This window comes from Roseivirga sp. (assembly GCF_034669765.1).
Classification (GTDB): domain Bacteria; phylum Bacteroidota; class Bacteroidia; order Cytophagales; family Cyclobacteriaceae; genus Roseivirga.
In genome coordinates, this window is the sequence record NZ_JAXMOQ010000004.1 from 1 (window position 1) to 230,686 (window position 230,686).

Sequence of the window (230,686 nt, forward strand, 5' to 3'; positions counted from 1 at the left end):
TTTCTTTTGTTAGAATCATAGGCTGCCTCACATTCAACATATCGTCTATATGATTTATACTTTGATCTGGATTCTAGAAAAGAAATGGCGATGTTTTTATCTCTTTTTATAAGCACCTTATTCAGTTCTACTTTCCAACTCCATATTTTCCCTTTGAACTTATCATACCTCTCCTTTTCATAGGTTGGTATCGCGCTTTCATAGGATGTGGTTTTGGTGAGGAGATAATCATTCAATAATTTTCTATCGTGGGAACTATCCCCTTCATAGGGCAACTTAATGCGGTCATTACCTTGAATACCTTTTGTAATCAAACTCCTCCACGGAATTGCAGATTGTTTAATTACGTTCACTTCTATTTTTAAATATTCTGCTACTCTACAAAAAACATAATCGAATGGAGCATGTGGTGTTTCAAAAATAATTACCCTGCTAATTTCATTTTGCTTCAGAATAGACAAGGCGAAAACGGCTAATCTTTCCACTAAAATATCTGAGTCATATAGGCTTTCAAAATTATCCTTTCGCTCAAGGATATGCCAAAGGTTGTAATCGTTAAAGACAAACGATAGCATCTCTTGATAATTGGAGCTATTGGTTACCTCTACTTGATTGGCCTTAGGTAACTTCATTTCATTATAGAACGCATCCTTATTCATCAACTTAAATTGCCCTTTATTTGACCAGTCAGAATAGAACCAATTATCTATAAATACCAAATCATCCGCAGAGAGCAGGTTATGTACTTTAGTAGTTAAAGGTATACCACCCGGAATTAAAACAATAGACATTTGAACAAGGAATGATTAAGAGATAAAGTCAAACAGATCTGGACTAAGGGCCTCGCCCCTATCAACATCAGCCATAATTTTTGTACCTAATATTTTATTTAAGTATTTAGGGTGCAAGCCAAAACCCGGCCTGATGCTTCTTACATTTTCTTCGGTAATTATGTCTCCGGACTTAATGTCCTTCACTGCATAAAGTGATCGACAAAACTCCTTTCCCTTATGCTGCTTTTCGGTTAAAGTATAATCTACTTTACCAATGGCCATTTCTGCCTCTCTAACTGATTTTACCATGGCCGTAAATTCTTCTTCATTCATAGAAAAAGATGCATCTGGACCACCAATTGATCGATCGAGTATGAAATGTTTTTCAATAATTTTTGCACCAAAACAGGTGGCTACAATAGGTACTGTCGCCCCCATGGTATGATCAGAAAGACCAGAAATCACTCCATAACGCTCTGCCAAATCCTTTACCATTATCATATTGGCTTCATTGATTGGTGCAGGATAGCTAGAAGTACACTTCAATAATGCAATATCATTATTCCCCATTCTTCTACAGGCATCCAGTGCTAATTCGATATCAGCTTGCTCTGCGATTCCAGTGGAAATAATGACCGGTTTGCCCTTTGATGCAACATATTCGATTAATGGAATATCCGTGATCTCAAAAGAAGCAATCTTATAGGCAGGAACATCCAATTTTTCTAAAAAGTCAACTGCAGTTTTATCAAATGGTGATGAAAAGCAAACCAAGCCTTCCTTTTTAGCTACTTCGAAAAGCCGCTTGTGCCATTCCCAAGGGGTATAGGCTTCTTTATAAAGATCATATAGCTTTCTCCCTCCCCAGATCGTGTCTTTTATAACAAAGTCATCTTTGTCGCAATCAATGGTAATTGTATCTGCTGTATAGGTTTGGAGTTTAATCGCGTCCGCTCCAGCCCTTTTGGCAGCATGAATTGTTTCAATAGCCGTTTCTAAACTTCCGTTATGATTAGCAGAAAGCTCTGCTATTATAAAAACAGGTGATTGGTTATCTATTATGTGATTATGCAATATCATTGTGCTGTATCAATGCTTCTCCAGAAATTGTAACTTGTTTATGGCTATCAAATATTTCTGTGGTAATTAGTGCTCTGTGCTTCTCAATATAAACTTCCTTCACTGTAAAGACCGCCTTGTATTCTTCTTCCGTATACATTGGCTTAAAAAAATTTAAGCTTTGATTTAAATAAATCGTACCATGTCCTGGAAAGATAGTACCAAATACCTTTGAAAACATACTTCCGCTTAGAAAGCCGTGGATAATTGTCCGCCCAAAAATGGTGTCTTTTGCGTATTCTGCATCGAGATGGATAGGGTTAAAGTCTCCAGATGCCTTTGCGAAATTTTCGACATCTGTCTGATTGAACGAAAATTCATACTCAAACACGGAATTTACTGTAACCTTATTCTCCATATATTGCCTTTTTTTGAAATGACTTCAAACGATCCCATTCTGACTTCAGAATGGCTAGGCCAACTACATCCAACTTCTTACCCTCCTTTACACAATGCTCTCGGTAATAGGCCTCTCTTCTAAAACCGAACTTTTCGTGCATTTTAATCACCTTGTCATTGTCAACAAAAACTTCACACCTCAGCTTGTTTAACTTAAGTTCATTGAACACATACTCTAGAACATTATACTCTACTTTAGCGCCAATACCAGCACCGCGCACAGAGCTTTCTCCAAGATAAAAAGCCCAATAACAACTTTGCAAAGTATGATCAATACCTGTAACACTTGCTAGACCTATTTTCTTTTCATCATAGGAAATGAGCCAATAGCGTGATTTCTCTTCATTTATACTGTTAAACCAATTACGTTGATCGCTAGGAGAAATCTCTCTCTCATTATACATATAGGAGGCAACATTTGGGCTATTCCTCCAGACCCTAACTTGCTCAATATCATCCAATGAAAGCTTTATTAACTCAATATCCATAAAATCAATTTTTGTTTAATTTTCCGTGAATCACAACATCGATATAATCACCATTATAGAAGACATGTTCTTTAAGCCTAGCTTCCTTTTTAAAGCCACTTTGCTCAAAAATGATATAAATTTGTGGTCTCAAGTCAAAAGCATAAGTTACTATTTTGTGCAAATTCAATTCCCTGAAAGCAATTGATTCTATTAAAGTCAGAAACATTTTCCAATTCGACTTAAAGAAGTCTTCTTCAAGTTCGGTATTCATTATAAAAGAAATTTCAGCATTCTTGTCTAGCCAATTGATATGAACTAGGCCTCCATATCCAATGCATTCACCCTTCTTTAGAAAGGAAAATAAAATTTGTTGTGGCTTCTGTTGCTCAAAAAGACTACTTATTACATTGTCAAAATAGGCATCCTGTTGCACCTTAGTCAACGGTTCGGCTTGACGTAAATGATAAATCTGTTCGTTTCGCCACTGCATGATATCGTACCGATCTTGTTCTCGAATTGGAACGAGCGAATACTCCCCATCAGTGAAAACCTGATTATCTAAAACTTTGTATTCTCTGTGCATTGACTAATTCAACCTCTTAAAGCCACCATGACAAACGGGGCTTTCTAACAATGAATTTATATCGATTTCACCCTTTTGGCAATCTGATATAGTATTGAAAATGGATTCTAGCTCATCAAAATAGCGGTTTACAAATTCAGGCTTATGTTCTGTGCAAACATATACACTATTTGAAGCCAGAATACCCTTTTTAAGCATCTCTTGGGTGATAAAGGTTTTATATTTCAACCAGTCTTCAGAAGCTATCGAAAAAGAGGTAAGGGCTGGTAAGCCTGCCGTATTGATATCGAGATTGTATTTCACACCTAAATCAGCCCATCGTTGTGTAATATCGAGGCCAATTTCAGTAATGGTTTCCCATGACTTAGTTTTCGCCATTACTTCCAATGTTGCCAATGCTGCTGTTGGCCCTATTCTTTCTGTCCAAAAAGTACTGCTGATAAATGTTTTCTGAGCGGCTTCCATCACTGAACGCCTGCCCAAAACAGCAGTAATACCATAACCGTTACCTAAAGCTTTACCGAACATACACATGTCTGGTTCCACCCCATACATCTTATGTAAACCACCAAAAGTCTGTCTAAAACCAGAAGTACACTCATCAAAAACTAATACTATCCCATTTTTAGTCGCTAAACTTCTAACCTCATGTAAAAAATTATTCTCAGGCCCCATATTTCTGGATACTTCCATTTTAATAACTCCTAAATCAGGGTTATTCTGAACCAAAGCCTTTAAGCCTTCAATATCATTGTAATTAAACGGAAGCACGGTATTCTTTAAGTTCCGAGGGACTCCACCTGGATTCAGGCCTGGTAATAAATGTCCGTTTAAACCAGCAGCATCTCCTAGATTTGCAGAAAGATACCAGTCATGCCAACCATGATAACCACAAATGGCCACTTTATCTTTACCTGATGCGGCTCTAGCGATGCGAATGGCTATTGCGTTGGCTTCACCACCACTTCGTGCCAACCTTACCATATCACCCCATGGATGTAATTCGACTAATTTTTCGGCTAAATAAACTTCTTCAGGGCAATTTAGAGTTGACATATTGCCTTGTGTCACTACCCTACGTACTTCATCATCAACCGTTTCATTCCCATAGCCTAGAATATTCGTACCGATCCCCATGATGGACATATCTAAATACTGATTATCGTCTAGGTCCCAAACTTGACAGCCTTTGGCCTTGCTGAAGTATGAAGGCCATTTTTCAGGTAAGAACATTTCTGGTCTTTTCGATAATAGCATTGTCCCTCCTGGGATCAACGTTTTTGCTTTTTTATAAAGTGCTTGCCCTTTACCCATTGTATTATAAATTATCTTTTTGCAACGACTTTAAATATCCTTCATTTCTATAAATAGACTGATTCTTGAATTTATCAGAATGCTCTAGTATATACTGTGTATATGTTTGCCAAGGCTCATTTGCTCCTAACTCATTAATCAACGTTTCAATTGCTTCAAAATCGTCTGGCTCATCGACAGTCATTCTAATTTGGTTGTAATCTTTTTCGCAACCCAGATTCTGCGCCTTAAAAAAGTAGCCCCCCATAAAATCACTATTCTTTCGAATATAGGGAGTCACATGCTCTCTGTCAGATTGAAGTTTAGCTTCCTCCCAAGCTTTTTTTAACGCCTTAAAAGAAAACACTTCAACGTCTTGTCCATCAGGATATAACTCTTTGAGGCCATTTGAACCATAGTCCAAACCCTCGGCCCTCACCATTTCTATTACCTTGTCTACTAGGTCAGGATCAATTAAAGGACAGTCTGAAGTTACTCTAACAACATAATCTGGTGCAAAGTCTTTGACGCTTTGATAAAACCTATCCAACACATCGTCTGTAGCGCCTTGGAATACATCCACCTCCATTTTCTTTCCTATTCCCAGAACCTCTTCTATACCTGACTCAAAAGTAGTAGCCACAATAATCTTTGTCGCAAGTTTTGATTTCTTTAATCGTGAAAGATGAATTTCAAGTAAACTCTGGTCATTTATCCTTTTTAATATTTTACCAGGCAACCTAGAGCTCCCAATTCTAGCCTGAGTTACAATTGTCACATTCATCAGCTCCAGTTTACGGGGTTAAGCAAAGCCGTTTCTTGAACCATTAAGTTGTCAATCATTTCAAAATATGATTCTAGGTTTTGAGTTTGTGCCCATTGCAGATTCTGCTCTAATTGCTTTAAGCTGTCTACCCCAATTAATACCCCATCAATATAAGGTTTCGAAAGCGCATAGTTCAGCGCCAAAGCACCAATACTCACTCCTGCTTTTTCTGAAATGGCTTTTACAGCTTCTATTTCCTTGCTAAGCGGCTTTAGTTTTTCAGGAATATAATTTGCTTTCATAAAGAAAAGACCTTGTAAAAATGCAGACCTCGTGTGCACTTGTTTGTTATGCTCCTTGCATTTCATTAATGCATCAGATCGGTGGAGATGATTATCCAAAAGATTGAAGGGTGACTGAACCAAGTCAATGTTTCTATCGGGAGCCACAGCTTCCAATTCCTCATTTGTATATACTGAAACTCCTAGCTTTTGAAATTTTATGCCTTTTTGAGCAACTAAAATTTCTTGAATCTCTCCCCTAGTTTCTAAATAATCTCTGTAAGAATGAAACATTAGGGTGTCAATACTTTCCACACCTAAATTCCTAAAGCTATTCTCAAGTGAGCTTTCCCAAGTTTTTCCATTCTTCAAAGCGAGCTTTGTGATAATATTGAACGGGTTTTGATCCTTCGACTTAATATAATCTCCAATCACCTGTTCTGACGAACCATAAGCTGCTGCTGTATCCAAAGTTCTAATACCAACATTCAGTGCTAAATCGAGGATTTTATGAGCGTCAGGAACACTCATTTGCCCCAATTTATTATTGACACCATAGTTCAACCCAAATTGAACTGTACCTAAGACAAGTTTACTTATAGCTTGCACTATTATCCTTCTTCAATAACGATATGCTGTACTTGTCGTGATAATCATCTGAAGCGTCACGCCCTTTTTCTGAATGGCTCCAGGTCGACTTATCCAGCAGGTAATACAATTTCGAGGCTGTAAATACCTCATCGTAATTCTGCTTAAAAGAAAAGGCACTAAAGTTTTGAATGTGGTGATAGGCATTCATAAGAGCTTTTTCTGAAAAGAAATCCACAATAATCAAAACCCCTCCATTCTTTAAAACTCTATCTATCTCAGCAATAACTTTAAAAAGTATTGCTCTATCCACCACATAAAAAACAAAACCTACAATAACAATGTCCATAGATTCATCTCCATACTCACTCAAATCATCCGCTGTCCCATTTAAAAAATTGACCTTCGGGTAGTGAGATCTGCCGTAATCAATAGCTTGTGTAGACGGCTCAACACCATGAACATTGCACCCTGAAATCCGAGATCTAATTCCTTCCAAACGATACCCAGCAGAACAGCCTATCTCCAATACACTTGTTGGTTTCAGTCCATATTCTTCAATCAAACCAACTACTCGATCATTATCAGGTGAATAATTAGAAATAACTTTAAAGTTTCTTTCAAACCAAGCATTGGCTTCATAGGCCAAAAAGGCTTCTTTTTGACTAGATTTCATAAAAACTAAGTATGGTGTCAATTACGAACTCTAATTCACTATCCGCTAATGTTGGGTACATGGGCAGACTCAAACATTGAGAATAATACTTTTCAGCAAATGGCATATCACCTTCGTTCCAACCATACTGTCGATAATAGGGCATAAGATGACAAGGGATATAGTGAATTTGGGCAAATATATTTTTTGACCTTAAGAAATTATATAGTCCCAAACGGTCTTCCACCTCAATCACATATAGGTGATAGGCATGACCTTCTACCACTCCTGATTGCCCCTTAATAAAAGGTTTTTCTTTAAAGGCTTCAAAATAGGCTTTTGCTATCTCTTTTCTTCTTACGAGTCCTGCATCTGCTCGTTTCAATTGGCTTAAGCCTAAAGCTGCTTGGAAGTCGGTCAAGCGGTAGTTATAACCTAAGGCTTGCATTTCCATGTACCATGCAGGGTACTGGGTATTGGGTACTGGGTATTGGGTAGCACCTACCGCTAGCTCAATGCTGTTCTGAAATTGGGTAGTATCTTTCGTGATGCCATGGGTGCGCAACATCAACAGTTTTTCATAGAGGGTTTTGTCATTGGTGGTAATCATTCCTCCCTCACCAGCTGCAATATGTTTCACTGGATGAAAAGAGAAGATTGCTAAATCAGCAAAGTTGCCATTTCCACAATTTTGACTTACTACTTTTGAATCAGTTAGGTATCCTCCTGGAGCGTGACAGGCATCCTCTATGATCCATAAATCATACTCATCGGCTAAAACACGAAACGCTTCCAAATCATTAGCCCTTCCAGCAAAATCTACTGGGATAATTCCTTGGTATGATCCTTTAGGGGCAGACGCTAAGAGGGTCTTTACCTTGTTAATGTCTAATAAGTAAGTATCAGGATTGATATCGGCAAAAACTACTTCACCTCCACAATAACGGACGCAATTGGCAGAAGCCGCAAAAGTAATCGGAGTTGTGATCACCTTATCACCCTCTTTTACCCCAAGCACTAAAGCACATAGGTGCAGCGCTGCTGTACCATTGGCCACTGCCACTGCATATTTACTTCCTACATAATAGGCAAAGGCTTTCTCAAACTTGAATATCTCTGGCCCTTGGGTAAGGTAATCAGACTTTAATACGTCAACCACCGCCTGAATATCTTCATCGGTAATATTTTGACGCCCGTATGGAATATTAGTGTTCATTAAACCTTAAAATCAGGATCCACATGCTCTATAATCAATGAACGTAAACTTTCAACCGTTTCCCACTCCGTATTCTTATCAGAAGAATAACTAAATCCTTCCTCAACTTTCTTATGGTTATTTTGCTCTAAGAATTCCTTTAAAGGGCGAGCGGGTACTGTCGGTACAATCACGTAGTATTTACCCAAGTCATAGGTGTTATATGAATCTGATGATGTAATCATCTCTTCATGCACTTTTTCTCCTGGGCGGATTCCGATAATCGGCTTCTCACACTCTGGACCAACTGCTTCGGCTACATCTAGGATACGATAGGAGCGTATTTTAGGCACGAATAATTCTCCCCCTAAGGCATGCTCCAAGGCGTGCATTACCATATCTACCCCTCCTTGCAAACTGATGTTAAAGCGGGTCATATGAGGGTCTGTTATCGGTAAAATACCGGTCGGCTTTTTATTAATAAAAAATGGAATAACTGACCCGTTAGATCCCATTACATTTCCATAGCGTACTACAGAGAACCTTATAGGATTAGTGCCCTTGATATTGTTGGCAGCAATAAACAGCTTATCAGAAGTAAGCTTTGTAGCTCCATATAAATTAATTGGTGCACAGGCCTTATCCGTTGAGAGGGCCACTACCCTTTGTACATTGGTGGCTAAGCAGGCATTGATTACATTCTGAGCCCCATCTATATTTGTCTTAATACATTCTTCTGGATTGTACTCCGCAATATGTACATGCTTCATAGCGGCCGCGTGTATGACAAGATCTACCTGTTGAAATGCCCTTTTTAAACGCTCATAGTCACGCACATCTCCTATAAAAAAACGAATTTGCGGATACTCAGACTCCGGAAACTCTTGGGCCATTTGGAACTGTTTCTGTTCATCTCGACTAAAAATGATGAGTTTTTTTACATCAGGAAAGTTCGTAAGAATATGTGAGGTTAAGGCCCTGCCCAAAGAGCCCGTTCCACCAGTAATAAGGATAGTTTTATTTTTCATCTTAACGACTTAATCTTCTTTCAAAAGTTATAAAGCTTAGCAAAGCTATGCTTTAATTGGAATCTCTAATTTCTTGTTGTATGCCTTCACATATATTTTCAACGGCCATATTACCTACAGCGCAATAATAGTCCTTCATGATGAAGTTACTTTGTGTAGACCAAAGCTCTTCCAAATATTTCAAACCCTTCAGTTTTAAATTTGTCGATTCCCTCTCTAATTCAATAGAGTCTGAAATATTTGGAAAAAAACTTGTCCTCACAAATAGTTCATCCAATTTAAGATCTACGCTTGATATTTTATACACCCACAGAGGAACACCACTAGCAACCGCTTCTGGACCAATACTGCTAATGGTCACTATAAGAAGGTCTATTTGTGTGAAAAAATCATTATTGGCATCAGTTCGCTCTTCCGTTTCATAAATCTTCAACCTTGGATCACTCAACATCCAAGGAAATACTTCTTGGGAAGGTCTAATCTTAATCATTATGTCAAAGTTCTTTAACTCACTCTGCTCCAGTAGCCAAAAAATAATACGCTTTTCAATATCAATCACATGTCCTCCCGATAAACCAAAGCCTATTACGTTAGTCATGCCTCCTTTAAAGGAACCCTTTTGAGCAACTGGATTCCCTATATTCCTAACCCTTGAATTTTTCAAACCGGCTTCAAGTAACAGCCTTTTTTGGAAGTCACCCCAACACCATATCTCATCGGCTATCACGGGATAATACCCATCTACCGTATCAATAGCTCCATGCTGTAGTGTAACAGACTTAACACCCAATTTGGAGGCCGCTAAACAAAAGGATGTAGCTAGCAAATTACCACGATCCGTATCGACTAAAACCATCCTATAGCCTCGTTTTTCACATAATTCCAAGGCATAATAATAACTCATTAAGCTTTTAAACAATTCGAAGCGGATTTCTGATTCAGGTATTCCGAACCCCATGTCAATCAATACTTTATGAGCCTTTTTACTTGAATTCCATGAAATATATAATGACCTAAAGACCTGTGCTATATTGGCGGGATAGTATAATCTTTTTTGCCTCACTGAATTGAAAGATTTATCTGAATGAACTATCAAATCTGAATCTGCTCGAAATCTTTCGTGAATCGGATTAATTAAAGATTGAAAATGATACTTATTTGAATTTCTAATCAGTAATAATTTGACCTTTGTTGAAGCTGTACTTTTTGCTTTGATTACCTCGAATAATGCGACCAAAAACAATTTCAACAAGGAAGGTCTTGTTTTTAAAGGTCCCCCTTCAGAGAAAACCCAGCCAATGGGTCCCTTAAGCATAGAACCAATTTCAAGTTCTGGGTTAAGATCATTTAACGTCAACTCTGCTTTTGCAGTAGCCTTATCAAGCTCATTGGCCGTTACTCCCGTATTTTCATAAACATGAGGGTTTACAGTAAACTTGTATTTCAAATCGTCATTCATAAGGTATAACTACCATGGGTTTCATAATATGAATGGACTCTTTCATGAAGAACTCCAATTCAAAGCTCAGTTTCTTAAACCTTGCATACATTGTATTATTCACAGCCACTGAAAAGAATAATTAACGGGGTGCGGACGAATCTAATACTTTCAGCATCTTTGGTTTAGTATTAATCATCCAAACCATCACGAGCTGCTGTATGCCGCAGTTTCCATTCTCCATTGATATCCTTTGCCCAAAGGTGAGGGGATCTATTTTTTTCTATTGTCTCCCAGAATTCTTCTTCGGTGGTATCAATATATTCAAGAAACTCCTGAAAAAAGCGCTTTGGAAATTCCTGATCAAATTTCTGAGCTAATACCACTCCTTCTTCTCTGGTAATTTTGTCATTTCTTATCTCTTGAGCAGCATCATAAGTGGCGCGGCCAATGCCAAACTTAATCAAAGTAGTATAGTAGTGAAATGGATCGATTTTATCATCTATACTGCTGTACTTAGAGTAACTCCCTTCTGTACGCTCCGTATTGGCCTGAAATCCAGTATTCTCAACTGCGTAATAGTAACACTCCTGCGGATCCCATTTCAGATAATATCCCAGATAATGCACTTGAATACCTTTTTCTTTAAGTACTTCTGGCTTGGTAGGTATATATGGTGTAAAGTCATTCATTTTATACCCATGCTGATCAATCAAATCAGCCACACTTACACCGCCCAATTTCATTTTCATAGGGTTATCTACCGAGAAGAATTTGGTATCCATGGTCGGAATGTTATTCTCATCTACCTTATTACCATATTCTGCTTGATTTTCTCCATACATCACCAATTCCACACCAAAGCGCGCAGCCATTGCAGGCCCAATAATTCTTTGACCAATAATGAAGGGCTGAAAAGGATGAAGTAAATTATGAAAGGCCAACTTGGTCAAGTATCGGTGTAACTTTCCATCAGGAGTATATAGGATGTTGTCTAATGCTCCCTCGTGCATCCAGTTAGTAAAGTTCTTCCAACCAATATCGGTATATAAATGTGGAGCCCAAGTGACAGTCAGCGGGTTCATTCCATATTTATGCTTTAAAATATGAGCAGTATAAGCGCTATCCTTTCCTCCGCTCCCTGGCACAATTACATCATAACGTCCATCGTTTCTTCTGAATTTATCGAGAAGTTTCAAAAGGGTTTCTTCCCTTTGGTTCCAGTCTATTCCTTGGTCTTTTTCTTCATTATACCTACAGGCAGAGCAAACTCCATGCTCATCGAAATTAATTACCTCCTTCTTCTCACCTTTCTCATTTTCAAATTCAACTGTGGAGCTAGGTCGCTGATTGGAAATCACGCATTTCTTGCAAAATTTCACTTCTGCCGGAAGCCCAAAAAAAGTTTCAGTTTGATTCATAGTTTATCTTCCTTGTCGATTCAATAAATTCACTTAACATATTTAACCCCAAAGCACCACTTTTCTCTGGATGAAACTGAAAACCTGTAATATTATCTTTTTGTACAGCAGAGCAAAAGTACCCGTCCCCATAAAAGGTATGACTAAGCACTTCACTTTGGTCATTTGGCAGGGCTACATAGCTATGAATAAAGTATACATCTGATGAAATCGCTGTCGATTCCAAAAGCGTATTATTCCACCTACCATGACTCGGAGGTGATATTTCATTCCAAGATACATGCGGCAACTTTTCTTCATTACCCAACTTTAATGGAAGCTTGACCACCTTTCCTTTGATCAGGCCAAGCCCTTTATTGAATCCAAACTCCTCGCTTTCCTCTAGAAGCATTTGCATCCCAAGGCATATTCCAAGGAATGGTTTTCCTGAATCTACGAATTGATGAATTAGTCCTACTAGATTCCTATCCTTCAAATTTTGCATGCCTTTTGCGAACGCTCCTACTCCCGGTAAGATCAACGCATCAGCCGACAGAATAAGCTCATTATCAGAGGTAAGTATAGGCTCTGCACCAATACTGGTAAGTGCATTCGTGATGCTTCTCACATTGCCAATGCCATAGTCTAATACTGCTACTTTTATCATAACCTCATGTGTATATCTTGCGCGATAACACTTTCTTTTATCTCAGGTATTGAATGAATATTATAATGAATAAGAGAAGCCAGAGCGACTGCGGATGCTGTAGTTTTCTTTTTAAGCTCTACAATATGGTTGATCTTGCCAGCCCCCCCACTAGCAATCACAGGCACGCTGACCATGTTACTCACCTGATCAATAAGGTCTAGATCAAAACCTTTTTTTGTGCCCTCTTGGTCAATGGAGGTAACCATTATCTCTCCTACTCCTAGGTCTTCCAGTTTTTTGACCCATTCAATCACGTCAAGTCCTGTTTCTTCCCTACCATTGTCAACATAAGCCTCCCACTTATTGATTCCTTTAGATTTAGCCTCAATAGAAGCTACTATACATTGAGAACCGTAAACTCTTGAGGCATCTGAAATAATTTGGGGAGTCTTTACGGCTTGTGTATTTAACACAATTTTATCTGCACCTGACTTAAGCGCCAGTTCTATATCATGTAATGATCTTATGCCACCGCCAATGGCTATGGGTACAAATACCTCTTTACAGGCTTGCTCGATAATATTAAACAGGTTATTTCTACCATATAAACTGGCCACAGCATCCATGAACACAATCTCATCAATACCTTCATCGTAATATTTTTTCGCCAACACATTAGGGTTTCCTATCTTCCTTAGCCCCTCTAAATGAATTCCCTTAATGACAAATTCATTTTTAACATCCAGCCTGGCTATTAACCTAAGTTTATGCATTAATTAATGTCGTTGAACAGTTTTTGTTTTGAGATGTTCCAGAATTTTTCAGTTAGTAATACATCCATAAATTTCTCACAGCTCTTGCCTTCTCCATAAAGTTCGATAGGTGTCAAGCTCAAGTTTAAGGCCTGTTTAATACCATCAAGCAGTGCCGTTTTATCATAACTACAGTGTATCAAGTCAGTGTTTTCTGAGCGATTGTTTTGTCGATTCCCTATGTTAATAGCAGGCAGGCCATAATATGGTGCCTCCATAATGGCTGCGCTGGAATTTCCTATAATGAACTGTGCATTTTTTAGAAAGGTTAAAAAGTATTCGAAACGTACTGAAGGGAATATTTTAATTCTATCTAATCCTCTTAGTCTATTGTACTCTCTTAAAATATCAGAGGAGCCTAAATCATTGTTAGGGTAAATAACCACGTAATTCAAGCCTGATTCCAATACTGTATCTACGACTAGTCGTGCATATTCTGTCATTCTATCCTTCTCAGTGGTGACGGGATGAAACATTAGAATTACGAAATCATCAAAGGGAATATCATACCTCTCCTTGGCCAATGCAATCGTAGGGAGTTTGTCGGAAAACATCACGTCTACATCTGGGCTTCCAATGGTGAATGTACTTTCGTTAAGTTCACCCATTTGCATAAGCCTTTTTTTCGCCCTTTCATTAGATACAAAATGCACATGGCACATTTTGCTTACGGCATGCCTTATTAATTCATCGATAGTCCCAGAGACTTCTCCGCCTTCTATATGAGCCACCAGGATATTGTTTAGGGCAGCGGAAGTAGCACCTGCCAAGGCTTCTACTCTATCCCCATGTACCACAACCAAGTCTGGCTTATTTTCTCTTATATAATCTGAAAACCCTGAAATCGTTTTGGCTAAAGTCTGATCCATTGTAGTTTCATCGGTACGGTTAATGAATTTATAAATATCGGAATAGCCGTATTTTAAAATTTCATCAACAGTGTAGCCGTATTGTGCTTGCATATGCATACCTGTCACAAATAAGCTTACATTAAACTGATCATGCCCTTCGCATACATCAATCAAAGATTTAAGCTTACCGAAGTCCGCCCGAGTTCCTGTCAGAAATACAATATTCTTTTTCATCCTTCAGAAATATCAGAAAGCTTAAGTTGGATGTCGTTCTCTAAATTTCGACTAGCAGTTTTACCTATTATCGACTCGTAGAGTTCAGCTTTAATATCGCCTGTTCCGGGTCGTTTCACCCAGAGGTTATCCTTGGTGAATTTTTCGCCCTTTGCTACCGGATTTATAGTACATACCGAAGCAAACGCAAAGTCGATTGTAACTTGCTCTTCCTTTAAAGGCCCTTTTTTTCCACCTCTCTGCTGTTTTATAATCTTTGCTCCCTCGATCAGCTCACTGCATGCTTCTTCATCCATTGAACAGATAATATCTGGCCCCACTCGTTGCATATGATCAGTGAAATGTCTCTCCAATATGCTGGCACCTAATGCTACCGCCCCAAGGCAGGCATGATTTGATAGTGTATGGTCTGAAAGTCCGAATGGCACACCGGGAAAATGATTGGACATTTCCACCATAGCACCAAGCCTAACTAGGCTGTTTGGTGTAGGATATAGGTTTGTAGTATGCAGCAAACAAAATGGCACCTTATGTTTTTCGAAAATCGAAGTGGCTTTCTTAATAGATGCGATAGTGTTCATTCCAGTACTTAAAATCACAGGCTTGCCCAATGAGGCTATATGATTAAGTAAGGGATAGTTATTACACTCTCCAGAACCAATTTTAAAAGCAGGTACATCCATACGTTGCAGCCTATCTACAGCTGCACGAGAAAACGGGCTACTCATAAAAATCATGCCCTTTGAATTAACATAGCGCTGCATTTCAATTTCCTCTTCTTCGTTGAGAGCACAATGCTGCATTATTTCATAAATTGAAATATCAGCGTTTCCCGGCTTGATACCTCTTGCTTCTGAAGACATTTCATCTTCAATAATATGGGTCTGGTGCTTTACGATTTCTGCCCCTGCTCTATGGGCTGCATCTACCATTTCTTTGGCTACGGTTAAAGAACCTCCATGATTGATGCCTATCTCCGCAATCACTAAAGGGTCGTAATCATACCCAACCTTTCTTCCCTGAATTTCAAACATATAAAAAGTCTATAATGCTAGTAATCTATCTGTGATCTATAAGTGGAGAAAACTGACTCTCCGATAATAAAATCTTCCATCGTATCGATGTCAATAGCATAGGGTATTGCATCAATCACTAAAGTTTCACTGTTAGTGTCAAAAATATTTCCTGAACGGATAAATTCAGGCTTGGATACATAAAGGTTGCCATTTTCATAGTAGAGCTTTTCCATATCTTGGCTACGTTGCCCTGGCTTGTAAAATTGAGGTTGCCACTTCCCTTCTTTCAATAGCCCTAACTTCTTTTTAATCTCTGAAACAGTGATGACGGCAGATTCTTCTGAGCTATAAAATATTTCGAAAGCTCGACTAAGATGATCGAATACTCTAGCAGGGTTGGTGGGCTGCAAGGTTACAAAAGCGGAAACATCTACGTCCTTCAGTGATGCTAAAGCGTGTTGTGCGGCACTGATTGTTGGTGAGAAATCTCCCGAAATACTATCAGGTCTTTTCAGGCCTGTTACCCCCAGTGATTCAGCATATTTCAATATCTCATCATCGTCTGAAGATACTATGATATGGGAAAAGGATCTGCTATTAATAGCAAACATAATAGAATAATATAACAGAGGATTCCCTGAAAACTTCATCAGATTCTTTCCAGGTAATCTCTTTGATCCTCCCCGAGCCGGTATAAACGCAACTTTACTCAAAGGTCAAAATTAAAATTCTTGTAACTCTACCATTCTTTTAAATCTAGAAGACTCTCTCTTGAGCGTATCGAAATCACCGACCCTCTCAATTTTTCCTTTATCCATCAAAACAATCCTATCGGCATTCCTAATGGTCGACAAGCGATGCGCTACAACTAAAATTGTTAGTGTTCCTTTCAGGTCCTCAATGTTTCTTTTAATTGAATTCTCCGTTTCTGAATCAAGAGCGGATGTTGCCTCATCCAAAATCAATAGGTCAATCTCTTTATAGAGCTCACGTGCTATTGATAAACGCTGTTTTTGGCCACCACTCAAATTAATACCATTATCACCTAACTTGGTATCAAGTCCTTCAGCTAAGGGCTCCATAAACTCTTCCATAGCCGCTTTTCTAACGGCCAACTCAAATCTTTTTAGGGTATCACTATTCCTCTCCTCCCAAAAGGTGACATTATTAAATATGGAATCACTGAAAATTACTGGCTCTTGAGTGATATAACCAATCCGTTTTTGTAAAGAGGATTTTTCTAACACGGAGCTATCAATACCGTCATATGTCAATTCACCTTTTCCAACCGGCATTAGGCCAGAAACAACATTAATAAGAGTTGTTTTTCCAGCACCACTCTCTCCCACAAAAGCTACAGTTTCTTTGGCTCGGATGGTTAAGTTAACATCTCTCAAAACCTGTTGATCATCAAAAGAGAAGTTTAAGCCATTCAAGATGATTTCTTTCTTAAAAGACACTAAACTAACGTCTCCATCATTTTCCTTTGATGTACTCAAAGTCTCTTGAAATTCAATCAAGTTTTCTAGAGATCCTATTCTTGCAATAAATTTATTCCAATCGTTCTGCACTGCAATTAAAGTACCTAAAGAGCGATAGAAAAACAGTAAGCTGATTAAAATAGGAGCCAATGATTCTTCAAAAACCATCGTTTGAATCAAAATTGCAGAAGAGACTACCACGATTAATATCGGTTCTTTCACTGCAATTAAAAGTGCATTAAGGGTACCAATTTTTCTGTTCTCTTTTTCAATATTTACGATCGAACCGGAGAGTCTTTTTTCATACTTGTTTAAAAGCCCAGTAGCTTTCAAATACTTAAAATTTTGAACAAACTGTATTAGAAAACCCTCAAAATCATGTGATAAACTCGTTACCCTATGCGATGACCCTCTGGTCAGCTTATATATTTTTCTATATAGAATATTAGTCAATAATGCCCCTATAACCACTAGGAATGAGAATTTGATATCGATAAAAATGGCAAAAGAAACATACACCAGCATTAAAACTAAGTTCTGCAATGCAGAGAAATAGGCGGTATAAGCCACCATTACACGGCCCACTTCACCTGTCAACGTATTTTGAATGCGCCCCATATCAGTGGTCATATAGGACTTGAAAAACATAGATTTCACCCCGCTGAGTAAGCCAAGCCTAATCTTCTTTACATAAAACTGCTGGATGTTTACATTGTATAAACCTGAAAAGTATTTCGCAGTCCCCTTGAGTATAAAAAAAATGCACAACAGTGATAAAACAGAAATAAGCTCAAAAGGTAGCCCTAACTGATCCATTCCGCGTGGGATGAAATCCAACTGTCCTAAATCTTGACTTTCTGCTGAGCTCCCCTTGTTAACCATTTGAAGTAGTGGAAGAAACATAGCCAATCCTAAACCATCCAGAGCTCCTACTATAATACTGAGTACTATAACAACAAACACCCTGTATTTCAACTGTTTGTAGAAATACAGAAAATAGCCTACGATATCTGATCTAAAAAAATTCATTCTAACAATTTACTTCAAAAAGAGAGCTTTTTAACCTGCTGTTCGAACCACATCAAAGCTTTACAATACATAACTTTGTTTGGTCACCTTATTATCATTATTCACCTCAAAATAGATTAACTCCTTATAGCCCATGGCTCTTGATTGTGACTTCGCCTCTTCTAGACTATTTATATAAAGTCCATTTATACCCGAATAATCTCCTAAACCGTAACTCTGCTGTTTCGTCAAGTTAAAGCTTTCACGAATCCCCCCAATACTGGGTATTCCAGAAAGCGCAGAGGGAACAAAGAAATCAGCCAATATGAATTCAGACTTGAACAAGTCCTTTACTGAATTATCTAGGAATAAGATTTTATTACTTTTTGATTCCTCGGAATCTAAAACCATTAACAAATTGATGGTCTCTCTTAGTGCTGGATCGAAATCTCCATTCTCGATCATTCTAACCTGTACTTTACGCTGCTGCTCAATTTGTCGTAATGTTTCATAATGATATGACAGGGCAAAAAATGTAAACACTACTAAAAGTAAAGTTTTATGTTGTTTGGAAATTTGAAAGCGCTCCCAAAGCTGAAACATAAAACTGATGATTATAGGAAAAGCGATAAAAAACTGAACACTTCCAAAATAGAATGAATGATACCAACTGAATGATACATATATAGCTAAAATGAACCCCGTAACGGACTGCACCAGCAAGAATCCATACTCGTTATTTAAATTTGACCATACGCCTTTAGCAATATTTTTTTCTTTTAAAGAAATCCAATGACACAAAAAGAGAAAGGCCCCAAATAGAGAAAGGGGAGTTAGAAACCTTTTAAGCATAGTGTCTAGCCTTTCGAAAAAACCAGCCGCAACAATAGTTGAATCCGAAACCGCAACCACTTCTTTAGTGAAAAATGCAAAGTATATGATTGCAATAATCAAAATCGGATAATATTTTACTTTGTAGTTTAGTACAAACAGCAATGAGAGCCCTGATAATAACACCATTCCTGTTGATATTTTTGCCAATAGTATCAACGATACTATGCAAATTGAATATAGAAAAAACGGGATGCTGTTTTTGGGTTTATTCCTTACAAAGGCAATTAATGAAGTTAGGTATAGGAATGACAAACTTAAAGACAGCCCAAAGCTCTCACTTATAAAAGGTTCTACCCCAGACCATGCTCTAACATTTAAAAAGGAGTTCATCAATACAATAGCGATTGCAAAGAAGAGCAAGCTTAAATCTCTTTGGTAACGAAACTGAAGATACTTTGATGAGACTAAATACAAAGCCTTGATAAAAATAGGAATGAATATAACCACATACCCTAGGTTGTAGAAAAGCACTGTTTGCTGTCCTGATAAATTATTTAAGCCTGCAAACAACCAATGAGACAACCAGTGATATTTTAATTCAACAATACCATGAAGTCCCAATGTTGGGACTCCTGTAGTGTTCAGTAAATTACTTATGGCCATATGGAAAAGAGAATCTTGCTGAGCTTGGCCTAACCAAACTTGTTCAAAGTAGAATATATCTTGAGTTCCTTGTATATAAATAACCAAGGCGAGTACAGTGAAAAGAAGTGGAATCAATATCCACTCAATACGCTTTGGTCCTTTTAGTAAGTTCATAAACTCGGCAAACAAAAGCCCTATAGCCACAATTGCTAGTACTTGTCTCGTTACATCCAAAAAAGGAGTAAAATGAAGTAGATAGCCTAGTAACCCTAAAAAAAGAAGGATAATGATACTCAATACTGATTCATCAGTATACCATTTATCCACAGGGAGTTTGAGGTAGGTACGAAAAAAAAATGGCCCCGAGACTAAAATCGTTGACAACGAAATGAAATAAACTAACTGGTCATAATCAAAAAAACTATCTACCCTTCTTCTAAAGAATAAATAGGCTACAGTAATCAAAACAGAAGTAATGATACATGACAGATTCATGATTGATATAGATGAATCTGAAATTGACCTAGGTTTCATCTTAATCATTAAAAACTATTTTTTAACGGCCACAACAACAAGGCTGCTTCCAAAACGGGCTGTCTTTCCATCCATTAAGTTATTTTGCTCCCTTTTAAGAAGCCTTTTTATCATACTTATCATGAACCCACCCTCAGTGCCATGTTCATTCTCATCGTTTTTAAAATCGCTTCGCCTTAAACCTAATTTGGTGGGTAAAGTACGAAGTACATAAATAGGAAGGTGGAGACACGAAAACATGTAACTGCTATATGTCATTTTGAAACCCGCCCGAGACAAAACTTGAGACAATGATTTCTTTGTGTATCTTCTGAAATGACCAGCCTTTACATCCTCTTGTGACCACAAGTGTTGGAAAGACGGGACGGTGATGAATAATTTGCCATTTTCTGCCAGAGCAGAATGGATTGTTTTTAGAAAGACTTCATGAGCCTCAATGTGTTCTAAAACATCAAAAATACCTGCGTTTTTTAATTCACTTTTCGACCAATCAACATCTTCCAACCTAGCACAAGCCACTTTTTCAATTCCTCGTTTCTTAGCATTAAAACACCCCGTTTGGCCTGGTTCAATTAATACTACATGATGCCCGCTTTCTTGGAGCATGGCGCTTACAAAACCGTTCCCCCCACCAACATCAGCGAACACCCCTTCAGTTGCATATTTATTAATAATGAATGAAAGACATGTATTACGGTGAGCAAACCAATAACTATTATCTTCGAGCTGATAACAAAGCGAGTTACCCTCTTTAGGGTAAGAAATGGCATCTGTATTTGGACTATACCAAATACCCTTTTCTTCTTTTAGCTGGGATAGGAATTGCAAAATTGGATAATCAATTGTGTGATTTTGGTAATTTGATTTACTTTCAGTTCATAGTATAATGGTAACCTGACTACGTTGTCTGAGTATTTATCTGCTTCTGGCAAATCATTACCATCGTACTTACTTGAGTAAAATGGGCTTTTATGGAGTGACAAATAATGGAAAACCGCATAAACTCCTGAGTTCTTTAAAAACTTAATCAACTCATCCCTTAATTGACCATTCTCACATACCAAATAAAACATATGTGCATTATTGGATGCATAGCTTGGTAAGTGAGGGAGCTGAATTTCATTCAAATTGGCACCGCTCAACTCTCTTTTATATTGATTCCAATGCTGTTTTCTCCTATTCTGTATGTCTTTCAGATTTTCGAGTTGTGCATACAAAAAAGCAGAAATGATTTCAGAAGGCAGAAAAGATGACCCAATATCTACCCAATTATACTTATCCACCTCACCACGAAAAAAAGCAGAGCGGTTGGTTCCTTTTTCCCAAATAACTTCTGCCCTTTCTTGAAACTCTGGAGCATTTACAACTAACATTCCCCCCTCTCCACTGATGATATTTTTTGTCTCATGAAATGAGAACGCTGCCAAATGGCCAATACCACCTAATGGTTTGTTCTTATAATAGCTGTCAATAGCTTGTGCTGCATCCTCTACCACAAATAATTGGTATCTATCAGCTATACCCATTACAATATCCATATCACAGGCCACTCCAGCATAATGCACTACTACTATTGCCCTCGTTCTAGATGTAATTAGCTTCTCTATTTGTGACTCATCCATGCCAGGGTGATCAGTTCTAGAATCGCAAAAAATAATCTTAGCTCCTCTGAGAACGAAAGCATTGGCCGTAGACACAAAAGTATAGGAAGGCATAATCACCTCATCCCCTGCTTTAATATCCAACAATATGGCGGCCATTTCTAAGGCATCTGTACAAGAGGTGGTCAGTAAACATTTAGCAAACCCGAATCGATTTTCGAAAAACTCATGGCATTTCTGGGTATAAATACCATTACCCGATATCTTACCTGAGTTCACAGCTTGATAGGTATAATGAGCCTCCTTACCCGTTAAGTAGGGTTTATTAAATGGAATCAAGCCTTCCATAAATGATAAACAAAAGATACATTATCAATTTCAAATTGATTTTTTTCATAAAGCCGCTTAGCTTGATCATTACAACCTTGAGTCGTAACGTACAATGTTTTTATTTTTTCAGAAATCAAATAGTTTTCCACTGACCTAATCAATGTTGTACCAATCCCTTGCCCTTGAAACTGTTCATCAACAGCTACTAAATCTATTGTTCCTGTTTGTTCTTGGTAATCAATATCCAGTGTCAAAAACCCTTGAATTATACCTGACTCTTGACAAAAGAAAACCTCTTTTGAAGAATCGTTTAAAAAATAATTGCCTAGCCATAAATTATAGAGCAAAATAAATTTTTCATCATCGAACTTTGGATCAAGGTGAAAGCGAGAGAATCTCCCACTAAGCAGGGCCAGCTTTTCGAAATTCGATTTCTTATGAATACCAAATTTAACCTTAGAAACTTGTGTTTTCAAGTCATGAAAAGATACATTTTTTACGTATTTAATACGCTCATCCTCAAATAATTGACCTTCAAAATCAGGAACTTTCTTATGAGATAACAGATAAACCAAATCATAACCTAAAAATTGCTTTTTGAAATCGCTGAGCTGTACATCTCTATAAGTAGAAATATTTGATACCCCGATAGTCATTTTAAACATTTCACTATCCCAATCAAGCCTGCTGATCATGTCAAAACGTTGATTTTTCAACGATGTAAATTGGTCTTCGTTTCCCCTCTTCAAAAGACTTCCCAATGTATAAACCTATTACTCCTAGCGTTAAAAGAAGCGTTCCAAAAATTAGCCATAAGGAAATAATTAGACTCGTATAACCAGGGACCTCAATGTCACCAAAAAACCATTGACTAAATATGAAAACAGCGAAAAAAAACGATACAAAAGCAATAATTGCCCCCACCTTCATCACCAATCGGATAGGTTTGTCAGAGTATGCAAGTATGATATCCAATGAAAGGCGTAATAGTTTTGAGAAGGTATAATTAGAACTACCTGTATGCCTTCCTTCATGCTTGACTTCAATACTAGTTTTAGAAAAGCCAACCCAACTAACCATCGATGGGAAAAACCTAATACTCTCTTTCAAAGACCTTATTGCTGCAACTACTTTTTTGTTATATATACCAAAATTACCAACCGTTTCATCTTGTTTCGAGCCAGTTAGGTAACCAAGCGTGCGATAAAATAATTTAGAGGAAAGTCGTTTAAAATAACTATCCTTTCTAACGGTCCTCTGGGCCAACACAATGTCATAACCCGTTAATGCCTTATGGTAAAGTTTAGATATTTCCTCTGGTTGATCTTGTAAATCACAGTCCATTACAACCACCCATTCACCAATAGCTAAATCTAAGCCCGCAGAAATAGCATAATGTTGACCAAAGTTACGGCTTAGTTTAATCCCTCTAATCCATTTTTTCTCTTTCGAATACTGTTCAATCACAGCCCAAGAGTCATCTGTCCCACAATCTTCAACTAAAATCAGTTCAAAATTATTAGTAATTGAAGATAGACTTAGTTCAACCCTCTTGATCAACTCAGGCAGTATTTTCTCTGCGTTATAAACAGGACTAATGACTGAAATTAAAGGTGTACTTTCTACCATTCAACTTAAAACTTAAACGTCACAATTACTCCTAGTCCTATCAAAATCAAGCCTATTAGCTTACCGTGAGAGTAATTTTCATTTAACAAGAAAATCCCTAGTAAAAAAACCAAAGCGGGCGCTAAACTCATTACTGGATATGCTTTTGAAAGCTCCAGTTTGGTCATGGCGGCCATCCAAAATATAGAAGCTAAAAAAGCAGCAACAAAACCAGATAAAATATAAGGATCCAAAAAAAGCTTAAGCAGGAAGATTACTTTTGTTTTTAATCCAACAGGAAGGCTCCCATATTTCAATATCCGCCATTTTAATATCAACTGACCATATACCGTAAGTATAAGCGTTGCAAATACGGCAGAATAAGCATTCATTATTTCTTAGATGACCATTTTTTAATCAAACTCCTTTTAGGCTTAGTGTCAGATTCCTCATAATACCCCCCTCCATATTGATTACCATAGCCATAACCATAACCATAACCGTAACCGTAGCCATAATTATAACCATAACCATAGCCCGTTCGGGATTTAAAATCATTTAAAATTAGGGCCATGTTTTTAACAATCCCTTTTTCAACATACTCATTAAGAGGTTTTAAAGAATCTTGTTGCGTATAGAGGTGACGTACTACGTACAAACTGACATCTGCATATTTAAGTAAGCTAAAAGTATCGGCAACAATACCAATTGGAGGGGTATCGACAATGACAATTTCATACTTAGATTTTAAGTATGTCATCAATTTTTCCATCTTTTTCCCCATTAATAGCTCCGCTGGATTCGGTGGCACAGGCCCCCCAAAAATCACATCCAAATTATTGAATTCAGTATGAGTAACGATATCTTCCATTTCAACAAAGCCACCTAAATAATTTGAAACTCCTATGTCATTTGTTAAACCAAAATCATCAAAAAGTTTTGGTTTTCTCAAGTCTAAACCTAGGAGAACTGTTTTCTTGCCACTGATCGCCATTATGGAAGCTAAGTTAGTAGAGCAAAAGGATTTGCCCTCACCCGATGAACCTGAGGTTACAAGGATAGTCTGCAGTTCATTTTCACTGCTTAAGTATTGGAGGTTAGAACGTAATGAACGAAAGGTTTCCGCAATTATCGATTTGGGCTTATCAAAAATAGCCAAATTCGATTTTAATTCATTATGCCCAATTACTCCAATTATTGGGAGAGAAGTTATTCGCTCTATCTGCCCTCTAGTCTCTATACGATTAAAAGTAAGCTCTCTCAGAACAATGAACAACAATGGAATAATCAAACCCAAAGCCCCCCCTACTAAATAATTAAGCTTATAATTTGGTGAGTATGGCGTTGAAGGCAGTATAGCGGGGTCTACGATCTCAGAATTAGCAACATTAGAAGCTGATACAATTGAGGCTTCCTGTCTCCTTTGGAGTAGGTTAGTATAAATTCCGTTTACAATATTAAATCTCCGCTCAATATCTAAGTAATTCCTCTCAACAACAGGGTACTCCTCAAAATCTTTTTCAACCAGTCCATTTTCATCCTTGTACGCCTTAAGTTGACCTTCTAGTTCATCAATTTTCAGTTTAATATAGCTCTTTAGATTTCTCTGAACTTGACCGATCTGCTCATCTAATGACTGAATGGTACTATTATATTTCTCTAAATACTGAAGCAATGCTGAACGCTGTAAAGTGAGTTCACTAATTTGATCCGTAAACTGATTAATATAGGTATCTTCAATACCGTACAATGAAGGGGAGACGAGATCTTGAAGACTGTCGTTATTCGCAATTTTATTCAGTGATTCATTTAGAAAAGTAACCTGCCTTTCCAGTTTTCTTATCTCAAAATCAGAGTCATTTATTTTTGACAAAAGCTCTGACCCTTTACTCGCTAAATCTAGGAATCTATTCTCAATTCTATAATCAGACCTCTCTGTGCTTAATTCTTTTAAGCTTAACTCTAGGGTATCCATTTGCTCATCAATAAAGGCAATGGTTTTTTCTGCCTTACTGTTTTTCAAAGAGAGTTCTCTTCTTTGATAAACTTCGAGCAACTTATTCGAAAAATCAACACCCTTTTGAGGAACATCTGTAGTTAGAGTAATAACAGCGATAGAACTGAAAGCCTTCAAATAGGTTACCTCTAGACGGCTTTGAAAGCTGCTAACAAGGCTTGCTCTACTGTTTATTTTAAAAGAATATGTTTTACCAGCCAAGTTGGCATAATTCTTAAACTCCACCTTAAACCGGTACTGCCCACTTTCGATCCACCCATCTGGGTGATAGCGGATCTTATTTTCAAGACCTTCTTCTCCTCCTCGCCCAATACTAAACTCATTCCCTTCATAAAAAACAAGTTTCCATTCTTGATCATAAGGCTGTTCATGGTTCTTGTCGTACAGAATCACAAAAGGCAGAGTTTGGTATTCTTCGATGGTTTTTATTCTCCCTTTAGAATAAAAAGAGACATCAAAATCAAGACTATCCAAAGCGCTCTCAATCAAAGGTTTAGATTTTAAAATCTCAATCTCGTTCAAAAAAACAGTCCCGAAGTCAAAGCTAAACTGTGCCAAAATACTCTGATCTATATCTCGGTTTTTCTCAGGAATGAGAATTGTACTTCTTACACTAAATCTTTCTGTTGTGTACCTATGATAAATATACACCGTAAGCAACAACATAAACGTGGAGATAATAAATAATGGCCACAAGCGGATATACTTAAAAACCACCTCTTTCGGGTTGAAAGCCGTTGCGCTTGTTTTACTCTCCCCTTGACCAAAAAGCTCTTCGAAATCTCCCATCCTATTATTTACCGGTCAAACTAGATAAAAAAATCACCGCTGAAATCAGCCCCAATACAGTTCCCAGTTGGGACATGAAATTATCTCCAGCCCCTATTTCACGTAATTTTAGTGGTGGGGCATAAATAATATCTCCCGGTTTAATATACCAAAACTCAGTAAGCATTAAATTTCTCTGAGTGACATCAATCTCATGCACTTTAAAACCTCCTTCATAATTTCTTATCAACTGTATCTTTTGGCGATCGGCATTGATAGTTAAGCCACCTGCATTGGCAATAGCTTCCATCAAATTGGCCTCACTACCCGCAATTAATTGTTGCCCTCCTCCAATCTCACCAGTAGTTGTGTATCGAATCCCTGCCAGACTCACATTTATTGAAATATCTTTGATCCCTTTTTCCTTACGTATTATTTTCTCTAAACTATCCTTAAGCGCCTTTGTTGTTAAACCATTAGCCTTAACTGGTAATAAAGTATTGATTAACAAATAGCCATTGTTGTCGATCACAAAGGATTGTCCCGATGATTGTTGTCCACCACCTTCTTGGCCCCCTCCTCCACCTAAAACGTCAATCGTTGACTGTCTAAAAGGTTCTACAGCTAACTCAACATTGGAGAAAAAGTTGATTGACAACATATCTCGTGGTTGTAGATAATACTCAGACCTAGGTGGGGTAATCAGTGTGTTTAATTCAAGGGCTTCATCAGGCCCCTTATTCTGAAATAATATCACACTCTCGTTAGGAATACAAGAAGATACCGTAATTAGTAAAACAACTAGTCCGAAAAATTTCTTTAGCATTTATTCAGTTTAATCCGTTAAAGTATGGTATTATCAGGACTATTCCCATACTCAAAACCTGTTTTGAGCATCTTCATAAAGTCTCTCATCTTATCTAAAGGTATCAAATTAGGTCCGTCACTTAAGGCTTTTGATGGATCTGGATGCGTTTCAATAAAGAAACCATCTACCCCAGTCGCTGCTGCTGCACGGGCCAAATAAGGAGCAAACTCTCTTTGACCTCCAGACTTACCATTCATCCCTCCGGGTTGCTGTACACTGTGCGTTACATCAAAAATAATGGGAGCAAACTGACGCATAACTGGTAGTGAGCGCATATCTACTACAAGGTTATGGTAACCAAAGGATACACCACGTTCTGTAAGGCAAACTTTCTCATTACCAGTAGACTTCACCTTATTCACTGCGTATTCCATATCCTCAGCAGCCATGAATTGACCTCGCTTTATTTTTACTGTTCTACCCGTTTTACCAGCAGCGACCAATAAGTCAGTTTGCCTACACAGATAAGCCGGGATTTGCAACGCATCCGCCACTTCACTCACAGGAGAAGCTTGATATGATTCGTGAATATCAGTCACTATTGGTACGTTATAATTTGCTTTGATCCTCGCTAGTACGTCTAAAGCCCCATCAAACCCTACTGACCTAAATGAATCAACAGAGGTTCTATTGGCTTTATCAAATGAAGCTTTAAATACATACTGGATGTCCAGTTCAGAACAAATTGCTATTAAGGTTTCTGCAATCTGTGCGCAAATATCATAATTCTCAACCGCGCATGGCCCAGAGAACAGCACCATCTTGCCATTCCCTACTTCTACATTGTCACTTAAGCGAAACCCCTTTCCAAACTTATTCATTTCTTAACTGTCTTTCAATAATTAACTCATAAAAACCTCTTGTCTCCAAAACCAAATCGGCCAATTCTCGCAATGCTCCTTCGCCTCCTTTTGCTTGAAGAATTAGATCAACACGCTCTTTCACTTTGTAGTGTCCGTCTGCTGGTGTAGCGGCTAACCCACACTTTATAAGGATCGGTAGGTCATTAATATCATCACCAATAAAGGCCACTTCCTCCCCGCTCAACCCAAACTCCATCAATATATCTTCAAATTTTTCTCCTTTTCTTTTTACTCCATGGTAATGAAAATCTATTTTCAATTCATTGCAACGGTTACGTACCACCTGAGAATCACGCCCAGTGATAACACCAGTTAAGATTTCATGAAGTTTTAAATGTTGGATGATTTGCCCGTCTTTCACATTGAATTCCTTAGACTCCATGCCCTCATTATTATAAATGATACGGCCATCAGTAAGCACACCATCTACATCGAAAATAATGGCTTTTATTCTTTTTGCTTTTTCAACAATCTCGGAGGATACGTTCACGTGTTTTAGGTTTAGACAAATGTAGAAGGTTTTTTTTGACTGACATAATGGTTCTATTTTCAATTAAGCGTCAAAACCAGAGTACAACTCTTCTTCTGAATCCAACATTAACTCCTATATTTAAGACCTACATCAATTCCTTGCTTTATGAAGTCTGTTAAGTTTTTGGTCAGCCTACTTTTTACCCTTGGCATTTTCTACGGATTGAATACTAAATTCGGAGATATACCACCCATGGGGAAGTTCTTAAGTCCGAACCAAGGTTTTTGGAAAAACGAAATTACTGAGTCTGCCGCGGCAAAAGGGGGCTTAGAAATCCCCGGCTTGAAAAACCCAGTAACTGTTCATTATGATGAATCATTGATTCCGCATGTGTTTGCTGAAAGTGATGAAGACCTTTATAGGGCACAGGGCTACATCACAGCTCAACATCGCCTTTGGCAACTAGAATTTCAAACCTTCGCTTCGGGAGGTAGACTTTCAGAAGTAGTAGGCGAAGCGGCCATTGAATACGATCGAGGCCAACGCAGAAAAGGAATGGGCTTTGGTGCCGATAATGCTTTAAAAGAGATGATGAAGCACCCTGAAGAAGTAAAGTTACTTGAAGCTTATCGAGATGGCATCAACGCATACATAGCGTCATTAAGCGTTGGAGAACTTCCAGTGGAATACAAAATACTAGACTATCAACCCGAACTTTGGACAACAAAGAAAACTGCACTGCTATTAATGTACATGACGGATATGTTGGCGGGAGGCGATGCCGATTTAGAAAACACCAATTTTGTAAAGCTATTTGGCAAGGAAACGTTCGATCTACTTTTTCCTGATTTTTATGCCGACCAAGACCCTGTAATCCCTCAAGAGAGGAACTGGAGTAGTTTTGAAGTTGAAAAGGTTGACAAGCCTGACGTTAACTTCCCAAGTGATTTCATTAAAGAAACCATGGACAAGCCCAATCCTCACAACGGAAGTAACAACTGGGCAATAGCGCCATCAAAATCCGTTTCGGGCAACCCAATTTTGGCCAACGATCCACACTTACAACTCAATCTGCCTTCTATCTGGTATGTAATGCAATTGGCCACTCCAGAAAAAAACACCTTTGGCGCTACACTTCCTGGCGCGCTGGGTGTCATTATTGGTTTCAATCAAAACATAGCTTGGGGTGTAACCAACGCCACACGTGATGTGAAAGATTGGTACAAAATTGAATTTCAAGATGCTTCTAGAAAAGCTTACAAGTATGATGATACTTGGAGAGCAACGACTGAAGTAATTGAAGAAATTAAAGTAAAAGGAAAGCCTGTTGTGTATGACACGGTTATTTATACGCATTACGGCCCTGTAACTTATGACCATACTTTCAAAGGAAATGGAGAGAAAGATGGCTATGCCATGAAATGGACAGGCCATTTACCCAACAATAACCAGCAGACTTTTCTGGATTTAAATAAGGCCAAGAATTATGATGAATATGCGGCAGCCTTAAAACATTTTACTGCGCCAGCACAAAACTTTATTTTCGCTTCGCGTGAAGGAGATATTGCTCTTTGGGTGCAAGGAGAGTTGGCCAATAAGTGGCCAGAACAAGGCAAGTTCCTGATGGATGGATCAGATTCTCGATACGAATGGCAAGCGTTCATTCCTCAAAATCAGAATGCTTATGTGAAAAACCCTGAAAGAGGTTTTGTGAGTTCTGCCAACCAACATCCTACAGATGAAAAATATCCTTACTATGTATATGATGATGGTTACGAAACCTACCGCAACCGTGTAATCAACAACTTTTTCAGAAGTAAAGAAAAATTCGACATTCAAGATTTTAAAGATCTACAGGCCAATACCTTCAACCTTAAAGCAGCAGAATTGATCCCTACTATGCTCGACAGCCTGGACAGAAGTTCACTCACTGCCAATGAAGCACAAATGCTCTCTACAATCGAAGATTGGGATTTTAATAGCAGCGTAAACGCTGAAGCAGCCACAATATGGGAGAAATGGTGGAGCAATTTATTCCGAATGACTTGGGATGAGCTTTATAACCTCGATGTTGCCATCGACCGCCCAAGCTCCTACCAAACTATCTGGCTATTGAAGAATCAACCCAATTACGCTTGGTTTGACAGAAAAGAAACACCAGAGATAGAAACCGCCAATGACCTCTATTTTCAATCGTTTAGAGATGCTGTGCAAGACCTTACCGTTTGGCAATCTAGAACTGGGAAATCTTTAAAATGGATGGATTACAAAGGCACTTACGTTGGTCATTTATTACAAGCACGACCGGCCTTTTCCAGGTTTAATTTACCGATTGGTGGAAACTCAGGAATTGTGAATGCGACTAGTGAAAACCACGGCCCTTCTTGGCGAATGATTGTTGAACTGGGGGATGAACCCAACGCTTTTGGTATTTACCCTGGTGGCCAGTCTGGAAATCCCGGTAGCAAATTCTATGACAATATGATTGATCGATGGGCTGCTGGAGAATACATCACTCTCCTCTTTATGAAGTCCGCTGACCAAGCTTCAGACCGTATACTTTTTTCTCAAAATCTAAGCCCAGCCAAGTAATGAAAACGCTCATCAATATTATTCTAACCGTTGTTATCGCCTTTATTTTAAGCCTTTTTCTTCCTTGGTGGTCAGTAATGATCGCTGGCTTTATTATGGGTGCCATTGTAGGACTAAAAAAGGCCTCTTCTTTCTTTGTTCCCTTCTTGGCAATCGCCTTACTTTGGATCATGAATGCATGGTTTCTGGCACAACCAAACGACTTTACCTTGACCAAGAAAATAGCAGTGCTTCTTCAATTGGAAGGAAACACATTTTTGCTATTTCTGATCACAGGAATTGTAGGTGGAATTGCCGCAGGAGTAGCTGGTATTTTCGGAAACCAATGCAAGCAATTAATCTCAGGCAAAAAGTAGAATGAAGGTTGAAGAGGACGAAAAACAATATTTTGTAATCGATTTTGATAGCACTTTCACGAAAGTTGAAGCGCTAGATATTCTAGGAGAAATTTCACTTTCGAACCACCCTGAAAGGAACACTCGATTGCAGAAAATCAAAGACATTACCGACTTGGGCATGGCGGGCGAAATGTCGCTGCGTGAATCACTCATTGCTCGTATTCAGTTGTTAAATGCCAATAGAGCACACCTTCCAGAGTTAATCTCCCGACTATCAAAGCTGGTATCCAAATCCATTGAAAGGAATAGAGTTTTCTTTATTGAGCATCCTGAAAATACTTTTATTATTTCGAATGGTTTCAAAGAATTCATTGTGCCTGTGGTGACCAAGTTTGGAATTAAAGCCGAACATGTTTTTGCTAACGAAATGGTATTTGACGAAGAAGGCAACATCATAGACCTAGACCGTGATAATGTGCTTTCCGTAAATGGAGGAAAAGTAAAACAAATTGAAGCATTAAAATTAAAGGGACAGGTTAATATGATTGGCGATGGCTACACTGATTACGAGGTGCGCGAGGCCGGAATGGCCAATAACTTTTATGCTTATACCGAAAACGTGGAGCGCAAACCTGTAAAGAAACATGCCGATCACATCGCCCCAAGTTTTGACGAAATTTTATACCACAAGAAAATGAGCGGAGCCCTATCCTACCCCAAAAATCGAATCAAAATGCTTTTGCTAGAAAGTGTTCACCCAAATGCACTGGCCAAATTAAAAGAAGAAGGCTTTAGTGTTGAAAGCTACCCTGCGGGTTTAGATGAAGATGAACTTTGCGAGAAAATCAAAGGCATACATGTTTTAGGCCTAAGGTCCAAAACACAGGTAACGACCAAAGTAATCAAGGAAGCTGATAAGCTGATGGCCATTGGTGCTTTTTGCATTGGCACCAACCAAATCGACACTGAGGTGGCTCTAGAAGCTGGAATCCCAGTTTTCAATGCGCCTTTCAGCAATACACGTTCGGTAGTAGAGTTGGCCATTGCCGAAATGATTAGTCTGATGCGGGGAATCTCTGACAAAAACCGAGATATGCACCAAGGCATTTGGTCTAAAACAGCTAAAAACAGCTTCGAAATTCGAGGAAAGAAATTAGGTATTATCGGCTACGGCAGTATTGGCGCTCAACTTTCTGTTTTGGCCGAAAACCTTGGAATGGATGTTTACTACTACGATCTGGTTGAAAAACTAGCGCTAGGTAACGCCACCAAATGTGACACACTGGAGGAGTTATTGGCCATTGCGGATGTGGTTTCTTTACACATTGATGGCCGACCAGAAAACGGAAATTTTTTTCTAAGAGAGCATTTTCGGATGATGAAGGATGGGGTTATTTTCTTGAATTTGGCCCGTGGACCTGTAGTTGACATTCCCGCCTTGAAAGAAGCCATCTTGAGTGGTAAAGTAATAGGCGCAGGAGTGGATGTTTTTCCAGAAGAGCCTAAAAGCAACAACGACCCTTTTACTTCGGAACTTATGGGTTTACCCAACACCATTCTTACGCCACATATTGGTGGAAGCACTTTGGAGGCGCAAGAAAACATTGCTGATTTTGTTCCTCGTAAAATCATGGATTACATCAATACAGGAAACACTGAAAACAGCGTAAACTTCCCGAATATCACATTGCCTCCGCTTAAGAATGCACACAGGCTTATTCATATCCATAAAAACAGACCTGGAGTTTTGGCCAAAATCAATAATACTTTGGCAGAATTTGACGCCAACATTGTGGGTCAATACCTAAAGACGAATGAAGCCATTGGTTATGTGATTACCGACATTAATAAGCAATACGGCAAAGAGCTAAGCAAATCATTGAAGAAAATTGAGCATACCATAAAATTTAGGATGCTGTATTAAATAAATTGGTTTTAAACTAAAAAAGTCTGGCAAGCCAGACTTTTTTAGTTCTATTATAAAGAGGCTAATTACTTAGCCCTCCAAGCTTCTTGTTTGGCATTTTCACCCACAGTAACCAGTAAACGGGTTGGGCCTGGCACCAATACCAGTTTCACTTCTTGGTTCGGGAAATCATCTACCTCTACTGGCACACCCTCTCCGAATTCAACATCGTAACCATATTGACCTTCTTTATTACGTTGCAAACGAACATAATTCTTAGCGAAATAAGCAATCGGTAAAAGCACATCATTGTCTGGGCAAAACTCATCATGCACCAAAGCGATAGCTTCTTCTAATTCCGACCCGAATTCTTCGATAAACGCATCTTCCAAATCATGGAGTTGCTCCTCCAAATCATCGTAGCGTTCGTCACTGTAATCCATGTCGTCTAACTCATTGATTTTCTCTGCAATTGCAGCAAAATCTTCATTCAGTTTCTCTACATTCATATTCTAAATACTAGGCGTAGCACAAAGAATGTAAGATCAGTTAAAACATGCAAGGCATAACAGAAAAAGGTTTACTACTGGTAGAAATCCTTTTAAAAAGCAGTCAGAAAAACTAACTTTACCCAGTATCTTTCTTAACACAGCACTATTATTTCTTATCATCTTAATTTATGGTAACCAACATTAAAGACAAGGTTAACATTTGGTTAAACAGCAGCATTGACGAGGCCAGTAAATCAGCTATTCGTTCGCTCTCAGAAGAAGATTTAAATGAGGCCTTTTATAAAGACCTGGAATTTGGCACTGGGGGCTTAAGGGGCATCATGGGAGTAGGCTCTAACCGAATCAACAAATACACCATTGGAATGACGACCCAAGGCCTGGCCAATTACTTGATCAAAGCTTTTCCAGATGAAACCATAAAAGTAGCCATAGCACACGACAGCAGAAATAATAGCCGATTCTTTGCAGAAACCACAGCTGCGGTTTTCTCTGCCAATGGGATCCATGTATATCTATTCGAAAGTCTTCGCCCGACACCAGAACTTTCATATGCCATTCGAGAGCTTGGTTGTAAAAGTGGTGTAGTGCTTACTGCTTCGCATAACCCAAGAGAATACAATGGCTACAAAGCCTATTGGGACGATGGCGCACAAGTAATTGCCCCTCACGATAAAAACATCATTGCCGAAGTACAAGCCATTACTGGAATAGAATCTGTTAAGTTTGAAAAGGACGATAGTAAAATTGAATTGATTGGTGCCGAACTGGACGACAAATACCTTTCGGCTATCGAGGGTTTAACCCTAGCACCAGAAGCCATCAAAAACCAGAAAGACCTCAAAATTGTATTCTCCCCTATTCACGGAACGGGCATAACAATGGTGCCTGAAATCCTAAAACGAAAAGGCTTTGAAAACGTCTTTATTGTAGAGGAACAAGCCGAACCCAATGGCGATTTCCCTACTGTAGTTTACCCAAATCCTGAGGAGCATGAAGCGATGACTTTGGCATTGAACAAAGCCAAGGAGTTAGATGCCGACCTCGTAATGGCTACCGACCCCGATGCAGATCGCGTGGGTATGGCGGCCAAAAACGATGAAGGTGAGTTTGAATTACTGAATGGAAATCAGGCTGCGAGCCTTTTGATTTACTTCTTGCTGAGAAAGTGGAAAGAAAACGGAAAGCTCAATGGCAAACAGATGATCATTAAAACCATTGTAACCACCGATTTACTTAACCGAATTGCGGAGAAATTTGAAGTAGATTGCCCAGAAACGCTGACAGGCTTTAAATACATTGCCGCCCTCATCAAACAAGAAGAAGGTAAAAAAGAGTTTATTGGCGGTGGCGAGGAAAGCTACGGCTATATGATCAGCGACTTTGTACGCGATAAAGATGCCATCGCTTCTTGCGCCATGCTAGCCGAAATGTGCGCTTGGGCAAAAGATCAAGGCATGTCTATTTTTGACCTTTTAAAGCAAGTGTTTGTTGAAAATGGTTTCTATTTAGAAGCATTGGTCTCCATGACCAAAAAGGGAATGAAAGGCGCTGACGAGATCAAGCAAATGATGGTGGATATGCGCGAAAAAACACCAGCTACAATTGCCGGAAGCAGAGTGATCAAAACCATGGACTATCAGAGTTTGGTAGAAAAAGACATGATTTCTGGCTCCGAAAAAGCGATCGACCAACCAAAATCAAATGTATTACAATTCTATTTAGAAGATGGCTCAAAAATATCAGCAAGGCCTTCTGGTACCGAACCAAAAATCAAATTCTATATTAGCGTAAACACTCCGCTTAGATCGGCCGTTGACTTTAATGAAACCAAACAGTTTTTAGAAACAAGAATTGAAACCATCAAAAAAGCTTTAAACCTATGAGCATTCCAGCCCAATCAATTTTAGAATTAATTAACCGAGATTTAGATCTACTTTCCAATGAAGTTGAATCCTATTCGAAAGAAGAAAATATGTGGATTACAGAGGGAGAAATCACAAATACCGCAGGTAATTTAGCACTTCATATTTGTGGAAATTTACAACATTTCATAGGGGCAGTACTGGGGAAAACAGGTTATGAACGCAATCGCGATTTTGAGTTTTCTGGTAAAAATGTGAGTCGCACAGAATTGCTAGACTCAATTCAAGAAACTAAAACTGCTGTAACAGACACACTTCAGCGTTTACCAGAATCTGTATTGAATTACCCCTACCCGCATAGGATTTTCAACAACAAGGAAATGAGTACTCTTTTCTTTCTCATTCACCTCCAAGGTCATTTAAATTACCATTTAGGCCAAATCAATTATCACCGTAGGCTTCTCGATAAATGATTAAACTGGAACAAGATGTTTCATTAAAAGCATTCAACACCTTTGGCTTAGAAGCCAAGGCTGCACAATTTATTGCATTCACCACAGTAAAAGAGCTACTGGCTGCACTGAAAATGATGGAGTCTAATCAGGAATTAATGGTTTTAGGGGGCGGAAGCAATATTTTACTCACCAAAGATTTTGATGGGATTGTGCTTAAAAATGAACTTAAGGGCATTGAGCTTATTGATGAGGATAGAAACCATGTTTGGATCAAAGTCATGGCCGGTGAAAATTGGCATCAATTCGTTTTACATTGCATTGAAAACAACTGGGCAGGTATAGAAAACCTTTCGCTTATTCCTGGTACGGTTGGCGCGGCACCCATGCAAAACATTGGTGCCTATGGTGTCGAAATAAAAGACGTTTTTCATTCTTTGGAAGCTGTTGAAATAGCATCTGGTAAATACCAAGAGTTTACCTCTGAAGAGTGTGAGTTTGGCTACCGTGAAAGTGTTTTCAAAACCTCGCTAAAAGGCAAATACATCATTACTTCCGTGGTATTCAAATTGGATAAAAGCCCAACATTCAATACTTCATACGGAGCCATTCAAAATACTTTGGATGAAATGGAAGTAAGCGAATTGAGCATCAAAGCGATCAGTGAAGCCGTAATCAAAATCAGGCAAAGCAAACTCCCCGACCCTGCTGAAATTGGTAATTCTGGTAGCTTCTTTAAAAACCCAACAATAGATAGCATTGATTTCGAAGGTCTTAAGACCGAATTCCCGAGTATCCCAGGCTATAAACTTCTTGAGCAAAAAGTGAAGATCCCTGCGGCTTGGCTTATAGAACAAGCTGGTTGGAAAGGAAAGACCTTCGGAGAAATAGGTGTACACAAAAACCACCCACTCGTTTTAGTAAACTACGGCAACGGAAGGGGTGAAGACATTAAGAAGTTAGCCTTCGAAATTAAAGCTTCAGTGGCTGCCAAATTCGGGATAGAAATTATCCCCGAAGTGAATATCATTTAACTCTTCATCTACTGGGTACTATTGCATAAATTCGACCCTTCAAAAAATACCCAAGATGTCGAAACGTACGCCAGCCATGCCATTTATTTTGGCAACTATTCTTATTGACATTATTGGAATTGGGATTGTATTGCCCGTAGTTCCTACCCTTATTTTAGAGTTAGGTGGAGAATCGATCAGTGAAACTGCCAAAATTGGAGGCCTACTTGCTTTATCTTATGCCTCCATGCAATTTGTCTTCTCACCTATTTTAGGCGGATTAAGCGATAAATACGGTAGACGGCCAATTCTTTTGGTCTCATTATTTGCTTTGGGTATCGACTATTTCATTGCGGCCTTATCGCCCACTTTAAGCTGGCTATTTCTGGCAAGAATTGTAGCCGGAATTGGAGGAGCAAGCATTACGACAGCGATGGCCTACATTGCCGATGTGAGCCCACCAGAAAAACGAGCTCAAAACTTCGGGATGATTGGAGCGGCCTTTGGTGTTGGATTTATCATTGGCCCACTAACTGGGGGCTTACTTGGAGAAATAGGGCCTAGGGTACCATTTTTCGTGGCTGGATGCCTCGCCCTTGTCAATTGGCTATATGGTTATTTCGTTCTTCCTGAATCGTTAATCCCTGAAAATAGACGCTCTTTCTCATGGAAGCGCGCCAACCCAATTGGCTCATTATCACACCTAAAAAAATACCCCGTAATTATGGGGCTAATAGTGTCATTAGTATTGATATATATAGCGGCTCATGCCGTACAAAGCAACTGGTCGTTTTTTGTGATTGAGGAATTTCAATGGTCTGAGGCTCAGATTGGGTACTCTTTGGCGTTTGTAGGGCTTATGGTGGCCTTAGTTCAAGGTCTGCTTATTCGTGTTGCGGTACCAAAGTTAGGACAAAAGCGTGCAGTCTATATTGGCATTACCTTTTATGCATTGGGTTTATTGCTCTTTGCTTTCGCAAATAAGTCATGGATGATGTATGCCTTCATGATTCCTTATGCGCTTGGTGGTTTGGCTGGACCAACACTCCAAGCAATTATGTCATCGCAAGTCCCAGCCAATGAACAAGGTGAATTGCAAGGAGGACTAACCAGCTTAATCAGTGTTACTTCGATTGTTGGACCACCATTAATGACAGGTATTTTTGCCTATTTCACTACCGAAGGTAATGTCTATTTTGCTGGTGCTGCCTTCTTGCTTGGTGCAATTCTCACTTTTTTAAGTGTCATTTTTGCTTACCGTACGCTAAGCAAAACCGACTTAAATTAGACTGAACTAAAGATTCAGGCTTATATTCATAACTGACATCTCTATTCTTAGATTATGTCTAGGCCATTAAATCATTAATCCCGAACTTAGAATTTTTAACCAAAAGACATATTTATGAGTGAAGTTGAATTCACTAATTCAGGTGAAGAGGGCGTATATCTTAAACTCAATGTAAAAAATGAGACCAATAAGCTTGAAGCTGTTGTTTTAGGCATTGGCACTGATTTAGGGGAAGAATCAGAGATCAATCCAACGAGTAAATATCATAAAGAAGAAGGTACTTACCCAACAGAGGAAGACATTCAACACGAAATTTCAACTTTCGAAAAGGTGCTTAAGAGGTACGGAGTAGAGGTTTATCGTCCAAAAAACATCGAAGGTCTGGAGCAAGTTTTCACTCGTGACATTGGCTTTGTGATAGACAATACCTATGTAGTGGCTAGCATGCAAGAAGAAGTGCGCCAATTGGAGCTCCCCGGTGTAAAACACATCACCAACAAAATAAATCCACAGAACATTATTCATCCACCAAAAGACGCCAATGTTGAGGGGGGTGATGTCATTCTTTGGAACGATCACATTTTCGTGGGCATTAGTGCCCGCACAAATATGGAAGGTTATGAATTCATAAAAGCTTCGTTTCCTCATAAGCAAGTACATGCCATTCCATTGGTCGTTTCAGAAGATCGAAAGAAGAACATTCTTCATCTTGATTGTACATTTCAACCGATTGGTACAAAAGATGCTATCATTTATGAAAACGGTTTTGCCGAACGCCCACAAATTATTTATGACCTGTTCAAGGAAGAAGACATGCTTAAAGTAGATCAGGCCCAAATGAATAGAATGTTCCCCAACATTTTTTCACTTTCCCCAAATGATATTGTAGTCGAAAGATCATTCAAGGCTTTGATTGCTGCTTTAAAAGAGCGCGGCTACACTGTTCATGAAGTAGACTACACTGAGAACTCAAAACTTAGTGGCTTGCTCAGGTGCTCTACAATGCCTCTGAGACGTTCGTGAAACATAGACTTTAGCGCCTAATATATAAAAGAGGCGGCCAAAATTGGTCGCCTCTTTTTTTTCATTAATCCTTCAGAACGAATTATTACTTTTCAATAAACGATAGTTCCACCCTACGATTATACGCCCTACCCTCTCTCGTTTTGTTCGTTGATATTGGAATGTCTTCACTAAAGGTTTTAACCTCTAGCTGATTAGCATTTACTCCTTTGTTTATTAGGTAATTATATACCTCGGTATAACGCCTAACACCAAGGGCTGTATTGTAAGGGTTTGTACCATATTCATCAGTATGACCAGCAACCATCACTCTTAAATCCCTGTTCTCCACCAATAGCGCGGCAGCCTCATTCAAACGTTTAAAGAACTCTGGTTTGATATTGTATTTATCAAAATCGAAGAACACATTTGGAAGCTTAACATTATTTTCTGCTAATACTGGGGCAATCATCTCTTTTGACTCCTTAACTGGCTGGATCCCTTCGATTGAAGGAGGGGCTACTGGTGGATTAATAGGATCCAAGTCGAAACCATTGATCATTTTCACGTAAATGGTTTCATCATTCTTATCACAGCCTACATAAAAGTTTTGTTCCACATCAAATTGATCTCTAAAAAGCACACGAATCGTATGCTTTTTTTCATAAACCACTTCACCATTCAGGACTGCCTTTAAAGTAAAAGATTGCTCAACTGGCATGAGCATTTTATAGACTCCATACTCATTGGTGGTCACAGTAACTTCGCCATCTGTACCCTCTACGGATACAAGAGCATTTGCTATTGGCGTTATTCCATCACAGTCCAAGAATTTACCTTGGATTTGAGCTTGGTTAAACATGATAATACGATAAACATCTACTTGACCGTAGCCTTCTGGCCTACTAGAAGATAGGTAGGCAAAACCACCATACATTGTAAAAAAAGTATCATCATTAGGCAAGTTTATAGGCGCGCCCATATTGACAGGAGCTTCAAATTTACCAGCAGCACTATCGTATTTAGTGGAGAAAATATCGTATCCTCCCATTGAGTCATGCCCTCTTGACGAGAAATAGAATGTACCATCCCCTGCTACAAATGGAGCATCATCATTCAAAGGAGAGTTCAATTCTGTGATTGGTGCAGGCTTGCCCCACTTTCCCTTTTCATCTTTATGCATAATATACAAGTCAAGGTTCTCAATCTCATGATTGATATCCGAAGCATATATCATTGAATTCCCATTATTAAAAATGAATGCATGTGAATCCCATCGTTTTGAATTGATAGGCAAAGCAACTCTTTTGCCCCAAGTACCATCCTTTTTCTTTTGTGAAATGAATAAATCTTCGTCATAAAATGAGATCAAGGTACTATCGTTATTAAAAAGCTGTATTGGTGCTTCATTGGCTGTAGCGCTTGCAAAACCTGCCAAGGGGTTATCCTTTCTCCATTCATCATTATCATTCATCTCAGCAGTAAGGACCTGCTCATATGCTTCTCCATCATCAGCCACCTTAGCAGTTCCTTTCCGTCTTGCGGTAAAATAAATACCTCTTTGATCAGCGGTCACCACCTGACTATATTCATTACCATCAGTATTGATATTTGGCCCAAGATTCTTGATAATTATACCCTTAGGATTAGATAGGTATTTCTTTGCGTTTTGAATCTGACTGCTGACCAACAGATAGTCCGGTCTTAGAAAATCTTCCAAATCTTGCATTCTTACGCTTCGAATTGTCTGCTCAGCTTCAACTATTTGTCCATTCAACAAATAAGCCTTGGCAAACTTCACCCAAAAATAAGGAGAGTCCTGTGCAAAATCAATGGATCCTTTGAATAGCTCAATTGCCTGAGCTAATCTATATCGTTCGGTATGACATATTGCAGCCAAAAACTTTGTTTCACTATTCTTATCATACTTCTCAATGATTGGCTCTAGCATTTCTAATGCTACTTCCCAATCACCCACTTCCATAGCTGTGTAGACCTTATTGAGGTTTTGAGCTTGACTCACAATAGTCAAACTTAAAAATAGGAATGTGAAAATAATGCGCCTCTTCATAAGATAAAGTGTACGGTTAATTGCGTGCTAAAAAAGCAACAGTATGTGGGAAAAATAATGGCTGGATTGAGGCAATGGCTGTTAAAACCAAGGTGCCGAAGGTATGAAGAAAATTTTATAACTAAAAAAAAATACAAGTCTCTAAATCACCATCAAACTGTGACGATCAACATAAAATTTATGACAAACTCCATTTTTAAGTATTTGATCAGCATACATAATCATTAATCGATTACCCACTTTCAACCGAATCAAATACTTTGCCCCTTTAAAAAAAGAGCCTTGCACTATGCCTTCTAACTTTAACATGCCCGATTCAAACGAAGGCCTAAAACTTTCTGCTCGGATAACGATTCTCTGATCCTCTGCGATCTCTAAGTTCTCACCAAAAAAATGCTGAAACTCTTGATTGTTGAAAATATTTATTGTACCAAAAAAGGCTGCTATATCAACACTATTTGGCTTATTATAAATATTTAATGGGGAATCATACTGTATCAATTTCCCTTCGGACATAAAACCGATTTTATCCGAAAGCATTAATGCATCTTGAGTGTCATGCGTCACCATAATCAAACTCAGTTGCTGATTCCGAATGATCTCGCTTACATCAACAATCAATTTGCTTTTAACAATTGGATCCAGATTACTGAAAGGCTCATCCATTAAAAGAAGCGCAGGTTCTTCAGCCAGCGTTTTGGCCAAAGCCAAGCGCTGCTGTTGCCCACCAGACAATTCTCTTGGTAATCTTTTTCTAAACTCTTGAAGATGACAAACCTCTAAGAGTTCTTCTACTCTTTCATTCTGATAGCCCTTATCAAAAAACAGAAGTGGGTATTTAATATTTTCCTCAACTGTATGATTTAGCATTAAACGCAAATCCTGAAACACCATTTTTATTCCCTCTTCTCCTGGAATAAGCTTGTCATCGGGCTTTTCTAGTGCTTTGCCTTGAAAATGAATCCACCCTTTCTCTGGAGAAATCAAGCCCCCTATCATTTTTAGTAGAGTCGATTTCCCTGAACCGCTAGCGCCAACAAAAGAAACGATCTCGCCCTTTTTCATTGAAAAAGCCAGACTCGAAACGGCTGGCTTTTCATTACCTGAATAGGTCTTTGATACTTTATCTACTTTCAGAAATTTCAATAGTGCTTTATTTATGCTTGGGTTTACTCAAGTTATTTCTCATATGAAATACGGTAAATTACTCCCGCTATATCATCAGAAACGAGAATAGAGCCGTCAGGCATTTCCAGAATATCGACAGGTTTACCCCAACCCTTATTAGTTTCTTTATCTAACCAACCAGAAGCAAAAATCTCACTGCTTATCACCTTGTCCCCTTCTACTTGAACAAAGCGCAACTGGTAACCAATATGTCCAGCATCTTGTGTTCGATTCCAAGAACCATGTTGTGCAACAATAATATTGTTTTTATACTTCGCGGGAAACATATCGCCTTGATAAAACCTTAGACCTAATGGAGCAGAGTGTGGTTCAAACTTATATTTTGGTTCCGTAAAGTTTGTTCTTGGAAATTTATCTCCGAAATCCGGATCAGGAATATCTCCTTGATGCCAATAAGGAAATCCGAAATTCATCCCTATTTCAGGAGCATAATTAAGTTCACAAGCCGGGATATCGTCACCTAACATATCTCTTCCGTTATCGGTAAACCACATTTTTTCAGTTCTTGGATCCCAGGTAAAACCTACACTGTTTCTCACTCCTGTAGCATATATCTCCATGTTCGAACCATCAGGGTCCATTCTGGTAATTGAGGCATAAATCTCTTTTTCAGGCTCACAAACATTGCACGGAGCTCCCACGGGTACGTATAACTTCCCATCAGGGCCAAAGGCAATAAACTTCCAACCATGATGTGCATCTGTTGGATAGTCCTCAAAAATCACTTCTGATTTTGGGTTTTTCAAGTTATTCATGATGTCAGGATACCTGAGAATTCTACTTACCTCTGCCACATATAAATCACCATTGTGATAAGCTACTCCATTTGGGGTTTTCATCCCTGTTGCGATTGTATCTGTCCTATCCGCCACCATATCACCGTCAGTATCGGTAAGTGCATAGACATTCCTTCTTCTTCTATTGCCTACAAACACTGTTTTTCCATCAGGGGTACTACTTAATGAGCGTGCATCTGTAACACCTTCGGCATAAATAGAAATTTTGAATCCATCCGGAAGTATTATTTTTGATAAGTCAACTTTGTTTTGTGCTGATACATTCAGGCTGCAGGTCAGTAGGACCAATAAGCCTACTGAAAATATCATTGAAATACGTTTCATCATAACCAATTCATTTAGTCTCGAAAGGTAGAATATTAACTGCTAAGAGTTAAAAAAGATTTGACAAATGGATATCTACCAATAATACTTTTATAAACGTTTGAATTGGCCTTACAAACACTAATTTTGCGGCATGATTGCAATCAACAACTTATCGTACCTCATTGGGGGGCGAGCCCTTTACGAAAACGCCTCACTTCATATTAAGCCAAAGGATAAAATCGGCTTAATCGGCCTTAACGGAAAAGGGAAGTCTACCCTTCTAAGAATAATAGATGGGGAGTTCCCTCCTACGTCTGGCGATGTTAGTAAGAGTAAAGATTGCAGCATTGGTTTCTTGAATCAGGATCTCCTTTCCTATCAATCTGAAGAAAGTATTTTAGACGTGGCCATGCAAGCATTTGGTAAGGCCAATGAATTACAAGCAACCATTGAGCGAATTCTAAAAGAAATGGAAACCAACTACCATGATCAGTTGGTAGATGATTTGGCCAAAGCACAAGATCAATTCGAAACACTCGGAGGTTATTCCATGCAATCCGATGCCGAGTCAATCCTAGAAGGTATCGGTTTCAGGACCGAAGACCTAACTCGTCCATTGAAGGAGTTTTCTGGAGGTTGGAGAATGAGGGTAATGTTGGCCAAACTCCTCTTAGAGAAGCCTTCATTATTGATGCTTGATGAACCCACTAACCACTTGGATTTACCATCCATTCAGTGGATAGAAAACTATTTAAAGACTTATGAAGGAGCGGTAATTGTAGTTTCTCACGACCGTTCTTTTATTGACAATGTAGCTACTTCAATTGTTGAAGTTTCTAACCAAAGACTTACGCAGTATAGTGGTAACTATTCTTTCTACACCAAGGAAAAGCTAATGCGTGAAGAAATTCAGAAGAACGCATTTGAGAACCAGCAACAACAGATCAAGCAAACGGAGCAATTTATTGAGCGTTTTCGATCGAAAGCCACAAAAGCCCGTCAAGTTCAATCTAGGGTAAAGTCTCTGGAGCGAATGGATAAGATCGAAGACATTGTTGATGATTCGATGGTGATGAATTTTAAGTTTGGTTTCAAACAGAAATCTGGTCGGTCCATCATTGAGTTAGACAATATTTCGAAGGCTTATGGTGACTTAACCATTCTGAAGAATACCACCGCCAAAATTGAACGTGGGGATAAAATTGCATTGATTGGTGCTAACGGAAAAGGGAAATCTACTTTGCTCCGCGTAATCGCTGGAACTGAAAAAGTATCAGGCGAGAGAAGAGAAGGCTTTAATGTACTGACTACTTTCTATGCTCAGCACCAGCTAGAAGCCTTGAATGTAAATAATGAGATTCTTCAGGAACTGGCACAGGCAGGAAGTGATAAATCGGAAATGGAGTTAAGAGCAATTCTTGGTTGTTTCTTGTTTTCAAATGAAGATGTCTTTAAGAAAATTAAAGTGCTTTCTGGAGGTGAAAAATCAAGAGTAGCATTGGCTAAAACCTTAATTTCTGAAGCCAACTTCCTAATGATGGATGAGCCTACCAACCACTTAGATTTTCTTTCAGTGAATATCCTTATTCAGGCATTACAACAATATGAAGGTACTTTCTTAATTGTATCTCACGATAGACACTTTATTTCTCAGATTGCGAATAAGATTTGGTACATCGAGGACCATCAAATCAAAGAATATCCAGGCAGCTACGATGAATATGTGTATTGGCAGCAGAAAAAAGAAGCAGAACAAAAACCTAAAACTGTCGAAGTAAAAGTTCAAAAAGAAAAGCCAGTTCAGCAACAAAAGCCACCCAAAGATCCTAATCAACAGGAGTTGAAAAAGTTGCAGTCACAGTTAGATAATGTTGAAAGTGATATTGAAAAGCTAGAGTTAAAAAAAGGAAAATTAGAAGCCGAAATGGCCAAACCTGAGATCTTCGGAGACTTTAATAAGCTTCAAGAAAAGCAGTCAGAATACGATCAGTTGACAAAAAAACTAGAGACGGCCCAAATCAGCTGGGAAAAAGTTGCCGAAATGATTGATGCGATTGAGGTGAGTTAATTCACCTCAATTTTAATCTTCACCACTTTATCATCATTAGCTTCAGTGGTTGGGTATGGATTTACTTCAAGTAAAGTGACCAAATATGATTCAATTTGCGCGTTGACGTATTCAACATCATTCAGGTCTATATCATAAGTCTCTTGTCTTGTCCATCTGACTTTCACGGCCGACCTGCCTTCCCAAACACAATTCACGTTTTCCGGGCAGCGTGAATCTTCAATTCCTGTTAACTCCAGCACAGAACCATCAATCAATGTTTTAGGCTGATTTAATCTGAGAGAAAAAGTACCTCCTTCGAAAACCTCAAACTCTTCTTCGCAAGAAAAAACTACTGATGAAATCAGGATAAGAAAAGCCGCTAAAATTCTTCTATTGATCAACATTCTCTATCAATTTAATTGCCCTGTATTTCGACACACTTGCCATCTACACAAGCTATTTCTGGAACATTAAGTATACTACAATCGCTCATCAGTCCAAATCTACTATTGACTTCATCTTGTAGTAAGGTATAATCATTACACCTTTTCTCTAAAAGAGCTTTATCAATTTTACTGCCATAAATTACATAGGACGAAGGCCCGCCACATGCTTTCTTTCCATAAGCCAATACTTTGCAGTCTCCTGATCCCTCGCAAGATTTATCCGACACTATACCATGAATGTCATTCTGGATTTCTTCTAACATGCCCATGGCTTCTTCCAAGGTTGTTTTTTTATCTAAGCCAAATTCATCCATTTCAGAACAACTCATCAGGGCATTCAAGCCTAAAACAAAGCTCAACACTATAATTAACTTTTCCATATTAATCCTCTTTTCTGTCTAGGTAGTAATTCAAACTGAAACCAACACCCAATACGGATGGACCGGATTGAGATGAAACCTCCTGATTAGATGGCTTTAAGAACTTTCTGTAATAGCCTTCGGCCGAAATCCCCCATTCTTCACTCAACTTATAATTCAATGCCAAAGCACTTAAACCTGCGACATTGAAACGGTCAAATAAACCATCTCGTGAAAAGGCCACTCTTCGTACTTCAAGTGATTTCAAATCACCTTTAACATTATAGCTAATGAAATAATCTGCACTAAGCCCTGCCCTCATTTGCACATCAAATCTTCCTAAATCCAACACTTTAAATGAGGCTTGAATTGGGATAGAGATACTCTTAATTGTATTTATAATGTCATAATTAGGGGTGAAATACACTTCTCCAGAATACCCTGCTGGAAGATAGATCGGGTAAGAAACTCCATTCTCAACAGAGTAAGCATTTGATTGATTGGCAAACCGGTATTCAGAATACCTAAGTCCAAGATTCATACCCCAACGATCACTTAGCTCAAAGGCCAAACCAGCACCAAAACCCAAAGAGCCCAATTGCTTATCACTTCCATTACTTACCGAAGACAACGCAGCACCGCTATTGTTAGGACTATCTTGCCTTGACAACATGTCCAGAGAATTACCTGAAGGACTTGGATTGAAACTCCCTCCACTTAAACCACCGTTTAAAGCCAAAGCCCGAGGCTCGTTTATGGTAAATTCTTCCGTATTATAATCTTTCAAGTTCATTGAAGCTACCATATGCTTCATGTCCCACATGCCTTTCAGAATATTAATACTTCGCTGTGGGGCTCTCAGTTTAGCATGATTATAAAGTTTATCGTTTCTACTAAATAAAGAAGGCTCAACTATTATTACATCTGCACTTTCCTTCTTTGAGGGTAACGTTGGAATGGAATTCGCTTTGGTATTATGGCTTGAATTTGAAGCTTGAAGTTTGGAACTCACTTCATTATCCAACTGGTCTTTTATTTCGTTAGTAGGTGCTTTATCTCCGGGTGCTAAAATGCCATCTGCGTCTGTTTCCTTCCCGTTATCAGCATTATTGTCGGTTGCCTTATTTTCAACTTCCGCTTTACTTTCTGTAGTTACTTTCTGCTGATTTTGATTAAAACGGTCGGAAAACAGAAATCCAAAGCTCAACACTAAAGCAATGCCAGCGGCAATTCCATAGGTCTGCCAATAGAAAAACACACCTTTCTTCTTTTTGGCCTTTAAACCAGCTTCAACACCAGCCCAAACGCGATCTGAAGGCTTAAATTCAGCCCCTTCAAACATTTCCTTTAACCCATTCTCAAAATCGCTCATCTGATAAATAATTAGTTTGAACAACTTTATTGGCTTCATCAACCATCGACCTTAAGAGTGCTCGTGCCCTTGAGTATTGTGACTTAGATGTGCCCTCACTTATTTCTAACATTTCTGCAATTTCTTTATGGCCATACCCCTCAATTGCGAAGAGGTTGAAGATAGTCCTAGACCCAACAGGCAATTTCTGCATGAGTGCCAAAATTTCCGTGAAATGCATATTAGAAAGCGTTAAATTGGATTCAATATGCATGTGCGCCACTTTTTCTATGTCCAGCATCGGTTGCTGATACATTTTCTTTCTGTTGTGATTTATGGCGGTATTGATCACAATTCGCTTTAGCCAAGTGAGAAATTGAGCTTCTCTTCTAAAAGAATCCAGACTATTGAAAATCTTAATGAAAGCATCTTGTAAAATATCTTCCGCATCCTCTTGAGATTTAGCATACCGCATTGCCATTGGCATTAACTTTTGGGCATAGCGACCATAAAGCTCCCGCTGAGCCTTCTGGTCATCCTTTATACATCGCTCAATTAGCTTTTCGTCTAGGTTCATTAATGGAGAACTACCGGTTTCTTCCTTCCTGTTTTGTTAGACACCGCACACAAAGTTATGGTTGCAAACGTTACTTATCTAAAGTTCAAAAAATGAGTGTGGCACAATCTTCGCACCAAACAGGTATAAAATGTCAGCTTGTTTAATAATTTATGTTCGAAGCAAATGATATGTTAATTTGCACTAAAAGCACCATTTTGAAATTAAAGTCAATCTCAGTTTTCGCATTATCTATTTTCTTCTTGCCACCCTTAATGGGTTTTCAGAAAAAGAAGGAGTTGAAATTCGAGGATACTGTTTATGAAAGTACGATTATGACTGTTCGGATGTACCCAGAAGGGAATTCTATCCAAAATAGTCTTGCTCCTGCCATTGCAGAACTGGATCAAACTTCGAACCTGTTACTCGAATTTGATGACCTAAGAGATGATGCCGACTATTATTTCGTGCAATTCATTCATTGCAATGCCGATTGGACGCCTTCCGATTTAAGAGCAAACATGTATTTGAACAGCTTCAATGAGTTTGAAATTGAAGATTTTGAGTTCAGTAGTGAATCAAAAACCAATTATGTCCATTACAAATATCGATTACCAGAATTCCAATCTACTGGTAATTACATAGCCGTAGTTTACCGAGACAGAAATAAAGAAGATATCATTCTTACAAAACGATTTAGCGTCTATCAAAATGAAGTGGGCGTGGGCGGAAATATATCTCGTTCAAGCGCTGTGGGTGATAGGTTAACACATCAGCGCATTGAAGTGACCATGAGTTATGGCAATCTCAACAGCATTGATCCAAGGCGAGATTTTAAGGTGGTAGTGAGGCAAAACCAAAGGCCAGATATGCAATTGATGCTCAACCCCACTTTTATCGATGAAAATAGTAAAGTAATCCGTTACCAAAATATGGGTAGTGAAAATGACTTTTTGGGAGGAAATGAATTCAGGTACTTTGATCTAAGTACTGTAAACTTCAATGGCCGAAATGTGATAGATGCTGGTTTTGCTGACAATAAACCCTTTGCCCAACTTGGCTTGGACCAAATGAGAAATGATGGTTATTTTCAAAATCTCGATCTCAATGGGCAATATTATATCCGTGACCTAGAAGGTGGTGGAGCGTTTGCTATTACTTCAGAATATGTATCTACTACTTTCAGCTTAAAAACAGAAAAACGACTTATAGACATTTACTTACTTGGTGCATTCAACAACTGGAAAAGAGACGCACAGTCTAAATTGAAATGGAATGCTCAGAAAGAGGTTTACGAAACCCACATTTTATTAAAACAAGGCTGGTATGATTATTCGTATTGGAGTGCAGACCCAACTGCGCCAAATGAATTTGAGCAAAACTTCTTTGAGACTGAAAACCTCTATGAGATTTTTGTCTATTTCAGACCCATTGGTGGACGCGGAGATATTCTAGTTGGATATTCTAGAATTGACTACAACCGAAGACGCTAATCTTGATCAGGAGAAATATTCTTCTTTGAGAATGTATATTCAGTGGATCTATCTATCGGATTTGCATTGGCCAAATCTACCATTCCAAACCCCTTATAAGTATAGTTGCCTATACCGCAATTGAAGATAAACTCCTGAACTTCTTTTGCCGCATATAATTTAAAAGGCAAGGTATAGCCTCTCACTTCATACTTCACATCCATGTCGAACAAAGAGTAAATTCTAGCAAACTTCTTATCTCGTTCTCTAAGTTTATCTAAATAAGCTTTATCTGGTACTGCTTGGAATTTGTTAAACCCCTCAATTCTATCAAAATCATATTGACCTGATTCTTCCATTCGTTGAACTGTGGAATCAAAAAGAAAATCAGAGAACTCATCATTTTCAGGCTCAATAAAACGCTTTCCTTCAGGCCCATTATAGGTTGCTGTAACCGGAATTATTGGCGATATACAAATATACTTCATCTCTGAAGTAAATTCAGGGAGTTTCTCTAATTCAGTATTTTGAGGGATTAACTCAAGATTGCCCAATTCAAATTGATCAAACTTAAAGATTTCTGTGAGTACATAATCTATAAATTCCTTCTTCGGAGAAGACAGAACAAGTGTGACCAAGTTTGAATAATAATGCAAACCTGTTCTGCTTACTTTAGTCTGCCCTTTTAATCCAGAAAAACTATAATATGGGTAATCCATAAATTCTTTCTTTCCACCATTGACAATCACGCCCTTGATAAACTGAGCTAATATGTACTGATGATGAAATGGAAGAACTGCCCCTCTGTTCTTAAGTTTAAAAATGATCCTTACTCTCACGACAACTCAACTTTGATTAAAAAAACACCCAATAATCTATACGTCTATAAATCAATTTGGTATAGCGTTAACTGAATGTTATCACAGTTTGTTCAATGACAAGGAAAAATTTTATTGAATTGTTTTATACTTAGGGTTAGACATTAAACCTAAAGTGCATTACATCGCCATCTTTTACAATGTATTCCTTGCCCTCAATGGCCATTTTACCGGCTTCTTTTACAGCTACTTCGGTTTTATAGTTCTCATAATCAGCTATTTTGATTACTTCAGCTTTAATAAACCCCTTTTCGAAATCAGTATGAATTACGCCTGCTGCCTGTGGAGCAGTCCAGCCTCTTTTAATTGTCCAAGCCCTCACCTCTTTTACACCAGCAGTAAAATAAGTAATCAAGTCTAAAATAGAATATGAAGCGCGTATCAATTGGCTTAAACCAGATTCAGTCAAGCCGTATTCTTCAAGAAACATTTGTTTCTCATCTTCTTCTTCCAACTCAGCGATTTGCGCTTCAATGGCCGCAGAAACAATAATTACTTCTGCATTTTCTTCCTTCACTCCTTCACGAAGTGCATCAACAAACCTATTACCTGAGTTCACAGACTCCTCTTCAACATTGGCCACATAGATTACTGGCTTAATGGTAAGCAGTTTTAAATCACTTACTGCTGCTAAATCTTCTTTGGTAGCTTCTACGGCCCTAGCATTCTTACCAGAATCTAGCGCCACTTTAAATTTCTCTAAAATTACAAGTTCTCTTTTGGCCACAGCATCACCTGATTTGGCCACTTTAGAATACTTAAGTATTTTCTTCTCAATCGATTCAAGGTCTTTCAATTGCAATTCAGTATCAATTACTTCTTTGTCGAACATAGGGTCTACTGAACCGGCTACATGCACTACGTTATCATCTTCGAAACAGCGTACCACATGAAGAATGGCATCTACTTCTCTAATATTGGCCAAGAATTTATTCCCTAAACCTTCTCCTTTAGAAGCCCCTTTCACCAAACCAGCAATATCTACAAATTCGATTACCGTAGGCAATACACGTTGAGGATTTACTAATTTCTCCAAGGTCTTCAACCTAGGATCTGGTACAGTGACCACTCCTACGTTGGGTTCAATAGTACAAAAAGGAAAGTTTGCGGCCTCTGCTTTGGCGCTGGATAATGCATTAAAAAGGGTGGATTTGCCCACATTTGGCAATCCTACAATCCCACACTGAAGTCCCATGGTAATTTGCTATGATCTGAAAATACTATACTGTTTATATCCCCTTCTAAGTTCAACTACCGACACCCTGATAATAGTATATGCAGGAATAGCAGCGATCATTCCGGGGATGCCCGCTATAGAAGCGCCCGCAAAGATAATAACAAATATTTCTAACGGATGTACTTTAACAGATTTGGAGAAAATCAATGGTTGAAGTAGAATATTATCGGTGAGTTGAATCACCGAAAAAACGGAAACTACTTTCACAATAAGGAATATATAATCATTGGAGGTCACTAAATCGGAGGAAGTAGAAAGCCCTACAATAATACCAAATACCGAGCCCAATAATGGACCAGCATAAGGAATCAGGTTGGCCAAAGCGGCAAAGAGGGCTATGGTCAAAGAATACTTAATCCCCATAATGGTAAGTCCAACAGATGCCATTGTAAAAATAACCAATACCTGAAAGGACAATCCCAGAAGGTAATTCGAAAGCAGTTTTTCTATTTTATCAAGTGCGGCAATCGATACCTCAAAGTACTTATTGGGAATCGCAACAATAATACTATTTCTTAAAAGTCCCTTTTCATAGAGCAAAAGGAAGGTGATAAAGCTCAAGGCCAACAAGCCCACAAAAAAACTACTCAAAAAGGACAAAATAATATTGAGTATACTCTGGACTTGAATTTTACTAATCGCTTCTGTTATGGTGTCGCGCAGACCCTCTACCAAGAAACCTGGTGGCTCATTCGACAGCCTCTTTTCAAGCAAAAACTCTTCTAGGGATCTAATAGGCTCAAGTATACTCTCGGTAACCGAATTGATGTCCATTGTTGAGAGTAAGGATATTTGGTCATCAATCAAGGGAATAAATAGAATAACAAAGAGTGTAAGCACCACAATCATCGTTGCAAAAGCCACAAGAATAGCCAACCACCTTGGTACTTTCAATTTAAAAAAACGAGCTCCACTAATCTTCTCAACCAAGGGGCGTAAGATGGAAGCCAAAACCAATGACAATACCAGATACGTAAAAATATTGCTAAAATAATATATGAACAGAAGTAGAGCTGCAATTATCAGGGTGATATATATGGCTGTTCTTTTCATATCAAAAAAAAGAGTTCCTGAGGAATCAAGAACTCTAAAACTTTCTTATTTAAAACTACTTAGTCCCATTTCAAATCAGATTCTTCGGCTGAAGACTCCGCTAAAACTTCGTCTTCATTATTATCAAACTGATCGAAGTCAAACTCTGGCATTAGTTCTGTTTTTACGTGGTTCACTGCCGAACCAAATGCCTCCATGAATTTATTAAAGTCTTCTTTATACAGAAAAATTTTATGCTTTTCATAAGTGAATCCATCGTCCTTATACTTCCTTTTACTTTCTGTAATAGTAAGGTAGTAGTCATTTGAGCGTGTAGCTTTTACATCAAAAAAATAGGTCCTTTTGCCTGCCCTTACCCTCTTTGAAAAAATCTCATTCTTGTCACTATCCTTGTTCTCTTCCACTATTCAACGTTTAGTTTGGTATATTACCAAGTAGATATAACTCTAAAAACTTATCCAATATAAGCCAATAATAATTACTATTGCAATAGCCGAATGTATAATTCCGTAAACTTAATATACAGAAAACAGTACCCTATTTGACGCATATATTCGTATAAAGGCATATTTTAGATCCATATTCATTTTTGCTTATGAAGTTTTCTCTGGACAACGTTAAACAATTTTCCAACATTGAACTCCTTGCCAAACAGATGGTTGAGGGCTTTATTACGGGACTCCATAAGTCGCCTTACCATGGCTTTTCTGTAGAATTTGCAGAGCATAGACTCTATAATACAGGGGAAAGTACTCGCCATGTGGATTGGAAGATTTTCGCGAAAACTGGCCGTTTATATACAAAGCGGTATGAAGAGGAAACCAATTTAAGATGCCAAATCGTCATCGATCAGTCTTCTTCCATGTATTATCCAGAGCATAATTTTGGCAAGATGCGATTTAGCGTAATGGCCGGAGCGGCTCTTACTTACTTGCTTCATAAACAACGTGATGCTGTTGGACTGCACACTTTTAGTGATAAGCTTGAACTAGAAACGCCTGTAAAATCGTCTGCTTCACATATTCATAAGCTCTTCATTCAGTTTAATAGTTTGCTTGAAAAACAGAAAACAGAAAAGCGAACCAACGTAGCCACCATCCTTCACCAACTCGCAGAAAAAGTGCACAGAAGATCGCTGATTGTCATTTTCAGCGACATGTTTGACAATGAGAATAACGAGGCGGAAATATTAGCTGCCCTTCAGCATTTAAAGCATAAGAAACACGAGGTACTGCTCTTTCATGTTACTGACCATAAAACAGAATTCGATTTTGATTTTGAAGATCGTCCTTACGAGTTTATAGATTCCGAAACTAAGGAACGAATAAAGCTAAACCCTGCCGCCATAAAAAAAGACTTCAAAATCCAAATGGACAGCTATTATAAGGAGCTCTATTTGAAGTGTGCAAAACTCAAAATCGACCTGATTGAAGCCGACATCAACTTAGGTTTTGATCAGGTTTTGAATTCATACCTAATCAAAAGAAGGAAAATGGCTTAACAGCTACAATTCATTCGTGCAAATGGAAATTGAAGAAGCAAGACATACTGCTGAACTCAAATCAGCATTTGATTCTTATGCTACGATCACTAAGGAATCTTGGCAACTCATTCTCTCTATCATACATTTCCAATCCGTTGAAAAAGGGCAGACATTATTAAACGAGGGGCAAACAGCTAAATACATTCACTTTATCTGTAGGGGCGCCTTTCGTACATATTTTACGGATGATCAGGGAAACATCTATAACAAAAACATATTCCTTGAAGGTGATTTTCCCGCCTCCAAGGTTTCTCTTATTACCAACTCACCTTCTTATTTTTCCATAGAAGCTTTAGAACAATCCATTGTCATCAACATTGATTTCAAAGAATACAGAAGGCTGATAAATGAAAATGCAGATTTGAAGGATTTTTATATTGCTTACATTGAAAAGAACTGGATCATTGAAAAAGAGAAAAACGAAATTTCTTTGGTCATGGAAAACGGAACGGAACGATACTTAAAACTTCTACAAAAGCACCCCCATCTAGATAAAAGAATTCCTCAACACCATATCGCCTCACATTTAGGCATTACTCCAACCCAGTTAAGCAGAATAAGAAAAGAATTAAAAAAGTAGCCAAATCAACATATGTAATTGTGAAAGAGGTTTGCTCCAGCCAACTTTGCATCATGAATCAATTCACACTATCAGCATTAGCATTTCTGGGTGGTATATTTTTGGCTCTTCAAGGAGGATTAAATGCACACTTAGGGGTATTACTTAAAAACCCGTTATTGGCTTCTGTTATAGCCTTTTTCAGCAGCTTTATTTTTGCTGTGGCTATAGCTATTTTTAGCATCGATAAGCTTCCGCCAATAAACCAATTAAAGGGAGTTCCTCCTTATTTGTGGTTTACTGGCGGTTTATTTAGCGTTATAGGCATAAGCCTTTATTATTACACCATTCCCAAATTAGGTGTTTCAACCATGATCTCTTTAGGTCTGTGTGGGCAGCTTATTTTTGCTGTAATAGCCGGACATTACGGTTGGTTAAACCTACCTATTGAACCCATAACTTTTAAGCGACTTTCAGGCATAATCGCCATGATTGCAGGAATACTTTTAATCAATTGGAAATGAACCTAAACCCCAATTTCACCAGACTAAACATCGAAAACTTGACCTCTATGTGGCTAGCAGCTAGCGCTCGATTAGGTCAGCATCAGTCAAACCCACAGTTTAGCTACTCAGTTATTGAAAATTCAGATTGGCCCAATCGACTATGGTTCAATCAAGATTTGGATGAAGAGACTGTGCTCTCTGCTAAAAAGGAGCTCCTATCGAACCTCCCAAAACTTATTGTTCCACATTGGGAAGTATCTGAAAAACCTCAGAACGAAATATTAGAGCAAAACGGGTTCACCAAAATATTTGAACAAATAGGAATGCATTTAAAGGTTGACAAACCTTACTTGGAGCATAAAGGAATAAGCCTTAATCTAGTTTCCACCAAACAGGAGTCAACGCTTTGGAGTCAGTTATTTACTAAATCCTTTGGTTACCAAATACACCCAAACATCTTGTTAAACACAAAAGACTTGATTCGATTTTACATTATAAACCATCAGAACAAGTCGGTAGGAACTGCCATAACCTATCAAACAAAGAATGTTTTTGGCGTTCATGGTCTAGGTATTATTCCAGAATCAAGACGAAATGGACTTGCTAATCTATTAATGGAGCAATTAGTAAATACAGCAATCAAAGAGGAAACCGAATACATTACTCTTCAAGCCTCAACTATGGGCTTAGGGTTATACCTTAAAATGGGCTTTCAAGAACAGTTTAAAATAAAGAACTATATGTTAGGGAAAACTGAGTAAAGAAACCTTAAAAGCACAAAAAAAGCCTTCATAACTGAAGGCTTTTAATATATTTCTTTCGAATACTGACTTAAACGTGTAACCACTCTTTTTTAGCCAATAACTCTTCATCCGTTTCTCTATAATCTGGATCATCCACACAGCAATCAACTGGGCAAACAGCAGCACATTGTGGTTCTTCATGAAAACCTGTACACTCCGTACATTTTCCTGGAACGATATAGTAGAATTCGTCTGAAACAGGTTCTTGCATATCACTCGCATCCAAGACAGTGCCATCTTCCAACTCTACCTCGCGAAGGTCAGTACCACCGGCCCAATTCCATTCTTGGCCACCTTCGTATATAGCTGTATTAGGGCATTCTGGTTCACAGGCCCCACAATTGATACATTCGTCAGTTATAATAATTGCCATTTCTGATCTCCTTTGTAGTTTGTAATCAATTCATAAACAAAAACTATCTGACGAAGTTTCATCGCCAAAGGTTTTTATTTGCCGCAAAACTAATCACTATTTTGACTTTGAAGTAAACTTAAGGTGTATTTTTGCCCAAGATTTACAGAATATGGTACTTAAGGAAAGAATACAGGCTTTTGCTCAATTAGGAGAACGGATCAAATCATTAACTGAGGTTGAAATTGATAATCTGTGTTTCAGAGCAGGCAATGGAAATTCATGGTTTACACCAGAAAGTGTTCAACTGGCTCTTAATGCTTGGGGCGAAGCGCTTACGGAGGAATCACTTTCTTCATGGACCGACAATTACAAACTTGAACCTACCGCATCCAAAAAAGTAGGTTTGGTAATGGCGGGTAACATTCCATTGGTTGGTTTTCATGACCTGCTTTCTGTACTTATTTCGGGACATATTGCCATGGTAAAGCTGTCCTCTCAAGACAAAGTTCTGATGCAGTTTATGATTTCTGAAATCAATGCTATTTCAGAAACACTCGGAGCCAATATTATTCATGCTGAACGAATGAATGAAGCAGATGCCATTATCGCTACTGGTTCCGATAACAGTGCACGCTATTTCAAACACTACTTCGCCAAACATCCGCACATCATTAGGCAAAACCGTACGGCTGTTGCCGTGATCAAAGGCGATGAAACGGCAGAAGAACTCACCAATTTTGGTAAAGATTACTTCCAGTATTTTGGCTTAGGCTGTAGAAACATTTCTAAAATTTATGCCCCAAAGGGTTATGACTTTGTAAAGTTGATCGATGCGCTAATGGGTTACGAAACTGTGCTCGACCATCATAAATACCGTAACAATTACGACTACAATAAGTCCATTTATTTGGTAAATGGTGAACCTCACCTTGACTCTGGTTTCTTTTTAATGAGAGAAAGTGAAGCATTGGTCTCTCCTATTTCTGTACTGTTTTATGAGTATTACAACAGCGAAGCTGAGCTAGACCTTACACTAGCCAAGCATCATGAGAAAATTCAATGTGTGGTTTCGGCCAATGGTTGGTATGAAGGAAGTATTCCTTTAGGTAAAGCGCAACAACCTGAGCTTTCAGACTATGCCGATGGCGTTGACACGCTAGAATTCTTGAGTGGCATATAAAGCCGTTGTAGATTTCGACCAAAAGGATTAGATTCATCAGAAAATCAACCCTTAACTATGAAAACCACCTCTAAACTTCTGTGCCTTGGGCTCTTTATTGTGCTCACGCTTCTCTCATGTAATTCAAAAGACACGCCTGACACCATTTATACCAATGGTCATATCTACACCTCCGACATCAGCAACTCAAAAGTAGAAGCAGTTGCGGTCAAAAACGGGATGATCTTGGCCACAGGGAACTTGGCCGAAATCGAGGCCATGAAAGGCAAAGAAACGAAAGTAATAGACCTTGAAGGCAAAACCATGACACCAGGGTTTATTGAATCTCATGGCCATTTGATGGGCATTGGCTACAACAAACTCGAATTAGATTTGATGTACGTAAAAACCTACGATGAATTGGTAGAGAAAGTAGCAGAAGCAGTTCAAAAAGCTAAACCAGGTGAATGGATCACAGGCCGCGGTTGGCATCAAGACAAATGGATTGAGCGCCCTGACAATATGGTTAAGGGTTTTCAAACGCATGATAAGCTAAGTGAAGTTTCTCCAGACAACCCCGTTTACCTTCGACACGCGAGCGGCCATGCCACTTTTGCCAATGAAAAAGCAATGCAATTGGCAGGTGTAAACCGATTGAGCATAGAACAACTTTCTAGCGAAGTAGAAGGTGGCGAAATCATAAAAGATGACTTAGGTAACCCAACGGGAGTTTTTACCGAGCGCGCCTCTGGCCTAGTTGGTCGTTTAGTGCCTCAGAGCACCGAAGAGAAGGACGAGCAAGCTTTAGAAATGGCCATTCAGGAATGTTTGGAAAAAGGAATTACCAGTTTTCATGACGCTGGTTCGGGGCAGAGTTTTATTGATCGATTAGGAAGATTTAAGGCCGAAGGAAAATTAGGGATCAGAATGTACGTAATGCTTACTGGAAGGTCGCCAGAACTACTAGAACGCTGGTATGAAAGCGGACCAATGATTGATCCAGATCATTATGTTACCGTTCGTTCAATCAAGTTAAACTGTGATGGCGCCTTAGGACCTCGTGGAGCTTGGCTTTTAGAAGACTATAGCGATAGAGCAGGACACACAGGGCATGAAACCCTACCCATGGAAGTGGTCACGGAAGTTTCAGAAAAAGGACTTCAGAATGGTTTTCAAGTATGTTCTCATGCCATTGGTGACCGCGCCAACCGAGAAATCCTAGATCGTTATCAAGCTGCTTTTGAAAAATACCCTGATTTAGCACAGGACCATCGCTTTAGAATTGAGCATGCACAACACTTAAGTGGTGCTGACATTCCTCGTTTTGGTGAATTAGGCGTTATCCCTGCCATGCAAGCCATTCACATGAGTTCCGATAGGCCTTGGGCAATTGATAGGTTAGGAAAAGCGAGAATTGAAGAAGGCGCCTATGTGTGGCAAGACTTGCTGAAGTCTGGGGCCATTATTCCGAACGGAACCGATGCACCGGTAGAGCCTGTTGACCCAATTCCTTCTTTTTATGCTTCTGTTTCTAGAAAAACTTTAGTGGGTTTACCTGAAGGCGGTTTTGAGCCAGAGCAAAAAATGACCCGAGATCAAGCACTGAAATCTTTCACTATTTTCGGTGCCTTCAGTGAGTTTGAAGAAGATTTTAAGGGCAGTATAGAAGTTGGAAAAGTAGCGGACTTTACTGTTTTCGATAAGGATATCATGACGATTCCTGAGGCCGAAATTCTGAACACAAAAGTTGCCATGACAATTGTTGGCGGAAAAGTACTTTATGATGCCAAACAATAAGGTCCTAATTCAGTAATAAAACCTTATTCAAGAAGGGGGTTGTTTAGCAAAGTTTCTAAATAGAACGAATGCTAGATAATCCCCTTCTCCATTGAATAGGTAACTAACTCTGCCGTGTTCTTCACCGCTAGTTTGTGCATAATGTTTCTACGGTGGGTTTTAACAGTATGCTCACTGATGAAAAGTGCTTCGGCAATGGCTTTGCTGTTCATGCCTTTGCCTATACAGGCAATAATTTCTTTTTCTCTGTCAGAAATTTGATCTACCAAATCCCCTTCACTTGGGTTTTTATTGCCACGGAAGTAGTCGAAAATTTGATTATTGATTTTGGGGTGAAAATAGTTCTCTCTTCTACTCACTTTTACAATTGCCTCCGTCAGTTCTGCTTTCGAAGCATCTTTAAGAATATAGCCTTGTGCACCAGTTTCTAAAGTTTTTCTGATGTACTTCATATCTTGGTGCATGGTAAGCATCAAAACAGGTACATCCAACCCTTTGCTTTTCATTAACTCTAATACCCCAACACCGTCAATCAAAGGCATGCTAATATCCATCAGAATCATATCCACCTCTAATTCAGAAAGTATTGAAGGAACGTTATTGCCATTCGTTGTGATTTTCACAATTTCAATTCCATCATTTGGCTTAAACATGGAGCGAACTCCTTCACCAAATAATTGATGATCATCTACAAGTAAGGCGCGTATCATACTTTCAATAGGGTTTGTTCAATGGATATGGGCAAATCAATAATAACAGTAGTCCCTTTTTCAGGCCTACTATCCACCTCAAATTCACCATGCAATTCAGCAATTCTCTCTTGTAAGCTTTTAAGCCCCATTCCTTGAGAGTTTTTCATAAGGAAATCAGCATCAAAACCACGACCATTGTCTTCAACAATAATATTTATAATGTCGTCTAAACAGGTTAATTGCAGTGTGAGCTTAGTGGCTTTTGCATGTTTTAAGACATTACTGACCAACTCTTGAACAACCCGATAAGCTGTCACCTCAATGGATGAGTCCAGTTTTTCAGAACAATTAGAAGAATGAAACGACACATGAATTTTCCCTGATTGAGAAATAGATTTAGCTAAATCTTTTAAGGCCGGCACTAGACCAAACGTTTCTGAAATACCTACGTGCATTGAATGTGAAAGACTTCTAATATCTACACAGGCTTGGTCCACAAGTTTGGCTAAAGTATTCATTTGCTTCTCACTTTCAGGAGTTACTTCCTTATTGGCTGCTACTGTGGTTAAGTTCACCTTTACGGTAGCCATTAAACTCCCAAAGTGATCATGCAATTCCTTCGCTATTCTTTTTCGTTCTTGCTCTTGCCCTTCCACCATAGCCTCTAGGGTTTTGGTTTGCTGCTGAATCATTAACTGGTTTACCTCTTTATTTCGTGACTCCTTCTCTTCATTTACCTTCAGTTTTGTCAGTACAAGGCGCTGCCTGAAATAGAAGTAGAAGATTAAGGCCAAAACAAAAAGTGTAATCGCCAATATGATAAATACTAGCTTATTAGCAGCTTCCTTTTGGGCCAAGGCCGCATTTGCTTCACTTTTTGAATTAACCACTTCATTTTCCAGTTCCAATTGTGAAATCTGTTTATCCTTCTTTTCAGACTCATAAATTTCTCGGATTTCAGCCAATTGGCTCGCTTTTTCAACATTATTCAAACTATCCTTTACCACTTCGTATTGAACACGATAATCATAGGCTTTGGATGAACGACCTAAAGCTTGATTAACTTCTGAAAGCCCCAGTAACGACTTACGCATCAGAGTAGGCAATTTAAGCTCTTTAGCTATATCATAAGCTTTCTGATAATTCCGTAAAGCTTGAGCATACTCTTTAGTTTCGTAATTTGTTACGGCTAAACTGTTGTAAGTTTGGCCCAAATCGTCAGAATCCTTTAATTCTTCTTTTCTTAAAATGCTTTCTTTGTAATAGGCTTTGGCTTTATCGTAATCCTTTAGCTGCTTGTATGCAAAACCATAACCGTGGTGTACCAAAGCTAAATCTTGGCTTCTGCCTCTATCGGCATATATTTTTTCACTCAATTTCAAATACTCTAAAGCTCGTTCGGGTGAATTTTCTTGCAGGTAAACATCAGCTAAGTGTAAATAAACTGATGCCTTTCTAATTTCACTATTAAGAGATTCATAGATGGCCAAACTTTTATCGAAGTATTCTAAGGCAAGTGGTAAATCGGACAACCTTTTGTACAATACCCCAACATTCTCTATAGTATGTGCTTCATCTAACTTAAGGTCATCCAAAGACCTGTACATCGTCAAGCTCTTCAAATAAAAATTGAGTGCTAGTTTAAAAAAACCCGTGTTATTATAACAACTGCCGATGTTATTCAAATTCTTGGCAATTCCTTCTTGAAAATTAGTCTTTTCATAAAATACATTGGCCTCATTGTACTTTTCAATCGCCTTATCATATTGCCCTATTTCAGCATAATAAACCCCAAGATTGGTAATAGTGATACCCAATGAAGTGGTGTCCTTTAGCTCTAGCTTTATATCAATACTCCTTTGGTAGTAAATAAAAGCACTGTCGCGAACCCCTTGGTCTCTAAAAATATTCGCTAAGTTTTGAAGGGTTTTCGACATCCCTACAGAATCTGAAAGCATTCTTCTATTCTCTAGGCTTTTCCGGTAATGGGCCTCTGCCAAATTAAGGTCTCCGTTGAATTTTTCTAGGACTCCCATTAAATTATAGGCCTTCGCAAGCACCTGAAAATTCTGAGTGTTGGTTGCTTTTTCTATAGCTGTCAAAGAATAGCGCTTCGACTCCCCATAATCTTTTAAAGCATAATAGGTTTTTGCCTTTACCCATTCGCTTTCAGCTTGAACATTTTCGAGTGTTTTAGGAGAGGCTAAATCCTCAGCTTTTTTTAGTAAGAGCAAAACAGAATCAATATTGTTCTTGCCTATCCCTTCGGCTTGGGCCTGAAGGGTGGTTATTTTTGATTGGTCCTGATAAGGCCATGCCTTTATTGAAAAGGACATAAAAAAGACCACGAGACCTAATGGTAGAGTAAAAAATGGTGTTCGAAATATAAGCTTTGATCCCATGGTCTAAATTTAATTAATCTACTTGTTCATTACCATCAGCGCCAATTTTACCAATCTCGCCTTCTTCAGGATCACCATGAACGGGAATCACAAAAATATTTCTCTTTATTAATTTCCTTGAAAACTCCTGTGTAAAAGTCAAATTAAGGTTGAAACACTGAAAAAAATCACTTACTGTGCCAACCTGAGATAAGTTTACAAAAACAAAAAGCTCTGTCCCCATGTAATCGCAAACAATTGCAGATTTAGCATCGAGTACAAAATTCGAAGGCGCATGGAACATAATGCTCAGCTCAGAACACTTTGTACTTTCATTCTTTACCATTTTCAAATGCGGGGCGAAAAGCTTAGGCACACCTGAGTCTCCCTTGACATCTTCAAACTGCATCCCCGTGGCTAAGAGGCATTCGGCTGAACCATAGCTCCCACCAGGGCCTAATGGATATTGACTTGTTAATGACATAATTATTATTGGTTTTAGTTGAAATCCCTTCAAAAATACAGGCTTGATCTATAGAGCGCATACCCCTAAAGTGGTATCGTGAAATTACTACTTACAGCGGATTAAAACCTCTTTTTTATAGTCCAATTTTGAAATGCCTTAAACATTAGATCAAACGCATAAAGTAATAATTATACAAAAGCGTATTGATGACCAAACAAGACAATATGGGAACTACTGAACTTATAATCATCAACGACTGGACAGAAGAAGTGAGTGTATATCTTACTTTAGATCAAGGAGAAGATTATATTTCTGATGTTAACAAAATACCATTCATTAAAAATGTAATCCAACCACTTCAAGGTTATTTCAAGTTAACACCTGGTAAATTTATCGCTTATACACCTCCTAAAGGCGAAGTGCTAAGTGGAAATATAGCATTCAATTCTCCTCCTCTCAGCTGTCCTTCAGATGATTTCCCGATGGGAATCAATTTGGCTGAATTCACTTTAAACTCATACACTTCAAATCCAAAAGGTTGGGAAACTGTAGATATTAGTAATGTATCAGGAGCTAATTCCTATATGAAATTTCTATTGACAGATGGAGAAAAATGGAACGCTGGACCAAACCATCCAGATGTTATAAAATTTAAGAATGATGCCCTCGGTAAAAACATTGGGAACATAGGTGTTTACCCTTATGCTTGTGATATATGCACGGCAAGTGTGGCTCCTCCCTATTGCGACAGAAAACCTTTGGGAGCTCCTGCTATACCAATCCCACAAACAAAACCAATTTGCAATATCCAAAGGGGATCGTCAGACGCTGGAGGTACGGTTTCTTTATTTTACTTGGGACCAATTACATGATTCAGATTTAAAGTTTTTGCTAGGCGTTGGATTACTTTGTAACCCAACCCTAGTAGTGTTTGGGAGAGGTAAGGTGCCAGACGGGCACCTTTTCCTTTTTATAGCTACCAGATTGAACATGTATTTTCCTAATTTAAACTTGTAGAATAAATGAGGTACAATTTGATGGTCTGGCCGGTTGAGTAGCCCATTCCATTTCTGGCCTAAAATTTGAAACCCTGATCGGACATATTGTTTTATTATCTCCAAATCAATTCCGAACTTCGCCCCATGCGTAAATTATTCTTTCTCCTATTTTCCGTTTTATTCTCAGTCGGCCTTTTTGGGCAAACGCCAATTAAAGTAATGACTTACAACATTCGCTATGACAACCCAAATGACGGAGAAAACCATTGGGAATTACGCAAGCGCTGGCTGGCAAACCAAATCAACTTTATCGAACCAGATGTATTAGGCATTCAAGAAGGACTCTCGCACCAGGTTACCTACTTAGAAGATGCATTACCGACCTATAACCACATTGGAGTTGGTAGAGATGATGGAAAGGAAGCGGGAGAATACACTGCCATTTTCTATAAAAGTGAAACGCTAGAACTCATCAATCAAAATACATTTTGGCTTTCTGAAACTCCTGAAAAACCAAGTGTTGGTTGGGATGCGGCTCTCGAAAGAATTTGTACATATGCCCTTTTTCAAGACAAAACTACTAATCAAAAATTCTGGGTTTTCAATACTCATTTTGATCATGTTGGTGATACGGCAAGGATCAATAGCGTAGACCTTATTATTGCAGAAATCAACAAACTGAACATGGAAAACCTACCTGTTTTTCTCATGGGAGACTTAAACCTTGAACCAGACTCAGAGCCAATACAAAAACTAAGCTCAAAAATGAATGATGCACGTCATTTTAGCACTGACCTAGTTTTTGGACCAAAAGGCACCTTCAATGGATTTAAGTTTAACGAGCCAGTAACCAGACGTATCGACTACATTTTCACAAACCCTTATCAGGTAGAAGTAAAAAAATATGCAGTACTGAGTGACTCTAAGGATAAAAAGTACCCCTCAGATCATTTACCAGTTGTCGTTGAGGCAATATTAAAATAATAGTCTTAGCCTAACAGATAACCTAAAGTGGAAGGCTGGTATAAAAGCCAGCCCGTTAAACTGTAGCGATTCACTTTAGTTTTCATAACCTCGTGGGGCACAGTATCGCTTTTAAACATGACGCATCTGCCTGCCAAAGGCTCAACCAACAGTTCTTCACTGTTCTCTTTAAAAATCTTAAGCTCTCCCCCATCTCCTGGTTTCCAGCCCACATTAAGGTAAATAATCACTGAAATCAGACGGTTACTTCTTCCCTTAAACTGATCGATGTGTTTTTTGTAAAAGGCACCTATTGGATAATGTGCCAAATGAAATTCGCAACCAGAAAGACTGAGATAACAAAGCTGGTTAAGTTGTTGAATCAACTCATCGGTTAACTGGAAAAACGATTCCATTTCGGTATCATCTTTTCGTTCCAGCCAATAAATTTTATCTCCACGAATGGATTTCTCTAGCTGTTTTTGATTTAATGCGCCAATGGCCGCGTCAGAAAACCCGTCCGCTTCAAGGCGATCAAGAAAATAGGTACGGATGCTCTCAAACAATTGCTTGTCGAGAAAATCATCAATTATTACAAAATCATTTTGCGCAAGCTGATCAACCGAGTTGATCCACTGCTCTTCTGAGAACTTAGTCATGTATAAAAGCCCGCGAAACTAAGCAACTTTAAACGAACATAACTCAATATTTCTAATAGTTAAGCCTTCTAAATCATAAAGTTGGCTCTTAACTTCCCTTTCCCATTTGATCCTCTTACCTTTGCGGCCTTAAAATACGGTAGCTATGATATCAACCCAAAATATTTCCCTCGCTTACGGCAAAAGAGTATTGTTCGATGAAGTAAACATCAAGTTTACGGGTAACAACTGTTATGGTGTAATTGGGGCCAATGGTGCAGGAAAATCTACCTTCTTGAAAATCCTTTCTGGCGAAGTTGACGCAAACTCAGGTCAAGTTATTCTAGAGCCAGGTAAAAGAATGGCAGTTTTAAGTCAGAACCACTATGGCTTTGATGAAAACACTGTTTTGGATACCGTAATGATGGGCCATACCATACTATGGAACCTGATGAAAGAAAAAGAGGCCATCTATATGAAGCCAGATTTCTCTGAGGCAGATGGCATTAAGGCTTCTGAGCTTGAAGGTCAATTTGCTGAAATGGATGGATGGAATGCCGAATCAGATGCCGCTTCCCTACTGAGTGGATTGGACATTACGGAAGACCTTCATTACATGTTAATGAAAGATCTAAATGGTAGCCAAAAAGTACGTGTGCTATTAGCCCAGGCCTTATTTGGTAACCCTGACATCCTAATTCTCGATGAACCTACCAACGACTTAGATATCCATACCGTTTCGTGGTTGGAAGATTTCTTGCTTGAATTCAAGAATACCGTAATTGTGGTATCTCACGATAGGCACTTTTTAGATACGGTTTGTACCAACATCGTTGATATTGATTTCAGTCAAGTGAAACTATATACTGGTAACTACACTTTCTGGTACCAGTCGAGCCAATTGGCTTTGACACAAAGGTCTTCGGCCAACAAAAAAGCAGAAGAGAAGAAAAAAGAACTTCAAGATTTCATTGCTAGATTTAGCGCCAACGCCTCTAAGTCTAAGCAAGCAACAAGTAGAAGGAAATTGTTGGATAAAATTAACTTGGATGACATTCAGCCTTCTACCAGACGTTACCCTGCCATTATTTTCACCCAAACGAGAGAAGCTGGTGACCAAATATTGGAGATCAAAGGCTTGAATAAAAAGACGGATGACAAAACACTGATCAATAACCTTGACCTGTTTGTTAACAAGGGAGATAAAATTGCCTTTTTAAGTAAGGATAGTATGGCCACCACGGCTCTATTCGAGATATTGACTGGCGCCATGAAAGCCGATTCAGGTGAATGCAAATTTGGACAAACCATTACGCACTCCTACTTGCCGAATGACAATGCAGCGTTCTTTGAATCTAGTGACAACCTGATTGACTGGTTGAGACAATATTCGGACGGAGAAAAAGACGAGGTTTACATTCGTGGCTTCTTGGGTAAAATGCTTTTCTCAGGCGAAGAAGTTTTCAAAAAGTGTAGTGTGCTTTCTGGAGGAGAAAAAGTACGTTGTATGCTTTCTCGCATGATGTTAAAGCAAGGCAACTTGTTAATCATTGATGAACCAACCAACCACTTGGATTTGGAATCGATTCAGGCCTTTAACAACGCATTGAAAGATTTCCCTGGTACGGTATTATTCACCTCTCATGACCACGAATTTACCCATACCGTGGCCAACAGAATTGTAGAATTAGGACCAAAAGGTTTTGTAGATAAACTGAGCACTTACGATGACTATATCGAAAATGCTGCTTGGGCAGATCAACGAAAAGCCATTTACTAAAAACACATGAAGGAGGGTTGCAACAAACAATCCTCTTTTACTTTTGTTGTCTTTTCTATTTCCTTAGGTTTAATACGTCATTTTTATAGCCTTCAAAGCCTTAGCAGAATTACCGGATGGATTACAAACAAGCATTTTTAAACACCTGCGATTTCCTTTCTGAAATCAACGACCCTGGTAAAGTAGCTTCCTATATTCCAGAATTGGGCTGTGTAGACCCCAATAAATTTGGGGTGCACCTGACCACAATGAATGAAGAGAACTTTAGCCATGGAGATTCTGATGAAAAATTCTCTATTCAAAGTATCGCCAAAGTACTGTCTTTAGTTTTGGCCTATGAGTTGGAAGGCGAGAAACTTTGGAAACGGGTTGGTGTTGAGCCGTCTGGAACAGCCTTTAATTCTTTGGTGCAATTGGAGTATGATAAAGGCATCCCTAGAAATCCATTGATCAATTCCGGAGCACTCGTAGTCTGCGATATCCTAGTGGATCACCTTAAAGATTCGAAACAAACCTTTATTGAATACATCCGAAAAATTGCGGACAATGACTCCATCGGCTTTAACGAAAAAGTGGCCCAGTCAGAAAAAGAACATGGCTATAGAAATGCTGCTTTGATCAACCTAATGAAAGCTTACGGTAATATTAAAGGCAATTGCGATGAGGTTTTGGACTTCTATTTCCATCTTTGTGCCATTGAAATGACCTGCGCTGAGCTTTCCAGAACTTTTATGTTTTTGGTTAACGATGGAGTTGATCCCTTCACGAAAGAAAGAGTAATCAGCACTGAAAAATCTAAAAGGATTAACACCTTAATGCAGCTTTGCGGATTCTATGACGAAGCAGGTGAATTTTCCTTCAAAGTAGGAATTCCAGGGAAAAGTGGCGTGGGTGGCGGAATTATTGCCATTCTTCCAGAACACTTCAGTGTAGCGGTTTGGAGCCCTCGCCTAAATGAAAAGGGTAACTCATACAAAGGAATGCGCTTTTTAGAAATGTTTAATCAAGCCACAGATTCTTCAGTCTTCTAAAGAAAAATAACATGATCCTTACGTACTTTTACGCGGCAAACGCGTAAGAGAGTTCAGTGTTCAAGTGCCTAAAATAAGGAGAGTAAAAAATAATGATGCAGGACAGCCCATTAAAAGATTTAAAGACAACAAATATGCTGTTGTTAATCATTGTAATTCCGCTGGTGTTTTACCTGCTGAAGTTGCTTTCATTTATTTTTATTCCGCTCATTTTCTCTATGTTTATCGCCTTGCTGTTCCTGCCGCTTATGCGATGGTTCAACAAGAAGAATCTACCCAAAACCATCAGTATCTTAATTATAATCTTAATAATAGCAGGCGTATTTAAGGTGGGGATTGAATTAGTACAGCTATCGAGCAGAGAAATACTTTCCTCAGAAAATGATTTTTTCCAAAAGGCAGAATCGAAAATTATTTCAATGATTATTTTGATTGAAGAACGTTTCGGGGTAACAATATTACAGGGAGAAAATCTTTTGGGGGGCATTCTTGAAAAAGACAATTCTTTCAAGAATGTAGGTACTATTCTTGGTTTTGTACAGAATACTGTTTCAATGACGCTGATGACAGCCTTCTTTGCCATTCTCTGGTTGGCTGAATCCGTCAATTTTCAAAAACTCTTGAGCAGCACTATTCTGAAAAAAGAATTTGCTTCGGTAAAGACCTTTATGAAAATTGAAAAAGACCTGATCACCTTCATTAAAGTAAAGTTTATGGTGAGCCTCTTTACTGGAATAGGCATTAGTTTAGCTTGTATATTCTTTGGGGTGAGTTTCCCTATTTTCTGGGGTCTCTTTGCCTTTGTGATCAACTTTGTCCAAATGATTGGCTCATTCGTTTCAGTAATACTTTTGGCTTTATTTGCCTTTGTAGAAATGGATGCCAGTAGCACCCTATTCTTTTTCATACTCAGTATAACGGCCGTTCAAGCATTATTTGGAGGCGTATTAGAACCCGTATTTATGGGGAAATCATTCTCCATAAACATCATTACTATTTTAGTAATGTTGATGCTATGGGGATATATATGGGGTGTTCCAGGCCTGATTATGTCCATCCCACTTACTGTTTTCTTTAAAATTATTCTAGACCAGTTCCCAAGGACTAAAGTTATTGCCGATCTGATCTCAGGCCCAAAGAAAAAGCCTCCAAGACTCCCCAGACGCTTAAGGAAAGAAAGCAAACTGGCCTAGGCCAGTTTAAACAATACTGAAGAGTTCGACAAATGTTGAACTCTTCTTCGTTTTGAGTCATTGTGGCAACTTACAATCTGAAGTATGGAGGATAACGGGAGCAAACCATTGCAACCCCTTTCCTCCTCTTTGTGTCAAAAACATCATGAAAATAAAAACACTGGTTTTCTTTTGTGCGGCTCTGATGATGACCGGTTGCAGTATTGACGATGGTGATAAAAATGAGTTAGAACCTGAATGGCGATACTTCCGATTTAGTAGCTGCCCTAGTGAAACTCATGGCCGCTGGCAGGACAGCAGTTTCGTTGCCGCAACAGCCGATGCTGCGGTGATTCAGCAGTGCCTCAATCAATTGAGCCTACCGCTTGAACAGCGTACCTTATTCCCGTTAGGACAACTAGGAGAGGGCTATGCAGGTTACAATACCAATGCATCGCACAAATTCAGCTGGCACTTGATTGAAAATGATTGGGAACTGGTTGAACTAGGAGCGGAAATTTATGACGGGTGTGCCTACAGTGATGTTGAACTTACCAATTACATTGAGTCTGTTAGACGGTATGGTGGTTGGGGGAATCGAGTACTAGAAGAAATTGCCCTAGACGAAGATTAAAAACTCTTCCAGTGGAAGTGTTTAGAATTGGGCCAGCTTGCAGGGCAGGCTCCCCGATACTTCAAATGCTAAAGTCATTAAAACAAAAAAAGCCCAACAATATGCTGAGCTTTTTGAAAGTAGTCCGTAGGAGGACAATTCGTTAAAAATTCTTCCGGTGGAAGAATTTAGAATTGGGCCAGCCTGTAGCCTAGCCCCCGAAGGGCGAAACAAAAAAAGCCCAACCAAAGTTGAGCTTTTTGAAAGTAGTCCGTAGGAGGATAATTCGTTAAAAACTCTTCCTGTGGAAGAGTTTAGAATTGGGCCAGCTTGTAGGGCGGGCTCCCCGATACTTCAAATGCTAAAGTCATTAAAACAAAAAAAACTCAACCGATTTGAGCATTTTGAAGTAGTCCGTAGGAGGACGATTCGTTAAGAATTCTTCCAGTGGAAGAATTTAGAATTGGGCCAGCCTGCAGGGTGGCTTCCCCGTAGGATGGCAAAAAAAAATGCTCAACCTAAGTTGAGCATTTTGAAGTAGTCCGTAGGAGGACAATTCGTTAAGAATTCTTCCGGTGGAAGAATTTAGAATTGGGCCAGCCTGCAGCGTAGCCCCGTAGGATGACATAAAAAAAGCTCAACCGAAGTTGAGCTCTTTAAAAGTAGTCCGTAGGGGAATCGAACCCCTGTTGCTGAGATGAAAACCCAGTGTCCTAACCCCTAGACGAACGGACCATTTTTTTCGTGGTGCAAAGATAGAAGTCCATTTTAATTCCAAAAATGTTTTCTGTAAAAAAATTCAAACAATTTAAGGGAACTATGTGCAACTTCATTCGATTGTATTGGATATAGCAGAAGGCTTAGTTACCTTTGCACCACTTTTTAGAATCACATAAATTAACTTTCTAGATATGTCTAAAACCAAAGTAGCGATCAACGGCTTCGGAAGGATCGGAAGATTGACTTTCAAAGCATTGTTGGCCAAAGAAAACATCGAAGTTGTAGCAATCAATGACTTAACTGACACCGCAACTTTAGCCCACCTTTTAAAGTACGATTCAGTTCACGGAAGATTCGATGGAACTGTAACTTCTACAAAAGATGGTATTGTAGTAAACGGCAAAGAAATCAAAATCTATGCTGAAAGAGTACCTGCAAACCTTCCTTGGGGTGCACTAGGTATCGATGTCGTTCTTGAGTCTACAGGTAGATTTGTGGATGAAGAAGGTGCTGGTGGTCACTTAAAAGCTGGCGCTAGAAAAGTAGTCATCTCTGCTCCTGCCAAAGGAAACATTCCAACTGTTGTTTTGGGTGTTAACGAAGATACCATGACGGGCGAAGAGACTATTCTTTCAAACGCATCATGTACTACAAACTGTTTGGCGCCTATGGCCAAAGTTTTAGACGATAGTTTCGGAATTGTTCACGGTTTCATTTCTACCGTTCACGCTTACACTTCTGACCAGTGTATCCAAGATGCACCTCACTCTGATTTGAGAAGAGCAAGAGCTGGAGCGGTTTCTATCATTCCTACCTCTACTGGAGCTGCAAAAGCAGTTGGTTTGGTATTACCTCACCTAAAAGGAAAATTAGATGGTATCGCATTGCGTGTGCCAATTCCTGATGGTTCTTTAACAGACCTTACTGTGGTTTTGAAAAGAGAAGTGACTAAAGAGGAAGTAAATGCTGCAATGAAAGCTGCTGCTGATGGCCCAATGAAAGGCATTATGGAGTACACTGAAGATCCAATTGTTTCTATCGATATCGTTGGAAACACGCACTCAAATATTTTCGATTCGCTACTTACTTCTGCACAAGGAACACTTGTTAAGGTGGTAGGCTGGTACGATAACGAAGCGGGCTACTCTAACAGAGCTGCTGACTTGATCGAGAAAATCGGTTAGGCGTATTAATAATATTAAAGAGAAGAGAAGAGAAGAGAAGAGAAGAGAAGAGAAGAGAAGAGAAGAGAAGGGTTGGGCTGATGTTCAACCCTTTTTTATTTTCATAAACCAGAGGCAAAAGGAAACTTTTAATTCCTAAATCTGTTTAAGTACACAAATGACAACCCCAAGTCGCTATAAAATGGGATGCACAGTAGCACAATGATGACAATCTAAGTCTTTAAAACAGGAACTGAAACCGCTCATAATCGAGGGGTTATTTTTTTGCCCTTTCCTTATTAGTATTGACGTTATTTATTGAGCGCCAAAGTATCTATGAAATGCTTCTTTCCCTGAGTTCGCGAAGGGTCTAGAGCTTAATTATAGTTCCTTCGCTTCTCATCCGCTAAAGCTTCTGCGAACGCGGTATCACTCAGGATAAAAAGCTGTCTGCATCCAATTACCTTTAGATCATATTTGTGCGATTGTTAGTTCAAAGGCTTAGGAGGTTAAGACAAAAAAAAGCCCTACCAATTCAAAACGAACGGCAGGGCTTTACATAAAGCTAAACTACTAACTTATTTTTTATTCATTTTAACCGACTTCTTCTCAGCACCCATATAGATGGAATTGAAAATCAGTTTATAAGTTCCTCTTGGCTGACCACGGAATTGTGGGCTAAACCCAAATAACACTAAGTTTCCTGTTCCATAACCCACTTTAAGCATGGCTGATGTATTGGCCAAGTGTTCATCTTCGCCCATTGCCCAACCACTCATAAGCAAGTCTTTAGAAGCATAACGCGCCACTTCTTCTACCCCAACAGCACCAGCATTCACCTTAAAGGCACGGCCGTTATCAAACGAAGCAGCTACCTGTGGTTGCATACCATACGCAAGCGGGTGATTAGTCATAACATCAGTTCTAATCAGTGAACCAGGAATAAAGAATTCTGAAGATTTCAGATCCTTCAATACATTAGTTACTGGCAATTTAAACTCCTCAATAGCAAAATTACTCGCATCGTCAAAGAATATGATTGCACCGCCATTTTTAGCATAAGCATCCAATTTAGCCAAACCATCTTCGCCAATTCCTCCTTGTAAGTTCTCTGGCACTCTATTAGACCCATTCATGATCCCTCTTGGATTCTGAGAAGGCATAATGATAGCGCTGTACTGTGATAAGTCAGAATTTTTGATTTCAGCATTGTGTAGTGTATCTAAGTCGAACTCAAATTGCTCAAACATCCATCTGCTCCAGCCTTCGTCCATATTGGCTTGCCAAGACTTATAGATTCCTATTTTCACTTTGTTCAATTCAGCACTTTCAGCACTTGGCTTTTTCTCAATACCAGTAAAATCAAGTCCCATTTCTGAACTAATCTCTTTCACCTTATCATCCAAACCTCTTTTGCTGCGCACCAAAACAGAACCAGCTTCCATTCCTTCTACTGATTCTTTTATAATGCTCACTGTATAACCTTCTTTCTGTAGACGGTTAATGGCTTTTGCACTCAAATTGTCTTTGTTGGAGAAAACATACCCGTACTTTCCGTTTCCAGAAACTGCACCAGCCACCGGCTTCAGTTTTTCAGTAATATCAGAAGTAGCAGCACTGAAACTTTCAGTAATACGATCTACAGTTACTCCCATTTGCAAAGGAAGTGTCCATCCAGCTAAATCATAAGGAGGCATTGGTGGTCCACCTGGGTATTGGAATTGATCTGGATATACTTGCTTCTCCATTAAATCGGCCAAGTAAGGACGGAAAGACTGCGCTCCGTAGAATACAACAGAGCCCGCTTCATAGCTTTTACCATTTACACTGAATGAATTTGTTGCCATTTTAGCCTCAAGTCCACCTTGCATTAAGATATTAGTCAAGTTCATTGCCTCACTTGGGTTCCACTGATCTTTAGGAATCACATAAGCAAATGCACCTTCTTTGTCATCAATCGCATCGCGACCCATGCTATAGATATTCCATAGGAACTCATCCTTTTTGTCTGCTGCTAAATCAAGCACAGCCATTGAAGATTCAAGCATATAATCTACCGCCATTCTAAAAGTCATCGTTCCACCTTTGTAAGGATATGGGTAGAAAATCTCAGTAGCATTGGCTGGTTTCCCTCCTACTGTTGTCGGCATTCTATCTACCGGATATTCCGTTGGCGTTGGGCTCGGCTGAGCCGTTTCAGTTAAAATACCAATTTGGTTATGGTAATAAGGAGTCGTTCTCATACCACCATTCCAGAACATACTAAATGAAGTGTGCGCAATTGCACCCGGCATTTTCTTCATGGCAAAACGATTGGCCATAGCAGTACCTACCAAGTTTACTCCGGTAGTAATTCCAGGGTGAATTTTTTGGTTCACTGGGCTACGGAAAGGAGGAATAAAAATCATTGCACCTCTTGGAGCCGTTTGGTGATGATTATGCACAATTTGTGGATACCATTGGTTGTAAAGCACTGTCGTTACTGCTTTAGTCTCTGGCATGTTGTTCATGAACCAATCACGGTTGTTATCGTGACCTACATATTTTTGATAAAGAATTGGAGGGCTAGAACTCTCATAAGGCGTACCCAATGTTTTTCTGTACCAGTCTACCACAATATCCACCCCATCAGGGTTGATTACAGGCACTACTAGCGTAATTACATTGTCTCTAATTTTTTGCATTTCTTCCGATTCTTCAGCAGCGATTCGCCACATCAGTTCAGAAGTCATTTGAGCGTGTGCTCTTTCTGTAGCGTGCATTCCACCATCAAACCAAACGATGGCTTTTCCATCTTTAGATAATTTCTTGGCTTCGGCTTCAGTAATTTCTGCTCTAGAAAGTTTCTCACTGATTTCTCTCCATTGCTCCAATTTCTTCATGTTTTCTTCGCTAGAAATAAACACGAGTTTCATCGGACGCCCCATTACGGATTTTCCAATGTCGATCATTTGAACACGATCGGTAGAGGCAGCTAGTTTATCGTAGTATTCCAACATTTGATCGTAGTCGGCCAGTTTGTAATCGGCACCCACTTCATGACCAAAGGTTTCCCTTGGGTGGGGGATTTTCTGTGCGCTCAAAGAAAAGCACGCCAGAAATAGCAAAGCGAATAGTATTTTAAGTGATCTCTTCATCTTTTGATATTAAAGGTTTGGCTGAATATACAAGTTACAAATCCCACAGCCTTCCACTTATTGCATAAGCACGGGATTTTCAAAATAAACGGGCAATTCTTGGTTTAAGGGTATCTGGGGATTTGTTGTTAGTTATTAGGAATTAGTTTAGGGTTATGAGGTGGGCGGCACCATAACCCTATCATTAACCGTCATTCTGATGACGAGGTACGAGGAAGAAATCTCCGAGTCTTCGGAGTGTCTGTACTTAGCACCTCCTCTATTAACAAACAGACTCTTACGGTTTCGTTTTTCAAACTTCAACCTCAGAGTGACGGGTAATTTTAGCATCATATCAAAAGGCATTATACCCACTGCTCTTAGCCCTCACTAAGGCCAACAGTCTGATTTAAATAGTTAAAACCATTCCCTAAAACACCCCTTCAAATAGCCCACGGTTTAAACCATGGGCTATAAAGCACAAAGCTTCCATTAACCGTTTCAACGGTTTAATTTTCATAAATCACAAAAGGGAATTATTGAAATAGGCTTTTATATCTAGTCATTTAAGAGTCGCAGCGAGACGCCACGACTAGTAGGGGCTCGTGAAAAGATCCCTACGGGGATGACTGAGAAGCAAGCTTATCTGGTGAAGTCAAATCATTAGTACAAATATCAAAGCTAAGTCATGCTGTAAGCATCTTTTTCAGGTGGTTAGGTCATAACATTCTTAGGGAGTCGCAGCGAGACGCAACGACTAGTGGAGCTCAGGGAAAGAAAACGAGTCTTTTTGGTTCTGATGAGCTTCAACACTGATTGAATCCGAAACCTCATTCTCATCTAGCTCTTCAACACATCAGTACCCCAACACTTCAACACATAGTAAACCACCAATGTAATATCCTGCTCTTGATAGTACAGCCAAAGCGATTATCCATTATTTTAAGGGATGAAAAAGATTATCCTTCAACCACTTTTTTGCAGAATCTTTGCTGCCATTATTTTTCTTTTTTCAGCGCAATGGGCTAGCCAAGCCCAAACCATTCCCACCCCAGAAAGCATGTTGGGTTTTACGGTAGGTGCAGATTATCATTTAGCTACTTACGATCAGTCGCTGGCTTATTTCCAGAAACTGGCAGAAGTCAGCGATCAAATTCAGTTGTATCAGGCAGGCGTTACTTCAGAAGGCAGGCCATGGTATTTCTCGGTCATTTCTTCCAAAGCCAATTTGGACAAGCTGGATCGCTATAAAGAAATTGCCATGCAGTTGGCGCACCCAACGGGCATGACCGATACGCAGGCCAAAGCCTTGGCCAAAGAAGGTAAACCCTTTGTGCACATTGATGGCGGCCTCCACGCTACGGAAGTAGCCGGAGCGCAACATACCATTTCATTAGCTTATGAACTTTTAAGCAGCGATGACCCTAAAATCAAGGATATTCTGGACAATGTGGTCATTATGCTTTGGCCTTCACTTAACCCTGATGGGCAAAATATTGTAGCCGATTGGTACCATTCCAATGTAGGTACACCCTATGAAGTGGCGCCTTTGCCAGTGCTTTATCAGAAGTATATTGGCCACGATAATAACCGCGATGCCTATATGTTGAACATGGAGGAATCAAGGGTGGTGGCCCGCACTTGGCGCGAATGGGAACCGAACATTATCCATGTGCATCATCAGTCTTCCCCCTTCCCTACCCGCATTTGGTTGCCACCTTTTGCGGAGCCGATTGCTACACAAACCCCACCTATTGTGGCACGTGAAGTCAATATGATCGGAATGGCGATTGCCCAAGCGCTAGAAACCAATGGGCAGCCAGGCGCAGTACATATGGGCACGGGCTTCGATGCTTGGTACCCTGGCTATGTCGATTACATGCCAGTACTGCAAAATATTCCCGCTTTCTGGACAGAAACTGCGCTATACAGATATGCTACTCCACATTTTTATACCATTTCAGATTTCCCAAGCGATCGTTCAGGTTTGAGGATTGAATCATTGTATTCCAGTCCCTGGAAAGGCGGTTGGTGGCGTTTAAAAGATGCCGTGGATTATATGCAAACCGCTTCGATTGCGGTATTGGAATATGCTTCAAAGTATGGAGAAACGGTATTGTACAATCGTTATCAGTCGGGCAGAAATACCATCAAGAAATATGAAAAAGAACCACCTTACGCCTATTTCGTTCCACAAGCGCAACGCGACCCAGTTAGACCTGTGGAGTTATTAAAGCGACTGGCGTTTAACGGAGTTCGCATTGAACAACTTTCAAAAGCGGTGACTTTCAATAATGTCAATTACCCGAAAGGTACTTGGGTCATTCCTATGAATCAAGAGTTTGCAGAGCTGGCCCGTCAGCTATTGGATGTACAGAATTACCCTGATCTGCGCGAATATCCTCAAGGCCCACCAGAGCAGCCTTATGACGCTGCGGGCTGGACATTGCCTATGATTTTTGAAGTAAAAGTTACTCCGGCCATGTCGCCATTAACGGAAGAAGTAAAAAATGCATTTATGCCAATTCAAGGTACTGCGGTCTATTGGGAAACCTCAGGTGATGCTTCGACCGTTGATTTTGTGCCAGGTGTCGGTTTCAACACCAGTGCGAATGCCGCTGGCATTGTACCCTTACCGAGTAAGGTTTCCGGATCTGGCAATACCGCCTTAGTCGACCCGAAAGAAAACAACAGTTTTAGACTGATCAATAAAGCCTTAAAAGCCAATGGAAAAGTAAGTTTTGCTTCTGGTAAATATGCCATTGAAGGCGTTTCAAAATCCAACATTGACCAATGGTCAAAAGAATTAGCGGTGAACGTGACCATGGCCAATAATGTAAAGGGAACGGCCATCAAAAAACGCATTGCGCTTTACAGGCCACACACGGCCAGTATGGATGAAGGCTGGACGCGTTGGCTACTAGAAAATTACGGTTTCGAGTTTACCAATATTGGCAATACCGATTTTCAAATGGGCAATTTAGAAGATCGTTTTGATGTGATTCTATTGGCTTCGGAACGTTCTTCCACCTTTACTAATGGTTTTAGAGAAGGCTCTGTACCCCCTGAATATGCAGGCGGTCTTGGCGATTCAGGTATTCGCGCCATGAGCGAATTTGTAAACGCTGGCGGCACCTTGGTGTGCCTGAACCAGAGTAGCTTATTTGCCATTGATGCGCTTCATTTACCTGTAAAAAATGTAACGGCTGGCATCAATAGAAAAGACTTCTTTGCTGGAAGCTCGATTCTTGGTGTGACGACAGACACCAGTCACCCTGTAATGGCAGGAATGCCAGCACAAGCGAACATCTTCGTATCGAACAGTCCAACTTTCGCTCCTACTGAAGGCTTTGAAGGACAGGTGTTGGCCAAGTATCAAAGCCAAGACTCCCCATTACGTTCAGGCTATTTATTGGGTGAGAAATTCATTCAGGGTTATGCTGCTTCAATGGATATCAAAAAAGGAAAAGGGCATGTAATCCTCCACGGTTTCAGTCCGCAGTGGCGAGGCCAAACCATGGGCACTTACCGAGTACTTTTCAATTCTATTTTATACAGTGGTGATGTAGCCCAAAATCAGAAATTGAACGCAGGCTTTTGGGAGGCGCCTGGGGGGAAATAGACTATACAAAACCTCTGCCCTTGTTGGTTTGTCTCCAACAAGCCTCCACTGGTCTTCGCGTCTCGCTGAGACCAATGCCAATGCCTGATTTAAATGGTTAAAACCATTTCCAATTGAGATTTACCAAATAGCCCACGGTTTAAACCGTGGGCTATAAAGCACAAAGCTTCCATCAACCGTTTCAACGGTTTAATTTTTCATCAAACACAAAAGGGAATTATTGAATTAGGCTTTTTATATCGGGTGATTGTAGTGAGTCGCAGCGAGACGCAACGACTAGTAGGGGCTCGTGAAAAGATCCCTACGGGGATGACTGAGAAGCAGGCTTATCCGGTAAAATCAAATCATTCGTACAAATATCAAAGGTAAGTCATGCTGTAAGCATCTTTTTCAGGTGGTTAGGTAATACGTTCCTAGCGAGACTCAACGACTAGTGAACCTAAGAGTACGTTCCACCTCCACACTTCTTCGTGTTCGTTGCGGTTTAGTGATTTCTTTTGTGTTGCTGAAAAAGACCTCCGAAGCAGGGTGACTGAGAAGCAGGCGTATCTGGTGAAATAACATCATTAGCACAAACGCCAAAGCTAAGTCATGCTGTAAGCATCTTTTTCAGGTGGTTAGGTCATAACATTCTTAGAGAGTCGTAGCGAGACGCCACGACTAGTGTTTGATTTAAAGCGTTTGAGATTCCCGTTTAGTTAAAATATGCACATCGAATTTTACCGCTAGGAACAAATCCTGACTTAAACTATATTCATCATTTAATGCACAAAGCTTTGAGCTAAAAACAGCACCATCCTTAAAGTAATAGCGAAAAATGAAATTCAGAAACAACTTAGTAGACAGTGTAAGAGGGCTCGCCATAATTATTATGTTCGCTGCCAACTTATGGCCCTATGCCGTCCCAATGGCGGATTGCCCAATTTGGTTAAGAATCATATTCTCCACGGCCGCCCCATTGTTTATTTTTTTAAGTGGGGTTTCAATAGCCTTTGCGCAAGAGGCTGGAAAACCAACAGGAGCCTTACTAAAAAGAATTTTTCAAGTGTTACTCATAGGCGTAATCATAGATGCGTTGATGTGGAACATTGTCCCCTTCTATAATTTTGATGTATTGTATTTGATATCGTTTTCACTACTCCTAATTATAGGTTTGAGCCGTATTCCAGCAGCTTTCCAAATACTAATAACAGCAGGAATTTTGGGCGCCAATTTACTTTTATTGGGTCAATACAATTTTGATATGGCAACCATTGAACTGTCAGGAAATGTATCTGATTTTAGCATAACAACTGCACTGCACCAATTTTTGATTGACGGCTGGTTTCCAGTATTGCCTTGGTCGGGAGTTGCTTTTTCGGGCTACCTATTGGCTAAGTACAGGTATAAATTGAAACCGTTTAGTCTCGGTTTTTCAATCACTGGCCTAGTATTGATATTATTGAGTGTGTACTTATATGTATTCAAATACGATGTTGTTCAACCCTTAAGAGAAGGTTATACAGAACTATTTTACCCCGTGAAGGATTACTTTTGGATCTTACTTTTTGGTATCATGATTTCGTTGATTCCGGTCTTAAATTCAAATTATGCCAAAGCAGCTCCTTTAACAGGCATTGGAAAGCAATCCTTATTTTTATACCTGCTGCATACCATGATTATCGCCTTCGTTATACCATTGGTTACCGAAGAAACAGAAACCACTAATTGGGGAATGGCCGCCCTTATTTTCCTTGGTTTTTATGTACTATTGATCGGTATTCACCATTTGATGAAGCCATTATTACCTGCCTTAAAGAATGGGAAATATAAAGCGATTGGGTTTTTACTTGGGTTTTGAGGTGCATGGCTATTCTCCCCTTGTTGGTTTGCCTCCAACAAGCCGGTGCATTCTCGCACCCCCACTTAGAAATTATATTGAATAAGAGTGAACTCATCATGTTTGTGGGTGACAACACCCACAAAGGCAGAGGACTATCCACCTTCGCGCTTCTGCGTGTTCTTTGCGGTTCATACTCCCTTTCTGTGTTTCTAAAAAAGCCCTTCGCCTTTCCATCATTTTCCTTACTTTAGTCTATTATTTCCGATCGAAAAATCGTCATTCCGACTAACAGCCTATGTACCTGATATTTGATACCGAAACCACTGGTTTACCTAAAAACTATAATGCTCCGGTAAGTGATCTCGACAACTGGCCCCGATTGGTTCAACTCGCTTGGCAGCTGCACGATGGTTACGGAAAGCTGATTTCAGCACAGAATTTCATCGTGAAACCCGATGGTTTCACCATCCCCTATAACTCCCAACAAATCCATGGTATTTCTACGGAAAGGGCGATGGAAGAAGGTCATGATCTCAATGACGTACTTAAAGCATTCTCCGAAGACCTCGCCAAAACCACCATTGCGGTTGGGCATAATATTGAATTCGATTTAAATATTGTTGGGGCAGAATACCTGCGTACCGAGCAGGACAATAAGTTAGAAGGCTTTAATAACATTGATACAAAAAATGTAGCCACAGAATTCTGTGCTATTCCCGGAGGAAAAGGCGGTAGATTCAAATGGCCTACACTTACAGAGCTTCACTTGAAACTCTTCGGAAAAGGATTTGACGATGCACACGATGCAGCTTACGATGTAGACGCTACTGCCCGTTGTTTCTTCGGATTGTTGGAACACAGCGTGGTACCTCCTATTGAAGGTATTCGTTTATCGGAAATTAAATACGAAGCACCCGAACTTGACGCTGCCAATTTTGCTAAAACCGATGAGCAAGAAAGCGCAGGTGGGATTGGGAAAATAGACAAGGAAACACTTTCCGATTTAAAGGAAGTCCCCTTCTCACACCTACACTGTCATTCTCAGTTTTCCATTCTCCAAGCCACTTCGGAACTCACCGCCTTGGTAAATACCGCTAAGGAAATGGGGATGCCAGCCATTGCTATGACGGATCATGGAAACATGATGGGTGCATTTACTTTTGTGAAAGCAGCTTTAAATGCAGGAATCACACCTATTGTTGGTTGTGAATTCAACCTTTGTACCGACAGAAGTAATAAAAAGCTACAGGACAACGGTAACCAAACCGTGATTTTAGCCAAAAACAAAAAAGGCTACCACAACTTGGTGAAATTAGCCTCCATCGCCTATACCGAAGGTTTTTATTACCTACCAAGAATAGACAGAAACGATTTAATAAAATACAAAGCTGACCTTATCGCCACCACAGGCGGGCTTTGGGGTGAAGTTCCCTACCTCATTCTGAATGTAGGCGAGACGCAAGCAGAAGAAGCTTTTGTGTGGTGGAAAGAACAATTTGGCGATGACTTCTATGCAGAAATTAATCGTCATGGGCTTCCAGAAGAAGACCACGTTAACAGAATTTTACTTAAGCTCTGCAAGAAGTACGATGTAAAGTATATCGCTTCGAACAACACCTACTATACAAAAAAAGACCAAGCCGTAGCGCATGATATTCTGCTCTGTGTAAAAGATGCGGAATCGGTAAGTAAGCCTAAAAAATACATAGGAAAACGCGGAAGAGAATTCCGTTACGGTTTCCCGAACGATGAATTCTATATCAAGTCGCCTGAGGAGATGAAAAAACTCTTCACCGATTTGCCAGAAGCGATTGCCAACACCAACGAAATCGTAGAGAAAATAGAATCTTATAAACTGCAGCGCGATGTACTACTTCCAAAATTCGATATTCCCGAGAAGTTCATTTCTCCTGAAGACAATACGGATGGCGGAAAACGCGGTGAGAATGCTTTTCTGCGTCACCTTACTTATGAAGGTGCGATAAAGCGCTATGGAGAGATCACCGAAGAAATCAAAGAACGTCTAGATTTCGAGCTTGAAACGATTGCCAATACTGGCTATCCCGGTTACTTCCTTATTGTTCAAGATTTCACCAATAAGGCCAAGGAAATGGATGTAGCTGTAGGGCCAGGAAGGGGTTCGGCAGCAGGTTCGGCAGTAGCTTATTGTATCGGAATTACGAATGTGGATCCTATCAAGTATGATCTCCTTTTTGAGCGTTTCCTTAATCCAGACAGGGTATCACTTCCCGATATTGATATTGACTTTGATGATGAAGGTCGCCAAAAGGTAATTGACTATGTAATCAATAAATACGGAAAGAATCAGGTGGCTCAAATCATTACCTATGGTAGTATGGCGGCCAAATCTTCCATTCGAGATACGGCCAGGGTAATGGAACTTCCTTTGTTCGATGCCGACAGAATTGCCAAACTAGTTCCTGATACTTCTTTGGCCAAATTATTCGCTTTCAGCGAAAAGGAATTAAAAGCAAAACTTAAAAGTGACCAGGTCCCACTTGCCCAAGAGTTGATCAAAATATCGCATGGCAATGATGAACTGGCCAGGGTGTTAAACCAAGCCAGAGTACTTGAAGGCTCGGTTCGAAATACTGGAATTCACGCCTGTGGGGTAATTATTACGCCAGACGATATTACTAATTTCGCGCCTGTGGCCGTAGCCAAGGATTCGGACATGTGGTGTACCCAGTTCGATAACGCGGTTGTAGAAGATGCTGGGCTACTCAAGATGGATTTCTTGGGATTGAAGACCCTCACCCTAATTAAAGATGCGGTTAACAATGTAAAAGAACGTCATGATGTCGATCTCGTTCCAGACGATTTCCCACTGGATGACACGCTTACTTATGAGCTTTTCCAGCGAGGAGAAACGGTTGGTATTTTCCAATACGAATCCAACGGAATGCAGAAGTATTTGCGTGACCTTAAGCCTACTGCTTTTGCTGATTTAATTGCCATGAACGCCCTGTACCGACCAGGGCCACTAGAATACATTCCTTCTTTTGTTCGAAGAAAACACGGTGACGAAGAAATCACCTACGATTTGGATGATATGAAGGAATACCTTGAGGAAACTTACGGTATTACGGTCTATCAAGAGCAAGTGATGTTGCTTTCCCAGAAACTTGCGGGTTTCACTAAAGGTGAAGCCGATGTACTTCGTAAGGCGATGGGTAAGAAAAACCGTCAAATGCTTGATGAGCTAAAGCCTAAATTTGTTGGCCAAGCAGTGGATAAAGGGCATGCGGCTGACAAACTAGAGAAAATATGGAAGGATTGGGAGGCATTTGCTTCTTACGCCTTTAACAAATCACACTCTACCTGTTACGCTTATGTGGCCTTTCAAACGGCCTACCTAAAAGCACATTATCCTGCTGAATACATGGCTTCGGTACTCAGTAATAACATGAACGACATTAAGCAGGTGACTTTCTTTATGGAAGAATGCCAGCGCATGGGCATTCCTGTGTTGGGGCCAGACGTTAACGAGTCGAACTACAAGTTTACAGTAAACGCCAAAGGCGAAATTCGATTTGGAATGGGCGCTATTAAAGGAGTGGGTGAAGCTGCCATTGAGTCGATTATTGAAGAAAGAAAAGAAGAAGGCCCGTACCATAATATTTTTGAGTTTGCAGAAAGAGTAAACCTAAGGGCAGTGAACAAAAAGAACTGCGAATCATTAGCCATGGCTGGTGGTTTCGATTGCTTCGAAGATTACCACAGAAGACAATATTTGTTTGCTCCAGAAAATGAGCAAACCCTACTCGAAAAAGTAATTCGATACGCCAATGCCAAGCAAGCCGAAAAAGATGCTGCTCAGGTTTCTCTTTTTGGAGGCGATAGTAATGTAGCCACTCCACTTCCGAGTGTATCCATATGCGAGCCATTCAGCGAAATGGAAAAACTCAAAATTGAGAAAGATGTGGTGGGCTTCTATATTTCAGGCCACCCGCTTAATCAGTTTGAAGTAGAACTGGAAAGCTTCTGTAAACCAGTGGGAGAAATTAAGCGATATCCAAACCAAGATATCTCCATTGGCGGCATCGTGAGTGGGGTTCGGAACGGACAAACCAAGAACGGAAAGCCTTTTGCTATTCTTAGCATTGAAGATTACAACAGTTCTGTTGAGCTCTTCTTGATGGGCGAAAAGTACATGAACCATGCGCAGTATTTAAGACCCGGAGAGTTTCTATTTATCACAGGAAGGGTGGAATTGAACTGGCGCAAGAAAAATGAAATTAGAGACAATCCACACATCACCCCTACGCCTGAAGATTGGGAGTTGCAAGTAGCCGCCATTTCCCTTTTAAGTGAATTAAGAGAGAAAAGGGCGAAAGGCATTAAGGTGAGTATTAATGCTAGGGATGTCGACCAAGAGTTGATTGATACGATCATGAAATTAACAAAAGAGCATGAAGGAAATACAGAGCTTAGAATTCAGTTGGTAGAAAAATCTGAGAACCTGAGTGTCGAACTTTTAAGTAGAAAAGTGAAAGTAGACCCGAATAGTAACCTCATTAGAACATTGAAGAAATACGCTAATTCCGCCAGTTTAATCACGAATTAGAGGACATAAATAAACGTGATCAATAGGCTATTTAGAATGACAATGAAGGGTTGCCTTGGTTTTAGCTGTCATAATTGAACTTTTTAATTAGTTTTGTTGTCAACCTGCAACAAGAGAAATAAGGAACTTAATAAATATATAATGGCAAAAGCAATTGAAATTACAGACGCTAACTTTGATGAGTTAGTATTAAAATCAGACAAACCAGTATTGGTAGATTTTTGGGCAGCATGGTGTGGTCCTTGTAGAATGGTAGGTCCGGTTGTGGAAGAAATCGCAGGTGAATACGAAGGAAAAGCCGTAATTGGTAAAGTAGATGTTGATGCTAATCCAGGTATTTCTGCAAAATACGGTATCCGTTCTATCCCATCTCTACTCTACTTTAAAGGTGGAGAACAAGTAGATGGCGTTGTAGGTGCAGTACCTAAAGGAACATTGACTTCTAAATTAGAAGCTACTTTGGCTTAATTGACCAAACGTCTTAAAAACATATGTAAAGGCTGCACGAAAGTGCGGCCTTTTTTTGTGCTGGATTTTTATCTGGCTTCAGTAAAGACATCAACCTCAAGGCATCGCCCAAAAACTATGCTTTACTTTCAGATGCTTTAGATAAAAGCCAAGGAGATTATTTCGACCTTAATTCACCGAGATACAAATAGTTACAGTATTTAAACTCCCATTACGCCAACTCATAAGTACATTCCGTAAATTTGCAAGAAATAAAAAATGATCTGAAGACATACCGCTGTTTTTAACATAAATCTTCTTACTTTTGCACTTCAATTTTCAAAGCTCAAAAGCCTAAGATCATGGATAACCAACTATTTGCCGGAACTGAATCAGCCTATCTTGGAAAGATGATTGCCGAATTCTACGGTAAATCATTGGGATCTGTAGAAATTCAAAAATTCAGTGATGGAGAAATTGCCCCTTACTACACAGAGTCAGTAAGAGGTAATAGAGTGTTTTTAATTCAATCTACCATCCCTCCTTCTGACAATCTATTTGAGCTTTGCTTAATGATTGACGCGGCCAAAAGAGCAAGTGCTTATAAAGCCATTGCTGTTATCCCTTACTTCGGTTATGCCCGTCAAGACAGAAAGGACAAACCGAGAGTGGCAATTGGCGCTAAGTTAGTAGCCAACATTCTTACTGCAGCTGGTGCAGATAGAATCATGACTTGCGATTTACACGCAGGGCAAATTCAAGGCTTTTTCGATATTCCTGTAGATCATTTAGATGGCGCAGCGGTATTCGTTCCTTACATCAGAAAACTGAACTTAGACAATCTTCTTTTTGCTTCTCCAGATGTTGGGGGTGTAAAAAGAACAAGGGCTTTCGCACAGCATTTCAACGCTGAAATGGTGGTAATCGATAAGCACCGTACAAAAGCCAACGAAGTAGCCGAAATGAGAATTATCGGTAACGTAGAAGGTAAACACGTGATTTTAGTAGATGACCTTGTAGATACTGCAGGCACAATCTGTAAAGCAGCTAAAATTATTTTAGATGAAGGCGCCCTTTCAGTGAGAGCTTTCTGTACTCACCCAGTATTATCTGGCAAGGCGTACGACAATATTAACAACTCTGTTTTAGAAGAACTGGTAGTAACAGACACCATTCCTTTAAGACAACAATCAGACAAAATCAAGGTACTTACTGTTGCTGAACTTTTCGCAAAAGCAATTAGGAGTGTAACCCAAGATGGGTCTATTAGCGAGCTATTTATTTAACAAATATATATTATGAGAAAAGTAGAGATTATAGGGTTTAAAAGAGCAAATCTCGGTAAGACTGAGTCAAAAAGACTTAGACTCGAAGGTCAGATTCCATGTGTACTTTATGGCGGTGATGATCAAGTGCATTTCTATGCACCTGCAATTCAGTTCCGTGAAGTGTTGTACACTCCTGAGCCATGCTTCATCACCTTAAATATTGAAGGCGAAATATTCGAAGCCATTGCCCAAGATTCACAATACCACCCAGTAAGCGATATGCTTTTGCATGTTGATTTCTTACAGTTGTTCAAAGGAAAATACATCAAAATGGAAATTCCAGTAAGAATGGAAGGTACAGCACCTGGTGTAATCAACGGAGGTAGCTTAGTGATCAAAAGACCAAAACTAGTGGTAAAAGCACTTCCTAAGGATATGCCAGATTCAATTTCAGTAGACGTCTCTAACTTGAAACTTGGTAAATCAACAAAAGTTGGTGCATTAACTACTGAAGGTTTTGAAATCCAAAACAGCCCATTAGTAACTATCGCGTCTGTAGCAATACCAAGAGCACTAAGAGGCGCTGGGTTGACTGACGAAGAAGAAGAAGGAGAAGAAGAAAGCGGTGAAGAAGGTGCTTCTGAAGCAACTGAATCTGCTGAGTAAGAATTTCTTATTTGAAAACATGAAAATCCTGCCTTTTAAGGGCAGGATTTTTTTATTTGCGTACGTATTGAAAATACACACAAATTAAAAATGCACTAAAATGAAATACCTCATTGTTGGACTTGGAAACATTGGGCCAGAGTATGAACTAACACGGCATAATATCGGCTTTCTAACTTTAGACAGGTTGGCTGACACAAAAGGAGTTTCGTTTGAAATCGATCGTCTTGCTTACCATACCGAATTCAAACACAAGGGCAGAACAATCCATATGATAAAGCCGACCACTTATATGAACCTTAGTGGCAAGGCCGTCAAATTTTGGATGCAAGAATTAAAAATCCCCATTGAAAAAGTATTGGTAATTGTGGACGACCTGGCTATTCCTTTCTCCAAACTAAGGATGAGAGCAAAAGGATCCAGCGCAGGACACAATGGTCTAAAGAACATTGAAGAGTTGTGTGGAGGTCAAAACTACCCTCGCCTTAAGTTTGGTATTGGGGACGACTTCTCCAAAGGCGGACAGGTCAATTATGTATTGAGTCCATTTAGCAAGAACGAATTTGAGGAACTCCCGTTTGCCATGGACAAGGCCATAGAAATGATCTACTCATTTTGTAGCATCGGTATTTCGCAAACCATGACCCAGTTCAACGATTAAGTCAAACAAAGGATCAAATCGCTGCGTTAGCGATATCGCATACAGAACCACAAAATCAAAAATAAATTCATTCTAATCGGTCAAGGTATATCTTTGACAAAAAAACACAAATATGAAGGAATCAGAAATTAAACTCAGGGTAGTATTGGATGATGAAAACATTCCTGAAAAAATATATTGGGATGCTACTGAAAAAGAAGGTGACGGAGAGGAAGAAACTAAATCGGTAAGCCTAAACATCTGGGACCACAATACCCAAAACACCTTAAGAATAGACCTCTGGAACAAAGAAATGCCCACTGACGAGATGAAAAGGTTTTATGTTGACTGCCTAGGTGGTTTAGCACAAAGCATTCTCAACTCTACAGGTGATGAGTTCATGTCTACTGCCATGAATCGCCTTTGCGATAAACTTGTAAAGCACCTTGAAGAAGAAGCCAAAAAAGGTAGTCAAGATTAATTGAAACAGTCTATCATTGGTGCACCGGGTTACTAAATTTAGTATGCATGACGAATATTTTTTCTTGTAAACCCTTTTTAAACTTACAAAACATTGTATTTTTGAGATAGACGATGCCATTCGCACCGTATTTACATTAACAAGCCAAACTTAATTTGTTTCCAAACTCAGAATAAGATGATGAAGATGAAGAGAATTTTGAAGGGACTGGCACTTGTATTTTTGATCATGCAGTCCACTGCAGTTTATGGTCAATCACAGGTTTCCATCTCGGGCCGAGTGGCAGATGCTGCCACTGGTGAAAGTCTACCTGGTGTAAACATCAGAGTAAAGGACAAGGTGATAGGAACGATTACAAACGCCAAAGGGGACTTCAGTCTTACGGTAAACCAATCAGCCCCATTAGTACTTGTTTTTTCTTATGTGGGATATACTCCACAAGAGATATCCATTACCGAAGCCAATGTCACTGGGCTTGAAGTTAAAATGGAAGAGCAAGTCATATTCGGACAAGACGTGGTTGTTTCTGCTTCAAGAGTAGAAGAAAGTATCTTACGATCTCCCGTTTCAATCGAAAAATTAGACATCCTAGACATTAGGAATACTGCTTCAGCTTCATTTTATGAAGGATTAGCAACGTTGAAGGGTGTAGATTTCAGTACTCAGAGTATCACATTTAAATCCATTAACATGCGTGGTTTTGGCGCAAATGGTAACACTCGATTTGTACAACTCATTGACGGTATTGACAATCAGGCCCCTGGCCTCAACTTCGCAGTTGGAAACATTGTAGGTATCAATGATTTGGATTTAGAGTCTGCTGAATTACAACCAGGTGCATCTTCTGCACTTTATGGACCAAATGCAATAAATGGTATCCTTCTACTTACTTCGAAAAACCCTTTTGAATACCAAGGATTAAGCGTTTATGCTAAAACAGGAGTTAACCATGTAGACGAAAGAGACGACAATATGTCTCTCTATCAAGATTATGGGTTTCGCTATGCAAAGGCCTACAATAACAAGTTAGCTTTTAAAGTAACTGCGTCATACCTAAGTGCCAATGACTTTATTGGTGTTGACACCAGAGATCAAGGCTTGGCCACTGGTGGTGTAGTTGAAAGAGGAGCTACTGAAAGAGGTAATAATCGTTTTTATGATGGTGTAAACACTTATGGTGATTTTGGAATTACGGTAGGACGAATTGCTGATGGCGCCATTGCTGGTGGAAACACTTCGGTTGGCGCTATTAGATCATTATTCCCTGATGATCAATCTGGTTACTTCACCCCTACTGGTTTTAGTGAATCTTCTTTTGTGGATAACACTACAGAGAGTGTGAAAATTGGTGGTGCGTTGCATTACAGGTTGAATGACAACCTAGAGTTACTTGGACAGTTCAATTATGGATCGGGAAGTACAGTATATACGGCTAACGACCGTTTCGTCCTTGACAACTTCAGTATCACAACGGCCAAGCTAGAGTTAAAAGGATCTGAATTCTATTTAAGAGGTTATACTACTCAAGAAAACTCTGGAGACACTTATGCTGCTAATACTTTAGCTTCATTAATTAACCAGCAAACTTACCTTTCACCATATTTATCAGCATTTGCTGGGGCTAGATTAGCAGGTGCAAGTATTGAACAAGCGCATGCTTCGGCAAGAGTTTCTGCAGATGCAGCACAGCCTCAACCAGGTTCAGCAGCATTTGAAGCCCTTGTAGAGAGCAATAGAGCTAAGCCTATCTCAGAAGGAGGAGCCCTTTTCCTTGATAAGACAGATTTATACCACATGGAAGGCAACTGGAACTTGAGTGACAGAATTGATTTTGCTGATGTTATAGTTGGTGCTAACTATAGAAGATATGCGCTCTACTCAGAAGGAACACTTTTCGCCCTAGAGAACGATGGTTCTGAAGTTGCTTTTAATGAATATGGTGCTTTCCTACAAGCTTCAAAAAGCGTAGCGAATGACAACCTAACATTCCAAGGCTCTGTTCGATATGATAAAAACGAGTACTTTAAAGGTCAATTATCACCTAGAGTTTCTGCTGTAGGTACTATTGCCGATAATCATAACGTTCGTGCTTCATTCCAAAGAGGCTTTAGAATTCCTACTACCCAAGATCAATTCATCGATTTAGATGTGGTTACAAGAAGACTTGTGGGTAGCAATGACCTACTTGTAGATCGTTACAACTTCAAAACTAACACGGTTTATACTACAGAAAGTGTAGATGCAGCAAGAGCAGCAGGTAACGAAGCCCTTTTAGTTATTGAAGATAGAGTTAACAATGAATTCAAAACAGAAAAAGTAAACACTTTCGAAATAGGCTATAAAGGCTTATTTGCAGATGGAAAACTACTAGTTGATGCATACTACTATAATAGCACTTACACCGACTTTATTGCTGAAATTGACTTTACTCAAGCCGTACCGAATGGCTTAAGACAACCAAATTCAGATGCTGGAACTCAAGGACAAAGACAGCAGATTGTTGATGGCACTGTACCAACCCAGCGTTATGGTTTTGATGTTAATGCTGACGGAAAAGTTAAATCTCAAGGATGGGCACTTCAATTGGATTACCAAATTGGTAATGGATATGAAATTGGAGCTAATGTTGCTTACAACGAGTTAACATCACAGGATGATCTTATTGCACAAGGTTTTGCAGCTAGTTATAACACTCCAAAATACAGGTACAATATCAAGTTCAGTAACAGAAAAGTTACAGACAGACTTGGATTCAATGTTACTTACAGATGGCAGCAAGCGTTCCTTTGGGAATCTTCTTTCGGAACTGGTGTAATTCCTGAATTCGGATCATTAGATGCTCAAGTAAGCTATAAAGTGCCTACTTGGAAATCTACTTTCAAAATCGGTGCAAGTAACCTTTTGAACGAAAGATATACGACTTCATTCGGTAACCCATCGCTTGGAGGAATCTACTACTTCCAAATCACGTTTGATGAATTCTTCAATTAAATCGACATGACAATGAAAAATTTAAAAATATACTTATTCGCTTTATTGGCATCGGGAGTACTATTGGCCTCATGCGATGAAGAAGAAGCATTAGTTGACCAAAGAAAGGCTGACAATCCTTTACCCTCAGCTACTGCCACCACCGGCACCAATGGCTCCGTTACACTCACTAAATACGTGAGTATCGGAAACTCCATTACTGCTGGTTATATGGATGGGGCGCTCTATACCAATGGTCAAGCCAATTCTTTTGCAAACCTTTTAGGTCAGCAATTCCAAATTTCAGGAGTTGGCGGTACGGCTTTTAACCAACCTGATATTAACTCAGTAAATGGTTATTCAGGGGTAGGCCCTAACAATTCTATTTTAGGTAGATATGTTTTAGACCTGAGCATTCCTGGCCCAAAACCTACCGTAGGTGAGGCACCATCGGCTTATGCTGGAAACAAAGCTCAGCTTAATAATTTTGCTGTTCCTGGTATGAGAATAGTGGACATCAATGATCCTGCCCTTGCAGGTTCTAACCCACTATATGCCCGTTTTGCGAGCAGCCCTGGCACTTCTACTGTATTGTCTGATGCTTTAGCAGCAAACCCTACTTTCTATACCTATTGGTTAGGAAATAATGATGCCCTTGGCTATGCTGTTGGTGGTGGTGTTAATGATGCCGCAATTACCTCACAAGGTAATTTTCAAAATGCTTTGGCGAGTTCACTAAGTCAATTGGCTGGAACTGGCGCAAAAGGTATAGTGGTTACTTTACCTCCATTGGTATTGCTTCCTTACTTTAGAGCCGTAAAGTGGAATGCAGTTCCTTTAGATGCTGCAAATGCCACTGCACTTAATTCAGCTTTCGCTGGATTGAACGCTGCCCTAGATGGGTTGGCCAGTTTCCAATTAATAACTGCTGCAGAAGCAGCCAAAAGGAAAGTAACCTATCAAGCTAGCCCTAATAATCCCATATTAATGCATGATAAAGATTTAGAAGACTTAGGTCCTAAATTTGATGCGCTACTCGGAGCACAAGCCATTACGGCAGCTCAAAGAGCAGGCTTAGAACCCTACAGACAATCAAGACCAGCTACGTCTAGTGACCTACCAGTTTTAACAGCCGCAACAGTCTTAGGGACTGGAGCAGCACCAATTGGTGTGGCCATTCCAATAGCAGATAAATATGTATTATCTGCCAACGAAGTTGTTAAAACAGTGACTGCAAGAGCAACCTTTAACCAAACCATTAAAGGTGTGGTTGATTTAATCAATTCAGGGCCAGGCGGCACTGTGATTACTCTTGTAGATGTGCAGCCTAAATTTGCTGATTTGTTCGGCCTAAATAGTACCCTTGTGAGTCAGTTAGCGCTGGGGTTAGGAACTCAATCTTCAATTGCTGCAGTAAATGCAGAAGCCGATGGCGTTTTGGGAATCAAAGTTAATGGAACCAACCTAGCACCAGATTTTAGTCCTAATGGAGTATTCTCAACAGACGGGATTCATCCTAACCCTCGTGGACATGCCATTATTGCTAACCTAATTTTAAGTGCTATGAGAACAGCTTACGGGGTAGAAATACCAGATATAGATGTACTTGCTCAGAGAGGCATTCTTGTTCAATAAAAAACCTATTGATTAACGGAAAGGGAGTGATTTACATCACTCCCTTTTTTTATGCCTTTGTAATACTAACTATCATATAAAAAAAAGCGCCCCGAAGACGTCTTCTTCGGGGCACACCTCAACCAAATAGATTAATAACCATCAACTTCACGGTCCAACAAGACCTTTAATTATAAAATCTTTAGAAATACTATGGCAAGCTACTTGCCAAAACGCAAAAACAATTTTAACCCCTGATTTACAATTACTTACTTATCTATAAATAAGTGAAACAATAGAATTTAATCCCAAACGCTACACTGTATTCCCAAAATGGGATCAATAACAATAAAAATACTGGTCCTATCATTCCACTTTTCTATCTATTTTTGAAAAAAACCTTCTTATGAAAGTAGTTGCTATGATTCCGGCCCGATACGAAGCCACAAGATTTCCTGGAAAGCTTATGGCTGATCTTCACGGTCATTCTGTTATCATAACCACTTATACCGCTACCTTAAATACAGGTTTATTTGATGAGGTTTTTGTGGTGACGGATAGCACCATCATTCGTGACGAGATTACCGCCCATGATGGTAAAGTAATTATGAGTATTGAAACTCATGAAAGCGGAAGCGATAGAATTGCTGAAGCAGCCGAAAATATTGATGCCGATATTATTGTCAATGTGCAAGGAGACGAGCCTTTCACCCAAACCGACACGCTCAAGAAACTTCTTGATGTTTTTGAAAAAGATACCCAAAGAGAAATCGACTTGGCTTCTCCTATGGTGAGCTTAAAGGGAAAAGAAAATATTCAAAACCCAAATCATGTAAAAGTGATTACGGATCAAAATAGTTTCGCAATCTATTTTTCTCGTTTCCCCATTCCCTATCCTAGAAATCATGAAATCGATATTCCTTATTTCAAACACATCGGTATTTATGCTTTCCGAAAAGCCGCACTTCTTGCTTTCAAAAATACTCCAATGACACCATTGGAAAACGCTGAGAAAATTGAGTGCATTCGTTACTTGGAAACAGGAAGAAAAATAAAAATGGTAGAAATAGATCATGTAGGAATATCCATTGACTCGCCTGAAGATTTAGAAAAAGCCAAAGATTACATGAACTCAAGGAACAATTAAACGAGATACTTGTTCTATTTCAAAAATGACAAACATATGAGCACAGTTACATTAAAAGGTAATTCAATTCAAACATCAGGCAGCCTACCAAATGTGGGTGAGCAAGCCAAAGATTTCACCCTAACAAAAACTGATCTTTCAAAACTTACCCTTTCAGACTTGAAAGGATCAAAAGTAGTCCTTAATATATTCCCTAGTGTGGATACAAGTACTTGCGCTACTTCAGTAAGGAAATTCAATGAGCAAGCTTCAGGATTAGAAAACACTAAGGTAGTTTGCATCTCGCGTGACCTTCCCTTTGCCCAAGCAAGGTTTTGTGGTGCTGAAGGCATTGAAAACGTAATTAACGCTTCTGATTATGCCACTGGCCAGTTTGGTAAGGATTACGGCTTAGAAATCATAGACCCGCCATTGTTAAACCTTCATTCAAGAGCAGTGATTGTTTTAGACGAAAATGGAAAAGTAGTTTATACTGAGCAAGTACCAGAAATTGTAGACGAGCCCAATTACGAAAAAGCATTAGAAGCTCTGAAGTAATTTTTAAGCTAAGTAATTTAGAATATAAAGCCTGCCCACAAGCAGGCTTTATCTGTTTATCAGCATTCTAAGAAGTATATCAAGTACTACAATTTGTCACCTGAGTATATTTTAGTAGCTTAATAAGCTCAAAGAGAAGAATTATGAAACGAAGAGATTTTTTGCAGAAGTCAGCCTTAACCACTGCTGGTTTACTGGCTACAGGTTCACTTTTTAGCCAACCATTTTTTGAAGGCAAAATTAAAGACTTCGGTTTTCAAGTCTACACTGTTCGGGATGTAATTAAAAAGGACATGGCGGGCACCTTAAAAACCCTAAGAAAGGCAGGTTATGATTATGCTGAGTTTTTTGATTTTGCCGATGGAAAGCTCTTAGGAATGCCTGTAAAAGAAGTCAAAACTATTATTGACGCTTCTAAAATTAAACTAAAAAGCATTCACGTAGGTACTGGTGCCCAATCGCCTAATGTATCTGGGACAATGGTAAACGATTGGCAACGGGCTGTAGATGACGCTGCTGAATTAGGCGCTGAATATTTAGTTTGTGCTTACCTTGGGGGGGCTGAAAGACAAACCCTTGACCAATACAAACAAGTTTCAGAGCTGTTCAACAAGTCAGCTGAGATCTGTAAAAAATCAGGTATAAAGTTCGCCTACCACAATCATGATTTTGAGTTTAAAGAAATTGACGGTCAGGTGCCTTATGATATTATTCTGAATGAAACTGATGAAGATCTAGTTAAGATGGAGCTTGACATGTACTGGGTTCGGTATGCAGATCAAAACCCACTGAAGATGATTCAAAAAAACAGGGGCCGATTCCCGCTTTGGCATGTTAAAGACATGAGCATGGACGATGATCGTGCAATGAAAGAAGTGGGGTCTGGCAGAATAGATTGGAAACAGCTCTTTGCCTACGATAAGGATGCCGGCCTTGAATACTTCTTCGTGGAACAAGATGGTAATTGGGCCACTGGCTCTGTTGAAAGCCTAGTCACCAGCATTAAGCATTTAAAGAAAATCTAAACAAGTATTTTCTTCAACTTTTAGTACTTCAACCACACACGTAATATCTGTGAGTTTTTGCGCAAAAAAATACTGTGGGCTGTCCGTTATGTCTTTTGGTGAATTACTTACCTCCTATCCTTGAATAGCAGATTATTTGGTCTTCAGTCCAAAACCATACGCTTGTAACCAATCCCGCAAGCGTTAGTCAATAAAAAATTTCAACTATATCACTAAAAACAATTGTAGCACCTTTCCTTTATGACTAAATTGATAGATTAATCAACCACATCAACTCACTATGAAGAAATTAAAGAAAGCTCTTTACATACTGGCATTACTCTTCCCTGTTGCACTTTTCGCACAGAAGGAAATCGTAATTGAACCAGCCAACATCACTATGGAGGTTGGACAAAAGAAACAAATCAATGCTTATGTCATGGAGAATGGCAAAAAGCTTAAAGACCCTATCAACTTACTTTCAAGGGCAAGAAGAAGCCTAACGATTGACTCTACTATGATGGCGCACGCCATTCAGCCGGGTACATACGATATCGTTGCAGTAGCTGATGGCGTTAGAAAAACCTTCCAAATCAAGGTAAACTACCCCGCAATTGCATCAATTAAAATCGATGATATCCCTCAGAAAATCTATGCTGGGACATCCATTGCCCTTAAGTACCATGTGATTGACAAATCTGGTGCAACTAGAGACAATGTTGACGTAAAGTTCACCTCAATGTATGGCAATATTGCTGAAGTAGATGATTACGGAATGGTCAACACCATGATTCCGGGTAAGGCAACGATTACGGTGAAAGCTGAAAATATCACCAATACTATTACAGTAAATGTGGTGAGCAACCCAATTGTTAAAGTTCAATTAGAGGCCGAAATGACGGCAGCAAGAACGGGTGATGTATTCCACTTCAAAGCAAAAGCTTTAGATAAGAATGGAAAAATAATTGCAGACGCTCCTATCTTCTACTCTTTTAATGGAGTATCGGATAACACTTCACAAAGTGCCTCAGGTTTGATCAAAAATGATGGACGTTTTGTAGCAGACGAAGCTGGAAAATATACAATAACTGCATCTTGTGGTGTGGCATCTGCTTCAAAAACGGTTAAAATCGCACCAAGAGAGGTAAGTAGAAAAATCGAGATGGTAGGTCAGGGTTCTGTGAACGACAAACATACTTCTGATTTTTGGGTGTGGGAAGGAATTGACGGAAGAGATTATGCCGTTACTGGAACGTGGGGTGCCGATGGCACAGCCTATTTCTGGGACGTTACTGATCCAGGAAGTATGATCAAAATAGATTCGGTTCAGGTGGATGCCAGAACTGTAAATGATGTAAAAATCTCTGAAGACGGTAAGATTTGTGTAATCAGCCGTGAAGGAGCTTCTGATCGTAAAAATGGATTGGTAATTATTGATGTCTCTAACCCTAGAGATGTAGAAATCATTTCAAGATTTGACGAAAACATGACGGGTGGGGTGCACAACGTATTCCTTTCTGGAGACTATTTATACGCACTTAGCGGAGGTCAGAAATATTACATCATCGATATTAAAGACCCTAAAAACCCACGTGCGGTTTCTAAATTCGAATTAGATACACCAGGTCATTCAATTCATGATGTTTGGGTTGAAGATGGTATTGCATATTCTTCCAACTGGGGAGATGGTATTCAATTGGTAGATGTTGGAAATGGCATTGCTGGTGGTTCACCTGAAAATCCGAAGCAATTCGCGAGCTACGCCTACCCTAACAAAGCCAACCACGCTTCATTCCCTTTCCGTAGCCCTTCTACAGGTAAGTTCTATGTAATTGGTGGAGATGAAATATTCCCTTATGGCTTGAATACTCAAAAAGGTGGAGTAAACATGGCCGCTGGTTACCTACATGTGGTCGATTTTACCGATTTAGAAAACCCACAGGAGGTAGCAAGATTCGAAGTGCCTTACGCTGGATCTCACAACTATTGGATTGAAGGTGAAACGCTTTACGTAGCATTCTATAATGGTGGCGTAAGAGTGGTTGACCTTAGCGGTGAACTGATGGGTGACTTAAGAAAGCAAGGTCGTGAAATTGCTTGGATCTTGCCAAACGATGCAAATGGTTATACCCCTAATGCTCCGTTTACTTGGGGAGCTCAATTACACAAAGGCCATGTATTCTTTTCAGATTTTAACAGTGGATTATGGTCGGCCAAATTAGAGCCAGAAAAACCTAAAAACACTCCTATACAAGTAAAATAAACATCTGAGCAAACGTGGTATAGTTCTTTATGCCACGTTTGCTTTGATTGACCAACAACACATCTTAAACATGAATTCAAGATGAGAAAATCATTGATAATCGTTTTTTCCTTAATTGCTATCACTGCCCTACAAGCTCAAAACTACTATGTATATGTAGCGGCTGAATCTGAAGACGAAGTGGCTTTGGTGAAATTCGATGGTAAAAAGGCCGAGACCATTAAAAATATCCCGGTCGGCATATGGCCTGTAGAAAATGAAGGCCCTCATGGAATTACCGTTGGACCCGAAGGTAAATATTGGTACCTCAGCCTTGCGCATGGGAATCCGTATGGTACGCTTTATAAGTATGAAACTGGCACAGACAAAGTTGTAGGTTCAGTTCCTTTGGGCTTATTTCCTGCATCTATGCAAGTATCTGCGGCAACTGGCCTACTCTATTGCGTTAACTTCAATCTGCATGGCGATATGGTACCTAGCACTGTTTCGGTAGTAGATGTAGAGAGTATGACTGAGTTGACTCAAATTACCACAGGCACAATGCCTCATGGCTCTAGGCTTTCTGCAAATGGGTTGAAACAATATTCGGTCGCTATGATGTCGGGTGAACTATTTGAAATTGATGCCATCAGTTTGAAAATCACGAAAACGCTTGACTTAGATGAAGCTTCTAAAATGGCTCCTGAAGATCACAGCATGATGGACCACTCAAAAATGGACATGGGTGCATCCAAGATGGCAGAAGAAAAGAAGCCAATGGAGGCTATGGACCACAGCCAAATGGATCATTCTAAAATGGATATGGGCGGCATGCCAGCCATGAAGCATTCTGCTTTCAAGCCTACATGGGTAAGCACTCACCCTACCAAAAACTTAATTTATGTGGCTGGAAATGGCGCTGCTGAAGTGTTGGAAATTAGTACCGACACTTGGAAGACCACACGTAAGTTCATTACGGACAAGGGACCCTATAACATTGATGTTTCTCCTGATGGAAAACGCATGGTGGTTTCTTATAAGACGGCTGCCAAAACAGGTGTATGGGATTTAGAGTCTGGAAAAGAATTAGCAAGACTGGACAACAGCCAAAAAGTAACACATGGGGTAGCCATTTCATCAGACAGCAAGTTTGCCTTCGTTTCTGTAGAAGGAATTCAAGATGACCCAGGCATGGTTGATGTGATTGATTTAACGACTAACCGCCTGATTGACACCGCATACCTTGGCAAGCAAGCAGGAGGCATTGCTTTCTGGAAAATAGAAAGATAAAAAAGACGTAAATTTTTTCGTCAATTCGTTTCCAAAATAGAAAGCAAATACTACTTTTGTACTCGGAAATAAAGCTGGTCTATGGTGTAACTGGCAACACGTCTGTTTTTGGTACAGAAGAGTCTAGGTTCGAGCCCTAGTGGACCAACAAAAAGCTTCGCAGAAATGTGAAGCTTTTTTTATACCTCAGTGTCAGATTCACCTTCTAGTTTACGATTGTCCTGACTGACCTCCAATAGATTAACAAAAGGTGCACTTCAAGCGCATAATAACATAGATATTCACTAAAGGCCTACTTGCCACTAGGCAGGCAAGTACCAGTGAGAGCAGTAAGTAAGCATTCAAATAATACCCTCTTACCCATTCCACTTTTTTGATTAAATTCAGCCCTCAATTATTTAAACCGAACGAATGAAACACGCACTCTTCCTCCTATTTTTTACGTTGATCACCTTCTTTGGCTACAGCCAGAAAAAACCTGCTTATGTAATTTATACTGCTACGGGCAAAAAGGTTTCTTACAAGAAAATGATGAAGACTTTGGATAAGAAAGACATCATTCTGTTTGGTGAATTGCACAACAACGCCATTGCGCACTGGATGCAATATGAAGTCACCAATGACTTGAGTCAGTCGAATGAAATGATTTTGGGTGCAGAAATGTTTGAAGCTGATAATCAAAAACCACTCAACGATTACTTGGCAGGCAACATTAACGCAAAAGCACTAGATACGCTTGCCAGACTTTGGCCCAACTACAAAACCGATTATGCACCGTTGGTAGACCTAGCGAAAAGCAAACAGCTTCCTTTTATTGCCACTAACATCCCAAGAAGGTTTGCGAGCATGGTAAATAAAGGAGGTTTTGAAGTATTAAACAGGCTTTCGGCTGAAGAAAAATCATGGATGGCGCCACTTCCAATGCCTTTCGACAGCGAATTACCCACCTACAAAAATATTCTAGCCATGATGGCGGGTCATGGAACTCCACAATTGGTGGAAGCCCAAGCCTCGAAAGACGCTACCATGTCGCATTTCATTCTAGAGAACTACCAACCGAACCACACCTTTATGCATTATAATGGCTCATACCATTCAAATCATTACGAAGGCATTTTGTGGTATTTAAAAAGAGAGCGCAGCGACTTACAGTATGCGACCATCGCTACCGTAATGCAAGATGACTTGAGCAAGCTATTGGAGGAAAATAAACTCATGGCCGACTTCATCATTTGCATTGATAGCAACATGACAAACACTTACTAAGCAAAATAAAGTTAACCTCTGGACAGATAAGGCCTATAATTCAGCGGAAATGCTATTGGTAATACAGATATTCTTATAAATTATCGTAACTTTGCGCGAGCGTAATGATGTAAATACCCTTCAAGTAATTCTCCTATCGTATGAATGTCTGATTTTCATCAGTTTTCAGCGAACAAGCCACTTACTAACTGAGTATTTCTTTACCCCCCTTGATTGTTTGCGTAGAACAGTCATTGCATCATTTTTAACAAAAACATTGAATGGCTAAATCACAAGAAACATTTAACAAAAAAGAAAAAGAGAAGAAGCGTTTAAAAAAGCGTCAGGATAAGCAGCAGAAGAAAGAAGAGCGTCAGAGCAACTCTCAAGGCGGTGGACTCGATAACATGATTGCTTATTTAGATGAGGATGGAAACATCACCGATACTCCTCCAGATCCAACGATCAAAAAGAAAAAAATTGACGCAAAGAGCATTGAAATTGGTGTTCCGAAGAGAGAAGATGTAGTTCAATCGGTAAGAACAGGCCGTATTGAATTCTTCAACGATCAAAAAGGATATGGCTTTATTAAAGAGCTAGAGACACAAGAGAAATTCTTTGTTCATGTAAATGGGCTGATTGATGAAGTTCGTGAAGGCGATAAAGTTTCATTTGAACTTGAGCGCGGAATGAAAGGCATGAATGCCGTTAACGTTAAAAAGGTGTAATTCCCCATTACGCTTAAGAAGTCCATTCTAAATCATATGATTAAAATCCTTTACCCAATTATGGGTGAGGTTTTAATCAAGATTGATTGGCAACAAATCATCTATGCATTATCAGACAAAAGTCAAAATCCCCAATTAGCAATTCTAATTGAGGATTTTCAGTATCTGCTTAATTATGAAGCGAAGCAAGCGAATGCTCCTTAGCTAATCACTGAACCAGGATTCACCTTTTCGTTTGGTTCAATCAATCTAAGGTTTCCTTCAGCATCTTCTGCCATTAAAATCATACCTTCTGATACCGTGCCCATCATTGGTCTTGGTGCCAAGTTAGCAATAATCGTTACTTGCTTTCCAACCATTTCTTCTGGAGAGTAATGCTTAGCAATTCCACTTAGGATAGTGCGCTTATCTACGCCAGTATCGACCAAAAACTCAAGTAATTTATTCGATTTCGCCACTTTCTTAGCTTCTAAAATCGTCCCTACCCTTAAGTCCAACTTCATGAAATCATCGAATACTATGGTATCCTTTAAAGGTGTCAGTTCAATTTCTTTGTTCTCCATTTCGTTTTGTTTCTTGGTGTTTTCTAATTTTTGAACTTGTGCAGCGATGGTTTCATCTTCTATCTTTTCAAAGAGTAACCCCCCTTGTGTTAAAGGCTGACCTCCATTGAGTAAGTCTGGGTTTCCGGCAGCCGCCCAAATGAGTTGCTCCATTCCAAAAATGCCTCTTAGCTTTTCTGCCGTAAAAGGAATGAATGGTTCGGCCACAATAGAAATATTGGCTACAATCTGTAAGGCTATATTCAAGATGGTTCCTACCCTAGCCTCATCTGTTTTAATCACTTTCCAAGGCTCCGTATCGGCCAAGTACTTATTCCCTAAACGAGCCAATTCCATCATCTCTGATTGCGCCTCGCGAAAACGGTAACGCTCTATCGAAGCAGCAATCTTAGCCGGCATTTGTTTCAGTGCCTCAATGGTCTCATTATCGATATCGAAAAGCTCTCCCCTTTGAGGTACTTTCCCTTCAAAGTATTTGTGTGTCAGTACCACGGCTCGGTTAACGAAATTGCCTAAAATCGCAACGAGTTCACTGTTATTTCTAGCTTGAAAATCTTTCCAGGTGAAGTCGTTGTCTTTTGATTCAGGAGCATTCGAGCAAAGTGCATAGCGAAGCACATCTTGCTTGTCAGGAAACTCTTCTAAGTATTCATGTAACCAAACAGCCCAATTTCTTGAGGTGGATATTTTACTACCTTCCAAATTCAAAAATTCGTTGGCAGGTACGTTATTTGGCAGAATGTAATCGCCATGTGCCTTAAGTATCGCAGGAAAAATGATACAGTGGAAAACGATATTATCCTTACCAATAAAGTGAACAAGTTTAGTATCGTCCGATTGCCAATAAGGCTTCCAGTCTTTACCATTAGCTTCAGCCCACTCTCTAGTAGCGGAGATATACCCAATAGGTGCATCGAACCAAACGTAAAGCACTTTACCATCGGCTCCTTCTATCGGTACTTTAATTCCCCAGTCTAAATCACGGGTCATGGCACGGGCTTGTAAACCACCATCAATCCATGATTTACATTGCCCCCAAACATTCGACTTCCAATCGTCTTTATGTCCTTCAACAATCCACTCCGTCAACCATTTCTCATAGTCCTGCAAAGGTAAATACCAGTGCTTGGTTTCTTTCATGATTGGCGTATTGCCACTCAAGGTAGACTTTGGGTTAATGAGGTCAGTTGGGTTCAGTGTAGCACCACAGTTTTCGCACTGATCTCCATAAGCTGTAGGATGTGAACAACGTGGGCAAGTGCCTGTAATGTATCTATCAGCCAGGAACTGCTGAGCCTCTTCGTCAAAGTATTGCTCGCTTACGCGTTCTTCAAACTTACCTTCAGTATAAAGCGTTTTGAAAAACTCTTGTGCAGTTTCGTGATGTATTTTATTTGAAGTTCTTGAGTAAATATCAAAGGAGATTCCAAGCTGATCAAAACTGTCTTTGATCATGCCATGGTATTTGTCTACAATGTCTTGAGGATTAACACCGTCCTTACGCGCCCTCATGGTAATAGCCATGCCATGCTCATCCGAACCGCAAATAAAGGCTACATCCTCTCCTTTCGACCTTAAATACCGTGCATAAATATCGGCAGGCACGTAAACGCCAGCCAAATGCCCAATATGTACAGGACCATTGGCGTAGGGCAAAGCAGCCGTTACTGTATGTCTTTTGAATTCATTCTTACTCATAGACTGCAAAGATAGTTTTTAGATGTTAGAAGGAGGAAATAAGCGCAGAGATTTTGCCGAGTTTGGTAGCAGATAATCTGCACTCAAGTTTGAACATAAAAAAAGCACACCCTATGAAGAGTGTGCTTTTGTATATCTAGTGCGTAATTTCGACTAAAGCGAAATTCCCATAAAGCTCATAAATGCAATCCCCATTAAACCAGTAATGAACATTGTGATTCCCAATCCTTTCAAAGCGTCAGGTACGTTAGAATACTTCAGCTTCTCTCTGATCGCAGCCAAAGCCACGATAGCCAATAAGAAACCGATTCCTGAACCAAAGCCGAATACAGTAGCTTCGCTCAAAGTATAATCCCTTTGTGCCATGAACAATGCTCCACCCAAAATTGAGCAGTTTACTGCGATTAGTGGCAAGAAAATACCCAAAGAACCGTAAAGGGAAGGTGAGAATTTTTCGATCATCATTTCCACTAACTGCACCATGGCAGCAATAATGGCGATGAACATAATAAAGCGTAAGAAAGACAAGTCAATTGTAGCAAAGCTATCGCCCAACCAAGTTAATGCTCCTTCTTTCAATACGAATTGATCCAATAGCCAGTTCATTGGTACCGTAATACCCAAAACGAAAACTACAGCGAGTCCTAAACCCATGGCTGTAGAAACCTTTTTTGAAACAGCTAAAAAAGAACACATGCCTAAGAAATAGGCGAAAACCATGTTCTCTATAAAAATCGACTTTATACCTAAGTTAATTAAATCCATGATTGCTTCAATTAATGTTCTACGTAACCTGTTTTAGTTCTTTGTACCCAAATGATAAAGCCAAGCACCATAAATGCACCTACTGGACTTACCATCAAACCATTGGTAGCAAGGTTGCCCATACCAATAGATTCAAAAACTGGGTAGCCAAACACTTTGCCTGATCCGAAAAGCTCTCTGAAGAAAGCAACGGCAAGGATGATCCAAGAATAACCTAAACCACTACCAAGACCATCAAGCATTGAGTCATAAGGCTTATTATTCAAAGCAAAAGCTTCGAGACGCCCCATCACAATACAGTTGGTGATAATCAGACCAATAAATACAGATAGCTCTTTGTACATGTCGAAAGCATAGGCTTTCAACACTTCATTTACTAAGGTTACCAAAGTAGCCACAACAGCGAGCTGTACGATAATCCTTACTCTTGAAGGGATGATATTTCTCATAAGAGAAATCACCAAGTTAGAGAGAATCAATACCATTGTTACCGAAATGGCCATTACCATTGTCGGCTTCATTTGAGTAGTTACTGCCAAGGCAGAACAGATCCCCAACACCTGAATGGTAATCGGGTTATCATCACTCAATGGGTCAATTACGAATTTTTTCCTGCGCTTCGAAAAAATTGCTTCTTTCTTAACGATTGGTTTTTCTAAAGTTTCAGTACTCATATCCTCTTTGTTTACTGATTATTCATTGACATGGCATCTGCATTCTTAGAATGCTTATTAAAGTATGCCTGATAATATCCTAGGTAATTGCTCAACATTGCGTTTACTCCATTAGCAGTAAGGGTAGCCCCTGCCAGCCCGTCTACTTTTGTGTCACTCAATTTTGATGGAGGATTCCCTTCACCTTTAATCATGGTGACCGAAACCAACTCTTGATTTTCAACAATGGATTTACCTTGATAGCGCTCCTGAATTTCATCTGTTGTAATTCTAGCACCTAGCCCAGGAGTTTCGCCTTTATGAGAGAAAGTCACCCCTTTAATGGTCTCTAAGTCTTCGTTCAAAGCAACAAAGCCCCAAATTGCATCCCAAAGCCCAGCTCCATAAACAGGCAAAATGTAAGCTATTTCATTTCCGTTTTGATATTTGAAAACTGGATATGTTCTTTCTTCGGCAGGTTTTTTGTAGTTCTTCTCAATGTTTACATTCTCTGCCAAAAGTGGTTCACCTTTTTCATTGGTTGTTACCAAATCACCTTTAAAGTCGGCCACCTCAGAATTAATTACTTGAGCATAACGCTCAATAATTTCTTCTGGAGTCATGTCGCCCAACTTGGCTTTCTCTGCTGGAATAGCTCCAAGAATCTGCTTCTTAGTATCTAAATCCTGTGCCTTCTTTTGAGTTGGCCCTAAAACTTGAGAAACCCCTGACAATAAACCTCCCAATACTGCTGTGAGTATTAAAGAGAATACTATGATATATGTATTAGACTGTCGCACGTGCTAACCTCCTTTTTTTGTTTGCTTGAATTACATAGAAATCAATTAGCGGGGCAAAAACATTCATTAATAACACCGCCAACATTATACCTTCTGGGTAAGCTGGGTTTACCACCCTAATCAATACGCTGAGCATACCAATCAATATTCCGTAAATCCATTTACCTGTTTCTGTGTGAGCTGCCGACACGGGGTCGGTTGCCATAAAGACAGCACCAAATGCTAAACCACCCATTACTAAATGGTAATGTGCTGGCATATCCATAAATGGATTAATACCTGCTGCATTAAAGATAGTGCCCATAATAAAGGCTCCACCGAATACACTTACAATGATTTTCCAGCTTCCTACGCCTGTAGCAATTAGAATCAGTGCTCCAACCAACACCCATAAGGTAGAGGTCTCTCCTATTGATCCGGGCACCATGCCCATAAACAGGTTACTAAAACTAAAGGTGTCTCCCAATGCGGAAACAACATCGCCTCCTGCTGTTGAAGAATCATAAGCTACAGCCAAAGCTGTTGCGCCTGTAAAACCATCTACGGGGGTTTTGTCAGCCAATTGCGTCCAAACCGCACCAGATATTTGTGATGGATAAGCAAAGTATAAGAATGCTCTAGAAGTCATGGCCACATTCAAAATGTTCATTCCAGTTCCGCCAAAAATCTCCTTTCCAACTAACACACCAAAAACTGTGGCCAAAGCTACTTGCCATAATGGAATAGTAGCGGGTACAATCAATGGAATTAGCATTCCTGTCACCAAGAAGCCTTCGTTGATTGGGTGTTTTCTTACCACTGCGAAAATAGCTTCAATGATACCACCGGCAGCATACGACACTAAAACGATTGGTAATACCCAACGGGCTCCAAACAATAAGTTATCTAAAGAAAGGAAAGAAGTAGCTTCTCCTACGGCAACGTGGTGTTGATACCCCGTGTTAAACATTCCAAAGATCAGACAAGGAATCATGGCGATTACCACGGTCATCATCATTCTCTTCAAATCAATCGCATCCCTCACTTGCACCCCTTTATTTTTGGCAGTGCTAGCAGGTGAAAACATAAACGTTTCGCCAGCTTCAAACAGGTAGTAGAACTTTTCAAGTTTCCCTCCCTTTTCGAACATCGGTTTTTGTTTTTCTAATAGGTTGTGTAAAAACTTCATCCTTATCCGTTTTGTATCAATTCTATACCCTCTCTTACCATATGCTGAACGTCATGTTTAGAAACATCAACAAATTCACACAAAGCAAGGTCTTCCTCAATTACCTCATAAATACCCAAGGCCTCAACATTGTCAAAATCTTCAGACAAAATGGCCTTCAATAAAAATGTAGGGTAAACATCCATTGGTGTTACCTTCTCAAAAGTCCCTGTTTGAACAAAGGCCCTATCTTCACCATTGGTGTTAGAATCGAGTACATATTCTTTGTTCTTTCCATTCATGAAAGAGAATAATCCCCAAGCTCTGTGAAAACTCAACACATTCTTCTTAGGCATAATCCAACCCAAAAATTCAGTATGATCTCCTTCAGGAATAACAGTGATGCTATTTGCATAAAAGCTCAAGTAACCATCCTTCTCAATTTTCTCTCCGGTCAAAACGTTACCAGAAATGTATCGAACATGGTCTTGCTTGATATTTCCATCAACAAGTTTATTAATAGCTCCTCCGCTGTAGGTTTTGTAATACTGAGGAGTTTTAACCTCTGAACCACAAACTGCAACTAATCTAGAAGCATCATATTTTCCTTGACTAAAAAGCTTTCCGATTTGAGCAACACCATAAGGTGTCAAAGTCCATACAATATCACCTTTATTAACAGGATCTAAGTGGTGGATTTGAACACCAACATTACCTGCTGGGTGTGGCCCTGAAAACTTATTATGCTCTATACCTTCTACATTGGCAAACACTTTGGACACTTCCGCATTCAGGTTGTGATTCAAATGAATTTTACCATCAGTAAATTTCTTAAGAACATTGATTCCTGTTTTAAAAGCATCCTCTTCACCTTGTAAGGTAAAAGCTACATCAGCGGCCAATGGATGGGTATCGAATGCCGAAATATGAATCGCCTTTGGGCTATCATTTTCATTAGCAACAATACCAAACGGTCGTTGGATAATGTTTGGCCATACACCAGATTTCATCATTTGAGCTTGAGCGTCTTCTCGGCTCAATCCAGTAATGTCTGACGGGCTGTACGATTGAAACGACTCGTATTCGATCGTTTTATCGGCAAGAATTTTGACTTCGAGGATTTTCCTTTTGGCTCCTCTTTTCACTTCGACAATTTCACCACTCACCGGTGAGCAATACATCACGTTCTCCTGCATCTTGTCGAACAAGATTGGAGTTCCTGCTTTAATGTTATCGCCCTCGTTAACAAGTAACTTAGGACGTTTCATTCCAATAAAGTCGGTGGGTTTAATTGCAAACGTTTCTGGATGGATGGAGTCGGCAATTTGATGTGCTGCCTTTCCTGCCAGATTGATGTCAAAGCCCTTTTTAAGCTTTATAATTTTGGACATACTCTTTTAATTGCGAATCAATAGTTTGATCTAAAGTTGAGGCAAATGTAAAATATTTACCGTCAACAAAAAGCCTTTTTCTAGCTTTTCGAGGCGCAATTTAGTCCAAAAAAAATGGTAAGAAAAGTATTAGTATAGAATTATGCGACTGGTAGTTTATCAAATGATTTTTCAATAAAGCGGCTTACTTGTTCCATAAGCCACATTGGAGTGGAAGTAGCACCGCAAATACCAACTTTATCCTCTTCTTTGAACCATGAAATATCTATTTCACCCTCAGACTCAACAAAATAGCTACGCTTATTTTCTTGCAGACAAACGCTGTAAAGCGCTCTTCCATTTGAGCTTTTCTTTCCGCTTACAAAAATTATGACGTCTTGGTCTTTCGCAAAATTTTGTAGCTGCGGTTCTCTGTTCGATACTTGACGGCAAATACTATCATTTGCATTGAAGTCAATTTCTTTGAATTCGCCCTTGGCTTCCTTAATTCTATCTTCAATCATCTGACGAATTCTATAGAAGCCTTTGGTACTTTTTGTGGTTTGGCTATACAAGGTAACCGGACGACTGAAGTCGATTTTATCTAAGTCTTTATCCTCCATTATAATAATCGCCTCATTATTGGTTTGACCTGTAAGGCCGATAACCTCAGCATGACCTGTTTTTCCGTAAATCACAATCTGCCCATTCACATCTTGCATACGGTCATAAGCCATCTTCACACGGTTCTGAAGTTTGAGTACAACAGGGCATGAGGCGTCTACCAATTCAATATTGTTATCCATTGCCAATTGGTACGTCTCAGGTGGTTCGCCATGGGCCCTGATCAGTACTTTGGCATTTTTAATCCCTTTTAATTCTTCTCTATCAATAATCTTCAGGCCTTTGGCATTCAGGCGATCTACCTCCATACCATTATGAACTATATCGCCAAGGCAATATAACTCTCCCTCTTTCATTTCATCTTCTGCCATTTGGATGGCAAATTCTACCCCGAAACAATAGCCTGAATTTTTATCGATTGTGACTTCCATATTGATTGATATCTAGCCTTCTATCTGTTCTTTCGCCAAAGTTAGCACCTTATTCACTTGTTCTTCAAACAACAGGTCCGAAGTATCTATTACAATAGCTTCCGGTACTTGAATCAAAGGGCTTTCTTCTCTGGTGGAGTCTTGCAAATCTCGTTCCCTAAAATTCTTTACGATTTCTTCGAGTGATGCTTGCTCTCCTTTTTCTTCCAATTCGGCTTGCCTTCTTCTGGCCCTTGCCTCATCACTGGCATTCATGAATATTTTAAGTTCTGCATCAGGAAAAACCACCGAAGCAATATCTCTTCCATCCATCACAACCCCTCTATCTTTGCCCATTTCTTGCTGCTGCGCCACCATGGCTACTCTTACGGCTTTAATAGCAGCCACAGGACTCACGAATTCTGAAACATACATTTTCCGAATCTCTTCTTCAACACACACACCATTCAAAAAAGTTTCGCTTTTACCTGTTTGTGGGTTGTGCCTAAAATCAATAATTATAGCATCGAGCGCTCTCAAAACCTGAACCTCATCCTTGATATTCACTTTATTCTGAAGCATGTATAAGGTTACCGCCCTATACATCGCTCCACTATCTATAAATTTATATGCCAATCGTTTTGCTACTTCTTTTGCAGTGCTGCTTTTTCCACAACCTGAAAAACCATCAATGGCAATATTGATCTTCTTCATTCAGAATAAATTTCGGCAAAGGTAAGAAGTTTGATGAATGGGTATAAGAAATCAAACCAAGGATTTGAGTTAAATTGAAATTAAACAACCGAAAATTTACTCAAACCACTCTGAATTCGGCTGATCTTTGACTTTCATTGAAAACACATCATTCCTTGCGTAATGGCCAATTGGATCAAAGTCGAGTTTGTTTTTCATCACTTCATCAATATCTATTTCAGCAGTAAGGATTCCTTCTTCGTCCCAAAGCGGCCCGGCTAAAACCTCACCTGTTGGTGCCAGAATCACCGAACCTCCACGACTCATTACTTCTGGCTGGTGATCTAAGTCGGTAATACCAGGCAAGTCTTTAGGGTACATTGATTTGGTTACAAATTGGTTGCAGCCCATTACAAAACATCTGCCTTCTAAAGCAATATGTTTTAAGGTGTGTTGCCAATTTTCACGACTATCGGCCGTGGGTGCCAAATACAATTGCACTCCCTTTTGGTACATGGCCATGCGTGCCAACGGCATATAGTTCTCCCAGCAAATCAGTCCTCCCATTTTGACCAAAGGGGTATCAAAGGTTGAAAGGGTTGAACCATCGCCTTCTCCCCAAACAATACGTTCAGCAGCTGTGGGCTTGAGTTTTCTATGTTTCCCCATGAGTTCACCTTTAGAACTGAAATAAAGCATGGTGCAATACATTGTTCCTGAAACAGTATCCTTTTCATTCACACCAATAACCAAAAACAAGTTGGCTTTTTTGGCCATTTCGCCCAGTTGATCAGTTGCTTTGCTCGGTACTTCTATGGATGAGTTCCAATAGCGCAACCAAGTTTCGCGTCCCTCTGCGCTTCGGCTCCCGACTACAGTACCGAAACTCAAGCCACGGGGATAGGCAGAAATAAAGGCTTCCGGGAAAAGCGAGAGTTTGGCACCTTTGCTAGCCGCCTCAGTTACCAAATGTGCGGTCTTTGCCAAAGTTTTTTCTAAATCGAAAAGCACGGGTGAGGCTTGAACTACTGCGGCAATGAATTTTGTAGACATAACTGAAAGTTATAAAATTTGGTCAATGAAATTGGTGTTTATGATGTAGAAGGAATCTACTACCCTACTCTGGTTCTTCTTCTTAGTTTCGAAATACGGTCGTTATAATAGAGCTTCAGCTCTTCCAAAAATATCATTGGTTCTGGATATTCTGTCAGTACCTTATAGGTATACTTATTTTTCACCTGCTCAATTAGCTTCTCTAGCCTCTCTTTCTCATTTTTCAGAAACTCACTTTTAGACCGTTGTTCCACCTTAACACCTTTGTGCTCCGCAATATTCACCAACGTATTTCCGCTAAAAATATGCGCGTGATAATCCTGCAATGTTTTTAAATCCCCCGACTGATATATCTCGATAAGTTTGGTGGTTACTTCTGTGGATAAATCAGCTTGCTCCTCATCCATATTAAATTTATCGGGGTGCACATAAAGCATGGCTTCTCTGTAAAGCCGTTTTCTTTCCTTTTCATCCACTTCTGAAATGTGGACTTTGACAGCTTTAGGCAAAGGCTTTAAAGAAGTTGGTGGCGTGTAGTTTTTTCCTCTTTGCTTTTGTGCAAGACGTTTCTCCTTTTTAGCTAGCTTCTGATTTTTATAAAGCACGGTTAATTCTTGAACCTCCACCAGCTCGTTGGCCAACTCAGACCGAAGCGTAGACTCAAAGACAAATACCTTTTGTTCTATCTCACTCAATTGCATCTGCAAAACATCAATCTCAGTTTGCAATTGCTGTTCATCTGATTCAATATTTAGCATGGGTAGCTTCTGCTCTGACATTAGGCTGTTTTAAAAGACCAAAGTTGTAAAAAGTATCGATAGGTAGGCCAAACCATAAAACTCAAAATTTTTAACACAATGATTAATAATTATAGTAAATCATTAAATTAGTAAATCGATTTTACTTCTCACCAAGAAAAATTATTGTTATGAATTTATTAGGTATGCCTGGAGGAATGGGAATGATGATTGTTTTTTTCGTGTTCATACCCTTTGCTTTATGGGTTATTGCTTTGGTTGACTGCCTCAAAGGTAACTTCTCAGGAGACAATAAAGTCATCTGGGTTTTGGTCATTATATTTCTACCTGTTTTAGGGTCGATCTTATACTTCTTCGTTGGACGAAATCAAAAAACAGCTTAAACCTAAACGAATTCAATGCTTCATCTTCGAAGAATGTCTGAGAATGACTGGCCGATGGTCGCCAAAATCTACGGACAAGGTATTGCTACTGGTCAAGCCACTTTTGAAACAGCAATTCCAAGCTGGGAAAAATGGGATAACGCTCACTTGAAAATTTGCCGTTTTGTTGCTGAAAGAGACGGGGAAATTCTAGGCTGGGCAGCCTTAAGTCCCGTTTCTAGCCGATGCGTTTATGGAGGGGTTGCAGAAGTAAGTGTATACGTTTCTACAGCCCACATAGGGAAAAAAATTGGAAGCCAACTCCTGAAACAATTGATATTGACCAGTGAAGCCGAAGGCTTTTGGACACTTCAAGCTGGTATTTTTAGAGAAAACGCAGGCAGCATCAAGCTCCATACCACATTAGGCTTTAGAGTAATTGGCTATCGTGAAAAAATTGGCCAGATGAACGGAGTCTGGAGAGATACCGTTTTGCTCGAAAGAAGAAGCTTGACAGCCGGAAAGTAGTGGTTAAACCAAACCTTACCTCATTACATTCTAACCCTTCACATCATTCACATTGGTCGGAAAATTAAATCCCATTATTTTTCGCGATTAAACAACCACATCAAAGCTGAATTCTATGAAGACCATTGTAAAACTGACTTTGGTAGTTTTGCTTATTGCAACAACTGCACTCACAGGTATTGCCCAAACCGATCCAGCGAAATCGGACACTAGCAAAACGGACAAGAAAAAGAAAAAAGACTTACCTCTTGAGCCAGGAAGAACTTTTAACTTCGACCTAAAGGAAGGCTCATGGATTGCCCTTGATGTAAGTCCTGATGGAAAGACCATCGTGTTCGACTTTCTAGGCGACCTTTATACCATGCCAATTTCTGGTGGAAATGCCACTCAAATCACCAAAGGCATGCAGTTCGACAGCCAACCGAGGTTCAGCCCTGATGGCAACAAAGTGATTTTCATTTCTGATGAATCGGGAGGTGAAAATGTATGGACTTATGATTTTCCTACGGAGAAGAAAAGCCAAGTGACCAAAGGTAATTCCAACGCTTACCAATCACCAGAATGGACGCCAGATGGAAAATACATGATCGCCTCGAAAGGAGGAGGTTCACATAAACTATGGTTATATCATGTAGAAGGCGGTTCTGGAACGGCCTTAGTGAATGAGCCAAGTAATATGAGAATGGTGGAAGGTGCCTTTGGGAAAGATGACCGATACATTTGGTTTTCAAGAAGAACGGGCTCTTCACAATACAATGCAAGCATGCCACAATACCAAATGGCCACTTACGATCGTGAAACTGGAGAAATCACTACTCAATCATCTCGATACGGATCCTCTTTTCGCCCTACGCCATCTAGCGATGGGAAATGGTTGATTTACGCCACTCGCCATGACGCAGAAACGGGCTTGATTTTAAGAGATTTAGCCACAGGAGACGAAAGTTGGTTGGCCTACCCGATTCAACATGACGACCAAGAATCGCGTGCTTCAAGAGACGTATTACCTGGCTTTTCATGGACACCCGATAACAAGAACATTGTCATTTCTTATGGTGGGAAAATGTGGAAGATCAATGTAGCCACTAAAAAAGCACAGGAAATTCCTTTCAGAGTAAAGTCAAGTATTGAATTAGGACCAGAATTGGATTTTGATTACCCAATTTCAGATTCAGAAAAATTTGTAGCTACACAAATCAGAGACATTGCTCCCTCACCAAATGGAAAGCAAATGGCATTTACTGCCTTAGACGAGCTTTACATTATGGATTTACCAAATGGATCGCCACGAAAACTAGTTACATTGAATGAATCACAGGCAGAACCTGCTTGGTCTCCTGATGGGGAATGGATTGCTTTCGTAAGCTGGAAAGCTGAGGGTGGAAAAGTATATAAGGTTCGTCCTAACGGTCAAAATTTAACCCAATTGAATAAAGACAATTCGGTTTACCAGAACCCAGTTTGGTCAAATGATGGAAGCAAAATCGTGTTGATTAAAGGTTTAGCGCAAGATTTTAGGGAAGCATTGCAACGAACAGCATTCAGAGGCACCAGCGATATTGTATGGATTGCTGCGAATGGTTCTGTAGACAATTTCATCACTTATTCTAACGGTCGTGGAAACCCTCATTTTGTTAAAAGTTCAGATCGAATTTACCTGTCAAGCGGTAGAGGTTTATCTTCTATTCGATGGGACGGAACAGATGAAAAATTCCACGTGAGAGTGCGAGGAAAAGCTTCTGCTGGATCAAGCAACGCTCCGAATGCTTCATGGATAAAAATGGCGCCAAAAGGCGACCAAGCTTTGGCCGAAGTTGTTAATGACTTATTTGTAGTGACGGTACCTCAAGTGAGTGGTGATGCTCCTACTATTTCAGTATCAAACCCAGCAAATGCTGCTTTCCCTTCCCGTCAACTTACAGACATTGGAGGCCAATTCCCTGCATGGAATGCCGATGGCACTAAAGTACACTGGGCGGTAGGGAACGCTCATGTGGTTTATGATTTAACAGAAGCTAAAATCACCGAAGAAGCCAATAAAGCCGAAGAGGATAAAGAGAAGAAAAAGGAATATGAGCCAGTTGAAAATCGCATCAGTGTAAACATTGAAAGAGATACTCCTCAGGGTTCAATCCTCTTGAAAAATGCCAGAATCATTACTATGAAAGGTGATGAAGTGATTGAGAAAGGAGACATTCTTATTGAAAACAATCGCATTAAGCAAGTAGGCACTAACCTTACTGCTGACAGAAAAACAACCGTAATGGACATGACAGGAAAAACGATTGTCCCTGGTTTTGTAGATACCCATTCCCACTTCCGTCATCCTGTGAATTTGCACAGAGGCCAATTTTGGCCATACCTTACCAATTTAGCTTTCGGTGTAATTACCACACGTGACCCACAAACGGCTACTACTGATGTGTTGACTTATGGAGATTTGGTGGATGCTGGTAAGTTGATTGGCCCGAGAATATATTCTACTGGCCCAGGTATTTTCGGTAGCGAAAATATCAGCAGCTTAGAACATGCTCAAAAGGTTATGAAACGCTATAGCGAATATTACAATACTAAAACCATCAAAATGTATGGTGCGGGCAATCGTCAGCAAAAGCAGTGGATAATTCAGGCTGCCAAAGAGCAGAACATTATGCCAACAACTGAAGGCGGTCTTGATTTCAAAGCTAACCTTACCCAAGTGATTGATGGATATCCTGGACACGAGCACACCTTCCCTATCTTTCCATTGTATAAAGATGTGATTGATTTGGTGTCATTTTCGCGTACAGTCTATACGCCTACATTGCTTGTAGCCTACGGTGGCCCATGGGCTGAGAACTATTACTATGCAACTGAAAACCCTCATGCCGATCCTAAGCTGAATCACTTTATGCCACATGAAAACCTTGATTCAAGAACCAGAAGAAGAAATGATGGCTGGTTTATGGAAGAAGAACATGTATTTGAGGACCATGCGATTTTTGTGAAAGATTTGGTAGAAGCCGGAGGAAGAGCTGGTGTAGGGAGCCATGGTCAATTACAAGGTTTGGGTTATCACTGGGAGCTTTGGGCCATGCAGTCTGGAGGGTTGAGTGAATTGAACACGCTTAAAGTAGCTACTATTTTAGGAGCCGAAGCCATTGGTTTAGACACTGACCTGGGATCACTAGAATCTGGAAAATTAGCCGACTTGGTGATTCTGAATAGCAATCCATTAGACAACATCAAGAATTCTAAAGACATCAGTCAGGTGATGAAAAATGGTCGTTTGTATGATGGAAATACACTTGACGAACTTTATCCAACCAAAAAAACACTTCCTAAAATGTGGTGGATGGATGTATCTCCAAATGATTTACCAGGAGTGAAAAAATAGAGCTCAAGACAATACCTTTAAATAGCCATGACATGTAAATGTTGTGGCTATTTTTTTTGCAGAAACCTACCTATCAAAAGTACCTTCGGCCATTGTTCCAAACGAGTTCAATTATCTGCTCAACCCACTTCAGCCTGATCATAAACAATCTTCTATTCATCAACAGATCGCACCGTTTACCATTGATGAAAGGCTTTTTACGCTTTAAGTAAGTTATTTGATGTACTCATTCAAACATTAAACATTTTACCATGGGATTATTTTGGGACCTCATTCAGCACAGTCAAATATCAGATCAACAAAGTAAAACAAGTTCATTGGAAGATCGTGTGAGCCATCTCGAAATCGAATTAAGACACACGCAAGAGCTGCTAGTTAAAACACTAAAGACCCTAGAGGAAACCATTGGTAAGGACATTAATGGCGATGGTCGAGTAGGTTAATTATTCAGCATGAAGGATATCGGCTGGGTTATTCAAAGCTGCTTTAATACTATGGTAGGAAACCGTAATTAAAGCAATCGAAACAGCACCAACCGCAACGAACAGAAAAGTTGACCAATTTATATCAATCGAATAAGCGAAGTTCTGCAACCACTCTTTCATAGCCAAATAAGCAATGGGGACAGCTATTAAATTTGCTATCAAAATAAGCTTTACAAAGTCTTTGGAAAGCAATTGAACAATACCAAAGGTAGAGGCGCCAAGCACCTTTCTTATCCCAATTTCTTTTGTACGCTGCGCTGCTAAAAATGCCGCCAGCCCAAAAGCGCCAAGGCAAGCAATAATTATGGCAAGCACGGAAAAAGAAGTGAACACTTTTCCGCTGCGTTGTTCTGCCTGATATAACGCTCCAAACTCTTCGTTCACAAAACGGTAAGCTAGTGGACGTTCAGGAACAAACTCCTTCCATTGTTCATCTATAAAATTAAGTGTCGATTTTAAATTAGCCGTATTAGTTTTTACAACCATTAAATTTGAAGCTCTAGCATTCAAGTTACTTGCAAATAGTGCTAGTGGTCCAATTTCTTGATGTAGAGATTCAAAATGAAAATCTTTCACCACTCCAATCACATTATAAATAGGGCCATTAATTGGTTGTAGTTGTTTGCCAATAGGATCTTTCCATTTGAAAATCCGAGCCGCTGCTTCATTAATAATTACCGCAGAAGAATCCGAAACGATTTCAGAGTTAAATGAACGTCCTTCAACTACTTCTAACCCCATTGTGGAAATTAAATCATAATCGCCACGTAAATTTGGCAAGAGAAAACGATCACTGGCATCTCCTGTCACATCGGTGAAAGTACCACCAACCACCTGCCTTCCTGGTATAGTATTTACGCCACTGACTTCCAAAACATTAGGGTTATTGAGCAAAGCATTTTTAAAGGTATTGCTTTGACCACGAAGTAAATTTGCACGTTCAATTACCACAAGTTGGTCTTTATCGAAGCCCAGACTTTTATTGTTCAAATATTGTAGTTGCTGATAAATGACAATTGTACCAACCACCAAAATTACTGACACTGCAAATTGAAAAATTACCAAACCATTTCGCAACCAAGCATTTTTCGCTCCACCTGTAAGTTTACCTTTCAATACCGTAACTGGTTTGAAGGCAGAAAGGTAAAAAGCAGGATAAAGCCCAGCGGCTAATCCAAGTAATAGTGAAAAGCCGAGCATGGCCAATAAAATAATAGGGTTCAAAAAAGTATTCAGGTCAATTGATTTACCGGCCAAATCATTAAAATATGGCAAAATCAGTGCAGTCAATCCAAAAGCCAATATTAAAGCCAGCAGGCACATAATCACCGATTCGGTAAGGAATTGAAATACAAGCTGCCCTTTGTGTGCCCCTAAAACTTTGCGCATTCCTACTTCTTTGGCGCGATTTGCGGCACGAGCGGTAGCCAGATTAATAAAGTTAACACAAGCAATGAGCAAGATAAACAGTGAAATTCCTGCAAAAAGATAGACAGTCGAACCACTTCCATTAGGCTCCAATTCCCATTGCAAATTAGAGTTCAGATGAATCTCAGATAGAGGCTGAAAAAAATAACGATGTGCGTTACCCGCTTCTTCATATTGTTGCCAACTTATGCCCAAAATACTCTGGATTTGTGGCTCCATATAGCGCTGTAAAACTTCTTGTAATTTCTGTTCAACAATAGGTATTGAACCAGCCTCGATTTTCACATAATTGTAGGCCACATATGAACCCCAAAATTGATTGTTATATAAGTTGGGAATGGTTTTTAGAGAAAACAGAAAGTCGAAATGAAAGTGGCTATTACTCGGCATCGGCTCCACAACCCCCGTTACTAGCATTTGACCAATATTTTGCAGTTCTAATTGTTCACCAATCACATCAGTCGATCCAAAATACTTATTCGCCATTTCGGTAGTAATGACCAATGAATTCGGTTCATTCAAAGCGGTTGCCACATCGCCTAAAATTAACTTAGCTCCAAAAAAATCAAAGAAGTTTGAGTCGGCCGCGATTACATTCCTTTCATCAAAATATTGATCATCCTTTTCGATAGTCACCGAACCAAAACTATTGTAAAGGCGAGTAGCCGCTGTGATTTCCGGAAGTTCATTATAGAGGGCCATGCCCATTGGCATAGGGCTTCGTGCGTATTGAAAGCCGTTATCGGGGAACTTCCGATCTAAAGCAATTCGAAAAGTATTTTCGCTATTAGGGTGGAAATTATCATAACTTAATTCATCTGCCACAAAGCTCACAATAAGCAGACAACAACAAATACCGATTGCTAACCCAATGATGTTGATAAAAGCATAAGCTTTCTGTCTAAAAATATTCCTTAATGCAACTTTAAAATAATTCCTTACCATCTCTTTGTTCGATTTGACTTAAAATGAAATTAGAAAAACAATAAACGTAAGCAGTAACATTTAATACGAATGGTCGGATTATTTGACAGAAACGCCACATTGGCTGAACTTAAATGATGGAACGGGGTTTGTAATGATTAACTTGCGAACTTAAAGGCTAGCACTACTCAAACCCTTTTAAATGAAGAAAATTACAGCTGAAAAAATCACGTTAGAAAAAGACCAGATTTTATCTCTTCGTAAGTATGCCGAAGAACATAAAACCAAGGCTACCATACAAATCATCAATTCATTTTTGCCATTCATTGGCATCTGGGTATTAATGTATTTCTCCCTTGACATCAGTTACTGGTTAACTTTTGCGCTGGGTATCTTGAATGCTTTTTTCTTAGTAAGAATCTTTATTATTCAGCACGACTGCGGTCATCAGTCCTTTGTAAAAAACAGAACTGCACAAAAAATTATAGGCTACGCTTGTAGCTACTTCTCTACCATTCCATTTAATTATTGGGCTAAATCACACAGCGTACACCATAAATTAAATGGTCAGCTAGAATTGAGAGATATTGGAGATGTAACCACTTACACTGTGGCCGAGTTTCAAGAATTCAGTAAAAGCAAAAGGTTTGGGTACAGAGTATACCGTTCTCCAATTGTAATGTTTCTTATCGGCCCAATCTATTACGTTTTTATCCATAACAGATTAGCCAAAATTAAATTACCGGCCTTTAAGAGTGCCAAAAAAGGAGTGATTTTGAATAACATATTACTCCTAGCTGCATTTACAATATTAGGCTTCACTTTAGGTTGGGTGAAATTCCTATTGGTACATCTTACCATTTTGGTTATGTTTTCCATCATCGCCATTTGGTTTTTCTACGTCCAGCACCAACACGAACACGGTTATAAGCAATGGAAAAAGAACTGGGATTATGTTACCTCAGCTTTGAAGGGCAGTACTTATTATAAAATCCCTAGGGTATTCAATTGGTTGACTGGTAACATTGGAATTCACCATGTACACCATTTAAACCCATTAATTCCTAACTACAATTTGAAGAAGTGTATCAAAGAAAACCCTTGGTTAAATCAGTTCCCAACTATAATTGGGTTTAGAGACAGCTTAAAACTTGCTTCAAACAAACTTTGGGATGAAACACAACAACGTATGATTTCTTTCAGAGAATTCTACGAAATGGAAAAACGCGGTTTAATTCCCGTTCCTGTGTCAAACAAATCCAACGGATAAAAGCACAACGCAATTTTATAGTTTGGCTTTATCGTTAAGATTTTGCTTATCCCGCACCAAATCAAACAAAATTTGAACATTTGTTTGATTTGGTGTTTTTATATAATTATTATTAATCATGAATTACGAACTGAGTGGGATTGCCAAAACAACGGCTAACTATATCAACACCACCAATCAGCATGTTTTTTTAACTGGGAAAGCAGGGACAGGTAAAACCACCTTCTTAAAATACATTGTTCAGCATACCCATAAGAAAGTAGTCGTTGCTGCCCCAACAGGTATTGCCGCCATTAATGCTAATGGGGTTACCCTCCACTCTTTATTGCATTTACCCTTCGGTGCCTTTATTCCTGAACGTGTCACACCTCCAAATAGGGGTAGCCAAGTAACCACATTGCTCAATTTATTCTCAAATGTTAGGTTCAACGCTTCAAAGCGGGCCATGCTTCGCGAAGTAGAACTCCTGATTATAGATGAAGTCAGTATGCTACGTTCCGATTTATTGGACTGCATTGACCACATGCTTCGCTACCTCAGAAAAAACAGAAATGAACCTTTTGGAGGCCTTCAGATATTGTTCATTGGCGATTTACTTCAGCTTCCGCCTGTAGTGAAAGATTCAGAATGGAACGTGCTTTCCCAATACTACAATAGCAGTTACTTCTTCGATGCGCATGCCCTTCGCGAAGCCCCTCCTATTCATGTAGAATTGGATAAAATTTACAGGCAAACCGATGAGAAATTCATTCAAATTCTGAATCGGTTTAGAGATAACGAACAAAGCTCTGAGGATTTAACCTACCTCAACTCATTCTATAATCCTGAAGTAAAAGAAAAGTCGGAAAGCGGTTATATCTACCTGACCACACACAACAGAAAAGCAGATGAGATTAACGCCAATCGACTAGCCAACCTTCAGTCGAATGCGCATGAATACAAAGCCGATCTTAGTGGTGATTTTCCTGACAACGCCTACCCTACTAACCCTAAGCTTTTGCTTAAATTGGGTGCTCAGGTGATGTTTATTAAGAACGATGCTTCTGGGCAAGGCCAATTTTTCAATGGGAAAATCGGTGCGGTATCTCAATTGCGCTCCACTGAAATTTGGGTGAAGTTTGAAGATGGAAGCGAAGTAGAAGTAAGTAAGCACGTTTGGGAAAACAAGCGATACAAACTCAACGAGGCTTCTAATGAAATAGAAGAAAAAGTACTGGGCAAATTTGAGCAATACCCTCTAAAACTGGCTTGGGCAGTCACGATTCATAAAAGTCAAGGCCTTACTTTCGAAAAGGCAATTCTTGACCTTACCGATGCTTTCACACACGGGCAAGTGTACGTAGCTTTGTCACGATTAACTTCATTAGACGGACTAATTCTCGCTTCACGTTTGCCAGAAGAAAGTTTTGAAAGAAGCCAGAGCATGAATGCTTTTATGGCTACAAAAAGCAGTCAAGACAAGCTATCCAATCAGCTACCAGATTACCAAAAACGATACTATGCAAAACTAGCCGAAACCACCTTCGATTTTTCTGGAGTGTTATATGCACTCAGTCAACACATTCAAAGTTTTGATAAAGAAGAAAGCCGATCGGCAAAGCAAGAATATCTAGGCTGGAATAAGAGACTTTTAGACAGCACCCTTCCCTTGCAAAAAGTGGGTACTACTTTTATGGGTGAAGTCCAGAGAATCTTAACCATGGAGGTTTATCTTCCTCATTTGGCGGAAAGGGCGGAAAAAGCAAAAGGCTATTTCAATAAAGAACTTGAAAAACTCACCGACCTTTTAGACAAGCACCAAAACGACATAAAAGCCAAGGTTAGAATTACGGAATACAAAAAAGAACTCAAGGCCTTAGAGCAATTGTACTTCAACAAAAAAGCCCAAGTACAGCGTTTCCAATTATTGGTCAGCAATGCCCTAAAAGGTAAAACGCTCACCAAGGGCGAAATGCTCAGTTCTTCTTTATACAAAGAGCGTAAAGTAGAGGCCGTTTCTAAAGGCAAAAAATCGAAAACACCTACTGCCGAAATCAGTTTCGAGTTGTACCAGCAAGGGAAATCAGTAGAAGAAATTGCTGAAACCAGAGGACTAGTCCCTAGTACGATTGAAGGTCATTTAGCGCAATACATCTCTAGTGGCCAAGTGGACATTAAGCGTTTAATGAGCGAAGAAAAACTGAATGTAATTCTTTCTCTAGTTACACCCGAAACCACAGGTACACAAGAAATCAAAAGCAAGCTTGGGGAAGAATACAGCTATGGTGAAATCCGCATGGCGCTGACTTTTTACAAGGCCTTGAAATAAAACCTCAATAGGTCAAATCATCGCGAAACTCTACTAGAAAAATAAAGGCCATACTGAATAGAAATCTGAACTGACTTTATATCATCTTCGCGGAAAATCTACCCCCAGCAATTACCAAACTGAGTACTCTTTTACACATATGGGAAACTTTGGGACAGCTTTTTACGCAAAAAGTGCCTTTAAGGAGGTAATTGGTAATGGTACGAGAATTGAATAACAATACACAAATCAAATAACATACGAAATCATGAAATCATCATTAAAACTAATAACAGCAATTTTTCTTTCTGGCGCCCTATTGTTTGGCTGCCAAGCGAGTAACACAGCAAAAGGTGGTGCCATTGGCGCGACTGCTGGTGGTGTAATCGGTGGTGTAATTGGAGGTAAAGACAATACTGCCCTAGGCGCAATTATTGGCGCTACCGTTGGTGGTACTGCTGGTGCTTTAATTGGCCGAAGAATGGACAAGCAAGCGGCAGAATTAAGAGAAGATCTGAATGGCGCAAAAGTAGAGCGTGTAGGAGAAGGAATTAAAATCACCTTTGATTCAGGTTTAATGTTTGCCACTAATCAGTCTGCTTTGAATGTAAACACGAAGGAAAACCTTAAAGATTTAGCCGCTACACTTCAGAAATACGAAGACACTAACGTGCTTATTGAAGGCCATACAGACAATACTGGTACTGACGAATATAACATGACCCTTTCTAAGAAAAGAGCCGCTTCGGTGCAAGAGTATTTAGTGAGCCTTGGTTTAGATTACCAGAGAATGGAAATCGCAGGTTATGGTGAGAGCCAACCCATTACTGAAAATGATACCAACGCTGGAAGACAAGCCAACCGTAGAGTTGAAGTTGCGATTTACGCCAACGACAAAATGAAAAGAATGGCCAAAAGAGGTGAACTTGAAGGAGGCGAATAAGCCCTTTCTATTCAAAAATATTAAAATGCTTTGTGAGAGATCGCAAAGCATTTTTTTTTTGCGCTGGCTTTCGCTGTTTTGTTATCTTGCACCAATGGAAGGCCCAAACCCACAACTGCTTGTCGACTTAGTAATAATGAAAATGCCTTTCGGCAAATACAAAGGCACCACGCTCTGCGATTTACCCACTTACTATTTAGAATGGTTTGCCAAAGAAGGTTTCCCGAATGGCAAGTTAGGCATGCTCCTCTCCACCATTTACGAAATCAAAATCAATGGTTTAGAAGATTTGCTTAAGCCATTGAAGAATAAGAGAAGGTTTTGAACTATCATTCCCAACCATTCCAACCCAAGGCGGGTCTAACGAAGTAGCAAATCAAAAAACTATGAAAAATCTAATCTTCGCTTTCCTTATTCTTCTCATCTCCTTTTCTTCTTGTTCTGAAGAACTCGATTGCTGTGTTATTGAAATTGAAGAGAGTGAGCAAAAATGGGTGCTAACAGAAATGACAGGGAGCTTTTCATCTACAGTATTCACTGGTAATGACATGGATTGGCAAGAATATTATCTTTTAAATACCAATACTGGCATCTTTATAAAATCCAGAACAACAGATGGTGTAGAAACTTCCGCTTCTGGTACTTTCATTGTAAATGCTACAGAAGAAGAACATACTATTGAACTTACCTACCCGAGCGACAGCGAGCTTATCGCCAACTGCACAGGTGACTTAATCGAAGTGCTAATCATAGAAGAAAATACACTTAAAGGCACTTGGGATCCCTGCGATGGCCCAGGTCTAAAATATAACAGAGTTCAATAATTCGATTGTAGCACTTAGGTTCAGACCATAAAAAATTATGTAATTAAACGAACTCTTATTAAGGCTTGGTGATTAGGGTATAACTACTTTTGCACAGTAGCTTATTACCGATAGTTCCGATAATGTCAAAACCCAACCTAAAGGCTTCGACTACAGCTAGCCAACCGAAGCAAGCTTTATTGATTGCTGGCATTTTATTTATTGCCATCAATTTGCGCCCCGCGCTCGCTAGTGTTGGGCCATTGGTGAGCACCATTAGAGAGAATACTGGGCTATCCAACTCAATGTTGGGTTTGCTTACTGCATTGCCCCTTTTGGCCTTCGGAGTGGTCTCAATGCTGACTCCTCTGTTTACCAAACGTTTTGGAATGGCAGCTACTTTGGCTGGAGCACTATTATTAATCACTATTGGTATTTTAGTGCGTTCCATTGATTTTATACCCGCACTGTACATAGGAACAATTTTATCAGGCATTGGCATTGCCTTTGGCAATGTACTTTTACCCAGCTTGGTGAAAAGAAATTTTGAGTCTAATTCTGGTCTCATCACCAGTTTATACTCGGGAGTTATGGCTATTGGAGCCGCTACTGCTGCTGGCATTAGCGTTCCCCTAGCTCAAAACGAAGTCTTTGGTTGGCGAGGTGCATTGGCTGTTTGGGGCATTCTTTCCTTAGCAGCTTTCTTTATTTGGTTACCTCAAGTTTGGCGTATTAAAAAAGCGAAAAAACACCGTAATTTCTTGAAGGCTATGAAAAGCTTAGCTGGCTCTAGATTAGCTTGGAAAGTGGCCGTATTTATGGGTTTACAATCCTTCGCCTTTTATGTGATCTTGGCTTGGGTTCCCGACATTCTTCAAAGCCGTGGATTCGATGCCTCCTACTCTGGCTGGATGCTTTCTTTGTCGCAAGGCACAGGCGTTTTGGGTTCATTACTCATCCCTATTTGGGCGGGCAGAAAAAAGGATCAACGCAGTATTATCATTGTTCTAGTGGCTCTAGAAACCATAAGTTTGGTTGGTCTCATGTTCCCTCAAGTGGGACTGGTTCCCCTTTGGGTTTCCTTAATCGGTTTTGCTTTAGGGGGAAGTTTTGGTTTGGTATTGATGTTGATCATTTTCCGTTCTGACGATTCGGAAACTGCTGCCGAGCTTTCTGGTATGGCGCAATCCATAGGCTACTTATTAGCCGCCACAGGGCCAATTATCTTTGGTAGTATCTTCGATTTAACGGGCAACTGGACCTATTCATTGGGCTTTCTACTGGTAATCGCATTTCTTAAACTTTATGTAGGCTTAGGTGCTGGCAAACCTGGGAAAATTTCAACAGAAACATAGGCACTTATAACGCTCCTTAATCCTGATGCCTTTGTTGGTGTTGTCACCAACAAACAGATAGTCTCATTAAAAAACCACCAAAATAGCTCCATATAGCTTCAAGAAGTTGAACTCCTTAATCTTCTTCAGAAAATACACCTCTGGTAGACTTGTTGGTGACAACACCAACAAGGGCGAAAACCCGGAAAGATTTCACCAGAAACATAGGCGCTTATAACGCTCCTTAATCCCTAATTTTTGATTTTAACTCCAGGTAATTTCACCAATCGGTCAGGGAAATTGGAGATAATGCCATCAACACCCACTTCAATCAATGACTTCATGGTTTTTTCATCGTCTACAGTCCATCGCCAAACCTCAATTCCGCTTTTGTGCGCTTTGCTTATGTAATCCTTTGTAATTGGATTTCCACCCCCAGCACCAATCGCTTGGGCATCGATGGCTTTAGCCATATCAATTGATCCTTCATTTGCAGACCCTACCAAATAAAGAATAGGAATATCTTTGTCTAACTGACGCACTTTTTCCAATGCCTGATAATAGAAAGAGAAAATGATCACCTCATTCTTCATGTCCAGGTCATTGATAATATCTATCATTTCTTGCTCCATTCCGTTGACTTTGATTTCAACACAAACCTTGATCTGCCTTTTAGACATGGCTAATGCCTCTCTTAATGTGGGTATTTTCTCATCCTTGAACTCGTCTTCAAATTTACTAGCATAGCCTACGCTCACATTGCTCAGTTCTTCATAGGTCATTTCGGCAATCTTACCTTTCATTCCGTTAGAAGAAGTTCGATTAACGGAAGCATCGTGAATGACCACAAGAGAATCGTCTTTGGTTTTATGAATATCCAACTCATAGTACTCAAACTGATGATCAATGGCTTTTTGAAAAGCAGCCAAAGTATTTTCTGGAGCAATTCCTGAAAAACCACGGTGAGCAATGACTTTGGTTTGAGCTTGAACAATGGTTGTAAAAAATAGCAGGGCACAAATCAGGAATGACTTATTCATCTTACGGTTGATTTTTTTGAGTAAACACAAATATATAAAACTCAAATTGCCTGAATATTAATTAGCCTTTATGATATCCAAACCTATTTTTAAGGAAACTTTAAGGAAGTGTACTGTGCACTCTAATTTAACAAAGCATAAATTAGAGCATGAGAATTCTGATTGTTGAGGATGAGATCGGGATTTCCAACTTTGTAAAGCAGGGTTTGGAAGAGGAATCCTTTGTGGTAGACACCGCAGAAGACGGTAACCAAGGACTTAATCTAGCCCTAAGCAATGATTATGATTTACTCTTGCTCGATTGGATGCTCCCAGGCCTCAGCGGTATAAAAATTTGCCAACAATTCAGAAAAGAAAACACCACCACACCCATCATATTTCTGACAGCAAAAGACACGGTAAAGGAAACTATTTTCGGCCTTCAATCTGGCGCAAACGACTACATTAAAAAGCCCTTCCATTTCGAAGAACTTTTAGAACGTATCAGGGTTCAGCTACGCTCTACGGTCAGTTCTACTGAAAAATTGAGCATCGGCAATATTCTTTTAGATGTAAATGCGCACCAAGTTCTGAAGGGAGATGAAGAAATATTCCTGACCAAAAAAGAATTCGCGTTACTAGAATATTTGATTCGCAATAAGAACAAGGTTTGCCGCAGAACGAGAATTATTGAATCGGTTTGGGACATCCACTTTGAATACAACACTGGCGTAATCGATGTGTATATCAATGCATTACGGAACAAGCTTCAATTGAGCGAAACGGAAAACTACATTCAAACTGTTAGGGGAATAGGCTATATCGCTAAGGAATTATGAAACTGAATTTCAAAAATAGAATTGCCCTCTATTATACCGTGGCCACCGCCATTATTACAGCATTGGCATTTCTTATTGTCTTTCTGAGCGTAAAGAAAACCGTTTTCAGTAACCTAGATAAAGAGCTTTCTTATCAGGCTCAAAAACACTCAAAGGAAATCATCATTGAAAATGATAGCATTCATTTCATGAACAAAGCCGAGTGGGCCGAAAGAGAGCATCGCGAGGTGCAGGTCAATCCAGTATTTATTCAGCTGATCAATAACCAAGGGCAATTAATGGATAAATCGCCTAACCTTAAAGAGCAGCAACTCACTTTTCTTGAGGCAGTAGAAAGCAACGACCACTTCAGCACATTATTGGTTGATAGAACCATACGGCAGGCGCAAATTCCAATTGAAAAAAATGGGAGAAAACAAGGTTACATTCTCACCGCCATTTCAATGGAAAGTTCTACCATGGTAATCAAGAACCTTCAAAACACTTTATTGATTTCCTTTCCCATTGTACTTTTTGGCCTTTATTTAATTTCAAGTTCTTTGGCTGGCCGTAGCATCACTCCGCTTCAGGCCATTATTGACACCACCAATACCATTACAAAAAATAACTTGAACGAAAGGGTTCCGCTTCCGCACAATAAGGATGAAATCTTCGAACTCTCCTCAGCCATCAACGAACTTTTGCAACGCATAGAAAACGCCATTCAGCGCGAAAGGCAGTTCACTTCTGATGCTTCGCACGAACTCCGCACGCCACTTTCAACGCTCAGAGGAACATTGGAAGTACTGATTAGAAAACCTCGCACCCAACCCGAGTACGAAGAAAAAGTACAATACGGATTGACCGAAATTGACCGAATGAGCAATATTGTTGAACAACTTTTATTGCTGGCCAGATTCGATTCTAAAAGTGAAATTGAAGACAATCACCTCATTCCCTTGGTAACTTTAGTGGATGAAGTGCTCTCTAGAAATGGCGGTGTTATTACCCAGAAAAGCTTAAAAATAGATTTTGAAGTAAAGGCCAAAACAGAAGCCCTTGTACCTCAATATTATGCCAGCTTGGTACTTGAAAATATCATCATTAATGCCATTAAATACTCACATGAAGGCGAAACCATTGAGGTAGAAATTTCTGAAGAAGGTGATTACACCCTTTGTAAAATAAAGGACAAGGGTATAGGAATTAAGCAAGACGATCTTAGCTCATTGTTTAATCCTTTCTTTAGGTCCGAAGCCCTATCGCATAAACAAATTACCGGAGCTGGTTTAGGCCTTTCTATTGCTAAAAAGGCAGTAGATGCCATAGGCGCCCAACTTACTGTAGAGAGCCAACTCAACAAAGGCACCACTTTTACCATTGCATTTTTAAGGAAACCTTAAGTATTTCTTATGAGAAGCCTAAGGAAGTGCATTATACATTTGAGAAGTCAATTTTAGACCATAAGTAATGTTAGAACAGATTATTCAATACAGCATTCGAAACAAACTCATTGTGATGATTTTCACAGCAGTCATGGTGGGTTTTGGTATTTTTTCACTTAGCAATATTCCCATTGGCGCTGTACCCGATGTCACAAACAATCAGGTTCAGATCATCACCACATCGCGCAACTTAGCCACCCAAGATGTGGAGAAATTCCTGACTTACCCTGTAGAGTTGGAAATGGCTAACCTTCCTGGTGTAATGGAAATCCGCTCAATATCTAAGTTTGGGCTTTCTGTAGTTACCGTAGTGTTTGAAGATAAAATGGGCACTTATTTACCACGCCAGCTCATTGCCGAAAAGATTAAAAGTGCCGAAGAGAGAATCCCTGCTGAATTCGGTAAACCCTTTATGGGACCTGTTTCTACAGGTTTAGGAGAGATTTATCAATATATAATAGATGTAGAACCCGGATATCAAGACCAATATTCAATTACAGATTTAAGAACCATTCAGGATTGGATAGTAAAACGGCAATTGTCGGGAATACCCGGAGTGGTGGAAGTAAACACTTGGGGCGGCTATCTCAAACAATATGAAGTAGCGATCAATCCAGAGCAGTTACGCGCATTAAACCTGTCCCTTTCCGAAGTATTCGATGCGTTAGAAAAGAACAATAGCGTAGCCGGTGGTAGTTATATCGAAAAAGGAAATGAAGCCTTTTTCATTCGTGGAGAAGGCTTAGTGAGTTCTCTTGAGGACATAAAAAACATTATGGTTACCAACCGAAATGGCACACCAATTTTTATTCGTGATGTTGCCAAAGTGGGTTTTGGTCATGCCAATCGTTTTGGCGCCATTACAGGAAATGGTGAAGGTGAAAAAGTACTAGGCCAAGTAATGATGCTCAAAGACGCCAATTCCAAAGCAGTAATTGAAGCCGTAAAAACACGAGTCGAAGAAATTCAAAGCTCTCTCCCTCCTGGTGTTATCATCAATGCCTTTTTAGAACGAAGTGAACTGATTGAAAAAACCACATTCACGATAGCCGAAAACCTAATTTTAGGTTGCTTGATTGTAGTTTTTGTAGTGGTTTTACTATTAGGAAACTTGCGTTCTGGCTTGGTGGTGGCCTCGGTGATTCCGCTCTGTTTGCTCTTTGCCTTGTGTTTGATGTATATTTTTGGAGTTGACGCCAACTTAATGAGCTTAGGTGCCATCGACTTCGGGATTATTATAGATGGGGCGGTGATTATAGTGGAATATATAGCCTATAAGATCACTGCCGAAAGGACTCAGATCATGAGTCTTCCGAAGGCCGAAAAACAAAGTTTGATTGACAAAATCACTTTTAGTGGTTCTACCAAAATGATGCGCTCTGCCGTTTTTGGGCAGTTGATTATCATTATTGTTTTCATTCCAATTCTTTCCCTTTCTGGTGTAGAAGGAAAAATGTTCAAGCCCATGGCAATGGTATTTTGCTTTGCCTTGATTGGCGCCATGATCTTATGCTTCACTTATGTTCCAGTGGTCGCTTCTATGTTCTTAAAACCATCTGACCCAACTAAAAAGAATATCTCCAACCGACTGATTGGATTTTTGGACAAGATTTACACCCCTTCCATTACATGGGCATTGAAGAGCAAAGGCTTTGTATTGGCAGCCGCTATGGCATTGCTCGTTGCTGTGGGTATACTATTTTCAAAAATGGGTGGCGAATTCGTTCCTACTTTAGATGAAGGTGATTTTGTAATCCAGCCGGTGCTTAAAACGGGAACCTCATTAAGTAAAACGATAGAAACCACTACTCAGATAGAAAAAATCCTGAAGGAGTTCCCAGAAGTGAGCCAAGTAGTGACTCGGATTGGTGCTGCAGAAGTACCTACTGATCCAATGTCGATGGAAGAAAGTGATGTGATTATTAAGCTGAACCCGATCAAAGAATGGAACTCAGCTGAAACCAAAGATGAATTAGCGGATAAATTCAAAGAAGCACTTTCGGCCAAAATACCTGGTGTAGACTTTGAGTTTACACAGCCCATAGAAATGCGGTTTAACGAACTTATCACTGGCGTTAGGGCCGATTTAGCCATTAAAGTATTTGGAGAAGATTTGGACGTGCTCTACCAAAAAGCCTTAGAAATAGAAAAAGCCATCGCTAATGTAGAGGGGGCTGCTGATATTATTGTGGAGAAAGTGGCAGGCTTACCACAAATGTCTGTAAAGTTTAACCGCCAAAAAATTGCGCGATACGGTTTGAACGTAGCAGAATTGAATGACATCATCACGATGGGCTTTGCCGGAGCGACTGCTGGATCTGTTTTTGAAGGCGAAAAGCAGTTTGACTTGGTTGTTCGCTATGATGCAGAACACCGCAAAAACATTCAGGACATAGAAAGAGCATCAGTACTATTGCCCAACGGAAATAAAGTACCACTGAGTGAATTTGCAGAAATCACCTATACCAAAGGGCCTGCCAAAATATCGCGTGATGACACCAAAAGAAGAGTTGTAGTGGGCGTGAATGTTCGTGGCCGAGACTTGGAGTCTGTGGTGAACGATGTTCAGCAAATCATTAAAAGTGAAGTAAATGTCCCAGTGGGCTATAGTATCGAATACGGTGGACAGTTTGAAAACCTTCGCTCGGCTCGTGCTAGATTGATGTTGGCCGTACCTGTGGCATTAATTCTAATTTTCTTCCTCCTTTACTTCGCCTTCAATTCTGTAAAAGAAGCCTTAATGATTTACAGTGCTATTCCGCTATCTGCTGTAGGCGGTGTGCTTTTGCTCTATTTCCGAGATATGCCATTTAGTATCTCTGCGGGAGTAGGTTTCATCGCTCTTTTTGGTATTGCCGTACTAAACGGAATTGTGCTGATAGAGCATTTTAAGGAACTCAAAAAACATGGCCATGATGATATCAATGATCGAGTGATTCTCGGTACAAAACAAAGGCTGAGACCAGTATTGCTGACCGCAATGGCTGCAGCCTTGGGCTTTCTTCCTATGGCCATTTCTACCTCCGCTGGAGCTGAAGTTCAAAGGCCATTGGCTACTGTAGTAGTTGGCGGACTAATTTCTGCCACCATTCTTACGCTAATCGTACTCCCTGTTTTGTATTCTATTTTCGATAAAAAAGAATTTAAAAAGCCAATGAAAGCACAACCCGTCATAATTGTCATTCTATTGATGCTTGCTTTCAACAACAATGGAACAGCTCAAACCAAACCTATCAGTCTCAATGAAGCCATTGACATTGCGCTGAAAAACAATAATGAATTGAAAGCTTCTTCTGCCAGAATTAATCAGAATAAATCTTTGGTAGGTAGCTCATTCAATATTGAAAAGACACAGGTGTATTACCATTTTGACGAAAACAATATTGCCGAGAACAATCAGGCGCTCAATGTCTTTGGGCTTAGTCAGTCTTTTGCATTTCCAACAGTGTATGGAAACCAGAAAAAAGTACTTCAGGGCATCACTTCCCTTTCGGAACAACAAAATTTACTGGATCAAAACAGGATCACGAAAGAAGTATCTAAAGCCTATTACACTGTTGTGTATTGGCAAAGCGTAGCCCAGAACTATGCTTATTTGGACAGCCTGTACAAAGATTTCGCTAGGGCGGCCTTGCGTAAATTTGAAGAAGGCGAAACCAATTATTTGGAGAAACTAACAGCCGAAGCGAAACAAAGAGAACTCGATTTAGCACTGAAACAAAGCAGAGAAAGTATTCAAAAATCTTATGCTTTATTAAACCAATGGCTGCAATCCGAAACGGACATTGAAGTTGAACCTCAACCGATGGAAATGCTAGAGTACAGCGCTTTAGATACTGAAAACCATATTGGTGTTCAGTATTTTGAAAAGGCCGAAATGCTTTCGCAACAATCGTTAAAGCTTGCGCAACAGCAATTTCTACCCGATTTGCACCTCAACATTTTCAGAGGCACCAATAATGGTGTAAATGCAAAAGCCTATATGGGTTTTCAAGCTGGCATTGGTATTCCCATTTTCTTTGGAGCCGATAAAGCAAAGGTAAATGCAGCCAAAATTCAATCGCTTATTTCTCAATATGAGTCGGAAAACTACAAAACGCAGTTAAAGGCAAATTTTGAAGCGCAACGCGCAGATTTGCAACAGTACGAAGAGGCTATTGATTATTATGAAAGCGCTGGAAAACTTCTCGCCCAAGAATTAATCAATAATGGTACAAAGGCTTTTAAAAGTGGGGAAATCGATTTCTTGCAATACATACAATTACTCGATAACGCCAAAGGTATTGAGATTACCTATTTAGAAAATCTCTACAAATACAACATGATCTTATTGGATATCAAATATTTAACAATTCTGAAATGAACAGCTCTAAACATACATTCAACATCAGCTTATTTTTAGGCAGCCTTGCCCTTATGTTCAGCATGTTCTCTTGCGGTTCAGGCGATTTCAACGAAACTGTGGTTATTGATGAAAACCTCAATGAGAACGTTATAAGCGTTAGCAACTCTCAATTTCAAGCTTCGGCCATGGCCCTTGGAAAAATGGATACTTTTCAATTTTCAGAAAAGGTGCATACTACAGGTGTGTTTGATGTCCCTCCAGGTCACAAAGCATCTGTAAGTGCTTATTTCGGTGGCTATGTAAAAGAAAGCGAGTTGTTACCAGGTGAAGTAGCTACGAAAGGACAAACCTTATTCACTTTAGAAAACCCTGACTACATACAAATGCAGCAGGACTTTCTTGAAGTCAAAAACCACATTGCTTTTTTAAAATCTGATTACGAAAGACAAAAGAACCTTTCGGAAGAAAATATCAGCTCACAAAAGAAATTTCTTCAGGCTGAAACGGAATATAATAGCGCTTTGACCCAGTACGAAGCCTTGAAAAAGAAATTGGCCTTGATGAACATTGATTCCAACAACTTGACAGCGGAGAGCATGACCTCTGTTATCTCGGTAAAATCACCCATCAGTGGTTTTATCACTTCTGTTGATGCTTCTAAAGGCATGTTCCTCAACCCTTCTGACATTGCCATTACGATTACCAATACAGAACACATGCACATGGAATTAAAGGTGTTTGAGAACGACCTCCATAAAATTAAGGTAGGCCAGAAGGTAATATTTAAGCGTCAGAATGACCCAGGAAAAACGTTTACAGCTACCATAAACCTCATTAACAAGGCCATTGACGATGAAAACAGGTCGGTTTTAGTGCATTGCCATTTAGACAATGAAGAAGATGAGTTGCTTTTTATTCCAGGCATGTATGTAGAAGCTGAAATATTAACCTCAACCCAAACTGAAATGGCTTTACCTGAAGCAGCAGTGATAGAAATTGAAAATAATTATTACGTTTTGGTAAAAACAGGCACTGAAGACGGAGCTTCAATCTTCGAAAAAAGAATGGTGAAAGTCGGAATCACCGAAGATGGATTTACTTCCATCCTTAACCCTCAGGATTTCAAAGCCGATACTGAATTCTTGACTTCTGGAGCGTTCAATTTGATTATGGAGTAGAGGCTTAGCGATTTGTCAAAAGAATGCGCTGATTAAACCTAACAATCGGGAATTATTCTCCCCCATTTCTCATTACCTACACGGTTATAGAAATTAAAAAGAGAATCCATGCCTAAGCATTCTGAACATATAAAATATTCAATTCTGGAACTTGCGTCAATGGGCGTGGGATCAACACCCGCAGATACCTTTAAGAGGAGTGTAGATCTTGCTCAGAAAGCGGAAGAAATGGGCTATACCAGATTCTGGTTGGCGGAACACCATAACATGGTGAGCATTGCAAGCTCAGCAACTGCTGTGCTCATTGGCCATATTGCTGGAGGAACAAAAACCTTAAGAGTGGGTTCTGGCGGAATTATGCTGCCCAACCACTCTCCTCTTATCGTGGCGGAACAGTTTGGCACCTTGGGCTCGCTTTTTCCAGGTAGAATAGACCTAGGTTTAGGAAGAGCACCTGGCACAGACCAAGCTACGGCTCATGCCATCAGGTCGGATAGAGCGAGGTCGGTAGTAGCCTTCCCCGATGAGGTTGCGCAAATTCATAAATACTTCTCTAAAGAAAATAAAACCGCTCAGGTGAGGGCTTCTGTGGCAGAGGGCGTGGAAGTTCCTATTTACATTTTAGGCTCCAGCACCGACAGCGCCCATTTGGCTGCAAAAATGGGATTACCTTATGCTTTCGCGAGTCATTTCGCGCCAGCGCAGCTATTTGAAGCCTTTCATATTTACCATAACAATTTTCAGCCTTCCGCATTTTTGAAGGAGCCTTATACGATTGCCTGTATCAATGTAATTGCAGCCGATACTGACCATGAGGCAGAACGTTTATCTACTTCATTGATCAAGATGATGTATGGGGTGTTGACGAATAATATCGACTACATGCAGCCACCAGAAGAAATGACTGCTGAACTGAAATCGCTATCGGAACATGAGGCGTTTCAGCGCATGCTGAAATATGCTTTTGTAGGTAGTAAGGAAACTGTGGGACAAAAAACAAACCACTTTATTGAGGCCACAGGTATTGATGAGGTAATGGTGGCTTCTCATATTTTCCGCCATGATGACAGGGTGAAATCATATCAGATCTTCTCAGAAATAATGAAAGACCGGAAGTAATTCCGGCCTTTCAAGGTTAATTAGGTGAGGTTGAGTTCTGCCAGATCAATTCAATTCCTTGAATAAATCCATATACTCTGTGTCCCAACTTGTGGACATATCTTCAAAATTTTCTGCTGTAACTTCTTTGGTATTAATTTCTGAAGCAGCCCTAGTGAAAAGAGCGTCTGCCTTTTCAAAAAACTTGGTCATTTTCTGGATTTGAACATAGTCTTTGTCCTTCAAAAACATCAAATAATTCCCATCTTCTTCCTTCACTTCAAGGTCAGTTTCCCTATCTACCATTCTACATCTAACTATGATTACCCCCTCTTCATTTGGTTCTGAAACCGAAACTACCTCATAGTCCTCAGGCGAGCGACTTTGTAACTGAGGTCGAATAAGAGAAGCTGAAAGCGAGAGCGATACAGTAGAAAAGTATTCCTCATCCTTATAGAATTCTATCTTAGTATTGTTGCTCATTTTAATTTTGGTCTGAAAACTGTTAATCATAGCGGATTTAAATGATTCAAAAGCATCAAGCGCTTTGAATCCAGCCTCATCAAAATTGGTAATAGCAATACCATCTTTCTTAACATAGAAATAAGGAATGGGGTTATGATCTACTGGTTGAGCAGAAACTAGCCCCAAAGAGAGAAGCATTTTTTCTGGTGTACTGGTATCGTAAGGGCTTTTCGGTTGACAACCAACCATTGTGAAAATGGCCAAAGCCGTGAGTAAGTATTTCATCCTGTTCTTCATCTTATAATATTTATAAGACGAAGAACCGAGATTTCTTAGGGCCAAAGAATACCCGCTAGCTCGGATATGCTAGTCGGTAATATAGGGCAGTACTATTTAGTAGCTTCTAAAACCAAACTCATCATTGGGCCAATTTTATTGGGTTCTAACCAGCGGGTTACCACCACCAAATCGTTCTTTTTATCTACTACAATAAAGTTACCTCCAAAACCTGCAGCAAAATAGATGGATTCATCATCTACTTCTTTCCACTTTCTTGAGCCTCTGTTGAGCCACCATAAATAGCCATAACTGGCATTTGCTTCTGATGATTTTTGCACTTCATTTACCCAACTTTTCGAGATAAGTTGGTTTCCGTTCCAGTTGCCCTCATTCAAAAAAAGCAGCCCAAAACGGGCGTGGTCCAAAGCACTAATAAAAACTCCTCCACCTGAATGACCTCCACCCGTAACGGATTGCATATTGATACCATCAACATTCACCCATGAGTTTTCATAGCCAAACCAACGCCATGTCGAAGAAGCGCCAATCGGATCCATGATGTGTTCTTTTAATACCTGTGGAAGAGGCTTTCTCCATACCTGTAGCAGTGCATAGGCCAGCACATTTACCCGCACATCATTGTATTCCATTACAGTCCCCGATGGAACAGGTTTTTCGAAACGCCAATCATCAACCCCTCCTCTTCTTGGCGGTCTATCGGCCCAATCTTGCATACCAAACAATGTTCCCGACCAAGCAGAAGATTGATTGAGTAAGGTATGCCATTCTATTTTTTCATTATGAGCACCATCAAAGGTATTGTCCCAAACATAATCACTCGCTTTGTCATGTACACTACCAATCAGTCCTTTGTCCAGTGCTAAACCAGCTACAGTAGATAAGTAACTTTTGGTTACACTGTGGGTCATGTCTACCCTTTTCACATCGCCCCACTGCGCAACGATATAACCGTTTTTTATAATTACCCCTGCTGGCCCTCCTCTTTCTCTTGTTGGTCCTACTAATTCATGATAAGGCTCACTGCTAAAACCTTCATAAGAAGCAATTCTGGAATCTTTGGAGCCAGAATACTCATTGTCTTGGGCATACTTGACAGCAAGATCAATTTTCGCTGCATTCAAACTTAGAGACTGTGGTGTTCGGGTTTCCCATTTCCCTCTGGCTGGAAAGTAATTCTGAGCGTACACGGGAATTGAAACAACAATGGCGATAAGTATGCATAGGTTTAATGTAAATCTGTTCATTTTAAGAGAGGTTTAATCCGAGTTAAACAGAAAGTGGAAGATTTACAAGCGGACTTTGATTGGAGGAAAAAATGAAAGGAGGCCATCACACCTCCCTTCTACCTAATCAAAAACATGTAATCCCTTACATGCCTTCGTTTTTTTGTTCTAAAACTGGCTTGAAGATAACATTTATTTAACATTCAGGTAATACTCATTAAAAAAAAAATAAAGGCAGACCCTAACGGATCCGCCTTCACCTCAATTGAGTCGATCCAAAACTCCACACGAAATGAACCACTCTACTATTTAATTCAGGTTCCAGTAAATGCTTTACTGAAACACAACTTATATACGCAATCAACCTTAGAAGTGGATTTAACATCCTCAAAAAAATCTTCATAACAAAAATAAAAGGCTAGCCTCCCCGATTTAACAGCACCAATACCATATTGGGTTTATTAATCCATCCAAATTTCTACTTTTGTCATTAAGCGGAGTTCTGTAATTCATAATGACCTCTTTATAAAAACCATGAGAAACATACTCTTAGTTGAAGATGAACAGAATGTAGCGGCCTTTATAAAAAAGGGGCTTGAAGAAGAGGGTTATGCTGTTGAAGTGGCCCATAGTGCTGAATCTGGAAGGGAGATGTTGATTGCAAGCCAATTCGACATGTTCATTTTAGACATTATACTTCCAGGCATCAGTGGTCTGGAATTATGCAAACAACTCCGAAAAGAAGGTGTTCAAACCCCGGTACTGATGCTTACGGCTTTGAGCTCCACAGAAAATGTGGTTCAAGGCTTAGACTCAGGGGCGGATGACTATTTGGCCAAACCTTTTAAATTTCAAGAACTGCTGGCCAGAATCAATGCTTTGTCCAGAAGAAACAGGAAACTCCAGAACGACCAATCATTAACATTAGGCCAGCTGGTACTGGATAAAGACACAAAAACCGCAAGTCGGGCAGGAGCAGAAATCAAACTCACTTCAACAGAATACAAGCTGCTTGAATACATGATGGCGAATTCCGGTAAAGTGCTTTCTAGAGCTGACCTTCTCAAAAACGTTTGGGGTCTGCATTTCGATGTCGGCACCAACGTAGTGGATGTGTATGTGAACTACTTGAGGAATAAAATTGACAAGGGGTTTGATGTGAAAATGATCCAAACCGTAATTGGGATGGGCTATATTTTAAAAGAAGAAGTTTGAAATGAAAATCAGAAGTAAGATCACCCTTATTTTCACACTGACTACCTGCACATTGCTCTTGGCTACTTTTGTGTCTATTTATTACTTTGCAAAAGTATATTCAGAAAAGGAATTCTATGAACACTTGAGCAAGCGGGCTAAAATTGAAGCCGACTTCTTTCTCAAAGCAGAAGAGCTTGACTCATTAGCTTTCAATCAAATTCAAAAGCAACACTTGCTACACCTGACCAACGAGCATGCATATGTAGTACCCAAATCAAATTTAAGTAGCTTACCCGTACCGGTTAGATCTTTCGCTTCAACCATAAAGAATGGCGAAGAGCTAACCCAGAAAATTGATAATATTGCCTACTACGGAAGCATCCATTCTTACCACCAAAACGACTTTATTGTTATTATTTCTGCCATTGATGAACATGGCGCAAACCTCATTCACAGCCTAAGAAGCATTTTGATTATTGCTTTTATCACCTGTTCAATTGTCATTTTCATTGTTGGTGTTTTTCAAGCCAAACAAGTATTAATTCCCATTTCAGGCATTGTAAAAAGAGCAAACGAAATTAGGGCATCAAACCTTCACTTAAGGTTAGACACAGGAGAAAACAACGATGAACTTGCAGAGCTTTCTTCCACCTTTAATAATATGCTCGACAGGCTAGAAACCTCATTCGAAATCCAGAGCAATTTTGTGAGCAATGCATCGCATGAACTTAAGAACCCACTAACCGCTATTTTAGGGGAAGTTGAAGTGGCGTTGCGAAAACAAAGAACTGTGGATGAATACATTGCCTCACTAAACACTATTGAAAAGGAATCTAACCGATTAGAGATTCTAGTGAAATGTTTACTTGAGTTAGCACAAGCCGATCACGATAATAAGGGCCTTATCATAGAAAGTATCCGAATTGACGAGTTGATGCTCATCGTGAAAAGTGACATTGATAAAATCAAGCCTGAGAACCAAATCAGTTTCGATTTTTCCGAATTGCCAGAAACTGCAGAATGCCTCATTGTTCAAGGAAGCCAAAGCCTGCTCAGAATGGTGCTGAACAACATTGTAGAGAACGCCTGCAAGTTCTCTATGAATAAAGAAGTGACCATTAAGGTTTCTGCCAATGAAAACTGGGTTGAAATTGAAGTGGATGATAAAGGCATTGGCATTCCTCCTCAGGAATTAAAGAATATCTTCGAGCATTTTTTCCGTGCTTCAAATGCCAGGGCCTTTAATGGTTTTGGAATCGGATTGCCTTTGGCTCAAAAAGTGATTAAAATCCATGGTGGAAGCCTCATTATCAACTCAAAAGAAGGCGAAGGCACAAATGTCAAGATAAGGCTCCCTAACTACCGACAGGCCATTTCCATCGATCGTTAGAAATTCTAATGGTATTCTAATCTTGAGATTCAGCCCTTCGCGCGCCTAGCCCGTATATTTGCACAAAATAAAAAGGACAGTCCGTTTTTAATGCGCAAATACCTCCATACATGTTTGATTATCCTAATGAGCTTTCTCGTTTCGATACAGGGTTTCGGAGTGTATTCGTTCAATAGAGTCGTTATGGCACCCAATCAAAGCATTATGCTTGATTTGAATCAAGACGGACAAAATGACGCTGAGGAACAAGACAGCTCAGATTCTGATTCAATCCCAATCCCCCTTACTTTGCCTGACGAAGAAACAAAAGAGGAGTGTGTTGACATTGATGACCTTGTTTTAAATCAATCATTGATTTACAAAGCCTCAATTCGAATAGACTTTATTGAAAGAGATTTCTACTTCTTTCAATTAGATGGGGATTTCATAAAAGAAAAAATACCAACTCCTCCCCCTGATTTGTTAACTACTGCTTAACAAAATAATCAAAATCTACTTTATCAAAACGCTGTAGCATATGCCACAGTAATTCAGGCCAATCCCCTAAAGGATATCGCCAAAAACATTAACAATTCTTTTATGAGTTTTAAAGAAATTTTTTCGAAAGAAAATCTAAAAAGTGACATGCTATCCAGTGTCGTAGTATTCTTGGTGGCATTACCACTCTGTTTAGGTATAGCACTCGCCTCGGGAGCACCCTTATTCTCTGGCTTAATTGCTGGTATTATAGGAGGTATTGTGGTGGGGACCTTAAGTAAATCTAGTTTGAGTGTTAGTGGACCTGCCGCTGGACTTGTCGTAATCGTTCTTTCTGCCATTGACGACCTAGGCGGTTTTCAAGGTTTCTTACTTGCCGTTGTATTAGCTGGGATAATTCAGGTAGCACTAGGATATTTGAAGGCAGGAATTATAGGTTTATATTTCCCTTCCCCTGTAATCAAAGGAATGTTGGCAGCCATCGGGTTAATTCTTATTCTAAAGCAAATACCACACCTTATTGGCTTTGATGCTGATGCCTTTGGCGAAATGGAGTTCATACAGCAAGACGGTAGCAATACGCTTTCCTTTCTTGTTTCGTCATTCGACCATATTTACCTCGGCAGTCTGATTGTAGGATTGGTTTCATTATTCATATTAATTGGCTGGGGCAGTAAATTCGTTAAGCAGAACAAGTTCCTTAAAGGAGTTCCAGGTGGTATTATCGTGGTAACTATAGGGGTTTTAATTAACTACCTTTTTAACACTTTCTACCCTGATCTTTCCATCAATGGAGACCATATGGTAAATATCCCTGTGATTTCAGGTTTAGATTCGCTAGGTGCTGTCTTCCAATTCCCTGATTTTTCTTTGCTCGGCAACATCAACGTGTACATCACCGCTTTCACTTTGGCTATTGTAGCCAGTTTAGAAACACTACTTTGTGTTGAAGCCATGGACAAGCTGGATCCTCACAAAAGACGTACGCCTCAAAATGCTGAATTAAAAGCGCAAGGAGTAGGCAATATTGTTGCTGGTTTAATTGGAGGCTTACCAATTACAGCTGTAATCGTAAGGGGTTCTGCCAATATTGAAGCAGGAGCGAAATCGAAAATGTCAGCCATTTTCCATGGTATTTTACTACTGATTGCCGTTGCTATATTTCCTGCAATCATGAACATGATCCCGTTGGCATCTTTGGCAGCAATTCTAATTGTGGTTGGTTTTAAATTAACCAAGCCAGCACTCTATAAGCAGCAATTCAAGCTTGGACGTGAACTGTTTGTTCCATTTATCACTACTGTGGTAGCTATTCTTTTCACCGACCTCTTAATCGGTATCCTGATTGGTATGGCTGTTGGTATATTCTATATCCTAAAAGCCAACTATAAAGTACCTTACCATTACAAAGAAGAGAAACAAGTAAGCACTAACAATAGCAAAATCAGGCTAGAATTGAGTGAGCACGTTTCCTTCTTAAACAAGGCTAGTTTGCAACTTACCTTAGAGCACTTACCGCATAATAGCGATGTAATTTTAGATGGGTCTCGATCAACCAAAATTGATTATGACGCACTTGAAGTAATCTATAACTTCAAGGAGTCTGCCCATGAAAAGAACATTACCATTGAACTTATTAATATCCCAACAGGATCAACAGTAACCGTTAATCATTAATAGAATAAAACATGACTTTAGCTAAACAATTACTCGATAACAATCAGAAGTGGGTTGAAGAAAAATTAAGTGAAGACAAAGACTTCTTTAATAAATTAGCGAATGGGCAAAAACCACCAGTCTTGTGGATTGGTTGTGCCGATAGCCGAGTGCCCGCTAACCAAATTACAGGTACAGAACCAGGAGAAATCTTTGTTCACAGAAACATTGCCAACATGGTAGTTCATACCGATATGAACATGTTGAGTGTACTTGATTACGCAGTGAATATCCTAAAGGTAAAACACGTAATCGTATGTGGGCATTATGGTTGCGGTGGAGTTTTAGCTGCTATGGATAATAATCAATATGGTTTAGTAGACAACTGGATTCGACATATCAAGGATGTTTATAGACTTCATAAAACAGAATTGGATGCGATTGAAGATCAAAAATCCCGAGCAGACAGGTTTGTAGAACTCAACGTAATTGAACAAGTGTACGACCTTACCACCACAAGTATTATCCAAAACTCATGGACAAAAAATGATGCTCCAAAGGTTCACGGCTGGGTCTACGACATCAAAAATGGCTTGATTAAAGACTTAGACGTAACAACCGCATTTTAATACATCTTGTCTTTTTAGATTATTTGCCGAGTATGCTTGATTATTCGAAAACACATTTCGTATCGGTTTATTAAATTGAATGTCTATTTTTACGACCGAAATAAGAAAACGTACTATGGCAAATAATCTATTAAAAGGTAAAAGAGGAATCATATTTGGCGCATTAGACGAACGCTCTATCGCTTGGAAAGTAGCTGAAGTAGCAAAGGCTGAAGGGGCAATTTTCACCCTTACCAATGCCCCTATAGCTATGAGAATGGGGGAAATCAACAAATTGGCAGAAGCCTGTGGTTCAGAAATTATTCCTGCAGACGCAACTTCAATCGAAGATTTAGAAAACCTTTTCACCAAGTCAGTGGAAATTTTAGGTGGTAAAATCGATTTCGTTTTGCACTCAATAGGCATGAGCCCGAACGTAAGAAAAGGCCGTGATTATGGTGATTTGAACTACGATTGGTTAACAAAAACCTTAGATGTTTCGGCCATTTCTTTTCATAAAGTAATGCAAACGGCCGAAAAATTAGACGCCATGAACGAATGGGGTTCTATCTTAGGCTTATCATATATTGCAGCACAACGTACTTTCCCTGATTACTCTGATATGGCACATGCGAAAGCCATGCTTGAGTCAATTGCAAGAAGCTACGGTGAGCGTTATGCTAGATTGAAAAAAGTGAGAGTAAATACTATTTCTCAGTCACCTACCATGACTACTGCCGGAACAGGTGTTGGAGGTTTTGATGTATTCTATTCATATGCTGACCAAATGAGCCCATTAGGCAATGCAAGTGCTTTAGATTGCGCTAACTACTGTGCTATGATGTTCTCTGATTATACCAAAATGGTAACTATGCAGAACTTAATGCACGATGGAGGTTTCTCTTCTTCAGGCATTACAGATAGATTGATTGAGCAGTTGAAAAAAGACTAATAAATAGTCCGTTAAGGACAACATATAGCAGCCTGCCGACAAACGTTTTAAAACGAAAATCAGCAGGCTGTTTTTAATTCACCAATCGCGTCATGGTTACATTCCCAAATGCTAAAATCAATTTAGGCCTTTCCATTACAGGAAAGCTCCATACTGGCTACCATAGCATTGAAAGCTGCCTCTACCCTGTTCCTTGGTGCGATGTATTGGAGTTTGTTCCTGGTAAAAAAATCTCCTTTTCTTCTAGCGGAATTGCCATTCCTGGTGATGAAAAAGACAATTTGGTTTTAAAGGCTTACAAGCTGCTACACAAAGATTTCGGTTTACCTGAATTGAATGTATGCCTGCACAAAATCATTCCCATGGGTGCTGGTTTAGGTGGCGGATCAGCAGATGCTGCTTTTATGCTGAAAATGCTGAACAGTGAATTTCAGTTATTCTTGGATGATTCGGTTTTAGAAGATTATGCTGCCCAACTGGGGAGCGATTGCCCTTTCTTTATTCAGAATAAGCCGGCCATTGCCACGGGAACAGGAACGGATTTAGAGGTTTTCAACCTAGATTTATCTGGCATGTGGATGCTCCTGATCAAACCCGAGGTACACATTTCAACCCAAGAAGCTTACGCGAATGTAAGGCCAAAGCCGAATGCAGTAGACTTAAAGTCTCTTTTAGAAAGTAAAGACTTTGCGTTATGGCGCGAAAAGCTTGTCAATGATTTCGAAACGTCAATCTTTCCTAAGCACTCTATTTTAGGCGAAATTAAAGAAGCCCTTTACCAAAACGGAGCCGTATATGCCGCTATGAGTGGCTCTGGTTCTACCCTATTCGGATTATATACCCAAAAACCAGAGGTTACTCCAGTGTTCGAAAAGCACACATATAAGCTAATTGAGCTTTAACAGAAGAGTCACTGCAGTTTTCAGCATACATTTTTACAATAAATCGTATATTATCTTCGTCTTTAATTCGTCAGTATAAACACTATGCGTATACGGTTAATACTTGTTGGTTTAGTCTTTCTTTCAGGCTTCTTCACGCTTTCTTTTGCCCAAGAAAAGGAAATCAACGTATATGACATAAAAGAAGCTGATAGAATTGGCATTTATGCCGATAACGATAAACCCTATCCCCAAACGGTGACATTAACACTGAAACTGAAAGGCTTAAGACCTTCTGAAGATGTCCCTGATTTTATTGTAGTTCCTGCAAACACTAAAGATTTCAGACTTACAAGTTTGATAATCCCACTCGAAAGATCTTGGCAATATTCCTTCAGTTACATCTATCGTTTTGGAGACGCAAATGCACAGCACAAGCCTAACCAAGAATATTTACTTCCTTTTAAAGAAGGGACAAGCTATAGACTTACTCAAGGCTACAATGGTACTCGCACACACCAAGGAGATAATGCACTGGATTTCACCATGGATGCGGGCACTACAATTTTAGCCGCTAGGGCTGGAGAAGTGGTTCGAATTAAAGAAGATTCTAACCAAGGCTGCGGAAGCAAAAGATGCAACGACATGGGCAATTACGTCACCATACTACATGAAGATGGCACGTATGCAGATTACCTCCACTTGCAGTTCGAAGGCGTAACAGTAGAATTAGGGGACAAAGTGGAAGCGGGTGACCCAATTGCTTTAAGTGGAAATACAGGATGGAGTACTGGTCCACACCTTCATTTTATAGTGCGCAAAACTGAAAAAGATAGACAAGTTTCGCTCCCCACTCTATTCAAGACTTCAAGGAATAAAACCGAAATTCTGATAGAAGGCAACATCTATACAGCAATCAAAAAACAGTAAAGCTTTTCACCTCCGCTTTCTTTTGTTAAATTCCAAAACGGATAAATTTTGCTATGAAGATTAACGTGAATGGTATTGACCACGAAGTGGATGTGGAACCCAATATGCCTTTGCTTTGGGTGCTACGCGATGAACTGAACCTTACTGGAACGAAATATGGTTGTGGAGTTGCCGCTTGTGGTGCCTGCACTGTTCATTTGGATGGGCAAGCAGTTCGCTCATGCGTATTGCCTATTGCAGCACTGCAAGGAAAAGCCATTACCACCATAGAATCCATTGCAAAAGATGATCGTCTATCGCGAGTTCAACAGGCTTGGATCGACAATCAAGTACCTCAATGTGGTTATTGCCAATCTGGAATGATCATGACAGTAGAAAGCCTTCTATCTAACAACAGCCAGCCTTCAGAAGAAGAAATTGACGCTTCCATTTCGAACATTTGTCGCTGCGGAGCTTACCAAAGAATTAAAGAAGCCATTAAAGATGTATTGACCCAAAATCAAGAAAATGGCTAAAGCAAGAACCAGAGGACAGAAAATAAGTCGCAGGGCTTTTATTATTTCCGGAGCTGTAATCGGAGGTGGTTTTGCTTTGGGTTTGGGCGGAGTAGCCTTTTCTAATTATAAGAAAAAGCAGTTTAACGGAATAGGCTTTGAAGGTGCAGAATCGCTCAATGCCTTCATTCATATCACTCCTGACAACAAAATTAAACTGGCCGTTGCGCGGGCAGAAATGGGCCAAGGCGTTCATACCGCATTGGCCATGCTTACAGCAGAAGAATTGGAAGTAGATTTAGATCAAATTGAGGTAATTCATCCACAAGTAGAATCGCCTTATGCCAACATCAACTTGGCTACGCATTACGAGCGAACCTCAAGCTCCACAGGTTTTCATTTCATGGAAAAGGTAGCCTACATTCTTCCGTATATCGCTACTGGCGGCAGTACCACTATTCGTGATGGGTATGAGCATTACCGCATTATGGGCGCTTCTGCCAAGGAAATGTTGATGAAAGTGGCCATGAAAAAATGGTTTGTTGACATCGATAAATTGAAAGCAGAAAAAGGCTTTATCATCAATACTGAAACTGGCGAAAAAGTCTCTTACGGATCACTTTCACTTCTTGCAGCGGAAGAAAAACCAAACAACCAGCCTACACTAAAGTCTAAGTCGAATTTTGGTATCATTGGTAAACCTGCTCAGCGCATTGACCTAAAAGGAAAGGTGACAGGAGCTGCTGAATACGGCATAGACGTGCGTTTGCCAAACATGCTTTTCGCTGCGGTAAAACACTGCCCCATTATTGGAGGAGAAATAACGAGCGTATCGAATGAAGCTGAAGTAATGGCCATGCGAGGCGTAAAACACATAGCGCTGTGGCCTGAGGGTGCGGCTGTAATTGCCGACAATACCTGGAGAGCACAGCAAGCAGCCAACGCCCTCACCTTTGAGATTGACAGTAAGGGGCAAGAACAGCTTTCTTCTGCTCATATTTCTCAACTGCTAAAGGCAAGGCTCGATAAAGAAATCGACCATATAAAAGAAAATATTGACAATACTGCCAAAGTATTTGAAACCGCTGACAAGATTTATGAAGCGGAATATGAAGTCCCATTTTTAGCACATGCCACCATGGAACCGATCAACTGCACTGTATTGGTGGAGGAAGATAAAGCCAAAGTTTGGGTGGGGCATCAGGCACCATTCCTAGTCACCATGGCGACTGCAAAAGAAGCAGACATTAGTAGCAGTAAAGTAGAGATCGATATTAAATACTTAGGTGGTGGTTTTGGAAGAAGGGCAGAAAACGACTTTGTTACCGAGGCCGTTCGCATTGCCAAAGCGATGAAAGGCACTCCTGTTCAAATGGTATGGTCGAGGGAGGAGGATACTCAGTTTGATACTTACCGACCAGCAGCTATGGCCAGTTTCAAAGCAGGGATCAATGCTGACGGAACAATATCCGCCTGGGAAAATCACATGTCGCTTCAATCGGTTTTACGAAGTAGCATTGGACGAAACTTCCCGTTAATGACTCCACCAGAATCGCAAGACACCACCGCAGCCGAAGGTGCTTTAGGTTTAGCTTATAATCTGGGTGCACGAAAAGTGGGGTATTCGTTTATTGAAAGCCCAATGCGTTTAGGCTTTTGGCGAAGTGTAGGCCATTCTTACAATGGTTTTTTCACGGAAAGTTTCATAGATGAACTCGCTAATGAAGCCAACACCGACCCATATGAATTTAGAGCAAAACTTCTTTCTTCAAATTCTAGACAGAAAAAAGTGCTGGATAAAGTAGCTGAAATCAGCAATTGGAATTCTCCTCTTCCCGTAGGAAAAAGCCGAGGCATCGCTTTTCACGAATCCTTCGGTTCGATTGTGGCACAAGTAGCCGAAATCAACATCAACTCAGAAAAGGAATTCAGAATAGACAAAGTATTCTGCGTGATTGATTGTGGTAATTATGTAAATCCTGATACCATTATAGCGCAAATGCAAAGCGGAATTGTTTTTGGATTGACAGCCGCTATCTATGGAGAAATCACCATTGAAGAAGGCAAAATTCAGCAGTCAAACTTCCCTAACTATGAAATATTGAAATTGAAACATATGCCAGAGGTGTTTACGCACATTATGGAAAACAACGAAGCACCGGGTGGTGTTGGAGAACCGGGTACTCCGCCTATTGCTCCTGCGCTGACGAATGCTATTTTTGCCGCTACTGGCGAACGTGTTCGTTCACTCCCTTTAAAAAATCACGGTTTTAAACTGGTTTAAACCTTTCATGAAATTATTCAAGTTATTCGCACTCCTCTTTTTGGTTTGCAGCTGCACTCAATTGACGGTAAATAAACCGGCTGAAGCCCCCCAACTGCCTCACTCTTTTTGCGAAACAAGACCAATAGAGATCAAGCATAATATGCCCTATGGAAATTCGCCTTGGCAGAGAACCATCAACTTACCCACCAGTGGAAAGTTTGTAGAAGAAAACCATTATGTCACTCAAGTGGATAAGTTCATCAATCAAGCGCCATGGCCGAAAACTATAACCGATAATATTCAGCAGCACCTTCAGCGCAGCTTTCTTTTTTACCAATCCTTCGACCCTAAAATGACTTTTGAGCAATTGTATTCAAAAAGATGGAACAAAGAATGGACTCCAGAAGAAGGTGGTCAAATTGGGCAAGGTTCTGTGGGGGAAGTACAGCGAAGTGAATTATCGCCAGATGATGAAATGTGGTTCATGTGCATGATGTGGGCGAGTGAATCGAAACCCAAAAGGAGTACTAAGTTTTTACTTACGGCCAATCACAAAAGCGTGGTGGTAATTGCTGGCTATGAAACTGGGCCTTCTTCTAAAGATCATATTGGAGGCATTGCCAGAGAAGTTCATGCTTGGCTGGGCACAGACCCAAATTCTTTGATCAAAGTAGAATTGCTAAAAAATCAGGAGCAAAAAACAGGGCCCATAGACTGTAAATAATCAATACTTACATCCCACAGGCCTAAAAATCATCGATTCAGTTTATACTCTAACCTGACCATTTCCGAAGAAATAATATTTATTGGTCACCAATTGTTCTAGCCCTAATGGACCACGGTGATGCAGCTTATCGGTACTGATGGCCAGTTCGCCACCAATTCCCATTTGACCACCATCGGTGAAACGGGTGGAAGCGTTGTGATACACTGCTCCGCAATCTACCTGCTCCATAAAACTTTGTGCCAGCACTTTATCGGTTGTCATAATGGCTGAAGAGTGGCCACCAGAATATTTATTAATCTTCTGAATGGCTTCCTTTTCGTCACCTACAAGGGCTACGCATGCCTTGAGCGCCAAAAACTCTTCGAACCAAATTTTTTCGTCTTCAATGATTGGTTCTTCCGTCAAAATCTTCTTCACTTCTTGATCTACCACAAGTTCTACCTCAAATTCGTGTAAGGCTTTTTGTAGCTGAATGAGTTTATTCTCTAAGTCGGGAAGTCGCTTATCGAGCAAAATTTTATCGAGGGCGTTGCAAGCTGAAATCTTATCAGTTTTAGCATTCAAAATTACTTTCAACGCTTGGTTCCAATCCGCTTTATGATCTACATAAATGAAATTGTTCCCTCTTCCGCTTACCAACACTGGGCAAGTAGCGTGCTCTTTCACGAAAGCAATCAAACGCTCGCCTCCTCTTGGGACAATCAAGTCAATTTTCTGATCTGGATTTTTCAAGAACGCTTGGGTCTCCGTTCTAGACAATTTGAGAAGCTGTACCCAATCCGTATCTAAACCATTTAAGTGCAAAGCTTGATGCCAACAGTCGATTAAAATCTGATTGGAATGTATTGCTTCCTTCCCTCCTTTTAGGAGAATTCTATTATTGGCTTTAAAAGCCAAAACCGAAGCCTCAACCGTTACATCTGGCCTAGACTCATAAATCATCATGATTGTACCAAATGGGGCAGTTTTGTTAATAATCTCCAGTCCATCTTCTCGTTTGAAGGTAGACTTTGTCTGCCCTACTGGATCATTCTTTTCCATGACTTCTTCTACTGCTTTTAGCATGCTGTCGATCTTGTCATTATCTACGATCAACCTATCGTACATGGCACGATCCGTTGGATCAAAAGCAGCCAAATCCAACTGATTGGCCGCAATGATTTGGGCTCTGTTTAGCCCTAAAATTTTTATAAATGATGCTAATACTTTATTCTTCTTATCTGTTTTTAATAATTCCATTTTTACTTTTTAAGCTGTGAATTTGGTACCTACCGTTTTCCCATTAACAATATCTATAATGACGTTTTCACGCTTACCATCTGCTATAAATGTGGTGATATTCTTGGCGGCAGCGCCTTGAGCAATCTTCAATTTAGAACCCATCCCGCCTCGTCCTTCGGCCTCTCCTTTTTCATTTTTCTGAATGTATTTTTCCAGATTTTCATCCGCACTCACCTCTCTAATAATTGAAGTATCACTATGATCAGGATGGCCATTATACAGCCCGTGTGTATCGGTCAGAAGAATAAGCATATCGGCATTGATCAATTCGGCCACCAAACTTGCCATTTCATCATTATCGGTAAACATGGTGTGCGACAGTGATGTAGCGTCATCTTCATTCGCAATTGGAATAATCCCCTCAGACAATAGCCCTTCGTAACAATTGATCATATTTTCGCGCCAAACGCCAGGATTAAAATCCCTTTTTGTGGCCAATACTTGTGCGCATTTCATTCCGTAATCGTGAAAGGTTTCATAATAAGTTCGCATCATCCGTGGTTGTCCCACAGATGAAAAAACTTGCCTTCTAATGGCCTTGTCCTCAATTTCAGAATGTCCAAGCACTTCCTTGCCTGCAATTACAGAGCCCGATGAAATCAATACTGCAAGAATATCTCTTTCGTACAGTTCAGCGATTTGCTTCACAATTCCCTGAATTACGGGCCTTACAATGCGGTTGTCTTTATTCGTTAGTACGTTGGTACCTACTTTTATTACTACTCTTTTTTTTCCTGATTTTACCACGACTATTTTTCTTGTAGTTCTGTTTCTTCCTGCCCTAATTCTATTGCTTTGTTAAAAGCAGCGTATGCGGCATCGTGAATTAACTGTTGCACATTATTGTCATCCAAAGAATCCAATGCTGCTTGGGTAGTACCTCCTTTTGAGCTCACTTTTTTCATCCAACCATTCGCAGAAAGCTTATTCTTATTGAACAGTTCAATGGCTCCTTCGAAAGTCGCGCTGACCAATACTTTTGAGTCGTTATCTGAAAAGCCCATGCTTTTAGCGGCTTCCATCATAGATTCCATGAAATAGAACACATAGGCTGGCCCAGAACCTGAAATACCTGTAGAGGCATCTATAAATCGCTGTGAATCAACCCTTACCGACTTACCTGTAGTATTCAACAAATCTTCAACTCTCCACAATTCAATCCGAGAAACTTCAGGGGCTGCCAAGTAAGACGTCATTCCCTTACCCACCTGCGCAGGCAGGTTTGGCATGGCACGAACCACTTTTTTTATACCCAAACCTTGCTGAATGGATTCAATAGTAATCCCTGCCATAATGGAAATCACCAATTGTTGGTCATTCATCATTTCCCTCATTTCATGCATGAGTTCATCACTGTGATAAGGTTTTACGGCCAGAAAAATGATATCCGCTATGGGAAGGCATTCCTCTAGCGTATCGTAGACTTCATAATTTTCTGTAGACTTTTTAAGCGTTTCTCTTAACTCGAGAGATTTGTCGAAGATGATCAGATTTTCTTTTTTTAAATAACCCGATTTTGCGATGGAGGACGTATAGATCAATCCCATATTTCCCGCACCAATTACTAGCACTTTCATGATTGTGTTGATTAAATTAATTTATTAAAGATTGCATATAGCAAAATGCCCCAGGTGAATACCTCGGTGGCAACAATAATTAGATTTCAATGATTAATTAACGAACACGCGGAAGACCACAGGAAGGGTCCGAGAATCAGAAAAAGTAACCTTTTTCGAATATTTAATATGTTTTGCGTAGCTCATTATACTTACCCTAACACTTGTAAGCTTTTATTGTTCCCATAAGTTTAAAAAACCTCAACATCCACTCCTCTACACCTAAATATATTAGGCCAACACTTCTCTGCCATATTGGCGCTTCTTCAGTCAAAAGACTTATATTTGTGGTTCAATTTTATAGAATAGAGATAGAAGTAAATGGATAACATTATTCAGGATATAGACATTCTAGATAAAAATAGTCAGGAAGTAACAGACACCGTGCTGACTTCGAAAGAGGAAAACACGGGTAAGAAAAAGAAACTCTACATTGAAAGTTATGGATGCCAGATGAATTTCGCTGATAGCGAGATTGTTAGCTCCATCATGAAAGACAACGGTTATGACACCACTTCGAAATTTGAACAAGCCGATGTCATCTTTTTAAATACCTGCTCCATTCGTGAAAAGGCAGAACTAACCGTCCGAAAACGTTTAACCGATTTCAACAAAATAAAGAAAAGAAAGCCCGAGCTTACCATAGGTGTTTTGGGCTGTATGGCTGAAAGGCTAAAGGACAAACTTCTTGAGGAAGAAAAATTGGTTGACCTTGTCGTAGGACCAGATGCTTATCGCGACCTGCCTACCTTAGTCGGTTCGGCCGAAGAAGGCTTAAAAGCCATCAACACACTCCTCTCAAGAGAAGAAACTTATGCCGACATTTCTCCGGTTCGGTTAAACTCGAATGGAGTTAACGCATTTATTTCCATCATGCGTGGCTGCGATAATATGTGCTCTTTCTGCGTAGTGCCGTTCACAAGAGGCCGTGAAAGAAGCCGAGACCCACATTCAATTGTTCGCGAAGCACAAGACCTTTTCGATCAAGGGTATAGAGAAGTTACACTCTTGGGCCAAAATGTAGACAGCTACAAATGGTCTCCAGAAGAAAACAACAAAGCTTGGTTGGAGAAAAAGGAAAAACAAGGCGAAACCGAAGTGGTGATCAATTTTGCCAATTTGATTGAAATGGTCGCCAAAGTATCACCTGACCTTAGGGTTCGTTTTTCTACTTCGCATCCAAAAGACATTACCAACGAAGTGCTCCATACCATCAAAAAGTATGAGAACATTTGTAATTACATTCATTTACCTGCACAAAGCGGCAACAGCCGAGTGTTAGAACTGATGAACAGGACTTACACGCGCGAATGGTACATTAACAGAGTGGATGCCATCAGAGAAATTTTGGGGTCAGAATGTGGTATATCTTCCGACATGATCGCTGGTTTCTGTTCTGAAACAGAAGAGGAACACCAGGACACCTTAAGCTTGATGGATTATGTGAAGTTCGATTTCTCCTATATGTTTTTCTATTCTGAACGACCAGGCACTCTGGCCGCCAAAAAATATGAGGACGACATTCCATTGGCCGTAAAGAAGAGAAGGCTACAAGAGATTATCGATAAGCAGCGTAAATATTCATTTGAACGAAACAAACTTGACCTCAACAAGGTGCATAAGGTGTTAGTAGAAGGCACTTCAAAACGCTCTGAAGAACATCTCAGCGGAAGAAGCACAGCAAATAAAGTGGTGATCTTCCCTAAAAAGAACTTCAAAAAAGGAGACTATGTAAATGTTTTTGTGGACGACTGTACAACTGCCACACTTCTAGGAAACTCTGTTGATTAACCCGCAATCCCTATACTTTGAATAGCAACGAAATATTAAGCATAAAACAGCGGTTTGGTATTATAGGCAATAGCCCTCAATTAAACCACGCCATTCAAGTAGCGGCACAAGTAGCCCCTACCGACATGACTGTATTAATTACTGGCGAAAGTGGTAGCGGTAAAGAGTCGTTTTCGAAAATCATTCATCAGCTAAGCCCAAGAAAGCACGGTAAGTTTATTGCAATAAACTGCGGAGCAATACCTGAAGGCACTATAGATTCTGAGCTCTTTGGCCACGAGAAAGGCTCCTTTACAGGGGCTTATGATGCCCGAAAAGGTTATTTCGAAGGAACTGATGGTGGAACCATCTTTCTAGATGAAATTGGCGAAATGCCAATGTCTACCCAAGCGCGCTTGCTTCGTGTTTTAGAGAATGGAGAATTCATTAAAGTGGGTTCTTCTAAAGTTCAAAAAACCGATGTAAGAGTAGTGGCAGCAACTAATGTGGACTTACTCAATGCGGTAGATGATGGTAAATTCAGGGAAGATTTATACTATCGATTGAGCACGGTTCCGATCTCTGTACCTCCATTACGAAATAGAGGGGCAGACATTGATTTATTATTCAGAAAGTTTGCCTCTGATTTTGCCGAAAAATATAGAGTAGACTCTATTAAGCTAGATGACGATGCAAAAAACATTCTTTTGCGATACAATTTTCCCGGTAATATTCGTCAGTTGAAAAATTTGGTAGAGCAAATTTCGGCACTAGAAATGGAAAGACAGGTTTCTTCTGAAACTTTGGTCAAATATTTGCCTCAGAATAGGTCGAGTTTACCTGCACTTTACAAAGCACATAATGGCCAAGGTGGAGAAAGTCTGAGTGAGAGAGACCTGCTCTACAAAGTATTGTTCGATATGAAAAAGGACATGACTGAACTTAAGAAATTAGTTCACGATATTTTAGAGTCTGGTGATTTGAGTGAAAAGAGTATCAGTGACCATCCAAACCTGTTTAGAAACATAGATGATGACAGTGACTCCCCACTCAGCGATCAGGTTGAAAAGCAAACAAATGAAAGTTATTACTTAGAGCCCAAACCAATTGCTGACGACTATGATTACGAGGAAGATAAAGTAGAGGACATTACACATGAAATGGAAGATGAGTCGTTATCTATTGAAAAAAAGGAGCAAGAACTGATTATAAAAGCCTTGAAGAAGAATAACAATAAAAGAAAATACGCAGCTAAAGATTTAGGTATCTCTGAACGTACTCTGTATCGTAAAATCAAGCAATATGAAATTGAGTAAGTCATTATTAATAAGTCTGACCCTTTTGGTTTTAAGCCTATGCGGTTGTTCTTATGGTTTTTCTGGTGCCTCAATAGATTATAATACTACCAAAACCGTTTCCATTGCAAATTTTTTCAATGATGCGGTTGACGGTGGGCTCCCAAATATGGGGCAGACCTTTACAGAAGACTTGAAGGGTTATTTTCAGCGTAATACCAAATTAGAATTGATACCTTCAAAGGGAGATTTACAGTTTGAAGGAGCAATTTCGCAATACAATATTGCGCCTCAGGCCGTTATATCATCGGGTAATCAAAATGTAGCCGACAGATCGGGCTTAATGAGATTGACCATAGGTGTGGAAGTTGCGTTTACCAATGTGAATAAAGAAGATGAGAATTTTAAGCGTACCTTTAGTTTTTACGCAGACTACGACCCTCAAACCACATCACTTACAACTGTTGAGCCAGAGTTGGTAAGTCAGATTTTTAAGGAGATTATTTTAGATATTTTCCAACAGTCAGTTGCCCAGTGGTAATTTTCATCCTATTTTAGACATCCCAAAACAAAAACCAGTGAATAGAGAACGGTTTAATCAACTTCTTGGCAACATACACGAAGTCACCAATAAGGACATTAAATCCCTAAATGAGCTGCGTAAAAAGTATCCTTTCTTTCAAACGCCCTATGTACTTGTAGCCAAAGCGCTAAAAGACAGAAATCACCCAAAAACGGATGCCTTCATAAAAAAAGCAGCCATCTATTCTCCTAATAGGGCACATTTAAAAAAAATAATTCTAGGTGAAATAAGCTTCAAGGATGCTCCAAAGAGTACTTCTCCTAAAATAAACATCAATATATCTTCTGAACCATTAACCGTAAAAACACTGGAAACAGCAAATATTATAGTTAATGAAAAACTAAAGGAAGACGCGATTCAAGGCGCTTTAGTCAAAATCGAAAACAAAGAGATGACCAAAGAAACCTTAGCTCCACCGGTAGTAAGTCAGCAGAGCCTAGAAATTAATCAACTTGAGCAAGACTTATTAGAGATCAAAGAGCGCAAACTCCGATTGGCCAAAATGTTTGAAGGCCAAGAACAAATAGAAAAGGCAAAGCGAGACCCAAAGCAGCAAAGCAATAAATCTCAAGTTGAATTGATCGAGAAATTCATCAAAAATGAACCTCGTTTTGAAAACAAAAAAGGCGATTTCGAGGACAAAGAATACTCTCAAGAGGACCTTGCGGCCAAGCATATGAAGTCAAAAGATGAGTTTATCACCGAAACACTGGCCAAATTACTACTGAAACAGAAAAAATATACGAGGGCTATTGACATTTATGAAAAACTAAGCTTGAAATTCCCTGAAAAAAGAACTTACTTTGCGAGCCAAATTCAAAAAATAAAGGAAGTACAGAATGTTTAAGCTATTAATAATCCTTGCCATCATCGTTGCCATACTTTTAATTTTAATCGTATTGGTTCAAAACTCTAAAGGTGGCGGTTTGTCAAGCCAGTTCGGTGGCGCAGGTGCTACCCAAGTAATTGGAGCAAAGAAGACAACCGATTTATTAGAAAAAGTAACTTGGGGTTTTGCACTAACCTTGTTAGCCCTCAGCTTGGCATCAGGCATGATGGTAGACGATGGGAATAGTGACTTTTCCAATAACCCTAATATAGATAAGGCACTCCAAGAGATACCGATGCAACAACCGGTTCCTGTAACTCCAGAAACTCAAACTGTTCCTGATACAACAGGTAACCAATAAGCTCAAAAAGACTTTATGAGAAAAGACTATCAATTGATGGTCTTTTTTTTTGCCTTGCTACCAACAATCGATACTTTTCTCGTTTATTTTTAATGCCATTTACACAATAGCATTAATATTGTAGTTATAACATAAATCAATGCCGGAGCATGTCAAACCTCTGGTGTTTAAATCCAACATTATGAACAAACTCAAATTTATCTGTTTAGGTCTCCTATTCACAACACTCACATGGGCAGCTAAGCCATACAAATACATTATAGATCTCACACGCGTGTCGGATGATAAAGTATATGTAGAACTGGCTCCTCCAAAAATCAAACAAGATGAAATCATTTTCTATTTACCAAAAATCATCCCTGGCACTTATGCCATCGCAGATTACGGTCGTATGGTGTCTGATTTTGAAGCCTTTGACAAAAAAGGTAATTCCCTTGAAGTAAAAAGACTTGATGACAACACTTGGAAAATCAGTAATGCAAAGAAAATAGCCAAAATAAGCTATTGGGTAGACGACACTTATGACAACCCAAAAGAGGGTGCTGAGATATTTCAACCTGCAGGAACTAATATTGCTGAAGGAGAAAACTTCCTTTTAAACTCAAGCGGTTTCTTCGGCTACTTTGAGGGAATGAAAAAAGAAACCTTCGAACTTAACATCATTCGACCTAAGAGTTTTTATGGTGCCACTGGCTTAAAAGCAGAAGCTACAAACACCAGCTTAAGCCGATCATTAAGAAAGCGAGATTTCATTACTCCTGATGTAAACAGTACAATTGACAGATTCGAAGTATCAGATTATGATCGCTTGGTGGACTCTCCGTTAATGTACAGCAAAGCTGATACAGCGGTAATTAAAGTTGCGAATACAGAAGTATTAGTGGCCAGCTATTCCCCTAACAAAAAAGTAACTGCCAAAGAGATTGCCGCTAGTATTAAAGAAGTATTGGCAGCACAGAGCACTTTCTTAGGCGGGAAGTTACCAGTTGAGAAGTATGCGTTCATTTTCTACTTCACAGATCAACCAGTAGTTTCTTATGGAGCACTCGAGCATTCATTCAGCTCACTCTATTTTATGCCTGAGCAAACAATTCAGCAAATGAACCAACAACTGCGTGACTTTGCGGCACATGAGTTCTTTCATATTGTCACTCCATTGACCATTCATTCTGAAGAAATTGGAAGTTTCGATTTTAACGACCCCAAAATGTCGCGCCACCTTTGGATGTACGAAGGCATGACGGAATATTTCGCAGGGAGTGTTCAAGTAAAATACGGCTTGGTCAGCCCTGATGAATACTTGGATATGTTAAGAGAGAAGATCCTTACTTCGGCACAATTCAAAGATGATTTACCTTTTACAGAATTAAGCCTTGGCGCTTTAGACACCTATGCCGACCAATACTATAACGTGTACATGAAAGGTGCCTTAATTGGAATGGCTTTAGACATCAAGCTTAGAAAGCTTTCTGATGGTGCTTATGGTGTACAAGACATGATGGCTGGGCTATCTAAAAAATACGGCATGGAGAATTCTTTTCAAGACGAACAATTGTTCAGTGAGATAGTAGCCATGACCTACCCTGAAGTTGGTGTATTCTTGAACACTTATGTAGCAGGAAACACCCCAATCAACTATGAAGAAGTATTGGCCGAAGTTGGTGTAAATGTGATTGAAGGAGGTACAACAAAGCAATATTCATTAATCATCAGTCAAGAAAGCATAGCCGCAGCCGAATACAACGGAAAAAGAATGTTGGCCATTGGCAATCAAGATAAACTCGATGCTATGGGTAAAGCGCTGGGGTTACAAAACGGTGATATTATTACAAAAATGAACGGTGACGAGCTTCCTGAGCTTGGACCAGAAATCAATAACTTCCTTGGCGGGCAGTTTCAGAAAATCCCAGAACTAAAAACCATGAGTGTAACAGTAATGAGGACCGTAGATGGCGAGCCAAAAGAGATAACACTCACAGCCCCAAACCAACAAATCGATGTGCCTGTAGCACTTACATTGGCCTTTGATGAGGATGCTACTCCTGCTCAACTCAAATTAAGGAAGGCTTGGTTAGAACCAAAGAATTGAGATCCCATATTTTGAATTAAGGCAATTAAAAGGTCACCCAACTGGGTGACCTTTTAATTGTTATTCCGTAAAGAAGATACAAACCAGTTCTAAAAATAAAACTACGGGTTCAACTTATTTAGGTATAAGACAATAAAAAAAAAGAGCTACATATTGGTAGCTCTTTGAATATTATTTAGTCAAGACTTAGGCTAGCGATTGTTGTTCCCTTTCGCCTTGTAGTCCGACTGCTCTAGTATTTTTATTTTATCCCTACCATCCACAACATATTCTACCTTAAACTTACTGATGTCTGTTATACTTCCTTTGCAAATCAATAAAGCAGCTTCAGCCCCAATAGCAATCCCTTTTTCTGCTTCGCTCTCGCTAATAGTGATATTAAAAGGCTTTGCATCCGCTCTAGGCAATACAATACCTGAATTACCTAATTCAGTTTTCTTAAAAGGATAGATATGATATTCCGGACTTAAGATATCTACTTGGTATTTAGAAAGGTCGAACTTTTCTGACGCACCAGTCTCCAATCGGGTGACGTATCCATCCTTGATTACCAAAGCAGCATCTTCAATTACCTCGCCATTCCCCAAATGCACTGTTGCGCCCAATAGGAGTCTTCCCTCACTCTCTGCGGTATAAGAAGGCATCTTAGTATCAACGCAGCTATTACTCATGACAATCAGTGCCATTAAAACAAAGATTTTTGAGGTATGAGTGCGCATTATCTTAATTCGTTAATGTTGACATCCACCTGCCCTCTCCTGTTAAAATCAGAGCTAAGTAGCTGAAAACCTTTTTCTTATTACGAAATTAAGAAATTTTCTCTATAATCAAGTTGTGATTTGTATATATACAGATGTCAGCGGCTATTTTAAGGCTCTCTTCAACAATTTCATAGCTGTTTAGATCCTTAGCATGAGTTGTTAGCGCTTGGGCTGCAGCTTGAGCATACATGCTCCCAGAGCCAATCGCTGCAATACCGTTATCTGGTTCCAGAACATCACCTGTTCCTGATAAAATAAGGATATCATCCTTATCGGCTACAATCAGCATAGACTCCAGCTTTCTTAAGTAGCGATCAGTACGCCAATCTTTGGCCAATTCTATGGCCGCTCTTTTCATGTTGCCCCCGTAAGCACTCAGCTTTTCGTCAAACCTTTCCAATAAAGTAAAAGCATCGGCAGTAGAGCCGGCAAAGCCAGTCACTATCTTACCATCCTGTAGCTTTCTAATCTTCTTTACATTACTCTTTGCTACAGTATTCCCCATCGTGGCTTGTCCATCAGCCCCAATTGAAATTGAGCCATTATGTTTTACCGCCAATACGGTGGTTGATCTAATCTTGGTCATATTAATTATAAATAAAAAGTCCCGTATGAGAACGGGACTTGAAGTTAATAAGTTTCTAAACCAGTAACCTTACTGGATCTTCCAATAAAGATTTAAAGGTTTGTAAAAAGGCTGAGCCAACAGCGCCATCTACAACCCTATGATCACATGACATTGTTACTTTCATTATGTTGCCTATAGTCAGCTGACCATCTTTAACGATTGCCGTTTGTTTGATACCACCAACAGCCATAATACAAGCATCTGGCGGGTTGATGATGGCAGTGAATTCTTCAATGCCGAACATTCCTAAATTAGAAATGGTGAAAGTATTTCCTTCCCATTCGGCAGGCTGTAATTCTTTGCTCTTTGCCTTGGCTCCCAACTGTTTCACTTCTGCTGCTATGTGCGATAACGGCTTGTTATCCGCAAATCTCACTACCGGCACTAATAAACCATCTTCTACGGCTACCGCTACTCCAATATGGATATGGTGATTAATTCTAATCTTATCACCTAACCAAGATGAATTCACTTGAGGGTGTTTCCTTAAAGCCGCTGCCGCTGCTTTAATTACCATATCATTGAATGAAATCTTCACTGGAGAAACCTCATTCATACTCACCCTTGCTTCAATGGCCTTGTCCATGTTTATTTCCATGGTAAGGTAAAAATGAGGTGCTGTGAATTTGCTTTCAGCCAAACGCTTGGCAATAGTTTTTCGCATTTGCGAAACTCTAAACTCTTCAAAGCTTTCTTCGCCTACAATCTTAGGCAGCTCCACTATTGGTGCTGATGACTTTTGAGCTGGAGCCGCAGATTTAGTTTGTTCAACTTTAGCAGGAACAAAATCTTCTACATCTCTCTTTATAATTCTTCCGCCATCACCAGAACCTTTCACTTCCGTGATATTGATTCCTTTTTCTTCAGCCAATCTTTTAGCCAAAGGTGATGCTTTAATTCTTCCATTATTACTTGATTGAGCTGGAGCAGAAACCTCTTCTTTCTTAGGCTCTACTGCCTCTTGCTTTGGAGCAACTTTAGTTGGTTCTTCCTTAGCAGGTTCAGACTCATCTTCTGTTTGACTCTCTGCTTTTAAAAGCGTTTCAAAGTCAGCGCCTTTTTCACCAACAACGGCTAAAACACCATTTACAGCCACGGACTCTCCTTCTTTAGCACCAAGGTATAATACTGTTCCGTCATTATATGACTCGTACTCCATGGTCGCTTTATCGGTCTCGATTTCAGCCATCAGATCACCTGATTCTACTGTATCGCCAACCTTTTTATGCCAAGCTGAAATAACTCCTTCTTCCATGGTGTCGCTCATTTTCGGCATCCTCACCACTTCCGCTTTGATGTTACTCGTATCAATTGCTTCAGTTTTTTTCTCTTCCACTGGTTTTTCTTCTTTAGTTTCAGAGCCATTTTCACTTGACTCATTCAGAAGTGCCTTATAATCCTCGCCCTTTTCTCCTACAATGGCCAAAATACCATTGATTTGAACGGCCTCACCTTCTTCAGCGCCAAGGTATAATACGGTTCCTTCATTATATGATTCGTAGTCCATCGTAGCTTTATCGGTCTCGATTTCAGCCATTAATTCACCTGATTCTACTTTATCACCTATTTTTTTATGCCAAACAGCGATCACCCCTTCTTCCATGGTGTCACTCATTTTAGGCATCCTAACGATTTCTGCCATATGATTTGTGAAAAATTGAGCCCAAAAATAGTTTTAAACAACCGATATTCAAATTATTGAATGACCTATTGCCCTAAGCTTTTGTTATCATTTTATAATCGGCTAGTCTTCAAGGCGCTAGTTCACCAACTTAGGCCAGTATGGAATGGTTCGAAGTATTAGTATTTATGAACCTGATCGCTTAAATTTCTGAAAAGTTTAATATGCCATCCAGCTATTCGATTGCCAGTTCTGCCAAAATTATTGAAGAATATTTCAATGTTGAAGTGACTGGACAGTATGAACAAAAGTATAACGCTTCGCCCACAAAATTACTCCCCGTGATTACGGCAGAAAATCCTGATGGGCTTTCTTTTTTCTACTGGGGGATTAACCCCGCCTTTGTAAAAAAAAATAGCATTAGTGAAAAACTCATATTTGCTCCGGTAGATCAAATATTAAACAAAGCCAGTTTGAAGAAAAATCTAAAATCTCAGCGCTGTGTAATAATTGCTGATGGTTTTTACGCTTGGAAACATCTATCAAAAAAAGAAAAAGTGCCTTATCGTTTTCATTTAGCTGATAAAAGCCCGTTTGGAATTGCTGGATTATGGGATGAATTCGAGGATGAAAACGGGAATTCTGTTCATACTTTTATGATGATTACGACAAAGGCCAACTCAGATGTGGAAGATATTTCAGATGAAATGCCGGCCATACTCAATAGTAACTTGATGATAGATTGGTTGAATGAATCCAATACGGAAGAGAGCGTGATTAATTTCATTACTCCCTATCGTGAAAAGGCTTTAGACCGTTATTCTATTACCCCAAAAATAAACAACCCAGAATTTGATAGCCCAGAGCTTTTCAAGAAAGTCCCCCCAGCCAATCAATTCGGGAGTTTCACCTTGTTTGGTTAGTTAGCACAAAGTCTAGTTATCGAGTTACTTGAATGTTCTCAAGGTCAATTCTTGATACCTCTCTCAATTGATTGGTTTGGAAAGCGTAATCCAGTTCATGGGCTGGAAAGTCACTATCAATGGTGTAATTGATGTAATCTTGAAACAGCACCCCGTTCACCTCTCTTTGGTTGTATGCTTCACGGAACCTCACCCCACCACCATTAACATAGAAGCTGTAAGCTAAGTAATCAATGGTATGTGATTTTTGGTTGATCCAATACACAAATATGTTTTCAAAGTTTTTTCCCCCACCATTCTTACCATAAGTCACTTCTACCTTATAATAAGATTCATCTTTTATTTTTATGGAGGGCATAAGGTGCTTACTCATCGCCTCGCGATTAGCCCCATATGGCAACAAAGCAAAATAGACAACAGACCTAGTATCACCTGCTAATATATTCGAGAGTGAATCTTCTTTCACCTTAACCTCTTTTTGATTGACTCTTCTTATAAAGGTATTAGAGGTTAAAATGTCTTCTAGTTCATTTCCATCTTCATGAGAAATACGTTTGTATACATCTCCTTTATCAGATATTCTTGCATTGTAATGATCGCCTCGGAAATCAAATTGAATTTCAAGCGCCTCACTGGATTTGTACCCATGTTTTTGAATAGCAGTATCCAAAATTTGCTGAGCTGTTGGTTCATTCACCGAACAACTCGAAGACGCCATTACCAACACCAGCGCCAAACATACGCCTGGATTAATTCTTATCATTTTTCACAATTCAATTCTTCCGTAAGCCATTACGCTATTGCCCCCAATTGGTTACTTTCATTACTTGGGTGGTCTAATAAATTTCATTGAATCGAGTAGGACAACAAATGCTGTGATGAATGGGCTTAATTCAATTTTAAAGATGGAAGCTTTCAGAAACAATTTCGAACTATCGGATATTTCTTTACTTTGTACCCATAAATAACATTGCCATGAAGAGTTCAAGAATTGTTGGTTTAGGCCATTACGTACCAAAAAACATTGTTACGAACGAAGACCTCGAAAAAATAATTGACACCAATAATGAATGGATTATAGAGCGAACGGGCATTGAAGAGCGCAGGTGGTTCGATCCAGAAAAAGACACTGTATCCAATATGGCAACCAAAGCCGCAAAAATGGCACTTGAAAGAGCAAAAACAGAGGTCAGCGAAGTGGATTTCATTGTATTTGCTACTATTACTCCAGATTATTTTTTCCCAGGATCTGGCGTATTAATGCAAAGGGAGCTTGGACTTCAAGGTATTGGCGCATTGGATATCAGAAATGCTTGTAGTGGGTTTATTTATGCCCTTTCTGTTGCCGATCAATTCATTAAAACTGGAATGTATAAAACCATTTTAGTGGTTGGTGCCGAAATTCAGTCTTCAGCCATTGATAAATCTACAGCGGGCAGATCAAGTGCAGTAATTTTCGCAGATGGCGCTGGAGCAGCAGTACTAAAAGCCATTGAACCAGCTGAAGGCGGAATACTATCTACCCATCTTCATGCCGATGGTGATTTCGCTGAGGAATTATATGTAAAAGATCCTGGCAGCAGCAGAACGGTGAGGCTTTCACCCGAATTAATAGAAGGACCTACTTTTCATCTTACGATGAATGGAAATGCGGTATTTAAACATGCTGTGGTTCGTTTTAGCGAAGTGATTGCGGAAGCCTTAGCTGCCAATAATCTACTACCAGAAGACATTGACCTGTTGGTCCCACACCAAGCCAATCTACGGATCAGTAATTATGTTCAGAAGCAGTTAAACATGCCTAATGAGAAAGTGTTTAATAACATTATGCACTATGGGAATACAACAGCTGCTTCAATTCCTATTGCTTTAAGTGAGGCTTGGGAGCAGGGTAAGATTAAAGAGGGCGATTTGATTTGTTTGGCGGCCTTCGGAAGTGGCTTCACATGGGCTTCAGCACTGATCCGCTGGTAGAAGAATAACACCTAATCTCTCATCCTTCTTAAAGCCAACCTCCTTGACCCTATTTTGAACCAATTACAACCTCACATGTTAATTGAGTAGCTCAAAAGGATAAACCAAAAGGTAATTTGATTAGGACTTTCACTTCACTAGGTTAATACTTTTTGGTTTTTATTAAAAGTCGCCAAATAGCGCAATGTTTTGGGCTTTCTTGGCGTAATATTTGAGAAGGAAGATCTGAATCATTTTTTTATGAAACTCAATTGCATGCAATCCGATATACGTTCTATGCGCTTTCATCAATTAATACTTTCTAGCCTTTTCTTAATTACCTTAAATTTTTCGGCCATTGCCCAGGAAGAAAGCTATGAGCTTATATTTCCTTCTGATGATACTTCTTTGAAAGCAGAAGGAAAAACAAAGGAAGGTAAGCGCGATGGCCTTTGGGCCATGTACAATGCAGACAGTAGTTTTCTACAAAGAGGATATTATGTTGAGGGCAAAAGAGCTGGTATTTGGATGATCTTTCTAGATCGACAAGAAAGGGCCAGACTCAAGTACGATAATAACACATTAAATGGAGCCTATGTGCTTTTCAACGAAGAAGGAAAATCAACAATCATCACAAATTACTCTAACGGAAAACTCAATGGCACATGGTCATCCTATTTTGGATCAGGTCAACTTTATGAAAAAGGTGCTTTTGAAGAAGGATTAAAAACTGGAGTATGGAATAGCTACTATGATAATGGTGCACTCCAAATCAGCAGTCAATACAAAAAAGGAAAACTAGATGGCTCATTTGAGCAGTACGACCCCTATGGCGCACTTATGATTGAAACCAATTACAAGGACGGTTACCTCCACGGTGACTGGGCTAAGTATGATGGCACAATTGTAATTGAAAAAGGCCAGTTTGTTTATGGTGAAAGAAATGGAGAGTGGCTCTATTATGAATTCAGTGAGTTTTCCCCCTCTATTAAGGAGTATTACGATAATGGTAAAAAAGTTGGTACTTGGACAACCTTCCATGATTCAGGGAGAATGGCCAGCCAGATCACTTACGCTGAAGACAAACCCATAGGCACATCAAAAGAGTGGTTTCCAAATGGTCAAGTTGCCAGTGAAAGCCGTTATCGATTAGGCTTTATTGACAGCACCTTTATCGCTTATTATGACAATAAAGTAATTGCAGAAACTGGAGAATTCAATTTAGGCCTTAAAGAAGGCGTTTGGAAATACTACCATGAGAATGGAATGATTTCAGAATTCGGGAGCTACAAAAGCGATCAAAGAGTTGGGAACTGGAAAAGTTTTAGCCCCAGAGGTAAACTTACTTCCGAAGGTGATTACAGATTAGGGAAGCAACAAGGGCAATGGTTTACTTATCATGAAAGCGGTCAGCTATCTTCAATAGGTAGTTATTTGGCTGGTGAAAAAGATGGACTATGGGGCTATTTCCATGAAGATGGATCACCAATGCTCGAAGAAACTTATGAGAAAGGTAAGCTCATGAAAATATCTGACTTTACTGATGATGATGGGGATAAGCACAGTTCTGGTTCGTTAATAAATGGAGAAGGTATTAAAACCGCATACTATCCAGATGGCACTAAATTTTCTGAAGGCCCCTTTAAGAAAGGTTTTCCTAGTGGGAATTGGACATTCTTTGACGAAAGAGGTCGTAAATTAAGCGCTGGACAATTGGTTAACGGGCTTAAAGAAGGCGGCTGGAATATCTATGCAAAGAATGGCAAACTCATCAGAATAGAGATGTATGAAAATGGTGAGTTGACCAATGAAGTAGGCCGTTAAACAATATCATTCAATTACTGTTAACTCACTCATGGGATTATTTTCAAGGAAAACAGAAAAGGAAAAGCTTCAAGCCAAGTATAAAAAACTAATTGATGAAGCCTATAAATTATCGCACACCAACCGAAGAGCCAGCGACCTCAAAACAGCAGAAGCCGATGAATTGCTAAAGCAAATTGAAGCAATGAATTGATTAACGCTTCGCGAATCCTTTGATCTGTTCAACGAGTTCCTTTTTAGCACTTGGCCTTTTAATTCCTTCTCGTATTAGCTTACCTTCTTTTGTAATTACCATGTAGGTAGGAAAGCCAGTGATGTTTACTGCCTGATCAAACTTGGCATATTGAGCATCATCTAAAAAGAAGTTCTCCCCTTTCAATTCATGTTTTTTCACCATGGTTTCCCACGATTTCTTTTCAGATTGAGCACCGAGGTAAACAAAAACCACATTATCATCTTCCTTAAAACTGGCCTTAATTTCTGGCAAATACGAAAACTCAGTTATACAGGGGCCGCACCAAGTAGCCCAAACATCAATATAAACCACTTTACCAGGATAGGTTTTTTTTAGTTGACTTAACACATCGCCTTCTGAATCAATTATTTCTACCCCATTAACAAACTTCTTATCTTTTAAGATGACAAAATCACTGTACTTGCGCTCTAGTACATTTCTAGCTGTGCTGTTCAAGTTTAAAGTTTTCACCTTATCCCATATTACTTGAGGAACCTCATTTCCTCTGCTAAAGTAGCTTTCATCAATATAAGTAGCGATTATGCTAGATTTAGACATTGGATCTAACATGTCAATTCGCATTAATAAGTCATCCCAGGTTACCTTTTGGTTTAATTCTAAAAGTTCTTTAGAGAACTCTTCTGTTCTAACTTTTAATGGATCGCTAAGCTTAACGTAGCCAAAGTGTTTTTCTCGTTTTTCCTCTGCTACTTTCCATTCCTCAATCTCAGCCCTCCCACTTTCAGAAATAATCTTAGACATCAAAAAGCCATAAACCTGCTCTATTCTGTAATCGTGCATCACATCTCTCTCTTTAGGCATCATGGCCAGTGAAAACTCACGCATCAAATCACCAAACTCTCCAGCGAGCATATTCAAAGGCTCATCATCTATCATTCCCTTCACTTTTACCTCATAGGCTTCAGGTAAATCAATGGGAGTTAAAGCCCCCTTATTGGCGTCATGTAACCAGCGATACCTCATTAAATCATTTGTTGCATATAAATTAATATTGCGCTCGCTGTATTCTTTTACTATTCGGCTTGGGCTATTTTCACTAAAATAGTCCTGATAAAATTCACGGTGGTCTTTTAATAAACCCAAACGGTATTCTAAATACTCCATAGGCTCTAAAGTCTTTTGCAAACTATCGTTCTCAAAATAGTTCCTCACCTTCATGTACTTCGGCTTAACTACACGCAACTCTTCGTTCTCCTTTGCCAAAGCTCCCATAAACGATATTGGAGACTCTGCATACCAGCTATCAATACCATCAACGGCTTTATCTTCATCAACAAACACTGCCATCTTGCTATCAGGCTCGGCTAAAAACATAGTAAAAACCTCTCCAACCCTGAACATTATATCCTGTGGATTATCCAAAGGGAAGAATATTTTAAATCGCCCGTATTCATCAACATTTACAGTAAACTTCTGTTGTCCAGAACTAAAGGCATGATTATAAATCACGGAAGCTGTTAAAGGCATCTCTCCTTTGGGTTTTACAACACCAGAAAGGGTTACTTGACTACTCTTAAAAAAGTCATTCTTCCATACATTCTGGTTAGGAATTCTCTGACGACCCTCCCCTAATTTATCTTTACTCAATCGTTTAATAATTCTTCCATCTTCCAAAATCAAGAAATCTCCAACCTCTCTTATTACGATTTGCCTTGTTTTCCCTGGCTGGGATAAACTAACATGCCATTCTTTACCTTTCTTAATGGGCTCATTAAAACTCCAGAACTCAGAGTCATACATCATATATTCATCTGAAACCCTCAATTCCAATGTATTCGAGCCATCTACTAAAAACCAATTACCTAATACTGAATTTGGAAGAGAAGATTGAGCAGAAAGCTGAACAACCGAAAGAACAGCCAAGATTAGAGTACAAAAAGTCTTCATAATTTAAATATATGCTGGAAAATAACAATTTCCGTACTTCAATACAAGACTCACTTAATTTAACACTAAAGAAATATTAATCTGGTATTCCATAAATAGCATCTAAAGTCTCCGTTATTTTTGAGACTTTTAAATACCTTTCTTCAAATTATTGACGTTTATCCTCCCTAAAACCTTCACCTTTTCCTAATTCCTATATCTTTGCTGTATGCACCATTTGACAATACTCTCCTACATCGTTTGGGACCCCATGAAAGAAATCATCAGGGGAATTCAACCGCCAGTTTGGTACAGTGTACTTTTTGCGCTTGGCTTTATTATAGGCTACCAAATCATGGTTCATATCTTCAAGAAAGAAGGTAAAGACCCGCTTAATGTAGATACGCTTACTGTTTATATGGTATTGGCTACTATCATTGGCGCACGCCTAGGTCATTTGTTGTTTTACGAACCCGATCGTTTTTTCGCAGACCCTCTAATGTTCTTTAGGACTTGGGAAGGCGGTTTGGCCAGTCACGGGGCGGTTCCTTTAATCTTACTCGCCCTTTTCTTATACAGAAATTACTTAATTACTGCAGGTGGCTTTCCTCCACTCAAGTTCAAAAAACAGAAAAAGGCAGGTCAAAGTTATCTCTGGATTGTCGATCGAATAGTAATTACTATAGCCTTAGCGGCAGTTTTCATCCGCATGGGTAATTTCGTGAATTCCGAAATTGTTGGAAAACCTACTGATAGTGACTACGGTGTTGTATTTGGGCGTGTAGCAGAAATGTATTTTGAAGATGGCATCAACGGTGTTGATCGTGCCGAAGCTTCTAAAGGGTTAAGCACAGAAAAACTTGCAGCAGGTATTATGCCAGTAGATATTTACGTGACTTTTGAAGGAACAAGCAGCACTGAACAACAAATAAGGGCAAAATTAGAAAGAGAATTCAAACCCATGCTTACGCGCTACCCAGTAAATGAGCATTACCAAGAGCCGCTTGGGAAACCTTTGAATTATGAGTTAACACCGAATGGTAGGCAATGGGCAGCCACTATCCATACCTATGGAATTGTGAGGCATCCAGCCCAGCTCTACGAATCTGCCACTTCCCTCATCTTATTCTTAATTCTCCTAGGCCTTTGGTTCAGATACAAAGAAAAGACACCTGAAGGGTTACTGTTCGGGACCTTCCTGATTTGGCAATTTGGCTTTCGTTTCTTCCATGAAATCTTCAAAGAAAATCAAGTGGCGTTTGAAGAAGCAATGACCTACAATATGGGCCAAATCTTGAGCATTCCTTTAGTGCTTATCGGATGCTTTGTTTTAATCCGCTCCGTGGTAATCAGTAAGGAAAAGGAGTGATCGGAATAACCTTGAAAAAGAGTTTGAAGGGGATAGTTATCTTAACTTCCGTATGTATCCTTAGCTTAAAGAGCTTTGGGCAAAACACTTCCGTTAGCGACAGCCTGAATTCTGACCCTATAAAAATAGGTAAAACCTATATTACAGGGAACAAAAAAACCAAAGCCGAAATCATTCTCAGAGAGCTCGATTTTATAGAAGGTGACCAATTTGATATTCAAGAATTTAACCAGTCGATTGTTCTAAGTCAGCAAAAGTTAATTAACACTCGCTTGTTCATTACGGTAGAAGTCGTTCCACTTTTTACTTCCGACACTGAAGTTGATATATTAATTCGATTACAAGAACGCTGGTACATTTTTCCCCTTCCCATCTTTAAATTAGCCGATCGAAATTTCACTGAATGGTGGGTTAATCAAAAACGCGATTTCTCAAGGGTCAACTATGGGGTTCAACTTTATCATTTCAACCTAACAGGCCGAAATGATAAACTCATCTTTAGAACCCAGTTTGGTTTCACAAAGCAATACGAATTACTATATCAACGACCATATATAAACAAGGCTCAAACCTTAGGGCTTACGTTAAGAACTAGCTTCGCGAATAACAAAACAGTGGCTACGAATACCGATGGCCACAGACTCCAATTTGAACAATCGGATGATATTAACCGAAGAATTTTCTCTTCGAGTGGAACGCTCACTTATCGCCCTTCATTTTATAGTCGACACTCAGTTGACGCGGGTTTCAGCCGAGCAAGTGTTAGTGAGCTCATTACTGATGCAAATTCAGAATACTTTCAGAATGGAGAAGCATTACAGAAGTATTTCAGGCTAAGCTATGTTTACTCATGGGATAACCGAGATTACTTCGCTTACCCACTATCTGGTAATTTATTTAGAGGGGAAGTCAGTAATTATGGTATGGGTATTTTTAATGACCTGAACATGTTCTCTCTACGTGGCTCCACGAGTAACTTTTTTGATTTAGGCGGCAAACTATACTTAGCCAACAGTCTCGAAGGCTATTATAATTTCAGTGATGAAATTCCTTACATGCTCCGTTCTGGCTTTGGCTATCGACCCGACTTCATTCGTGGTTATGAACGCTATGTGGTTGAAAGTAATGCATTCATATCAAACCGAAGTGAACTCAAATACAAATTCCTTTCGGGCATTCAAGAATTGAGTAGAAGAAGTCTGATTGACCAATTTAGAACTATGCCATATGCTTTTTACTTTAAGGCATTCGTAGATATGGGGTATACCGGAGACCCTATTCGTTCTACCACCAACAATTTCTACAATAGAGAATTAATGCTTAGTGCAGGCCTTGGGTTAGACATTGTCACTTACTATGACTTTGTAGTGCGTTTTGAATTTAGTGTAAACCGACAGAAGCAAACCGGCTTCTTCGTCAATTTTCGATCAGCCCTTTAAGAGTATTAAGTACACCGCTAGACTGTTTTAAATAGTATGAAAATATTTTAGGATTAATTCAAAATATTGTATTTTCAATTTGTGAAAATTATTTATGCTGTTTTAATCATTATCTATCTTTCGCTCAATGTTTCCGCCCAGCAGGCCAGTCGAGCCCCCATTGGGCCACGAGCGCTTGGTATGGGTGGTGTATCTTCAGTGTTTCATGATAGCTGGTCCATATTCAATAATCCAGCTGGCCTTACGGACACAGAACAACTGATCGCCCTTTTTGCCTACAAAACCATTTTCGACTTTGCTCCTTTTAATACCGTTTCGGCTGGTATTGCATTACCTACAGGTATAGGCAATATAAGTTTTTCAGCTTTTAGATTTGGTGATGATGTTTTCAATAGCCAAATGGCAAGTCTTTCCTTTGCCCGAAAAACCGGGATTATTAGACTGGGCCTTAAACTAAATTATCTACAATATAATATAGAAGGTTTTGGAAGCAGAGGCACTTTGCTTTCCGACATTGGTGTTGTGGCGGACCTCACTCCTCAACTCAGATTTGGAGCACACATCTATAATTTCACCCAGTCTTCTATTTCAGCCGATAACAGAGAAAAAGTCCCAACGGTAATAAGCCTGGGAATGGCTTATTACCCCACTAAGGGTATCGCTTTAGTGATTGAAGGGGAAAAAGACATTGATCTTGAACCTGACTTAAAGTTAGGCTTGGAATATCAAGTAATAGAAAAAGTAAAAGCCAGAACTGGTTTTTCCACCTTAACCAACACTCATTCTTTTGGTGGAGGTTTGCAGCTCAATCGCTTTGATTTGGATTATGGAATTCGAATTGACAGAAAATTAGGACACACGCACAACTTCGGTTTAACATTTCAAATCCATGAGAAATGAAACCTGCCAAACTCTTTATTGTTACGGCTGTGGTATTACTCTTCTGTGAAGGAAAGACACTGGCACAAAAAGAAGAACAGTTTGATCTAGAGTCATTTATTGAAGAGCTCTTCAACCTTCAAGAAGAAGACATCAATTACGAAGACCTCTATGAGTCTCTTCTCACTCTCTATCAAAACCCGCTCAACCTCAACACCGCCAACGCATATGAGCTACAAAGTTTATATATCCTTTCTAGCACACAGATTCAAAACCTACAAAACTACATCGAACAAACAGGGAAATTAATTACGCTCTATGAACTTAAAGTAATCGAAGGTTTTGATTACGCAACAATTGAACGCTTAAAGCCTTTCGTTACGGTTAATTCTAAAGATGCATTGGTAGATGAGCGCCCATTACTACAACGAATTCTTGAAGAACGAAACAACTATATAATCTCCCGTTACGAACGAATCCTGAACCAGAAAAAAGGCAATGGTCCAAAAGAATCACCCGATGATTCGCGTTACGCGGGCTCTGCCGACAAGTTCTATCTTCGTTATCGGGTTTCTAAGCCCAACGATTTCAGCATTGGATTCACTACCGAAAAAGATGCGGGCGAACAGCTTCATTGGAGTCCAAAAAACAAAACTTTTTTTAACGACTTCTGGTCAGCTCACATAATGATTGAAAACCAAGGGAAATGGCAAAAACTCATTATTGGAGACTACCAATTGCAGTTTGGACAAGGATTATTGTTTGGTGCTGGCTTTGGTGTAGGCAAGGGTTCAGAAACGGTAAATACAGCCAACCGAGTAACACTTGGAATTAAACCCTATACCTCCGTATTAGAAGGTGGTTTTTTAAGAGGGGCTGCGGCAAGTTATGTTTTGAACAAAAAACTAAATGCCACAGTATTTATATCCAATTTAAAGCAAGATGCCGATATTCAAATGAGTGATAATACTGAAGATTTTGATGGATATTTTTCTTCCTTGCAGCTCACAGGAATGCATCGAACACCAACAGAACTAGCGAACAAAAAACAGGTTGCCGAAACCGTCTTGGGCATGAATCTCAACTTTCGTCCAAACGACCGCACTGAAGCGGGTTTCATTATAAGCACTAATCATTTCTCTGTTCCAATGCTTCGGAGCGACAAGCCTTACAACAAGTTTGAATTCAAAGGCCAATCCAACCTCAATATGGGGATGTATGGGAGATATCAATGGCAGCATTTTTTACTTTTTGGAGAAAGTGCTGTTTCCAAAAGTGGTGGATTGGGTGCCGTTGGTGGCTTTGCTACTAGCTTAACTCCTCGTGTCGAGTTTGCCATGGTCCTTCGCTCCTATCAAAAGAATTTTCATACTTTTAGAGGCACTTCCTTTGCTGAAGGAAGCCGTAATATCAATGAAAAAGGTGTTTACTGGGGAATCAAATACACCCTGAATCGAAAATTCTATCTTACTGCTTATTATGATACTTATCACTTTCCATGGTTAAGATTTGGGGTTGACACACCCTCCAACGGACATGATTATTTATTAAGGCTGAATTACAATCCTGGAAGCCGGATAAAATTATACGGCCAATTTAGAAGTGAGCTAAAAGACATCAATTTCAACATCGCAAGCTCAAACAATAATGTAGTTGTACCAGGCCGTAAAGATCAATACCTCATTCACTGGGAGTATGCTTCTGGCATTCGATTCAGTTTTAAATCTAGGATACAATTCAGCGAATACCATTTGATAGCCAAAAAAACTAAGGGTTATGCTTTTATTCAAGATGCCGTTTATAAAAATGGCGCTTGGGCTTTTAGTGCGCGAATGGCTCTATTTGATACAGAAGGAAGTCAAAACAAACAATATGCTTATGAGCGTGATGTACTCTATGCATTTTCAATTCCAGCATACAGCGGCCAAGGCATTCGAAACTACTTGCTTATTCAATATAGAGCATTTCGTAAAATGGACCTTTGGGCAAGAATAGCCAAAACGACTTATTATGACCGTGACGAAATTGGAACAGGGCTAGAAACCATTAACGGAAACAAACGCACAGAAGTAAAATTTCAGGTACGTTATAAATTGAATTAAGCCAGCATGAACTTTCCTAAGTCGGTAAATTTCACCTTACCATATTTCAATCCTTATTACTCCTGAAATGATAATTCCTACCACTCGAAAATATTGTTTTGGACTGCTGCTATCAGTTTAATACTTTACATCTTTAAACTTAAAAGACGATGACAAAAAAAATTGGAAGTTACTTCCTTTCCATGGCCTTGCTAATGCTTAGTGTACAGGCCTGTTCTCAAGGAAATGGTACTGGGGCCACTAAGCCTGACAATGACCGATGGCAACAAGCCATTGAATACAAAATGGAAATTGATATGGACGTGAATACCAACAGGTATCAAGGCGTCCAGAACGTAAAATACACCAATAATTCTCCGGATGCTTTAGATAAAGTATTCTACCATCTATATTTCAACGCTTTCCAACCAGGAAGTATGATGGACGTAAGATCAAGAACCATCGCTGACCCAGACCGCAGAGTAAGAGATAGAATTTTCAACTTGAAAGAAGACGAAATTGGATACCAAAAAATCAAGTCACTAAAATTAAATGGCAAACCAGTAAAGTATGAAGTGGTAGGGACTGTTTTAGAAGTTCAACTTGACCAACCGATTGCTCCAGGAAGCACTGTTGATTTTGACATGGAGTTTGAAGCGCAAGTTCCAATCCAAATCAGAAGAACTGGTCGTGACAATGCTGAAGGCGTTCGTTACTCAATGGCACAATGGTTCCCTAAAATGGCAGAATACGATTACCAAGGCTGGCATGCCGATGAGTACATTGGCCGGGAGTTTTACGGTGTATGGGGTAGTTTTGATATTAAAATCAAAATTGACAAAGACTACTTAATTGGTGGTACTGGTTACTTACAAAACCCTTTAGAGATTGGTCACGGTTATGAAAACGAAGGTGAAACTGTAAACCAAAAAATTGAAGACGGTAAACTTACTTGGCACTTCTTTGCGCCAAATGTTCATGATTTTGTATGGGCAGCTGACCCCGAATATGTACACAAGAAATTAACGATGAAGAACGGAATGGTTCTTCACTTCATTCATAAAGAAGGACAAAACGAAGAGAACTGGGAGAATGTAATGCCTCAAACAGAAATGTTGTTTGAATATGCAAGCGCCAACTTTGGTGAGTACCCATACAAACAATTCTCTGTGATTCAAGGTGGTGATGGCGGTATGGAATACCCAATGTCCACATTGATCACAGGATCAAGAGGTAGCCTCATTGGTGTAACCATTCACGAAGCAATGCACGATTGGTACCATGGAATATTAGGCAGTAATGAGGCGCTTCACCCATGGATGGATGAAGGGTTTGCGTCATATGCTTCTACTCGTATTTCTAGTCACATTAACCGACTTACAAAAGGAGAATCAGAACCAGCAGTTACTTTAGATAATTTAGGAAATAACTCTGGCCAAAGAAGCTATATAGGCTTATCAAAAAGCGGAAGAGAAGAACCTTTGAGTACTCACTCAGATCATTTCAATATGAATGGCGCGTATAGTAGCTCAGCTTACGGAAAAGGTGCTGCTTGGATGAGCCAAATGGGTTATGTTATGGGTGAAGAAAATCTTAACAAGGCGTTGTTGGCTTATTTTAATGATTGGAAATTTAAACATCCAAACCCGAATGACCTTATCAGATCATTTGAAAAAGTATCAGGTTTAGAGTTGGACTGGTATAATGAATACTTCGTTTACACTACAAAATCTATTGATTACGGAGTAAAAGAAGTCAGTGGTGAAGGCAACAAAACGAATGTTACTTTAGAAAAAGTAGGAATGATGCCAATGCCAATGGATGTGGTGGTTACCTACAAAGACGGATCTAAAGAAGTACATTATATGGCTTTGAGAATGATGCGTGGAGAAAAACCAGCTGAAACTCAAGACAAAAGAATTGTACACTCTGACTGGGCTTGGGTAAACCCAACCTATGATTTCACAATCGACAGACCAATGTCTGATATTACTTCAATTGAAATTGACCCTTCAGGAAGAATGGCCGATGTAGAAAGAGGAAACAATAAATGGGAAGTGAATTCATTGAAAACAAACAAATAATTCACCCCCAATAGAATTTAAAAGCAGCTCAGTCGAAAAGATTGAGCTGCTTTTTTATGCCCATTATATAAAACTCAATTAACCGTTAAATTAAAAGCGATGATTAAATTGAAAGTAATACTATTGAATAAGTTTATTTTAATATTTTTTACAATAGTACTCAAACCTTTCCCGAAGGTAGGCGTTATACTTTCGTGTTATGAAAAATCTAATAAGCCAAATGCAAATCCAAGTCAACGAGAAGGTCTTTTTAAAAGATCCGAACTCATCGGAACTTGGTAAAAAAATCATCAATAATAGCATTCAATTGATTGATGAAATGGGATTGGAAAGTTTTACTTTCAGGAAATTAGCCTTTAAGCTAGAAACCACTGAAAGTTCTATCTACAGATATTTCGAAAGCAAACACAAACTCCTTTTATACCTTACTTCCTGGTACTGGGGATGGCTAGAATACCATCTTGTATTTTCTACAGCCAATATCTCATCTGCCGAAGAAAGACTTAAAGTGGCTATAAAAGTGATTTCAAAAGACATTCCTAATGATGAAATGTTTGGCCACATCAATCTTGGCCTGCTCAATAAAATTGTAATCTCTGAATCGTCAAAAGCCTATCTGACGAAACAGGTAGATGATTCAAATAAAGAGGGTTTTTACGCTGGTTACAAACGCATGGTGCTTCGCATTAGCGAAATCATTAAAGAACTAAACCCAAATTTTGAATTTGCCAGTACACTCACCTCAACAATTATTGAAGGCATTCATCATCAAAAATATTTTGCCAACCATTTACCTACCTTGACAGATATTTCTGGTGATTCATCTGTTCTAACCCAGTTTTATACCGATATGGCTATTTCAACCATTCAGCAAAACACTATCTAATGAACCCTGCAATAAGTATTTCTCCTGTAAAGAGGTTTCTAAACATGCTTAAAGTAGATAAGCGTGAAATCATGAGTGTGTATGTATACGCACTCTTCAATGGCGTCATTACACTTTCTCTACCTCTAGGAATTCAAGCCATCATCAATCTTATCAGTGGAGGTCAGGTGTCCACATCATGGTTTATTCTAGTGATTTTTGTAATTGCTGGAGTAATAGCCTCAGGTGTAATGCAAATCATGCAGCTTACCATAACGGAGAATATACAGCAAAAAATATTTACACGCTCCGCTTTTGAGTTTGCTTATCGCATTCCAAGAATGAAAATGGAATCGATAAAGAACGCCTATATTCCAGAGTTAGCAAATCGCTTTTTCGACACCTTATCGGTTCAAAAAGGCTTATCTAAAATATTAATTGATTTTTCAAGTGCATCACTCCAGGTTGTGTTTGGCTTAATTCTACTCTCGCTTTACCATCCATTCTTCATAATGTTCGGTTTGCTTTTGGTGGTTGTCGTTTCTGTAATATTTCGTTTCACAGCACCTAAAGGACTAAAAACCAGCATAATTGAATCTAAAAACAAATACATGGTTGCTCATTGGCTCGAAGAGTTGGCCCGAGCTATGGAAACCTTCAAACTGGCTGGTCAGTCCCCTTTGCCATTGTCAAAAACAGACGAAGTGGTGGAAGGCTACTTGACCTCTCGAAAAGCACATTTCAAAACTTTACTTACCCAATATATTAACTTGGTTGGCTTTAAAGTATTAGTTACGGCAGGTTTACTCTTAATTGGTGGTCTTTTGGTTATTAATCAGCAAATGAACATTGGTCAATTCGTAGCGGCAGAAATCATTATCATTTTGGTATTAAACTCCGTTGAAAAGCTAATTCTTAGTATGGAAACCATTTATGATGTGCTTACTTCGATTGAAAAAATAGGGAATGTAACTGACATTCCGCTCGACAGTGACAACGGTTCTACAGCGGATACATCAGACGAACTAGGCCTAACCATTAACATTACCAATTTGGGTTATAGGTTCAGTTATTTGAAAGAAGACACCATCAGAAATGTAAACTTCAACATCGAATCGGGAGAGAAAATATGCTTATCGGGTTACAATGGTTCCGGTAAATCACTTCTCCTCCATGTTATTTCTGGTTTATATGATGAATACAGTGGCTCCATATCATGCCAAGGTGTGCCATTGACAAATTGGTGTAAGGCCGATTTCCACAAACTCATTGGCGACAACCTTACTCGTGGTGATATTTTCAATGCAACTCTTTTCGAGAACATCTCATTGGGAAAACCTGAAATCACATTGAGTCGAGTTCAACAAGTAGCAGAAATAGTAGGCCTTACAGATTTTGTAGATGCAATACCTCAAGGCTATTTCACGACCTTATTGTCCGAAGGACGCAACTTACCAAAGAGCATCATTTTAAGGATAATGTTGGCCAGAAGTATTGCTGGAAATTTTAAAATGATTCTCTTAGAAGACGACTTTAATCAATTGAATGAAAAAGATAAAGACTCTTTCTTAGACTATCTGTTAATTCAAAATTGGACAGTAATAGCCGTTTCAAACGACCCATTTGTGGCAAATAAGTTCGACCGCACCATTGTTATGGAAAAAGGGGAAATAATTGCGAAAGGCACAGTGGCCTCAATGACCACTTACCCATGGTATTCAAACGTTTTTTCAAAAAAATAACAATAGCATGCTAAACATAAGTCCTAACAAAATTGAGGGTAAGGTTGATACGTCAAAATTTCGATCTTTTGCCATGGTAAAGGATTATCATGCTGGTAAAACTTTTACTCGTCTTATTGCCATATTCTTTACCCTTTTTATTCTTGCCTTGTTCTTACCATGGACACAGAACATTAGATCAACGGGAGTGGTAACCACTTTGCAGCCAGACCAACGGCCACAAACAGTAAATTCTATTATCAGTGGCCGAATAGAAAAGTGGTATGTAAGAGAAGGTAATTATGTGAATAAGGGAGACACAATCTTATACATATCAGAAGTGAAAGACGATTATTTCGATCCTGAGCTTTTGTCCAGAACACAGGACCAAATCACTTCGAAATCTTCAAGCTTAAATTCCTATTCGGGAAAAATAAATGCTTTGGATAATCAACTCGAAGCCTTATTAAGAACAAAGGAGCTTAAGCTGGAGCAAGCCGAAAACTACATAAGGCAAATTGAACTTAAGATTCAGTCGGATAGCATTGATTTTCAAGCATCTAAAACGAACAACTTAATAGCTGAAAATCAATTTAGGAGGATGGAACAGCTGTATGAAAGTGGTTTAAAGTCACTCACAGATTTGGAAAGTACTCGATTAAAACTTCAAGAAACACAAGCCAAAAAAATCAGTGCCGAAAACAAATTACTCAGCAGCAGAAATGAACTGATAAATGCCAAAGTAGAGGTCAATTCGATTGAAAATCAATACCAAGATAAACTGGCCAAAACAGAATCTGACAAATTCACAGCCATGTCGAATAAATTCGATACAGAGGCCACTGTTTCCAAAATGGAGAACCAGTATAAAAACTACTCTGTAAGAATGGGAATGCATTACATTACGGCTCCACAAAACGGATACATTACCGAAACGATTAAATCAGGAATTGGAGAGACCTTGAAAGAAGGGGAACAACTGCTGACCATTATGCCATCAGATTATGATTTAGCCGTTACCCTTTACATCCGACCGATGGATTTGCCACTTATTAGAGAGGGGCAGCCAATTCGTTTCATTTTTGATGGCTGGCCTTCTATTGCCTTTTCTGGCTGGCCAAACTTGTCATATGGAACTTTCGGAGGGAATGTTGTCGCCATAGACAACTTCACCAGCCCAAATGGCCAGTATAGGGTTTTGGTAGCTCCAGATCCTAGCGATGAATCTTGGCCAGAAGGCTTGCGCGTGGGTTCTGGAGCCAACGGAATGGCCTTACTGAAAGATGTACCGATATGGTATGAGCTATGGCGTAAACTGAATGGTTTTCCTGCAGATTATTATGTGGCCAACAACAATACAGACAAGAGTTCAAAAAAGAAGTAATGAATAGATTGATCATAAGCATCTTATTACTTTCAATCTGCGATCATTTCGCCCAAGGGCAAAAGAGAAGTACCATATTCACCCAAGATCAACTTCTTTGGTACTTAGAAAGCTATCATCCCGTTGCGCAACAAGGCAGGTTACTGATTGAACAAGGAGAAAGCTCTGTAAGGGCAGCCCGTGGTGGGTTTGATCCAAAACTGTTCGCCAATTTGGATCAAAAGCAATTTGACGAAAAGGAGTATTACAGTATTCTGAACAGTGGCTTAAAAATCCCTACTTGGTATGGACTTGAATTTAAAACTGGGTTTGAGCAAAACAGAGGAGTATATTTAAACCCCGAGAACAAAGTCCCCAATGGAGGACTTTGGTATGGTGGTGTTTCGGTATCGTTAGGCCAAGGCTTATTCATTGATAAACGCAGGGCTGCATTGCAAAAAGCTAATGTATTTGCTTTATCCACTGAGGCAGAGCAAAAAGTACTGATGAACGAACTTTACTTTGATGCCATAAAGCAATATTGGAAGTGGGTACAGGCATACAATGAATATCAGGTTTATGAAGAATCAGTTAGCCTAGCCGTCACTCGTTTTGAAGCAGTAAAAAACAGCTACTTACTTGGGGATAAACCAGCCATAGACACATTAGAAGCGAAAATCCAAGTTCAGAATAGAGAATTGGGCCGAAACGAATATAAACTTGCCTACCAAAATGCCACGCTCGATCTTTCAAACTACTTATGGTTTGAAAACAACACTCCTTTAGAGATTACTGATGAACTCAGGCCTCCGCTTTTCGATGAAATCGAACTAAGTAGCGTTACTTCTTTTGATTCTTTACGAACCATTGTTGATGCTATACCAAGTGCTCATCCTGACATGCAGATTTATAACTTCAAATTGTCCTCATTAGAAATTGAAAGGAAACTTAAAGCAGAAGAAATAAAGCCTAAGCTTAATCTCAACTATAATTTCTTGAATGAGCCCGTGGGAGACAACTTTATGAATAACGTTTCAACTCAAAACTATAAATGGGGTATTGAGTTCAGTTTACCCATCTTTCTGAGAGAACAGCGTGGCAACCTTCAATTGGCCAAATATAAAATTCAAAACACCACATTTGGACAACGCCAAAAACAATTAGAAATAGAGAATAAGGTGCTAAGTTATTTTAACGAGCATGTTGCACTAAGGCAGCAAGTAGAGATATATAAAGAGGCAGTGAATAACTATAGCAGCTTGCTTGAAGGGGAGAGAATTAAATTTACCATGGGTGAAAGTTCTCTTTTCTTGATGAATTCTCGTGAATCAAGTTTAATTGAAGCGCGACTTAAAGCAATTGCTCTGGCTTCTAAATTCAACATTTCAAGCGCTGGAATTGACTATGCTTCGGGTAGGCTTTATCGATAATTCAAGACCAGCCTATAGATTTCAGTAAAGCACAAGTTGATTTAACTTATATTGAACAGCTAAAACTACCCTACCCATGGAAAATCCTTCGCTTTATATTATGAGTGCCATGTACATTTTAGCTGGTCTTATGCACTTCATAAAACCTAAAGCTTATCTCAGGATTATGCCTCGCTATCTCCCCTACCATCTTCCATTGGTATATTTGAGCGGAGTATTTGAAATTGTTTTTGGCGTATTACTGCTCTTCCCCTCTACTCAAGTCATTGGTGCTTGGGGAATCATTGCAGTACTCATTGGAGTTTTTCCAGCCAACATCCACATGCTTAAAACCAATAAGGTTAAAAAGGTATGGTACATTATCGCGCTTTGGGTAAGACTTCCACTTCAAGGCTTTTTAATTTACTGGGCTTGGATGTTCACCTAGCCCGACTATTTTCTATTGAACACTAAACCAGTAGTCGACAGACTCGTCTAAAATCACAGGCGTGTCAATAAAATTGATTTTGTCAGCATTTTCGGTATATTCAGTACCACTTTACACAAGCAGCACAACCTTAAACTACTGTATGCAAACCTCTCTTCGTTATAGGTCAATCTTCATATTGCTTTTGTTTTTGTCTGCTTCCCAGAGGTTGTTCTCACAAACAAGTGAGTTTGAAAATTATTCATACACTGAGTTTTTTCAACTGATTGAGACCTCCCCAGACACTCTGAATCTTGATAATGCAATCATCAAGTATGATCAAGTTACTGATGTTCGCTTTGGATACAGTAGCTCACCCGGAAGCTTTATGAGAACCTTCAATAATTCTGATACCATTGTAATCGATAAAGTATTACAACTTACTAATGTCCACTTTGACATTTCTGACAGAAGACAGCCCAATCCCTTGCACCATATCAAATTCAATAAAAATGTTTTACTCCGTAACACTTCATCTGTGCTGTTTACGAATTGTACATTCGAAGGGCGGCTGACAATTATGTCAACCGAGTCCATGGCAAGCACCATTGAATTATTGGACAGGAACAGCCGAAGCATCAACCTAGCTGTGTCCATAACGGATAGTAAGCTCAAGAAAAGCGTAAACATGGATTTGGGCACCACAGACGAAAAGATGCGTTCTCGAATACGAATTGAAAATTCCGAAATTTGGGGCTCTAAAGAAGGACGAGGTTCTAGATTCAATGGAGTTTCAGTAGTGTCTGTAACCGTTAAAGATTGCATATTTTATGACCAAGGCCGAGTTACCATTACTGGAAATTTAACGGACCAAGTAGACATCTCCGGTAATGATTTTGGGGAGTGGATTGCGGAAATAAAGGTTTTAGGCTCTATGGAACTCAATACGTCAATCTTAGAAGAAAACACCTTCATTAATCATTTGCTCTTGGATTTTGATGACCTGACCACCAGCAGTACTTTTCAATGGTCTCAATGGGGCGACCATCTGATCTCATCACAAGGATACAACGACTACTTCAGTACACTCTCAGATTCTGTCAGAATGGGTACTTTTATGAGCTTTGAAGCCAATGACAGCATTTTAGCTCAATATAAAAAGGATGTTGTTCAATATGGAAAATCGTACAAGCAAGAAGTAAAGTTGAGAGGTAAGTTGCTTGATTTATATAAGTCTCAACACGATTTGGAGGATGTAAATACAGTTTATATTGGAATTAAAAACCTAGAGACTGAACGCTTAGCTTACCTCTATTCTCAAAATCCATCCTTCAACACTTTCTTTAAATGGAAGGTAAATCAATTTTTAAAAGTATTTTCGGATTATGGAACAGAACCTTCTAAGGCTATAGTTTTCTCTGTAAATGTAGTGATACTGTTTGCCTTGATTTACCTCTTTTTCCCTAACAGTTGGGATGAACAAGGAAAGCACAGAATACTGCATCGTTTCGACTTTTTCCAGAAATACCTCCGAAGCAAAGAAGGCATGAATGACATTTACTTGGTAGAGAAAAGGAAAGAACTGAGTGAATATGATGCCTTCAAAAAACGAATAGAGGACGGCAAGTTAGAGTTACCTCGTTTTTTCATTGCTTGGTCGAAACCCATATATAGTGCTGCAATGATTGGCACAAAACTAACCAGCTACTTGCTTAAAACCACAGATATTTTAAGCGGTGAATGGCATACACTCAGTCGTTCTCAAAAGCGTTGGAAGAATATACAAATCGGCACTTACCTAGTGATTGGCGTTGGCTTTGACCTTTCTATCCGTGTGCTCAATGCACTTATGCTAAGCATTAATGCTTTCACTACTTTGGGCTTTGGCGAAATTCCTATCAAAGGGCTGCCCCGATATTTAGCCATTATCGAGGGTTTTATTGGCTGGTTTATGCTTACCATATTCAGCGTATCGCTGATATCCCAGTTATTGAATTAGGCTCGACATAAAAAAAGAGCAGTACCCAATGGCACTGCTCTTTTCATACTTAGAAAATTCGTTTTCTTAACGTCTTTGAATTGTAGTCAAAGGCTGATTCGTCAATACTAAATGCTGAATAAAGAACTCCATCATTCGCTCAGTATTAACAGCAGTATGACCTCTATCTGGACCAACTTGAACTTCGAAACTCTTACCTGCATCTTGTAAAGCCTTGATCAATTGCATTGAGTTAGACGGGTGAACATTGTTGTCCGCAGTTCCGTAATAAATCATCAATTCACCTTTCAAGTTTGGTGCATATTTAGCAAGTCTAAAGTTGTCATAACCTTCCTTGTTATCTTCCAAAAGGTTCATGTAACGCTCTGTGTAGATGTTATCATAGAATACCCAATCCGCAACCGCTGAATTAGCAACAGCAGCTTGGTAAACATCAGGGAATCTTAGCAAGCTCATTGCTGCGGTAGTGCCACCATAAGAAGTTCCATAAACCCCTACTCTATTTTTATCAAAATAAGGACGGTTGTAAAGTGATTTGATACCTTCTGCGAAATCATCTTGCTCTACAATACCTAAATGGCCGTATAATTGGTCAAGTAGTTTTTTTCCTCTACCTCTCACGTTTCTTCCATCAATGCTCACGACTAAAAATCCGTATTCCGTCAATGGACTTGGCATAGAAAAGTTCTCTGAGAATTCGTTTGTGGCTGGGCCACCATAGTTCGCCAAAAGCGTTGGGTATTTTTTGTTAGGGTCGAAGTTAGAAGGGAAACTGATCATCCCATGCAACTGTGTAACGCCATCAGCCGAAGTGAAGGTAAATACCTCTGATTTTTTCAATCCCAATTCATTGAATTTAGTCAAATCACTTTGGGCTAATTCAGCAACCACTTTGCCTTTTGCATCAACCAAATTTGTAACAGGAGCGATATTATGTGTTTGAGCAATATCGGTGAAATATTTTCCATCAGGAGAAACATTCACACTGTGGTTAAATTTGGGATCAGTTAAACGAGTGTCCTTGGTTCCGTCTAATTTCACTCTATGTAGTTGCATTTTCATGTGGTTTTCACCACTTCTGGCCATGTAGTACATTTCCCCAGCTTTCTCGTCTATTTTAACAATGTTAGATACTTCGAAAGGATGGCTAGTAATGGCATTGATCAAAGTGCCATCAAAGTTGTATAAGTAGTAATTATTAAAACCAGAACGTTCAGAAGCCCAAACGAAACGTTTTCCATCTTCTAACACTCTAATTTCAGGTGTATTTTTGGTGAAACTTGGCAACCACTCTTCGCGAACCACTACTCTAGATTTCCCTGTAACAGGGTCTGCAGCACGATATTCCATGATGTCTTGCTTGCGGTTGGTACTGTGGAAAAGTAATTCCTTTCCATCCGGTGTCCAATCCATTCCATAAAGGTAGGTTCCAACAGCACCATCATTAAATGGCTTGCCATCACGCGTATCCAATTTCTTCATTTGCTTGGTGTCAATATCATACACCATTAAGTCAACAGGCAAGTTATCTGCACCTACTTTAGGATAAGACATTACCTCAAGAGAATCGTAAAGCTTCAACTGATCTAAAAGCACATAATATTTCTGAGCATTCTTCTCGTCAAATCTGTAAAAGGCAATTTTCTTGCTATCAGGCGACCACCACATGGCAGTACGCTGACCTAATTCTTCACCATAAACCCAAGTAGCAATACCGTACTTAATTTGGTTTTCAGGGTTACCATCAGTTGTGATGGCTACCACATTACTACCATCAGGGTTACTCAAGTACATGTTTCTGTCTTTCGTAAAAGCCTTTAAATTACCATCAGGCGAATCTGCCGAAGGAAATTGTCTACCTCTGGCTGGGCCACGGCTGAAACCTCTTCCCCTAGACGCTGCTTCTGGCGCATTGATTTCAGAGGTTGTTTTCTTTTTAATATCATATTGGTATCTCTTACCATCCTTCGTATATTCAAATGACGATCCATCGTCACTCCATTGTACTGAAAGGCTTCCCGAAACAACGGATGATCTAATTTGAGGTGCTACCTTCTGATATTGATCATAACCAGGCATGCTTTTTAGCTTGTCCTGCGCTGTCAAAATGCTCGTACTGCTAGCCAAAATGACCACAGCGGCTATCACTGATGCAAGTTTCATTTTCATTGAGTTCATTTTAATATCGATTTTCATTCCAAAAAGGGAATACGTGGCTAATACTACTACTTTCGGTTGTAAAAAAATAGCATAAAGTTATTATACGGTGAATACATTATAAAATCAGTCGGTACTGGTAATCATCGCAACTCATTCAATTTCACTGCCAAAAAAGAAAGATAATGCACCATGTCAAATACTTCATTACTTATCTTCGCAGCTGATTACTATAAATCAAGCATGGACCACTTAAAAACACTCCGGTTACTCGCCATTTTAGAAGGGATAAGCTATTTACTTTTATTAGGCATTTGCGTACCCTTAAAATACATTTTCGACATTCCAGAACCCACACACCCTGTAGGCTTGGCGCACGGTGTATTATTTGTAAGCTACTGCCTTTGGGTGCTGATTGTAGCAAAGCAAAAGCAGTGGTCGATGAGTATTACATTTCTGTCATTATTGGCTTCCCTACTTCCCTTTGGTACTTTTGTGGCCGAAAAAAAATACTTTAGACAAGAAGGTTAAATCCCGCACCCAATCAAAAGTTTTATCTTAGCAACAAATAAAGCATTATGAATACACCCAATTGGACCACCGTTAAAGAATACCAAGACATCACCTACAAAAAATCAGGCGATGGCGTAGCCAGAATTGCCTTCAATCGCCCAGAAGTGCGTAATGCCTTTCGCCCTAAAACCGTATCAGAATTATTCGATGCATTTTTAGACGCCCGCGAAGACACTTCCATTGGTGTGGTTTTACTTTCAGGCGAAGGCCCATCGGCCAAAGATGGTGGTTGGGCATTTTGTAGCGGTGGCGACCAAAACGCCAGAGGTCACCAAGGTTATGTGGATGACGATGGAATGCCAAGATTGAATATTCTTGAAGTTCAGCGTTTAATCCGCTTTATGTCGAAGGTAGTGATTGCTGTTGTGCCAGGTTGGGCCGTTGGCGGTGGACATAGCCTACACACCGTTTGTGATCTTACCTTAGCGAGTAAAGAACATGCCATTTTCAAGCAAACCGATGCTGATGTCACCAGCTTTGATGGTGGATATGGATCTGCTTATTTAGCCAAAATGGTAGGTCAGAAAAGGGCGAGAGAAATATTCTTCTTGGGAAGAAATTATTCAGCTCAAGATGCTTTTGACATGGGCATGGTGAATGCTGTGATTCCACATGATGAACTAGAAAATACTGCCTATCAATGGGCACAAGAGATTTTAGAAAAATCACCAACTTCCATCAAAATGCTGAAATTCGCTATGAACTTGACTGATGACGGCATGGTGGGCCAGCAGGTATTTGCGGGTGAAGCTACTCGACTTGCTTACATGACAGAAGAAGCTAAAGAAGGCAGAAATGCTTTCTTAGAAAAGCGTAAACCTAACTTTAAAGACATTAAGTGGATTCCTTAAACTGAAATCAGAAACGTCACTGCGAGCCTGCCTGCGGCAGACAGGGCGCAATGCCATAGCAATGGACTGAAACGAAGCAGTCTCAAAACAGCAGTTTCTGTGATTTCAAAGGAGAGATTTCTTCACGTAGTACGGTATCTCTTTCAGTGGTATCAACAGGCTCGCTATGACCATAAAAATGCCCTGTCAGTTTCACAACCGATAGGGCATTTATTTTAGATGGCAGGGAGTTTTCTATAAATCTCTTTTCAAAACCAATCTGGTTGTAGCCCAATAAAATAAGGCTCCCCAAAACACGACTAGCCCAAATTCATGCCAAGTGAAATAGTCTTGAACCTCTTGAAATGCATATTTCGGAAAGGGTGTATGAATTAAGGAATTGATTGACTTTACTGGAAGCAAGTACTCTACCCATTCATGGTGCTTTGCTCTACTCCATATCCAGAAGCCATTTTCCACAGCCATTACCCAGAAAATCAGCACACCCATAGCGATGATTGACTTTCGTATTAGCGAGCCTACAAACAAAGTAAATAGTAAAAAGGCAAAAAGTTGGAGCGCAAAGCCCACCAAGAAGTAGACATCGCTAAATACCAGGGAAAAAGATATTTCTGACGAATAGATAAAGCCCGTAATTAAGCCTAGGAAAAACAAAGCTATTGTTGAAGCCGCACTCAAGAAACCAGCCATTATAATTTTTGACCAGATAAACTCATTCTTTGTGAGGCCGTCAATTACGTTTTGTCTAATGGTTCGGTAAGAATACTCATTAGTAATTGAAAATATTAAACTAAACCCAAGCAAAAGCTTGAAATAGATCATCACACTGGTGAGGTTCTGCCAAATATCTGGAAATTCATAAAAAGGAATGATCGTTGGATCAACCCCATCGGCTCCAAATTCAGTAAATTTTGCTTTTAAAAATTGAAAGAAAGGCATTACGCCCATGCTCACAATAACCATCGCAACGATGTACATAATGGCCAATACCCGAAATGCACGGTTTGGCATTACTTTTTTCAGTTCTATTTTTAGTAGTCTCATCATTGGGCACCTCCTTCTTTATTACCAGCTAAAATTTCTAAGAATTGCTTTTCAAGGCTCTTCGATTGTACAAGCAAGTGCTTGGCAGTGATTCCTTGCTTGAACAAATAAGCATTCAATTCGGCAGCAGAATGCTCTCCCTCCATCGTCATAATGTACTTATCAAGCTCTCGTTTCACTTTCGTGCCAAGGCCCGATTGTTCCAGAACAGTTTGCAAATCGTCATGATCAGCTTTTACTTCAACCGAAACTGAGCCTTTCCCTACATCTTCCACCAACCCGTTATAGATCAGTTTTCCACGTTGAAGCACACAGAAATGTGAGCATACCTTCTGAACTTCATCCAGTAAATGACTAGCAATAATGATGGTTTTACCACCGTTGGCAATCTCAATAATGAGTTCTCTGATTTCGGCAATTCCTTGAGGATCGAGGCCATTGGTGGGCTCATCCAGAATCATTACCGTAGGGTTACAAAGCAAAGCTGACGCAATGGACAAGCGCTGCTTCATTCCCAATGAGAAGGTTTTGAATTTCGTATCCTTGCGTTCCTCAAGCCCAACCTGCTTCAATACTTCGTCTACCCTTTCGTAAGGAACTTCCTTGATATCGCAAACAATTTTGAGGTTTTGAACCGCAGTGAGGTATGGGTAAAAAATGGGGTGCTCTAAAATGGCACCAATCGTTTTTCGGGTATCCTTATTTGCCTTTTCACCAAACCATTCAAATTGACCATTGGTTTGGTTAATTACACTTAAGATAATACCGAGGGTAGTCGTTTTTCCACTACCGTTGGGGCCGAGAATTCCGAAGACGTCTCCTTTCTTCACCTCAAGATTGAGGTTATCAAGTGCCCTGACCTTTCCATATTGCTTGGAGAGGCCTTTAATTGACAATACAGTTTCCAAATCGTGTTTTTTTGAGTTTTATTGGTATTCAGCAACTGGTCCATCCAAAACCAGTTCCTGTATTCTATTAATTAAAAGCGTCCATGATCGACTCTAAGCCGCTGGTATTTTTACTCATAAACTCTGAGAATTTCATGATTTGCTTTAAGTCTGGGTATCCTTCAATATCTACCAGGCTAATCCCATCCTCTGACCTCATCACCACCACAAAACCTTTGGGTTTTTCAGCAGTTCCTTTCATCATAAAATTCATGTTTGCGCCAGACATACGGGCTGTCATCATGGATTCGTAACCTTCTGAAAGAATATCCTTTTCAAGTTTAGAAAACATAGGATCATCCATTTCATACCTATCCTTATCGAATACAAAGAATTTTACTTTCTCAATGTTCTTGATCACTGATGAAAAATCAGGTAGTTCTTCCATCTCGTCTGCCATTTGCAATTGTAAATTGGCAAACATTTTAAGCGTACTCTTATAAAAAAAGAGCTTCAGTGTGGGCTTATTATCATTTCTGAATTCTTCAACACTCTTGCTTTGACCGAAAGCAAGAGTGGAGAATAAGACCAGCGTTAATATCAGTGTTGTTTTGCGCATAATCCAAATATAAAAAGTTGTTGAGTTTTTGAATTCCTAAAAGGATAAGGGGTTTATTTACCCCCTAAGTGTTTGAATTCGTCCATTCCTAGACTTTTAGAAAGCTTATACAGTTGATTGATATCAATACCATCTCCAACAATACTCACCATTCCAAACTCCTTGTTTCCACCCATTACCATAAAGAGCTCGTCAATTTTGTTGCCCTTCTCTTTGATGTAGAATTTGATGTCTTTATCCTCATCTCTAACAGACATTAGTTCTTCAAAGTCTCTGCCTTTGATAGCACCCATTGCCTCTTTGTACATAGCAACTCCATCAACATCCTTTTGAGCAAAAAGCACTTTCACACCTTTAATCTTACCTAATGACTCGACCAAAGCCTTATCTTCATCATCTTCCACCTGGATAGAGTTGATCATCGCGAACATTTTCCCACTGATGGATACAGCACTAAATTTATCCGTATCCTTTTCGTATTTTGAGAAATACTTCGAAATCGCATCATTTTGAGCTTGTGCTCCGAAGGCCATTACGGCCATTACCATAATCATTGCTAACTTTTTCATTTTGTTCTATTTTAAGTTTTTAAAATTTCTTTTCTAAAATATCCATTTCACTAATTGGCTCCATTCCTCTAGCCGCATCACCCATATATTTAAGGCCTTCCATTCCAACATCCATTTTACTCATGCTATTCAAGTCATTAAGACTACTTGAGCCCGTATTCATGTAGTTGGAAACCATCACAAGTTGTTTTTTCAATTCCTTTAATGCCAACTCTGGTGAATCAAATGTATCTTCTTGTTCGTATTCCTTCTGCTGTTGCATAAAGAAGTATGAGCTCGTGATCAACACTAACATTGCTGCTGCTACCCCGGCATACCTTTTAAGGTAACCAGACATGCTGATTACTTTCGCTTCAGGTTTTGCTTCAATCATTGATAAAATCTCCTGATCGAAATCATCACCTAAACTGAGTTCCTGCTCCGACTGAAAATGACCAAACATGGCCTTCAGTTCTTCCATCTCCTCTGAATTATCAGCTTTGGCCACCAATTCTTTCAGTTCTTTTTCTTCTTGAATACTTGACTCTGAAGCCCAGTATTTTTCTAATAATTGCTCTATTCTAGAGTCCATAAGCGTTTTCTTTAATCAGGCTTTCCTTCAATTTTCTGCGTGCTCTAAACAAATTTGTTTTCACCAAATTGATATCTATTTCCAGCATATCAGCTATTTCTTTATAGCTATAGCCTTCAATGTCTCTTAACTGCATTACCTCTCGTTGTCGACTAGGAAGCGCATCAATTAAAAACTGAATGCGGTCCATTATCTCGTTTCGTTCGGCCAATACAACTGGCGTATCCTTTTCCTTTCTAGTATCGAATTCGACTTCAAAAAGATCAGTTTTCTTAATATGTTTAGACCTCAGCTTATCTAGGGCCTTGTTTCTGGTTACCTGCATACACCAAGCTTCCAAGTTATTAATGTGTTTTACTTCATCCCTTTTTTCCCACACCTTGATCATACATTCTTGTACCACATCCTTTGCCAATTCTTCATCTTTTACAATGTTGAAAGCAAAGCGGTAAAGTTTGTTCTTTAAAGGCAGAACGTCAGTTTTGAACTGTACTACATCCATAATCAATGGTTAGACGGCATGTTGTTAAGACTTGTTAACATTGATGTTAAAATTATTCTAAAAGGCACAAAAAAACCGCCTTCTAAAGATAAAAGGCGGAAGGGATTTTCAATGTAAAAAGCTGTTATTCTACTTGCAGTACATTTTCATAAGTAACTCTTTATCTGGCGATTCAGATAAAGCCAATTTAGCACAAGCTTCATCTGCACGATCCAATTCAATCAATATCAGCCCCCAATAATGGTTCAATAATGGAATGGAATTATCGTACTTTGCAGCAAGTTCTATATTCCTTAAAGCGGAATCAAAACTCTTATTCTTGTAATAAAAAATAGCTTTGTTTCGGTAGGCCCAAGGGTTTCTAGGGTCAAGCCTGATTCCTAAATTTATATCTGCTTCTGCCTTTTCAATATCTCCTAAATTCAGGTAAATAAAACCTCTGTTATTACTGAAGTAACCATTTCTACCATCTATTTCTATCGCTTGATTTACTTGCTTCAAAGCTTCTTCGAAATCACCTTCCTGTGTTGCTATTAAAGCCAAAGTATTATAGATATTCGGCTCGGTAGCATCAATGGTAATTGCCTTCTGAAGTAATTCGCGGGCTTGATTATACCGATTAGACATATAGTAGGCGTTCGCCTGATTTACTACCGCCTCCACATTTTTAGAGTCCTTCTGATAAGCCATATCAAACATTTCAATCGCCTCATCATAACGCTTAAGGTCTGTAAGGGCCAACCCTTCATATAGATAAGTATAGGCGCTATCAGGGTAAACCTTATTCAAGTACTCAGCATCTTTCAATGCACGTTCTAAATTTCCTGAAACGAGGTTCACTTCAAACCTATTTTTATAGGCATCGGTATAGGTAGGGTCGATTTGTACAATAGCAAAAGAGTAGTCATTAAGCGCTTCGGCATAATGGCCACTTTTGAATAATGCAACTCCTCTATTATTATAAGCTTCCTTAAATAATGGGTCTTTCCCGATGGCTTCGGTATATAATCGAATGGCCTCCTTATAATTTAAATCAGCCAATTCATTATTCCCCATTAATAAAAACCTTCCAGCTTTTGCTTTGTCGTTATCGCAGCTCAAGGTGGCACAAAAGAGTATCAGTATTAGGTAGAAGTATTTAGTTCTTTGCATGACGCCCAAAATTAGTGCTCGTGCTTTTACGAACCTACTTTTCATTGCGTTATAAATCTTCTTACTTTTAACCTATGTCTAAAAAATTCTCTGTTTTGGCAAGGTTAAAAAGCTTCAAATTTGCTTTCAAAGGGCTTTGGCATGTAATTCAACACGAGCATAACTTTAGAGTTCATTTGTTTGCCACCCTTCTGGTTCTTTTATTGGGCTTTTATTTAAACCTGTCAGTGTTTGAATGGCTCTGGATTGTCGCAGCAATTGCTATGGTGTTAGTAGCTGAACTTTTTAATTCTTCCATCGAAAAGCTAGTGAACTTGGTTTCGCCAGCGTTTGACACTAAAGCAGGCATCATAAAAGACATCGCTGCTGCAGCTGTTTTAATTGCTGCAATTACTGCCGCAGTAATCGGCACACTTATTTTTCACCCTTATTTTTTCAACTCATGACAAAAGCACAAAACAAAACTAAAGAAACCCAAGCAAGCGTTACCGATTTTTTAAACAGCATAGCAGAGGAAAAAAAAAAACATGATTGCGTTCTCGTTAAGAACTTAATGGAAGAAATCACTAATGCGCCTGCAAAAATGTGGGGGACTTCCATCATTGGTTTTGGTAATTACCATTACAAATATGAAAGTGGAAGAGAAGGTGACTTTCTGAAAATTGGATTTTCACCAAGGGTTCAAAACCTCACGCTTTACATAATGCCAGGCTTCGAAAAATATGAAGGCTACTTGGCTCAACTGGGCAAATACAAAACAGGTAAATCTTGCCTGTATATTAAAAATATTGAGGACGTTGATATTGAAATATTGAAACGGCTCATTAAGGACTCATACGACTACATGACCAACAAATATGGATGATAGAAGGACACGTTCTGAACGTTTTGGAACAAAGTGGAGATGGCTTTATTTGGTTGGAGGCATTTTTTATTTAGTGAATGGAATAAGTTCCCTAATTAAGCCTAGAGAGGTTTATGACTATCTAGGTTTTGACTTTAATCGTTGGGCCTATATTGGGTTACACCTTGTTGTAGCCTTCCTTTTGTTAAGGCTATTTATCAAAAACCAGAAACTACTAAGGCAGCAAATCAAAGATGAAGTAATGAATCGGCAGAACAGAGAAAATTGATCAAATTAACTCCATATTATTTCATGTATTTCTGGCGAGCTTAATTCCTACTAAATGAATGTCAAATCCGTTAAAGCGGAAGACAAGTTCTTAATCAAAATATCAGCCAGCCTAGAGTTAGCACCCTAAACCGCCACTTTTATCGCCCACTCTGGCTTGGTAGTTTTCACCTTCGCTTTTAATTCATTTAGAATATTATAGAGCCCAAAGTATGTACGGTTAATGTAGAGCCCATCTCTTGCTCCTCTGGCCCTTTCACTTTCTCTGAACTTAGGCGATTGAGAAATCACTTCGCCCATCTGGTAAATTTTCATGAAATAGCTATCATCTCCAAAGTCGAATTCATCTTGATGAAATGGCTGACCCAAAATCCCCATCATATCTTTAATTACAGCAGAAAAATAAGTCTTATCGTCCGGCTTATCGTCTGGATAAATAAACTGAAGTTGAGTAAAAAGCTGTTCTAATTCCTTGTCTTCATGAAGGATGTCTTTTCTGATTAGATTGAAGTATGGATCATAGAATTCCTCCGGAATAACTTTAACACAACCAAAGTCGATTACTCCCAAAACAGCATCATCACTAATAATGAAATTCCCTGGATGCGGATCTGCATGAACCTGCCTTAAGGTATGAATCTGGAAGTCGTAGAAATCCCAAAGGGCCTGCCCAACCTTGTTCCTGTCTGCTTGACTGGGGTTACTTTTGATATACTCTTTCAGTACTTTCCCGTCCATCCAGTCCATTGTGATGATGCGTTCATCTGATAGCTTAGGATAATACTTCGGGAACCGAATGTTCTCAATATGGGCGCAAGCTTCTGAAATCTCCACCGACCGCTGTACTTCCAACAAGTAATCGGTTTCTTCAATCAGCTTGGTTTCTACCTCCTCCATGTAATGGTCAAGGTCTTTTTCATTTAAATTCATCAACCTAACTGCAAATGGACGCACCAATTTAAGATCCGAGCGAACACTGGAAGCGACTCCAGGGTATTGAATTTTTACTGCATATTCTTTCCCTTCCAAAGTGGCTTTGTGCACCTGCCCAATGGAAGCCGCATTCACCGCATTTTTGGTGAAAGTGTCAAAAATGTCAGTAGGTGATTTCTTGAAATACTGTTGAAAGGTTTTTACCACCAAAGGATAAGATAAGGGTGGTGCACTGTATTGCGCCATCGAGAATTTATCTTGGTAGGCAGTTGGCAGCATGTTTTTATCCATACTCATCATTTGCGCCACTTTTAGCGCACTACCTTTTAGCTCACTCAGCGAATTGTAAATATCCCTTGCGTTATCTTGGTGTAATTCATCTTTTGAAAGAGACGGATTCATTACTTTTTTGGCGTAATGCTTCATGTAATTACCTCCCACTTTTGCGCCCGTAGTTACAAACTTAGCCGCCCTCTGCACTTTTCCTGTAGGTATTTTTGATTGTTCTTTCATCGTATAGATTGTAAACCTTCAAAGGGTCAATGCCCTTGTAGGCTTAGTTTAATTATCTGTTTTGAAATAGAAATTTCCCGAAATCAATCATGGCGTCTAGTGGCCCCTTTCCCATTAAATCGAAAGATAAATTGACTGCCTTTTCAATGGCTTCATCTGTTTTTTCGAACGCTTTTGAATCGTCTTTCATCCAAAAATTGAAAACAAACAAAAACTGTAGCCAAATCCCTTCATCGTACTTATCACTAATGTAAGGTCTGTTTTGAACCTCTTCGGTTTCTTTAGCTTCCACCAAAATCTCATTCACAAACTCCTTAAAATCCTTTCTAAATTCCTTAAGATGAGCAGGTGTAAATTCTGGCTTGATCGTTTTCTTTACAGTAAGCAGAATAAAACTTCGGTTGCTCTTTAATACCTCAATAAAAGTAAAATAGAAGGCCAGCAGCCTCTCTCTTGCCGAATATTCAGCGTAAACATCTTCGGACTTGATCGTTGCCACTGTCTCGCTTAACCAATCGCGCCAAAGCTCTTTTTCTAGGGTATCAAAAGAGTTGAAGTTCTCGTAAAAAGCCTCCTCTTTAATCTTTAATTCTTTTACAAACTTAAAGATAGAAGCAGGTCTATTACCGTGCTCAAGAATATGCTCGATGTAGGCCTTCTTGAGTTTTTCTGAATCGTTCACCTTCGCTTTAGAAGATTTACTTGTCGTCTTCTTTTCCATGACTCGATTAACCTAAGTTGTAAGTAAAAGGTTATTGGAGAAGTGAATTATTTTCGAAAAAACATTCTAACAAACGTTAAACGGTTCTTCGCTGAATTTCACCTAGAAAATCCTCTTTGTAAGATTCTCCAATTGGAATCCATGCCTCCTTAATTTTGACTTTGCTCTTTTCTATAATATCGATTGCATCTAGCGCAATTACAAAGGATTTGTGCACTCTTGAAAATCGGCTTGAAGGCAAGGTGGGCAAGAGTTTAGAGAAGCTTTGCAGAATCATTACTTTCTCAGTAGAGGTGACTATTCGCAAATAGTCCTTCATACCCTCTATGTACAGAATATCAGACAGGCGTATTTTCTTTGTTTTATATTCTGTTTTCACAAATACAAAATCCTCCTTCTCCTTCTGCAATTGTTCTTGCCAACCTTTGATGCGCTGCACAGATTTAAGAAAACGTTCAAACGAAATCGGTTTGAGTAGGTAATCTTTCGCTTCGAGTTCAAAACCTTCAACCGCATATTGATGATAGGCAGTTGTAAAAACGATATCGCATTTCTTACTTATCAATTGCGCCACTTGTATACCTGACAAATCAGGCATTTGAATATCAAGGAATAATAAATCAACCTCGTTGTTATTTATATATTCAATGGCCTTTACTCCTTTATCGAAGCTTTCAGCAAAACTCAACCAAGGCACCTTACCAATATACTCTTCTAGAATCTCTATGGCCAATGGTTCGTCATCCACCACCATGCATCTAATTTTATCCATGATTTCTAATGGTTAGTTTTATATTGAAATGCTGCGCGGTTTGTGCTACCTCTAGACCGAAACCCGAAGGGTAAATAAGCTCTAATCTACGTCTGATATTTCCCAGCCCTATTCCGCCTACTCTGTCTTTTTGTTGCTTGTTATTACTCCCTACAAATTCATTTCTTACCTGATACACCAAATCATCATTGATCTTTAAACTAATTTGGATTGCATCAGCATTATTAAGTTGAGCCCCATGTTTAAAGGCATTTTCCACAAAAGGAAATAAAATTAATGGAGCAATGTGTTTTTCAGAGACATCACCTTCTACCTTAAAACTCACTATTCCTTTGGCTTTAAATCGAAGTTCTTGGAGATCGATAAAGCTTTGAAGGTATTGAAGCTCCTTATTCAAGGGCACCAAATCGGTATTAGAATCATAAATCATATAGCGCATCAGTTCCGAAAGTTTCATGATGGCCTCCGGTGCTCCATCTGCCTTTTTATAGGCCAGTGTGTGAATATTATTGAGCGTATTGAAAAGAAAGTGGGGATTGATCTGCGATTTAAGAAAGGCCAGTTCACTGGTGAGGTTTTGATTTTCAAGCTCTCTTCTGATCCTTAAATTTTTAAACCAGTCGAAAGTGAACTTACCAATGCCCGCCATCATTACCACAAATAAACAGGACAATACCCGCACTCCATAGGCGGTCCAAAAGCGTGCTTTTTCCAAAGCCGCAATAGGGGTGATATCCGTTGGAAAGAAGTGAGCTAAAGCCGTATTCATTAAAAATACCAAAAATGGGTATATGGCCAGAATCAGTAATATCAAGCCAAAAAGCAACCCTGTTTTTCGATTCATAAGTAATTTGGGAATGCCAACGACATAGAGATAATAAAACACACTCATGTCTATGACGGCTACCGAAAAAATATACCACACACTAAACTCGGTACTAAAACGGTTCCCCAAAAAAGTCAGGTTGATGAAAGAAAGGTAAAGCCCCCAAGCAACAATATGCAGGACAACTATTATCAAGTCTTCCTGATGCTGCTCAAGCCAAGTCTTAAAATTTCTCATTCCCTTAGAGGACGATTGAAATGAAGAAAGGTCGCGGAGCAATTTTAAACATAAATAATCAATATACTAACACTATATAGTTTCAAAATAAAGGTTCGAAAAGATAAAAATCGTTAGATTAATGGGTATATAAACCTATAGGTTTGATGGAAATGAAAGGCCTAGAGAAATTTGAACCCGAAACGTACTATCATATTGTAAACCATGCGATAGGTGACGAAAATCTATTTCGAAACGATGATAACTATCGCTACTTTCTAAGACGTTACGCTAATTATATGCCCTCCGTTTGTGGTACTTTAGCTTATTGTCTAATGCCCAATCACATCCACTTTTTAATTAAAACCCACGATGAAGAAACCCTTGCAAAGCATCCCAAGTATCATAATGATTTTCATAAACTCATTATGCAGCAGCTCAGCAATTTACTAAACTCATATGCCAAAGCTTATAACAAGAAATATAATCGCAGAGGAGCTTTATGGATCGATTATACTAAAAGGTTTCAGATCAATTCGGATCATTACTTAACCAGAGCTATTAATTACATTCATCAGAACCCCATAAAACATGGTTTTACTAGAAGTATAGAAGATTGGGCTTATAGCTCTTACCAATCAATTTCATCTAACAAACCAACTTTGCTCTCGAGAAATGAAGTTGTAGGATGGTTTGGCGATATCAAAGAATACATTTCTTTCCACAGTGATCATACGGCTGAACTACTAGAAGAATGGGAGTATTAAAAATAAACTAATAAACCAGACCTATAAGGTTTTGAAAACCTTATAGGTCTCAGGCTGGCCTTTCATAGACAAAATCCCCTAGTTGGTCGAGTAATTTAAAAATCGGTTACCCAAACTGTGAATAGCATCGTCTATCGACAAATGTTAAAACATGCCAAAATCAATTATTCGAACCACTGAATTAGATTTCTACTTTAAAGACTTCAAGGCTTTAGATAAAATCAATCTCAACGTTCCCGAAGGAAGTATTTATGGTTTCCTCGGGCCTAATGGTGCTGGAAAAACCACTACCATTAGAATCTTGCTCGATCTTTTTCATTCCAAACCGGGACAAGTAAAACTATTCGGTCAAGAACTTCTTGCCAACAAGGTAGAACTCTTGGGTAAGGTGGGCGCACTGATTGAAAACCCTTCCATATACAAACACCTCACTGGGCGACAAAATCTTGAAGTAGTCAGACGAATGATTGGTGCTCCTAAATCTAGGATTGACGAAGTACTCAAAATCGTCCGATTGACGGATAACGCAAATAAAAAAGCAAAAAACTATTCTTTGGGAATGTGCCAAAGACTTGGACTCGCTTCTGCCCTACTCAACGATCCTGATCTGCTCATTTTAGATGAACCCACAAACGGTCTTGATCCTAGTGGTATTATCGAAATGCGTGAACTCATTATTCGCTTGAATAAAGAGCACGGTAAAACGATTTTCCTATCGAGTCATATTCTTACTGAAATCGAAAAAATGGCCACCGATGTAGCTATTATTGATCAAGGCAAAATCATGTATGAAGGCAAACTCGATGGACTTCATAGCAACAACCCGACTCAGTTTTTAGAAATAAAGCTGGACAATGTTCAAAAGGCAATTGAGGTGATCAAAGAGTTGAGTTATACCATCTCTGAGCAAGACAGCAAAACCATTACACTACCGATTGCAGATAAAAAGGATATCTCCAAAATCAACAAAGCTTTGGTCCAAAACGACATCGAAGTCTATCAGCTTAAATCTACTGAGGAAACCCTCGAAGCCATCTTCTTAAACCTTACTAAAAAATTAGACCAATGAATATAGCATTACAACTCAAAAGAGGAATTTCAGCAGAAATATTCAAATACAAAAAGACCTTTACTTTTTGGTTACTCATTTTAGCTCCAGCCTTTGTGCCCATTATCAATTTTATTATTCTGTGGCAAAAAGGGCCTCAAATTATCAAAGAAGGAATGAATGCTTGGTCCACCCTAATTGGTTTTAGTATTGACCCCGCTAATTTTCTATTTCCATTTTTTGTCATGATGGTCGCCTTGTTGGTCAACAATATTGAGTACAGCTCGAATACCTGGAAACTGATTTATGCACAACCGCTATCACGTTTGACGCTCTATCTTTCAAAAATGAAGGTCTTCATTGTCATGATCTTTATCAGCCTAATGTTATTTGGCACCTTCACAATTCTTGTTGGCTTGTCTATGCGTGTTGTACAGCCGGGTTTAGGTTTCGAAGAAAGCTTCAGCTTTGGTTTTGAATATGCGTTAATGTTTAAAATTTTCTTGGCCACTTTAGGCATGGCATCTATCCAATTCTTTATTAGTCAACAATCAAAAAACTTGATTTTGCCGCTAGGTATAGGAATTGCTGGATTGATCTCCTTTATGATTGTTGTGCAAGGTTGGGAATACGCCCCTTACCACCCTTATGGTTATGCTATTCTTGCCACTGGCGGAATCAGACAAGAGGGTTATCAAATCTGGGCAGATATGGCTTCGGCATATAAGAGCTTAATTGTTGCGGTTGCAATGTTTACCCTTGCGGGAGTGACTCAACTCAGAAAACGAATTATTTAACCTAACCACAGCTTGGGTAATTTGCGCAGGAGCAGTTTTGGGCTTAGTTGCCAATCAAATAATCGCTAGAAAACAAAAAAGTAAATAGAAGTAACATTGTCGAATTACAATCGTCTTTAAGGCAACCCTCGAGTAGGGTTATTTTACATCCAAATCGTGCCCTGGCTGATTATCAGTCGGGGTTTTTTTATTTTCTTTTTCAGCTTCTAAGTTCTTTCTTATCTTGTGGGTCATATTATTGAAAAAATGAGCGCTAACCTGAATATTAAGGTCATAGAAAATCACGAATTCATCAAGTATTCGCATGTACACTATTCACCAGAAGAAATGAAAGCCCGTAGCGCAAACTTCTACGACTGGATGGAGACCCGCAGGTCTGTGCGTGATTTTTCTAATAAACCTGTTCCCAAGGAAGTCATTGAAAATATAATCATGTCTGCTTCTACAGCTCCTTCTGGTGCACATAAGCAGCCTTGGACTTTTTGTGTGGTAAGCAACCCTGACATAAAAAAGCAGATTCGCGAAGCAGCAGAAAAAGAAGAATATGAAAGCTATACCAAGCGCATGAGTGAAGAGTGGCTGGATGACCTAAAGCCAATGGGCACAAACTGGAAAAAGCCTTTTTTGGAAACCGCTCCTTATTTAATCATTGTTTTCAAACGCCCATTTGAATTTGATGCTGAAGGAAAAAAGCACCAGAACTATTATGTAGCCGAATCGGTAGGATTAGCGGCAGGTTTTTTAATTGCAGCCATTCACGATGCTGGCTTAGTTACTTTAACACATACACCTAGCCCAATGAATTTTTTGGCCAAAATTTTAAACCGCCCGGAAAACGAAAGGGCATTCTTGCTTTTGCCAGTAGGTTATGAAGCCGATGAAGTTTATGTACCCAATAACAGAAGGAAACCTTTAGAAGAAGTGGCTGCTTTTTATGAGTAAGGGACTACTCATTATATTTCTAAGTTTAATCTGCGGTCTTCAAAGTCTTCAGGCACAAAAATATTCTAAGAAGAGAATTCTTAAAGACCTTAAAGAATTACCAGGTTTTGAGCAAGCCTTTGTTGGCTTTATGTTGGTTGATCCAAAAAACGAAAAAACCATAGTGAGTCAGTTCGATGACAAATACATGACCCCAGCTTCGAACACAAAACTTTTCACCCTATACGCTGGCCTACATTTTTTAGGCAATAATATACCAGCCCTACAGTACATTATTAAAAACGACTCATTGATTTTTTGGGGAACAGGCAACCCGCTTTTTCTTCACCCGGAATACAATGACACAACAGCACTTCACTTTCTAAAGTCACACTCAGAAAACCTCTACTATTGGCCACGCCCAATGGAAGATGATAGATTAGGGCCTGGCTGGGGCTGGGACGATTATAATGGTTATTACTCTGCGGAAAAATCCGTATTCCCTATTTATGGAAATAGTGTAATGGCATACCTTAATAAGGAAGAGAAAACAATTAAGGTATCTCCTTCTTATTTAGAACCTCAGTTTATATTTAAGAAGGATTCACTTATAAGGTTAAAAGGCAAGGTTCAGCGAGATGAGATGAAAAACAGCTATGAATACACCTTCCCTAGCGAACATGATTTTGACATTGTAAATTATTCCCCAATTGACACCTTAGTCAGACCGTTCCTTTATTCATCTGAGTTATTCGTTCAACTGCTTTCAGATACCCTAGATCGTGAGGTAACAATAATTAAAAAGCCAGAAAACGTAGCGCTTGCCCAAACATTATATGCCAGCCTCACCGACTCACTGTATAAGAGTATGCTTCAAGAAAGCGACAACCTTTTTGCAGAACAAGTACTACTCATGGCCAGTGGACTAGAAACTGACACCTTATCTACTGCCTCAATGATTAAAAAAACCAAAGAGCTTATGTTCAATGATGAGCAAGACGAACTGGTTTGGGTAGATGGGTCTGGCTTATCTCGTTACAACATGTTCACTCCTAGAACCATTACTAACCTACTTTTAAAACTGCACAAAGAACTGGGGGAAGAAAGGCTATTTGAGTTACTTCCAGTAGGAGGTATTTCTGGAACACTAAAGGATTGGTATGCTGGCGAGAATGAACCTTACATTTATGCTAAATCAGGTACGTTACGGAATAACTATGCATTAAGCGGTTACCTCAGAACTGAAAGAGGAAAAACATTAATATTTAGCTTTATTGTTAATCATTACGAAGAATCAACTGATAAGGTAAGAAAAAGTATAGAGACAGTGTTACGTAAAATAAGAGCCTCTTATTAAAAAGGACTTTACTTAACTATCGGCACTGAGCCAGATAAAAAAAACCAACCTCTAATCTGGTTCTAATCAACTCTAAGGACACAATGGGGGGTTAATCATGCTTTTTTCAGCCTTATAACCATGAATATTACTGTTTATCAAAAACCAAGTCCATATAATTTCTTTTACTGAAGCAAGCAATGTGGTTTACATTATTATTATTATTTTAGTATCCTAAATCAGAACGCGTATTCTTGATACGGTTGTGATCAACTACTAAACTACTAGACTTAATGAACTTCAAAGGGAGATACATTTTTCCTGCTTTCGATTCTATGTTTTTCTGCTTGTCTAAGAGAAGCCATTATCTCATTTATAGGTGTTTCAATAATGAATGAGCTTGCAGCAGAATTAAAAAAAGGAAGCAATAGAGCTTTATCACAATTCTTTAATGAGAATTATGTAAAAGTCTACAATTTCTGTTACTCTTTCCTCAGATGTAAGGAAGAAGCTGAAGAAGTCACACAAGATGTCTTTGTCAAAATATGGAAAAGCAGAGAGCAAATAAATGTAGAACTCTCTCTCAATGGACTTTTGTTTAAGGTAGCCAAGAATCTTACACTCAATAGGATTCGTGACATTAAGAAATTTTCAGATATGTATGAGATCAGTAGCAATATGCAAACTGGCAATACTACCATGGAAGAAGTACTATATAGAGAGATGGAACTCACCCTTAAAAAAGGGATCGATGACCTCCCAAACAGAAGAAAAATGATTTTCGAATTGAGTAGACTCGAAGGACTCTCTAATAAGGAGATTGGAGAACAAATGAACATATCCGTCAATACAGTTGAAGGTCAAATTCGAAAAGCAATAAAGCAACTACATAGTTACACCACCTCTCTTTTTGATTGAACCTGGGAACTTATTCACAATATAAATTTCGGCAGAGTAACGGCTACCCAAATTATCTGTGTATATAATAATGTAAGTAATTCATATTATATCGCATAAAGCGTGAAAGACAAAAAATCTACCTCTTCGTTTCTCAGCGGCAATAGTACCGATGAACAGAAAAAAGCACTTCATGATTGGCTCATTGAAAATGAAAACAGTGAGTTGACAGATGAGTTTTTTGAATCTGCATGGATTAATACTTACAAAAAAGACATTCACAACATAGATAAGACTTCGATTTTTGATAAAATTTCGCAAGAAGTTAGCTTAGAAGAAAAACTTGCACGCCCACCTAAGAACCAAGTTCTTCATCGATACAAAAAACGAGGTGTCTTGCCTGCCTTTACTATTGGATTGAACTTAATAATAGCCTTAACACTAGGCTATTTCTTATCTATTCCTAACCAATCTCCTAGTACCCAATATGAATTAGCTCAAATAACAAAACAAACACAAAGAGGCTACAGAAGCTCTTTCACATTAAAGGATGGCACCAAAGTAACTTTAAATTCAGAGTCAAAGCTAGTTTATGACGAAAGCTATGGTTTTGATCAAAGAATTGTACACTTAGAAGGGGAGGCCTTTTTTGAAGTTGCCGAAGACACCACTAGGCCATTTAAAGTCATTTCTAAAAGCTTAACTACAGTAGCATTAGGTACAGCATTTAATGTCCGCGATTATTCAGATGAAGATGATGCTTCTATTGCTTTGACCAAAGGAAAGGTTAAGGTAAATGGAACAAACCAAAGCCCCAATACCGAAAAACAATCACCTTTTATATTAGCCCCCTCTGAACTCATAACATTTGATAAAAACGACATGATGCTAGTAAAGGGGAATTTTGAACCTAAGAAGCTATTATCATGGAAAGATGAAGTAATCTATTTCAATGATACCAAGTTGAGTGACATTATTAAAACCTTAGAAAGGTGGTATGATGTCAATATAATACTTAAAGGTAATGCCCCTAACAAACTCAAACTAGAAGGTACTGGAGAATTTTCTCGTCAAAGTCTTGAATCAGTACTGAACACACTTGGTTATACTATGGGTTTTTCGACAGAAATTAATCAAAAGCAAATACTAATTAAGCTAACTGATAACTAAAAGTGCCTATGACAAAAACCTATTACTAAAAAATGCCAAGACGCGCTATTGCAGTAGAGCGCCTTGGACTTACAAACTATGTTTAACTAAAAACACACTTTATCTATGAAAAAGAAATGTATAAATGCCCTCTCTCGAGGTGCAAAATACTCTCTATTTAGCATTGTGATACAAATATTTCTAATGTCATCACTATTGGCTGCAAATGGCATGAACGGTCAAAGTATTCGAGAATACAAAGTAAAACTCGAACTAGAGAACGCATCAATACTAGAAACGTTTAAAGCCATCGAATTAAATTCTCCATTTAAGATTTTCTATAAGAAGAAAGACATTAATCTGGAGACAAAAATCAATATTATCTATGGGGAATATACTGTTGCAAAAGTGTTAGAGTTTATTTCCAAAGACGCAAAATTGAATTTCAAGCAAATAAACAAAAACATCTCGGTTGCTCCAACACCTGATAAAGAGGGCGGAAACAATGAGGCCATTGAACCTGGCGATGTACAGGACAGAACTATTACTGGTAAAGTAACTAGTGCTGAGGATGGACTTCCATTGGTAAGTTTATCTGTTTACATCAAAGGTACAACCAGTGGTGTTGTTACTGAAAGTGATGGTGCTTATAGAATAACCGTTCCGCAGAATGCTACAACTCTTGTTTTCAGATACCTAGGGTTTATTACCCAAGAAGTTGAAATCAGTGGTAGAAATTCCATCAATGTTGTTATGCAGCCTGAGGTAGTGGATTTCGGTGAAGTGATTGTAACTGCATTGAACATCCCTAGAGATGCTAAAACACTTCCTTATACAGCACAACAAGTGAATGCGAAGGAATTGAACATGGCTCAGCAACAAAACGTTACTAATGCACTTGCAGGTAAAGTAGCTGGTGTTCAAATCAGAACTGAATCTGGTGCTAGACTTGGCTCTAACGCTTCTGTTAGAATTAGAGGTAACATCAGTTTAACATCTGATGGTGGTGCACTTTGGGTTGTTGATGGTACTCCAGGTATTAACCCAGGTAGTATTAACATGGATGAAGTTGAGAGTGTAAACATTCTTAAAGGTCCAAATGCAACTGCCCTTTATGGACAAAGAGCTGCTGATGGTGTTGTAATGATTACAACTAAGCGTGCTGCCAAAGGCGACATGTCAGTTGATTTCACTACAGGTATCACTTTCGAAGAAGTGGGTCGTCAGCCTAATTACCAAAACTCTTATGGTGGAGGTGGTTCTGCGAACTGGATTACTTACAACTACAACCCTAATCACCCTGCTGAATGGCAAGTATTTGATGGTAAAAAATACCATGATTATACTGATGATGCGAGTTGGGGTCCTAAATTGGATGGTTCTGAATATATCCCTTGGTATGCTTGGTACCCTGGTTCTAAGTACTCTTTTAAGACTACTACATTTGACCCACAACCAAACAACATTAGAGATTACTGGGAAACTGGTACAACTTTAAGAAACAACATTGCCCTTTCTAAAGGTGGCGAAGGTTACTCTATGAGAGTTTCTTATACTAACGAACAACAAACTGGTTTGATCCCTAACTCTGAGCTTAAGAAAAATTACATCTCAGCCAAGTTAGATTTTGATGTTTCTGAGCGTTTTTCTATTAGAACGAACGTGAACTACCAAGATCAGGAAACCCAAGGAGATTTTGGAGATGGATATGGTAACAACGCTACTGGTAACTTCAACTCTTGGTTCCACAGAGATTTGGACATGGACATTATGAGAGAATTATCTCAGTTCAAAACACCAACAGGTAATATTGCGTCTTGGAACCATAGTAACGTTTCTAGTACAACAAACTTCAATACTGCAAACTTCAACAGAGGTAACTACTGGTATAACCCGTACACTTACTTTGAGTTATTGGATAACAGATCAAATACAAACAGAGTGTTCGGAGATATCTCTTTAACTTATAAGTTAAATGATAAATTCTCAATCACTGGTACTGCAAGAAGATATGAAGTATTTGGACGTAGCGAGCTTAAACTACCTGCTTTATTGGCTAATTCTGCCTCTCAAGCCGGTTATTTCAACTCTTACTCTACAAGTCAGTCTCGTTACACTGAAGACAACTTTGAGTTCTTAGCAACTTATTCTGAAACTTTTGGTGATCTATCTGTTGACTTCAACCTAGGAGGTAACCTTAGAAACAATCTAAGTACTAGTATCAATGGAGCTACTTCAGGAGGTATGGTTGTTCCAGACCTTTGGTCACTCGCTAACACAGTGAACCCTAGAGTAACTGGTCAAGGTTATTCATTACAGAAAACAAGAAGTGCATTTGCAAGAACCACTTTGGGCTACAAAGAATACTTATTCTTAGAAGCAACACTTAGAAATGACTTGAGTTCTACTTTACCTAAAGGTAACAACGGATATATTTACCCTTCTGTAGGTGGATCTTTCGTATTCTCTGAATTCACAGAAGATCTACTTCCTGCACTAAGCTATGGTAAAATCAGAGCTGGTTACGCAGAATCTGGTAGTGATCTAGGTGCTTACACAACTGAAGCATACTACGGAATTGGTTCTAACCAATTCAGCGGTAACCTATTAATGTCAGTTCCAAGCCGTCTTGTAGACCCTAATCTTTCTCCAGTAACTAACTCTTCTGTTGAATTTGGTACTGACCTTAAGTTCTTCGAAAGAAGAGCCGGTATTAGCTTCACTTACTATAATGAGAAGCACAGAGATGATATCCTTTCAGCACAAATTGCTACAGGGTCAGGTTATAGCTCTATTCTTCAAAATGCTGGTTCTACAAAAAGATCTGGTATTGAGCTAGTGCTTTCTGGAACCCCAGTTCGTTCAGGTGACTTACAGTGGGACTTAACTGTTAACTGGGCTCAGAACAAATCTGAAATCGTAAGTATTGCTGATAACTTAGAGAGCCTTATCTATAGCTCTGGCACATTCGGCTTTGCAAGAACAGTACACCAAGAAGGAAAAGAATGGGGTCAATTAAGAGGAACGGCTATTGCAAGAAATGCAGACGGTCTTCCTATTTTGAATTCTAATGGTCTTTTCACTGCTGATCAAAACCATTATTTCGGTTCTGTGCTTCCAGACTTCAACGGTGGTATTATTTCTACTTTAACTTGGAAAGACTTGACATTGAACATGTCATTTGATTACCAAAAAGGTGGTAAATTCTTCTCTTTATCAGAGCACTGGGGTAATTACTCAGGTCTTTTGGATGAGACTGCAGCCATTAACGAAAATGGTAAAAACGTAAGAGATGCTGTTGCTGATGGTGGTGGTATTCGTATGGTAGGTGTTGACGCTAGCGGAAACCCAGTTGATAGATATGTATCTGCCTTTAACTATTTCCACCAATTCTATGGAACTAATAGGTTGGCTGAAACAATGATTTATGACGCTACTTACCTTAAAATGCGTGAGCTTTCTGTAAACTACAGAGTTCCTGTAACTAAAGTATTTGGAAACTCACCATTCAACAGTATCAACGTATCATTCATTGCTAGAAACCCTTGGTTAATTGCAACTGCAAAAGGTCAAGATAACTGGGATCCATCTGATCAGTCTGCCTCTTACGGTGAAAACGGACAGCTTCCAAGTACTAGAAGCTATGGTTTGAGCGTTAAATTTGGATTTTAAAACTTATTAAGATGAGAAAAATGAAATCAACAATAAAAACGAAAAGTATTATAGCATCGCTATTGGTGTCTGTATTATTTTTAGCAAACTCATGTGAGGAGTACGATTTTGGGGATACGAATGTAAACCCAGCACAAACTGGTACACCCTTACCGAATGCATTGCTTACAAGTGCGTTGTGGTCAGTTTCTGGTTATGAAACTCAAACTACACCATCCCTATATGTTCAGTATTTATCTGAAACTCAATACCCTGAAACATCTTTGTATGCAGTAGGACCTGTGAGCTGGGGTGAATATACTGGCGTATTGCAGAACCTGAATTCCATCATCAATTATAATACTGATGCGGACACTAAGACTAAAGCTCTAGATTTTGGTTCTAATGCGAACCAAATTGCGGTAGCTAGAATTCTTAAGGCGCATGTATTTTCTAAAGTGACTGATAAATGGGGTGATGTACCTTATTCTGAAGCTTTAAATGGAAACACTTTCCCTTCATACGACACTCAAGAAAGTATCTACAAAGATATTTTGAAAGAGTTAACAGAGGCGGAAAATGGTTTTGATGCTGGAGCAATGCCTTCAGGTGATATCATGTTAGACGGTGACAAGGCTGCATGGAAGAAACTAGCCAATTCACTTAGAATGATCTATTCTCTTCGTTTGTCTAAGCGTTATCCTGGAGCTAATGATTATGCTGCAACTCAATTCAAAGCTGCATTGAACGATGCTGATGGATATGTTGCTACAAATGCTGACAACATTCTTTACGCTCATTTAGACAACAACAACTTTGCAAACAGATGGTACTCTCTTTTCTTAACAAGAGCTGATTATACTATTAGTGATGTAATGATTGATAAACTTGTTGCCAAAAATGATCCAAGACTTGATGTTTATGCCAACAAAAACACCAATGGTGCTTATGTTGGATTGCCTTATGGATACACTAGAGACCAGCTAATTACATGGACTGCGAACAATCAGTATTCATTGATGGGTGACGCCATTACAGGCCAAACTTCTGATAGTTATTTCATTACCGCTTCCTACATGGATTTTACTCGTGCTGAAGCTGCTCAATTGGGATGGACTACTGAAGTTGCTGCTACTTTGTATGCCAAAGGTATAGAGGATTCTTGGAGACAGCGTGGAGTATATGATGCTACAGCATTTGCTACTTATTTAGCCGATACTCAAAATGCATATGCAGGTAACACTGCTGCGAAACTTGGAGATCAAAAATGGATTGCTGCATTCCCTGATGGGTTTGAAATGTGGTCTGATTGGAGAAGAACAGGATATCCTGTATTAACTCCAACTCCAAACAACTTGAATGATAACGGTAACATTCCTTTGAGATATGGTTATCCTTCAAACGAGTCTGATTTGAACAGTGAGAAATATGATGCTGCTGTAGCTAGATTAGCAAACGGTGATACTGATAATTCTCCAGTTTGGTGGGATAATTAATTCACATTGAATTAAGATGAAATATACTATGTAATTTTAGTTAGTTAGTAGTTAGTATATTTTGCTTAGAGAGGCCGGTTCCAATTGGAGCCGGCTTTTTTTTTGTTGAAATCAAAAGCGATTTTCCTCCTCAATAAATTTCAGCAGTCCCTCAGCCGATTCATCAATAATATCAAACACCTCTTGAAATCCATTCTCGCCCCCATAATAAGGGTCAGGTACATTATCATCCAAACCCGTTTGATTAAAACTCCGCATAAGCCTAACTTCCTTAACATTTCCATTTGGACGTAAACGTTCAACATCCCTCCTATTACTGGAGTCCATCGTGATAATGTAATCGAAGTCATAATAGTCTTGAACTGTAAACTGTCTCCCCCTGTGATTCAATTTTACTCCATTTTTTAGTGCATTCTTAATGGTTCGTTTGTCTGGCTGCTCTCCAATATGATAATTAGAGGTGCCACAAGAGTCTATTTCAAAGTGATCATCAAGCCCCCTTTCTCTCACTTTCGTGCGAAAAACACCCTCAGCCAAAGGAGACCTACAGATATTACCCAAGCAAACAAATAGCACCTTCACCTTAGACATTCCCATTTCTTTCTATTTTTGTTTAGCGTTCATAAATAACAAACCTAACCTATGGAATTTATCAAAGTAAATAAAGCATACGCCAAACACATTGCTCTAATTCAGTTGAACAGACCCAAAGAACTGAATGCATTGAATCTGCAACTGATGGGTGAAATTAGGGACAGCCTAAAAGAGTTAGATCAAGATGACGAAGTCCGTGTTATTATTATCACAGGAGATGAAAGAGCATTCGCAGCAGGTGCCGACATTAAACAAATGGCCGGTAAGTCAACCATTGACATGTGGAAAACAGATCAGTTTAGTACTTGGGACCAGATCAACAAAACACGTAAGCCGATTATCGCGGCAGTATCTGGTTTTGCCTTAGGTGGTGGTTGTGAATTGGCCATGACATGTGATATGATTATAGCTTCTGAAACGGCTCAATTCGGCCAGCCCGAAATCAAAATCGGAGTAATGCCAGGCGCTGGAGGAACCCAGCGGCTCACCAAAGCTTTAGGAAAGGCAAAAGCCATGGAATTAGTACTAACAGGCAAATTCATCTCTGCAGAAGAAGCCTATGGCTACGGGCTTGTGAATAAAGTGGTGCCCATAGAAGTGTATTTAAAAGAGGCTGTGACGCTCGCTAGTGAAATTGCATCAATGTCTCCTATTGCGGTTCAAATGGCAAAGGAATCTGTAAAAAGATCATTTGAAGTACCTTTAGAAGAAGGGCTTCATTTTGAAAGGAAAAACTTCTACATGCTGTTCTCTTCCGAAGACCAAAAAGAAGGAATGAATGCTTTTGTGGAGAAAAGAAAACCCGACTTTAAAGGGAAGTAACAAACAAAAAAGGGGCGAGTGCCCCTTTTTTTACTATATATTATTCAGTCTCTTTTAGATACCTGGAACCATTGGAATATTTGTACTGCTGGCACCTTCTCTAAAGCTAAAACCAATTCCTACGGTGGCAGTGTTATATTCTTGGAAAGAATACTCACCAAAAAGATTAAAGAACAATAATCTGATCCTTAAACCAACATTGGCCTTTAAACCACCATTTTCATAAGCCAAATTAATTGGATCAGTATAACTACTGTTTTCAGTAGTATATACACCATTCAGCCCAAATGTTGTTTTAGATTTTGCATAACCTAAGCCTCCATAAACAGTGAGTAGCGCTATCTTTTTAGAGATTAAAGCCTGAATCACAGTCCCTTTAGTTTCAAATTCAGCAAATTGGTTCAAGTCTGAGTCAACAGCAATTGAAGTTTTCAAATTAGTATATCCAAAGAACATTGAAAGATCGAACGGTAATTTATTCACTACTGGCAGGTGTTGTTTGATGTCGTGCATTACCCCAATACCAAATAACTTTACAGACCCTTCATCTTCTTCCCCTAACGAAATATCTGGTGTGTATCTAATTTTAAGATCGGTTCCTTTTATCAAGCCAATCCCCAACTGAATCATTGGTGATGGAACTGCATTCATTGGAAGAACTTCATCTAAACCCAAACCTGTTGGTGCAGAAATACGAATGGTTTCTTCTCCATTGTCCAGAAACCTTAACTCTGGAAGATCATCGGCACCTAAATTAGGTCCAAACAAAGTTGGTAATTGAGCTGAAGTACCGTTGGATAGTTTCACATTAGTGTAATCTGCGTTGTTAAACGTAAAGAACTCTCCACTAGCAGGCACCATTGCAGCGTTTACCGTGATGTTAAGGTCAAATCCTAAGGTTTTATGTGGCCTAGCTGTATTATACCAACCAGCATTTACGCCATAGCCAATACCTTTAAAAGCTGGCGCCATATAAGCTTCCAATAATTTATTAGCATCGGCCAAGCCTGCTTCTAGAAAAGAGTCGAAATCCAATTGTGCTTTAGACACATTAGCCATCGACACCATTAATCCAGTTATCAATAATATTCTTGTATAAATTTTCATGTCAAAATGCTTTTAAAAAATTAATCTAACTGGACTCTTGCAGTAACGTCAAACTTGAATAAGAAATCAAATGAATCACTGCTAGATTGAAATCTAACATTCTTTCCTACCAGAACTAATTCGATTTTGAAAGAGGTACCATTCAACAATGCACCTTCAATCACTGATACAGCTGCAGCGTTTACGTCACCCGGAGCAGCTTTATCGAAAAGCAGCACATCGTCTGTTTTCGTATGAGCATCTACAACTGTAGTTTCTAAAAGCTTTGTTGTAGTACCTTCATTGATGATATTTAAAGTAATATCTAAATCAGCTTCGTTTCCAGCATCAAAACCCTGAAGTTTATACCATATCTTATTAATCGTAAAACGCTGAAGTTCATCCGTGTATTCCGCAAACTCATCAGAAGTAATACTGATATCATCGGTTTCAACAGTAATAGCTGGCGTTTCGTTAACCAAAACACCAACAGCCTGGGCTGGTAAATCAATAGTTACTGTAATAGGATCGGTCTCCACAACTTGAGAGATGTCTGATTGAATACCAGCGTCTCCACAGGCGCTAATAATTGTGGCCATCAGTAAGATAAATAGTAAGTTTTTTTTCATTCCTAAAGTGTTAAAAAGTATGCTAAATAATTATAAGGTGGTACAGCTCCAGATTACTTAATTAGTAATCTCCGAGATAGAACCAGTAATATCCAAAACTACTTCAATATTAAAATCACTTTCAATCCCTTTATCAAAGCTTGCTGTAATTATTAAATCAAATGATTCTTGATTACCAATGATAGCTTCAATACTTGCTGCCTGAGCTGCAGAAACCTTTAAAGAAGTTTGGCCCTTCTCAAAAGCAGTAAAGAGGCCATTAGCTAGTGAAACTCCAGTAGCAGACAACACCTCTGTGGTATTACCATCCAATACTGTTGACAGACTAAAATTCATCAACACATCATTACCTGCTGTGCCAGAATATCCAGAAATTTGATATTTAAGGTTATTGAGAGTGATATTTTTAACCCGATCAGAGTCTTCTGTGAAAAGAGCCGATGGATCAACCGTTTGCTGAGTAGTGTAACTATTGTTAGCACTACCATTCGCTGTAGCACTATTAATTGCAAATTGATAATTACCTACAGACGGTACGGTAATTAAAATCCCGCCTTCATCACAAGCAGATAGTGCGATTAAGAGCGTGAAAAATAAATAGATCTTTTTCATTGTGTTAATATTAACATGTTACGTAAAGTTAACAATAAATTCGTTGCCTTCATCCTATGCTTATGACGCCCAAAGTTTAATTTAATCTTTCTCAAAAGAAAAACTTTAAGCATTTGAAATCGATTCCATAGAAAGTTACCTTTGCCCCCCGAAAGCACAAGGATACTTTTCTGGTTATAAAGTAAAGTTGGAATTTAAGTAATCTGAGTGGTCTTAACGTAAAGATTAGTAAAAGAAATTAATTATTCAATTCAAATAAAAAACAAATGTCATTAGTTGGAAAAAAAGCGCCAATATTTAGCGCCCCGGCAGTAATTAACGGAGAAGAAATAGTTGAGGGATTCTCTCTTGATCAGTACATTGGCAAAAAAGATGTAGTGTTTTTCTTTTACCCTAAAGACTTCACTTTCGTATGCCCTACTGAAATCTTGGCTTTCCAAGAGAAATTAGGTGAATTCGAAAAACGAGGAGTTGCTGTTGTTGCTGCCTCTTGCGATACAGAAGAAAGTCATTTAGCTTGGTTAATGACTCCAAAAAACCAAGGTGGTATCGAAGGTGTTACTTATCCTGTTGTTGCAGATACAGCCAAAACTATTGCTCATAATTATGGCGTTTTAGCAGGAGATTGGAACTACAATGAAGAAGGAAATCTGACTTTTGAAGGAGCTCCAATTGCTTACAGAGGTACATTCTTGATTGATAAAGAAGGAACCGTAAGACAAGAAACAATCAACGATTTGCCATTAGGAAGAAACATCGATGAAATGATCCGTTTAGTAGACGCGCTTCACCACGTTGAAAAATATGGTGAGGTTTGCCCTGCAAACTGGGAAGAAGGAAAAGAAGCAATGAAAGCTACTAAAGATGGCGTTGCTGACTACCTTTCTAAAAACTAAGCAGAATTAAATATTATGCATAAAAGCCCTCCTTAATGGAGGGTTTTTTATTTTTGTCCTGAATGGCTGTTGTTCTCTATAATGTATCCGTCCGCTTTTATCGCCTAATTATTGGTTTGGTAAGTCCATTCAATGAAAAAGCGAAGAAATTTGTAACGGGAAGGGAAAATATATTTCAGCGACTTCAAAAGGATTTTTCCAAAGTAAAAGACCCGGTGGCTTGGTTTCATTGCGCCTCTCTGGGTGAGTTTGAACAAGGACGCCCGGTAATAGAAGCGTTCCGAAAAGCAAAACCCAATAATAAAATACTCATCACTTTTTTCTCCCCATCTGGTTACGAATTAAGGAAGAATTATACAGAAGCTGACTTTGTTTACTATTTACCCATTGACACGAAAAGAAACGCCCAACGTTTTTTGAATATCGTCAATCCGGCCTTGGTGATTTTTGTGAAATATGAGTTTTGGTATCATTACCTCAAACAAACAAGCGAACGTAAAATTCCGCTCTATTGTATTTCCGCTTTATTCAACAAAAATCAGCGATTCTTCAAGCCTAGCGGTGGCTTTTTCAGAAAAACCCTCACCTTCTTCGATCATATTTTTGTTCAGAACGAAAAGTCTAAAAAGCTACTTCAAAAAATCAACATCAATCAGGTTTCAGTTGCTGGCGACACACGTTTTGACCGAGTTGTAGACACCGTGAGCAACCCAAAGCATTTTCCATTGGTAGCGCAGTTTAGCAAAAACCACCTCACTATGGTGATTGGAAGCTGCTGGCCTGCGGACATGACCTTCCTCTACCCTATTATCAATCGTTCCGAAAACATAAAGTTCATTATTGCTCCGCATGATGTCAGTGAAAGCAGCATCAAGCAATTAGAAAAAGGGCTTAGTTTTCCTTTTTGCCGAATTACTGAAGCAACGCCAGAAAGCATAGATGAATCTCAGATCATAATTATCAACACCATAGGCATGCTTTCCTCCCTCTATCAATATGGCCAATTTTCGTACATTGGAGGGGCTTTTGGAGACGGGCTGCACAATATATTGGAAGCTGTGACTTTTGGTTTACCTGTGATTTTCGGAAATAATAATCTTGAGAAATTCCCAGAAGCGTTGGCCCTGATTGAAAAAGGAGGTGCATTCTCATTCACGCAAAAAGCAGAGATTGACGAGTACTTCGAAAAACTTTCAACAGATATTGATTTCAGAAAAACAGCATCTGAGCATTGTAAAGCATATATTCGAGAAAACACTGGAGCCACGGCTAAAATCATGTACAGTTTAACCCAATGGAACAAATGAGGGGGAGAGTCATTCGATCTACGGGGTCATGGTATGAAGTAAAAACCGAAAGCGGAGAAATTTTCAAAGCCCGACTACGCGGTAAATTCAAGCAAGACAAGCTGAAAGTAAACAACCCCATTGCCGTGGGCGACTGGGTACTTCTTGACCAAGAAGGGGAAGAAGGTTCAGCCGTGATCAAGACGATTGAACCACGTACGAATTATATCATCCGCAAGTCTACCCGTAAATCTAACTTTTCGCACATCATTGCTTCTAATTTAGATCAAGCCCTTTTAGTGGCTACCCTCGCTTTTCCGCGCACCTCGTTGGGTTTTATCGATCGTTTTTTAGTCAGTGCAGAATCGTTTAGAATCCCTTGCATTTTAGTCATTAACAAAAGTGATTTACTCGATCAAGAAGGTCTAGAAATTGTATCACAACTAAAGGAATTATACGAAAGTATTGGTTATCGCACGTTGCTTATTTCAGTATTAGAAGAGCAAGGCCTTGATGAAATTAAAGCTGTATTAAAAGGCAAAACGTCTTTGATTTCTGGCCATTCAGGCGTGGGTAAATCTTCGTTATTGAATGCTTTAGTACCTGAACTAGGTTTACGAATTGGAGAAGTTTCCACCTTTGCTAATAAAGGCACCCACACCACCACCTTTGCTGAAATGTTTGAAACAGAAGGTGACGCCCGAATCATAGATACTCCCGGAATTAAAGAGCTGGGTTTAGTGGAAATGGAGCAAGAAGAAATCAGTGACTACTTCCCTGAAATGAGGGCATTTTTAGGGCAATGTAAATTCAACAATTGCCTCCACGTAAACGAACCCGGCTGCGCGGTATTAGAAGCTTTTGTGAATGGAGAAATTGCCGACTCCCGCTATATGAGCTACCTCAGCATGCTGGAAGATTCTGATAATAGAAGGTGAAAAAGTAAACTTCTGAAAAAACAGGAGCACAATAATTCATTATACTCCTGCCTCATTTGAATTTGACTGACTACAAACTCATTCTATCACTAACGTATTCAATTTTGGTTTTGCCATGCGCTAATGGCTTTCCATCTTCACCTAGGTTTACCATAGTAATTTTAGCAATACTCAGAATATCTTCACGGGTGAGTTTATTTCTTACTTCACACCTTAATGTAATGGAAGTCCGGCCGAAGGTCACCGCTTCAATTCCTATCTCGATAATGTCGCCTTGGCGCGGTGCATTAATGAAATTGATTTCAGAGATAAATTTCGTTACCACATGCTTGTTTTCTAACTGCACTATGGTGTAAAGGGCCGCTTCTTCATCAATCCATTCGAGTAATCTACCTCCAAACAATGTAGCGTTAGGATTTAAATCTGTGGGTCTTACCCATTTTCTAGTGTGAAAGTTCATAATTCGTTTTCCGTGAGTTTTAGCCTTACCTGTTAATTTAATATTGACATAAATTTCCGTCTTTCGGAACTATTAATCAAATTAATGGTATCTATATTAGTATAGACTAAAACTATACAATGACCTTACAACAACTCGAATATGTGGTTGCCCTTGATACGCACCGTCACTTTGTAACCGCAGCCACACACTGCTTTGTAACCCAACCCACATTGACTCTTCAAGTTAAAAAGCTTGAGGACGAAATGAACACGCTAATCTTTGATCGTTCACGTCACCCAATAGTGCCTACCCCAACGGGTGAATTGATTATAAGCAAGGCCAGACAGATTTTAAGAGAAGCGCATCAATTAAAGGAATTGGTCAACTCCGAAAAAGACACCATCACCGGAAGTTTCAGAATTGCAGTCATCCCTACAGTGGCACCCTACCTGATGCCCAGGTTTTTAAAAAGTTTTTCAGAAAAACACCCTAACACGCACCTCCAGATTAGGGAAATGGAATCGGAAGAAATTATTAATGCCTTGAAAAATGACTTTGTAGACATTGGTATTTTGGCCACCCCGTTGGAAGAATCATCTATTCGAGAAATCCCATTGTACAATGAGCCTTTTCTAATTTATAGTTCCGAAAACCACTCTCTATACGGTAAAAGCAATATTAAACCAGACAACTTGCCTTTATATGGTTTGTGGCTCTTAAATCAAGGGCATTGCTTCAGAAATCAGGTGCTCAATGTCTGCGATAAAAAGAAGCAATCAGACAACCCTGGTTTTTCTTATGAAAGTGGTTCTATTGAAACCCTTAAAAACATGGTGCGCTCTAATATGGGTTATACACTTGTGCCAGAACTTTCTGTAATAGACGAACTGAACGACCCAAGAGTAAAACGTTTAGAAAGCCCTGAGCCCGTAAGAGAAATAAGCTTAGTCGTACACAAAAGCTTCACAAAAGAATCACTGATAGAAAAATTACGAAAAGAAATCCTTTCAAATATTCCTGACCATTTTCAGAAAGGAAAGAAATTTACCAAGGTGAAGTGGAGATAGTATTCACTTAAAGCAAACACTAACAATTCAAAAAATCAGATGCATTATGCCAGCCATCAATGTATTTGGGCTATTTTATTCTATCCAAAAATTAAGAACAGACATCGGCTCCATTTTCAAGTCAGCTGCTTCAACCCCTCTAATACGGGCAGTACTAGGTGCTTTAAGTTTCTTTACCTCCAAGAGGTGCTTTCCTCTACTTAACTCGATCACATCAATTACAGCCAAGTATCCTTTTTCACCATTGGAAATATGCGTTTTAAACACATACTCTAAGTTAGAATAAAGCATTCCATCAATATACACTTCAAAAATTTGAGTTTGACAGGCTATAGACTCTACCAGCCTTGTTTCATAATTCTTATCGCGGATTAAATCGTCCACATTTAATGTTGTATCCATTTGAGCCTGCATTCCAGCTTTAAAGCCCTGCATAACACCTCCCTCTGGACTAAGCTTATAGCTATCAGGGCATAGCAACTCAAGTATACTATTATCCTTTGGGTTATAGCGCAAGAATAATTCAAGGAATCCATTCTTTACATATTTAGAAGGCAAACTGAGTTGATGGATAAACTCATCTTCAGCCCTTAAGTCATCATAAAGTTCCTCTACCATATAGCGCTCTGAAATATTAGTCCGCTCAGGGTAAAACACATTCACATCTAGCGCATCGGCCTTTAGGGTGATCAGAAGTACAACCAGTAAAACGGAAGAAACACCAATGATCTGTTTCTTCTTATAAGTAGTAATCAGGTGGTAATAAATAGACCGGTACAGTATAGATAAAGTAATTACAGAAAAGAAGCGGTAAATGGGGTAATACAGGAATGAAAACCATTTTGATTTCTTAAAAGCACTAAAAAACAGCGTATCGAGAAAGAAGATGATGGCCAAAATGAAATAGAAAAAGACCAAGAAAACAGCCAATAAATTCAGCATACCTATCCAAATTGTGAGTTCATTGGAAGTGCTAAGTATTACGGTCACACTCATCAGACTCACCCCTATGGCAAAAACAATTACCACGGACACAATGGAGAAGACCAGTAGAAAAGTATAAGCAAAGATTACACTGGAAATTTTATCTAAATAAACAATCAGTTCATCGAGTGACCGAACATTCTCAGGCATGTACTTTCTGAACTTCCCTTTAAAACCAAGTTTATCGTAATCAATAAAATTTGAAACAGAACTTAGGCCAACAATACCAATCCAAAACCCCCTGAGTAAAAGATGGATCAATAAGTTAATAAGGAAGAATTTCATCCCGATTGGGATGGTGTCTAAAATAAAATTGATGGAGATGCTGAGCAAAGGATTGATCCCGTTGGCTCCTGGGTTTAGCTTATTCTCCTGAATATTGCGGTTAATGTCATTGTACTCTCCAATACCCGTGGCTAGCAAAAAAATGGAAAAACCAGTAATAAGGAGTTCCAACTGCCAGCTTTCTAATTGAAGATTGGCCACCCATCGCCTCAGTTTACTTTCATCTTTGTCTTTAGGTCTGTCGCTGTTGGTCATGGTTGAATAAGGTTAATCAACCAAAATAAACAATTCTTACTTAAATATCTTAACACGATGTTTGAAGCACACCTTACAGTAGTTTTTGCCCAACAAAAAAAGGGACAGTTTTTCAACAGTCCCTTCAAGGTATATTATTAAAAGGAAATTACTCCTCAGTCTTCTTTTCAGTTTTTGGCGCTTTCTTAGCTTTAGGAGCTTTCTCTGCCTTTTCAGCTTTAGGCGCTTTTTCAGCAGCAGGCTTTTCAACCTCCTCTTTTTTAGCTTTTGGCTTAGCCTCAGCTTTAGGTGCAGTTTCAAATGAAGCCTTAAGCTCTTCTTTGTCAATGTTAGCAATTACAGGGGTACTTGTCAATTGCTTGATTTTATTAACCCTATCAGCAGATCTCTGCTTATTTCTTCTCGCTTTTCTTTTTAATCTCGTTATCCCCATGATACTCCTTGTTCGAAATGAGGTGCAAAGATAGGAGTTTGAATACAATTTATAAACCCCTAGCGAAATAAAATTCACATTAGTTTTCAATATTCTCTTTAAGAACAATCAGATTAGCCTTGTGTTTAGTAGTTTTGTATGATTAAAACCAACAAGAATGGCTCAAAAACCTTCATTACCCAAAGGCGTTCGTGATTTCGGACCGGAGCAAATGTTCCGCAGAAATTATCTTCTAGATACAATAAAAGGCGTTTTCAAAAAATACGGCTTCATGCCATTGGAAACTCCCGCCATTGAAAATCTCACTACCCTAACAGGAAAGTATGGTGATGAAGGCGACCAACTCTTGTTTAAGATTTTAAATTCTGGCGACTTCCTTTCAAAAACAGATTCCGATGATTTTAAAGCTGGCGCTAAAGAGTTAAGTAAAAAAATCACAGAAAAAGGACTCAAATACGACCTTACTGTGCCCTTTGCCCGATACGTGGTAATGAACCAAAATGACATTACCTTTCCTTTTAAGCGTTATCAGGTTCAGCCCGTTTGGCGTGCCGACAGACCTCAGAAAGGCCGATACAGAGAATTCTATCAGTGCGATGCGGATATTATTGGCACTAACTCATTGGTTTGCGAAGCAGAACTAATGGCAATGGTAAATGAAATTTTCTGCAAACTGGAACTCAAGGATTATCAGGTTTCTATCAGTAGTCGAAAAATACTTGAAGGTTTGGCCGATGTAATTGGGGCTACAGACAAGTTTTCTGCCTTCTGTGTTATTTTAGATAAGCTGGATAAAATCGGTTTGGATAAAATGTTAGAGGAAATGTCGCAGCTGGGTATTCCGCAATCTGGACTTGACCGACTCACAGCCATTCTTGAGCTTGAAGAAAGCAATACCGATAAAATCGAAACCCTAAGAAAAGTATTTATAGGTTCAGCAGTAGGAATAGAAGGTTTAAACGAAGTAGAAACTACTTTAAAGCACATGACCAGTTTGGGCGTTGCTCATGACAAAACTCACTTCGACCTTACCTTGGCCCGTGGCCTTTCTTACTATACAGGGATTATATATGAGGTAAAACCCACTTCTGTAAAGATGGGGACCATCACCGCAGGCGGTCGATACGATAACCTTACTGGAGTATTTGGCTTAGAAGGCGTTTCGGGAGTAGGCATTTCATTTGGCGTTGATAGAATCTATGACGTACTGGACGAACTCAACCTATTCCCTTCCAATCAATTGGGCACCACAAAGGTGATGATTACCAATTTTGACGAATCATGTTTGGAACACGCCCTAGGTCTTTCTTCTCGTTTGCGAAACAATAATGTGAATTGTGAAGTCTACCCTGAACCTACCAAGATGAAAAAGCAATTGGGTTATGCCGACAAGAAAAACATACCTTTTGTAGTTATGGTTGGGCAAGAAGAAATTGACACCAATATATACACGGTGAAAAACATGGAGAGCGGTGAGCAGCACAAACAAACTTTGCTAGAGCTGATCGATTTTTTAGCTGAACACTAATCGATCGGTATAGAAAGGCTACTTTCTTAAATAAGTTTCGCGATAATGTATCGTTAATCAAGAAGCGAAATCAAATTTATACTGAATTGAATATTCACTCAAAAGCACTTTCAAAATTCATTATGCCTTTAGGTGTTGTGATTTTAATGCTTTTTGTGTTTTCAAATAAGATAAGTGCACAAACAGCCAGTACGCCAAATGGTAATTTTGAGGTTAGTGAAGTGGTAGGTTGTGCTCCATTCTATGTTGAACCCAACAACCTTTTAGGTGGCGGAGGTTCAATACAGTATAACTTCGAAAACACTCTAAACCCAGAAAGCTGTAGTGCAAATTATCAAGCAGACCCCTCGAGCTGCATGAATGGTGAGCTACAAAATATCAATGCCCACAACTATAGTATACCAGGTGTTTATTATCTAATTCAACTCAACGGTAATGCACCTGCTGGCAGTATAGTTAGTTTTGTTAAAATCACAGTCATAGAAGCCATTGAACCCACCTACAATATCTTTGCCTGCGCCAATAATGAGGTGTCAGTAGTAATTGATTCTGACCAAGACAACTACGATAGCTATCGTATCAATTTTGGCGATGGAAGTGATAAAATTGTCAATAAAACCCCAATCTTAACAGAAACCCCACATACTTATGCTGTTGCTGGTGATTATGACATAGAAGTAGTAGGGCTTGCCTCTGGGAATACCACAAACTGTTCTAGCATCACAAAGTCAATTACCACGCTTGACAGCTCCCCCACTCCAGTCATCAATAGCCTTGAAGTCTTGGATGCTAGCATGGTTGAAATTAACTATGAAAGCTTGGACAGTAGAATCATACACACTTTAATGATTGAATCTGAAGATGGAAGTCAAACAGACCTTGTTACTTTAGATCCAAGCATAAACGCAACGAGCTACACTTACACCAATGGTCTTTTCGATTTCATCAATACGGTGTATTCGGTTAAGATTGAAAGTGCAGATCGTTGTAATGCCGATGCGGTTCCTTCAGAAACTATTTATTCTGTAGCCGCCCAATCTAGTGCTACCTATGTCAATTCGGACATTCAAATTGATTTTGATTTTAATTCCAACGCCAATGGTCTTACTCAAATTCAATTTTACGAAAAGAATAGTGCTCAGGAAACATTCACTACAAACGCAGGAACAGCGCAGCGTCTGTTAAGCAATTGCACTCTGGTGGAAAACTATTATTTCAAAGCCTCCTTTGGAACAGCTACTTCCAAGAGTGCAGTCATTATTCCAGACTTAAGCGGAACCCTCAGCCCCCCAGCCATTCAAAATATGGTAGGTGAATTAGTCAATGCCACTTTTCAGATTGACTTCGATCAGGCAATAATAAACACAACAACCTACACCATTTACAAAAAGAATCCAGATGATACCTTTAGCCCTATCGGAACATCAGAAACCCCAGACTTTACCGATAGCAATTTAAGATCGGGTCAATTAGAACTATGTTATACTGTTACCTATGAGGACGACTGCGGAAATATTTCTGAAATGAGCCCTGAGTTTTGTTTCCCACTTTCCATTGGTACAATACGTTTACCCAATGCCTTTACTCCTAACGGTGATGGCGAAAATGACACCTTTACTGTTGGGGATGGCGTATTCGTTAATTTCAGAATGCAAATTTTTGACCGTTGGGGTAATTTGATTTTCAACTCAACCAACCCTAGTATCGGTTGGGATGGCAATTTCAATGGCACTCCTGCCAGCATTGGGGGCTATGCTTACCGTATTTCATTTCAAGATGCAGGGAATTCCACCATTCAACAAACCGGAACTTTAGTATTAATTCGATAGTTTTGGGTAAAAAATAAGAAGCTTATGTTCGATATGATGAAAATGATGGGCAAGGTGAAGGAGATGCAGTCCAAAATGAAGGAAGCCCAGGACAAGCTAGAATACATTCATGAAACAGGTGAGGCTGGTGCCGGGATGGTAAAAGCCACTGTAAATGGCAAAAAGCAGGTCATCTCAATCGAAATTGATGAAGCCTTGATGAGCAAAGAAGACAAGGAAACGGTGCAGGACCTTACCGTAGCAGCCATTAACAATGCCCTTGAAAAAGCAGACGTTAGTGCTAAAGAAGAAATCAGAAAAAGTACCGAGGGTATTATGCCCAATATCCCAGGAATGGACTTAGGTAACATGTTCTAATGTCAAAAATATCGGTTGCCTTACTTAATTACAACGGCAAAACTCACCTAGAAAACTTCTTACCATCCGTTGTTCAGTTCAGCAACGGTTATGATATCGTTGTAATCGATAATGGTTCGACAGATGACACTCTTGAATTCCTGAAGAGCAACTATCCTACCGTTAGAGTGATTTCTTATGCTGAAAACTCCGGATTTTGTGGTGGGTATAATAAAGCCCTAAAGGAATTAGAACATGAGTTTGTGGTGCTACTTAATACAGATGTACAGGTAACAGAAGGCTGGATCGACCCGATATTGAAGCTAATGGAGTCAGACAGTAATTTGGCTGCAGTTCAACCTAAAATTCTTGACCTAAAGAAAAAAACTCATTTTGAATACGCAGGAGCGTCTGGTGGATATTTAGACATACTTGGCTATCCTTTTTGCAGGGGCAGAGTTTTTCACACTATTGAGGAAGACAAAAATCAGTATCAAGAAACGCAAGATGTTTTTTGGGCCTCAGGAGCTTCTCTTTTTGTAAGGCGATCAGCCTATTTCGAAGCAGGAGGCTTAGACGAGGATTTCTTTGCCCATATGGAAGAAATTGATCTTTGCTGGCGTTTTTGGAATCTAGGCTATAAAGTTAAGGTTTGCCCAGAAAGTGTTGTTTACCACTTAGGTGGAGGAACTTTAGACAAGTCGAGTCCGAAAAAGACTTATTTAAACTTCAGGAATGGATTAAGTATTCTTTTAAAGAATGAAAACACATCAGACCTTTCCTGGAAGTTTCCCATTCGTTTGTTTCTTGATTGGCTTGCTATTATTCAATTCTCAATACTGAGTGGCCTACCTCATGGAGTAGCCATTATCAGAGCTCATTTCGATTTTATGCGATCTATTCCTTGCCAAATAAGGAAGCGAAAGTCTTCAATAAGAACATCTCAAAACAATCCAAGGTATAGAGGGTTAATCATTTGGGATTACTTTATAAGAAGGAAGAAAACCTACCTAAAAATAAATTCTTAGTTATACCAAACAGGGTTTTGTTTTCTACGTAAATGCTTGCGAAAATTAATAATATAAGCGAGTCCTAAGTAAACAAGCAATGGCGAACCAAAGGTGATAAAGGAAGCATATATAAAGAACAAGCGAATAGAGGAAGCTGACAAATTGAGCTTTTCTCCTAATTTGGCACAAACGCCATAAGCTTGACTTTCAAAAAACCGTTGAATTCTTTCCATTGAACAAATATTACAACAAATTTACAAAACAATTTATTAAAGGTTAAAATCGGAATCCATTAAAATTTTATTAAACTTGCAATCCTAAATTTAAGGCTATACTGTTCTAAATCAATTTAAAATAATATGAAAACCCAAACAGCTAAACTATTTTTTCCATTCTTGATACTTGGTATCTTATCAATGTCTGGTTGCGCATTAAGCAAAATGGCAAGAATGTCTAAAGACCAGGGACTTACAGTTGAGCCATCTCCATTGGAAGTTCACGGGAACGAAGTGAAGTTCACAATGTCGGCAAATCTGCCTGTGAAGATGTTAAAACGTAAAAAAGTATATACACTCAATACGTATTATCAATACGGCAGTCAAGAAAAACAATTGGCTCCAGTTGTTTTCAACGAAAAAGATTACCCTAACGCTACTACTGAGCAACCAAAGGCTTCAAAGGAATATTCTTTCGCATATGATCCTGCTATGTCTCGTGGAAACATATTAGTTCAAGGAGTTGCTTCAAACCCTAAAACTGGAAACTTTGTAGAATCTGAAAAACTTATCATTGCTGAAGGTTTAATCACAACTTCTACTTTAGTTCAATCCTCTTACTTTGCTTCATATGCCCCTCATGGTTATAATGACCAAGAAGAGTTGATCCCTACTAACGTAGAGTTCTTTTTCGAGCAAGGAAGATCGGTTTTAAGACCAGTAGAAAAAAATAGTGACAGAGGAACAAGATTCGCTGCTTATATCGCAGAAAAAAATGCAACGAAAACAGTATCTATTACTGGTACTCACTCACCAGAAGGTAAAGACAGAATTAATGCTGACTTGGCAAAAGAAAGAGCTGTAGCCATAGAAACATGGTACAGAGAGCAAATGGACAAATATGACTACCAAGGAATGGCTAGTCAAATTAGATTCATTACTAAGCCCGTTGTTGACGATTGGAACAGCTTAAAAGCAATGCTTTCTAGCTATAATGGTATCTCTTCTTCTCAAAAATCAGAGTGGACTAACATCATAAATGGTTCAGGTTCTTTCGAACAAAAAGAAAAACAACTTCAGAAATTGGGTACTTACAAGCAAGTATTCAAAGACATCTATCCTCAATTGAGAACTGCTAAAACTGAAGTTTTAACTATCAAGCCTAAGAAATCGAGAGAAGAGATTATCACTCTAGCAAAATCTATTGCTCAAGGAAGAGGATCTGCTGACCAACTTTCAGGTGAAGAATTAGCATATGCTGCTTCTTTCTCTCCTTCTTTAGAAGAGAAAAAATCAATCTACGAAGCTGCGGCTAAGAAGAACGATACTTGGGCAGTTCACAACAACCTAGGTGCTGTAACTATGGAAATGGCAATGACTGCTTCTGGAAGAGACAAAACAAACATGTTGAGAGATGCTATTAACCATTTCGAAATTTCTAACCAAAAGAATGCGAACGTTCAAGCGCAAGCAAACTTAGGAATGGCGCAAGCTATGCAGAACAACAACCAAGCGGCTCTTGATGCTTTAAACAAAGCTTTAACAATGAACCCTGGTAACGATGTTAGACAAGGTGTTAATGGCGCTAAAGGCGCGGTTGAAATTAAAATGGGTAACTACGATGCAGCGTTAAGCACATTGGGTAACGCAACAAACCGTTCAATTGATCAATACAATAAAGGTATGGTTCAGTTGTTGAAAAAAGATTTCAGAAATGCGCAATCTACTTTAGAGTCTGTTATCACTAATGATAGAGGATTTGTTTGGGCACATTACTTAGCTGCAGTTGCTGCTGCCCGTCAGAGCAATGAAAACAAAGTAATCGAAAACTTGAGAAATGCAGTAAATGCTGACTCTTCTTTGAAAGCTAAAGCATTATCTGATTTAGAGTTCAGAGAGTTCAGTGGTACTCAAGCATTCATTGATATCATGAAGTAATTCAATATTAAAATTCAAAAAAGGGCTCTGGATGCAAATTCAGAGCCTTTTTTTATGACCATTACTCTTGTCAATCTTTCTTTGTGAATTGAGTACTGAATGTTTATTTTTACGGCCATTAACCCCTAGATGAATGAGAGAAATACAGTTTCGTGAAGCCCTGAGAGAAGCCATGTCTGAGGAAATGAGAAAGGATGATAAAATCTTTCTTATGGGAGAAGAAGTGGCCGAGTATAATGGTGCTTACAAAGTGAGCCAAGGCATGTTAGACGAGTTTGGCCCAGAAAGAGTAATCGACACCCCCATTGCGGAACTAGGGTTCGCAGGAATCGGTGTTGGTGCTGCGATGAATGGTCTTAAGCCCATCATCGAGTTTATGACCTTCAACTTCTCACTAGTAGCCATTGATCAAGTCATCAACTCGGCTGCTAAAATGATGTCGATGTCAGGTGGACAATACTCGGTTCCTATCGTGTTTAGAGGCCCTACAGGAAACGCAGGTATGTTGAGTTCTCAGCACTCTCAAAACTTTGAGAACTGGTTTGCCAACACCCCAGGATTGAAAGTGGTGGTTCCTTCTACCCCTTACGATGCTAAAGGTTTGTTAAAAGCCGCCATTCGCGATAGCGACCCTGTGATCTTTATGGAGTCTGAAGTAATGTATGGCGATAAGGGCGAGGTGCCTGAAGAAGAATACATTTTAGAAATTGGTAAAGCACACATTGAGCGCGAAGGAACTGATGTTACTTTGGTTTCTTTCGGTAAAATGATGAAAATAGCCCACGAGGCAGCGGGTGAATTGGCCAAAGACGGAATTAGCGCTGAGGTAATCAACCTTCGTTCTGTACGACCTATTGACTATCCAGCCATCATTAAGTCGGTGAAGAAAACAAACCGTTTAGTAATTGTGGAAGAAGCTTGGCCATTGTCTTCATTGGCAACAGACATTGCTTTCAACGTACAAAAAGATGCCTTTGATTATTTAGACGCACCAATCAAAAGGGTAAACAGCATGGACTTACCATTGCCTTATGCTCCAACTTTGATAGACGTTATTCTACCGAATGTGAAAAGGACCCTAGACGCAGTACATTCTGTAATGTATAAGTAGTCTTTTTTAAAAATGATATTTAAGAATCCGAGCCTTATAGGTTCGGATTTTTTATTTTTAGCCATGTCTACCGTAATCGCTATAGGAGGAGTTTCGAGGTCAGGTAAATCCACGCTGGCAGATTGGCTGGTAATTCAGTTAAAGAACGCCACAATGCTCCATCAGGACGAATACGCACTCCCCAAAGATCAACTGCCTAAAGTAAAAGGCCTAACCAACTGGGAACTCCCAGAATCCATAGACTGGAATGCTTGGCACAAAGCCATCAGCCAAGCAAAAAACCATTATGATTATGTCATCATTGAGGGCATTCTGGTGTTCGCTAATGCCAATATCAATGCGTTAATCGACCAATCCATTTATCTAAATATTGATAAAGAAGATTTCTTAAAGAGAAGATCAGTGGAAAAACGCTGGGGAAAAGAACCAGAATGGTTTATTGAATATGCTTGGGACGCTCATTTGAAATATGGACTTCCGCCTATTGACTTAAAGGCTATTCAAATGAAGGACATTACACCTGACCAATACTTTGAGGTTTTGACAGCTATCAAATAACAGGATTGATTTCGCTTTTCTGCTTATCACCAGTAGATAAACACCTCTAAAGCTCCCTAGTTCGCACTTTTAGTGCGGACTAGTCTTTCTTCATCTTTACAAGGCATGCACTTCAAGTACATCACAAAATAGGCACTCACTCAAAGCGAGCACCAGCTACAGCAGCAAACAAGTAACTCCCAGTGAGCTGACCTTAGCTTCTTTGTTTATTTGAGTTTTTTCTTCTACATTAACGTAAAAATTAGTTCTGTATTGAAGAAGATAGTTCAGCCATCCCTATTGATTACAATCCTTTTATTTACAATAGGTTGTAGTGCTCCTCAAAAAGAGGTGCCTCAGAAAAAAGTAGAAGAAGTGGTACAACCACCAAGAGCACCAATCACCATGGTGAACAGTTCGGTACCGAAATACAAAATATCATTTTCATCATTAGAGTTGGGCATGTCTATTTCGGAACTAGACCAAAGGGTTTTCAAACATTATGGGGAGTTTTACACCAAAGACTTTTCAGTTTTTCAATTGGACCAAATGGACTACCTGGTTGAGTCACACTACATCAGCAATATTGACCTCATTTTCATCGACAGTTTATTGGTGCAAATCCAAGCTTTCTTAACGGTCGA

General features: G+C 39.4%; 205 protein-coding genes and 2 tRNA genes (1 of these 207 cut by a window edge). 117 read left to right on the forward strand and 90 right to left on the reverse strand.

Annotation, left to right across the window (positions count from 1 at the left end):
- The 29 genes from VOI17_RS08700 to VOI17_RS08840 all read right to left on the reverse strand — a co-directional run.
- The coding region (locus tag VOI17_RS08700; RefSeq protein ID WP_323756860.1) for a hypothetical protein at positions 1-791 on the reverse strand (791 nt) is incomplete at its 3' end.
- Between the two features lie 15 nt (positions 792-806).
- The gene (pseI, locus tag VOI17_RS08705; protein WP_323756861.1) at positions 807-1,847 is read right to left on the reverse strand and encodes a pseudaminic acid synthase; all 1,041 of its coding nucleotides are present in this window, start codon (positions 1,845-1,847) and stop codon (positions 807-809) included.
- Positions 1,840-2,250, reverse strand: coding sequence for a MaoC family dehydratase (locus tag VOI17_RS08710; protein WP_323756862.1), 411 nt, complete (start codon positions 2,248-2,250; stop codon positions 1,840-1,842). Before VOI17_RS08710 ends, pseI begins: the two co-directional genes overlap by 8 nt.
- The gene (pseH, locus tag VOI17_RS08715; RefSeq protein WP_323756863.1) at positions 2,240-2,779 is read right to left on the reverse strand and encodes a UDP-4-amino-4,6-dideoxy-N-acetyl-beta-L-altrosamine N-acetyltransferase; all 540 of its coding nucleotides are present in this window, start codon (positions 2,777-2,779) and stop codon (positions 2,240-2,242) included. Before pseH ends, VOI17_RS08710 begins: the two co-directional genes overlap by 11 nt.
- Positions 2,780-2,783: 4 nt before the next feature.
- A complete protein-coding gene (locus VOI17_RS08720) occupies positions 2,784-3,344 on the reverse strand; it encodes a GNAT family N-acetyltransferase (protein WP_323756864.1) in 561 nt (186 codons plus the stop codon).
- 3 nt (positions 3,345-3,347) lie between these two features.
- Positions 3,348-4,658 carry an aminotransferase class III-fold pyridoxal phosphate-dependent enzyme gene (locus VOI17_RS08725; RefSeq protein WP_323756865.1) on the reverse strand — a complete coding sequence of 437 codons (1,311 nt, stop codon included), beginning with the start codon at positions 4,656-4,658 and terminating at the stop codon, positions 3,348-3,350.
- 4 nt (positions 4,659-4,662) lie between these two features.
- The gene (locus VOI17_RS08730; protein ID WP_323756866.1) at positions 4,663-5,421 is read right to left on the reverse strand and encodes a glycosyltransferase family protein; all 759 of its coding nucleotides are present in this window, start codon (positions 5,419-5,421) and stop codon (positions 4,663-4,665) included.
- A complete protein-coding gene (locus VOI17_RS08735; RefSeq protein ID WP_323756867.1) occupies positions 5,421-6,293 on the reverse strand; it encodes an aldo/keto reductase in 873 nt (290 codons plus the stop codon). Before VOI17_RS08735 ends, VOI17_RS08730 begins: the two co-directional genes overlap by 1 nt.
- Positions 6,277-6,948 carry a class I SAM-dependent methyltransferase gene (locus VOI17_RS08740; RefSeq protein WP_323756868.1) on the reverse strand — a complete coding sequence of 224 codons (672 nt, stop codon included), beginning with the start codon at positions 6,946-6,948 and terminating at the stop codon, positions 6,277-6,279. Before VOI17_RS08740 ends, VOI17_RS08735 begins: the two co-directional genes overlap by 17 nt.
- Positions 6,938-8,143 (reverse strand): UDP-4-amino-4,6-dideoxy-N-acetyl-beta-L-altrosamine transaminase, encoded by a 1,206-nt coding sequence (gene pseC / locus VOI17_RS08745; RefSeq protein ID WP_323756869.1) that lies wholly within the window; start codon positions 8,141-8,143, stop codon positions 6,938-6,940. The genes VOI17_RS08740 and pseC overlap by 11 nt, the downstream gene beginning before the upstream one ends.
- Positions 8,143-9,150 carry a UDP-N-acetylglucosamine 4,6-dehydratase (inverting) gene (pseB, locus tag VOI17_RS08750; RefSeq protein WP_323756870.1) on the reverse strand — a complete coding sequence of 336 codons (1,008 nt, stop codon included), beginning with the start codon at positions 9,148-9,150 and terminating at the stop codon, positions 8,143-8,145. The genes pseC and pseB overlap by 1 nt, the downstream gene beginning before the upstream one ends.
- Positions 9,151-9,202: 52 nt before the next feature.
- Positions 9,203-10,609 carry a hypothetical protein gene (locus tag VOI17_RS08755; protein WP_323756871.1) on the reverse strand — a complete coding sequence of 469 codons (1,407 nt, stop codon included), beginning with the start codon at positions 10,607-10,609 and terminating at the stop codon, positions 9,203-9,205.
- A 170-nt stretch (positions 10,610-10,779) separates the two neighbouring features.
- Positions 10,780-12,009: an N-acetyl sugar amidotransferase gene (locus tag VOI17_RS08760; protein WP_323756872.1), complete on the reverse strand. Its 1,230-nt coding sequence runs from the start codon at positions 12,007-12,009 to the stop codon at positions 10,780-10,782.
- Positions 11,996-12,655 (reverse strand): imidazole glycerol phosphate synthase subunit HisH, encoded by a 660-nt coding sequence (gene hisH / locus VOI17_RS08765; RefSeq protein ID WP_323756873.1) that lies wholly within the window; start codon positions 12,653-12,655, stop codon positions 11,996-11,998. Before hisH ends, VOI17_RS08760 begins: the two co-directional genes overlap by 14 nt.
- On the reverse strand, positions 12,652-13,410 hold the full coding sequence (locus VOI17_RS08770) for an imidazole glycerol phosphate synthase cyclase subunit (RefSeq protein ID WP_323756874.1): 759 nt from the start codon (positions 13,408-13,410) through the stop codon (positions 12,652-12,654). Before VOI17_RS08770 ends, hisH begins: the two co-directional genes overlap by 4 nt.
- Entirely contained in the window at positions 13,410-14,534 is a 1,125-nt protein-coding gene (gene neuC, locus VOI17_RS08775; RefSeq protein ID WP_323756875.1) for a UDP-N-acetylglucosamine 2-epimerase, read from the reverse strand. Before neuC ends, VOI17_RS08770 begins: the two co-directional genes overlap by 1 nt.
- Positions 14,531-15,568: an N-acetylneuraminate synthase family protein gene (locus VOI17_RS08780; RefSeq protein ID WP_323756876.1), complete on the reverse strand. Its 1,038-nt coding sequence runs from the start codon at positions 15,566-15,568 to the stop codon at positions 14,531-14,533. The genes neuC and VOI17_RS08780 overlap by 4 nt, the downstream gene beginning before the upstream one ends.
- 17 nt (positions 15,569-15,585) lie before the next feature.
- Entirely contained in the window at positions 15,586-16,263 is a 678-nt protein-coding gene (locus tag VOI17_RS08785) for an acylneuraminate cytidylyltransferase family protein (protein ID WP_323756877.1), read from the reverse strand.
- Positions 16,264-16,272: 9 nt separating this feature from the next.
- On the reverse strand, positions 16,273-18,060 hold the full coding sequence (locus tag VOI17_RS08790; RefSeq protein ID WP_323756878.1) for an ABC transporter ATP-binding protein: 1,788 nt from the start codon (positions 18,058-18,060) through the stop codon (positions 16,273-16,275).
- Positions 18,061-18,120: 60 nt separating this feature from the next.
- Positions 18,121-20,061, reverse strand: coding sequence for a hypothetical protein (locus VOI17_RS08795; RefSeq protein ID WP_323756879.1), 1,941 nt, complete (start codon positions 20,059-20,061; stop codon positions 18,121-18,123).
- A 6-nt stretch (positions 20,062-20,067) separates the two neighbouring features.
- On the reverse strand, positions 20,068-20,880 hold the full coding sequence (locus tag VOI17_RS08800) for a class I SAM-dependent methyltransferase (protein ID WP_323756880.1): 813 nt from the start codon (positions 20,878-20,880) through the stop codon (positions 20,068-20,070).
- Complete coding sequence (gene rffA / locus VOI17_RS08805; RefSeq protein ID WP_323756881.1) at positions 20,859-22,001, reverse strand: dTDP-4-amino-4,6-dideoxygalactose transaminase; 1,143 nt, start codon at positions 21,999-22,001, stop codon at positions 20,859-20,861. Before rffA ends, VOI17_RS08800 begins: the two co-directional genes overlap by 22 nt.
- The gene (locus VOI17_RS08810; protein WP_323756882.1) at positions 21,989-22,699 is read right to left on the reverse strand and encodes a GNAT family N-acetyltransferase; all 711 of its coding nucleotides are present in this window, start codon (positions 22,697-22,699) and stop codon (positions 21,989-21,991) included. Before VOI17_RS08810 ends, rffA begins: the two co-directional genes overlap by 13 nt.
- Complete coding sequence (locus tag VOI17_RS08815) at positions 22,680-23,612, reverse strand: glycosyltransferase family 2 protein (RefSeq protein WP_323756883.1); 933 nt, start codon at positions 23,610-23,612, stop codon at positions 22,680-22,682. The genes VOI17_RS08810 and VOI17_RS08815 overlap by 20 nt, the downstream gene beginning before the upstream one ends.
- 5 nt (positions 23,613-23,617) lie before the next feature.
- Positions 23,618-23,983 (reverse strand): EamA family transporter, encoded by a 366-nt coding sequence (locus VOI17_RS08820; RefSeq protein ID WP_323756884.1) that lies wholly within the window; start codon positions 23,981-23,983, stop codon positions 23,618-23,620.
- Positions 23,983-26,397 (reverse strand): GumC family protein, encoded by a 2,415-nt coding sequence (locus VOI17_RS08825; protein WP_323756885.1) that lies wholly within the window; start codon positions 26,395-26,397, stop codon positions 23,983-23,985. The genes VOI17_RS08820 and VOI17_RS08825 overlap by 1 nt, the downstream gene beginning before the upstream one ends.
- Positions 26,398-26,401: 4 nt before the next feature.
- Positions 26,402-27,202, reverse strand: coding sequence for a polysaccharide biosynthesis/export family protein (locus VOI17_RS08830; protein WP_323756886.1), 801 nt, complete (start codon positions 27,200-27,202; stop codon positions 26,402-26,404).
- Positions 27,203-27,219: 17 nt separating this feature from the next.
- A complete protein-coding gene (gene kdsA, locus VOI17_RS08835; RefSeq protein WP_323756887.1) occupies positions 27,220-28,065 on the reverse strand; it encodes a 3-deoxy-8-phosphooctulonate synthase in 846 nt (281 codons plus the stop codon).
- The gene (locus VOI17_RS08840) at positions 28,058-28,597 is read right to left on the reverse strand and encodes a KdsC family phosphatase (RefSeq protein ID WP_323756888.1); all 540 of its coding nucleotides are present in this window, start codon (positions 28,595-28,597) and stop codon (positions 28,058-28,060) included. Before VOI17_RS08840 ends, kdsA begins: the two co-directional genes overlap by 8 nt.
- Before the next feature lie 147 nt (positions 28,598-28,744).
- Between VOI17_RS08840 and VOI17_RS08845 the strand changes: the two genes are divergently transcribed.
- From VOI17_RS08845 to serA, 3 genes are read left to right on the forward strand one after another with little or no spacing between them, the layout of a single operon-like run.
- Entirely contained in the window at positions 28,745-31,171 is a 2,427-nt protein-coding gene (locus tag VOI17_RS08845) for a penicillin acylase family protein (protein WP_323756889.1), read from the forward strand.
- Positions 31,171-31,527: a hypothetical protein gene (locus tag VOI17_RS08850; RefSeq protein ID WP_323756890.1), complete on the forward strand. Its 357-nt coding sequence runs from the start codon at positions 31,171-31,173 to the stop codon at positions 31,525-31,527. Before VOI17_RS08845 ends, VOI17_RS08850 begins: the two co-directional genes overlap by 1 nt.
- A 1-nt stretch (position 31,528) precedes the next feature.
- The gene (gene serA, locus VOI17_RS08855; protein ID WP_323756891.1) at positions 31,529-33,433 is read left to right on the forward strand and encodes a phosphoglycerate dehydrogenase; all 1,905 of its coding nucleotides are present in this window, start codon (positions 31,529-31,531) and stop codon (positions 33,431-33,433) included.
- A gap of 68 nt (positions 33,434-33,501) precedes the next feature.
- On the opposite strand, the gene VOI17_RS08860 is transcribed toward serA, so the two are convergent.
- Positions 33,502-33,924: a hypothetical protein gene (locus tag VOI17_RS08860; RefSeq protein WP_323756892.1), complete on the reverse strand. Its 423-nt coding sequence runs from the start codon at positions 33,922-33,924 to the stop codon at positions 33,502-33,504.
- Positions 33,925-34,094: 170 nt separating this feature from the next.
- Between VOI17_RS08860 and VOI17_RS08865 the strand changes: the two genes are divergently transcribed.
- From VOI17_RS08865 to VOI17_RS08885, 5 genes are all read left to right on the forward strand, one after another.
- The gene (locus VOI17_RS08865) at positions 34,095-35,810 is read left to right on the forward strand and encodes a phospho-sugar mutase (RefSeq protein ID WP_323756893.1); all 1,716 of its coding nucleotides are present in this window, start codon (positions 34,095-34,097) and stop codon (positions 35,808-35,810) included.
- Complete coding sequence (locus tag VOI17_RS08870) at positions 35,807-36,262, forward strand: DinB family protein (protein WP_323756894.1); 456 nt, start codon at positions 35,807-35,809, stop codon at positions 36,260-36,262. Before VOI17_RS08865 ends, VOI17_RS08870 begins: the two co-directional genes overlap by 4 nt.
- Positions 36,262-37,275: a UDP-N-acetylmuramate dehydrogenase gene (gene murB, locus VOI17_RS08875; protein WP_416376049.1), complete on the forward strand. Its 1,014-nt coding sequence runs from the start codon at positions 36,262-36,264 to the stop codon at positions 37,273-37,275. Before VOI17_RS08870 ends, murB begins: the two co-directional genes overlap by 1 nt.
- Before the next feature lie 55 nt (positions 37,276-37,330).
- Positions 37,331-38,542 (forward strand): TCR/Tet family MFS transporter, encoded by a 1,212-nt coding sequence (locus VOI17_RS08880; RefSeq protein WP_323756896.1) that lies wholly within the window; start codon positions 37,331-37,333, stop codon positions 38,540-38,542.
- 114 nt (positions 38,543-38,656) lie between these two features.
- Positions 38,657-39,565, forward strand: coding sequence for a dimethylarginine dimethylaminohydrolase family protein (locus VOI17_RS08885; protein WP_323756897.1), 909 nt, complete (start codon positions 38,657-38,659; stop codon positions 39,563-39,565).
- An 85-nt stretch (positions 39,566-39,650) separates the two neighbouring features.
- Here VOI17_RS08885 and VOI17_RS08890 read toward each other — a convergent pair whose 3' ends face one another.
- The 3 genes from VOI17_RS08890 to VOI17_RS08900 all read right to left on the reverse strand — a co-directional run bounded on the left by VOI17_RS08890 (position 39,651) and on the right by VOI17_RS08900 (position 43,927).
- On the reverse strand, positions 39,651-41,567 hold the full coding sequence (locus VOI17_RS08890; RefSeq protein WP_323756898.1) for an OmpA family protein: 1,917 nt from the start codon (positions 41,565-41,567) through the stop codon (positions 39,651-39,653).
- Between the two features lie 189 nt (positions 41,568-41,756).
- Entirely contained in the window at positions 41,757-42,761 is a 1,005-nt protein-coding gene (locus tag VOI17_RS08895; protein WP_323756899.1) for an ABC transporter ATP-binding protein, read from the reverse strand.
- Between the two features lie 32 nt (positions 42,762-42,793).
- Entirely contained in the window at positions 42,794-43,927 is a 1,134-nt protein-coding gene (locus tag VOI17_RS08900) for a sorbosone dehydrogenase family protein (RefSeq protein WP_323756900.1), read from the reverse strand.
- A 130-nt stretch (positions 43,928-44,057) separates the two neighbouring features.
- Between VOI17_RS08900 and VOI17_RS08905 the strand changes: the two genes are divergently transcribed.
- Entirely contained in the window at positions 44,058-45,974 is a 1,917-nt protein-coding gene (locus VOI17_RS08905) for an ABC-F family ATP-binding cassette domain-containing protein (protein WP_323756901.1), read from the forward strand.
- On the opposite strand, the gene VOI17_RS08910 is transcribed toward VOI17_RS08905, so the two are convergent.
- Genes VOI17_RS08910 through VOI17_RS08925 form a run of 4 tightly spaced genes read right to left on the reverse strand, consistent with a single transcriptional unit; the run spans position 45,971 to position 48,689 of the window.
- Positions 45,971-46,360, reverse strand: coding sequence for a hypothetical protein (locus tag VOI17_RS08910; protein ID WP_323756902.1), 390 nt, complete (start codon positions 46,358-46,360; stop codon positions 45,971-45,973). The two genes, VOI17_RS08905 and VOI17_RS08910, sit on opposite strands and share 4 nt — an antisense overlap.
- An 11-nt stretch (positions 46,361-46,371) precedes the next feature.
- Positions 46,372-46,782 (reverse strand): hypothetical protein, encoded by a 411-nt coding sequence (locus VOI17_RS08915; protein ID WP_323756903.1) that lies wholly within the window; start codon positions 46,780-46,782, stop codon positions 46,372-46,374.
- A gap of 1 nt (position 46,783) precedes the next feature.
- Positions 46,784-48,133 carry a hypothetical protein gene (locus VOI17_RS08920; RefSeq protein ID WP_323756904.1) on the reverse strand — a complete coding sequence of 450 codons (1,350 nt, stop codon included), beginning with the start codon at positions 48,131-48,133 and terminating at the stop codon, positions 46,784-46,786.
- Complete coding sequence (locus VOI17_RS08925) at positions 48,120-48,689, reverse strand: RNA polymerase sigma factor (protein ID WP_323756905.1); 570 nt, start codon at positions 48,687-48,689, stop codon at positions 48,120-48,122. The genes VOI17_RS08920 and VOI17_RS08925 overlap by 14 nt, the downstream gene beginning before the upstream one ends.
- Before the next feature lie 197 nt (positions 48,690-48,886).
- Between VOI17_RS08925 and VOI17_RS08930 the strand changes: the two genes are divergently transcribed.
- Positions 48,887-50,161: a type IX secretion system plug protein domain-containing protein gene (locus VOI17_RS08930; RefSeq protein ID WP_323756906.1), complete on the forward strand. Its 1,275-nt coding sequence runs from the start codon at positions 48,887-48,889 to the stop codon at positions 50,159-50,161.
- On the opposite strand, the gene cas6 is transcribed toward VOI17_RS08930, so the two are convergent.
- From cas6 to VOI17_RS08950, 4 genes are all read right to left on the reverse strand, one after another.
- Positions 50,158-50,979 (reverse strand): CRISPR-associated endoribonuclease Cas6, encoded by an 822-nt coding sequence (gene cas6 / locus VOI17_RS08935; RefSeq protein WP_323756907.1) that lies wholly within the window; start codon positions 50,977-50,979, stop codon positions 50,158-50,160. The two genes, VOI17_RS08930 and cas6, sit on opposite strands and share 4 nt — an antisense overlap.
- Positions 50,980-51,115: 136 nt before the next feature.
- Positions 51,116-52,213, reverse strand: a complete 1,098-nt coding sequence (ychF, locus tag VOI17_RS08940) for a redox-regulated ATPase YchF (protein WP_323756908.1) — start codon at positions 52,211-52,213, stop codon at positions 51,116-51,118.
- A gap of 9 nt (positions 52,214-52,222) precedes the next feature.
- On the reverse strand, positions 52,223-53,308 hold the full coding sequence (locus tag VOI17_RS08945; RefSeq protein ID WP_323756909.1) for an AI-2E family transporter: 1,086 nt from the start codon (positions 53,306-53,308) through the stop codon (positions 52,223-52,225).
- A 59-nt stretch (positions 53,309-53,367) separates the two neighbouring features.
- The gene (locus VOI17_RS08950) at positions 53,368-53,712 is read right to left on the reverse strand and encodes a DUF3276 family protein (protein WP_323756910.1); all 345 of its coding nucleotides are present in this window, start codon (positions 53,710-53,712) and stop codon (positions 53,368-53,370) included.
- Positions 53,713-53,903: 191 nt separating this feature from the next.
- Here VOI17_RS08950 and VOI17_RS08955 point away from each other — a divergent pair, with 191 nt between their 5' ends.
- Genes VOI17_RS08955 through VOI17_RS08970 form a run of 4 tightly spaced genes read left to right on the forward strand, consistent with a single transcriptional unit; the run spans position 53,904 to position 56,677 of the window.
- Positions 53,904-54,809, forward strand: a complete 906-nt coding sequence (locus VOI17_RS08955) for a DUF58 domain-containing protein (RefSeq protein ID WP_323756911.1) — start codon at positions 53,904-53,906, stop codon at positions 54,807-54,809.
- 22 nt (positions 54,810-54,831) lie between these two features.
- Positions 54,832-55,431, forward strand: coding sequence for a Crp/Fnr family transcriptional regulator (locus tag VOI17_RS08960; RefSeq protein ID WP_323756912.1), 600 nt, complete (start codon positions 54,832-54,834; stop codon positions 55,429-55,431).
- Between the two features lie 53 nt (positions 55,432-55,484).
- Positions 55,485-55,934 (forward strand): DMT family transporter, encoded by a 450-nt coding sequence (locus VOI17_RS08965; protein WP_323756913.1) that lies wholly within the window; start codon positions 55,485-55,487, stop codon positions 55,932-55,934.
- Positions 55,931-56,677 (forward strand): GNAT family N-acetyltransferase, encoded by a 747-nt coding sequence (locus VOI17_RS08970; protein WP_323756914.1) that lies wholly within the window; start codon positions 55,931-55,933, stop codon positions 56,675-56,677. Before VOI17_RS08965 ends, VOI17_RS08970 begins: the two co-directional genes overlap by 4 nt.
- 70 nt (positions 56,678-56,747) lie before the next feature.
- Here VOI17_RS08970 and VOI17_RS08975 read toward each other — a convergent pair whose 3' ends face one another.
- On the reverse strand, positions 56,748-57,092 hold the full coding sequence (locus tag VOI17_RS08975; RefSeq protein WP_068412017.1) for a 4Fe-4S binding protein: 345 nt from the start codon (positions 57,090-57,092) through the stop codon (positions 56,748-56,750).
- A gap of 151 nt (positions 57,093-57,243) precedes the next feature.
- Here VOI17_RS08975 and VOI17_RS08980 point away from each other — a divergent pair, with 151 nt between their 5' ends.
- Positions 57,244-58,254: an acyl-CoA reductase gene (locus tag VOI17_RS08980; RefSeq protein ID WP_323756915.1), complete on the forward strand. Its 1,011-nt coding sequence runs from the start codon at positions 57,244-57,246 to the stop codon at positions 58,252-58,254.
- A gap of 57 nt (positions 58,255-58,311) precedes the next feature.
- Positions 58,312-60,030 carry an amidohydrolase gene (locus VOI17_RS08985; RefSeq protein ID WP_323756916.1) on the forward strand — a complete coding sequence of 573 codons (1,719 nt, stop codon included), beginning with the start codon at positions 58,312-58,314 and terminating at the stop codon, positions 60,028-60,030.
- A 71-nt stretch (positions 60,031-60,101) separates the two neighbouring features.
- Here the strand turns inward: VOI17_RS08985 and VOI17_RS08990 are convergent, their stop codons facing one another.
- The 3 genes from VOI17_RS08990 to VOI17_RS09000 all read right to left on the reverse strand — a co-directional run bounded on the left by VOI17_RS08990 (position 60,102) and on the right by VOI17_RS09000 (position 63,587).
- Complete coding sequence (locus VOI17_RS08990; protein WP_323756917.1) at positions 60,102-60,740, reverse strand: response regulator transcription factor; 639 nt, start codon at positions 60,738-60,740, stop codon at positions 60,102-60,104.
- Positions 60,737-63,058: a sensor histidine kinase gene (locus VOI17_RS08995; RefSeq protein ID WP_323756918.1), complete on the reverse strand. Its 2,322-nt coding sequence runs from the start codon at positions 63,056-63,058 to the stop codon at positions 60,737-60,739. The genes VOI17_RS08990 and VOI17_RS08995 overlap by 4 nt, the downstream gene beginning before the upstream one ends.
- A 79-nt stretch (positions 63,059-63,137) precedes the next feature.
- A complete protein-coding gene (locus tag VOI17_RS09000) occupies positions 63,138-63,587 on the reverse strand; it encodes a hypothetical protein (RefSeq protein ID WP_323756919.1) in 450 nt (149 codons plus the stop codon).
- Between the two features lie 188 nt (positions 63,588-63,775).
- Between VOI17_RS09000 and VOI17_RS09005 the strand changes: the two genes are divergently transcribed.
- Together VOI17_RS09005 and VOI17_RS09010 are read left to right on the forward strand one after the other, a co-directional pair.
- Entirely contained in the window at positions 63,776-64,441 is a 666-nt protein-coding gene (locus tag VOI17_RS09005; RefSeq protein WP_323756920.1) for a hypothetical protein, read from the forward strand.
- A 270-nt stretch (positions 64,442-64,711) separates the two neighbouring features.
- Complete coding sequence (locus VOI17_RS09010) at positions 64,712-65,551, forward strand: endonuclease/exonuclease/phosphatase family protein (RefSeq protein WP_323756921.1); 840 nt, start codon at positions 64,712-64,714, stop codon at positions 65,549-65,551.
- 5 nt (positions 65,552-65,556) lie between these two features.
- Here the strand turns inward: VOI17_RS09010 and VOI17_RS09015 are convergent, their stop codons facing one another.
- Positions 65,557-66,189 carry a 2OG-Fe(II) oxygenase gene (locus VOI17_RS09015; protein ID WP_323756922.1) on the reverse strand — a complete coding sequence of 211 codons (633 nt, stop codon included), beginning with the start codon at positions 66,187-66,189 and terminating at the stop codon, positions 65,557-65,559.
- Positions 66,190-66,334: 145 nt separating this feature from the next.
- On the opposite strand from VOI17_RS09015, the gene VOI17_RS09020 reads away from it, so the two are divergent.
- From VOI17_RS09020 to VOI17_RS09035, 4 genes are all read left to right on the forward strand, one after another.
- Positions 66,335-67,948 carry an ABC-F family ATP-binding cassette domain-containing protein gene (locus VOI17_RS09020; protein ID WP_323756923.1) on the forward strand — a complete coding sequence of 538 codons (1,614 nt, stop codon included), beginning with the start codon at positions 66,335-66,337 and terminating at the stop codon, positions 67,946-67,948.
- A 116-nt stretch (positions 67,949-68,064) separates the two neighbouring features.
- Entirely contained in the window at positions 68,065-68,979 is a 915-nt protein-coding gene (locus tag VOI17_RS09025) for a glutaminase (RefSeq protein WP_323756924.1), read from the forward strand.
- A 134-nt stretch (positions 68,980-69,113) separates the two neighbouring features.
- Positions 69,114-70,172, forward strand: a complete 1,059-nt coding sequence (locus VOI17_RS09030; RefSeq protein ID WP_323756925.1) for an AI-2E family transporter — start codon at positions 69,114-69,116, stop codon at positions 70,170-70,172.
- Between the two features lie 145 nt (positions 70,173-70,317).
- Positions 70,318-70,785, forward strand: a complete 468-nt coding sequence (locus VOI17_RS09035; protein WP_323756926.1) for a hypothetical protein — start codon at positions 70,318-70,320, stop codon at positions 70,783-70,785.
- A gap of 642 nt (positions 70,786-71,427) precedes the next feature.
- On the opposite strand, the gene VOI17_RS09040 is transcribed toward VOI17_RS09035, so the two are convergent.
- Positions 71,428-71,499: transfer RNA gene (locus VOI17_RS09040), tRNA-Glu, on the reverse strand.
- A 176-nt stretch (positions 71,500-71,675) separates the two neighbouring features.
- Between VOI17_RS09040 and gap the strand changes: the two genes are divergently transcribed.
- Entirely contained in the window at positions 71,676-72,668 is a 993-nt protein-coding gene (gene gap / locus VOI17_RS09045; RefSeq protein ID WP_323756927.1) for a type I glyceraldehyde-3-phosphate dehydrogenase, read from the forward strand.
- 557 nt (positions 72,669-73,225) lie between these two features.
- Here gap and VOI17_RS09050 read toward each other — a convergent pair.
- The gene (locus tag VOI17_RS09050) at positions 73,226-75,784 is read right to left on the reverse strand and encodes a M14 metallopeptidase family protein (RefSeq protein WP_323756928.1); all 2,559 of its coding nucleotides are present in this window, start codon (positions 75,782-75,784) and stop codon (positions 73,226-73,228) included.
- Positions 75,785-76,712: 928 nt separating this feature from the next.
- Here VOI17_RS09050 and VOI17_RS09055 point away from each other — a divergent pair.
- The 19 genes from VOI17_RS09055 to VOI17_RS09145 all read left to right on the forward strand — a co-directional run bounded on the left by VOI17_RS09055 (position 76,713) and on the right by VOI17_RS09145 (position 102,278).
- Entirely contained in the window at positions 76,713-79,385 is a 2,673-nt protein-coding gene (locus VOI17_RS09055) for a M14 metallopeptidase family protein (RefSeq protein WP_323756929.1), read from the forward strand.
- Between the two features lie 817 nt (positions 79,386-80,202).
- Positions 80,203-81,225 carry a heparan-alpha-glucosaminide N-acetyltransferase domain-containing protein gene (locus VOI17_RS09060; protein WP_323756930.1) on the forward strand — a complete coding sequence of 341 codons (1,023 nt, stop codon included), beginning with the start codon at positions 80,203-80,205 and terminating at the stop codon, positions 81,223-81,225.
- Positions 81,226-81,502: 277 nt separating this feature from the next.
- Positions 81,503-85,795, forward strand: coding sequence for a DNA polymerase III subunit alpha (dnaE, locus tag VOI17_RS09065; protein WP_323756931.1), 4,293 nt, complete (start codon positions 81,503-81,505; stop codon positions 85,793-85,795).
- A gap of 141 nt (positions 85,796-85,936) precedes the next feature.
- Positions 85,937-86,263: a thioredoxin gene (trxA, locus tag VOI17_RS09070; RefSeq protein WP_323756932.1), complete on the forward strand. Its 327-nt coding sequence runs from the start codon at positions 85,937-85,939 to the stop codon at positions 86,261-86,263.
- A gap of 341 nt (positions 86,264-86,604) precedes the next feature.
- Entirely contained in the window at positions 86,605-87,528 is a 924-nt protein-coding gene (locus tag VOI17_RS09075) for a ribose-phosphate pyrophosphokinase (RefSeq protein ID WP_416376048.1), read from the forward strand.
- 12 nt (positions 87,529-87,540) lie between these two features.
- Complete coding sequence (locus tag VOI17_RS09080) at positions 87,541-88,176, forward strand: 50S ribosomal protein L25/general stress protein Ctc (RefSeq protein WP_323756933.1); 636 nt, start codon at positions 87,541-87,543, stop codon at positions 88,174-88,176.
- A 100-nt stretch (positions 88,177-88,276) separates the two neighbouring features.
- Complete coding sequence (pth, locus tag VOI17_RS09085; protein WP_323756934.1) at positions 88,277-88,837, forward strand: aminoacyl-tRNA hydrolase; 561 nt, start codon at positions 88,277-88,279, stop codon at positions 88,835-88,837.
- A 112-nt stretch (positions 88,838-88,949) separates the two neighbouring features.
- Entirely contained in the window at positions 88,950-89,297 is a 348-nt protein-coding gene (gene gldC / locus VOI17_RS09090; protein WP_323756935.1) for a gliding motility protein GldC, read from the forward strand.
- Between the two features lie 177 nt (positions 89,298-89,474).
- The gene (locus VOI17_RS09095) at positions 89,475-92,288 is read left to right on the forward strand and encodes a TonB-dependent receptor (RefSeq protein ID WP_323756936.1); all 2,814 of its coding nucleotides are present in this window, start codon (positions 89,475-89,477) and stop codon (positions 92,286-92,288) included.
- A 12-nt stretch (positions 92,289-92,300) separates the two neighbouring features.
- Positions 92,301-93,902 carry a hypothetical protein gene (locus VOI17_RS09100; protein WP_323756937.1) on the forward strand — a complete coding sequence of 534 codons (1,602 nt, stop codon included), beginning with the start codon at positions 92,301-92,303 and terminating at the stop codon, positions 93,900-93,902.
- Positions 93,903-94,287: 385 nt separating this feature from the next.
- Complete coding sequence (gene kdsB, locus VOI17_RS09105) at positions 94,288-95,028, forward strand: 3-deoxy-manno-octulosonate cytidylyltransferase (protein WP_323756938.1); 741 nt, start codon at positions 94,288-94,290, stop codon at positions 95,026-95,028.
- A gap of 36 nt (positions 95,029-95,064) precedes the next feature.
- Positions 95,065-95,565, forward strand: coding sequence for a thiol peroxidase (tpx, locus tag VOI17_RS09110; RefSeq protein ID WP_323756939.1), 501 nt, complete (start codon positions 95,065-95,067; stop codon positions 95,563-95,565).
- A 143-nt stretch (positions 95,566-95,708) separates the two neighbouring features.
- Positions 95,709-96,590 (forward strand): sugar phosphate isomerase/epimerase, encoded by an 882-nt coding sequence (locus tag VOI17_RS09115; protein ID WP_323756940.1) that lies wholly within the window; start codon positions 95,709-95,711, stop codon positions 96,588-96,590.
- Between the two features lie 280 nt (positions 96,591-96,870).
- Entirely contained in the window at positions 96,871-98,832 is a 1,962-nt protein-coding gene (locus VOI17_RS09120) for a hypothetical protein (protein ID WP_323756941.1), read from the forward strand.
- 81 nt (positions 98,833-98,913) lie between these two features.
- A complete protein-coding gene (locus VOI17_RS09125) occupies positions 98,914-100,101 on the forward strand; it encodes a YncE family protein (RefSeq protein WP_323756942.1) in 1,188 nt (395 codons plus the stop codon).
- Positions 100,102-100,176: 75 nt separating this feature from the next.
- A tRNA-Gln gene (locus VOI17_RS09130) sits at positions 100,177-100,249 on the forward strand.
- Positions 100,250-100,512: 263 nt separating this feature from the next.
- Positions 100,513-101,367, forward strand: a complete 855-nt coding sequence (locus VOI17_RS09135) for a ChaN family lipoprotein (RefSeq protein WP_323756943.1) — start codon at positions 100,513-100,515, stop codon at positions 101,365-101,367.
- 260 nt (positions 101,368-101,627) lie between these two features.
- Positions 101,628-102,074: a cold shock domain-containing protein gene (locus VOI17_RS09140; RefSeq protein WP_323756944.1), complete on the forward strand. Its 447-nt coding sequence runs from the start codon at positions 101,628-101,630 to the stop codon at positions 102,072-102,074.
- Between the two features lie 36 nt (positions 102,075-102,110).
- Positions 102,111-102,278: a hypothetical protein gene (locus VOI17_RS09145; RefSeq protein WP_323756945.1), complete on the forward strand. Its 168-nt coding sequence runs from the start codon at positions 102,111-102,113 to the stop codon at positions 102,276-102,278.
- Here VOI17_RS09145 and metG read toward each other — a convergent pair.
- The 10 genes from metG to VOI17_RS09195 form a co-directional block, all read right to left on the reverse strand.
- On the reverse strand, positions 102,275-104,335 hold the full coding sequence (gene metG, locus VOI17_RS09150) for a methionine--tRNA ligase (RefSeq protein WP_323756946.1): 2,061 nt from the start codon (positions 104,333-104,335) through the stop codon (positions 102,275-102,277). The two genes, VOI17_RS09145 and metG, sit on opposite strands and share 4 nt — an antisense overlap.
- Positions 104,336-104,488: 153 nt before the next feature.
- Entirely contained in the window at positions 104,489-105,100 is a 612-nt protein-coding gene (gene nqrE / locus VOI17_RS09155; RefSeq protein ID WP_068411913.1) for an NADH:ubiquinone reductase (Na(+)-transporting) subunit E, read from the reverse strand.
- Between the two features lie 11 nt (positions 105,101-105,111).
- Positions 105,112-105,774 carry an NADH:ubiquinone reductase (Na(+)-transporting) subunit D gene (locus VOI17_RS09160; protein WP_068411910.1) on the reverse strand — a complete coding sequence of 221 codons (663 nt, stop codon included), beginning with the start codon at positions 105,772-105,774 and terminating at the stop codon, positions 105,112-105,114.
- A gap of 11 nt (positions 105,775-105,785) precedes the next feature.
- Positions 105,786-106,553: an NADH:ubiquinone reductase (Na(+)-transporting) subunit C gene (nqrC, locus tag VOI17_RS09165; protein WP_323756947.1), complete on the reverse strand. Its 768-nt coding sequence runs from the start codon at positions 106,551-106,553 to the stop codon at positions 105,786-105,788.
- A complete protein-coding gene (locus VOI17_RS09170; RefSeq protein WP_323756948.1) occupies positions 106,540-107,721 on the reverse strand; it encodes an NADH:ubiquinone reductase (Na(+)-transporting) subunit B in 1,182 nt (393 codons plus the stop codon). Before VOI17_RS09170 ends, nqrC begins: the two co-directional genes overlap by 14 nt.
- A gap of 2 nt (positions 107,722-107,723) precedes the next feature.
- A complete protein-coding gene (locus VOI17_RS09175; protein ID WP_323756949.1) occupies positions 107,724-109,091 on the reverse strand; it encodes a Na(+)-translocating NADH-quinone reductase subunit A in 1,368 nt (455 codons plus the stop codon).
- A gap of 140 nt (positions 109,092-109,231) precedes the next feature.
- Complete coding sequence (locus VOI17_RS09180; RefSeq protein WP_323756950.1) at positions 109,232-110,125, reverse strand: 4-hydroxy-3-methylbut-2-enyl diphosphate reductase; 894 nt, start codon at positions 110,123-110,125, stop codon at positions 109,232-109,234.
- A gap of 12 nt (positions 110,126-110,137) precedes the next feature.
- Positions 110,138-110,818, reverse strand: a complete 681-nt coding sequence (gene cmk, locus VOI17_RS09185; RefSeq protein WP_323756951.1) for a (d)CMP kinase — start codon at positions 110,816-110,818, stop codon at positions 110,138-110,140.
- A gap of 96 nt (positions 110,819-110,914) precedes the next feature.
- Positions 110,915-111,850 carry a carbon-nitrogen hydrolase family protein gene (locus VOI17_RS09190; protein WP_323756952.1) on the reverse strand — a complete coding sequence of 312 codons (936 nt, stop codon included), beginning with the start codon at positions 111,848-111,850 and terminating at the stop codon, positions 110,915-110,917.
- A 59-nt stretch (positions 111,851-111,909) separates the two neighbouring features.
- Positions 111,910-112,629 (reverse strand): hypothetical protein, encoded by a 720-nt coding sequence (locus tag VOI17_RS09195; RefSeq protein WP_323756953.1) that lies wholly within the window; start codon positions 112,627-112,629, stop codon positions 111,910-111,912.
- A 149-nt stretch (positions 112,630-112,778) separates the two neighbouring features.
- Here VOI17_RS09195 and VOI17_RS09200 point away from each other — a divergent pair, with 149 nt between their 5' ends.
- From VOI17_RS09200 to VOI17_RS09220, 5 genes are all read left to right on the forward strand, one after another.
- Entirely contained in the window at positions 112,779-112,991 is a 213-nt protein-coding gene (locus tag VOI17_RS09200) for a PLD nuclease N-terminal domain-containing protein (RefSeq protein ID WP_323756954.1), read from the forward strand.
- A 15-nt stretch (positions 112,992-113,006) separates the two neighbouring features.
- Complete coding sequence (locus VOI17_RS09205; protein WP_323756955.1) at positions 113,007-113,498, forward strand: GNAT family N-acetyltransferase; 492 nt, start codon at positions 113,007-113,009, stop codon at positions 113,496-113,498.
- A 115-nt stretch (positions 113,499-113,613) separates the two neighbouring features.
- On the forward strand, positions 113,614-116,874 hold the full coding sequence (locus VOI17_RS09210) for an amidohydrolase family protein (RefSeq protein ID WP_323756956.1): 3,261 nt from the start codon (positions 113,614-113,616) through the stop codon (positions 116,872-116,874).
- A 43-nt stretch (positions 116,875-116,917) separates the two neighbouring features.
- Positions 116,918-117,082: an RES family NAD+ phosphorylase gene (locus VOI17_RS09215; protein ID WP_323756957.1), complete on the forward strand. Its 165-nt coding sequence runs from the start codon at positions 116,918-116,920 to the stop codon at positions 117,080-117,082.
- Positions 117,083-117,125: 43 nt separating this feature from the next.
- Complete coding sequence (locus tag VOI17_RS09220) at positions 117,126-117,317, forward strand: hypothetical protein (protein WP_323756958.1); 192 nt, start codon at positions 117,126-117,128, stop codon at positions 117,315-117,317.
- Here the strand turns inward: VOI17_RS09220 and VOI17_RS09225 are convergent, their stop codons facing one another.
- Entirely contained in the window at positions 117,318-119,732 is a 2,415-nt protein-coding gene (locus tag VOI17_RS09225) for an ABC transporter permease (protein ID WP_323756959.1), read from the reverse strand.
- 181 nt (positions 119,733-119,913) lie between these two features.
- On the opposite strand from VOI17_RS09225, the gene VOI17_RS09230 reads away from it, so the two are divergent.
- The 6 genes from VOI17_RS09230 (at position 119,914) to VOI17_RS09255 (ending at position 126,369) form a co-directional block, all read left to right on the forward strand.
- On the forward strand, positions 119,914-120,981 hold the full coding sequence (locus VOI17_RS09230) for a fatty acid desaturase (RefSeq protein WP_323756960.1): 1,068 nt from the start codon (positions 119,914-119,916) through the stop codon (positions 120,979-120,981).
- A gap of 118 nt (positions 120,982-121,099) precedes the next feature.
- Positions 121,100-123,289 carry a helix-turn-helix domain-containing protein gene (locus tag VOI17_RS09235; protein ID WP_323756961.1) on the forward strand — a complete coding sequence of 730 codons (2,190 nt, stop codon included), beginning with the start codon at positions 121,100-121,102 and terminating at the stop codon, positions 123,287-123,289.
- A gap of 247 nt (positions 123,290-123,536) precedes the next feature.
- Positions 123,537-124,211, forward strand: coding sequence for an OmpA family protein (locus tag VOI17_RS09240; protein ID WP_323756962.1), 675 nt, complete (start codon positions 123,537-123,539; stop codon positions 124,209-124,211).
- 94 nt (positions 124,212-124,305) lie between these two features.
- Complete coding sequence (locus VOI17_RS09245) at positions 124,306-124,536, forward strand: DUF3820 family protein (protein WP_323756963.1); 231 nt, start codon at positions 124,306-124,308, stop codon at positions 124,534-124,536.
- A gap of 61 nt (positions 124,537-124,597) precedes the next feature.
- Positions 124,598-125,035 carry a hypothetical protein gene (locus VOI17_RS09250; RefSeq protein ID WP_323756964.1) on the forward strand — a complete coding sequence of 146 codons (438 nt, stop codon included), beginning with the start codon at positions 124,598-124,600 and terminating at the stop codon, positions 125,033-125,035.
- A 122-nt stretch (positions 125,036-125,157) separates the two neighbouring features.
- Positions 125,158-126,369, forward strand: coding sequence for an MFS transporter (locus tag VOI17_RS09255; RefSeq protein ID WP_323756965.1), 1,212 nt, complete (start codon positions 125,158-125,160; stop codon positions 126,367-126,369).
- A gap of 230 nt (positions 126,370-126,599) precedes the next feature.
- On the opposite strand, the gene VOI17_RS09260 is transcribed toward VOI17_RS09255, so the two are convergent.
- Positions 126,600-127,388: a glycerophosphodiester phosphodiesterase gene (locus VOI17_RS09260; RefSeq protein WP_323756966.1), complete on the reverse strand. Its 789-nt coding sequence runs from the start codon at positions 127,386-127,388 to the stop codon at positions 126,600-126,602.
- Positions 127,389-127,537: 149 nt separating this feature from the next.
- Here VOI17_RS09260 and VOI17_RS09265 point away from each other — a divergent pair, with 149 nt between their 5' ends.
- The 5 genes from VOI17_RS09265 to VOI17_RS09285 all read left to right on the forward strand — a co-directional run bounded on the left by VOI17_RS09265 (position 127,538) and on the right by VOI17_RS09285 (position 136,272).
- On the forward strand, positions 127,538-128,206 hold the full coding sequence (locus tag VOI17_RS09265) for a response regulator transcription factor (RefSeq protein WP_323756967.1): 669 nt from the start codon (positions 127,538-127,540) through the stop codon (positions 128,204-128,206).
- The gene (locus tag VOI17_RS09270; protein ID WP_323756968.1) at positions 128,203-129,588 is read left to right on the forward strand and encodes a sensor histidine kinase; all 1,386 of its coding nucleotides are present in this window, start codon (positions 128,203-128,205) and stop codon (positions 129,586-129,588) included. Before VOI17_RS09265 ends, VOI17_RS09270 begins: the two co-directional genes overlap by 4 nt.
- A 67-nt stretch (positions 129,589-129,655) precedes the next feature.
- A complete protein-coding gene (locus VOI17_RS09275) occupies positions 129,656-133,993 on the forward strand; it encodes a CusA/CzcA family heavy metal efflux RND transporter (protein WP_323756969.1) in 4,338 nt (1,445 codons plus the stop codon).
- Positions 133,990-135,153 carry an efflux RND transporter periplasmic adaptor subunit gene (locus VOI17_RS09280; protein ID WP_323756970.1) on the forward strand — a complete coding sequence of 388 codons (1,164 nt, stop codon included), beginning with the start codon at positions 133,990-133,992 and terminating at the stop codon, positions 135,151-135,153. The genes VOI17_RS09275 and VOI17_RS09280 overlap by 4 nt, the downstream gene beginning before the upstream one ends.
- 108 nt (positions 135,154-135,261) lie before the next feature.
- A complete protein-coding gene (locus VOI17_RS09285; RefSeq protein WP_323756971.1) occupies positions 135,262-136,272 on the forward strand; it encodes an LLM class flavin-dependent oxidoreductase in 1,011 nt (336 codons plus the stop codon).
- A gap of 45 nt (positions 136,273-136,317) precedes the next feature.
- Here VOI17_RS09285 and VOI17_RS09290 read toward each other — a convergent pair whose 3' ends face one another.
- Positions 136,318-137,013, reverse strand: coding sequence for a hypothetical protein (locus VOI17_RS09290; RefSeq protein WP_323756972.1), 696 nt, complete (start codon positions 137,011-137,013; stop codon positions 136,318-136,320).
- A 92-nt stretch (positions 137,014-137,105) separates the two neighbouring features.
- Positions 137,106-138,260 carry a serine hydrolase domain-containing protein gene (locus VOI17_RS09295; protein ID WP_323756973.1) on the reverse strand — a complete coding sequence of 385 codons (1,155 nt, stop codon included), beginning with the start codon at positions 138,258-138,260 and terminating at the stop codon, positions 137,106-137,108.
- A gap of 513 nt (positions 138,261-138,773) precedes the next feature.
- On the opposite strand from VOI17_RS09295, the gene VOI17_RS09300 reads away from it, so the two are divergent.
- The 11 genes from VOI17_RS09300 to VOI17_RS09350 all read left to right on the forward strand — a co-directional run bounded on the left by VOI17_RS09300 (position 138,774) and on the right by VOI17_RS09350 (position 149,814).
- Positions 138,774-139,454 (forward strand): response regulator transcription factor, encoded by a 681-nt coding sequence (locus VOI17_RS09300; RefSeq protein ID WP_323756974.1) that lies wholly within the window; start codon positions 138,774-138,776, stop codon positions 139,452-139,454.
- A gap of 1 nt (position 139,455) precedes the next feature.
- The gene (locus VOI17_RS09305; RefSeq protein ID WP_323756975.1) at positions 139,456-140,826 is read left to right on the forward strand and encodes a HAMP domain-containing sensor histidine kinase; all 1,371 of its coding nucleotides are present in this window, start codon (positions 139,456-139,458) and stop codon (positions 140,824-140,826) included.
- Between the two features lie 183 nt (positions 140,827-141,009).
- Complete coding sequence (locus VOI17_RS09310) at positions 141,010-141,303, forward strand: hypothetical protein (protein WP_323756976.1); 294 nt, start codon at positions 141,010-141,012, stop codon at positions 141,301-141,303.
- A gap of 102 nt (positions 141,304-141,405) precedes the next feature.
- Positions 141,406-142,980: a SulP family inorganic anion transporter gene (locus VOI17_RS09315; RefSeq protein WP_323756977.1), complete on the forward strand. Its 1,575-nt coding sequence runs from the start codon at positions 141,406-141,408 to the stop codon at positions 142,978-142,980.
- 11 nt (positions 142,981-142,991) lie between these two features.
- Positions 142,992-143,588, forward strand: coding sequence for a carbonate dehydratase (gene can / locus VOI17_RS09320; protein ID WP_323756978.1), 597 nt, complete (start codon positions 142,992-142,994; stop codon positions 143,586-143,588).
- A 115-nt stretch (positions 143,589-143,703) separates the two neighbouring features.
- Complete coding sequence (locus tag VOI17_RS09325; protein ID WP_323756979.1) at positions 143,704-144,519, forward strand: enoyl-ACP reductase FabI; 816 nt, start codon at positions 143,704-143,706, stop codon at positions 144,517-144,519.
- A gap of 92 nt (positions 144,520-144,611) precedes the next feature.
- Positions 144,612-145,421 carry a 4-(cytidine 5'-diphospho)-2-C-methyl-D-erythritol kinase gene (gene ispE / locus VOI17_RS09330; protein WP_323756980.1) on the forward strand — a complete coding sequence of 270 codons (810 nt, stop codon included), beginning with the start codon at positions 144,612-144,614 and terminating at the stop codon, positions 145,419-145,421.
- 84 nt (positions 145,422-145,505) lie between these two features.
- Positions 145,506-146,330 carry a M23 family metallopeptidase gene (locus VOI17_RS09335; protein ID WP_323756981.1) on the forward strand — a complete coding sequence of 275 codons (825 nt, stop codon included), beginning with the start codon at positions 145,506-145,508 and terminating at the stop codon, positions 146,328-146,330.
- A 53-nt stretch (positions 146,331-146,383) separates the two neighbouring features.
- Positions 146,384-146,845, forward strand: a complete 462-nt coding sequence (locus VOI17_RS09340; protein ID WP_323756982.1) for a (2Fe-2S)-binding protein — start codon at positions 146,384-146,386, stop codon at positions 146,843-146,845.
- Complete coding sequence (locus tag VOI17_RS09345; RefSeq protein ID WP_323756983.1) at positions 146,838-149,108, forward strand: xanthine dehydrogenase family protein molybdopterin-binding subunit; 2,271 nt, start codon at positions 146,838-146,840, stop codon at positions 149,106-149,108. Before VOI17_RS09340 ends, VOI17_RS09345 begins: the two co-directional genes overlap by 8 nt.
- 7 nt (positions 149,109-149,115) lie before the next feature.
- Positions 149,116-149,814, forward strand: a complete 699-nt coding sequence (locus VOI17_RS09350) for a hypothetical protein (RefSeq protein ID WP_323756984.1) — start codon at positions 149,116-149,118, stop codon at positions 149,812-149,814.
- A gap of 42 nt (positions 149,815-149,856) precedes the next feature.
- Here the strand turns inward: VOI17_RS09350 and VOI17_RS09355 are convergent, their stop codons facing one another.
- The 3 genes from VOI17_RS09355 to proC are packed head-to-tail and all read right to left on the reverse strand — an operon-like array spanning position 149,857 to position 152,675.
- Positions 149,857-151,056, reverse strand: a complete 1,200-nt coding sequence (locus VOI17_RS09355; RefSeq protein ID WP_323756985.1) for a glutamate-5-semialdehyde dehydrogenase — start codon at positions 151,054-151,056, stop codon at positions 149,857-149,859.
- Positions 151,057-151,065: 9 nt separating this feature from the next.
- Positions 151,066-151,845, reverse strand: coding sequence for a glutamate 5-kinase (proB, locus tag VOI17_RS09360; RefSeq protein ID WP_323756986.1), 780 nt, complete (start codon positions 151,843-151,845; stop codon positions 151,066-151,068).
- A gap of 2 nt (positions 151,846-151,847) precedes the next feature.
- Positions 151,848-152,675, reverse strand: coding sequence for a pyrroline-5-carboxylate reductase (gene proC, locus VOI17_RS09365; RefSeq protein WP_323756987.1), 828 nt, complete (start codon positions 152,673-152,675; stop codon positions 151,848-151,850).
- Positions 152,676-153,035: 360 nt separating this feature from the next.
- Here proC and miaB point away from each other — a divergent pair, with 360 nt between their 5' ends.
- From miaB to VOI17_RS09395, 6 genes are all read left to right on the forward strand, one after another.
- Positions 153,036-154,505: a tRNA (N6-isopentenyl adenosine(37)-C2)-methylthiotransferase MiaB gene (gene miaB, locus VOI17_RS09370; RefSeq protein WP_323756988.1), complete on the forward strand. Its 1,470-nt coding sequence runs from the start codon at positions 153,036-153,038 to the stop codon at positions 154,503-154,505.
- Between the two features lie 17 nt (positions 154,506-154,522).
- A complete protein-coding gene (locus VOI17_RS09375; RefSeq protein WP_323756989.1) occupies positions 154,523-155,800 on the forward strand; it encodes a sigma-54 dependent transcriptional regulator in 1,278 nt (425 codons plus the stop codon).
- Entirely contained in the window at positions 155,787-156,320 is a 534-nt protein-coding gene (locus tag VOI17_RS09380; protein ID WP_323756990.1) for an LptE family protein, read from the forward strand. The genes VOI17_RS09375 and VOI17_RS09380 overlap by 14 nt, the downstream gene beginning before the upstream one ends.
- Before the next feature lie 37 nt (positions 156,321-156,357).
- Positions 156,358-157,209, forward strand: a complete 852-nt coding sequence (locus VOI17_RS09385) for a hypothetical protein (protein ID WP_323756991.1) — start codon at positions 156,358-156,360, stop codon at positions 157,207-157,209.
- Positions 157,202-157,552 carry a preprotein translocase subunit SecG gene (secG, locus tag VOI17_RS09390; protein ID WP_323756992.1) on the forward strand — a complete coding sequence of 117 codons (351 nt, stop codon included), beginning with the start codon at positions 157,202-157,204 and terminating at the stop codon, positions 157,550-157,552. Before VOI17_RS09385 ends, secG begins: the two co-directional genes overlap by 8 nt.
- Before the next feature lie 181 nt (positions 157,553-157,733).
- On the forward strand, positions 157,734-159,641 hold the full coding sequence (locus tag VOI17_RS09395; protein ID WP_323756993.1) for a peptidase M61: 1,908 nt from the start codon (positions 157,734-157,736) through the stop codon (positions 159,639-159,641).
- Positions 159,642-159,832: 191 nt separating this feature from the next.
- Here the strand turns inward: VOI17_RS09395 and VOI17_RS09400 are convergent, their stop codons facing one another.
- From VOI17_RS09400 to VOI17_RS09410, 3 genes are all read right to left on the reverse strand, one after another.
- The gene (locus VOI17_RS09400) at positions 159,833-160,327 is read right to left on the reverse strand and encodes a hypothetical protein (protein WP_323756994.1); all 495 of its coding nucleotides are present in this window, start codon (positions 160,325-160,327) and stop codon (positions 159,833-159,835) included.
- A 121-nt stretch (positions 160,328-160,448) separates the two neighbouring features.
- Positions 160,449-160,988, reverse strand: coding sequence for an ATP-dependent protease subunit HslV (gene hslV / locus VOI17_RS09405; RefSeq protein ID WP_323756995.1), 540 nt, complete (start codon positions 160,986-160,988; stop codon positions 160,449-160,451).
- Between the two features lie 55 nt (positions 160,989-161,043).
- Entirely contained in the window at positions 161,044-162,672 is a 1,629-nt protein-coding gene (locus VOI17_RS09410) for a pyruvate dehydrogenase complex dihydrolipoamide acetyltransferase (protein ID WP_323756996.1), read from the reverse strand.
- A 203-nt stretch (positions 162,673-162,875) separates the two neighbouring features.
- Here VOI17_RS09410 and VOI17_RS09415 point away from each other — a divergent pair, with 203 nt between their 5' ends.
- Positions 162,876-163,574, forward strand: a complete 699-nt coding sequence (locus VOI17_RS09415) for an SOS response-associated peptidase (protein ID WP_323756997.1) — start codon at positions 162,876-162,878, stop codon at positions 163,572-163,574.
- A gap of 16 nt (positions 163,575-163,590) precedes the next feature.
- Here the strand turns inward: VOI17_RS09415 and VOI17_RS09420 are convergent, their stop codons facing one another.
- The gene (locus VOI17_RS09420; protein ID WP_323756998.1) at positions 163,591-164,337 is read right to left on the reverse strand and encodes a DUF6503 family protein; all 747 of its coding nucleotides are present in this window, start codon (positions 164,335-164,337) and stop codon (positions 163,591-163,593) included.
- A 212-nt stretch (positions 164,338-164,549) separates the two neighbouring features.
- On the opposite strand from VOI17_RS09420, the gene VOI17_RS09425 reads away from it, so the two are divergent.
- The 3 genes from VOI17_RS09425 (at position 164,550) to VOI17_RS09435 (ending at position 167,544) form a co-directional block, all read left to right on the forward strand.
- Positions 164,550-165,548, forward strand: coding sequence for a beta-ketoacyl-ACP synthase III (locus VOI17_RS09425; RefSeq protein WP_323756999.1), 999 nt, complete (start codon positions 164,550-164,552; stop codon positions 165,546-165,548).
- Between the two features lie 255 nt (positions 165,549-165,803).
- Complete coding sequence (locus tag VOI17_RS09430) at positions 165,804-167,351, forward strand: hypothetical protein (RefSeq protein ID WP_323757000.1); 1,548 nt, start codon at positions 165,804-165,806, stop codon at positions 167,349-167,351.
- A gap of 31 nt (positions 167,352-167,382) precedes the next feature.
- Entirely contained in the window at positions 167,383-167,544 is a 162-nt protein-coding gene (locus tag VOI17_RS09435) for a Lacal_2735 family protein (RefSeq protein ID WP_323757001.1), read from the forward strand.
- On the opposite strand, the gene VOI17_RS09440 is transcribed toward VOI17_RS09435, so the two are convergent.
- Positions 167,545-169,494 (reverse strand): TlpA disulfide reductase family protein, encoded by a 1,950-nt coding sequence (locus VOI17_RS09440; protein ID WP_323757002.1) that lies wholly within the window; start codon positions 169,492-169,494, stop codon positions 167,545-167,547. It lies immediately after the preceding gene.
- Positions 169,495-169,702: 208 nt separating this feature from the next.
- Here VOI17_RS09440 and VOI17_RS09445 point away from each other — a divergent pair, with 208 nt between their 5' ends.
- From VOI17_RS09445 to VOI17_RS09495, 11 genes are all read left to right on the forward strand, one after another.
- Entirely contained in the window at positions 169,703-170,842 is a 1,140-nt protein-coding gene (locus tag VOI17_RS09445) for a prolipoprotein diacylglyceryl transferase (protein WP_323757003.1), read from the forward strand.
- Entirely contained in the window at positions 170,839-172,281 is a 1,443-nt protein-coding gene (locus tag VOI17_RS09450) for a BamA/TamA family outer membrane protein (protein WP_323757004.1), read from the forward strand. Before VOI17_RS09445 ends, VOI17_RS09450 begins: the two co-directional genes overlap by 4 nt.
- 81 nt (positions 172,282-172,362) lie before the next feature.
- On the forward strand, positions 172,363-173,181 hold the full coding sequence (locus tag VOI17_RS09455; protein WP_323757005.1) for a hypothetical protein: 819 nt from the start codon (positions 172,363-172,365) through the stop codon (positions 173,179-173,181).
- Positions 173,178-175,262, forward strand: a complete 2,085-nt coding sequence (locus tag VOI17_RS09460; RefSeq protein ID WP_323757006.1) for a helix-hairpin-helix domain-containing protein — start codon at positions 173,178-173,180, stop codon at positions 175,260-175,262. The genes VOI17_RS09455 and VOI17_RS09460 overlap by 4 nt, the downstream gene beginning before the upstream one ends.
- Positions 175,263-175,411: 149 nt before the next feature.
- Positions 175,412-177,325 (forward strand): M1 family metallopeptidase, encoded by a 1,914-nt coding sequence (locus tag VOI17_RS09465; protein ID WP_323757007.1) that lies wholly within the window; start codon positions 175,412-175,414, stop codon positions 177,323-177,325.
- A 199-nt stretch (positions 177,326-177,524) separates the two neighbouring features.
- Complete coding sequence (locus VOI17_RS09470; protein WP_323757008.1) at positions 177,525-178,211, forward strand: TetR/AcrR family transcriptional regulator; 687 nt, start codon at positions 177,525-177,527, stop codon at positions 178,209-178,211.
- Entirely contained in the window at positions 178,211-179,932 is a 1,722-nt protein-coding gene (locus VOI17_RS09475; protein WP_323757009.1) for a peptidase domain-containing ABC transporter, read from the forward strand. Before VOI17_RS09470 ends, VOI17_RS09475 begins: the two co-directional genes overlap by 1 nt.
- A 7-nt stretch (positions 179,933-179,939) precedes the next feature.
- Positions 179,940-181,295 (forward strand): HlyD family secretion protein, encoded by a 1,356-nt coding sequence (locus tag VOI17_RS09480; protein ID WP_323757010.1) that lies wholly within the window; start codon positions 179,940-179,942, stop codon positions 181,293-181,295.
- Positions 181,295-182,704 carry a TolC family protein gene (locus tag VOI17_RS09485; RefSeq protein WP_323757011.1) on the forward strand — a complete coding sequence of 470 codons (1,410 nt, stop codon included), beginning with the start codon at positions 181,295-181,297 and terminating at the stop codon, positions 182,702-182,704. The genes VOI17_RS09480 and VOI17_RS09485 overlap by 1 nt, the downstream gene beginning before the upstream one ends.
- Positions 182,705-182,780: 76 nt before the next feature.
- Entirely contained in the window at positions 182,781-183,131 is a 351-nt protein-coding gene (locus VOI17_RS09490) for a MauE/DoxX family redox-associated membrane protein (RefSeq protein WP_323757012.1), read from the forward strand.
- 142 nt (positions 183,132-183,273) lie between these two features.
- A complete protein-coding gene (locus tag VOI17_RS09495) occupies positions 183,274-185,109 on the forward strand; it encodes a hypothetical protein (protein WP_323757013.1) in 1,836 nt (611 codons plus the stop codon).
- A gap of 66 nt (positions 185,110-185,175) precedes the next feature.
- On the opposite strand, the gene VOI17_RS09500 is transcribed toward VOI17_RS09495, so the two are convergent.
- Positions 185,176-187,278 (reverse strand): S9 family peptidase, encoded by a 2,103-nt coding sequence (locus tag VOI17_RS09500; protein ID WP_323757014.1) that lies wholly within the window; start codon positions 187,276-187,278, stop codon positions 185,176-185,178.
- Between the two features lie 180 nt (positions 187,279-187,458).
- Between VOI17_RS09500 and VOI17_RS09505 the strand changes: the two genes are divergently transcribed.
- A complete protein-coding gene (locus VOI17_RS09505; RefSeq protein WP_323757015.1) occupies positions 187,459-187,797 on the forward strand; it encodes a DUF3817 domain-containing protein in 339 nt (112 codons plus the stop codon).
- 47 nt (positions 187,798-187,844) lie between these two features.
- Entirely contained in the window at positions 187,845-188,690 is an 846-nt protein-coding gene (locus tag VOI17_RS09510; protein WP_323757016.1) for a 1,4-dihydroxy-2-naphthoyl-CoA synthase, read from the forward strand.
- A gap of 234 nt (positions 188,691-188,924) precedes the next feature.
- On the opposite strand, the gene VOI17_RS09515 is transcribed toward VOI17_RS09510, so the two are convergent.
- The 7 genes from VOI17_RS09515 to VOI17_RS09545 form a co-directional block, all read right to left on the reverse strand.
- Positions 188,925-189,737 carry a hypothetical protein gene (locus VOI17_RS09515; protein WP_323757017.1) on the reverse strand — a complete coding sequence of 271 codons (813 nt, stop codon included), beginning with the start codon at positions 189,735-189,737 and terminating at the stop codon, positions 188,925-188,927.
- Positions 189,734-190,642, reverse strand: a complete 909-nt coding sequence (locus VOI17_RS09520) for an ABC transporter ATP-binding protein (RefSeq protein ID WP_323757018.1) — start codon at positions 190,640-190,642, stop codon at positions 189,734-189,736. Before VOI17_RS09520 ends, VOI17_RS09515 begins: the two co-directional genes overlap by 4 nt.
- A gap of 67 nt (positions 190,643-190,709) precedes the next feature.
- Entirely contained in the window at positions 190,710-191,240 is a 531-nt protein-coding gene (locus VOI17_RS09525) for a DUF4252 domain-containing protein (protein ID WP_323757019.1), read from the reverse strand.
- Positions 191,241-191,293: 53 nt separating this feature from the next.
- The gene (locus tag VOI17_RS09530) at positions 191,294-191,809 is read right to left on the reverse strand and encodes a DUF4252 domain-containing protein (RefSeq protein ID WP_323757020.1); all 516 of its coding nucleotides are present in this window, start codon (positions 191,807-191,809) and stop codon (positions 191,294-191,296) included.
- Between the two features lie 19 nt (positions 191,810-191,828).
- Entirely contained in the window at positions 191,829-192,380 is a 552-nt protein-coding gene (locus VOI17_RS09535; protein WP_323757021.1) for a hypothetical protein, read from the reverse strand.
- A complete protein-coding gene (locus VOI17_RS09540) occupies positions 192,370-192,882 on the reverse strand; it encodes an RNA polymerase sigma factor (protein WP_323757022.1) in 513 nt (170 codons plus the stop codon). Before VOI17_RS09540 ends, VOI17_RS09535 begins: the two co-directional genes overlap by 11 nt.
- Before the next feature lie 129 nt (positions 192,883-193,011).
- Positions 193,012-194,034, reverse strand: coding sequence for a tetratricopeptide repeat protein (locus VOI17_RS09545; RefSeq protein ID WP_323757023.1), 1,023 nt, complete (start codon positions 194,032-194,034; stop codon positions 193,012-193,014).
- A 74-nt stretch (positions 194,035-194,108) separates the two neighbouring features.
- Here VOI17_RS09545 and VOI17_RS09550 point away from each other — a divergent pair, with 74 nt between their 5' ends.
- Genes VOI17_RS09550 through VOI17_RS09560 form a run of 3 tightly spaced genes read left to right on the forward strand, consistent with a single transcriptional unit; the run spans position 194,109 to position 195,167 of the window.
- The gene (locus tag VOI17_RS09550) at positions 194,109-194,480 is read left to right on the forward strand and encodes a diacylglycerol kinase family protein (RefSeq protein ID WP_323757024.1); all 372 of its coding nucleotides are present in this window, start codon (positions 194,109-194,111) and stop codon (positions 194,478-194,480) included.
- Positions 194,477-194,899: a DUF1801 domain-containing protein gene (locus tag VOI17_RS09555; RefSeq protein WP_323757025.1), complete on the forward strand. Its 423-nt coding sequence runs from the start codon at positions 194,477-194,479 to the stop codon at positions 194,897-194,899. The genes VOI17_RS09550 and VOI17_RS09555 overlap by 4 nt, the downstream gene beginning before the upstream one ends.
- Positions 194,892-195,167 (forward strand): hypothetical protein, encoded by a 276-nt coding sequence (locus tag VOI17_RS09560; protein ID WP_323757026.1) that lies wholly within the window; start codon positions 194,892-194,894, stop codon positions 195,165-195,167. The genes VOI17_RS09555 and VOI17_RS09560 overlap by 8 nt, the downstream gene beginning before the upstream one ends.
- 125 nt (positions 195,168-195,292) lie before the next feature.
- On the opposite strand, the gene VOI17_RS09565 is transcribed toward VOI17_RS09560, so the two are convergent.
- The 4 genes from VOI17_RS09565 to VOI17_RS09580 form a co-directional block, all read right to left on the reverse strand.
- Complete coding sequence (locus tag VOI17_RS09565; protein ID WP_323757027.1) at positions 195,293-196,612, reverse strand: ABC1 kinase family protein; 1,320 nt, start codon at positions 196,610-196,612, stop codon at positions 195,293-195,295.
- Between the two features lie 52 nt (positions 196,613-196,664).
- Positions 196,665-197,333, reverse strand: coding sequence for a TetR family transcriptional regulator C-terminal domain-containing protein (locus VOI17_RS09570; RefSeq protein ID WP_323757028.1), 669 nt, complete (start codon positions 197,331-197,333; stop codon positions 196,665-196,667).
- Positions 197,334-197,409: 76 nt separating this feature from the next.
- Positions 197,410-198,105 (reverse strand): response regulator transcription factor, encoded by a 696-nt coding sequence (locus VOI17_RS09575; RefSeq protein ID WP_323757029.1) that lies wholly within the window; start codon positions 198,103-198,105, stop codon positions 197,410-197,412.
- Positions 198,098-199,168 (reverse strand): sensor histidine kinase, encoded by a 1,071-nt coding sequence (locus VOI17_RS09580; RefSeq protein WP_323757030.1) that lies wholly within the window; start codon positions 199,166-199,168, stop codon positions 198,098-198,100. Before VOI17_RS09580 ends, VOI17_RS09575 begins: the two co-directional genes overlap by 8 nt.
- A gap of 146 nt (positions 199,169-199,314) precedes the next feature.
- On the opposite strand from VOI17_RS09580, the gene VOI17_RS09585 reads away from it, so the two are divergent.
- The 9 genes from VOI17_RS09585 to VOI17_RS09625 all read left to right on the forward strand — a co-directional run bounded on the left by VOI17_RS09585 (position 199,315) and on the right by VOI17_RS09625 (position 211,209).
- Positions 199,315-199,914, forward strand: a complete 600-nt coding sequence (locus tag VOI17_RS09585; RefSeq protein ID WP_323757031.1) for a hypothetical protein — start codon at positions 199,315-199,317, stop codon at positions 199,912-199,914.
- Positions 199,915-200,065: 151 nt separating this feature from the next.
- Positions 200,066-200,983 carry an ABC transporter ATP-binding protein gene (locus VOI17_RS09590; protein WP_323757032.1) on the forward strand — a complete coding sequence of 306 codons (918 nt, stop codon included), beginning with the start codon at positions 200,066-200,068 and terminating at the stop codon, positions 200,981-200,983.
- Positions 200,980-201,759, forward strand: coding sequence for an ABC transporter permease (locus VOI17_RS09595; RefSeq protein ID WP_323757033.1), 780 nt, complete (start codon positions 200,980-200,982; stop codon positions 201,757-201,759). The genes VOI17_RS09590 and VOI17_RS09595 overlap by 4 nt, the downstream gene beginning before the upstream one ends.
- 246 nt (positions 201,760-202,005) lie before the next feature.
- Positions 202,006-202,701 carry a nitroreductase family protein gene (locus VOI17_RS09600; RefSeq protein ID WP_323757034.1) on the forward strand — a complete coding sequence of 232 codons (696 nt, stop codon included), beginning with the start codon at positions 202,006-202,008 and terminating at the stop codon, positions 202,699-202,701.
- Positions 202,694-204,037, forward strand: coding sequence for a D-alanyl-D-alanine carboxypeptidase/D-alanyl-D-alanine-endopeptidase (locus tag VOI17_RS09605; protein WP_323757035.1), 1,344 nt, complete (start codon positions 202,694-202,696; stop codon positions 204,035-204,037). The genes VOI17_RS09600 and VOI17_RS09605 overlap by 8 nt, the downstream gene beginning before the upstream one ends.
- 369 nt (positions 204,038-204,406) lie before the next feature.
- Positions 204,407-204,934, forward strand: a complete 528-nt coding sequence (locus VOI17_RS09610) for an RNA polymerase sigma-70 factor (protein ID WP_323757036.1) — start codon at positions 204,407-204,409, stop codon at positions 204,932-204,934.
- A 102-nt stretch (positions 204,935-205,036) separates the two neighbouring features.
- Positions 205,037-206,083, forward strand: coding sequence for a FecR family protein (locus VOI17_RS09615; RefSeq protein ID WP_323757037.1), 1,047 nt, complete (start codon positions 205,037-205,039; stop codon positions 206,081-206,083).
- Positions 206,084-206,266: 183 nt separating this feature from the next.
- Positions 206,267-209,734: a SusC/RagA family TonB-linked outer membrane protein gene (locus VOI17_RS09620; RefSeq protein ID WP_323757038.1), complete on the forward strand. Its 3,468-nt coding sequence runs from the start codon at positions 206,267-206,269 to the stop codon at positions 209,732-209,734.
- Positions 209,735-209,754: 20 nt separating this feature from the next.
- The gene (locus VOI17_RS09625) at positions 209,755-211,209 is read left to right on the forward strand and encodes a SusD/RagB family nutrient-binding outer membrane lipoprotein (protein WP_323757039.1); all 1,455 of its coding nucleotides are present in this window, start codon (positions 209,755-209,757) and stop codon (positions 211,207-211,209) included.
- 111 nt (positions 211,210-211,320) lie between these two features.
- Here VOI17_RS09625 and VOI17_RS09630 read toward each other — a convergent pair whose 3' ends face one another.
- Positions 211,321-211,800, reverse strand: coding sequence for a low molecular weight protein-tyrosine-phosphatase (locus VOI17_RS09630; protein ID WP_323757040.1), 480 nt, complete (start codon positions 211,798-211,800; stop codon positions 211,321-211,323).
- Between the two features lie 51 nt (positions 211,801-211,851).
- Between VOI17_RS09630 and VOI17_RS09635 the strand changes: the two genes are divergently transcribed.
- On the forward strand, positions 211,852-212,625 hold the full coding sequence (locus tag VOI17_RS09635) for an enoyl-CoA hydratase-related protein (RefSeq protein WP_323757041.1): 774 nt from the start codon (positions 211,852-211,854) through the stop codon (positions 212,623-212,625).
- A 54-nt stretch (positions 212,626-212,679) separates the two neighbouring features.
- Here VOI17_RS09635 and VOI17_RS09640 read toward each other — a convergent pair whose 3' ends face one another.
- From VOI17_RS09640 to VOI17_RS09650, 3 genes are read right to left on the reverse strand one after another with little or no spacing between them, the layout of a single operon-like run.
- Complete coding sequence (locus tag VOI17_RS09640; RefSeq protein ID WP_323757042.1) at positions 212,680-213,732, reverse strand: DUF6588 family protein; 1,053 nt, start codon at positions 213,730-213,732, stop codon at positions 212,680-212,682.
- Between the two features lie 20 nt (positions 213,733-213,752).
- Positions 213,753-214,340, reverse strand: coding sequence for a hypothetical protein (locus VOI17_RS09645; protein ID WP_323757043.1), 588 nt, complete (start codon positions 214,338-214,340; stop codon positions 213,753-213,755).
- Positions 214,341-214,397: 57 nt separating this feature from the next.
- On the reverse strand, positions 214,398-214,952 hold the full coding sequence (locus tag VOI17_RS09650; RefSeq protein WP_323757044.1) for a hypothetical protein: 555 nt from the start codon (positions 214,950-214,952) through the stop codon (positions 214,398-214,400).
- A 266-nt stretch (positions 214,953-215,218) separates the two neighbouring features.
- Here VOI17_RS09650 and VOI17_RS09655 point away from each other — a divergent pair, with 266 nt between their 5' ends.
- The 3 genes from VOI17_RS09655 (at position 215,219) to rsgA (ending at position 218,072) form a co-directional block, all read left to right on the forward strand.
- Positions 215,219-215,848 (forward strand): peroxiredoxin, encoded by a 630-nt coding sequence (locus VOI17_RS09655; protein ID WP_068411642.1) that lies wholly within the window; start codon positions 215,219-215,221, stop codon positions 215,846-215,848.
- Between the two features lie 62 nt (positions 215,849-215,910).
- Positions 215,911-217,155: a 3-deoxy-D-manno-octulosonic acid transferase gene (locus VOI17_RS09660; RefSeq protein WP_323757045.1), complete on the forward strand. Its 1,245-nt coding sequence runs from the start codon at positions 215,911-215,913 to the stop codon at positions 217,153-217,155.
- Positions 217,152-218,072, forward strand: coding sequence for a ribosome small subunit-dependent GTPase A (gene rsgA / locus VOI17_RS09665; RefSeq protein ID WP_416376050.1), 921 nt, complete (start codon positions 217,152-217,154; stop codon positions 218,070-218,072). Before VOI17_RS09660 ends, rsgA begins: the two co-directional genes overlap by 4 nt.
- Positions 218,073-218,142: 70 nt before the next feature.
- Here rsgA and VOI17_RS09670 read toward each other — a convergent pair whose 3' ends face one another.
- Complete coding sequence (locus VOI17_RS09670; RefSeq protein ID WP_323757047.1) at positions 218,143-218,532, reverse strand: acyl-CoA thioesterase; 390 nt, start codon at positions 218,530-218,532, stop codon at positions 218,143-218,145.
- A 119-nt stretch (positions 218,533-218,651) separates the two neighbouring features.
- Here VOI17_RS09670 and VOI17_RS09675 point away from each other — a divergent pair, with 119 nt between their 5' ends.
- A complete protein-coding gene (locus VOI17_RS09675) occupies positions 218,652-219,581 on the forward strand; it encodes a hydrogen peroxide-inducible genes activator (RefSeq protein WP_323757048.1) in 930 nt (309 codons plus the stop codon).
- Positions 219,582-219,656: 75 nt separating this feature from the next.
- On the opposite strand, the gene VOI17_RS09680 is transcribed toward VOI17_RS09675, so the two are convergent.
- The gene (locus VOI17_RS09680) at positions 219,657-221,105 is read right to left on the reverse strand and encodes a hypothetical protein (protein ID WP_323757049.1); all 1,449 of its coding nucleotides are present in this window, start codon (positions 221,103-221,105) and stop codon (positions 219,657-219,659) included.
- 148 nt (positions 221,106-221,253) lie between these two features.
- Positions 221,254-221,538, reverse strand: a complete 285-nt coding sequence (locus tag VOI17_RS09685) for a hypothetical protein (RefSeq protein ID WP_323757050.1) — start codon at positions 221,536-221,538, stop codon at positions 221,254-221,256.
- Between the two features lie 157 nt (positions 221,539-221,695).
- On the opposite strand from VOI17_RS09685, the gene hisS reads away from it, so the two are divergent.
- The 4 genes from hisS (at position 221,696) to VOI17_RS09705 (ending at position 226,259) form a co-directional block, all read left to right on the forward strand.
- The gene (gene hisS / locus VOI17_RS09690) at positions 221,696-223,066 is read left to right on the forward strand and encodes a histidine--tRNA ligase (RefSeq protein ID WP_323757051.1); all 1,371 of its coding nucleotides are present in this window, start codon (positions 221,696-221,698) and stop codon (positions 223,064-223,066) included.
- An 86-nt stretch (positions 223,067-223,152) separates the two neighbouring features.
- Positions 223,153-224,895, forward strand: coding sequence for a gliding motility-associated C-terminal domain-containing protein (locus tag VOI17_RS09695; RefSeq protein ID WP_323757052.1), 1,743 nt, complete (start codon positions 223,153-223,155; stop codon positions 224,893-224,895).
- Between the two features lie 24 nt (positions 224,896-224,919).
- Positions 224,920-225,252, forward strand: a complete 333-nt coding sequence (locus VOI17_RS09700; RefSeq protein ID WP_323757053.1) for a YbaB/EbfC family nucleoid-associated protein — start codon at positions 224,920-224,922, stop codon at positions 225,250-225,252.
- Entirely contained in the window at positions 225,252-226,259 is a 1,008-nt protein-coding gene (locus VOI17_RS09705) for a glycosyltransferase family 2 protein (protein WP_323757054.1), read from the forward strand. The genes VOI17_RS09700 and VOI17_RS09705 overlap by 1 nt, the downstream gene beginning before the upstream one ends.
- Here the strand turns inward: VOI17_RS09705 and VOI17_RS09710 are convergent.
- Entirely contained in the window at positions 226,256-226,474 is a 219-nt protein-coding gene (locus tag VOI17_RS09710; protein WP_323757055.1) for a PspC domain-containing protein, read from the reverse strand. The two genes, VOI17_RS09705 and VOI17_RS09710, sit on opposite strands and share 4 nt — an antisense overlap.
- 216 nt (positions 226,475-226,690) lie before the next feature.
- Here VOI17_RS09710 and VOI17_RS09715 point away from each other — a divergent pair, with 216 nt between their 5' ends.
- The 4 genes from VOI17_RS09715 to VOI17_RS09730 all read left to right on the forward strand — a co-directional run.
- Complete coding sequence (locus VOI17_RS09715) at positions 226,691-228,394, forward strand: tetratricopeptide repeat protein (protein WP_323757056.1); 1,704 nt, start codon at positions 226,691-226,693, stop codon at positions 228,392-228,394.
- Positions 228,395-228,527: 133 nt separating this feature from the next.
- Positions 228,528-229,505 carry a pyruvate dehydrogenase complex E1 component subunit beta gene (locus VOI17_RS09720; protein ID WP_323757057.1) on the forward strand — a complete coding sequence of 326 codons (978 nt, stop codon included), beginning with the start codon at positions 228,528-228,530 and terminating at the stop codon, positions 229,503-229,505.
- A 12-nt stretch (positions 229,506-229,517) separates the two neighbouring features.
- The gene (locus tag VOI17_RS09725) at positions 229,518-230,063 is read left to right on the forward strand and encodes a hypothetical protein (protein ID WP_323757058.1); all 546 of its coding nucleotides are present in this window, start codon (positions 229,518-229,520) and stop codon (positions 230,061-230,063) included.
- Between the two features lie 252 nt (positions 230,064-230,315).
- A protein-coding gene (locus tag VOI17_RS09730; RefSeq protein ID WP_323757059.1) for a hypothetical protein crosses the window boundary here: on the forward strand, positions 230,316-230,686 show its 5' portion. Its footprint extends 340 nt past the window's final position; the window shows 371 of its 711 coding nt (coding positions 1-371); its start codon is at positions 230,316-230,318; the stop codon falls past the right edge of the window.

Bases quoted from the DNA above. Each gene is read 5' to 3' on its own strand.
- VOI17_RS08710 (WP_323756862.1), bottom strand. From the start codon at position 2,250: ATGGAGAATAAGGTTACAGTAAATTCCGTGTTTGAGTATGAATTTTCG.
- pseH (WP_323756863.1), bottom strand. From the start codon at position 2,779: ATGGATATTGAGTTAATAAAGCTTTCATTGGATGATATTGAGCAAGTT.
- VOI17_RS08720 (WP_323756864.1), bottom strand. From the start codon at position 3,344: ATGCACAGAGAATACAAAGTTTTAGATAATCAGGTTTTCACTGATGGG.
- VOI17_RS08725 (WP_323756865.1), bottom strand. From the start codon at position 4,658: ATGGGTAAAGGGCAAGCACTTTATAAAAAAGCAAAAACGTTGATCCCA.
- VOI17_RS08730 (WP_323756866.1), bottom strand. From the start codon at position 5,421: ATGAATGTGACAATTGTAACTCAGGCTAGAATTGGGAGCTCTAGGTTG.
- VOI17_RS08740 (WP_323756868.1), bottom strand. From the start codon at position 6,948: ATGAAATCTAGTCAAAAAGAAGCCTTTTTGGCCTATGAAGCCAATGCT.
- pseC (WP_323756869.1), bottom strand. From the start codon at position 8,143: ATGAACACTAATATTCCATACGGGCGTCAAAATATTACCGATGAAGAT.
- pseB (WP_323756870.1), bottom strand. From the start codon at position 9,150: ATGAAAAATAAAACTATCCTTATTACTGGTGGAACGGGCTCTTTGGGC.
- VOI17_RS08755 (WP_323756871.1), bottom strand. From the start codon at position 10,609: ATGAATGACGATTTGAAATACAAGTTTACTGTAAACCCTCATGTTTAT.
- VOI17_RS08760 (WP_323756872.1), bottom strand. From the start codon at position 12,009: ATGAATCAAACTGAAACTTTTTTTGGGCTTCCGGCAGAAGTGAAATTT.
- hisH (WP_323756873.1), bottom strand. From the start codon at position 12,655: ATGATAAAAGTAGCAGTATTAGACTATGGCATTGGCAATGTGAGAAGC.
- VOI17_RS08770 (WP_323756874.1), bottom strand. From the start codon at position 13,410: ATGCATAAACTTAGGTTAATAGCCAGGCTGGATGTTAAAAATGAATTT.
- neuC (WP_323756875.1), bottom strand. From the start codon at position 14,534: ATGAAAAAGAATATTGTATTTCTGACAGGAACTCGGGCGGACTTCGGT.
- VOI17_RS08780 (WP_323756876.1), bottom strand. From the start codon at position 15,568: ATGTTTGAAATTCAGGGAAGAAAGGTTGGGTATGATTACGACCCTTTA.
- VOI17_RS08790 (WP_323756878.1), bottom strand. From the start codon at position 18,060: ATGAATTTTTTTAGATCAGATATCGTAGGCTATTTTCTGTATTTCTAC.
- VOI17_RS08795 (WP_323756879.1), bottom strand. From the start codon at position 20,061: ATGATTAAGATGAAACCTAGGTCAATTTCAGATTCATCTATATCAATC.
- rffA (WP_323756881.1), bottom strand. From the start codon at position 22,001: ATGGAAGGCTTGATTCCATTTAATAAACCCTACTTAACGGGTAAGGAG.
- VOI17_RS08815 (WP_323756883.1), bottom strand. From the start codon at position 23,612: ATGGTAGAAAGTACACCTTTAATTTCAGTCATTAGTCCTGTTTATAAC.
- VOI17_RS08820 (WP_323756884.1), bottom strand. From the start codon at position 23,983: ATGAATGCTTATTCTGCCGTATTTGCAACGCTTATACTTACGGTATAT.
- VOI17_RS08825 (WP_323756885.1), bottom strand. From the start codon at position 26,397: ATGGGAGATTTCGAAGAGCTTTTTGGTCAAGGGGAGAGTAAAACAAGC.
- VOI17_RS08830 (WP_323756886.1), bottom strand. From the start codon at position 27,202: ATGCTAAAGAAATTTTTCGGACTAGTTGTTTTACTAATTACGGTATCT.
- kdsA (WP_323756887.1), bottom strand. From the start codon at position 28,065: ATGAATAAGTTTGGAAAGGGGTTTCGCTTAAGTGACAATGTAGAAGTA.
- VOI17_RS08845 (WP_323756889.1), top strand. From the start codon at position 28,745: ATGAAGTCTGTTAAGTTTTTGGTCAGCCTACTTTTTACCCTTGGCATT.
- VOI17_RS08850 (WP_323756890.1), top strand. From the start codon at position 31,171: ATGAAAACGCTCATCAATATTATTCTAACCGTTGTTATCGCCTTTATT.
- serA (WP_323756891.1), top strand. From the start codon at position 31,529: ATGAAGGTTGAAGAGGACGAAAAACAATATTTTGTAATCGATTTTGAT.
- VOI17_RS08860 (WP_323756892.1), bottom strand. From the start codon at position 33,924: ATGAATGTAGAGAAACTGAATGAAGATTTTGCTGCAATTGCAGAGAAA.
- VOI17_RS08865 (WP_323756893.1), top strand. From the start codon at position 34,095: ATGGTAACCAACATTAAAGACAAGGTTAACATTTGGTTAAACAGCAGC.
- VOI17_RS08870 (WP_323756894.1), top strand. From the start codon at position 35,807: ATGAGCATTCCAGCCCAATCAATTTTAGAATTAATTAACCGAGATTTA.
- VOI17_RS08880 (WP_323756896.1), top strand. From the start codon at position 37,331: ATGTCGAAACGTACGCCAGCCATGCCATTTATTTTGGCAACTATTCTT.
- VOI17_RS08885 (WP_323756897.1), top strand. From the start codon at position 38,657: ATGAGTGAAGTTGAATTCACTAATTCAGGTGAAGAGGGCGTATATCTT.
- VOI17_RS08900 (WP_323756900.1), bottom strand. From the start codon at position 43,927: ATGATGAAACGTATTTCAATGATATTTTCAGTAGGCTTATTGGTCCTA.
- VOI17_RS08905 (WP_323756901.1), top strand. From the start codon at position 44,058: ATGATTGCAATCAACAACTTATCGTACCTCATTGGGGGGCGAGCCCTT.
- VOI17_RS08910 (WP_323756902.1), bottom strand. From the start codon at position 46,360: ATGTTGATCAATAGAAGAATTTTAGCGGCTTTTCTTATCCTGATTTCA.
- VOI17_RS08915 (WP_323756903.1), bottom strand. From the start codon at position 46,782: ATGGAAAAGTTAATTATAGTGTTGAGCTTTGTTTTAGGCTTGAATGCC.
- VOI17_RS08920 (WP_323756904.1), bottom strand. From the start codon at position 48,133: ATGAGCGATTTTGAGAATGGGTTAAAGGAAATGTTTGAAGGGGCTGAA.
- VOI17_RS08925 (WP_323756905.1), bottom strand. From the start codon at position 48,689: ATGAACCTAGACGAAAAGCTAATTGAGCGATGTATAAAGGATGACCAG.
- ychF (WP_323756908.1), bottom strand. From the start codon at position 52,213: ATGGGACTTCAGTGTGGGATTGTAGGATTGCCAAATGTGGGCAAATCC.
- VOI17_RS08945 (WP_323756909.1), bottom strand. From the start codon at position 53,308: ATGAAAAGAACAGCCATATATATCACCCTGATAATTGCAGCTCTACTT.
- VOI17_RS08955 (WP_323756911.1), top strand. From the start codon at position 53,904: ATGAAGTTTTCTCTGGACAACGTTAAACAATTTTCCAACATTGAACTC.
- VOI17_RS08960 (WP_323756912.1), top strand. From the start codon at position 54,832: ATGGAAATTGAAGAAGCAAGACATACTGCTGAACTCAAATCAGCATTT.
- VOI17_RS08965 (WP_323756913.1), top strand. From the start codon at position 55,485: ATGAATCAATTCACACTATCAGCATTAGCATTTCTGGGTGGTATATTT.
- VOI17_RS08970 (WP_323756914.1), top strand. From the start codon at position 55,931: ATGAACCTAAACCCCAATTTCACCAGACTAAACATCGAAAACTTGACC.
- VOI17_RS08975 (WP_068412017.1), bottom strand. From the start codon at position 57,092: ATGGCAATTATTATAACTGACGAATGTATCAATTGTGGGGCCTGTGAA.
- VOI17_RS08980 (WP_323756915.1), top strand. From the start codon at position 57,244: ATGGTACTTAAGGAAAGAATACAGGCTTTTGCTCAATTAGGAGAACGG.
- VOI17_RS08985 (WP_323756916.1), top strand. From the start codon at position 58,312: ATGAAAACCACCTCTAAACTTCTGTGCCTTGGGCTCTTTATTGTGCTC.
- VOI17_RS08990 (WP_323756917.1), bottom strand. From the start codon at position 60,740: ATGATACGCGCCTTACTTGTAGATGATCATCAATTATTTGGTGAAGGA.
- VOI17_RS08995 (WP_323756918.1), bottom strand. From the start codon at position 63,058: ATGTCCTTTTCAATAAAGGCATGGCCTTATCAGGACCAATCAAAAATA.
- VOI17_RS09000 (WP_323756919.1), bottom strand. From the start codon at position 63,587: ATGTCATTAACAAGTCAATATCCATTAGGCCCTGGTGGGAGCTATGGT.
- VOI17_RS09005 (WP_323756920.1), top strand. From the start codon at position 63,776: ATGACCAAACAAGACAATATGGGAACTACTGAACTTATAATCATCAAC.
- VOI17_RS09010 (WP_323756921.1), top strand. From the start codon at position 64,712: ATGCGTAAATTATTCTTTCTCCTATTTTCCGTTTTATTCTCAGTCGGC.
- VOI17_RS09015 (WP_323756922.1), bottom strand. From the start codon at position 66,189: ATGACTAAGTTCTCAGAAGAGCAGTGGATCAACTCGGTTGATCAGCTT.
- VOI17_RS09020 (WP_323756923.1), top strand. From the start codon at position 66,335: ATGATATCAACCCAAAATATTTCCCTCGCTTACGGCAAAAGAGTATTG.
- VOI17_RS09025 (WP_323756924.1), top strand. From the start codon at position 68,065: ATGGATTACAAACAAGCATTTTTAAACACCTGCGATTTCCTTTCTGAA.
- VOI17_RS09030 (WP_323756925.1), top strand. From the start codon at position 69,114: ATGCTGTTGTTAATCATTGTAATTCCGCTGGTGTTTTACCTGCTGAAG.
- VOI17_RS09035 (WP_323756926.1), top strand. From the start codon at position 70,318: ATGAAAATAAAAACACTGGTTTTCTTTTGTGCGGCTCTGATGATGACC.
- gap (WP_323756927.1), top strand. From the start codon at position 71,676: ATGTCTAAAACCAAAGTAGCGATCAACGGCTTCGGAAGGATCGGAAGA.
- VOI17_RS09050 (WP_323756928.1), bottom strand. From the start codon at position 75,784: ATGAAGAGATCACTTAAAATACTATTCGCTTTGCTATTTCTGGCGTGC.
- VOI17_RS09055 (WP_323756929.1), top strand. From the start codon at position 76,713: ATGAAAAAGATTATCCTTCAACCACTTTTTTGCAGAATCTTTGCTGCC.
- VOI17_RS09060 (WP_323756930.1), top strand. From the start codon at position 80,203: ATGAAATTCAGAAACAACTTAGTAGACAGTGTAAGAGGGCTCGCCATA.
- dnaE (WP_323756931.1), top strand. From the start codon at position 81,503: ATGTACCTGATATTTGATACCGAAACCACTGGTTTACCTAAAAACTAT.
- trxA (WP_323756932.1), top strand. From the start codon at position 85,937: ATGGCAAAAGCAATTGAAATTACAGACGCTAACTTTGATGAGTTAGTA.
- VOI17_RS09075 (WP_416376048.1), top strand. From the start codon at position 86,605: ATGGATAACCAACTATTTGCCGGAACTGAATCAGCCTATCTTGGAAAG.
- VOI17_RS09080 (WP_323756933.1), top strand. From the start codon at position 87,541: ATGAGAAAAGTAGAGATTATAGGGTTTAAAAGAGCAAATCTCGGTAAG.
- pth (WP_323756934.1), top strand. From the start codon at position 88,277: ATGAAATACCTCATTGTTGGACTTGGAAACATTGGGCCAGAGTATGAA.
- gldC (WP_323756935.1), top strand. From the start codon at position 88,950: ATGAAGGAATCAGAAATTAAACTCAGGGTAGTATTGGATGATGAAAAC.
- VOI17_RS09095 (WP_323756936.1), top strand. From the start codon at position 89,475: ATGATGAAGATGAAGAGAATTTTGAAGGGACTGGCACTTGTATTTTTG.
- VOI17_RS09100 (WP_323756937.1), top strand. From the start codon at position 92,301: ATGAAAAATTTAAAAATATACTTATTCGCTTTATTGGCATCGGGAGTA.
- kdsB (WP_323756938.1), top strand. From the start codon at position 94,288: ATGAAAGTAGTTGCTATGATTCCGGCCCGATACGAAGCCACAAGATTT.
- tpx (WP_323756939.1), top strand. From the start codon at position 95,065: ATGAGCACAGTTACATTAAAAGGTAATTCAATTCAAACATCAGGCAGC.
- VOI17_RS09115 (WP_323756940.1), top strand. From the start codon at position 95,709: ATGAAACGAAGAGATTTTTTGCAGAAGTCAGCCTTAACCACTGCTGGT.
- VOI17_RS09120 (WP_323756941.1), top strand. From the start codon at position 96,871: ATGAAGAAATTAAAGAAAGCTCTTTACATACTGGCATTACTCTTCCCT.
- VOI17_RS09125 (WP_323756942.1), top strand. From the start codon at position 98,914: ATGAGAAAATCATTGATAATCGTTTTTTCCTTAATTGCTATCACTGCC.
- VOI17_RS09135 (WP_323756943.1), top strand. From the start codon at position 100,513: ATGAAACACGCACTCTTCCTCCTATTTTTTACGTTGATCACCTTCTTT.
- VOI17_RS09140 (WP_323756944.1), top strand. From the start codon at position 101,628: ATGGCTAAATCACAAGAAACATTTAACAAAAAAGAAAAAGAGAAGAAG.
- VOI17_RS09145 (WP_323756945.1), top strand. From the start codon at position 102,111: ATGATTAAAATCCTTTACCCAATTATGGGTGAGGTTTTAATCAAGATT.
- metG (WP_323756946.1), bottom strand. From the start codon at position 104,335: ATGAGTAAGAATGAATTCAAAAGACATACAGTAACGGCTGCTTTGCCC.
- nqrE (WP_068411913.1), bottom strand. From the start codon at position 105,100: ATGGATTTAATTAACTTAGGTATAAAGTCGATTTTTATAGAGAACATG.
- VOI17_RS09160 (WP_068411910.1), bottom strand. From the start codon at position 105,774: ATGAGTACTGAAACTTTAGAAAAACCAATCGTTAAGAAAGAAGCAATT.
- VOI17_RS09170 (WP_323756948.1), bottom strand. From the start codon at position 107,721: ATGAAGTTTTTACACAACCTATTAGAAAAACAAAAACCGATGTTCGAA.
- VOI17_RS09175 (WP_323756949.1), bottom strand. From the start codon at position 109,091: ATGTCCAAAATTATAAAGCTTAAAAAGGGCTTTGACATCAATCTGGCA.
- VOI17_RS09180 (WP_323756950.1), bottom strand. From the start codon at position 110,125: ATGGAAGTCACAATCGATAAAAATTCAGGCTATTGTTTCGGGGTAGAA.
- cmk (WP_323756951.1), bottom strand. From the start codon at position 110,818: ATGAAGAAGATCAATATTGCCATTGATGGTTTTTCAGGTTGTGGAAAA.
- VOI17_RS09190 (WP_323756952.1), bottom strand. From the start codon at position 111,850: ATGTCTACAAAATTCATTGCCGCAGTAGTTCAAGCCTCACCCGTGCTT.
- VOI17_RS09195 (WP_323756953.1), bottom strand. From the start codon at position 112,629: ATGTCAGAGCAGAAGCTACCCATGCTAAATATTGAATCAGATGAACAG.
- VOI17_RS09200 (WP_323756954.1), top strand. From the start codon at position 112,779: ATGAATTTATTAGGTATGCCTGGAGGAATGGGAATGATGATTGTTTTT.
- VOI17_RS09205 (WP_323756955.1), top strand. From the start codon at position 113,007: ATGCTTCATCTTCGAAGAATGTCTGAGAATGACTGGCCGATGGTCGCC.
- VOI17_RS09210 (WP_323756956.1), top strand. From the start codon at position 113,614: ATGAAGACCATTGTAAAACTGACTTTGGTAGTTTTGCTTATTGCAACA.
- VOI17_RS09220 (WP_323756958.1), top strand. From the start codon at position 117,126: ATGGGATTATTTTGGGACCTCATTCAGCACAGTCAAATATCAGATCAA.
- VOI17_RS09225 (WP_323756959.1), bottom strand. From the start codon at position 119,732: ATGGTAAGGAATTATTTTAAAGTTGCATTAAGGAATATTTTTAGACAG.
- VOI17_RS09230 (WP_323756960.1), top strand. From the start codon at position 119,914: ATGAAGAAAATTACAGCTGAAAAAATCACGTTAGAAAAAGACCAGATT.
- VOI17_RS09235 (WP_323756961.1), top strand. From the start codon at position 121,100: ATGAATTACGAACTGAGTGGGATTGCCAAAACAACGGCTAACTATATC.
- VOI17_RS09240 (WP_323756962.1), top strand. From the start codon at position 123,537: ATGAAATCATCATTAAAACTAATAACAGCAATTTTTCTTTCTGGCGCC.
- VOI17_RS09245 (WP_323756963.1), top strand. From the start codon at position 124,306: ATGGAAGGCCCAAACCCACAACTGCTTGTCGACTTAGTAATAATGAAA.
- VOI17_RS09250 (WP_323756964.1), top strand. From the start codon at position 124,598: ATGAAAAATCTAATCTTCGCTTTCCTTATTCTTCTCATCTCCTTTTCT.
- VOI17_RS09255 (WP_323756965.1), top strand. From the start codon at position 125,158: ATGTCAAAACCCAACCTAAAGGCTTCGACTACAGCTAGCCAACCGAAG.
- VOI17_RS09260 (WP_323756966.1), bottom strand. From the start codon at position 127,388: ATGAATAAGTCATTCCTGATTTGTGCCCTGCTATTTTTTACAACCATT.
- VOI17_RS09265 (WP_323756967.1), top strand. From the start codon at position 127,538: ATGAGAATTCTGATTGTTGAGGATGAGATCGGGATTTCCAACTTTGTA.
- VOI17_RS09270 (WP_323756968.1), top strand. From the start codon at position 128,203: ATGAAACTGAATTTCAAAAATAGAATTGCCCTCTATTATACCGTGGCC.
- VOI17_RS09275 (WP_323756969.1), top strand. From the start codon at position 129,656: ATGTTAGAACAGATTATTCAATACAGCATTCGAAACAAACTCATTGTG.
- VOI17_RS09280 (WP_323756970.1), top strand. From the start codon at position 133,990: ATGAACAGCTCTAAACATACATTCAACATCAGCTTATTTTTAGGCAGC.
- VOI17_RS09285 (WP_323756971.1), top strand. From the start codon at position 135,262: ATGCCTAAGCATTCTGAACATATAAAATATTCAATTCTGGAACTTGCG.
- VOI17_RS09290 (WP_323756972.1), bottom strand. From the start codon at position 137,013: ATGAAGAACAGGATGAAATACTTACTCACGGCTTTGGCCATTTTCACA.
- VOI17_RS09295 (WP_323756973.1), bottom strand. From the start codon at position 138,260: ATGAACAGATTTACATTAAACCTATGCATACTTATCGCCATTGTTGTT.
- VOI17_RS09300 (WP_323756974.1), top strand. From the start codon at position 138,774: ATGAGAAACATACTCTTAGTTGAAGATGAACAGAATGTAGCGGCCTTT.
- VOI17_RS09305 (WP_323756975.1), top strand. From the start codon at position 139,456: ATGAAAATCAGAAGTAAGATCACCCTTATTTTCACACTGACTACCTGC.
- VOI17_RS09310 (WP_323756976.1), top strand. From the start codon at position 141,010: ATGGCACCCAATCAAAGCATTATGCTTGATTTGAATCAAGACGGACAA.
- VOI17_RS09315 (WP_323756977.1), top strand. From the start codon at position 141,406: ATGAGTTTTAAAGAAATTTTTTCGAAAGAAAATCTAAAAAGTGACATG.
- can (WP_323756978.1), top strand. From the start codon at position 142,992: ATGACTTTAGCTAAACAATTACTCGATAACAATCAGAAGTGGGTTGAA.
- VOI17_RS09325 (WP_323756979.1), top strand. From the start codon at position 143,704: ATGGCAAATAATCTATTAAAAGGTAAAAGAGGAATCATATTTGGCGCA.
- ispE (WP_323756980.1), top strand. From the start codon at position 144,612: ATGGTTACATTCCCAAATGCTAAAATCAATTTAGGCCTTTCCATTACA.
- VOI17_RS09335 (WP_323756981.1), top strand. From the start codon at position 145,506: ATGCGTATACGGTTAATACTTGTTGGTTTAGTCTTTCTTTCAGGCTTC.
- VOI17_RS09340 (WP_323756982.1), top strand. From the start codon at position 146,384: ATGAAGATTAACGTGAATGGTATTGACCACGAAGTGGATGTGGAACCC.
- VOI17_RS09345 (WP_323756983.1), top strand. From the start codon at position 146,838: ATGGCTAAAGCAAGAACCAGAGGACAGAAAATAAGTCGCAGGGCTTTT.
- VOI17_RS09350 (WP_323756984.1), top strand. From the start codon at position 149,116: ATGAAATTATTCAAGTTATTCGCACTCCTCTTTTTGGTTTGCAGCTGC.
- VOI17_RS09355 (WP_323756985.1), bottom strand. From the start codon at position 151,056: ATGGAATTATTAAAAACAGATAAGAAGAATAAAGTATTAGCATCATTT.
- proC (WP_323756987.1), bottom strand. From the start codon at position 152,675: ATGAAAGTGCTAGTAATTGGTGCGGGAAATATGGGATTGATCTATACG.
- miaB (WP_323756988.1), top strand. From the start codon at position 153,036: ATGGATAACATTATTCAGGATATAGACATTCTAGATAAAAATAGTCAG.
- VOI17_RS09380 (WP_323756990.1), top strand. From the start codon at position 155,787: ATGAAATTGAGTAAGTCATTATTAATAAGTCTGACCCTTTTGGTTTTA.
- secG (WP_323756992.1), top strand. From the start codon at position 157,202: ATGTTTAAGCTATTAATAATCCTTGCCATCATCGTTGCCATACTTTTA.
- VOI17_RS09395 (WP_323756993.1), top strand. From the start codon at position 157,734: ATGAACAAACTCAAATTTATCTGTTTAGGTCTCCTATTCACAACACTC.
- VOI17_RS09400 (WP_323756994.1), bottom strand. From the start codon at position 160,327: ATGGCACTGATTGTCATGAGTAATAGCTGCGTTGATACTAAGATGCCT.
- hslV (WP_323756995.1), bottom strand. From the start codon at position 160,988: ATGACCAAGATTAGATCAACCACCGTATTGGCGGTAAAACATAATGGC.
- VOI17_RS09410 (WP_323756996.1), bottom strand. From the start codon at position 162,672: ATGGCAGAAATCGTTAGGATGCCTAAAATGAGTGACACCATGGAAGAA.
- VOI17_RS09415 (WP_323756997.1), top strand. From the start codon at position 162,876: ATGCCATCCAGCTATTCGATTGCCAGTTCTGCCAAAATTATTGAAGAA.
- VOI17_RS09420 (WP_323756998.1), bottom strand. From the start codon at position 164,337: ATGATAAGAATTAATCCAGGCGTATGTTTGGCGCTGGTGTTGGTAATG.
- VOI17_RS09425 (WP_323756999.1), top strand. From the start codon at position 164,550: ATGAAGAGTTCAAGAATTGTTGGTTTAGGCCATTACGTACCAAAAAAC.
- VOI17_RS09430 (WP_323757000.1), top strand. From the start codon at position 165,804: ATGCAATCCGATATACGTTCTATGCGCTTTCATCAATTAATACTTTCT.
- VOI17_RS09435 (WP_323757001.1), top strand. From the start codon at position 167,383: ATGGGATTATTTTCAAGGAAAACAGAAAAGGAAAAGCTTCAAGCCAAG.
- VOI17_RS09440 (WP_323757002.1), bottom strand. From the start codon at position 169,494: ATGAAGACTTTTTGTACTCTAATCTTGGCTGTTCTTTCGGTTGTTCAG.
- VOI17_RS09445 (WP_323757003.1), top strand. From the start codon at position 169,703: ATGCACCATTTGACAATACTCTCCTACATCGTTTGGGACCCCATGAAA.
- VOI17_RS09460 (WP_323757006.1), top strand. From the start codon at position 173,178: ATGAAACCTGCCAAACTCTTTATTGTTACGGCTGTGGTATTACTCTTC.
- VOI17_RS09465 (WP_323757007.1), top strand. From the start codon at position 175,412: ATGACAAAAAAAATTGGAAGTTACTTCCTTTCCATGGCCTTGCTAATG.
- VOI17_RS09470 (WP_323757008.1), top strand. From the start codon at position 177,525: ATGAAAAATCTAATAAGCCAAATGCAAATCCAAGTCAACGAGAAGGTC.
- VOI17_RS09475 (WP_323757009.1), top strand. From the start codon at position 178,211: ATGAACCCTGCAATAAGTATTTCTCCTGTAAAGAGGTTTCTAAACATG.
- VOI17_RS09480 (WP_323757010.1), top strand. From the start codon at position 179,940: ATGCTAAACATAAGTCCTAACAAAATTGAGGGTAAGGTTGATACGTCA.
- VOI17_RS09485 (WP_323757011.1), top strand. From the start codon at position 181,295: ATGAATAGATTGATCATAAGCATCTTATTACTTTCAATCTGCGATCAT.
- VOI17_RS09490 (WP_323757012.1), top strand. From the start codon at position 182,781: ATGGAAAATCCTTCGCTTTATATTATGAGTGCCATGTACATTTTAGCT.
- VOI17_RS09495 (WP_323757013.1), top strand. From the start codon at position 183,274: ATGCAAACCTCTCTTCGTTATAGGTCAATCTTCATATTGCTTTTGTTT.
- VOI17_RS09500 (WP_323757014.1), bottom strand. From the start codon at position 187,278: ATGAAAATGAAACTTGCATCAGTGATAGCCGCTGTGGTCATTTTGGCT.
- VOI17_RS09505 (WP_323757015.1), top strand. From the start codon at position 187,459: ATGTCAAATACTTCATTACTTATCTTCGCAGCTGATTACTATAAATCA.
- VOI17_RS09510 (WP_323757016.1), top strand. From the start codon at position 187,845: ATGAATACACCCAATTGGACCACCGTTAAAGAATACCAAGACATCACC.
- VOI17_RS09515 (WP_323757017.1), bottom strand. From the start codon at position 189,737: ATGATGAGACTACTAAAAATAGAACTGAAAAAAGTAATGCCAAACCGT.
- VOI17_RS09525 (WP_323757019.1), bottom strand. From the start codon at position 191,240: ATGCGCAAAACAACACTGATATTAACGCTGGTCTTATTCTCCACTCTT.
- VOI17_RS09530 (WP_323757020.1), bottom strand. From the start codon at position 191,809: ATGAAAAAGTTAGCAATGATTATGGTAATGGCCGTAATGGCCTTCGGA.
- VOI17_RS09535 (WP_323757021.1), bottom strand. From the start codon at position 192,380: ATGGACTCTAGAATAGAGCAATTATTAGAAAAATACTGGGCTTCAGAG.
- VOI17_RS09540 (WP_323757022.1), bottom strand. From the start codon at position 192,882: ATGGATGTAGTACAGTTCAAAACTGACGTTCTGCCTTTAAAGAACAAA.
- VOI17_RS09545 (WP_323757023.1), bottom strand. From the start codon at position 194,034: ATGCAAAGAACTAAATACTTCTACCTAATACTGATACTCTTTTGTGCC.
- VOI17_RS09550 (WP_323757024.1), top strand. From the start codon at position 194,109: ATGTCTAAAAAATTCTCTGTTTTGGCAAGGTTAAAAAGCTTCAAATTT.
- VOI17_RS09555 (WP_323757025.1), top strand. From the start codon at position 194,477: ATGACAAAAGCACAAAACAAAACTAAAGAAACCCAAGCAAGCGTTACC.
- VOI17_RS09560 (WP_323757026.1), top strand. From the start codon at position 194,892: ATGGATGATAGAAGGACACGTTCTGAACGTTTTGGAACAAAGTGGAGA.
- VOI17_RS09565 (WP_323757027.1), bottom strand. From the start codon at position 196,612: ATGAAAGAACAATCAAAAATACCTACAGGAAAAGTGCAGAGGGCGGCT.
- VOI17_RS09570 (WP_323757028.1), bottom strand. From the start codon at position 197,333: ATGGAAAAGAAGACGACAAGTAAATCTTCTAAAGCGAAGGTGAACGAT.
- VOI17_RS09575 (WP_323757029.1), bottom strand. From the start codon at position 198,105: ATGGATAAAATTAGATGCATGGTGGTGGATGACGAACCATTGGCCATA.
- VOI17_RS09580 (WP_323757030.1), bottom strand. From the start codon at position 199,168: ATGAGAAATTTTAAGACTTGGCTTGAGCAGCATCAGGAAGACTTGATA.
- VOI17_RS09585 (WP_323757031.1), top strand. From the start codon at position 199,315: ATGGAAATGAAAGGCCTAGAGAAATTTGAACCCGAAACGTACTATCAT.
- VOI17_RS09590 (WP_323757032.1), top strand. From the start codon at position 200,066: ATGCCAAAATCAATTATTCGAACCACTGAATTAGATTTCTACTTTAAA.
- VOI17_RS09595 (WP_323757033.1), top strand. From the start codon at position 200,980: ATGAATATAGCATTACAACTCAAAAGAGGAATTTCAGCAGAAATATTC.
- VOI17_RS09600 (WP_323757034.1), top strand. From the start codon at position 202,006: ATGAGCGCTAACCTGAATATTAAGGTCATAGAAAATCACGAATTCATC.
- VOI17_RS09605 (WP_323757035.1), top strand. From the start codon at position 202,694: ATGAGTAAGGGACTACTCATTATATTTCTAAGTTTAATCTGCGGTCTT.
- VOI17_RS09610 (WP_323757036.1), top strand. From the start codon at position 204,407: ATGAATGAGCTTGCAGCAGAATTAAAAAAAGGAAGCAATAGAGCTTTA.
- VOI17_RS09620 (WP_323757038.1), top strand. From the start codon at position 206,267: ATGTCATCACTATTGGCTGCAAATGGCATGAACGGTCAAAGTATTCGA.
- VOI17_RS09625 (WP_323757039.1), top strand. From the start codon at position 209,755: ATGAAATCAACAATAAAAACGAAAAGTATTATAGCATCGCTATTGGTG.
- VOI17_RS09630 (WP_323757040.1), bottom strand. From the start codon at position 211,800: ATGTCTAAGGTGAAGGTGCTATTTGTTTGCTTGGGTAATATCTGTAGG.
- VOI17_RS09635 (WP_323757041.1), top strand. From the start codon at position 211,852: ATGGAATTTATCAAAGTAAATAAAGCATACGCCAAACACATTGCTCTA.
- VOI17_RS09640 (WP_323757042.1), bottom strand. From the start codon at position 213,732: ATGAAAATTTATACAAGAATATTATTGATAACTGGATTAATGGTGTCG.
- VOI17_RS09645 (WP_323757043.1), bottom strand. From the start codon at position 214,340: ATGAAAAAAAACTTACTATTTATCTTACTGATGGCCACAATTATTAGC.
- VOI17_RS09650 (WP_323757044.1), bottom strand. From the start codon at position 214,952: ATGAAAAAGATCTATTTATTTTTCACGCTCTTAATCGCACTATCTGCT.
- VOI17_RS09655 (WP_068411642.1), top strand. From the start codon at position 215,219: ATGTCATTAGTTGGAAAAAAAGCGCCAATATTTAGCGCCCCGGCAGTA.
- VOI17_RS09660 (WP_323757045.1), top strand. From the start codon at position 215,911: ATGGCTGTTGTTCTCTATAATGTATCCGTCCGCTTTTATCGCCTAATT.
- rsgA (WP_416376050.1), top strand. From the start codon at position 217,152: ATGAGGGGGAGAGTCATTCGATCTACGGGGTCATGGTATGAAGTAAAA.
- VOI17_RS09670 (WP_323757047.1), bottom strand. From the start codon at position 218,532: ATGAACTTTCACACTAGAAAATGGGTAAGACCCACAGATTTAAATCCT.
- VOI17_RS09675 (WP_323757048.1), top strand. From the start codon at position 218,652: ATGACCTTACAACAACTCGAATATGTGGTTGCCCTTGATACGCACCGT.
- VOI17_RS09680 (WP_323757049.1), bottom strand. From the start codon at position 221,105: ATGACCAACAGCGACAGACCTAAAGACAAAGATGAAAGTAAACTGAGG.
- VOI17_RS09685 (WP_323757050.1), bottom strand. From the start codon at position 221,538: ATGGGGATAACGAGATTAAAAAGAAAAGCGAGAAGAAATAAGCAGAGA.
- hisS (WP_323757051.1), top strand. From the start codon at position 221,696: ATGGCTCAAAAACCTTCATTACCCAAAGGCGTTCGTGATTTCGGACCG.
- VOI17_RS09700 (WP_323757053.1), top strand. From the start codon at position 224,920: ATGTTCGATATGATGAAAATGATGGGCAAGGTGAAGGAGATGCAGTCC.
- VOI17_RS09705 (WP_323757054.1), top strand. From the start codon at position 225,252: ATGTCAAAAATATCGGTTGCCTTACTTAATTACAACGGCAAAACTCAC.
- VOI17_RS09710 (WP_323757055.1), bottom strand. From the start codon at position 226,474: ATGGAAAGAATTCAACGGTTTTTTGAAAGTCAAGCTTATGGCGTTTGT.
- VOI17_RS09715 (WP_323757056.1), top strand. From the start codon at position 226,691: ATGTCTAAAGACCAGGGACTTACAGTTGAGCCATCTCCATTGGAAGTT.
- VOI17_RS09720 (WP_323757057.1), top strand. From the start codon at position 228,528: ATGAGAGAAATACAGTTTCGTGAAGCCCTGAGAGAAGCCATGTCTGAG.
- VOI17_RS09725 (WP_323757058.1), top strand. From the start codon at position 229,518: ATGATATTTAAGAATCCGAGCCTTATAGGTTCGGATTTTTTATTTTTA.